Raw genomic sequence first — 230,686 nt, 5'->3', positions numbered from 1 at the left:
ACGGGTTGCCGGCGTAATCGCCAGAGAACGCGCCCACGGCCTTCATGAGCCAGATCTGGATGTTGGGTTGGGAGTGGGCGCACTGCGCGTAGCGTGCACTGACGGACGCGGTGGTGGCCGCGTAGGACGCATCGCGGAACGTGATGTCGGCCGCAACGAGCTTGCCTTGACCGCTCCAGGTGGCCGACTGCAGGTTCACGTTGTTGGCGTTGCCGGCAGTCTGGCCGGCGCTGCGCGCCCGATCGATGGCCGTGCTCTCCCCGTTGAGTTCACCCGCAGCGGCCAGCGCACAGCTGTCCACCGCCGTCTGCAGTTCGGTCCGGGCGACAAACAGGTGGCCGAAGTCGAGTGCGATGCCCATGAAGCCGAGCAGGAACAGCATGAACAGTGCGACCGTGATGATCATCGCGCCGCTCTGGCGGCGAGGGGAGCGTCGGGCTTTCATGATCGGTCCTCGGTCTGGACGTAAAAAGAAGACACCGGATGCGTCAGGCGCAACCGTTCCCGTTCAGGCAAGCGACCACTCGCAGGCGCAAGTCGTCAAGGCTCGCCGCGATCGAGGCTGGTTGCAGCGCGACCACCAGCACGATGGAAATGATGGCGATGATCAAGGCGTACTCGACCACCTGAGCGCCGTCCTCATCTGTCAGCAATGTCTTGAACATGGTGATGACCCCGTTTCGTTGTAGAGGGAAATTGCGCAAAGGCACCGGGAATTGCGGAAGAAAGCGGGCCTCGAGGTAAAGCCCACCCCTTCCGCCACGAACACCTCAGACGCAGGCGTCCGTCGTCAGGCACACATTGACGCGATCGATGAAGTCCGAGAAGCCGCCGCCGTCGGCCGTGAGGGCCTTCAGGGCAACAACCAGTGCGATCGAGACGACCGCGATGATCAGGGCGTACTCGACGACCTGAGCGCCTTCTTCGTCGCGCAGCAGACCGCTCGCGGACTTCCCGATGGTTTTGAAAAACTTGTTCATGGCTCTTTCCTTTCAAGGTATGGACTACAGAAAATCAGGTTGAAAAAAAGCAAAGGAATCGAATGTCATGCGTGTCGTGGCGTTCTCCTTTCCATGAGGAAGCTGGTTTGAAACAGGTCCGCACAATCGCGGTCTTTCATTTCCCCGAGCCGCCGCCCTGGCCACCGATCTGCCCGCCGATGTTGATGACATTGACCGCCGGCGGTGGCTTCTTGTAAGACTCGTGGTACTGCACCATCGACTCGCGCGACGCGCGGCCGTCCATGCCCGTGACGGGGTCGCCGTTCTTGCCGGCGTTCGGGTTCAGCGTCATCTTCTTTTTGGCGTCGCGCACGGCTTCGCCGAAGCGCGCGTCGTAGTGGGGCGTGACGCTCGAGCAGCCTGCAGCCAGGAGGCATGCGAGCACGAGGGGGGTCGATCGGATGAACATGGCGGGGCTCCTCACGGGGTTTCGCTGGCCGGGGCGGCAGGTGCCGGGGTGCTGCTTTCGAGGGCGCCGTTGAGGTAGACCTCGGCGCGGCTGGGAAGCACGTGGTTGTCGGTCGGCACGCGCGGCGACTCGGCCAGCGGGCGCACCAGGCGCGGCGTGATGACGAACATCAGCTCGGTCTGCTCGTTCTGGAACTCGGTGCTGCGAAACAGCGCGCCCATCACCGGCACTTCGCCCAGGCCCGGGTAGCGCTTGATCGCCTCCGTCGCGTTGCTCTTGATGAGCCCGGCGATGACGAAGCTCTGCCCGTCGTTGAGCTGCACCGTGGTGTCGGCGCGCCGCACCGTGAGCGACGGCAGCACGGACGTCACGCCCGTGACCGTGGTGAAGGGCGAGCCGGTCTGCGAGAGGTCGGACACCTCGGACACCATCTTGAGATTGATGCGGTCGCCGTTGAGCACCGTCGGCATGAACTTCACGCCGATGCCGAACTCCTTCTCTTCCAGCGTGATGGTGGTCCCGCTTCCACCATTGCCGCTTTGCGAGACCGGGATGAAGATCTTGCCGCCCGACAGGAAGCTGGCGTTCTGGCCGCTGATGGCCATGATGTTGGGCTCGGCCAGGATGCGCACCAGGCCGTCGTCCTTCTGGCCGTCGATGGTCACCACACCGCGGCCGATGCGCAGCGCCTCGACCAGGCCCGCGCCTCCGCTCAGGAAGTTGGAGATCAGCGAGTAGTTGTGCAGGCCACCGCCGCTTGTGCGCGAGTAGCCCACGCGCGCTCCCAGCCGGTCGAGCAGGGTCTTGCTGACCTCGGCGATCTTCACCTCGAGCATCACCTGCTGGGGCGTCCCCACGCGCAGCAGGTTCACCACCTTCTTGCCGTCCGCGCCGTAGGCCGCGGCCAGGCTCATCACGTCGTCCAGCTTCAGCGCGTCGCTGATCTCGCCGGTGAGCACGATGGAGCGCTCGGCGCTGCGCACGCGGATGCGGCGCTCTTCCGGCATCAGCTCGGCCAGCTTGGCCTGCAGCGCCCCAGGATCGATGGTGACGATCACGTCCTTGATGTAGCAGGTGCCGTCGGCGCTTTGCAGCACCACGTTCATCGAGCCGGCCTGGCGGCCGCGGAAGAACAGGTCGGTCGGGCTCAGCAGCGTGACCTCGATGTCACCGACGCCCTCGCTCTTGGTCACGGCCATTGCTGCCGCCGCGCCTTGCGGCGCTGCCGCCGGCGCAGGCGCCTGGCCCTGAGGCTGGCCGCTGACCACGATGCGCACCACGCGCGCCTTCAACGGAATGACCACCGACTTGCCGAGCACGGCATAGGTCGGGTCGGAGTCCGGAATGATGGCGGTGCAGCGCCGGCTGGCCGGGGCCGCGGGTGCTGCCGCAACCGTTGCAGCAGCTGCAGCAGGCGCAGGCATGGCGGCGGCCGTGGTGGGGGCGGCTGCCACGACCTCCGCGGCCATGGCGGGGGTCGCCACTGTCGCGAGGGTCGCCAGCAGACGGGCGATGGTTGTTGTGAGTGGGCGCACTTGGTGTTCCTCCTGACGACGATCAGAAACAGGTGAGCGAGCGGCCTGCGTGCTGGATCACTTCCACGCACTCGGAGGCTCGCGGCGTGACGGGGCCTGCCTGCCGCACCCGCGGGCGGGCCGGGGCCGCCGCGGTGGAGACCGGCACGATGTCCTTCTTCTCGCCAAACAGCTGCCCCTTGGTGATGCCCAGGGTGGCGACCGTGGTCTTGTCCATCTGGTTGCGCAGCACGAGCGACAGGGTGCCCACGCTGCGCGCCAGGTCGAGCTTCTCGGAGTCTTCGAGCGAGAGTTCGAGCGTCACAGCGCTCACGACCTTCGGCTTGGTGTCGTCGCGGTTGGCCTCCTGGGCCACCGCCAGCACCAGCACCTTCTCGAGCACGGTCTTGCTGATCTGCAGCGCGTCTTCGCCGCGCCCTTTGTCCTGCTGGGCGTTGACCATCACGTCGACGTAGTTGCCCGGCAGCGCGAAGCCCGCCACGCCGACGACGTCGTTGACGCGCACCGTCATGGCCCGCTTGCCGCTGGCGATCACTGCCGACAGCCCGCCCTGCGTGCCCACCGGCGCCAGCTTGCCCTCCATGAGCGCTTCGCCGCGCAGCACGCCGACCTTCACCACGCGGTCGTTCAGCGCCTTGATGTCGCTGAAGGAGCCGTGCGGCACCGAGCCGCTGGGCCAGTCGACCGTGGACAGCATCTGCGCGTTGACGCGGCTGCCCAGGTCGATGTCGACGGCGGCCACCACGACCTTGTTGGACGCGATGCCGCTTTGCCGCGAGATCCAGCCGGTCGCGTAGACCGCGGCCGCCAGCCCGAACAGCAGGGCCAGAAAGATCAGCCCGATCGCCTTGATGTTCTTCATACGAACCTCCGCCAGGGGTGAAACATGTAGGAGCTAGACAAAGTCCAGCTGGTGCGCCAGCACTTGGACCACCGTGCCCGCCGCAATGCACAGGCCGTAGGGCAACTTGCCCACGGACTGACCCGCTTGCAGGCGTCCGTCGGGCCGCACGCCCGCGATGCTGGAAATGAACATGCCCTGCGCTGCGGCCTTGACGTTGCCGAGCATGTGAGCGAGGCGGCGGCGATGGATCGCGAAGGCCAGCGCCGCGACGCCGCCCGCGATGAAAGTGAAGAGCAAGGCCATCAGCGTCTGCTGGGGCCCCAGGAAGGCCCCTGTCATGGCCATCAGCTTGACGTCGCCCGCGCCCATGATCCCCAGCGCATAGAACGGCAGCATCGCGGCGAAGCCCACGCCCAGGCCGCCGAAGGCGGCCAGCGCACCGGACGTCGGCGTGCGTGCCGCCACCGTTCCGTAGAGGAGGGCGAAGCACGCGCCGCCGAAGGTCAGCCAGTTGGGAATGCGATAGAAGCGCCAGTCGCTCACAGCCGCCACGCCGAGCAGCGCGAAGAGCGCCAGCATGCGGATGTCGGTCGCCAGCATCGCGAGCAGTTCGAGAACAGCGTTGAATTCCTGCATGGCGGGCTCCCCGTGTTCAGGCACTGCGCCGCAGGGCGAGCACCAGCAGAAGGACGACGACCATCACCAGCGCACCGATCAGCGCGAACTCCATGAACGACATGCCGGCGTCTTCGCGCAGCAGACTCAGGGCGGTTCTCGGCAGAACTTCGAGCGGTTCCATGCGGTTTCCCCGGTGATCGTGGCCGGCCGAAACCGCTGGCCTTCCCGGCGTGGGAAGAAGCGTTCGGCATGGGGATGACTGTAGGAATCGCACCGCCTTCGCACATGAGCGGAGCGCCCTTTTCTGGGGGAGTCAGGTGTCCCGCGACGGCACGGGGACAGGCATGACAAAACGCCTACCCGGCAGGGCAGGCGAAAGCACAGGCGCGCTTCAGATCACCTGCGCGTCGCGCAGTGCCGCGAGCTGTGCCTCGTCCAGGCCCAGCTCGCCATACACCTCGCCGTTGTGCTGCCCCGTGCGCGGCCCCGTGGCGGCCGGCCGCACGCCTTCGCGCCCCACAAAGCGCGGCACCGCCGCCGGTGCGGGCACGGTGCCGAACTGTTCGTCGGGCACATCGATGAAGGCGCCGCGTGCCTGCATGTGCGGGTCGGCCCGCAGGTCGGCGATCGAATACACCTTGCTGTAGGGCACGTCTTCGCGGTCCAGCCGCACGGCCAGCTCCGCGAACGGCAAGCTGGCGCACCAGTCGGCCAGGATGCGGTCCAGCGCCTCGAGGTGGCGCAGGCGCGCGGCGTTGTCGGCAAAGCGTGCGTCGGTGAGCAGGTCTTCTCGGTCGATCGCGCGGCAGATGCGCGCAAAGATCGGCCCGCCCGTGCCCACCAGCGTGAACCACACGCCGTCGAGTGCGCGGAACACGTTGGACGGCGCGGTGTAGGTGGCGCGCGAGCCGGTGCGCTCGCGCACCACGCCGCCGATGCGGTGCTCGGCCGCCAGCGGATCGAGCAGGCGCGACATCGCCTCGGTGGCCGACAGGTCGATCTCGGCGCCGCGCTGCCGATCGCGCGGCAATGCGTTGCGCTCGGCCAGCGCGGTGCTGATGGCGAAGGCGCCGAACAGGCCCGCCACCACGTCGCCCAACGGATAGTTCATGTGCTGCGGCGGACCGCCGGGCTCGCCGGTCAGGTGCGTGAACCCGCTCATCGCTTCGAAGATGCGTGCAAAGCCCGGCCGGCGCGCATACGGGCCGGTCTGGCCGAAGCCCGTGAGGCGCAGCACGATGAGGCGCGGGTTGGCCGCGTGCAGCGTGGCGATGTCCAGGCCCCACGCATCCAGCGTGCCGGTGCGGAAGTTCTCCACCAGCACGTCGAAGCCGGCGATGAGCCGCAGGAACAGCGCGCGGCCCTCGGGCTTGCGCACGTCCAGCGAGATGCCCTTCTTGCCACGGTTGGCCGTCTTCCAGAACAGCGGATGGCCCTCGTGCACCGGCGTGAGCCCGCGCAGCGGATCACCGCCGCCCGGCAGCTCGAGCTTGACGACGTCGGCGCCCATGTCGCCGCACAGCGTGGCCGAGAACGGCGCGGCGAGCACGGTCGCCATGTCGAGAATGCGCACGCCGTGCAGGGGCGCGTGGTCGGTGGGCTGGCCCATCAGTTGCCCTTCAGGTCGACGCGCTTGAGCACCGGGTCCCACAGCTTTCGGTCGGCGGCAATGCGCTGGCCGTAGGCGGGCAGCGACGGGTCGAGCGCGGCCGCGCCCAGCTTGGCCAGCTTGTCCTTCACCGCGGGCAAGGCCTTGGCCAATGCCGCCCGCAGCGGACGCATGACGGCATCGGGCGTGCCCTTGGGCGCGACGATGCCGACCCACAGGCCGCTGTCGAAGCCCTGCAGGCCCAGCTCGGCGAAGGTGGGCACGTCGGGCGCCGAGGGCGAGCGCGTGCGGCCGGTCTGCGCCAGGATGCGGATCTGCCCGCTGCTCATGTAGGGCAGCGTGCCGCCGAGGTTGTTGCACATCACCGGGATGTGGCCGGCGATCAGGTCGTTCACCGCCGGCGCGTTCCCCTTGTAGGGCACGTGCTGCATCTTGATGCCGGCCTGGTGGTTGATCATTTCGCACACCAGGTGCGACGGCGTGCTCGGGCCCGCCGAGCCGAAGGCGAGCTGGCCCGGCTTGGCCTTGTCGGCGGCGATGAGCTCGGGCAGCTTCTGGTACGGCGTCTTCGCGTTGACCGCGATCACGTTCGGCAGATCGGCCACCAGGCCCACGGGCACGAAGTCGTCCACCGGGTTCCAGGTGAGGCCCTTGTGCACGTAGGGCAGGAAGATGTTGGTCAGGCCCGCCATGAGCAGCGTGTAGCCGTCGGGCGCGGACTTGGCCACGAGCTCGGAACCGATGAGGCTGCCGGCGCCGGGCTTGTTCTCCACGATGACCGGCTGGCCCAGCGCGTGGCCCAGTTCCAGCGCCACCTCGCGCGCCACCAGGTCGGTGCTGCCGCCGGCGGGGAAAGGCACGACCAGCTTCACGGGGCGATCGGGGAAGGCAGCCATCGCCAGCGAGCCGGCCAGGCCGAATGCAAGGCCGGCAGCCAGGTGCGAAATTTTCTTGATCAAGGACGTCATCGTCAGTCTCCAGTTTCTCTGTGTGTTCAGCGTGTCAGTGCGTGAGGAAGCGGCGCCCGAGCGTGGCGCGGTGCAACTCGGAGGCGCCGTCGTAGATGCGAAACGGCCGCAGCTCGCGCACGATGAGGGCGATGGGCGCGTCTTCCGACATGCCCAGTGCGCCGCACATCTGCGCCGCGCGGTCGGCCACGCGGTTCAGGGCCTCGGACACGAAGACCTTCGTCATTGCCGACTCGGTCTTCACCGACAAGCCTTCGTCCATGCGGCGCGCGCAGTCCAGGCTCATGAGCCGGCTGGCGTGCAGGTCGATGTGGCAGTCGGCCACCATCGCCTGGACCTGCTGCAGGTCGGCCAGCCGATCACCGAAGGACGTGCGCTCGCTCACATAGGCCTGCGCGATCTCGAGCCCGCGCCGCGCGCGGCCCATGAGCCGCAGGCAGTGCGACAGCCGCGCGGGCTCCAGCCGCTGCTGCGCCGCCACGAAGCCCGAGCCCACCTCGCCCAGCACCGCGTCGGCGCCCACGCGGCAGGCGGTGAAGCACAGCTCGCCGTGGCCGCCGACGGCGAAGGGGTCGATGGCCTTGATGGCGCGCACCAGCGAAAGGCCCGGGTGTTCCATGTCCACGATGAACTGCGTGGGTCCTTCGTCCGTCTGCGCCAGCACGATGCAGAAGGCCGCGCCCACCGCGCCGGTGATGAACCACTTGTGGCCGTCGATGACCCAGCCGTCACCTTCGCGCCGCGCGGTGGTGCGCAGCATCGACGGGTCGGAACCCGCGCCGGGCGCCGGCTCGGTCATCGCGAAGCACGAGCGGATGCGGCCCTCTGCCAGTGGCCGCAGGTAGCGCTGCTGTTGCGCGGGCGTGCCCCGGCGCAGCAGGCTGATCATGTTGGGCTGATCGGGCGCCGCGCAGTTCAGCGCGGCCGGGCCCAGGTAGCTGCGGCCGGCCTCCTCGAACACCGCCGCGCGCTCGACCCACGACAGGCCCAGCCCGCCCTCCTCCACCGGCATCTGCGGCAGGTACAGGCCCAGCTCGCGCGCGACCGGGCGCAGCTGCGACAGCGCCGCGTCCATCGCCCGCGGGTCGTGCACGTGGGCATTCGATTCGAGCGGGATGCAATGCCGCTCGACGAAGTCGCGCACCCGTGCGACGAGGTCGGTGCGCACGTTCATCGCGCACCCGCCTCGCGCAGCGCCAGCTTCGCGATGTTGAGCTGGTGGATCTGGCTCGTGCCCTCGTACAGGCGGAACAGGCGCACGTCGCGGTAGTAGCGCTCGATGGGGCTGAAGTCGGCCACGTAGCCCGAGCCGCCGAACATCTGCACCGCGCGGTCGGCCACGCGACCGCACATCTCCGACGCGAAGTACTTGCACATCGAGGCCGACATGGCCACGTCTTCGCCGCGATCGCGTGCGCGCGCCGCCTCGAGGATCATCGAACGCGCCGCGTAGATCTCGGTGCGGCTGTCGGCGATCATGGCCTGCACCAGCTGGAAGTCGGCCACCGCCTGGCCGAACTGGTTGCGGCCGCTGGTATGAGCCATGGCCAGGTCCAGCATGCGGATCGCCGGGCCCGTGCACAGCGCCGCCAGGTGCAGGCGCTGCTTGTTGAGCACCTTCATCACCGTCTGGAAGCCCATGCCCTCGCGCCCGCCGATGAGCTGGTCGGCGTGCACGCGGCATTCGTCGAAATGCACGTCCGACACGAACGAGCCGGCCTGGCCCATCATGCGATAGGGCGCGCCCGTCGTCAGGCCCGGCCCGCGCTCGACCAGGAGCGCCGACACCCCCTTGCTGCCCTTCGAGCCGTCTTCGGTGCGGGCGATGACAGTGAACACATCGGCCACCGGCGCGTTGGTGATGAAGCGCTTGCTGCCGTTGAGGACGTAGTGCTCGCCCTCGCGGCGCGCGGTGGTCTGCACGTTGCTCGCTTCCGAGCCCGCCTCGGGCTCCGTGAGCGCCAGGCAGCCCGTGAGCTCGCCCGTCGCCATGCGCGGCAGCCAGCGCTGCTTCTGCGCCTCGGTGCCATCGGCCACCAGCGCTTCGGAGCCGATGCCCGTGTTGGTGCCCACGCGGGCGCGCAGCGCCACCGACGACTGCGACAGCTCCATGGCGCACAGCACCAGCTCCTCGGTCGTGAGGCCCAGGCCGCCGTACGCCTCGGGAATGCTCCAGCCGAAGTAGCCCTTGCGCCGCAGTTCGTCGACCACGTCGGGCGGGATGTCGTTGTCGCGGCTGACCTGGTCTTCCAGCGGATGCCAGCGTTCGCGAACGAAGGCGCGGATGTCGGCCCGCAGGGCCTCGAAGTGGGGGATGTCTCGGATCATGGTGGCCGCGACTGTAGGAAGCAGGTCCACAATTGCTGGCACTGAATTTCAATCATTGAAACTGCAATTCACTCCCATGCCCCGCCCTGTCCAGAATCGCCGCCAGCCCATGAAGCATTCCGACGACCTGCGCCGGGTGCGGGACGAAGACCCGTACATCGCCGGCACCCTGGCCAAGGGCCTGCTCATCCTGCAGACCTTCGTGGGCGACCCGCGCGCGCACGCCAACAGCGAGTTCGCGGCCAAGCTCGGCCTGTCGCGCCCCACCGTCTCGCGCCTGTGCCGCACCCTGCTCACCATGGGTTTCCTGGACCACGACGAACGCCTGGACCGCTACTTCATCGGCCCCGCCGCCGTGGCGCTGTGCTACCCCTACGTCATCAACACGCCCATGCTGGCCCTGCTGCGCCCGGCCATGCAGCAACTGGCCGACCGCGTCGAGGGCGCGGTGTCGGTCGGCGTGACCAGCGACCTCGACGTGGTCTACCTGGAAACCTGTGCCCACGAGGGCGGCACCCTCAAGCGCCCCGGCGTGGGCGCCGTGCGCGGCATCGTCGAAACCGCCATGGGCCGCGCGTGGCTCGCGCAGCTGCCTACGGGTGAGCGCCAGGAGTTCCTGGCCCGCGTGAAGCACGAGCGGCCCGACGAGCACGCGCGTTGCCTCGAAGGCGTGCGCGAGAGCGTGGCGCACTACGGCAAGCGCGGCTTCGCCATCAACCTGGGCGATTCAGGCTTCGGCGTGCTCGCCGCAGGCGCCGCCGCACGCATCCGCTACGGGCCGCGCCGGCTGCTGTTCAACTGCGCGGTGCCGGGGTTCCGCTGGAAGAAGGCGCAGCTGCTGGACACCATCGGGCCGGGGTTGATGCAGCTGGTGGAGGCGGCGGATCGGCAGTCGGGGTTGCGGTGAGGGGGTGCGGATTGCGGGATTCGTGATCAGTCCCGGGACGGCGTCTGGCTGCGTCGCGCAGCATGCCGAACGCTGCGCGCAGCACACCAGGCCGCGATGCTCTTAAAATGAGAGTAATTCTCAATTGCATCGCCTTCCCTCTTCATGCCTTCCGCCGACACCCACACCGTGCACGCGCTCTACACCGAGCATCACGGCTGGCTCAGCACGTGGCTGCGCCGGCGCCTGGGCTGTGCGCACAGCGCCGCCGACCTGGCGCAGGACACCTTCGTTCGCGTCCTGCTGCGACCGCAGGTGCTGCCCACGTTGCGGGAGCCGCGCGCCTACCTGACGACGCTGGCCAAGGGCGTGGTCAGCGAACACTGGCGCCGGCAGGCACTGGAGCGCGCGTACATCGATGCGCTCGCGCAGGTGCCCGAGGCGCTGGCGCTGTCGCCCGAAGACCGCCTGCAGCTGCTGCAGACGCTGGACGCCATCGACGCGATGCTGGACGGCCTGCCGGCCAAGGCGCGCGAGGCTTTCGTGCTGTCGCAGCTCGAAGGCCTGACCTACGCACAGATCGCCCAGCGCCTGGCGGTCAGCGAACGCACCGTCAAGCGCCACATGGCCCTGGGCTTCGCGCATTGCCTGGCGCTGGTGGAATGAGCGCACGGCCACCCGCATCCGCACCCGACAGCGCCGTGCTGGGCGAGGCCGCGCAATGGCTGGTGCGGCTGCACTCCGGCCGGGCAGGCGAAGCGGACCACGCGGCCTGCGCGGCCTGGCGCCATGCGGACCCGGCGCACGAGCGTGCATGGCAGCGTGCCGAGCGCCTGTCGCAACAGTTCGGCGCCGTGCCGGCGAACATCGGCGTGCCGGTGCTGGCGCGCCAGGCACGCGGCAACCGAAGGGCCGCACTGCGCACGCTGGCCGTCCTGGCGACTGCCGCGCCGGCCGCCTGGCTCGCCTGGCGCCTGGCGCCGTGGGACAGCTGGACCGCCGACCACGCCACCGCCACCGGTGAACGGCGCGACGTGCGGCTGGCCGACGGCAGCCGCGTGCTGCTCGACACCGGCAGCGCGATCGACGTGCGCATCGACGGCACGCAGCGCACGGTACGGCTGCGCGCGGGCGCCATCCGGGTCACGACCGCGGCCGACGCGCGCCCCTTCATCGTGGAAACGGTGCAGGGCCGGCTGCGCGCGCTCGGCACGCGCTTCACCGTGCGCCTGGGCGACGACGCGCACGAGACCGCATCGCCCGATGTGCGTCTGGCGGTCACCGAGGGCGCGGTCGAGGTCACCTTGCGCGGCGCGTCGTCGCCTGCGGGGATCGTTGCGGCCGGCCGGCAGACCGTGTTGAACGCCCAGGGCGCCTCGGCCCTCACCGCCGTCTCGCCCGAGAGCCAGGCGTGGACACAGGGCGTGCTCTACGCCGAGAACATGCGCCTGGCCGACTTCTGCGCCGAGCTGTCGCGCTACCGGCCCGGCCTGCTGCACTGCAGCCCGGAGGTGGCGAACCTGCGCATCTCCGGTGCGTTCCAGCTGCGCGATACCGACTACGTGCTCTCGATGGTGGCCACCACGCTGCCCGTGCAGGTGCTCACGCGCACGCGGTGGTGGGTGACGGTGGTGCCGGCCTGAGATCGAAAATTTTTTCGCTGATCCCTGTCCCTTTTTGAAGCCTGGTCGGGCAAGCCATGGAGCCGTGCTGCGAGTACGGCAAGAACAGGACCACCGAACCATGGCATTGCCCTCCTCCCGCACCGCGCCCATGCGGCCACTTTCCCTTTGCATGCCCGCGCGCCCGAGCGCCGTGACCCACGGCGTGAGAACCCTCTGCCTGGCCTTCGCGCTCGCCGCTTCGGGCGCCGCGACCGCACAGGCGAACCCGCCGGCAGCCGCCACCGCGGCCTACGACATTCCCGCAGGCGCACTGGGCCCGGCGCTGTCTCGCTTCGCCGCACAGGCCGGCGTCACGCTGTCCTTCGAGCCCTCGCTGACAGAAGGCCGCCGCACCGGTGGATTGCGCGGCACCCATGCGGTCGGCGACGGCTTTTCGCGACTGCTCGCGGGCACCGGCCTCGAAGCGGTCGCACGCGCAGGCGGTGGCTACACGCTGCGTCATCCGGCACCGGGCGCGACCCCACCGGCCGCACCCGCGGACGCGCAGAGCAACCTGCTCAGTGAAGTGCGCGTCACGGCGCAGGCCGAGCGCAGCGCGATCACCGAGGGCTCGGGCTCGTATGCCAGCCGCATCGTCACCGTCGGCAAGGGCGAGCAGACGCTCAAGGAGATCCCCCAGTCGGTCACGGTGGTCACGCGCCAGAAGATGGACGACCAGAACCTGCACACCATCGACGACGTGCTGGCCCAGACCACGGGCATCACGATGTACGACAGCCCGATGGGAGGGCGCTATGTCTACTCCCGGGGCTTCCGCGTGGACAGCTACCAGTACGACGGGGTGAACCGCGCCTTCTACTATCCCCAGGCCAACAGCTTCACGAGCAGTGCCGCCACGCTGGATCGCGTGGAGGTGGTGCGCGGCGCCACGGGCCTGCTGCAAGGGGCCGGCTCGCCCAGCGCCACGATCAACATGGTGCGCAAGCGTCCGACGGCCGACAAGCAGTTGCACTTCTCGGCCAGCGCGGGTTCATGGAACAACTACCGCGCGGAGGTCGACGCCAGCGGCCCCCTGAACGAAGCCGGCACGCTGCGCGGCCGCGTCGTCGCGAGCGGCAACGACCGCGACTACTTCTACGACACCGCGAAGAGCCGCACTGGCGTGCTGTACGGCGTGCTCGCCGCCGACATCGGGCCGCAGACCGTGCTCACCCTCGGCGTCAGCCACGAAAAACTGCGCGCCACCCCGTTCTTCCAGGGCTTGCCGAGCTACAGCAACGGTGCCGACCTGCACCTGCGCCGGTCGACCTACCTGGCGGCCGACTGGAACCGCTGGAAAAGCGCACAGACCTCGGCGTTCGCCGAACTCGCGCACCGCTTCGATGCCGACTGGTCGCTCAAGGTCACCGCCGGCTACGTGCGCGAGCAGCAGGACATCAAGTACGCCTTCCCGCTGGGTGCCGTGAATCCGGTGACCCTGGCGGGCAACGTGATGTACGGCGGCCTGTTCGATTTCAAGACCGACAACAAGACGCTCGACCTCGCCGTCGACGGCAAATTCGACGCCTTCGGCAGAAGGCACTCGGTGAGCTTCGGCGCCAACACCGGACGCATGTTCAACCACAGCGACTTCTCGCTGATGCAACTGGCGGGCGTTGCCAACAACGTCTTCGCACCGGTCTCGGCGATCGCCGAGCCGAGCGACGCGACCTTCGTTGCCAGGCGCTACCGCGGCGGCGACAGCGAGACACGCATCACCCAATCGGGCGCCTACGGTGTCGCACGCCTGAGCCTCAGCGACCCGTTGACGCTGGTTGCCGGCGCCCGTGTCACACGCTACCGGGCCAGCGATCGCGACCGCATCACCGGCAACCCGGCGACCGCGCCCTATCGCGAAAACGGCGTTCTGACGCCCTATGGCGGACTCATCTACGCCCTGACTGCGCAATGGTCGGCGTACGTGAGCTATGCCGACATCTTCCAGCCACAGAACGCGATGACCGCCGCCGGCGACATGCTGCCTCCCGTCAAGGGCCGCAACTACGAGGCGGGCCTGAAGGGCGAGCTGCTCGACGGCAAGGTCAACGCTTCGCTGGCGCTGTTCCGACTCGACCAGAACAACCGGGCGCAGGAAGACCTGGTCAATGTCTGCACGAGGAGCACCTACTGCTCCGTGTCCACCGGCAAGGTGCGCAGCGAGGGACTCGACGCGGAGATCAGCGGCGAAGTGGCGCGCGGGTGGCAGGTGTTCGCGGGCTACACGTTCAACCACTTCAAGTACCTGAACGACACGGCCAATGCCGGCATCGATTTCGCCAGCACGTATTCGCCCAAGCACATGGTGCGCGTGTGGACCGAGTACCGCCTGCCCGGCGCGCTCAACGCCTGGACGCTGGGCGGCGGCGTGAACTTCCAGACCGCTAGCTCACGCACCACGGGGTCCATCAAGCTGGAGCAGGCCTCGTACGCGGTCTGGAGCGCGCGTGTCTCCTACCAGATCAACCGCAACTGGTCGGCCGCACTGAACGTGAACAACCTGTTCGACAAGACCTACTACCAGACCGTCGGCGCGCCGGCCTGGGGCAATGTCTACGGCGAACCGCGCAGCGCCATGGTGACCTTGCGCGGCAACTTCTAGACAGGATGGCCGCCTGCCCAGGCAGGCGGCCCCCATGCCAGATGTCTAGGGGAAAAGAACGGCGCCTCCGCGATTGAGGTCCGCCAGCAATGCGCCCTGAACATAGACCGCATAGTCGGCGAAGAACATCGCGGCGCCCCCGCTCGCTCCGGTAGGAACACTCAGGCCGGCGTAGAAAAATCCCTGGCTCGCCTGGTCATTGAGTCGCGCGAGTCCTTCGGTCGTATTGATATCGACCGGGCCCCCAGGCATTTCATCCGAGAAGCGATAGGCCACCGCCGCGGGCTTGCTGCTGTCGAGTTCGTAGGTATTGAAAACGCCTCGGACGGGCTGTCCGCTGCGGTTCGCAAAGTACTCGAAATAGCCCCTGTAGCGGAATCCGCTTTGACCGCGGCTGGTGAGTTGCGGCTTGGGATCGGAGACGATGGGTTCGAACGCGTAACTGTAGGTCGCCCCTGCGGCTGCAGAGCTTTTGACGACGATCGCATTCACGCTCGGGCTGAGACCCAGCTCCGTATTCAGGAAGCGATAGCCTTCCTGTCCCCACGCATTCAACTGGGCGATGAAGTCTGCCGGCATCATCAGATCGAAGCTGAACTTCCGATAGGTGTAGGTGACGGGCTGACTTTCGTTCTTGACCAGGATGAAGCTGGCCTTGCGGATGGCGTTGAGGGAATCGTCCAGGGTGTGCGTCTCCCCCACCAGGTGGTGCAGCACATAGCCCTTGGCGCCCTCGTCTTCCAACCGCTGCAGCAGCGCGTTGCTGGCCCCGTCCCAGCCATCGCGACCGGAGAAGGTGAGCGTGAATTCCTTGTAGCTGTATTTGTCGTTGGTGGCTTGCGGATTGACATACAGAGAATTGCTTCCCACGGGGCGCATGCGGACACTGCCCTTGGCGCCCTGGTCGTTCAGTTGCTGCACGACGGCCGGCACTGATGCAATGTAGGAATCCTTGTCCCCGTCCCAGGCGGACGGGAGCGTCTCATACTGCGCGGGTGCGGGTGTTCCGGGTTCCTGGGTTCCAGGTTCCTGCGTTCCTGGGCCTGGCGTTCCAGGCCCCTGCGTCCCGGGCCCTTGCGTTCCAGGACCTTGTGTTCCGGGGTCGTCCGTTCCAGGCCCGATAAGCCCCACGGGGAAGCCACCTCCACCTCCGCCCCCGCTGCCACCACCACATGCCGCAAGCATCAAGGCGACTGCCGTTGCAGCAGCCACTGCAGATTCTCTTAATTTCATTCCCTTGCCTTTCAATTTTGTCGAAGCCAATGCTGCCGAGATGGCAACGTTGTCCATGGCGATCGGGCCTCCCAGCGTGGCCCGTCAGATCGCCGTCGACGTTTGTATGGCTGGCGGGAGAAATTTCCCCATGCCGAAAGTCACACAACCGGAAAGCTATGGGAAATTGATATTTGGCTGTGAGGCAGTTATGACTAATTGGAACCATGAGATCGGAAGAGAGACGGCGTCTTCTCCTTCCAATATCGAGAGGATGCACGTGACGATTCGGGATTTTCCTTCCCGATCTATTTTTCTCACCTGACTTTGAAAAGAAACGTCTTGGCAAGGCGTCTCTGAAACTGGAATCGGCCCGCCAGGCGAACAGCGCCGTGGCAATGACGCGGCAGACAATCAGGTCACCGGCGACGGGTCTCTGAAGTAGCGGGTCGCCGGAGAAAAAAACCGCGTCTGCCCCGTGACGGATGTCAGTTCCGCCATCGCCTGCAGGAGCGCAGCGGCGCTCACCGGCTTGAACAGCATCGGCACCCCCGATGACTGTGCACGCCGCAGTTGCTGCGGGGCTGTCTCGCCAGTTATCAGCAGAAGGGGAATGTCGAGCTGAAAGCGCTCGAGCAAGCGCAGGCCGACCTCGAGTCCATCTCCCCCGTCGGCCAGCCGGTAGTCGCACAAGAGCATCGAGAACGGACGGCTTTTCGCATCCGCGTGCGTCAATGCTTCGACCGCATGCGATTCGTCCGTCACAGCCACCACATCGACGGCGTGCGCGCGCAGCAGTGCCGCCATGGCCAGGCGAATCTCCGCTTCATCGTCGATCAGCAGCACCGGCCCGGGCAGGTTCGGTGCAGAAAGGCTGCGATGCGCGGGTATCTCCAGTTCATCGAGCAGCAGTTCGGCCGGCGCGGTGATCACTGCCTCGGCTTGCGGCAGGACCACGCGGAAATGCGTGCCACGTCCCGGTCGCGAGTGCACCTCGATCGGGTGAGACATCAGGTGCGACAGGCGCTTGACGATCGACAGCCCGATTCCGAGTCCGCGCGCCCGGTCACGGCCCGGGTTGTCGACCTGATAGAACTCCTCGAAGATGCGGCTCAACTGCTCAGGCGCAATGCCGACGCCGGTGTCGCGAACCTCCAGCCACACCTTGTCGCCTCGCCGCCGCGCGACCACGCTCACACCGCCCTCGTGGGTGTACTTCAAGGCGTTGTCGACCAGATTCGAAAGCAGGCGGAACAGCAGCTGGATGTCGCTGCGCACCCACATGCCACTGGCACGGATGCGCAATTGCAGACCCTTCTGCTCAGCGTAGGGGGTGAAGGTCTGGTTGAGGACAAGAAGCAGCGCATCGAGTTCCAGGACCTGCGGTTCAGACACGACGACGCCTGCATCGAGATGCGACACGTCGAGCATGGTGTCCAGCGACGCGCCGAGCGCGTCGACGGCGCGCATCAGGCGTTTGGCATTCGTTCTTTCAGGATGGTCGTGCAGTGCGGTTTCCATGGCCGCGCCGAACAGTGCAATGGCATGCATCGGCTGGCGCAGGTCGTGACTGGCCGCGGCAAGAAAGCGGGTCTTTTCCGCGCTGGCGCGCTCCACGGCGGCGATGCGTTCGCGCAACTGTGCGGCGAGCATCTCGTTCTCGAACTGCAACATCAAGGAGGCTGTCAGCCGCTTGTTCTGCTTCACCCCTTCGTGCAGTGTCAGTACCAGATTGGCGAAACTGAAGAGCGCCAGAAACCAGTGCAGCGTGCCACCGTGCCAGATCAAGGCAAGAATCAGCCCGCCCATCACGGGGATGCCGCAGCCGAACATGGCCCCCTTGATCGGCCAACGGGCCTGAATGGCCCGGGTCCAACTGACCATGATCACGACGATCACAACGGTCGTCATTGCCGGGCTCTGGATGAGCACGAGGAACAAGGCGCATGGCAGCGCCGTGGTCACGCTGACCAGCGTGACGATCCACGTGTAGCGGTGCGCCCAATGGTGGCTTTCGGACAAGGGGACATCCGGCGTCCACCGCGGCGCAAGCAAGGCATACAGATTCATCGACACGACGGCGACGACCATGCCGATCACCAGCAGGTGGTGGGTCGAATCGATGTTGAAGTAGCCGAAGATGCCAATGGCAATGGCGAAGCCGATGTGCGCACAGGTGGCCGTCGTGTGCGCGGCATACACCGAGGCCACGTGTTCGCGGAGCACCCGATGGTCCAGATCGGCGGCCGCCGGGGCCTGATGCATCGATCGGGCAGCGTCATTCATGGATTGGGCCCTTCGTTCTTGTTTCTTCGACGATCGCGTTGCACCTCCTGCGGTGAATCAACGCAGGCTGCTGATCAGTTCCGCGCGCGATTGCACACCGAACAGCAAGAGGATCGTCGAGACATAGTTCTTCACCGTGCCTTCACGCAACTCGGCCAACAGCGCGATCTCCTTGTTGGACTTGCCTTCGAGAATCATCTGCAGCACACGCGCCTGGCTTCCTGTCAGCGAACTCAGGGCGCCAACGGCGGAACGGCGGGGTGCCCGCGCAACCCACCTGGACGTACCTGGAAGGCCATCGACAACGTCCCGCCCGAGCAGGCCGCAGGCACGGATGAAGCTCACCACCTCCTTGAGGTTGGCCGACTTCGGCAAGAACGCGCTGGCGCCCTGAGCCAACGCACTTTGCGCAATGGCGTTCTGGGCCAGCGCGGTGGCGCCGGCGCCCGACAACGCGACCACGCGGGCCTGCGGATAACGCTGGAGAAAAACGGACACGCCGCTCAGGCCTCGTGTGTCAGGAAGTGCCAGATCGAGCAACACCAACCCGATGCTCGCCTGAGAGCGCTCATACACAGCCAGTGCCTGCGCCATGCTGCTGGCTTCGAAGACCTCGACCGCAGGCCCGTCGGGCGAGGCCTGCGCCTGGAGCAAGGCACGCACGCCCAGGCGCACCAGGTCGTGGTCGTCCACGATCAGGATGGCTGATGCCCGGGTCGACACAGGAATGCTCATGGCGCGCATGTTAGGGTCATGCGCCGCCGGCCGAAAGTGACGAAAGTCAACTCGTCAGCAGACCTTCACTCCTTTTTCAGCCCGATCTGCAGCGCAATCTGCCCAAACCGCGCAAGGTCTGACCGGGCCCGCGCCGCTGCCTCAGAGGGCGAACTGCCAACCGGCATCCACCCCGCATCGATCAAGCGCTGGTGCGCCTCGGGCCGCGCCATGCCCTGGACGATCACCGCGTTGAGCCTGTCGATGACGGCCTGCGGCGTGCCCTTGGGCGCGGCCAGCCCGAACCATCCCGAGGTCACGAAGCCCGGCAACCCCGCCTCCTGCGCCGTGGGCACGCCGGGTAGCGATTCGCTGCGCTCGCGCGTGGTGACGAACAGCGCGCGCACCTTGCCGGCCTGCACGTTCGCAACCTGCGCGGCGGCGTTGTCGATCATGGCGTCGATGTGCCCGCCGAGCAGGTCGGCGATGGCGCCCGTGCCGCCCTTGTAGGGAACGACGTTGGCCGAGATGCCGGCCTCCTTCATGAACATCATCTGCGTCAGGTGGGCCTGCGTGCCTACGCCTGCATTCGCGAACGAGATCTTTCCCGGATTCACCTTGGCATGGGCGATGAATTCCTTGAGGGTGCGTGCGGGAAAGTCCGGCCTTGTCACGACCACGAAGGGAATGTCGACCAGGATCGTGATGGGCGCCAGGTCTTCCACCGGCTTGTACTTCAGGTCGTACAGGTAAGGGTTGACGGCCATCGTTCCGCTGGCCATGAGCACCAGCGTGTGCCCGTCCGGGTTGGCGCGCACAGCCTGCTGCAGCGCCATCGATCCACCGGCGCCCGGCTTCGCGTCGACGATGACCGGCTGGCCGAGCGCCTTGGCCATGAGGTCCGCGATCTGCCGCGTCATGGCGTCGGTGGCACCGCCTGCCGCATAAGGAAACACGATGGTGATCGGCTTGCTGGGGTAGCCTGGGCCGGCTGCACGCGCCGCGGTGGCGAGAGATGCCGCACACAGGGACACGGCAGCATTCAGCACGAAGGTTCGGCGATGGATCGTCATGCAGGCATCTCAACGTATCTGAGCGGAAGAAGCAAGGATGCGGCCTGTTCGGCGACGCGCATCAACGCGGGCACCATGTCGGACTGATACCAGTGTTCCTGATGCAGGAGGTTCAGGGAACCGATCGTGCGGCCGTCGTGCCGGATCGGCACGTTGATGGCAGACCGGCAGCCCAGCGCATCGATCAGCGCATGGTCCGGGAACGCGCGGCGGCAGGCTTCCTGATCAACGCAGATGCGCGCCCGGCCGCCCTGCACCACCTCGCGAAAGAAGTCGTTGTCGTGGTGCAGTGGCTTGGTGCCGCCGCACGGATACGCCACCGGGTCGCTCGTGTACAGGCGCCGGGACGCCGCAAGGCCGGGGTCGATCGCCAGCACGGTGAAGAGCCGATGCCCCGGAAACCGCCGCAGCGCGTGGTCCAGGGCCTCGAAGGAAGCCGGCTCGATGGCTCTCACTGCGCAATGCCCAGCCGATCGATGATGGGCCCCCAGGCGGCCGACTCGCGCTGCGTGAACTTCAAGACATCGGCCGGCGTCGACTTGACGCCGATCAGCATCTGGCCGGCCAGGCGCTCCTTCATCTCGGGCGTGTCCAGGGCCTTGTTGATCTCGGCGTTGAGCCGCGCGACGGCGTCGCCGGGTGCGCCCGCGCGCGCCACCAGGGAGTACCAACCGGGCACCTCCATGTCGATGCCCAGCTCCTTGAACGTGGGTACGTCGGGCAGCTGCGCCAGCCGCCGCTCGCCGGTCACGGCCAATGGCACGAGCTTGCCGCTCTTGACCAGCGGCACGACGCCGACGGGGACGGTGGTCATCACCGGCGTGTCGCCCGCCATCACGCTGGTCAGCGCGTTGGGGCCACCCGCGCCGCTGATGGGCACGTGCTGCATCTGGATGCCGGTGCGCGACTTCAGCAGCTCGCTCGCGAGATGGGTGGAGTTGCCGATGCCGGCGGATGCAAAGCTGAGCCGCTGCGGCTCGGCCTTGGCCATCTTGATGAGGTCGGGCAGCGTCTTCACGCCCAGGCTCGGCGACACGACCGTCACGAACGGGGTGTTGGCGATGACGGCGACGCCGGTGAAGTCGCGCGCCGGCTGGTGCCCCAGCGACTTGTACAGGTGCGGGTTCCACGACATGTTCGAGACGCCGGCCAGGAACAGCGTGTAGCCGTCCGCGGGCTGCGAGAGCACATAGGCCGCAGCCAGCGTGCCGTTGGCGCCGGGCCGGTTCTCCACCACGACGCTCTGCCCGATGCTCTTGGCGAGCACATCGGCCAGCGTGCGCGCCAAGGTGTCCGGCCCCGAGCCGGCCGGCTGCGGGACCACGACCTTGATCGGTTTGGAAGGAAAGCCCTGCGCGAAGGCGGGAGCGGCGAGCAGCGAAGCTGCAACGGCCAACGCGGAAAGCATGGTGCGGCGGGTGGTCATGATGAAGTCAAGGTCGGTGGTTGCGAAAGGTGTGAGCGGTATCAACCGACGGTGGCGTAGTCGAGCGACTTGGGCGTGGCGGTGAGCACGCGCGGCGTCGCGCCCACCACGACCGTGTCGTCGATGCGAAAGCCCCCCACGCCGTAGACGTACAGGCCGGGCTCGGCCGAATAGACCTCGTTGTCCCGCAGCGGGCGCTGGCTGAAAGCCATGTCCTCCGGGTACTCGTGGTGCACGATGCCGATGGCGTGGCCCGTGCGGTGGCGGATGCAGTCGGCAAAGCCGGCGCGCTCGATCACGGCCTGCGCCGCGGCGTCGATCGCGCACACGGGCCGGCCTGTCACGGCCGCGCCGATGGCCGCATCGGTCGCATCGCGCGCGGCCGTCCACAGCGCCTTCTTCTGGTCGTCGGGGCGCCCGCAGAACCAGGTGCGCTCGTTCTCGATCGTCAGGCCGTTGAGCCGGGGAATGACGATGTTGACCAGCACGTCGCCTTCGCGGATGCGCGCGCCGCAGGAGGCACCGTCGCCATGCGGCGAGGCCGATGCCGGGCCGCTGAGCGTCCAGCAGCGCACGACCTCGAACTGCTCGCCGGGGAAGCGCTCGGCGGCCTCCTGCACGAACAGGCTGGCCATGGCGCAGTCCATCTCCTGCACCAGGCGGCCGGGCTTGATCGCTTCGCGGTAGCGGTCCTGCAGCCAGTCCGTCAGCCCGGCCATGGCCTGCATGACAGCCAGTTCCTCGGCGTGCTTCTGCCAGCGCAGGCTGCGCACTTCCGCGGTGGCGACGCGCACGTTCAGGTCGGGCAGCAGGCGCTGCACGGCCGCCATCACGCCGCTGCCGGCATCCAGCGCGATGCGCGAGCGGCGCAGGCCGGCGCGGCTCAGGCGCTCGGCGAGGATCTCGGGGAGCTGCGACACGAGCGGCAGGCGGTTGCTCACCATCGGATGCTCGGCATAAAACGTCACGTCCGTGATCCACACCTTGTGCGCTTCCATCGAGAAGCGCATGTGGTTCGTCGACAGCTCGTTCATGACCAGGAAGCCCTCGCCCTGGCGCGGCACGACCGCGAAGATCGGCCGCTCCCAGGGCTGCACGTCGGTGTGGAAGTTGGTCGCGAACTGAAAGAAATCCGCGGTGGTGAACACCAGCGCATCGACGGCGAGTTCGTCCATCAACCGGACCATCTGGTCGTGGCGGTACCGCCAGACGGCTTGCGTCAGCTTGGGCATGTGTCGTTTCCTTGAAGAGGGCCGGAGGCATCCGGCGGGTTGTCTGAACAGCTCGGGGTGCGGGCTACAGCGCGTCGAACTCGACCACGCCGGCTTTCATCACCAGGGGAATGCGCTCGCCCTGCCCCAGCAGGCAATCGAGATTGCGCATCGGGTCGCCATCGACCAGCAACAGGTCGGCCAGCGCGCCCGGGATCAGCCGGCCGAGCCGGTCGCTCATGCCCAGCACCTCGGCGCCGATCAGCGTGGCGCTGGCGATGATCTCGGCCGGCGACAGCACCTGGGCGCGCAGGCGGAACTCGTCGCTCTGCAGCCGATGCGATTCGCCCAGCAGGTCGGTGCCGAAGCCCATCTTCACGCCGGCCGACTTGTAGATCTCGAGCGAGCGCAGCCCGGCGCCGCGCACGTCTTCCACCTTGGCCACGCTGGCCGGTGGCAGCCCCAGGGCCGCGCCTTCGTTGGCGAGCGCGTCGTAGGTCACCAGCGTGGGCACCACATAGGCGCCGTGCGCGGCCATGAGCGCGGCGGTGGGTGCATCGACCAGGTTGCCGTGCTCGATCGTGCGCACGCCGCAGCGCACCACGCGCTGGATCGCGGCCGGGGTGTAGGCGTGGGCCAGCACGTAGGTGTTGCGGGCTGCCGCTTCGCCGACGATGGCGCGGATCTCGTCTTCGCTGTAGCCCAGCGCATCGACCGGGTCGGTAGGCGACGCCACGCCGCCGCCGGCCATGATCTTGATCTGATCTGCACCCATCTGCAGTTCTTCGCGCACGGCCTTGCGCACGGCGTCCACGCCGTCGGCCACGCGAGCGAGCATGCCCACACGGGCGCAGTTGGGGCACACGGCGTTGGCCACCAGATAGTCGGAGCGCGCGCGGCCGTCGCCATGGCCGCCGGTCTGGCTCAGTGCGCGGCCCGAGACGAACAGGCGCGGCCCCTGCGCCAGCCCCGACTGCACCGCCTGCTTGAACGCATCGCCCGCGCCGGCGGCGTCGCGCACGGTGGTGAAGCCGCGGCGCAGCATGCCGCGCAGGATCGGCAGACTGCGCAGCGTCGCCAGCACGTTGGGCATCAGCGCCTGGCGCTGCAGGTTCAGGTCGACGGCCACCACGTGCACATGCAGGTCGATCAGGCCGGGCATCACGGTCTTGCCTGCGGCGTCGATGACCCGCGCATCGCGCGCCACGATCGGCCGGTCGGACACCTCGCGGATGGTGTCGCCCTCGATCAGGATGTCATGGCCGTCCTGCAGCTCGGGCTTCAGCGGATCGAGCAGACGGGCGTTCTTGACGAGGATCTGAGTCATGGGTCTGTTTGCCGGGTTCCGAGGGCATGGGCGGTGAGGAATGGCGGGATCGTAGGATCGCGTCACAATTCCGAAAAATTTATATGATGAATCCACTCCATTGACCATGTGAATGGTTCCAGCAGCCTCATCACCTTCTTCTGCCCATGAACTACCGCAACGCCGATCTGAACCTGCTGAAGGTCTTCGAAGCCCTCATGAACGAAGGCAACGTGACGCGCGCCGCATCGAAGCTGTCGCTCACACAGCCCACGGTCAGCAACGCGTTGCGTCGGCTGCGCGAAACCTACGGCGACCCGCTGTTCGTGCGCAACGGTGCGGGCATCCGCCCGACGCGGCGCGCCACGGAGTTGTGGGCGCCGCTGGCCCGGTCGCTGCGCACCATCCGGGGCACGCTCGAGGGCGAGAGCTTCGATGCCTCGCAAAGCGACGCACGCCTGACGGTCTCGATGACCGACTACGTGGCGTGCATCGTCGCGCCGCGGCTGCTCGAGCGGCTCGGCGAACTTGCGCCGGGCATGCGCTTGCACACCCACCCCGGCACGGTCGTGGACTTCGGGCAGTCGCTGGACGACAACCGGGCCGACTTCGCCATCGGCGCCTACAACGACGACGTGCAGCGCCCCGGTTTCATGCGCTCACGCCGGCTGTGGTCGGTGGACTTTGCCTGCTTCATGCGCAACGACCATCCGCTGGCGAAGCTGGACAAGATTCCGCTGAAGAAATTCCTGGCCGCGCGCCACCTCGACGTGAGCCTGGCGGGCCGTGTCGGCGGCGTCTACGACCGCGTGCTGCAAAGCCGCGGCCTACAGCGCAACCTGGTCAGCACCGTGAGCCACTATTCAGCGGCCTACGAGGCCGTGCGCCGCTCGGACCTGATCGCCGTGCTGCCCTGGTCCGAGGGCCTGGAGACGATGCGCATGACGGGCCTGAAGCGCGTGGCGCCACCGGTGGCGGCGCCGGCGCGCACCGTCGAACTGGTCTGGCATGAACGGCACGAGACCTCGGCGCTGCACCAGTGGTTCATTGCCCTGGTGGTCGAGAGGCTGGCGCGGGAACCGGCTGCGCGGGCTAAGCCCGGAACCAGATCCTGAGCGTCACGTACATCGCATAGCCCAAGCCCAGGACGCACCACGCGATGAAAAACATGTTGGCCCAGTACTCACCAGCATGCGCCGCCAGGGTGTAGACCTGCCCCGCGCACCCCTTGCCGACGCAAGGCACTTCGCCGCGAACCAAGGCGCGCAGCATGGCGAAGAAGAGGTAGCAGGTCACGCCAGCGGTCAACAGGAATCCGACGGGCCCGACGAGCCCCTGGGTGAGTTCGCCCTTCTCATCGCGATAGCCCTTGCGCAGCAGCTTCTGTCCGTATCTGTACCAGGCATATCCGAGCAGGAGCATCAGGGCGTAGTAGAGGAAGGCGCGCATGTCCTGTGATCGTCGAGGTGTGGCGGGAGTGAGTGCTTCGCAAGGATCGTATCCGAGCGAAGCACCCGCCAACGGCCCCGCTACTGCGCGCTTGCCACGATGGCGATGCCCCGAATCTGCCCGGCACCGGGCGCGTCCACCGGCTTGGCGTAGCGCGACGGTGCAAAGCGGTGCAGCAGCTCGGCCTCGCGCAGGCGCGCCGAATCCAGGTTCGCCAGCTTCACATGGCCGAAGCCGCGCACCGACAGCGGCAGCGCCGCGATGCGTGCGGCGGTCGGCTGGTTGTCGGGGGTCAGCGCGGTGGCCATCTCCTGCAGCAGGCGGTCGAAGTGATCGATCAACGCGCGCTCGGTGCGGCGTTCCGCCGTGTGGCCGAACAGGTCGAAGGGCGTGCCGCGCAGGCGCTTGCCGTGGGCCAGCCACTTCATCGCCGGCAGCATCCATCCACCGAGGCGCACCTTGGCGGGTGCCTGTCCGTGCGCGGGGCGCGAGAGCAGCGGCGGGGCCATGTGGAATTCGAGCTTCAGATCGCCTTCGAACTGGTCCTTCAGCTTCTGCAGGAACGCACCGTCGGTGTACAGGCGCGCGACCTCGTACTCGTCCTTGTAGCTCATGAGCTTCAAGAGGCTGCGCGCCGCGTTGCGCGTGAAAGGCAGGCTCGCGTCGCCGCCCGGCAGTGCGGACTCGACCGCCTGCAGTGCGCGGATGCGCTGCTCGAAGCGCGCAGCCCACGCGGCGCTCTGGTAGCCGGTGAGATGGCGGCGCGCATCGGCGAGCAGCGTTTCCAGTGGGCGGTCGTCGACCTGGTGCGCCGCCGCCTCGACCGGTGCCGCGCGCAGCTGGTCGAGCGCCGCGGGGTCGCCGGCCGCGAGCCGCCCGAGCGAGAACGCCGACTGGTTGGCCGCCACGGCCACGCCGTTGAGTTCGATCGCGTGCATGAGCGCCTCGAGGCTCAGCGGCACCAGGCCGCGCTGCCACGCATAGCCGGTCGCGACGATGTTCGCGGCCAGCGTGTCGCCCAGGAACTCTTCGGCCAGGCTCTGCGCATCGAAGGTCTCGACCTGCTCTTCGCCCGCGACGAAGCGCATCTTCTCCAGCAACAGGTCGACATGCAGGTCGGCATCGGGGTTGCGCAGCGACTCGGCCACCGGAATCTCGTGGATGTTCGCGAGCACGCGCGTGCGCCCGTGCCGCACGGTCTGCAGCGCGTCGGCCGAGGCGCCCACCACCACGTCGCACGCGAGGATGGCGTCGGCCTGCTGCGTGTCGATGCGCACCTGGTTCAGCCGCTCGGGCGTGTCGGCCAGCCGCACGAAGCTCAGCACCGAGCCCCCCTTCTGCGCGAAGCCCATGAAGTCGAGCACGCTGGCCGACTTGGCCTCGAGGTGCGCGGCCATCGCGATGACCGCGCCCACCGTCACCACGCCGGTGCCGCCCACGCCGGTCACCAGCAGGTCGTACGGGCCGGTCCATGCATGCGGCGCGGGATGCGTGAGCGCGCCCACGCGGTGCAGGAAGGCATCGCGCCCGGCCGCCAGCGCCCCGCTCTTGCGGCGCAGCTTGCCGCCGGTCACGCCCACGAAGCTGGGGCAGAAGCCCTTGGCGCAGGAGTAGTCCTTGTTGCAGCTGGTCTGGTCGATCTTGCGCTTGCGGCCCATCTGCGTCTCGTGCGGGAGCACGGCCACGCAGTTGCTCTGCACGGTGCAGTCGCCGCAGCCTTCGCACACGGCCTCGTTGATGAACAGGCGCTTGGGCGGATCGGCCAGCTCGCCCTTCTTGCGGCGGCGGCGCTTCTCGGCGGCACAGGTCTGCTCGTAGATGAGCACGGTCACGCCGGGCATTTCGCGCAGGCGGCGCTGCACCTCGTCGAGCGCAGCGCGGTCATGAAACTCGGTGCCCGCCGGAAACTTGTTCTTGATGGCGTCGTAGTGGTGGATGGCATCGCTCACCACCACCACCTTGGTGACGCCTTCCGACTCCACCTGCCGCGCAATGGCGTCCACGCTGATGACGCCGTCGACCGGCTGGCCGCCCGTCATCGCAACCGCGTCGTTGAACAGGATCTTGTAGGTGAGCGTGGCCTTGGCCGCCACGGCCTGGCGGATCGCGAGGTAGCCCGAGTGGTAGTAGGTGCCGTCGCCCAGGTTCTGGAACACGTGCGGCGTCTTCGTGAACATGGCGTGCGAGATCCAGTCGACGCCCTCGCCGCCCATCTGGATCAGGCCCGCCGTGCTGCGGTCCATCCAGTTGGCCATGAAATGGCAGCCGATGCCCGCGCGCGCCGTCGAGCCCTCGGGCACCTTGGTGCTGGTGTTGTGCGGGCAGCCGGCGCAGAAGTACGGCAGGCGCTTGACCGCATCGCTCGCGTTGGCCAGCAGCTCGGGCGGCGTGAAGTCGCGCACGTGCTGCAGGTGATCGCCCAGGTCGTGGTTCTCCGGAAAGTGCGCAGCCAGCCAGTGCGCGACCAGCTCGATGAGGCGCGAGGGCCGCAGCTCGCCGAGCGCCGACACCAGCGGCTGGCCCGCGTGGTCGTGCTTGCCCACGAGCACGGGGCGCGCCTCGGGCGGCGCGTTGTAGAAGATGTCGCGCAACTGCGTCTCGACCACCGCGCCCTTCTCTTCCACGATGAGGATCTCGCCGAGCCCGCGCGCGAATTCCTTGAGGCGCGTCTGCTCGACCGGAAAGCTCAGGCCCACCTTGTACAGCCGCACACCGGCGCGCGCGAGCTGATCGGGCGAGAGTTCGAGCCGGCGCAGCACCTCCATCAGGTCGTGGTGCGCCTTGCCGCAGGTGACGATGCCCACCTTGGCATGCGGGCTCACGATGACGTGGCGGTCGATGCTGTTGCGTTGGGTGAAGGCGGCCACGGCCGCGAGCTTGTCTTCCAGCCGCGACTCGATGCGCAGCGACGGCAGGTCGGGCCAGCGGTAGTGCAGGCCGTCGGGCGGCGCGGCGTGGCCGGTGGCGGCGCGCACGGCATCGGCGTCTTCCCAGGCGGCGACGCGCGCATTCACCGCATCGAGGTCCACCGTGCCCGCGCTCTCGACGATCTCGGACAGCGCCGCCATGCCGACCCACGCGCCCGAATAGCGCGACAGCTCGTAGCCGTACAGGCCGAACTCCAGATACTCGGCCACGCTGGCGGGCTGCATCACCGGCATGCGCCAGGCCATGAAGGCGTGGTCGCTCTGGTGCGGCATCGACGACGACACGCAGCCGTGGTCGTCGCCCGCCACCACCAGCACACCGCCATGCGGCGACGAGCCGTAGGCATTGCCGTGCTTGAGCGCATCGCCCGCGCGGTCCACGCCCGGGCCCTTGCCGTACCACATGGCGTACACGCCATCGACGGTGCGCTCGGGGTCGGATTCGACACGCTGCGTGCCCAGCACCTGCGTGGCGGCCAGCTCCTCGTTCACGGCGGGCACGAAGCGGATGCCGGTCTTCTTGAAGCGCTCGCCGGCCTTCCAGATGGCCTGGTCGACCATGCCCAGCGGCGAGCCGCGGTAGCCGCTGACGAAGCCCTGCGTGTGCAGGCCGCGTGCCGCGTCGCGCTGGCCCTGCATCGCCAGGATGCGGATCAACGCCTGCGTGCCGGTGAGGAAGACCGAGCCGGCATCGGCCCAGAGGTTGTCGGAAAGTTGGTAGTCGGGCCGTCGGAGTGCGGTCGCTTCAAGTGGGGCGTTCATGCCCGGAATTGTTCTGCGCCCCCCCAAGTAAGTGTTTCTTCAATACACTGGCGCAGACCCTTGTTTGAAGAAGAATTCACTCAAAAATCACGATGAACGTCGGTTTTGTTTCTCTTGACGAGCATTGCCTCAAGATTCTTTCTGCACTGCAGCATGACGGCCGGCAGACCGTGCAGCAGATTTCCGAGGCCGTGGGCCTGTCGCCCACGCCCTGCTGGAAGCGCATCAAGGACATGGAGGCGGCCGGCGTCATCCGCGGCTACACCGCGCTCGTCGACCCCGAGCACGTGGGCCTGCACGTGTCGGCCGTGGCCGAGGTGAACCTCGACCGCCACAGCGAGGCGATGGTGCAACGCTTCGAAGAAGCCGTGGCCGCGAGCCCGCAGATCATCCGCTGCGTGTCGGCCACCGGGCCCGCGGACTACATCCTCAACGTGACCGTGCCCGACATGAAGCACTACGAGCGCTTCCTGCACGAGGTGCTGTTCAGCCTGCCCGGCGTGACGCACGTGCGCTCGAGCATCGTGCTGCGCGAGATCAAGTCGGAAACGGCGCTGCCGCTCGGGCACCTGCTGGATGCGAAGGCCGGGCTGGCGGGGTCACGGCGGTCGCCGTGAGGCGTGGCGCAGTGGCCTCTAGCGCTTGCGCCGGATCACGTACGCGTTCTGCGCCAGCTCGAAGCCGAGCGTCGGGTAGTAGGACATCGCGTCGGGCGCAGACAGCAGGATCAACGACACCTCGTCGCCGATGATCGCCTGCGTGCGCTGGACGAGCTCCCGGCCGATGCCATGGCCCTGGTACTTCTTGTCCACCGCCAGGTCCGACAGGTAGCAGCAGTACGCGTGGTCGGTCAGCGAACGCGACAGCCCCACCAGCTCGTTGTCGACCCAGGCCGACAGCAGGAGGCTGGGCGCGGCGAACATCCGCGCGATCCGGGCGAGATCGTTCGTGGGGCGCTTGATGCCGGAGCGGTCGAAGACGCGGGCGACGTCGGCCGGGTCCAGGGGCACGTCCTGGCGGTATTCGATGTTGATGTTGTTCATGAATTTCTTTGCGTAGCTCCCAGGCTCATTCCGTCTCGGAAGACCCGAGCTTCTTGAGTTCGGCGAACTTGGCCGCCATCGTCGGGTTGCCGCGCGTCAGCTTCTTGATCGTCACGTCCTGCGCCTTGTCGTTCGCAAGGCGCAGGTTGCGGTCGGTGCCGAGCAGCGCTTCCTTCGTCTTCTGCAGGTGGTCGATCGACTTGTCGATCTCCGCGATCGCCTTCTGGAAGTGGCCGTGGGCCAGGTCGTAGTTCCTGCCGAAGGCGGCCTTGAAGGTCTCCAGCTCGGTCTCGAACTTCGTGATGTCGATGTTCTGCGCCTTGACCAGCGCCAGCTCCGACTTGTACTTGAGCGAATTCATCGCCGCATTGCGCAGCAGCGTGATGATGGGCAGGAAGAACTGCGGGCGCACGACATACATCTTCGGGTAGCGATGGAACACATCGACGATCCCGGTGTTGTAGAGCTCGTTTTCGGGCTCGAGCAGCGACACCAGCACCGCGTACTCGCAGCCCTTCTCGGTGCGGTCCTTGTCGAGTTCCTTCAGGAAGTCTTCGTTCCTGTTCTTCGTGGCCGTGCGGTCGTTCTCGTTCTTCATCTCGAACATGATCGAGACGATCTCGGTGCCGGCCTCGTCCGCGTCGCGGAAGATGTAGTCGCCCTTGCTGCCCGTGCGCGCGTCGTTGTCCTTCTCGAAGTAGGCGCGGGGAAACGCCATCGACCGGATGCGGTTGAACTCGGTCTCGCAGTGCTGCTCCAGCGTCTCGCCCACCATCTTGGTCGACAGGCGCGCCTTCATGTCGCGCAGCCGCTCGATCGCGTCGTCGCGATCCTTGATCTGCGTCTCGTACTTGTCCTTGAGCGACTTCTCGGCGAGCTGCTTCTCGAGCTCCGCCCGCTCGAGGCCGCTCTTCCACTGATCCCGCTCCTTCTCGACCACGCTGACAGCCTCGCTGATCGCGAGCTTCTTCGCCACCTCGATGGCATCGAGCCGGGCCTTCAGCTCCTGGATTTCCACGTCCTTCGCGGCGGCGCTCTTCTGCAGCTCGCCCACATGCCGCGCCTCGGCGAGCGCGGTGGCGGCCAGCTTGTCCTGCTTGGCCTTTTCAAGCTCGTTCGCGAGCGCGTCGCGCTCCCGTTCCACGGCGCCCAGGGCCTCGCTCACGGCGAGCTTGCGCGCGACATCGCCGGCCTCGAGCTTCGCCTTGAGTTCCTGGATCTCGCCGTCCTTGGCGGCGGCGGCCTTCTGCAGTTCGCCGGCGGCCCGGGTCTGGGCGAGTTCGACGGCGGCGCGCTTGTCGCGCTCGGCCAGTTCCAGCCGCTCGTGCAACTGCTTCTCGAAATCGCCGTCGCGCACCTGCTTCAGGATGTCCGCGTAACCGGCTTCGTCGATCTTGAATGCCTTGCTGCAATGGGGGCAGATGATTTCGTGCATGGTTATGTGCGCTCCATCGTCAGGGTGGGCGTCGACAAGAGAAGGGGTGTAGCGAAGCGCCGCGCCGTTCGGGCGGGATCGCGGGGAGTGATGCTGTTCATAAGGTCAGGGACATGGAGCCATCCGACTGTAGCCGGACAGGAAGCGCCGGCGAGCGGCAGGCGCTTGAAGACCGAGGCCGACGTCTGCGAGCGGATGATCTGTTCTCGATCACGTTGCTAGAATCGCCGCTGCAAAAATCGACTCTGACCTGTTCAGAGTTCCATCCAGCCGTAAGCGTTTACGTCAACCAACGCATCACCAGTGGCACCCGCATGCCGACTGGCGGTGTACGTTGGTCGCTTCGGTGCTCATCGTCCCGCCCATTCGACCGGCTGGTGCTGCCTTTGAAAATTCAAGGAGCGGCGCTCGATGACGAACGTCCAAACAAACTCTTCTTCCCTGCGCACGTTGGTCTGGATGACCCTCGCGCTATTTCTCGCCTACCTGTCTGTCGCGATGTCGATGCCGGCCGTGACGCTCCACGTGTCGCAGACATTGGGCATGGGCAATGTCGCGTCCGGCCTGGGCGTCGGCATTGCCTTTTTGTCCACCATCCTGAGTCGCGGCTGGGCGGGTCGGCTGGCTGACGAACGCGGCGGCAAGCTCGCCATGTTCCGGGGCCTTGTCCTCTATGCGGCGGCATCGCTCCTGTGCTGGGCGTCCTCGCTGCCCGTGCTGGGCCATGGCGTCGGCGCGTACCTGGTTCTTCTGGTGGGGCGTCTCGTGCTCGGCCTCGGCGAAAGCTTCGCGCTCGTCGGCATGCTGGGCTGGGCGATGGCGGCCATGGGCCCCGCGCGTTCCGGGCAGGTCATGGCACTCGTCGGCACCGGCATGTATGGCGCTTTCGCGGTAGGCGGCCCGCTGGGCCTCTGGCTGCTGGAGCGGCTCGGCTTCGCCGGCCTGATGGCGGGCAGCATCGCCCTGCCGCTGGTCAGCGGCGCGATGCTGTGGTCCATCGCGCCCGCCATGTCGGCTCAGGGGCGCCGCGCGCCGTTCTCCGATGTGCTGGGACTCATCTGGCAGCAAGGCGCGGTCGTGGGCCTGCAAGGCGTCGGCTTTGCGGCCTTGGGTGCGTTCTTTCCCTTGTACTTCCTGGCCCACGGCTGGCAGGGTGCCGGCTATGGACTGACCTGCTTCGGCTTGGGCTTCGTCCTGGTGCGCCTGCTGGCGGGTCGCTTGCCCGACCGCATCGGCGGCACCAAGGTCGCGCTGGTCTCCCTCGCGATCGAAGCTGTGGGTCAAGCGCTGCTGTGGCTGGCGCCCCATCCCGCCGTGGCGATGGTGGGCGCACTGCTGACCGGCATGGGGTGCTCGATGGTCTTCCCCGCCATGGGACTGGAGGCCGTCAAGCGCGTGCCCGCCCACCTGCGCGGAACGGCCATCGGCGGCTTCGCGGCGTTCCAGGATCTGGCGTACGGCGTCACAGGCCCGATGGCGGGACTGATTGCCGACCACTACGGTCACTCGAGTGTGTTCCTGGTGGGGTTGATCGCGACGGTTGTGGGGATCGGGATGACGTGGCGGCTTGCTAAGGGGTCGCAGGCCGGGCGCGCTTCGACGCTGGCCTGAGACGGCAAGAGAGAGAGCCCCGTGGCTCTCTCTTCGGCAGCGGCATCCGTCACCTGCGCACGAATCGTTCAATCTGCGACGCGACGTCGTCCGGCGCAGCGTCGCTGCGGAAACGGGCACACGGCATCGCCATGAACTTTGGGAATCGCTCCCGTATCCGCCGCTCTTCGCTCGCGCTGTCACCGCGCAAATACGGCCGCGAAAGCTGGCGTCGCACGATCGCCTCCACGCATGCCTCGAGTTCGAAGGCTGGCAGCAGCAGCGAGGCCAGCGCGTCGGTCTCGATGGCGCAACGCAACGTGGGATACCCCTCCTCCACGTCTTCCGGATACGTGAGGAATCCGGACGAAAGCGCGAGAACGGTGGGAAGGGTCAACGCAGATCGAACCTCCCGATAGACGGCCACGTTCCGCCTTGCATAGCTCAAGTAGCCAGACGCCTCGATGATGGCGTCGATGTTCCCTTCGCGGGACATGAAGTGCTGGTCGAGATCGACGAACGCCCAGCCCAGTCGGCGAGCCAGATGCGGACCCACAGTGGTTTTCCCCGCCCCGCCGGGTCCGACGAGATGAAGGATCGTTGTCATGCGATCCCGAGGTCGCTCTTCAAGCAAAGGACCGTCGATATTTCACGAGCCCGCGCTTGATCGAGGCATCGAAGCCGCAGCGCTCGAAGAACCGATGAGCATCCGTGCGATCCACCGAACTCAGCAACATGATCTTCGAGCAATCGCTCGCCGCGCAGAACGCCTCGACCTCCCGCATCAGCGCGGCCCCCACCCCTCGATTGCGAGCGGCCACGTCGACAACGACGTTCTCAACGACCGCGAACGGCTGCCGCTTGTACATCACGTCTTCGCACAGCGAGACCAGCACCGTGGCGCACACCTGACCGTCGATCTCCGCAACAAGAAGCGCCGTCCTCGGGTCTTCGGACAACGCCTGCAGGCGTTCGGGCAGCACGCAGCGCGCCGCGTCTGCGACCAGTTGGCCGTAGAGCGCATCGATGCGTGCGGCGTCGTCGAATGTCGCGCGTCGAACCTGGAGGGACGGGGCGGGCATGCCAGTTGTCTTCATGAATGAAGTCTGCTTCAGGAGAAGTCCGCTTCTGACCGAAATTGACTACGCGTCGAACCAATGGGCATGCATCTGCCGCAAGAACTCATCGGACAAGGGAACCCCCGACGCAGCGCCGATGACCGAGTCGATGGTGCATCTCGGGCACAGCGCGGTCGAACCTTGATCGGTCCATTCAACGATCTCCGCTGGCGAGAACTTTGCGAAGCAATAGAAGCAGCCGCAGACCTCGCTCGTCTCGATCTGCTCTCTGTGGTTGCTGCTGAAAGCGTGCGCAGAAATGATGTCCACGGTCGGCTCCTGGCCCTATCGTTCGCCATGGGGCAACTTCGCCACACCGCGAACCTTCGTCCAATACTCGTCCTGAACGTCTGCGTCCACGATGGGCCGAACATGCATCGCGTAGAGGGCATCTCTCCCATCGCGTCGAGGCCCTGAAATCCAATAGTGCTCGCCGGTTTCAACGTCGAAATAGTTCGACTTGAAACCGTCCCCCTTCAGGCTGCGGAAGGACTTCCCTGCGTAGTACAGCGTGGCCCCGGACTTGGAGCACGTGACTCGCCCAATGCGGGCCGGCCCCGTCAGGCCGCTTGTCTTCGCTTCGATGTACATGATGCGACTTGCCATCAGCTCCTGCTCCCGTTGTGATGAAGGGGAAGTTGTTCGAGACCACGCTAGCCCGGTTGGGTATTTGCTCCTCGTCGGATTCTGCCGGATGCCCTGCGCCTGCGAAGCGCGCGACGCCCACATAGACTGTGGAGATGTCCCAGCCCACCGCCGCCTTCAGCACGTCGTCCACCACCAACAACTACGCCGAGAAAACCGCCCGCCTGGTGCCAGGCCTGCACGACCTGCAGACGATGGCGGCCCTGCTCGTCGCCGAACGCGCGCCGGATGCGGCCCACGTGCTGGTCATCGGCGCCGGCGGTGGCATGGAGTTGAAGGTGCTCGCGCAGGCGCATCCCCGATGGCATTTCGTCGGCGTCGATCCATCGCAGCCCATGCTCGACCTCGCCGCGGAAACGCTCGGTGCGCTCGCCGAACGGGTCACGCTGCACCACGGCTACACCGACACCGCCCCCGAAGGCCCGTTCGATGCTGCGACCTGCCTGTTGACGATGCACTTCCTGACGTTCGACGAACGCAGGTCGACGCTGATGGAAATTCGTCGCCGCCTGAAGCCCGGTGCGCCGTTCGTCATGGCGCATCTCAGTTTTCCCCAGTCCGATGAAGAACGAGAGCTGTGGCTCTCGCGCTATGTCGCCTTCGCGGCAGCTTCCGGCGTCGATCCGGACAACGCACGCAAGGCGGCCTCCGCGATCGGCTCGACGTTGACGCTGCTCAGCCCGGCGCAGGAAGAGGCACTGCTGGAGGAGACAGGTTTCACCAACGTCGGCTTGTTCTACGCGGGCATGGCATTCAGAGGTTGGGTCGCCAGCGCCTGAGCGACACCTGCCTCATCGCGCGTTGCAAAACGCCTTGATGTCGTTCTGCGCCACCTCGCGATCGTAGGTGTCGGTGGGCTTGTTGCGGCGTGCTCGGGCACCGCTGAGGATGTCCCGCGCCAGCGCACAACGCGAGGCATTCGTGCCATGGTCGATGCCGTCCGAAACCGCCTTGGGTCCCTTGCGTTCGGGTGGGCCAGGGGGCCAAGGCGACTGCGTCGACGTGGGGAGGCCGGACCGGTCACGTGGGCGCCAGTCACTTGTGGGCGGCGTGAAGGTATTCGACGTGTCGGGTGGCGGGGAGACTTTCAGTTCCTCGGTCCTGGCGTCCCCTGCATCGGCCTTGCGCTCGGTGTAATGCGTCTGGCCTTTGGCGTCGACCCACTTGTAGATCTCGGCATGCCCCGGCGATGAGAGCAGCACGCACGTGAGCGTCGCAAGCACAGCGCGAACCAGATTTGAAATCTTCATGCGTTGCCCACTGTCAGGGGATGGGTCGAAAGGAGAAACGGATGCCAGGGCCAGTCGATGCAAGAGTGGCAATCGGTGCGACATGCGAAGAATCCTAACCCGCGCCTCACTCCGGCGTCTGCAACTCCGCCCACGCCGTCAGCATCTTCACCTGCGTGCGCAGCCAGCTCGTCGGCATCGACTGCGTGCCCCACACCGCGATGCGGCCCGCGTGTTCGCCCATGAGCCAGAACTGCCGCACGGCCATGAAGGCAGCGATGGCGTCGACGTCCGCCGAAGGCAACGGACGCGCGCTGCGGTAGCCGACCAGGTAGCTGCGCCAACGCGCCAGCGACGTCGCATCGAGCGTTCCGCCCGCAGTGCGCGGGTGCATCGCCCACAGGTACACGCACAGGTCGTAGGCCAGCCAGCCGGGGCCTGCATCGTCGAAGTCGAAGAACGAGGCGACGCGCACGCCGTCAAGTCCAGTCGTCACGAAGTTGTTCATGCCGTGGCAATCGCCGTGCCCGTGAACGCGCGTCAGGGCGGGCATCGCGGCGATGCGGGCTTCGAGCGCGCGTGCGATGGTGCTGAACTCCGGGCGCAGCGCGTCGGTCATGGTGGGCGCGGCGTGCAGGCGCTCGAGCGATGCGTGCAGCAGGTCGGGCAGTTCCAGGGTGTAGCGGCTGGCGGGGCCGTGGTAGTCCTGCGCGGCTTCGTGCAACAGCGCCAGGCCGCGGCCGGTGGCTTCGATGTCGGGCAGCACGTCGCCGTCGAGGTGCTCGAACAGGATCAGCGGACGCTCGCCCTCGGGCAGGTCCATTGCGACAGCATGTGCGCCATCGCGTGCCGCCAGCGCGCCGGCCACCGGCACGCCCCTGGCCTTCAGGTGCACGAGCAGCGCCGTTTCGTAGCCGATGTTGGGGGCGCCGCGCGGGCGGTCGGCGCTCAGGCGCGCGACGGCGTGGCGGCCGTCGGCAAACTGCAGGCCGTAGACATGGTTGAAGCTGCGCCGCAGCAGCTCGCACGACCGGACCTCGCCGAAGTCGTAGGCCTGCGCCACCTTCTCTGCGATGGCGGCGCCCGTGGGCGTGGTCTGAGCGATCTGGGCAGAGCGGGCGGGCGTCGTCACGGGTGCGGCCTTTCGGGAGCGTGGGGCGCGCGATTCTGCCCTACCCTGCGCCGCCTCGCCGCCTTGCGTCAACGCTCCAGATCGCGATCGAGCAAGGCGCCCCCGTCCCCCACCTGCCGCCACGCAGGCGCCAGCGCCTTGCGCGCCGCATTGAGCTCGGCCATCGAGATGTGCAACTCCGCCATGGTCTGCACCAGCAGCTCGAGCAGCGCGGCGCGCTGGCGCAGCCGCACGGTCTCGGCGCGGCGCGCGCGTTGGGCCTGGCGCGCCGCGGCCTGGATGGCGCGGCCCGTGGGCGAGTCGTGCGAGGGATGGTGGTGGTCGTCCACGGACAGGCCGGATGCGGCGCGCATGGGCAGTGGCATCACGCGGCGGCGGGCACACCCTGGACGGCGGCGGTGGCAGCAGCGGCGTCGGCATTCGCCGCGTCGCCGCGCGTCTCGGCGGCGGGGCCGTAGTTGCGCAGGTGCAGGAAGAACTCGCCCATCATCTGCATCCACAGGCGCACGGCAAACGCCAGGTAGGCGGGGCTGACGCCGCCGGCCACGACGACGTCCATCTCGAGCACGACGAAGTCGCCGTGCTGCGCCACGCGCGCAAAGCGCTTGCTGCGGTGCCAGGCGGCGAGCACGGCCTCGGGCAGCGTGCCGCCCTGCACGCGCAGCGGGCAGCTCAGGGTGAAGTCGGTGTACTGGGTGGTGGTGACGGCGTTGCCCCACAGCACCTGGAAGCCGATGCCGTGGCTGGCGCTGTGCAGGCGCACCACGCCATCCTGTTCGATGGCAGTGACGGCGCCGCCGGCGGCCTTGATGGCGTCCGACACCTGGTCGGGCGTGACGGCGTCGAGCATGTCGAAAGGCACCGGCGTGGCGGCCTGGTCGTCGGCTTGCGGGGTCGTGGCGGTGGTGTTCATGGTGTGGTTCTTCTTTCAGGAAAAAAGGGGAAACGGGTTCAGTTGGTTTTCTTGAGCGCGGCGTCGAGCGCGGCGCTGTCGATGCTCAGTTGCGCCGGCGGCGCCAACTGGGCCATGTAGGCCTGCACGAGTTGCTGCTGCCGCTGCTGGCGCAGCGCGGCCTGCAGTTGCGGCTTCATTTCCTCGAGGGTGGCGGTGCGCGCGGGCTGGGTGTCGAGCAGCTTGACGATGTGAAAGCCCGCCTCGGCCTGCACCGGTTCGCTGACCTGGCCCTGCTTGAGCTTGGCCACGGTGTCGCGCAGCTCGGGCAGGATGCGCGCGAGCGGCAGCGTGTCGACCTCGCCGCCGCGTTCGGCACTGCGGCGGTCCTGCGAGCTGGCGCGCGCCACGGCGGCGAAGTCGCCGCTGCGGGCCTGCTTGGCGAGGCGGTTCGCTTCGTCGCGCACCTTGGCGATGGCGGCCGGGTCGCGCTCGGGCGTGGCCAGGTAGATCTGCGCCACGCGGTAGGCGGCCGGCAGGTTGAAGCCGGTCTTGCCCTGGTCGTAGGCGGCCTTCACCTCGGCGTCCGACGGGAAGCCCGCGGGCACCTGGCTCACGGATTCGAGATAGCTGGTGGCGACGATACGCGCGGTGATCTCGCGCGTGGCGGCGTCGATCTTCGCTTTCACGTCGGGCCGGTCGGCCCAGCCCTTGGCGCGGGCATCGCGCAGCAGCGCTTCGCTCACGAGACGCTGGCGCAGCCAGCCGTCGAGGCTCGCGCGGTCGGCCTTGACGGCGGCGCGTTCGGTCTCGGGCAGGGTCTGCAGCAGCTTCTCGATCTCGTCCTGGCCGATGGTCACTTCGCCGATGCGTGCGACCACGGCGGGGCCGGGCGCGGCGGGTTGCTGCGCGGCGGCCACGCCGACCGACGAGACGAGCAGCACGCCGGCTGCCGCGCGCAGGCGGCGGCCGAGGCCGGCTGCGGGAGTGGCTTGTGCGGGGTTCATTGGGGCTTTCCTTCCGTGGCGGATGCAGCAGCCGCAGGCGCCGGCGCGCTCACGGCGCGCACGTCGAAGCGGCTCTCGTAGAGCTTGTCGCCGTACTGCTGCGCGATCTGTTCGTACTTGACGCGGCTTTGCGCCGCGAAGGGTTGGCGCGAGGCGAGCACGCTGCCCACGTCCATGGTTTCGTAGGCGCGCAGCACTTCCTGGCCGACGGCATACAGCTGCGTGTTCTTGGCCTCGCACTGCGTGAGCGCGGTGCGCTGCAACGCGGCCTCGCCGGCCAGGCGCTGGCGCTCCGCCTCGGAGGCGCGCGCCATCTTCAGCAGCTCGTCGTAGGCGCCGCGGAACTGCGCGATCTGCGCACCCGCCTTCTCGCTCGCGGCCTGGGCCTGCTCGCGCAGCTGCGCATTACCGGCGCTGGCCTGGCCGCGCGCGTGGCGCTCGGACGCGAGCTGGGCCTGGCTGGCGGCCAGTTCCTTCTTCAGCGTCTCGAGCTCGGACGCGGCCGGCGCCGCACCGGGTGCCGCGGGCGCCTTGCCCGCGGGCTGGCCGGCCTTGAGCGCGGCCAGCTCGTTCTGCGCCTGCTGCAACTGGGTGGTGGTGGTGCGCAGCTGCGCACGCAGCCGCTCCTCCATGCTCTGGCCCTGCGGCTGCTGGGCCTGCGCGACGCCGGCCGTGGCGGCCAGCGCGGCCAGGGCCAGCGCCGGGAAGATCGTTCGGGACACGGCGGACTCCTTCTTAGAAACGCGCATTGAATTCGAGCTGCAGGGTGTCGATCGACAGCGGCGGGCCGTAGACCTCCTTGGTCGAGATCCAGCGGCCGGTGAACCACATGTTCTTGTCGATCGCGTACGAGCCGCCCAGGAAGTAGCCGCGCGCGTTGGTGCCGCCGCCGTGGAAGCTCGAATCGTTGTAGCCGTCGGGCATGGCGTCGGGCTCGATGCGCTTGTAGCCCGCGAGCACGTTCCAGTCGCCGCGCGCGGCCGGTGCCGGCTTGCCGTAGGTGGCCTGCAGCATGTAGGCGTTGCCGCCGCTCTTGAAGTCGGACTGGGTGGTGCCGCCGGTCGGGCCGAAGTTGTTCACGATGGCGCCGCGGATGCCGCCGCGCTTCCAGATGTCGTTGGCGTCGTAGGCGGTGTTGCGCACGAAGTTGGCGTCCAGGCGCAGGTTGTTGCCGGCCACCTGGGTGTCCCAGCGCAGGTTCAGGTCGATCAGGCGGAACTTCGAGGCCAGGCCCACGTACTGCGGCTGCGGCGTGCCGGCCGGGTTGAGCGGGTCGAGCGAGATGTCGCGCAGCAGCATGAGCGTGTTGCCCTTCTGCATGAAGGCCGGGCGCGACCAGTCGGTGCTGCAGCCATCGGCGCCCGCGTACAGCGCGCAGGGCTCGGAGACCTGGCCGCTGACGTTGCGGAAGTTGTAGTACGCCAGCGCGCCGCGCACGCGGTTGTCTTCGTTGATCTTCCAGTCGGCGCCCACCTGCGCGCCGAGCAGCCACTTGTTCTCGCTCTTCATCTTGCGCTGGCTGCGCGTGGGCGAACCGTCCGCCGAGTACTCGAGCGGAATGAGACCCAGCGTGCCGAACAGCGACAGGTCGCGGTTCGCAGCCAGCTTCTTGTCGAACTGCGCGGCAATGCCGTCGAAGTTCAGGTCGCTCGAATACAGCAGGTCGGTCGACATGAAGGGGTTGGCAAACCGACCGCCCGTCACGGTGAGCCAGTCGGTCGGCTTGTGCGAGATCCACATCTGGTCGAGCCACACGCTCTTCTTGCCCAGGCCGCCGCCCAGCGTGGTGGTGGTGGAGACGGGGCTTTCGTCGCTGCCCGAGGCCAGGCGCACGCCGGCCTTGGTGTTCTCCGACAGATCGGCCAGCAGGCCCACGCGTGCGCGGGCGCGGAACAGGTTGCGGCGGTCCTGGCGCGTGTTCAGGATCGACGGCAGCGACAGGTTGGTGTTCGGGTTGACGTCGTAGCCGCTGCCCTGGTTGAGCGAGGGCCAGTTGATCTCGATGTCGCTGTTGTTGCCGGCGTAGCTGCGCGATTCATTGCGCACGCGCACGTCGCCTTCGAAGCGGATGCGCTTGCTCCACTCGGGCGTCTCGTTGGGCGCGGCCCAGCCTTCGTCCTTGGCCTGGGCCATGACCTGCGCCTTGACCTCGTCGCGGATCTGGTCGCGCACGGTCTGCGAGATGTAGGGCACGCGCACGTCGCCGGCTTCGAGGCGCATGCCGCCCGCCACGGTGGCCGATGCGGCGGTGGCCGACACGGCCGCCTGGCGCTGTGCCTGCTGCGCGGCGATGGCTTCGGTCTGGGCCTGCGCCAGCAGCGCTTCGCCCACGTCCTTGGCGAGCGTGCCGCTCTGGATGAGGCCGCGGATCAGCTTGACCATGGCGGATTCGCCCGCGGGCGCGGCGGCGGTCTGGGCCATGGCGGTGCCGGCCGACAGCACGAAGGCGGAGGCCACGGCCGCCGCGAGCGCGCACTGGCGCAGGGCCGGCATCGCGCCCCGGCGCGGGAGGGTGTTGTGCAGGGTGTTCATCGCTTCGTTCACTGGAGGAAAGGAGTCGGGCCGGGCGTCGGCCGTACAGGTGTGGAAAGTCATGGCCGGCGGCCTTTCATCGACACGCGCATCGGAAAGCGCATCGAGGCCGGCGGACGTTCGTCGACGCGATCGAGCCCGCGCACCAGCGCCAGCACGGCCTCGTCGATGTCCTCGGTGCCGGTGCCGCGCACCAGCTGGGCGCGCGTGGTCTTGCCGTCGGCGCCGAGCCACAGGTCGATCTGGATGTCGTCGAACACCAGCTGGCGCGTGCGCGGGTCGCGCGACAGCGCCTGCTGCAACATGCTCGACACGTAGCGCGCATACGAGCCGCTGCCCAGGCCGCCGCCGGCGCCGGTGCCGCTCATGCCGCCGCCGCTGCCGGCCTGGATGCCGAAGGCGTCGTTGCCGGCCTGGCCGGCGCTGTCCATGGTCACCGGGTCGCCCAGGTCTTTCGAGGGGCTGGGCGGCGCGTCGTCCTTCGGCGCTTCCAGCGGCTCGACCGGCTTGGGCTCGGGCTCGACCACTTCGGGCTTGATCTTTTCCGGCTCGGGCTCGGGCAGCTTCTCGGGTTCGGGCGGCGGTGGCGGGGGCGGCGGCAGCATCAGCGTGGGCGCGTCGGCCACCACGCGCTTCTGGCTCGCGGTGTCGGACAGGAGCCGCCACACGAGCAGCGCCAGCGCCACGACGATCGCCAGGCCGATGACCACCCCGCCCCAGCGGCGCCACAGCGCGGCCGTTCCACCCGTGCCGCTGGAGCGCGGCGCGGGCGAGGCAGAAGAAATCGGGTCGCGAGGGTTCACGCTCCGGTCCTCACTTCTGCTTGCCGGTCACGAGGCCGATCTGGTTCAGCTCGATGCGGCGCAGCAGGTCGAGCACGTCGACCACCTTCGCGTACTGCACGCTGGCGTCGCCGCGCACGATCACGGGAAAGTCGGGCGACAGCGCCTTCTCGGTGCGCAGGCGCTCCTCGAGCTCGGGCAGCGTGACCGGGTAGGCGTCCAGGAACACGTTGCCCGCGTTGTCGATCGTGATGGCCTTGGTCTTGGGCTTTTCCAGCGCCACCGAGGCGCTGGCCTTGGGCAGGTCGACCTTGATGCCCGGGATGCTGGCGTTGCTGGTGAGGATGAAGATCACCAGCACCACCAGCAGCACGTCGACGAAGGGCGTGATGTTGATGCCGCCCGTGCGCTTGCGCACGGCGAACTTCGCGGCTGTGTTTGCCATGGTGCGCGGTCCTCAGGCGCGGCGCGCCTGCACGGCCACCGGCAGCGAGCGGCCCTCGCCCTGCTCTTCGGCCAGGCGCGTGACGAACTCGTCGACGAACACGGCCATGTCGGCACCGATGGCGTCCGAGCGCGAGGCCAGCCAGTTGTAGCCGAACAGCGCGGGAATCGCGACGCCCAGGCCGGCGGCGGTACACAGCAGCGCGGCGGCCATGCCGGGCGCCACCGAGTTGATGTCCACGGCGCCGGCCATGGCCGCCACCACGAACACCAGCATGATGCCGATCACGGTGCCGAACAGGCCCACGTACGGCGCGCCTTCGATGGTGGTCGACAGCCAGTTCATGCGCTTGGACATGCGCTCGGTCTCGCGCACCATCACGCCGTCCATCGCGGCGCGGATGGCGCCGATGGTGGAGGCCGAAACGGCGTTCAGGTCGTAGCCGCGGTCATGGCGGCGGCGCATCTCCTCGATGGCCACTTCGTACAGGCGCCAGAGCGAGGAATCGGCACGCACTTCCTGCGGCACCGTGTTGTTGGTGGCCAGGCGGTCCAGCGGCGCGCCGGCGGCTTCGCGGAAGTGCTCGATGAAGGTGGCGTTGGCGCGCGAGGTGGCGCCGAAGTTGCGGCCCTTGCCGATCATGATGGCCCACGACAGCCCCATCATCAGGCCCAGCAGGCCGACCACGATCCACGCGTCCAGCGGCATCGCGGCCAGGATGAAGCCGAAGTGGCTCTTGCCGGCCTGCTGCTCGTCGGGACCGAAAGCGGCCAGGCGCGACTCGGCGCCTTGCGACACGGCATCGGCCAGCAGCAGCGCGTCCGGGCGTGCGACCTTCGACAGGCGCACTTCGTCGATCGCGCCGGTGAACGGGGCGAAGCCGGCGGCGGGTGCAGCGCCCGGTGCAGCGGGTGCGGCAGCCGGTGCATCGGCACCGAGCGCAGCAGCGGTGTTCAGCGCGGGCAGCTTCGCGGCCAGCGACACGGCCGGACGGCCGCCCACATACAGCGCGACGCTGTCGCCCTCGGCCTTCACCGCCAGGTGCGACCACTGGCCGGCCTGCACCGGCTGGCCGGGCGTGCTGCGCTGGCCGTTCACCTGCACGAAGGGCACGCCCTGGTCGATGCCGACCACGAGCTCGCCGGCGCCGTCGCGGCGCGCATAGATCGCCTGGCGCGCGCCGAGCGAATCGGGCTTGATCCAGGCCGAGAAGGTCAGCGTGCCGCCGGCCGTCACGGCCAGCGAGGGCGTGGCGGGCAGCATCAGCGCACCGTTGCCGAGCTGGGCGCCCTTGCCGATGACCGTGCCTTCGACGGGGACCGCCGCGGTCTGGCCGTTGTTGCCGTAGGCGGTGGTGTCGCGCGGCGGCACCGCGCCTTCGGCGAAGTGGTAGACCAGCGTGTAGTCGGGGTCGAAGCTGCGCTGGCCGTTGCCCGAGGCCGGGGCCTTGGGGTTGCCGTAGTACATCCACAGCTTTTGCGGCGTGCCGGCCGAGACGTTGGGCACGTCGACCCAGATCAGCGCGATGCCCAGCAGCGGATCGAACTGCTCGATCTGGTGGTTGAGCACGGTCTTGTCGTCGCCCGCGACAAAGCGCAGGTCGGCGCCGGTCTCGCTCACGCCCTCGAACTTGAAGTTGCCCGTGTGCAGGCGCACCAGCACCGGCACGCGGCCGGCATCGCTGCCGATGGCGCCGGCCTGCGGGCCGCCGTCGATGGTGACGGGTTTGCGGTAGGCCCATTCGGCCTGCCACCAGGCATGGGCCAGGCCCGGCAGGAGCGTGCTCAACAACGTGAGCGCGATGAAAAGAAGTCGTCGCATGACAGGGTTCTCCGGAAAGCTCGTGGAATGAGAAAAAAATCGAAAAGAAGGAATGGCTGTTGCCGTCGGTCGTTCGTTCGGTCAGTAGCTCGCGGTGATGCTGAAATTCACCTGCGTGTCGTGCTTCCTGGTGCGCGGCCCGTCGACCAGCGGATAGCCGATGTCGACGCGGCCCGAGAAATACGTGCCCACCTTGAAGGTCGTGCCCACGCCCACCGAATACAGCGAGAAGCGCTCGGCCTGCTCGGGCAGCGGGCTCTTCAGGCGCAGCCGCGCGGCGTCGGCGAAGGCGTACACACGCCAGTTCTCGACGGTGCTGCCCAGGAAGGCGAGCGGCTTGCTGCGCAGCTCGACCGAGCCGACCACGCCGTAGTCGCCGGTGGCCTCGGCCGAGAGGTAGCCGCGCACCGAGTTCATGCCGCCCGCGGCGATCTGCTCGCTCGAGACGAGCGGCGAATCGGTCATCTGCGCGTTGACGCGGAAGGCCACCTGCGTGCCGCCCTCGAAGCTGTGGGCGCCGTTGAGGTCGGTCTTCAGCACCATGAAGCTGGGCGAGGCCTTGTAGCGCTTGTAGTCGAAGGCCGCCCAGTCGCTGCCGTACTTGAACGAGCTGCTGGTGCCCGCCACCAGCGACACGCCCACGCCGTACTGGCTCTTGTCGGTCTGGCGGAAGCCCGAGTACGACAGCGTGATCGGCGCGTACTTGAGCGGCACGGTGTCGCCGCTGCCCTTGAGCGTCAGCGCTTCCTTGTTGTTCTTGAAGTCGACACCCACGCTGAAGGCATGCCACCAGTTGCCGGTGTTGGGCACGGTGTAGGTGGCCTTCAGGCCGATCGAGTGGCCCTTGCCCAGCACGGTGGTGCCGCCCACGGTGGCCACGTTGCTGTCGGACACGAAGGCGTTGGCTTCGAGGCTCCAGTTCGTGCCCTTGAGCGGCGCGTTGTACGAGGCCGAGAACACCTGCGTCTGGTTCAGGTCCTGCGGCGCGCCGAAGAAACTGATGGAGGCGCTGTGGCCCATCTGCCAGAGGTTGTCGTGGCCCAGCGAGGCGCTGGCGCGCAGCTTGCGCGTGTCGGCGCTGTAGTCGTTGTTCAGGCCCACGCTGGCGCGCCACGGGCTCTGGTCCTCGACCTTCAGGTCGACGTCCATCGTGCCCGGCATCGCACCCGGTCGCACCAGCGGCATCACCTGGCGCTTGGGGCTGCGGTTGAGCGCGGTGAGCTCGGCCTGGGCCTTGTTGAAGTCGGGCACGCCGCCCTCCTTCAGTGCCGGCACCTGGTCGCGCACGTCGAGCGGCGAGTTGTACTCGGCGCCCACCACGCGCACGCGGCCCACGCGGGTCTCGTTGACCTGCAGGAACACCACGCCCTGCGTGACCTGCTGTTCGGGCAGGTCGACGTACACCGACTGGTAGCCCGCCGCCTGGTAGGCCGCGAGCAGCGCGTCGCGCGCGCCCTCCACGTCCTTGAGCGTGCGCTCTGGGCCGAGGAAGGGCGTGACCGCCTTCTCGATGGCGCGGGCGTCGAGCACGGTGTTGCCGCGCACGATGTATTCGGCGATGTCGACCTTGCGGGCCGGTTCGGTGGCTGCGGGCGCACCCGCGGCCGGTGGGGTGGCCGAGGTCGCGGCCGGCGTGGAGACAGCGGCAGGTGCTTGTGCGAACGCTGCCGCCGGGGCACCGATCGCCATCACCGCCAGCCACACCGCTCTCCAGCAGGTCGGTGGGGCGTTCTTCTTCATGTCATGCATTTACAGCTCGGTTCTCAAGGATGAAGCTCGCGTGGCAGCGGCTCATGGTGGAGAGCCTTCATGTCGCTGCTGCGTACCGATACCTAGACGCACGGCGTGCGCGGCGACTGTCGTTTGTCACGAAAACTTCATCAAGAAATCGGCACGAGGTCCGGCGCGACGGGTTTCGCGCACATAAGAAGAAGGGCCTCCGCATGGGAGGCCCTTCTGTTTTTTCCGCCTGCGCGGGTAGCGCAAAGGTTCAGCGCCTCAGCGTTTCAGCCCCCGCTGCTCGCCCGGCGTGAGCGACTGCATCTGCGCGGTCGTGAGCGCGCCCGCGCCGAGCACCTGCACCACGCCCTTGGGGTCGTAGGCCGCGCCGCTGCGCTCGCGGCCGGCACCGCCGCCACCGCCCTCGCCGCCCGCGGGTTCGTTGCCGAAGCCGAGCACGCGCACGGTGAACACCGAGGGCAGCGCCTGGCGCTGCGCCGCGCGGTCGCGCTGCACGGCGTCCTGCGCCGCGGTGGCGGCCTGCGAGGCGGCGGCGCTGGCGTTGGTGAGCGCGCCCACGTTCACCGCCGCCACCACCGGAACGCCGGTGGACTTGCCCTGCACCTGGATGTTCTCGGCATTGGCCACGCGCAGCGCCGCCAGGTTCACGTTGCCCGACACGCGGATGCCCGCCTCGCCGGCGTCGATGGTGCCCAACGGCGCGATCAGGTCGATGTCGCCCGGCGGCACCTCGGGGATCGGGTTCAGCGTGGCAATGCCGGCGCCGGTGTTGGGCGTGGTCGGCGACAGGCTGACGTTGCCGGCGTCGTCGTACAGGCGCCGCTGCGGCGTGTAGACCACGGTCGACTTGGAGCCGCGCCCGGCGTTGATGTCGCCCTGCGCCGACCAGGCCAGGATGCCGCCGCCGAAGGTGGTGAAGATGCGGCTCTGGCCCAGCAGGATGCTGTCCAGCGAATAGATCTGCACCTCGCCCGCGCCCTGCGTCAGCACGCCCGAGCCCTCGCCCGGCACGAAGCCGCCGTCCACCCCCACCAGCGTGCGCCCGCCCGGCACGAGGATGTTCACGTTGCCGCCGAAGTTGGTGTGGATGCCGGCATCGAGCGCGTCGTACACGCCGATGTCGCTGGGCCGGCCAGCAGCCGTCCAGGCGTCGCGCCGCAGGTAGCTCTTGCCGGCCTGCGGGCGCTTGGTGAACGGGTCCGAGCTGCTCGCGTAGTAGTTGGCGCTGCTGAACATGGTCAGGTCGCCCTGGTAGCGGCGCGCGCTGCCGTCGGCGCCCTGCGCGGGGAACAGTGTGGCGATGGCCTCGCGCCCGCGCAGGTAGCTGCCCCGGCGCGGGCCGCCCTCCTCGTTGTACTCGCGCCCGCCGGCGCGCAGCTCGGCGAAGTACACGTTGCGCAGGTACACCTGCTGCTGCTCGGGCGGCAGCGCGGCGAAGAAGGCCTGTGCGTCCATGGTGGCGGCATCGAAGTGGCGGCCCTGGCTGTTGCGTCCGCCGAAGCGGTCGCGCAGCCAGTTCACCAGGTGCAGGCCTTCGGCCAGGCCGAACTCGCGCACCAGGTCGCGGCGCGTGCTGCCGCCGCCTTCGCTGCGCTGGCCGTCGATCTCGGCCTGCTTGCGCTTCAGGTAGGCGTCGGCACCGGCCTCGTCGCCGCCGTAGCCGAACTGCTGCGACAGCCAGCCGGCCAGCGTGAGCTCGCCGCCATAGCTGTACAGCGCGGTGCCGGGCTGGTCGGCGAAGGGCTGGCCGCTCGCGGCGCGGCGCTTGGGGTCGAGGTAGCGCGCGGCGAAGCCGGCCCAGTCCGGCCCGTCGCGGCCCACGCCCACCGCCACCGAGATGCCGGCGCCGCTGCTGCGGTCGCCCGGCTTCACGTTGACGATGGCGCCCAGGCTCTTGAGCTCGCCCTTGTCGGCCATGTACAGCTCGCGCCCGGCGCTCAGCGCCAGCTCGCCGGGGCCGGCGATGTGGAAGCTGCTGTTGCGGATGTCGCGCCCGGCCTCCACCACCGACACGTCGTCGGCGTGGCGGTGCACGATCAGGTTGCCGCGCGCCGAGGCGGCGTTCAGCGTCTGCGGCTGCGACGGCAGTTCCGGCCGGCCGGGGAAGTCGCGCCCGCGCCAGCCCGCGCCCTCCGACGGCACGAGATCGACCTCGCCCAGCGCGGTGCCGGCGCCGACGATGTCGCGCCCGGCGCGGATCGCCACCGGGCCCGCCCCTTCGTACCAGAGCCCGTTCGGCGTCGCCACGCCGGTGTTGGAGCCGCGGTAGACGATCGAGCCGGTGCGCAGGCCCACGATGTCGCCCTCCAGCGCATAGAAGCGCGACGGCGGCTGGCCCGCCGGCGCCACGTCGGCCACGCTGGGCGAGGTGAGCGTGAACAGCGGAAAGCGCAGCCACGAATTCTGGCCGTCCAGTGCAATGGAGGGCAGCAGCGCGTCGGCGGCCGTGTTGTGGATCAGCTCGCGGCCGTACCAGAGTTCGCCGCCCAGCGCGGCGAAGCCCGGCTGGAACGGGTCCACCAGCCGCGACGGATCGGCGCCCGAGGGCGTGATGGTGTAGCCCGCCGCATGGATCGAATCGCGCGCCAGCAGCTCCAGCTGCGCGGTACGCTTCACCGCGTACTGCGGGCCGACCGGCGACGGCGCCAGCGTGAGGCTCCAGGGCGACAGCACCGGCCCGTTGCTCGATTCGTCGCGCACGCCCGAGCTCGCGCTGCCGTAGTACAGGCTGCCGCTGGCCGCCAGCGCGCGCAGCACCGCCGGGTAGACGAAGCGGCCGTCGGTCGCCTGGTGGTTGGTGCGATCGCCCAGGTCGGTCCAGCCCAGCGTCGGCGTGAGGTTGCCGCCGGCGCTGAACAGGTCGATCGCGGTCGACGGCGTCCACAGCGAGAACCAGGTCCAGCCTTCGCCCGGGTGCTGCGTGCCGTTGGCGCTGAAGGGCGTGCCGTGCGTGAGCGTGGGCACGCGCCCCGGATCGGCCACGCCGCCCAGCACCAGGTCGCCGCGCGCGTCGAGCCGCACGCCGGCGTCGCCGGGGATCAGCACCGGGCCGCCCGAGGCGATCGACGAGCCCGCGACGTAGGGGCTGAGCGCGCGCGAGTCCTTCGGGCCGGGGGTGCCGAAGTCCAGCTCGATGCCGCCCACCGCGCCGCTTTCCAGCCGCAGCGCGCCGCGCAGGTTGGCGAAAACCCCGTTCAGGTCCAGCCGCATGCGGTCGTAGCGCTGGAGGCTGCCGGCCTGCCAGGTGGTGCTGGCGGGCACTGCGCGCACCTCGGGCGCCGGGTTCAGCGTGCCGCCGATGCGCACGTCCAGGTCGCCGCCGCCGGTCAGCAGCAGCTCGCCCGCGCGCGTCACGCGGCCGGTGCTGCCCACGGCGAGATGCAGGCCCTGGCTGCGCGCCACGTAGGTGGCGCTGTGGTCGCCCATCTGCTCCATCATCCCGGCGTTGCCGCCGGTCTCGAACACCAGGTTGCCGCCGCCCAGCGTGCCGATGCCGGTGAAGCCCACCAGGTAGGGCCAGAGGCCGCCGAGGTCGTAGGTCGTGCCTTCGTGGCCCGCGACGTAGCTGCCGAAGTTGATCCACCACGCGGTGGGCACGCCTTCGGCGCCCGGCACCACGCTGCCGGTGCCCTGGCGCCACAACCAGTTGCCGAGCATGGCGCTGGGCATCTGCTTGCGGAACACGCCCAGTTCGTCGGTCGTGCGGCGCATGTTGCCGCGCACGCCGATGGTGTCGCCGCGCGCATCGCCCTGCACGCGCATGCGCAGGTTGCCGCCGTGGTCGGGGTACCAGGCGCGGTACAGGCTCTGGCTGTCGACGAACTGCTCGAAGATGTCGTAGCCGCCGTTGAGCACCGTGCCTTGCGGGCCCTTGGCGCGCGGCAGGTGGAAGTCGGCGTCGTCGGCGCGCGCCACGGCGCGCGTGCCGGCGGTGTAGATGCCGTAGGGCGAGCGCTGCGTGAAGTCGTTGCCGGCCAGCAGGTCCAGGTCGCCGGTGCCGGTGCGCACCACGCTGAACAGCGGCTGGCGCACGGGGTAGGACTTGAAGTCCCAGACCTCGGGGGTCTCGGAGACCAGATCGCAATAGCCGATGTCGCACATGCCCCAGGACACTTCCTCCGGCGTGAGGATCACGCCCTTCCCGCCCAGGCCTTCGTCCTCCGCCTGCTGGTTCCAGGACCACACCTTGCCGCCGGAGACCAGCTGCTTCGTGAAGGCGTTGCCGTAGTGCGTGTCGGCCAGCAGCAGGTCGCGCTGCGGCCCGCGCGGCTGCAGCGCGCGGCTGTCGGCGGCCTGCGTGTCGGCACCGGCCACCAGGCGCATCGACCACGACTGCGAGCCCTCGGCCAGCATCGGCGCGATGGCGAAGTTGCGGCCCTGGTTGCCGTCGCCATCGGCCAGGCGCAGCCGCACCGACGCCGCGCCGCCGGGCAGCACGACCACCGTCTCAGCCGGGATGACGGCGCCGCGCTGCAGCGGCACCTCGCGCGCCAGCACCGGGCCGTTGTAGCGGTAGAACGGCGGCTGGTTGACGTCCAGCACGGCGCCGTCGGGGAACGGCAGCGGCACGCCGACCGGCCACAGCATCGGGCCCACCTTGGCCGCGCCCGCCAGCCGCACGCCGGGGTCCAGCTGCATGTTCGCGCCCAGCACGAGCGGCTGCGCCAGCACGGTGCCGGCCGCATGAAGGACCTGGCCGGACGCATCGCGCACCGCGCCGCCAAGCACGGTGCCCGCGGGCAGCGTGTAGCCCTCGGTGAGCACCGCGCGCACCGGCAGCACGGTGCCGGCGGCCAGGCTCATGGCCTTGAGCGGCGCCTGGAAGTTGAGCGCGCGCCCGGGCTGCAGGAAGGTGTTCTCGGCCAGCGTGACCACGCCGCCGCGCGGCACCACGACGTCGCCGCCGAAGGGCACGCGCCCTTTCAGCAGCACCCAGCCGTCGTCGTCGCGCGTGGCCGGCAGCGCCGAGGTGTCGAAGCCGTCGTTGATGCTGCCGTGGATCTTCAGGTTGCCGCCCGCGCGCATCACCAGCGCGCCGGCCTCGCCCGAGCCGTAGACGCCGGTGCGCTGCGTGCGCGCGTTGAGGCTGTCGTAGCGGAAGGCCGAGAGGTCGAGGTCGCCGTCGATCTGCAGGTCGCCATCGGGCGTGCGGCTCACGATCTGCACGCCGGGGCGCAGGTGGAAGGCATCGCCGTAGGCGCGCAGGCCGGCCAGCCTGCCGTCGACCAGCGCGCCGTTGGCCAGCACGTTGCGCATGAAGGCCGTGCTGTCCTCGTGCTTGGCCTGCAGGTAGGCCTGGTCGATGCGCTGGTAGGGCCGCCCGCTGATGTCCGGGTCGGTGCCCGTGGGCGCGTCGTCGTAGCGGAAGAAGCCGTTGACGGTGATCGTGCGCGCGCCCTCGATGCGCTGCGTGCCGCCGGCGTCGATGTCGATGTCATTGCCGCGCGCGCCGCCCAGCCGCGGCGCGTTGAGCTCCACCGTGCCGAAGGCGCGCGGCGTGCCGTCGGTGCCGGCGCGCAGGTCCATGCGCGCGCCGCTCTCCAGCACGAGGCGGCCCTGGCCGCTGTCGATCTCGATGGTGGCGCGGTTGGGCGCCTCGATGGCCTGGCCGTAGCTGTCCACGCGCAGCCGCGTGCCGTGCGCGTCGAGCAGCGCGTTGCCGGCGAGGGTGACGCCGTCGCGCGCCGCCAGCCGGATGCTGCCGACCTGCACGCCGCCGGCGTCCACGGTGCCGACCACGGTGAGGTGGCCGCCGTCGACCGAGAGGTTGATCTCGCGCGCCTTCAGCTCGTCGCCCACCACCAGGTCGCCCTGCTTGAGCTGGAAGCTGCGCTCGCCGACCACGCCGCCGTCGGTCAGGCGGCGGTTCAGGCCGGCGAAGTCGGCCAGGCGCTGCGCGCGCACGTCGATGCGCCCCGCCGCGTAAGGCACCGCCGTGCCGCCCGCGTCGTACTCGCCGTTGCTGCCGCCGGCGATGCGGCCCAGCAGCTCGACCTGGCCGGCACCCGCGCCGAGCGCGGTGACGGCCAGCCGGCCGGCGCGGTTGTTCTGCGCCGAGAGATCGATCTGCGCGCCCGCGGCCTGGCGCACGTTGCCCGTGCGGCTTTCGATCTCCACGTCGCCGCCCCAGCTGTACTTGTCGACGTCGAAGAAGCGCAGGCGCCGGCCGGCCAGGTCCAGCCGCGCGCCGTCGTTCAGCTGCACGTCGCCGTCGGCGCGCAGCACCAGCTTGCCGCTGGGCAGCACCACGGCGGTGTCGAGCGTCACGCTGCGCCCGTCGATGGCGATCTCGGCGCCCAGCGCACGCGACGCCTCGGCGTCGGTCATCGTGGCCGGTTGCATGCCTTGCGGCGCGGCCACGCGCACGTCGCCGCCGGCGGTGTAGCGCATCACCGAGCCGGCCTCGCCGGTCAAGAGCGGCGTGTCGATGCGCAGCGCGCCGCCTGTGCGCACGTAGCCCTTGGCCGCCTCGTCCCACGCGCCCTGCGACTGGTAGACCGAGAGCGAGCCCTTCTGGCGCGCCGTGACCTGCTCGCTCGCGTTGAGTTGCACCTCGCCGAAGCCCAGCACCAGCCGGTCCATGTCGTGCACGGTGTCCACGCGCATGTCGCGCGCGGCGCCCGCCTCGATGCGCCGGGCGTCGATCTGCAGCCGGCCGCTGCCGGTGCCCGCGCCGCCGGTGGCCACCAGGCCGGGCGGCGTGCGCGTGCCGTTCCACACCAGCACGTCGGTGTGGATGCGCGCCACGCTGTCGGCATCGCCCCAGCCGTAGATGGCGGGCGTGGTCAGCATCAGGCGCGCGATCGTCGACTGGCCGGTGGCGGGGTCGATGGTCGACAGCTGCGTCGAGCCGAAGAAGTTGACCGCGTCGCGCACGGTGAACACCAGGTTCTCCAGCGCGGGTGCGCCGGTGCTGGTGTCGCCGCGCAGCAGGCGGTCGAGCACGGACTGGTTCAGCGTCAGGCCCGGTGGCAGCGCGCCGCGCGCGGCGGCATCGCCCAGCGCGCGTTCGCCGCCGACGTTGATGCCGCCCAGTGCCAGCACCAGGTTGCGCGTGCCGTAGCGCGTGCTTTCGCCCAGCGTGAAGGCCTGGTCGGTGGCGGCGGTGATGGTGCCTTCGGAATACAGCCGCGCGCCGGCGCTGCAGCTGCCGCTGGGGGCGCACACGCCGATGTCGATGCGGCCGGGGCCCGTTTGGCCGCCGCTCGATGCAGACGGCGGCTGGATGTCGATCCAGCCGTTGGACACCGCCAGCACGCTGCGCAAGCCCGGCTCGTAGATGTAGCCGCGGCGCGAGTCCCAGGCCGCCGGCCCGCGACCCAGCGTGTCGATGCCGGCACCGGACTCGACGGTGATGCCCGAGTCGCGGCGGTCGGTGACCAGGAACACCTCGCCCGCGCGCAGCACCGCGCCCTCGCGCAGCACGATGCCCTCGGCGGCGCCGCTGAAGCCCAGGCGGTTGGCGTCCCTCAGCCGATCGGCCGCGGTGGCGTCCTGCACGAAGGTGCCCGCCGGCGCGCCGCCGATGGCCAGCTGCGCGGCGCCGATGGCGTTGAGATCGCGCGCATGCAGCGAGGTGCCCTTGAAGTCCGGCGTGGGCGCGGCGCCGTCGCCCAGCACCTCGAAGGAGCGCGCCGTTCCGCCGATCACCAGCGCCGTGCCGCCCATGCCGTCGCCCACCGTGGCGTAGCGCGCGGTGCCAGCGAAGCGCAGCGCGGGTTCGCCGGGCATCTCGCCCGCCGTGCCCTTCAGGCCGAACTGGAAGCGCAGCGCCTTGGCGTCGCGCTCCAGCAGCGGGCGCGGCACGCCGTCGCGCAGCGCCTGCGCCACGGCGAAGTCGGCATAGCCGGTCTCGTTGTACTGCGCGTAGGTGCGCAGCACGTCGCCCGGCGTGAACACCGCCTGCAGCGGCAGCGCGTCGTGGATGCCGGTGCCGGCCACGCCCAGCTGCGCGGGCGCGGTGTAGGAGCCGTTGCGCATCGCCGTCGCGCTGCCCGGCGCGCCGACCTGCGCGGCCAGCCCGTTGAGCTCGACGCGGAAGGCGCCGGGCAGCAACGCGTAGGTAGAGGGCATCAGCGTGTAGCGGCCCGGCGGCAGGCCGGGCACGCCGGCGCCGATGGTGATCTGCCGGCCCACTGCCGGATCGCTCGCGCCCTTCTCGGCGCCGAGCGGCGCCTGCAGCGGCTGCACGCCCGGCACGATGGCATAGACCGGGTTGGTGGCCAGGCCGGGCAGCACGAAGCCCTTGCGCTGCGCGCCCACCTGCACCAGCGGGTGCATGCGCGCGTCGGTGGAACCGCCGCGACCGGCCAGGAAGGCGGTGCCGGTGAGCGTGCCGCCGCCCGACATGTCGAGCACCGCGCCCTCGCGCACGTCCACCGCGTGGCCGGACAGCGTGATGGCCGGGCCGACGCCGGGCACGCGGTAGGCCACGTCCTTGCCGTTGAAGAGATAGGTCAGCCCGTCCTGCGTGCCGCCGTAGGGCATCAGCAGCCCGTCGGCGCTGACCGAGGTCAGGCTGCCCGCATGCAGCTGCACGGTGCTGGTGGAGGTGTCGCCGAAGACGCTGCCCAGCGCGATGCCGCCCAGCGGCGCGCGCAGCACGCCGCGCTGCTCGATGTGGGCGGCGTGGAAGGTGAGCGAACCGAAGGCCGACTGCGGCATGGCCGGCGTGTCGCCCACGCGCTCGATCACCAGCCGGCGGTTCATGTCCATCTCGGCCTGGCGGGTGCCCCACTTGTCGATGACGTTGCGCTGGCCGACCTGCACCAGCCCGCTGTCGCCGGTGGCCGGATAGATCTGCGCCGCCGCCAGCGTGAGGTCGCCCGGCACGTAGAACCTGGCGTTGTTCGAGAAGCGCAGGTCGCCGCTGCTGCGCAGCAGCGTGCGGTCGAAGGCGTTGCGCTCCACGACCAGGTCCTCGGGCACGTTGCGCACGATGGTGCCGCGCACGCCCTGCTGCACCATGCCCGCCAGGTCGATGAGCTGCGCGTCCAGCCGCAGCGAACTGCCGGCCGACACCAGCGGCACGCCCAGCGTGCCGGCCCCTCCGCCCGCGTTGCGCGAGCCGAGCACCGGGTTGGGCAGGATGTAGTCGTCGATCTGGGTGCGCCCGCTGGCGGCCAGGCGGATGTAAGGCGCCGCCAGTGCCACGCGCGCATCGGGCGCGGACGCCTCGGCCAGGGCCAGCGCGGTGGTGGTCAGGCGCAGGCTCTGGCCCAGCGAGAGGTCGACGCTGCCGTCGAAGGACAGCATGCCGTGGCTGAGCAGCGACAGGTTGTCGAAGCCGCCGTCGTGGATGCGGTCGACGCCGATGCGCGCCGTGCCGTAGGCCAGCGCGCCGTGCGCCTGGCCCGGACGCAGGCCGGCGGCGTCGGCCACCGCGCTGCGGCCCTGCACCTGCGCCAGCAGCATCTCGCGCGGCACGCGCACCGCGTCGTCGACGTTCTCGCCCTTCAGGTTGTAGCGCGCCACCGTGCCGTAGAGGGGCGTGTCCAGGTTCAGCGCCAGCATGCCGCCGGCCGCGCCCGCGCCGCCCGCGGCGGCGCGCATGTCGCCGTCCAGGAACAGGCCGCGGAAAGAGCTCAGCGCGATGGTGCCGCCGTGGCTGGCGACCTCGGTCGCGCCACGGCCCGGCAGGTCGAGCGTCGCCGACGTGCCCGAGGCCTCCAGCCGCGCGCCGGGGCGCAGCACCACGAAGGCATCGGCCGCGTCCACCTGCGTGGCATCGAGCACGTGACGCGCGCCGATCTCGATGGTGCCGCCGTTGGCCACCTGGCCGTAGCGGTGGCCGCGCGCGTCGGTGGCCACCACCGGGCGCGCGGCGACGTCGATCAGCGCGTGCTCGCCGATCCAGTACGAGCGCGCATTGGGCATACCGTCGGCCAGGTTGCGCGCGTTGCTCATGCCGTGCTCGCCCGGCAGCAGCGCGACGCGACCGCCCCAGGCCGAGAGCGTGCCATCGACCGTGATCTGGTCGTTGCCGCGCAGCGTGAGCGTGCGGCCCGGATCGAGCGCGATGTGGGCGCCCTCGCCCACCACCAGCGGCGCGCGCTGGTAGAGCGTGCCGGCCTCCAGCGTCAGGTCGGCGCCGGCGCGCTGGGTGAGCTTCTGCTTCACCGGATCGTCCTGGTACACCGGCGGCATCCACAGCGGCAGCGCGGTGGACGGGTCGGCGCCGGTGGGCGCGAGCGCGCCGGCGATGGGGTCGAAGCGCTGCACCGGCATGCGCACGTCCACGCGCGCGCCGTCGGCCACGGCCACGCCGTCCTGGCCGCGCACCGCGTACTGCGCGAAGCCGCTGCGGAACAAGTCGGTGTCCAGGCGCAGCAGCGGTTGCACCGCGACCGCGCGCGGCAGCGCGGTGCCGGCGACGATCGGCGTGCCCGCGGGCATCACGGTGTCGGCGGCGGCCACCGTGCCGGCCTTGTACGACGTGGTCTTGGGCGGGATCGGCAGGCCCGAGGGGAACACGTCCTTGGGCAGCACGTAGCCCTGGGCCAGCAGGGTGATGGCCGCCAGCACGCTGCCGGCCGGCACCGTCTGGCCCGGCTCGTAGCCCTTGCCGTCGAGCAGGAACGCCTGCGTGCCCGGCGGCACCACCCAGTCGGCGCCGGTGACGACGGTGCGCGCGTTGCTGACGCCGGGTTGCACGCTCTCCTTGAGCGCCTCGCCCGGCAGCGCACGCGACACCGTGACGGCGAAGTCCATCGGAATCTCGCTGCCGGCCGCGATCACGTAGTCGCCGGCCAGCCGCAGGAGCACGGTGCTGCGGCGCCCCGCCGCGAGCTGCCCGTCGCCGCCCGCGGGCAGTTCGCCGATGCCGATGGCCGCGCCGTTGGCCAGCGTCAGCTTGCCGCCGCCCTTCACGCCGTGGCCGCGCACCTCGCCGTCCATGCGCAGCGTGCCCGGGCCCGCGCCATCGTTGCCGGGCTGGGCCGCCATCAGCGTCACGTCGCCGCCACGGCCGCCGCGCAGTTCGTTGCCGGCCAGCAGGGCCGCGCCGCCCGACACGTCGACCACACTGCGCGCGCCGAGCACCACATCGCCGGTGCTGCGCAGCGTGACCTGCCCGCCGTCCACGTAAGGCAGGCCCTCGATGCGATCGGGCGACTGCGCGATGTGGCTCCACAGGCCGCGCGCATCCAGCCGCACGCCCTCGCCCACCGCCACGCGCGGCGCGTAGCCGACCGGCAGCACGTCGGCGATGGAGATGTCGACCCAGCTGCCGCCGTTGGCGCTGGCGAAGCGGCTGACCAGGTCGCCCAGCGCGATGCTGCCGCCGCGCGCGACCAGGTCGGCCTCCACCGCCACCGTGGGCGCGTGCAGCGCGATGCTGCCGCCGGGCGCGACGGCAAGCGCGGACGTCACCGCCACCGTGTCGTTCGCATAGGCGACGACGCCGCCCAGGCGCTGGCGCTGCAGCCACTGGCTGTCGATGCGCACATGGCCCGCGAGCTCCTTCGGCAGCGCCTCGCCGGCGGCCAGTGCATCGGCCAGCGAGGCGGGCGAGATCGGCGCCTCGGCGAAGGTGACGCGGTCGACCCGCGCGGACGGGTTGTCGCGCAGCAGGCCGGTGGCGGCGTCGTAGACCGGCGCCACGCCGCCGATGACCAGGCGCCCGGCCAGCGGGGCCGCGGTCTGCAGCTGGCGGTAGCCGTCCAGCCCCGCATCGCGCTTGCGTTGCTGGCGCTCGCCCTGGAACACGGTGGCGTCGATGTCGCCTTCGAGCACCGCGGCGCGCGTGCCGACCTGCACCTGGCCGGCGTCGCGGCCCACGGTGTAGCCGTTTTCCAGCCGTTCGCGCGGCGCGATCAGCGGGTTGTAGAAGTAGCCGGTGGTGGTCTTGCCCCAGCGCGCGTGCTCGTCCTCGAAGCCGCGGTACAGGCCGGTGTAGACGATGTCGGCCGGCGCGGTCGACAGGTTGTACAGGCGCCCGTCGGGGCCCTTGAGCCAGCTCTGCTGCAGCCGGCCGGTCTGCACGTCGAGCGTGCCGCCGGCCACGTTGATGCGCGAGCCGCGCTGCGTGACCAGCTCGCCGCCGGCAAAGGCCACCGTGCCGCCCGACGCGGCCCATTCGCCGACCGTGTGGCCGTCGGTGTTGAGGTAGCCGCCGACCTCCAGCAGCCCACCGCCGGTGTACCAGCGCTCGCCGGCGTAGCCGTTGACGCCGGCCGCCACGCGCACGAGGTCGCGGCGGTCGATCCACATGTCCAGGTTGTTCAGGCGCTTGCCGTCGCGGTTGAGCGGCGCATCGCGCTGCTCGTTGCCTTGCACGTTGATCTTCACGTTGTTCGACGCCATGGCCACGCCGACGCCGACCGCGCCGGCCACGTCGATGGCGGCGCCGCTGGCCACGCGCGTGCGGCGCTCGGCGCGCGCCTGCACCTGGCCGCCGGTGGCCAGGGTGAGCGAGCCGCCGTCGAAGTCGATGTCGCCGGCCGAGTCGATCTTCACCAGCGACTGGTCGCGGCGGTTGTAGCCGCCGTCGCTCAGGCGCATCGAGTCTTTCAGCAGGGTGTCGCGCTGCACGTCGAGCGCGGTCGCGCCGTCGTTCTCCAGCACGATCGCGCTGGTGCTCTGCGGCGCCAGCGTCACGCGCGCTTCGCCGGCCTCGCCCACCGCCCGCAGGTGCAGCGTGCCGCGCGTGTTGACCGAGCTGCTGGACAGCAGCACGCCCTGCTGCTCCACGGTCTTGCCGACCAGGGTCACGTCGCCGGTCGGCGCGGCGATCAGGCCGGTGTTGCGCACGCGGCCGGCGGCGCTGCCGGCCAGGCGCAGCGGATCGACCTCGTTGCCGCGCGTGCTCGAGTCGCTGTTGCCGTCGGTGCCCATGCCCTTGCGGATCACGAAGGCGTCGCCGGCGGCCAGCACGGTCTGGCCGTTGGCGGTCGTGATGCTGCCGTGGTTGTGCGCCTCGCGCCCGGCCAGCAGCACGTAGCCGCCGCCCTCCGTCACGCTGGTGGGCCGGCGCGTGGCGATGCGCGCGCCGGGCGCCACCACCACGTCGGCGGTGGCCGCGCCGTGCGTGGCGCCGGTGGCGTGGAGCACCAGGTCGTTGGCCAGCACCGGCACCTGGGTGCTGCCGCGCGTTTCGCTGTACAGGCCACGCTTGAACTGCGCGTCGCTCATGCCCACGGCCGCGGCCACGAGGTTGCGCGTGTCGACCTGGCTGCTGCCGCTGAACACGATGCCGTTGCGGTTCACGACCATCACCGTGCCGTCGGCCTGGATCTGCCCCTGGATCTGCGAAGGCCGCGCCTTCGGGTCGTTCACGCGGTTGAGCACCGACCAGCTGGCCTGCTGGTCGAACTTCACCGTGGTGTTGCGCCCGACGTTGAAGGTCTCCCAGTTGAGGATCGCCTTGTCGGCCGTCTGCTCGACCGTCACCACCGTGCGGCCTGCGGCCTGGCGTTGCGAATCGGGCGTGAGCGGGCGTGCGTTGTGCCAGCCGGCGGTGAGCGAGTTCGTGTCGACCTTCAGGCCGCCTTCGGCCAGGCCATCGGGCACCGACGGATCGTGCTGCGCGGCGGCGCGCGCCGCGGCCTGCGCCGACTGCTGCGCCGCGATGACGCGCGCCGCCAGGTTCAGGTTGCCGAGGGACTGCTGCAGCTGTTCGTTGGCACGCTGCTGCTGCGCCTGCGGCCCCGCGAGCATCGCGGCGGGCAGGCCGTTGGGCAGGCGGCCGGTGGCGAGCGCGGTGCTCTGCGCCATGTTTTTCTGCGCCATCCAGGCGCCGCTGAACGCCTGCTGCGCCTGCGCGCCGTCGAACGCGGCGCCGCCGGCCAGCAGCAGCGCGATGGCGCGCACCAGCGGCGTGAGCCGGACCTGCGCGAATGCGGCGGATGAATAAGAAGAAGAGGACGCGTTCGGCGGATTGCGCCGGGACACCGTGCGGCGGCTGCTGCGTTGCATGCGGACTTCCATGGGTTCGTGTTTCGTTGCTCGATCGGGGCCACGAAGCGCAAGGGCCCGTGGACTACCGAGCTATGACAGCGAAGGTCCGGCGCGACTGCACCATGTCACGAAATCTTCACGAACGCACTTCAGGCGCTCGCGGCGCCCAGCAGCACGATGCCGCCGGGCAGCTGCGTGAGTTCGGCGCCGTACACGTCGCGCACGAGGAAGGCCACGTCGTCCAGCCGGTCGATGGAGAAGCTGGCCTGCACGCGGCTGCGGCCCAGCGCCTCGTTCGTGAGGATGAGCCGGCCGTGGCGGTAGCGGTTGACCTCGGCCACCACTTCGGACAGCGGCACCTGGTCGAACACGAGCTGGCGCCGGCGCCAGGCGACGACGGGGCCGGTGTCCACGCCGGTGACGACGCCGAGCCCCGCGGGGCCGTAGCGCAGCTGTCGGCCTGCGTCGATCCGCGCCTGCTGCGTGCCCTGCGCCACGTCGACCTGGCCCGCCAGGCAGGTCACGCAGACCTCGCCGTCGAGGTGGCGGATGTTGAAGCGCGCGCGCGTGGCCGACACCGTGCCGCCGCCCGCCGCGACCGTGACGCGCGCCGAGGCCGGGCCGCCGGCGAGCACCTCGGCCTCGCCGGACACCAGTTCGATGGCTTCGCCCGCAGATTCCGGCGCCGCGCCGCGCCGCAGGTTGATGCGCGTCTGCGTGTTCATCTGCAGCACCACGCCGTCGCCCATGGCGACCTCGCGCTGCTCGCCGGTGGCGGTGCGGTAGTCGTCGCCCCACTCGGCGACCGAGGGCCACAGCGCCAGCGGCGGCGACACCGCGAGGTAGGCGATCGACGCCGCGACCGCACCGCCCAGGAAGGCACGGCGTCCGGGCACCGGCAGACGGCGGCGGGCCGCCTCGCGCGCTTCCTGCTGGCGCACGCGCTGCGCGGCCGGCGCCATGGCCTGCCACACCTGGCGCGCCTGCACGAAAGCCTGCGCGTGCGCGCGGCTGCGCGCGCACCAGCGCCGGAAGGCCTGGGCGTCGTCTTCGGTGGCCTGTTGCGAGCCGAGCCGCACCACCCAGGCTTGCGCTTCGCGTTGCAGGGTCTGCTTCATGGCCTCGGTCGCCTGGGATTCTTCAGCGGTCATCATGGGGAGACTGTTTTCCGGCGCCAGGACCGAAGCGCTGGATGAAATCCCGGCCGAGCCGCTCGCAGCAATGTTCCAGGCCGGCGCGCAGTTCCTTCTCGACGGTGCGCGCCGACACGCCGTAGCGCGCCGCGATGTCCTTGTGCGGCATCTCGTCGACGCGCGCGGCCAGCACGATGGCGCGGCGGCGGCGCGGCAGCTCGGCCAGCGCGCGCTCGAGCGCCTCGAGTTCGTTGCGCGCCTCGGCGCCGCGCGCGGGGTCGGCGGCCTCGTCGGCCATGTCGTACAGCGCCTCGACCTCGCCCACGCTCAGCAGCCGCGAATTGCTCTTGCGCTGGTCTTCCGCCACGTTGAGCGCGATGCGGAACAGATAGGCCGAGGGGTAGCGCACGGCGCTGCGCACGGTCGAGTTCTCCACGCGCAGGTAGGCCTCCTGCAGCGCGTCGTTGGCGAGGTCTTCCGAGCCGAGGCGGTGGTGCAGGTGCTTGCGGAACTGCGCGTAGCGCGCCAGGAACAGCGCGCGCAGCGAGGCCTTGATCGATTCGGTCATGCGACTCAGCCTGCGCGCGCGCGCAGGTACGGCCGGCAGTCGCGCGCCGGGTCGGGGCGCGGCGTCAGCAGCAGCGTGACGGGCTGCGGCAGCATGGCCGGCGGCGGCGTGTCCAGGCCGAGCGTGCGCAGGCTGGCAAGCACCGTGGCGTCGCGCGCCGGCACGCCGCTGCCCTCGAGCAGGCGGGCCTCGGTGACGGCGCCCGCAGGGTCGATCCACAACTGGACCGCGAGCCGGTAACGGCCGAAGGCGTCGGGCTGCGCGATGCACAGCACGCGCGTGACCGCCCCCTGCAGCACGGCCGCGTAAGCCTGCAAGGCCGGGGCATTGCCGGCCGGGGCGGCGCCCGCCGGCGCGCGTTCGTCGGGGATGGCGGTCGCCGGCTGTGTCGGCACGAGCGTGAAGGCGCTGGCGCCGGTGTAGCGCGCCACCAGCCCGGTGCCCACGAGCATCCGCTGCAGCGCGTCGCGCGGTGCGAAGTCGCCCTGCACCGGCGACGCCTCGCGGCCGTCGGTGAGGCGGCTGGTGACGAGCACCGAATGCCCGGTGAGGTGGCCGAAGACGGCGAGGGAGCGTGCCAGCGGCTGCGCCGGCAGATCGAAATGCAGCGCCGGCGCGTCGCTCGCCGGGTCGTCGGCTGCCGCGGCGTGGGCGGCGCACATCACCAGCGCCATGACCAGGCACCAGGACAGTGTCAGGCCACCGCCCGATGCGGAAGTACGTGTCATGTGACGGAGGATCAACAGCAGCAACGAAGGGTCTGGAAAGCGGCCGTCCGCCGTGCGGCCCGGGTGAGCGTGCGGGCGAGACTAGCGACCGCGCATGACCGACATGTGACGTTTCGTTCACACTTCCGACCTCGCGAGATTCCGTCTTCTTCCTGACTTGCGCGCGGTCCAGACTGCCCGGTTGGCCGTGATCGCGGCACGGCGTTCCTTCTTCTTTTTTCCTGGAGTGCAACGATGCGCGTCGGTGTGTGGCTGTTCGGCGTGATGCTCTCGGTGATCGGCACTGGCGCGGCGGCGCAGACACCGCCCTCCGGTGGCGGCGAGGCCGACGGCAGCTGCGTCGAAGTGGTGGTGAACGGCGAGCGCACGCCCGCCTACGACTGCCTGACCCGCAAGCTCGCGCCCACGATGCCGGCGCGCGGGCCGGACGACGCGGCGCCCGGGCTGGCCTCGGAAGCGATCACGCAGCGGCCGGGCAATCAGCTGGGCTTGTTCAACCGCGCGGCGACCGGGCACCGCATGGGCAACACCTTCGGCACCTCGGTGTATCCGCAGCGTCCGCCGCCGGCGGTGTACACCTCGCCGCTGCTGCCGACGCGGCCCTGAGCGGCGGCATGCGGGAAAAGAGGCCGGGCGTTCAGAGTTGCTGGGTCACCAGCACCACGAACCCGGCCAGCGAAATGGCGACGCCCATGGCTTTCCTGAAGGTCTTCAACATGTCGTGTGCTCCATCGGTGAGATCCGTGAGCCTCGATGGTGCGCCGCTTGCGGGCGCAGCGGGTTTGGCAATCCCGATGGCCGGGATAGAAAAACTTCAACCGCGGGGTGCGGCGGGTGCGGATGAACCCGGTCAGCTCGCCCGTGCGCCGGTCCGGGCTTCGGCGAGCGACAGGCGCTCGCGGGCGAACTGGCTGGCCCGCAGGCGCACGCGCGCGACCGCGGCGTCCAGCGAGGGCTGCTGCATGAAGACGAGCACGCCGCGCTTGAGCCCACGCAGGCGGAGTTCGGCAACGCCGGCATAGCGGCCGCCGGTGGTCTGGCGGATGTCGATCTCGCTGGACCAACCGTCGGAAAGTTCGACGAAAAGATGTTGCTGTGTGGCGCTCATGTCAGTGAGGAGCTTAGGGCTACTGCCGGCGCCGCCCTAGGACATAGTTCCTAGGTATTAGCATTTAATTTCGTTTAATAACAATTTCACGCGCTTCGCGCAAAGGGACACCATGTGTGAACATCCGCATGACTTTCGGCACTCGCGCCGAAACAGCGTGCCATCTAGGATGGAGCGGCCGTGATCCGTCTCCCTCTTTCTGCGCATCCTCCCGACCGGCCTGCCCCGCAGGTCGACACCGTCCGCCCCGATTTCCGCGCCGCCGCATGAAGGACGAGATCCACTCCGCCGAGCACCTCTACACCATCGAAGTCGAGGGCCGCAACGTCACGGTGCGCGACGTGATGGTGGCGGCATTCACCTACCGCATCAAACTCGAGGAGCTGCTCGGCTCGCCCCGGCAGGTCGCGCACTGCTACCGGCTCTGGCGCCGGCTCGAGCGGCTCGACGAGCCCCCCATGACCCGCCTGGACATCAAGTACGCCACCGCCTGGCGCGACGCGCATGCGCAGGCCTGGCAGGTGGCGCAGGTGTTTCTCACCGACCCGCACACCAAGACCTTCGTGCTGCGGCTCGCCGCGCCCTAGATCGCCTCAGCGCATGTGCGCCATGTCCCGGATGTCGGAGCGCAGCGCGCTGCGGTCGGCGCCCACGAGCGGCAGGTTGACCAGCAGTTCGAGCCGGCGGCGCAGCGAGTACAGCACCTGGAGCGCGCCATGCGCCGCGTCGTCCGGGCCGGTGTTGGCGCCGGCCACGTCGGGATAAGGCCACAGCGCCGCATCGGGCTGGCCGGGCCAGCGCGGCTGCAGCGGTTCGAGCGACGGGTCGAGCGTGATGACGACATCGGCGTTGTGCGATCCCGCGCGCGCCAGCAGGTCCCAGCTGCGCGGCGGCGAAGTCGGCAAGGCCATGCCGGCGCTGCCCAGTGCCTCGACGGCCGCGGGGTGCACGTCCGCCGCCAGCCGCCCCGGTTGCCCGCACGAGCGCACCGAAAAGCGCTTCGCATCGAGGTGGGCAAGACAGGCCTCGGCCAGCACGCTGCGCAGCGAATTGCGCCGCGAGACAAAGACAACCTCGATCCGTTTCTGCATGGTCGAACGACTATAGCCACGCCGTGTGGCAGGTGGGTGCCGAAGCACAGGGACCCTTTTGCAGACGCCTGTTTACCCCGGACCTGCAGACATGACAAATAAGTGTAAACACTCGTAAACCTTGCGGGATGGGTCGGCGTTAGAACCGCATGACAACCGACCCTTCCCTCGTTGTGCTTGCTTTCCTGGTCGGTCTTGCCGCGGGCGTGACGCTCATGAGCATGCTGGCAGTCCTGCGTTCCGACCAGGACCGCCTGCCGCACTCCGAGCACACCCGGCTGTAAGGCAGACCGCGGGCATCGCCTGCCGGCACGTGGCCGGCCGGCGCAAGCGGGCGCGCTTGTTCAGAACCCCGACTGCTCGATCAGCACCGAGGTCGCCGCATGGATCCAGCGGCGGGCCAGGCTCTCGCGGGTGCCTTCGAAATGCGCGCGCACCTCGCGCACGCCGTCGACCGGCGCGTCGTCCTCTCCCTCCACCGTCACGCGGAACCAGGCCTCGGCCGGACGCAGGTCTTTTTTCTGCGCGGTCGGGTTGAGCGCGATCGGGCCGCCGTGGTCCTGCGCCAGCAGCAGGTGCGGCAGCCGGCGCACCGGGCTGTTGTCGATGGCGCGCACCTGCCCTTCGAGCTTGCGCGTGCGGCCCTTCACGAGGATCACCGCGCGGCTGCCGGCCGCCAGGCGCTGGCGGTCGTGCTCGGGCACCAGCGCTTCCACGCGCCAGCGCCGGCCGTCGACCACCATCGCCATCAGTTGCGACGGCGCCACCCACGTGCCGGACTGCAGCAGCGGATCGACGTCGCGCAGCGTGCCGCCGTGCGCCGCCACCAGCCGCAGACGCAGCAGCTCGGCGTCGCGCGCGCGGCGTTCGGTGTCCCAGCGGCTGGCCTGCTGCTCGGCCAGCACCTGCTGCGCCGCCGGGCGTTCCTCCAGGCCCATGGCGCCGCGCGCCGCGCGCGCGTAGGCGCTGGACATCACGCGCGCCTTCTCGCGTTCCTCGGTCTGGCCGGGCGCTTCGAGCGTGACCAGCGACTGCCCCGCGGCCACGGTCGCGCCGTCGTTCGCCTCCATCGCCGCCAGCCGCGCCGCGTAGGGCGAGAACACGGGTTGCTCGACGCCCGCCCGGATCACGCCCGGCGCCGAGATGCCGCCGTGCCACGGCACCAGCAGCACGACCGCCACGAGCGCGAGCAGCAGCGCCGCGCCGAGGCGCCGCCGTGGCTTGATCTCGCCGCGCCGCGCGTGCCACACGCGCAGTTCCGCCATCACCGGCCGCACCACGAACACACCCATCTCGACGATGAACAGGAACACGCCCAGCGCCTTGAAAAACGCGTGGTAAACGACGACCGCGATGCCGATGAACAGCACGAGCCGGTAGACCCAGGTGGCGAACGCGAAGGCGATGAGAAAGCGCCGGAAGCCCGGCGTCAGCGTCTCGGGCGACGGATCGTCGAAGCCCAGCAGCCAGCGCCGCAGCGCGCGCCTCGCCTGCTGTCCCGCGCGCTCGTGCAGGCCCGGAAAATCCAGCGCGTCGGTCAGCATGTAGTAGCCGTCGAAGCGCATGAAGGGACTGGCGTTCACGGCCAGCGTCAGCACCCAGGCCGTCGTCGCCAGGAAGAACAGCGCGTTGCGCAGGTCGCCGTCGGGCATGAAGGCCCACAACAGCGTCGACCACGCGGCCAGCACCAGCTCGGCGCAAATGCCGGCCGACGCGATGGCCAGGCGGTGCCGCGAGCGCGCCAGCTTCCAGCTTTCGCCGGTGTCGGTGTAGGCCATCGGCCACATCACCAGCAGCGCGACGCCCATGTGCCCCACGCGCACGCCGTGGCGCGTGGATATGAGCGCGTGCCCCATCTCGTGCAGCAGCTTCGACACCACGAGCGCGCCGGCAAAGCCCAGCACGCCCTCCCAGCTGAGCGCACCGCGCAGGTTGGCTGCCACCGTGTCCCATTGCCGCGCGGCCAGCAGCACGCCGACGCCGGCGGCGAGCACGCTGAGCGCCACGAACCAGCGGCTGTAGAGCCACTCGACCCAGGGCAGCATCTTCTCGAGCAGCCGCGCCGGCCGCACCAGCGGAATGCGCACGAACAGGTAGTTGTTGAGCAGCCATCGCCACGCCGGCATCGGCGGCTTGCGGCGCACGGTGCGCAGCAGTTGGTGCTGTTCGAGAAAGCCCTGGAAGCGCGCCACGTCGTCGGCGTCGGGCGCCAGCGGGGTGTCGCGTTCGATCGCCTGCGCGATGCGCGCAGCATCGGCCATCGGCCAGCGCTGCAGGATCTCGAACTCCAGCCAGCCGATGCGAAAGAACAGGTTGCGCACCGGGTCGCACACGTGCCAGGCCGGCGAGCCGTCGCCGTTGGCGCCGGCCGGATGGATCTGCAGTTCCTCGCGCAATGCCGGCCACGGCGGCGGCGACGCAGCGCCCGCAGGAGCGCCACGGCCTGCGAGCGCCGTGCCGCTCAGCACCCGCACCACTCCCGCGCCGCCGCGAACGGCCGGCGCAGCAGCAGGTAGCCGAGCACGGTCCATTCGCCCGACACGCGCGCCGTGCCGCGCAGGCCGATGCGCGCCACGCCCGAGGGTTCGCTCAGGTGGCCGCGCAGCTGGTAGCTGGCCACGCCGTTGGGCGCCTCGACCGCCTGGTAGCCGGCGTGGTCGAGCCGGGCCGACACCGGGTCCAGCGGCGCCACGCGCAGGAACAGCGTCATGGGCGCGCCCGGCGCCAGGTTGACCGCCTCGCTCACCGGCGCCCAGGCCTGCACGCCGAGCACGGCCGGGTCGGCCAGCAGCCCGACGCGTTCGCCGGTCTGCACCGGACGGCCAGCCCAGTCGTCGGGGTCGGAGTACACGAACACGCCCGCCGCCGGCGCCTTGATCTGCAGCTGCGCCACTTCGCGCTGCAGCGCACCCACCTCCACCTCGCGTTCGCGCAGCTTGCCTTCGGCCAGGCTCAGCTCGGCCTTGGCCGATTGTGATTCGATGGCCCGCTGCGAGGCCTGGTGCAGTTCCAGCCGCGCGGTCGACAGCGCCGCGCGCGCCACGGCCAGGCGGTTGTCCAGCGTGGTGTCGTCGAGCTCGGCGATGGTCTGGTCGGCCACCACCGGCGTGTTGGGCGGCACGGTCATGCGGCGGATCACACCGTCGCGCGGCGAGGCGATCACCTGGCTGCGTGTGGAGATCACCTCGGCCTGCAGCAGCGCGTACTCGCGCACCGGCACCAGGAGCGCGAGCGGCAGCAGCGCCAGCGCCCAGCGCAGCGGCTTGCGCGCCCAGGCTTCCTGCAGCAGCGTGCCGATGGAGCGGCGGCGCCCGGTCAGTGCCCACCACGCATGGCCGTACATCGCGGCGGCCTGCAGCAGCAGGAACTCGGGCGCCTTGGCGTCGAACTCGGTGGGCCACGGCGCCTCGCGCGCCAGGAACAGCGCGGCGCGTGCGCGGCCGTCGGGGTCGGCCATGGGCAGCACCCACACCTGGTCGGGCAGCCAGTCGGCCCATGAGGCGGCGAGCGCGGGCGGCAGCATGCCGGGCGACAACGCCAGCACGCGCGCGGCGGCCGGCAACTCGTCCAGCCGCGGCTTCAGGTGGTCGGCCACCGAGGCCAGCCACAGCGCATAGGGCGAGTCGGACTCCACATCGGCCAGCCCCGAATGCGCCACCAGCCGCGTGCGGCGCGCGCCGAAGAAGCCGACCAGCGCGGCCTGCCGGTACGGCGCGATCGCGTGGGTCTCGTTGCAGATCAGGAAGGCCAGGTCGGCCGGGCGCTGCGCCGCGCGCACCTTCGCGGCCAGCGCATGGAACGCGAGATCGGTCACGACGCTCCGCCCTTGCCGCGCGCGGCGCTCATCCCCTGCCGACCGGCGCGCGCACCTGCCCGCTCATGCCCGGCAGCACCTGGCCGGCCGCGTCGCCCGCGAGCTCGGCCTCGATCTCGATGGTCTGGCTCACCGCGTCCACGCGGCCCGACACGCGCGTGACCTTCAGCACCACGGCGGCGCCGGTCTCGTCGACCGTGGCGTCCAGGCGCTGGCCGGTCTTCAGCCACGCGAGCCATTGCGAGGGCACGTTCATGCGCGCCTTCAGCGGGCCGTTGCCGACCAGCTCGACCACCGGCGCGCCGGGGTTCACGCCCTGCCCCACCTTCACATGCACGCGCGCCACCTTGCCGGCGAACGGCGCCACGAAATTGCACTGCGCGATCTGCGCGTCGAAGATGCGGACCTGGCTCTGCGCCTTGTTCACGTTGGCCGCGGCCAGCTCGACCTCGATCTCGGCCGCCGACTGAAGGCCCTGCAGCTTCAGCTTGCCCACGTACTGCACCTTGGCGGCCTCGTGCTCGGCACGCGCGGCGGCGCGGCGCGCCTGGATCTCGTCGCATTCGTAGGCGGCCAGCACCTGGCCCGCGCGCACCGTGTCGCCCAGGCTCACCGGCACCTTCGCGAAGCGGCCCGGGGCCGAGGCCGAGAGCACGCTTTCCTGCGCGGCCACCACAAGAAAACGCACCGGCGCCAGGTTGCCCGGCGCACCCGCCGGGGCGGTGCGCGGCGCGGGTGCCGGCTGGGCGCCGGCCTGCAGGGCACCGCCCAGGGCGCAGGCCAGGAGCACGGCGATGCGAAGCGCGGAGAAGGACGACGGTTTCAAGGGCGGGCTCGCTTTCACTTCTGCGTCACCGTGGCGCCCGTGCGCGCGAGGCGCCGCACGTCCGTGATCACCGACAGCGTCGCCGCCTCGGCGAAGGCGCTCACGGCGCTTTCGGTCGTCACGGCCGGCACGTAGCTGGCGTAGTTCTGCGACAGCAGCTCGCGCCCGCCCGGCTCGGCCAGCGTGAGCCGCCACTGGGCGCGCGTGGTGCCGCGCTGCTGCGGCACATTGCGCTGGAAGGCCAGCGTGAGCACGAGCGCATCGGCCGACCCCGAGGACACCAGCTCGTTGCGCGTGACGATGCGCTCGACCGCGCCGCGCACCGCCGCTTCGCTCACGCCCGACGGCAGGTCGCGCACGCGCACGCTCACCGGCCGGTTGCGCACCGGGATCAGCGCCGCTTCGAGGAACACCGCCTTCTCGCCTTCGGCCATGCTCTGCTCGATGGCCTTGGCGACGGTCTTGATGTCGGTGCTGGCCACGGTGGCCGGCATCAGGTCGATGCCGACCGAGTTGAGCACCCGGCCGTACGAGGTCTGCGTGGCCGCATAGGCCGTGGCCAGCTGGAAGCGCGACACCAGCGCGCGCGCATCGACGCGCAGTGCCTCGAGTTCGCTCTCGAGCTGGTTGCTGGCACCGGCGCGCGCCACGCTGGCCATGCGCTGGTCGACGCGGCTGGATTCGGCCGCCAGCTCCTGGTCGACCACCGCCAGCTTGTAGCGCTCGGCCGACACGCGCACCTGCGTGACCACCGCCATGGTCAGCGCCAGGCGGCGCGCTTCGTCGGTCTTCTTGCGCGCGTCGTTGGTGCGGTTGATGGCCGGGATGGCCGCCAGCCGGAACAGGTCCATCGACAGGCTCACGCCCGCGTCGCTCCAGTTGCTGTTGTAGAGGAAGGAGTTGGAGTCGTAGCGCGCCCCGGCGTACAGGTTCAGGCCGGGGAACAGCGAGGCGATCTGCTTCTTGGTCTCGGCGATGCCGATGCGCGCCTTGTAGTCTTCCTCGCGCAGCTCGGCGCGGTTTTCCAGCGCGGCGACCTCGAGCTTGTCGATGTCCAGCGTGACGGGCGCGCGCCCGTCCTGCGGCCCTTCGACCAGCGTGAAGTCGACGCCCGGCGGCAGGCTCATGAGCGCGGCCAGCTCGCGCTTGGCGAACTGCATTTCCTGGCGCTTGGCGTTGACCAGCGACATCGCATCGAGCAGCGCGCGCTGGTAGGCCAGGCCCTGCGCGGGCGGCAGCACGCCGGCGCGCTCGGCCTCGCGTGACTTCTTCAGCGCATCCTCGATGCGCACGGCCAGCCGGTCGGCATCGCCGATGAGCTGCTGCGCACCGATGGCACGCCAGTAGGCGCTGCGCACGTCCTGCGCGATGTTCTGCAGGATCTTGCGGCGGCGCTCCTCCGCGATGTTGACCTCGTCGGCCGCCTGCTTGGCGCGGAAGTAGCTGATGCCGAAGTCGAGCGCGTTCCACGACAGCGTGGCGCGCCCGAAGTAATGCGAGCGCTGCTCCGAGGTCGAGGGCCGCAGGCTCACCACGCGGTCTTCGATGCCGATGCTGGTGCCGCCCGAATCGTTGCTGCGGTCGTTGTAGCCCGCGTCGGCCACCAGCTTGGGCAGCATGTCGGCGGCCGACACGTCGAGCAGGCCGCGCGCCAGGGCCGACTCCATGAGCTTCAGGCGGTAGTCGGCGTTGTACTTGAGCGCGCGCGCCAGCACCTCGGAATACGTCATGGGCGTGGCGACCGTGGCCTGGTCCTTGTACAGCTGCTTCTGGTCGTGGCGCACGCGCACCACGATCTCGTCGCGCGTGAGCTGCACCGGCGTCATGCTGCAGCCGGCCAGCATCAGCGCGGCCGCGGCGGCGGGCCACGACAGGGGGAAACGGAAGGTCGACGCGGGTTGCTTGTGAATGTCGGTCATGGTGCTCGATGGATAGGACATGGTTCGATGGCTCCGGCGTTTTTCTCTGCGTCGATCAGCTCGTGGGCACGCGCACGGTGGGCGTGGCGCGCTGCGGATGCCGCAGCAGCTCGCGCACCGCGTCGCGCTCCGCGGCGGCCGCGGCCACGCGGCTGGAGAACGAGCGCGCCGTGTCGGCGGCCACCGGCGCGGCGGCACCGGCTGCCGGCGCCGTATCGGCCTGCGCCGCCTCGGTGGACGGATGCGCCGCATCGGCACGCGGCACCACGATGCGCCCGCCCTCGCGCGCGGGTACTTCCGCAGGCGGCGGCTGTTGCGGCACCGAGAAGCTGTCGAAATCGCCGAACAGCGGGCTCGCGCCGTCGACCAGCTTGCCGGCCGTGACGCCGCGCAGCGCGAGCGTCTGCTCCACGTCGCGCACCATGCGCAGCGAGAAGGCCACGCCGTCGCGGCTCACGTGCTCGGCGTAGTCCACGCCCTGCGGCTCGCCCCACAGGTCGGTGGGACGGTCTTCGCCGAAGAGGCGGTCGCCGCCCAGCGCGCGCGCGGCGATGGCGCCCGACAGCATCTGGCTCAGGCGCTGCGATTCCTGCACCGCGATCTGCACGAACAGCGCCGGCGTCATCGACTGGTCGATGCGGCGGCTGGGGTCGCCGAAGTCGGCCGGGAACACCTGGTCGCCCGTGAGCGGCCGGTGCTGCGAGGTGCCGTTGATGGTGACGACCAGCTTCGCCGTGCTGGTGCTGCCGTCGGCGTCGGTGATGACGTAGTCGAACACCTCGGTCAGCGTCTGGCCGTCGCCCAGCGAGGCCACGCGCATGTTGCTGGCGTTCACCGAGTAGCTGTAGCTGCCGTCGGCGTTCAGCCGCAGGTTGCCGTAGCGGCCCGCCGTCGATCCGCCGATGGTGCCGGCCACGCCTTCGAACCAAACACCCGTGACCGGCGTCGACGTGCCGTCCGCGCCGAGGCGGTCGGCCACGTCGTTCGCGCCCATGCCGCTGCCGCCGAACACGTTGCCGGTGGCCGTGGTGCCGGGGCGCGTGGTGCCGATCGAGGTGGCGTCGTTGCGTGCCGTGGGCACGTCGTCGATCACCAGCACGCGCAGCGTGCCCTGCGTGGTGTCGCCGTCGCGGTCGGTCACCTGCAACGCGATGTCGTCGGTGACCTGCCCGCCCGCATGGCTCTGCGCGGCGCCCAGCACGTAGGTGTAGCGCACGGTGCCCGTGGCCGCATCGAAGCCGGTGAGCGTGATGCGCCCGCGGTCGGTGGCGATGGTGACCGGGCTGGTGCCGAGCGCGGCCAGCTGCGCCGGCGTGAGCGTGGTGCCGTGCACCGCGATGCTGCCCAGGCCGTCGGGCGCCGTGACGAAGAAGCTGCCCGAGACCGTCTCGCTCGCGTCGCCCGGCTCGACCAGGCCGCGCTCGTGCACGGTGGCCTGCCCGGCCGTGTCGGGGCCGTTGTTGTCGCCGATGACCAGCGTCACGCCGTCGTTGGCGCCGTGGATGGTGAGGGTCAGCGTGGCGGTGCTGGTGTCGCCGTCGTTGTCGGTGAGCGTGTAGCTCACCACCTCGGTCAGCGTGTCGCCCACGACCAGCGCCTGCACGCGCGGGTCGGCGTTGTTCAGCGTGTAGGTGTAGCTGCCGTCGGCGTTCAGCACGATGCGCCCGTAGGTGGTGGTGATCGGCACGCCCACCGTGCCGGCCACGCCGCCGAAGCTCACGCCCGTCACCGGCACGCCGTTGGCGTCGTCGGCGCCGAGGGTGTCGTTGGCCTTCACGTCGCCGCCCACCGTGTTCGGCACGCCGTCCTCGGTGATGGCATGGGTGTCGTTCACGGCCTCGGGCACGTCGTCCACGATGCGCACGGTGAGCGTGCCCGTGGCCGTGTCGCCGCCGGCGTCGGTCACCACCAGCGCAATGTCTTCCGTGCTCTCGGTGGCGTTCGGCTGCGCCACCTGCCCGTCCAGCGTGTAGGTGTAGGCCAGCTCGCCCGTCGTCGGCACGCCGCCCACCGAACTGGTGGGCGTGAAGCCGGTGAGCACCAGCGTGCCGCGCGGCGTGTCGATGGTGACCGGCGTCGTGCCCAGGTTCGCCAGCTCGGCCAGCGTCAGCGTGCGCCCGCCCACGGTGACGCTGCGCATGCCGTCGCTCGCCGAGACCACGATGGTGCCGGTGGTGCGCTCGCGGGTGTCGGGGCCGCCGATGCCGTCGACCAGCCCGCGCTCGTGCACCTCGGCCTGCCCCGTGGCCGCGCCGTTGCCGTCCACGGCGCCGATGGCCGGGTCGCCGTCCAGGCGGCCGTGGATGGTGATCGTCAGCGTGGCGGTGCTGGTGTCGCCGTCGGCATCGGTGATCGTGTAGCGCACCGTCTCGGTCAGCTGCTCGTTGGTCTTGAGCGCGTTGACGGTGGCGTTGTCGTTGTCCAGCGTGTAGGTGTAGCTGCCGTCGGCGTTCAGCACGATGGCGCCGTACGTGGTCGTGAGCGACACGCCCACCGTGCCGGCCGCGCCGCCGAAGCTCACGCCCGTCACCGGCACGCCGTTGCCGTTGTCCGCGCCGTCGCGGTCGTTGGCCTTCACGTTGCCGCTCACCGTGTCGGGCACCGCGTCCTCGGTGATGGCGGCGGTGTCGTCGGTGGCCTGCGGCGTGTCGTTGATGATGAGCACGGTGAGAGTGCCGTTGGCCACGTCGCCATCGCGGTCGGTCACCGACAGCGCGATCTGCTCGGTCACCTCGGTCAGCACGCCGCCGGAGCGATGGCTCTGCGGCGCGCCCAGCACGTAGGTGTAGCTGACCGCGCCGCCGGTCACGATGCCGTTGGGCAGCGTGGTGCCGCTGAAGCCCGTCAGCTGAATCTGGCCGTCGGGCGTGGTGATCGTGATCGGCGCGCCCGGCGTGAGCGCCTGCAATTGCGCCAGCGTCACCACCGTGCCGCCGACGTTGATGCTCGCCACGCCGTCCGCCGCCGTGATGTTGAAGCTGCTGGCGGCGCGCTCGCCGGTGTCGGTGATGCTCACCAGGCCCGACTCGAACACCGTGACCTGCCCGGTCGCCGCGCCGTTGGCGTCGGTGACGGCGATGCCCGGCAGGTCGTTGGCGCCGCGGATGGTGATCGTGAGCGTGGCGGTGCTGGTGTCGCCGTCGGCATCGGTGATCGTGTAGCGCACCTGCTCGGTCAGCGTCTCGCCGACCGACAGCGCCTGCACGCGCGCGTCGGCGTTGTTCAGCGTGTAGGTGTAGCTGCCGTCGGCGTTCAGCACGATCGAACCGTAGGTCGTGGTGATCGACGCGCCCACCGTGCCGGCCGCGCCGCCGAAGCTCACGCCCGTGACCGGCGCCACGTTGCGGTCGTCCGCGCCGATGGTGTCGTTGGTCGCCACGTTGCCCGACACCGTGTTCGGCGCGGCGTCCTCGGTGATGGCGGCCGTGTCGTCGGTGGCCTGCGGCACGTCGTCCACGATGCGCACGGTGAGCGTGCCCGTGGCCGTGGCGCCGCCGGCGTCGGTCACCTGCAGGGCGATGGCTTCGGTGCTCTCGGTCGCGCCCGGCTGCGGCACCTGCGCGCGCAGCGTGTAGGTGTAGGCCAGGTTGCCCGCCGTGGGCACGCCGCCCACCGAGGCGGTGGCCGTGAAGCCCGTCAGCGTGAGCGTGCCCAGCGGCGTCGTGATGACGACCGGCGTGGTGCCCAGGTTGGCCAGCTCGGCCAGCGTCAGCGTGCGCCCGCCCACGGTGACGGTCTGCAGGCCGTCGGCCGCCGACACCGTGACGACGCCGCTGCCGTTCTCGCGTGCATCGGGACCGGCCGGGCCGTCGACCAGGCCGCGCTCGTGAACCTCGGTCTGGCCCGTGGCCGCGCCGTTGCCGTCCACGGGCACGATCTCGGGGCTGGCGTCGGTGCGGCCGTGGATGGTGATCGTCAGCGTGGTGGTTGAGGTGTCGCCGTCCGCGTCGGTGAGGGTGTAGCTCACCGTGTCCGTGAGCGTCTCGCCGTCCTTCAGCGCGTTGACGCGCGGGTCGGTGTTGTTCAGCGTGTAGCTGTAGGTTCCGTTCGCGTTCAGCACGATGCTGCCGTATTCCATGCCCAGCGCGCTGCCCACCGTGCCTGCGTTGCCGCCGAAGCTCACGCCCGTCACCGGCACGGCCGTGTCCGCGCCCTCGCGGTCGTTGGTCTTCACGTTGCCGGTCACGGGGTTCGGCGCGGCGTCTTCGGTGACGCTGTTCGTGTCGGGGTTCGCGGTGGGCACGTCGTTCACGATCAGCACCGTGAGCGTGCCGCTGGCCACGTCGCCGTCGCGGTCGGTCACGCTCAGCGCCACCGCCTCGGTCACTTCGCCCGCGCTGTGGTTCTGCGCCGAGGTCAGCGTGTAGGTGTAGCTGACCGTGCCGCCGGTCACGACGCCGTTGGGCAGCGTGGTGCCGCTGAAGCCCGTGAGGCGGATCTGGCCGTCGGGCGTGGTGATCGTGATCGGCGCGCCCGGCGTGAGTGCCTGCAGCTGCGCCAGCGTCACCACCGTGCCGCCGACGTTGATGCTCGCCACGCCGTCGGCCGCCGTGATGTTGAAGCCGGCGCCCGCTGTCTCGCTCGTGTCGCCCACGCTCGTCAGGCCCGACTCGTGCACCGTCACCTGGCCGGTCGCGTTGCCGTTGGCGTCGGTCACCGTGATGCCCGGCACGTCGTTGCTGGCGCCGCGGATCGTGATGGTGATCTGCGCGGTGTCGGTGCCGCCGGCGCCGTCGGAGATGGTGTACGTGAACAGGTCGGTGAGCGTCTCGCCGGCGATCAGCGCCTGCACGCGCGGGTCGCTGTTGTCCAGCGTGTAGGTGTAGCTGCCGTCGGCGTTCAGCACGATGCTGCCGTGGGTGCCGGTCAGCGGACTGCCCAGCGTGCCGGCCGTGCCGGCGCCGGCCTCGGGGCCGGTGCGGATGCTGGTGACCGTGAGCGTGGTGCTGTCGGGGTCGTGGTCGGCCTCGCCGGGAATGCGGCCGCTGATGACGTTGCTGCCCACCGAGGGCGTGTCTTCGTCGATGCTGTGCGTGTCGTCGACCGCGGTCGGCGGGTCGTTCACGGCCGTGATCGCGAGCGTGCCGGTGAGCACGTTGCTGTTCAGCGGCTGCGGGCCGCCCGCGTTGCCGCCGGGCTGCACGTTGTTGCCGTCGTTGAGCACGATGGTGTAGACGCGCTCGTTGTCGGTGCCGAACGCCGTCGGGTTGTCGCTGCTGCTGCGGTAGGACAGCTGGTCGAGCACCGCACGCACCTCGGCCACGGTGGTGTCTGCGTCGAACTGCACCACCAGCGGCGCGCCGTTGCCGCCCGAGACGCTGACGCCCGGGGGCAGCGCGCCGTTGACGAACAGCTGGTCGCCCGGCTGGTAGCCGTCCAGGCTCACGGTGAGCGAGCCCGCGCCGAACACGCCGGCGGCCAGGCCGGGCGTGGTCGCCAGGTCGAGGTCGCCAACGGTGCCGCCGCTGACCAGCGCCACGGGCGGAATGCTGACGCCGGTGCCGGTCTGGTTGTTCTCCATCGCGGTCGCGCCGGTGGTGCCGCCGATCACCGGCGCGTCGTTGCGCGGCGCGATGGTGGTCGACACGTTGCGCAGCACCGACCACTGGCTGGTGGCGTCGTTGACGGTGGCGCTGATGTCGCCGCTGCCCGCCGCCACCGGCGCATCGGACACGCGCACGACCAGCCCGCCGGGCGTGCCGTTGAAGTCGGCCGCCGGCACGAAGCGCAGCTGCGCGCTGGTGGGCAGCAGCAAGGCGCTGGTGTCGGAGGCGCCCGTCGGCACGGCGAGCCAGTCGGTGCCGTTCAGGCTGTACTCCCACGCGCCCTGCGCGGCGTTGGCGTTGTTGCCCACGATGGCGATGCCGCCGAACGAGGTCGATGCATCGCCGCCGCCGCTGATGGACGTCTGGTTGTCGGTCGCGTCGCCGTAGCCGCCGCCCAGCAGCGTGTCGACGCGCACACCGGCACCCGTCACGTCCTCGACGCCGGCGGGCACGGTCGCATCGGTCGCCGTCGGCCGGTCGTTCACGTTGATCACCGTGGTGCTGAGCACGATGGTGCCGGCGCTGTAGACGGTGGTGCCGCCGTTGTTGGCACCCGCCACGTTGACCGTCGAGCCCGAGGTGGGATCGGCCGTGGCGCTGTCGTTGTTGGTGTCGGTCTCGACCAGCCGCACGGTCAGCGTGGTGGGCGTGCCGTGGAAGTTGGCGGCCGGCACGAAGCGCAGCTGCGCGTCGGCGGCCAGCACCAGGGCCGTGCCGTCGGTGCGTGCGCCGACGGGAATCCAGGTGGCGCCGTTGTCCAGCGAGTACTGCCAGGCCCCCTGCGCGGGGTCCGGGACGTGGCCCGTGATCGCGACGCCGAAGAAGGTGTCGGACGAACTGCCGCCGGTGCCACCGTTGCCGCTGTTGTCGATCAGGTCGGCGGCATCGTCGAAGTGCGAGCCGAACAGGGTGCCCACGGGGGTGCCGGCCGCGTTGTTGCCCACGTCTTCGGTGACGTTCGGCAGCGTCTGGGTGGTGCCGCCCACCACCACCGGCGCATCGTTGACCGGCGCCACCGTGAAGACGAAGGTGCGCGTGGTGACCAGGCGGTTGCCGACCCCGTCCGCGTAGGCGAAGGTGCCGGTCGTGCTGTTGTCGCCGGGCGCCAGGCTGCCCGGACGCCCGCCGGTGTGGCCCTCGTCGTTGACCACCACGGTCACGGTGAAGGCGCCGTTCCAGTCGGCCGGCAGCGCGGCGCCAGGGGCGTCGGGCAGCGCGATCGAGATGGCGTTGATGCGGCTGTTGATCTGCGCCAGCGTGCCGGTGATGGTGATGCTGGCGCCGCCCAACGGGCCGACCGTGCCGCCGCTGCCGCCCACGCCGTTGATGACGAAGCCGGGGGGCACCGACACCGTGGCCGTCAGCACGTCGGTGGCGGCCGCGTCCTGGTCGGTGACCGTGAGGCCGGTCAGCGTGACGCTGCCGTTGCCCTCGTCCACCGTCGGGTTGCCGGCCGCGATGTGGGCCGGGTCGTTGATCGACGACGGGAACAGCGTGCGGTAGGCCGAGGCCACGTTGGCCGTCAGCCCCGCGGGGATCAGCGCGTAGGGGTTGACGTTGGTGGTGGGCACCGCCACCGTGCCGCCGTTCGCGTTGTTGTTCTCGCCGCCGTTGGCGCCGCCCGCCAGCGCGCCGCTGCTGTTCTCGCGCAGGCGGTCGTCCACGATGACCTGCACGCGGTAGGTCTGGTCGGTGTTGGCCAGGCTGCCGCCCAGCGCCACCTGCAGGCCGTCGAGGTAGGCCTGCACCTGCGCGCGCGTGCCGCGGATGACGAGCGCGCTGCCGGTGCCGTCGTAGGTGCTGTCGATGGTCACGCCCGAGCCGGCTGCATTGCTCGAAGTGATGGTGATGGCGTCGCTGCCGCCGTCCGTGTACTGCGCCGCGCCCAGCGGCGCGCCCGTGCCGTTGGTGATGCGCACGGTGACCTGCAGGAAATCGGCTTCGCCGGGCGCGATGCCGCCGCCGTCGCCGTCGATGTCCAGGTCGCGCACGACGAAGCCCGGCACGGCCGACGGCGTGCTGCCGCCCGTCAGGTACAGCGGCGTGTTCGGGTTGGTGCCCGGTGTGAGCCCGGCCGTCGGCGCGTCGTTGACCGCCACGATGGTCAGCGCCATCGTCATGTCGGGCGGGTTGTTCGACACGCTGCCGCCGCCGGTGTCGCCACCGATCTGCGAGCCAGTGTCGTCGAAGGAGACGGTGAGCGTCACGTCGCCGGCGTCGGCGCCGTTGAGGTCGTGGTTGACGTGGGTGGCGCTGCGGTAGGTCAGGCCCGTGACGGCGCCGCTGGTGATCAGCTCCTGGATGTCGCTGGCGCGCCCGGTGAGCGTGAGCGCGCCGGTGTTGTCGCCGGCGATGGTCACGACGCGCCCGCTGGGCAGCGTGAAGCTCGTCTGCCCGCCGGTACCGCCGATGCCCAGCGTGCCGTTGGGCACGGTCAGCCGCAGCGTGATGGGCGTGCCGAAGGCGGCCGACTCGGGGTCGGACACCACGAAGCCCGCGCCGATGTAGGTCGGCTGGTCTTCATAGACCGTGTGCACGGGCGGCACGACCAGCACGCCCGGGTCGTTCTCGCTCGACGCGCGCACCAGCACCGAGGCCGCCGCGAGGTTGCCCGTGATGTCGCCGGTGGTGGGCACCGTGTCGGCGTACCAGTCGTACTCGGTGGCCGGAATCGCGATGTTCGGCCCGCCCGGCACGCTCGGCTCGTTCTGCGGGCCGCCGTTGGCGCCGGGCTGCAGCACGCCGGTGGCGGTGTCGCGCAGGCGGTCGTCGACGATCACCTGCAGCCGGTAGGCCTGGTCGCGGTCGGTGTCGAAGGTGAGCGTGAGGCCCGCCAGCGCGGCGTTCACCTGCGCGCGCGTGCCGCGCAGCGTGAGGAAGTCGCCGTTGCCGTTCTTGTCGGCGTCGACGGTCACGCCGCCCATCGAGGTCGAGCCGATGGTGGCGCCCGCGTAGGCCGCGGCATTCAACGGGTTGCCGTTGGCGTCCAGCAGCCGCACCGTCACCTGGACGAAGTCGGTCTCGCCCTGGATCACCGCGTCCAGGTCGGTGTCGCCCACGTGGAAGCCGGGCACGGGGTTGTGCGCCGGGTTGCTGCTGTCGATGTCGATCGGGCCGGCCGGCGCGGTCACCGTGGGCGCGTCGTTCAGCGGCGTGACGTAGATCCAGAACTGGCCGCCGGTCTGTTCCTTGTCGCCGTCGCTCAGCGTGAAGGTGAAGCGGTCGCTCGGCGGATCGCCGTTGGCTTCGGTGTGGCCGTCGGATTCGTCGCCCGAATTGAAATAGTAGATGCGTCCGGCGTTCACGTCGGCCTGCGTGAACGAGGAGCCCACGCCCAGCGCCACGAAGTTGACGCCGTCGGTCGAGTACATGATGCGCCCGTGCGTGGTGACGGAGGTGATCGTGTACTGCAGCTGCGTGAGCGTGCTGTCGGGGTCGAAGGCCCTGAGCATGCCCGGCGTGATCTGGCCGCGCCCGCCCTCGGCCACGGTCAGCGGCTGGTTGGCGGTGCCGGGCGGGTCGGGCTGCGTCGGGTCGGGAGCGATCACCGGCGCGTCGTTGACGTTGGTGATCTGGATGCCGACGGTGACGGGGTTCGACGCGGCGCCCCAGCGGTCCACGGCATGCACGTTGAACTGGGTGGTGCGCACCTCGGAGCCGTCGCTCACGAAGCGCAGGCCCGTGGTGCCGGCGCTGCCGGTGATGAGCGAGGCGTCGATGCGCTGCCCCACGGCCACGGCCACCCAGGCGGCGCCGTTCCAGTACTGCAGCTGGCCGCCCGTGGGCAGGCTGTCGAACTCGAACTGCATCGCGCCCGGCCCGCTGCCGGCGTTGTTGAAGGCGTAGTTCGGGTCGCCGTTCAGCAGCGTGGCCGAGCCTTCGAGGTAGCCTTCGCTGGCGGCATCGTCCGCATCGACCACGCGGATCTGCCCGGTCGTGAGGTAGGCGGTCTCGCCTTCGCGGATGACCGTGTTCGACGAGCCGGTGGCCACGGGCACGTCGTTGACCGGCGTGATGAAGAACGAGAAGCTGGTGTTCCAGACGTTGCGCACGCCGCCGACGGCGACGCCGGCCGTCACCGAGAGCGACACGGCCGATTCGAAATCTTCCACGTCGCCGTCGTGCTGGAAGCGGATGCGCCCGGCGTTCAGGTCTTCCTGCGTGAAGGTCTCGTAGGTGTCGATGTCGACCCAGGCCGCGCCGTCGAAGCGCTGCAGCACGCCGTTGCGCACGGGCCCGGTGGTGCCGGTGTAGTCGGTGACGGTGTAGATCACCTGCGACGGCGGCACGCCTTCGACCACGTAGCTCAGGCCCGGCACGGTGTTGAAGTCGGAACCGGTGCCGCCCAGCACCACCGAGCCGCCTTCGCTGAGCGTGCCGCGCGTGGCGCCGTTCTGGTCGGTGCCCGCATGGTTGGAGCCCGAGGTGGTGACGGTGCCGTCGATGGTCTGCAGCGGATCGCCGTTGCCCGCCGGGGTTTCCACGAGGTTGATCGTGAACTCGTAGGTCTTCAGCGTGCCGTCGGGGTTGCGGTCGGCGCCCTCGCGGATCACGGTGTTGCCGTTCGCGTCCCAGGTCGGCCCGAGCGTGTTGTCGACCACCTGGAAGCTGAAGGTGTCGGTGTCGCCCGCCGCCGCGCCCTGCGTCTGCACGTACTGCACGCGGCCCGAGCGCACGTCTTCCATGGTGAAGGTGCCGCCCGGCGGCAGGATCTTGCCGTCCAGCAGCAGGTAGCCCTGGTTCAGGCCGTTCATCGAGGTGACGGCAAAGGTCAGGTTGTCGTCGCTCGAGTCGACGTCGGTCGCGCCGAGCATGCCGGGCGTGAGCGTCACGGTGTAGCCGCCGCCCGCCGGGTCCACGGTCGCCTCGAGCGTGCTGTCGGGGTCGAGCACCGGGTCGTCGTTGGCCGGGCGCACGTTGATGGCGATGGTGCCCGAGGTGGACGACGGTGTGCCCGTGCCGCCGCCGGCGTCGCTCACCGTGACGCCGAAACCGTCGGTGAACGGGTAGCTCTGTCCGTTGTTGTCGCGCTGGCCGTTGTTGCCGTAGGTGAGGCCGCCGCGGTCGTCGTAGCCGAACACGAAGCCGGCGTCGATGTCGGCCTGCGTGATGGCGCGGTTGGTGACGTTCTGGGGCACGCCGCCGATCAGCACCGTGCCCGTGAAGTACAGCGTGCCGTCGGTGGGCAGGCTGGTCAGCCGCACCGTGAGGTCGCCGCTGGCGTCGTCGCCGCCGCCGTCGGCGACGATGAAGTTGCCCACGACCGAGCTCGGGTTGCCGCTGCCGTCCACTGCGTTGGGCGGCTGCCCTTCGAACACGCTGCCCCCGCCCGAGACCACCGGCGGCTGGTTCAGCGGCGTGACGTTCAGCGTGATGGTGGCGTGGTCGGAGCCGGCCAGCGGCGTGGCGCCGTCGTTGACGACGATGACGAAGCTGTCGTCCAGGTTCTGGTCCGCGCCGGTGGCCGTGTGCACGTAGGCGACGCGGCCCGCGAGCACGTCGGCCTGCGTGAAGACCGAGCCCACGCCGATGCGTTCGCCGTTGAGCGTGAGGTAGCCGTGCGCGGTGTTGGTCGCGATGCCGTAGACGATCTGGCCGGTGTTCTGCGAGCCGATCGTCACCTCGGGGTCGATGGCGTTGAGCGTGGTGCCGGTCAGCAGCGTTGTGCCGCCCTCGGAGACCGTCTGCGCCGCGTCGGCCACCGTGGTCGGGTCGTTCGACGGCGTGATCGTCACGTCGAGCGCGCGGTTGGCGGTGAGCGCCGGCGTTTCCGAATCGGTGATCGACACCAGGATGCGCGTGGTGGCCGTGGCGTTGCCCAGTTCGGTGTCGGCGGCGGTGAACACCAGCTGGTTGATCCAGGCGTTGGCATCGGCCACGCTGCCGACGAAGCGGTAGCCGCCGGGCACGGTGGTGACGCCCGCCATGCTGGCGCTGGACAGCGCGCCCAGCGCGGGGTTCTCGACGGTCACGTCGACCGTGACATTGCCCGCGCCATCGTCGGTGAGCGTCCAGCCGCTGAGCGTGGCGCGGTCGGCGCCCGGCGCGTTGAGCGAGCTGGGTTCGCTGACCGTGATGCGCGGCGTGGTCGTCGACACGGTGGGCGCGGCCAGCAGGCCGTCGTAGTCGGTGGCGGCGAAGGCGCGCGACTCGATGAGGCCCGTTGCGACTTCGAGCGACCAGTCGCCCTGGCGCGAGGCCGCGCCGGTGGCGTCGAGCGACGCTGCCACGTCGGCGCCCGTGGCACGGCCCAGGGCCTGCACGAAGCGTTGCCCGTCGGCGCCCACGTCGCACCCGTAGAGCAGGATGTCGCCGTCCGCGCCCAGGCTCGCGCCGATCGCCTGCCAGGCGCCGGCCGAGCGCGCCAGGCCGGCGACGTCGAGGGTTTCGTTGCCCAGCGTGATCTCGCCCGCGCTGCCGTGGCTGAGGATGTGCAGCGCCGTGAGGCCGCTGCGCCCTTCGAGCGCCTGGCGCAACTGTTCGACGCCGGACGAGCCGGTGTCCAGCAGGATCAGGTCGGCGCCCTGCGGCACCGAGGCGGCGAGCTGCTGCCAATTGGCAACATTCTTGTCGACGACGTAGACCTCGCTGGCCGGGGTCGGGGCCGGGCCAGGCGCGGATCGCGCGTCCGCTTCGGGCGTGCTTTCGCGCCCATGCGGCACGGCAACGGGCGCCGCCGCGTCGGCGGCATGCGGCGCATCCCCGTGCGGGCCCTGCGGCGCGTCCGCCGGTGCCGCCGCGGCGGCCTCCACAAAAGCGGCGCCATCAAATAGCTGCCGGCTTTCCAGCGCAAATCGATGAGCGCGTGGGCGAAGGAATTGGGGCGATTGAGACCTTGGCATGGCTCAAAGTGTGACGACAAATATGCAAATGTGTCCACTATTAACGTTCTATCTTTTCGAGCCAATACCGTCAAAAAATCGCAAAAACAACGGCTTCCTTTGCTTTTCACCTCAATTTGAAATTAATTGTTACCCACTCATCACGATCCATTCGCCGGCTCATATGTGAGGCATATCCATTGCCGTATTCCTCTCCGCACAAGGCGATCTTCCCTCGACACTCAGGCGATCGAAGCCTTTGCGAATTTCGTTCGTTTGAATTACCCGATCTATTTCATATTTTCAACTACGGGATTCCGTAGAAAATCGGGGCGGGAATTCCCTATTCCTTGATGGCAAAGAACTCGCTGGTCATGAATGGCGCGCCAACGCCTCAATTCATCGCAGCCGATTCACAACTGAAAGAGCATGTGCATGCCATCCTGCAATGAGAACCTTTGCCATAAGAATTAATTGATGCAATGCACAAGCCGAGGGTTCGGCGGCAATTCGATCGACCGGGAACCGGGCCACATCCGGCCATGTCCAGCCGGCTGCCGCGCACCGCGAGGAGCGGGTCTGCGGCACGGGGTTGTAACCATGTGCGCGACCGCTGAAGAGGCACGGCAGGCCGCTTGGCCGACTCCGGAAATGGACCGCAGCGCGCCTTCAGGAAACTTCACGCGGCCTCGTCGCTTCGATGTAATTCGAAAGAATCAACAACATCCGCTTGCAGATGCGAGGCCGGTCGAGCACCCGGTTCGGCGGGCCATCACGCCCCCTGTGTACGCCTGCGCAGCTTCGACTGCTTAACCCGGCAATATTTAACGATTCAAGATGATTGTTACGTTTTTGGAGCATCTGCGGGCCCACGATTCCGGCCTTCGCGAGGGTCTGTTGCACAGGGCGCGGTGATACTGTTCCGGCCCCGAATCTTGCGTTCCTGGTGCGCGCACTGCGCGCCGGAGGACACGAGGCGTGGCACATCATCCAACTCGCTCATGTAAGAAAAAATGAACAAACTGCTCGCACTCATCTTCGTGGCTGCCGCCATCACCGCTTGCTCGAAGCAAGAGTCCACGCCCGCAGCGCCGGCCGCACCCGCAGCACCTGCTGCCGCCCCGGCCACGCCGGCAGCCGCACCGGCCGCCAGCGCACCGGCTGCTGCCGCACCCGCTGCCACCACGACGGCATCGGCCGACGTGCCCAAGGAATGCCAGGAATACCTGGACAAGGTGAGCGCCTGCGTGGGCAAGCAAAGTGGCGCCGCCGCCGACGCCCTGAAGTCCAGCCTCGAGCAGACCAAGGCCACCTGGGCCAGCTACGGCGCCAACGCCGCCCAACTCGGCGCTGCCTGCAAGGCCGCTTCCGACGCCTTCGCCGCACAAGCCACGGCCATGAAGTGCTGATGCACTGAGTCGCTGACGCCGGCGAGGTTGCCCTCGCCGTGCGACGCGACACACCTCCTCGTCACCGACGAGGAGGCGCCGCCCCCCCCACATCAACGGTCGGCGCAAAACGGTCCCTGTCAGGCCGAAAGAATCCTTTCCATGACAGACCTCCTCACCAACCTCACCTGGCACGCCCTTTCGGGCCCGCATGCGTCTTTTGCCGCCGGCACTTCGACCGCACGCCGCTACGCCACAGGCTTCTCCCCCATCGTCGGTTTTGCCGACGCACTGCACCCCGACCTCGACGCGCTGCTGCCCTACTGCACGCCGGACGAGCACTTCTATGCCATCGGCTGGTCGCGCCCCGTGCCGTCCACCTGGCAGGTCGACATGGAATCGGTCATCGTGAAGATGATCTGGGACGCACCTGCGCCCGTGGCCGACACGCTTCCTGATGTCGTTCGGCTGGGTGCGACAGATGTCGAACAGGTGCTCGCCCTCGCCGCCCTCACCCGCCCCGGCCCCTTCTCCACGCGCACCATCGAACTCGGCGAGTACGTCGGCTGCTTCGACCCCGACGGCCGCCTCGTGGCGATGGCCGGCGAACGCATGGCCGCCGGCACGCTGCGCGAGATCAGCGGTGTCTGCACGCATCCCGATGCGCAGGGCAAGGGCTACGCGAAGCGCCTCGTCACGCGCCTGGTGGCGCAGCAGATGCAGCGCGGCGAAGTGCCCGTGCTGCATGTGATGCAGGGCAACGCGGGCGCGCGGCGGATCTATGAGCGCATGGGTTTTCGCGTGCACAGCGAACCGGTGGTTCGCGTGATCTCGCGGCGCTGAACAGCGCCGCGCCTGTTGCCTGGATCAGGCCGCGGCCACCCCGCGCTCGCTCGTGATCTCGGCACCTTCGCGCATCGTCTTCGTGACAGGCGTGTTGGCCACCACCTCGAGCAGCCGGCTCCATTGCGCATCGGTGAGCGGGCCGCTGGCGTGCAGCACGCGATGGATGTGCGCCTTGCCATCGGCGTCCTTCGTGAAGCTCAGCTCGGCCTTGAACTCGCCCAGCTCCCAGCCCTTGCGCTGGGCATACATCCGCAGCGTGATCGCGGTGCAGGCGGACAGCGCGGCCAGGTAGTAGTCATAGGGCGCCGGCCCGGCGCCCTGCCCGCCCAGCGATGCCGGCTCGTCCGCCACGAGCTGGAACTTGCCGACCTGGATGCGGTGGTTGAAATTGACGTCGGTGGAGACGATCGTTGCGGTGTGGCCCATGGGTGTGCTCCTGTTGACAAGCAAGCATTCTGGCGCGGCCGAACGCCCGAAAACATCAGCGCCAACGGGGTTGATCCAGACGCTCATAATGCTCGCCGGGCGGCCATGCCAGGGGTCGCCAGCCACCCGGCACAAGCGGGTGCGCCGCCTTCCTGCCTGGCATCGACGGAACGACACCATGAGCGCTTTGCACATGTTTCTACCGGTCTCCGAGCCCGCGCGCAGCGAGGCGCTGGCACTTTTCATCAAGACACACCACGTGCCCCGCCACCTCGTGAGAGGCACCTCGCGCAAGATGCCGGACGACTGCGGTCCCCCCGCGCCGGTTCGCACCTCGCAGGAACAACCGCAGGCCGCATCCGCCCAGCCATCGGCCGCATCGGCCTAGGGCGGGCAGACCGCAAGAAAGACAGCCCTCGCCGCGCCGGTCGCGCGCGGCGCGTGGTCGTGCGCCCTTCTTGACCCGCCTCCGGCGGCCGCCGGGCATCGCGTGCCACATCGCCGCGAGGCAGCCCGTCTTTCCATTCGCCTACACCGAAAGTCCGGGATAAAACCCACCTTCATCGGTCACACTGGCGACATCGAAGAAAGAATGCGAGAGATGTCGCGACATACTGCACGAATGCAAAAAAATCACATGGAAACGAGCCGCCCCACGCTGCGCTCGTTCCGCAGCCAGCCATGACGGAGTTGAGGGTCAGCTGGGAGCACACGTTCCCCGACGACGGGACGAAGCTGGTCATCCATTCGAACTGGGTTTCCAACACCCCCGCCACGCAGGCCTACCTCGAGGCCCTGATCGCGCGGGTCGGGCAGATGGACCCGGCGCCTCACTGCGTTTTCGAGAAGCGCCAGGCCGTCCCGTCGCGCTCGTTGCCGCCGGACCTCGGCACCTTCACCTCGGCCGAGTTCTGGCAGGTGGCCGAACTGCTGCACCTGCAGGCCACCCCGTCCCTCGCCGCCGCGCGGCTGGTGCTGGTCGAGGGCATGCGCCCGGCCAAGGCGGCGAGGCAGCTCAACACGAGCCCGCAGGCGTTGACGAACACGCTGCGCAAGATCCGCACGGAGCGCGCGACCTCGTCGCGGCTGGGCAGGTTGCCCGCCGACCGGCCGCCATCCGAAGGCGCCGCGCCGCAGGAGCCCTGAGCGGCCGACCGGCGCGCCCTCCCCGGCTTGCGTCGGCACGGTCAATCCCGTACGCTGGCCCGGCGTCGATGCGCAGCACCCGAGCCCTTGCGGGCCGCCGGGCCGGCCTTGCGGACGCGCAAAGGAGTCCCGCCATGCCAAGCCGATCGAACGGCCTCGCGGCCGAAATGGAAGCAGTGCGAACGCTGGCGCTGGTGGGCGCGGCGGCCGCTGGCAAGACCTCCCTGGCCGAGGCCCTGTTGTTCAAGGCGGGCGCCGTCGGGGCGTGCGGCAGCGTCGAGCGCGGCAGCACCGTCAGCGACCACGACCCGCTCGAGCGCCGCATGCTGCATTCGCTCAACGCCTCGGTGATGCACCTCACGCACGCCGCCACGCGCATCCACCTCATCGACACGCCCGGCGGCCCCGACTTTCTCGGCCAGAGCCTGCCGGCGCTGGAGGCGGTCGAGACGGTGGCGGTGGTCATCAATGCCGCCACCGGCATCGAGCCGATGGCGGTGCGCATGATGAATTACGCGGCCTCGCGCCATCTGGCCCGCATGATCATCGTCAACAAGATCGACTCGCAGGGCGTCTCGCTGTCGGGCCTGCTGGCCGACATCCAGGCCACCTTCGGCCGCGAATGCCTGCCGCTGAACGTGCCCGACGGGGTGAACCGGCAGGTGATCGACTGCTTCTTCAACCGCTTCGGGCGCTCCGACTTCGGGCCCGTCGAAGCGGCGCACCGCGCGCTGGTGGAACAGGTGGTCGAGGTCGACGCGGCCTTCGTCGACCGCTACCTCGAGGAAGGCGACGTGGACCCGTCCGAGCTGCACGCGCCGCTCGAGCAGGCGCTGCGCGAAGGCCACCTGATTCCGGTGTGCTTCACCTCGTCGCGCAGCGGCGCCGGCGTGGCCGAGCTGCTGGACGTGATCGTCAAGCTCCTGCCCGACCCGACCGAGGCCAACCCGCCGGAGTTCCTCGTCGGCGAAGGCGCGCAGGCCCAGCCCATGCAGGCCGGGCCTGACCCGTCGCTGCACGTGCTGGCGCATGTGTTCAAGGTCACGATCGACCCCTATGTCGGCAAGATGGGCATCTTTCGCGTGCACCAGGGCACGGTCACGCGCGACAGCCAGCTCTACATCGGCGACGGCCGCAAGCCGTTCAAGGTGGGGCACCTGTTCATGCTCCAGGGCAAGGACCACGTCGAGGTGTCGCACGCGGTGCCGGGCGACATCGTGGCGGTGGCCAAGGTCGACGAGATCCATTTCGATGCCGTGCTGCACGATGCGGCCGAAGACAGCCATGTGCACCTCGCGCCGCTGCCGTTCCCGGTGCCGGTGTACGGCCTGGCCGTGGAGCCCAAGCGCCACGGCGACGAGCAGCGCGCCTGGGAAATCCTCGGCAAGCTCGCGGCCGAAGACCCGTGCCTGCGCATCGAGCATGTGGCCGCGACCAACGAGACGGTGCTCTACGGCCTCGGCGAGCTGCACCTGCGCCTCGTGCTCGAGCGCCTGCGCGAGGTGTACCGCTTCGAGGTCCAGACGCGGCCGCCGCGCATCGCCTACCGCGAGACCGTGACCGCGCCGGCCGAGGGCCACCACCGCCACAAGAAGCAGACCGGCGGCGCCGGCCAGTTCGCCGAAGTCTTCCTTCGCATCGAGCCGCTGGCGCGCGGCGCGGGTTTCGAGTTCGCCGACGAAGTCCGGGGCGGCGCCATTCCGAACCAGTTCATCCCCGCGGTCGAGAAAGGCGTGCGCGAGGTGCTGGCCTACGGCGCGATCGCCGGCTACCCCGTGGTCGACGTGCGCGTGGTGGTGTACGACGGCAAGCACCACAGCGTGGACAGCAAGGACATCGCCTTCGCGACCGCCGGCCGCAAGGCCTTCATGGCCGCGATCCGCGAGGCGCAACCGGCCGTGCTCGAGCCGATCGTGCAGATCGAGATCGCCGTGCCCGAGCATGCCGTGGGCGACGTCACGAGCGACCTGTCGTCGCGGCGCGGCCTGGTCACCGGCACGTCGGGCCTGGGGGCCGGCACGGTGGCCATCGGCGGACAGGTGCCCGAGGTCGAGCTGGCCAACTACCAGTCGCGCCTCAATGCGATGACCAGCGGCCAGGGGCGCTACACCATCGCGCTGTCGCACTACGAGGCCGTGCCGCCGACCGTGCAGCGCACGCTGATGGGGCAGTACCGGGTGCGCGACGACGACTAGGCGCCCACCGGGAGCATGACGCTGCCATGGCCTAATGGCCGGCATCCGCCATTCATCCCGCACGGGCTCCCCGATGAAGAAACTGCTGCCGCTGGTCCTGTCCACCCTGTTCGCCCTGCCCGCTTCGCAGGCCCACGCCGCACCGCGCCAGCCGTACACCCCGGACCAGGCGCGGGCGCTGCTCACGCAACTCGGTGCGCACGTGATGGTCATCAATTCCGACCAGACGCTGATCAAGAAGAAGCCGGCGAGCGCGTTCGACGTGCTGACCTACTACCCGCTGCCCAAGGCCAAGGTCGACGAATACAAGCGCAACGGCCACATCGTCAACACGAACGACGACATCGCCGACGCTGCCACCTACCGGATCAAGGACTACGCGCTGACCAACGAGAAGAACGAAAAGCTGCGCCTGAAGGACGACGGCGGTGCGCCGTCGCTGCAGGACTTTTCGCTCTGGACCTACGACCACGCCCTGAGCAGCCAGCGGGGCTTCTACGTGAAGCTGGACAAGCCCTTCGAGCGCGTCAAGGGGCACCTCACGGTGGTGTTCGAGATGCCCGGGAACCTCCGGCACGAGACGCGGGTGCCGGTCGACCTGTCCATCACGGACAAGGACCCGCGGCCCGGCACCTGATCCTGCGGTCGCTTCACGGCGATCCTGGCTCGAAGAGCTCGCGCTGCGACGTCGTCAAGGCCGCGAAGCTTTCCCCCATGGGCTGAAGAATGGCGTCGGCGATCGGCTGCAATTGCCGGGTGAGGTAGTGCTCGTAGTCGATGCGCGAATGGCGGGTTTCCAGCGGCTCCGGCCCGTTCTGCGTCATGACGTATTGAATCCAGCCGCCCTTCTGATACTGCTGGGTCCGGCCGACCCGGGCGTTGTGTTCGTCGGCGATGCGCGCGGCCCGCACCTGCGGCGGCACGTTGACCAGGTAGTCGTCGAGCCGGTGGCGCAGGCGCTTGCGGTAGATGAGCAGGTCGTCCTTGGCGCCCGCCAGCGTCGCCTTCGCATAGTCGGTCACGAAGGCTTTGTAGGGCTCGCCCTGGAAGATGCGTGACAGCAGGCCCTCCTGGAACTGGCGCGCCAGCGGGGTCCAGTCGCTGCGCGCCATCTCCAGGCCGCGGTACACCATCTCCTCCCTGCCCGCCGCATCCACGCTGAGACCCGCGTAGCGCTTCTTGCTGCCCACCTCCGAGCCGCGGATGGTGGGCATGAAGAACTTCTTGTAGTGCGTGTCGACCTCGATCTCGAGAAAGCTCTGCAGGCCCTGTTCCTCGCGCAGCGTGCGCGCCCACCAGTCGTTGATGTCGGCCGCCAGGCGGGCCGCGACGGCATGCGCCTCCTCGTTGGTGTGGGTGCGCCGGAGCCAGATGAAGATCGAGTCGGTGTCGCCATAGATCGCCTCGTAGCCCCGCTGCTCCACGAACTCGCGCGTGAGCTTCATCATCTCGTGCCCGCGCAGGGTCACGGCGGACACCAGCTTGGGGTTGAAGAACCGGCACTCGGACGCGCCCAGCACGCCGGCGAAGGAATTCATGAGCAGCTTCAGCGCCTGCGACAGCGGCTCGTTCTTCGCCCGCTTGGCCTCGTCCCGCGCGTGCCACAGCGTGGTCACGATCTGCGGCAGGCAGTGCCTGTCGCGCGAGAAGACGGTCTCCTGCGGTCCGTGGATGAGCCCGGTCGGGTCGGCGGCGTTCGAACCTTCCACGAGGCCCACCGGATCGACCAGGAAGGTGCGGATGATCGAGGGGTAGAGGCTCTTGTAGTCCAGCACCACGACGGAGTCGTAGAAGCCCGGCTTCGAGTCCATCACGTAGCCGCCCGGATAGGCCTTGCTCGCGATCTCGCCCACGTTCGGCGCGACGTAGCCCAGGCGGTGCATCCGCGGCAGGTAGTGGTGGCTGAACGCGGCGATGGAGCCGCCGAAGTGGTCGGCCTGCAGGCCGGTGACCTGGGCGCGCTCCATCATGAACTGCAGCAGCTTCGCCTTCTCGAAGATGCGCAGGACCAACTCGCAGTCGCGGATGTTGTACAGCGCGAGCGCGGGCTTGTCGTGCTGGTAGCGCCGCTCGATCTCCGCCATCTTGTCGTACTCGTCGCCGATGGCCTTGCCTTCGCCCAGCAGCGTCTGCGAGACGTTCTCGAGGCTGAAGGACGGAAAGCTCCACACCGCGGCCCGGAGCGCCTCGATGCCATCGAGGACGATCCGCCCCGGCGTGGGCGCGAACAGGTAGCCCTGCTTGCCCGGATGCGTGCGCCACTCGATGGGCCGGCGCTCCCGCCCCAGCAGCAGCGGCACGCCGCAGTCGTTGGCGGTCTTCTGCAGCACGCGCAGGTCGAACTGGACCACGTTCCAGCCGATGAGGACGTCGGGATCGTTGCGCTCGAACCAGTCGTTGAGCTGCTCGATCATCGCCTTGCGGGTCGGGCAGTAGACGAGCGAGAAGTCCATGGGCTCGCCCGGCCCGGGCGACGGCTCACCGAGCATGAAGACGATGCGCTCGGGCGTGCCGTCCAGCGCAATGGAGTAGAGCCCTTCATGCTGGCTCGTCTCGATGTCCAGCGACACGACCTTGAGTACCGGCCGGAATTCAGGCGCGGGGCTGAGCTTGCAGTCGACGAGCGCGGCGCGCTCGGCGCGCCCGCCTTCCACTCGCACGCCGGCGGTGATGAAGCGCTCCATCAGGTAGCGGTCGTGCGGGCGCACATCGGCTTCGAGCAAGGGGATGCCCTGCGCCTGCAGGGCGCGCGCCAACCGGCCGATCTGGCGGAAGTGCGTCGCATAGATGCCGAGGACGGCTTCCTGCTGAAAGCTCTGGAGCTCCAGCTCGCGCAACTGCACGCCCGGCATGGCCGCGAGGAGGGCTTCCACAGCCGCCCTGTGCCGGGCGGCGACGAAAGCGACGCTGCTGCGGGAAGTCAGCACCACTTTCCTCGGCCCCGCCTCGGTGGCCAGCCAGTACTCGATCTCCGTGCCGGTCGGTGCATCACGCCAGTGGCGCGTGAGGATGAAGCCCTGGAGGTCGGTGGAGGTCACGGGCGTTCGAAGATCGGGTCGAGGGAGAAGGCGGACTTGGGATCAGGAGATTCTCGCCCGGCCGCGTGCGAGCTGCAGCCGGCGTGGTGGCTTGCCATCCGCAAGGGGGCGCATCCGCCCCGCCCCCTCAGAGCACCCCAGCCTCATCCCCCTGCGCACCGTCGTCCAGCACCGGCACCTCGCTGGCCACCAGCGGCTTGCCGATGGGCGCGCCGGCCTTCCCCACCTGGACCGCCGCCATGTCGGCATCGTTGGGGTACTGCCCCGCAATCCAGTAGTCGAACACGCGCCGCACGATCGGCGCCGCGTGCGCCGCGCCGAAGCCCGCGTTCTCGACGATCGCGGCCACCGCGATGGTCGGGTCTTCGGCCGGGGCGAATGCCATGTACAGCGCGTGGTCGCGCTGGCGCGCCTCCAGGGCCTTGCCGCTCGCGCGCGCCTTCGGGCTCAGGCCCACGGCCTGCGAGGTGCCGGTCTTGCCGGCCGAGGTGTACGCGGCGCCCGCGAACACGCGCGTGCCGGTGCCGCCCTTGGTGACCGCCACCATCGCGTCGCGCACCACCTCGACGTGCTTGCGCGCATAGCCCAGATCCTGGGCCGGGGGTTGGACCTGCCGCACCACCTCGCCGGTCGCCGTGTCGCGGATGGCCCGCACCAGGTGCGGCTGGTAGCGCACGCCGCCGTTGGCCAACGTGGCGTTGGCCGAGGCCAGCTGCAGCATCGTGAAGCTGTTGTAGCCCTGGCCGATGCCCAGTGAAATCGTCTCGCCCGGGTGCCAGGTCTTCATGTCGGCGCGCCGGTAGGCCGCGCGCTTCCACGCCCTGCTGGGCAGCACGCCGCGCGACTCGCCCTGCAGGTCGATGCCGGTGAACTGCCCGAAGCCCAGGGGCGCCATGAAGTCGTGGATCAGGTCCACGCCCATCTCGGCGGCGAGCGAATAGAAGTACGTGTTGCTTGAAAACTGGATGGCGCGGTGCATGTCGACGCCGCCCAGCCCGCCCCGGTGGCTGCGGAAGGTGCGCCCGCCGAAGTTGTAGAAGCCCGGGTCGTTCTCCACCTTGTCGGCGCTGCGCTTGCCGGTCTGCAGCGCCGCCATCGCCATGAAGGGCTTGTAGGTGGAGCCCGGCGGGTAGGTGCCGCGCAGCGCGCGGTTCAGCAGCGGGTTGTCGGGCGACTCGGTCAGCGCCTTCCAGTTCTCGGTGTCGATGCCCTCGACGAACAGGTTGGGGTCGAACGTGGGCTTGCTCACGAAGGCCAGCACCTCGCCGGTCTTCGGGTCGATGGCCACGAGCGCGCCCCGGCGTTCGCCGAACATGTCTTCCACGAGCTTCTGCAGCTTGATGTCGAGCGACAGCATCACCGTCTGTCCCGGCCTGGCGGGGTGGCGCGACAGGCGGCGCACCGCGTGCCCGCCGGCCGAGGTTTCCATCTGCTCGACGCCGGTCTGGCCGTGCAGCGCCTTTTCGTAGCTCTGCTCGATGCCGACCTTGCCGATGTAGTCGGTGCCCCGGTAGTTGGCGCGCTCATCTTCCTCCCAGTCGTCCATCGCGGTCTTCTCGCGCTGGTTGATGCGGCCGATGTAGCCGATCACGTGTGCACCCACCTCGCCGTGCGGGTAGGTACGAAACAGCCGCGCCCTGATTTCCACGCCGGGAAAGCGGTAGCGCTGCGCCGCGAAGCGCGCCACCTCTTCATCGCTCAGGCGGGTGCGGATGGGCAGGGAGTCGAAGCTGCGCGAATCCTCGCGCAGGCGCTGGAAGCGGCGGCGGTCCTTGGGCGTCACTTCGAGCAGCTCGCCCAGCTCGTCGATGACGGTGGCGATGTCGCCCACCTTCGACGGCGTGATCTCCAGCGTGTAGGCGGCGTAGTTGGACGCCAGCACCACGCCGTTGCGGTCCAGGATCTGCCCGCGGTTGGGCACCACGGGGACGATCGCGGTGCGATTGCTCTCGGCCCGGTCCGCCAGCGTTTCATGGCGCACCACCTGCAGGTAGACCAGCCGCGCGCCGATCAGTCCGAATCCGAACAGCACCGCGCAACCGACCACCACCACGCGGCGGCGAAAAAGAGCGAGCTCGGCGGCGGCATTGCGGATTTCATTCATCGGGCGAAACGGGGTGGGGAAAGAAGCGGAGAAGCCAGATAGGAGGCCCTGCCCGCCCGAAGGTTCCGCGTCGGCGGTCGACGAAACGCGATCGTCCAGTCAGGCCCACGCCTCTTCGGCACCGATGCGAGCCTGGCGGGTCGGCACCACCTGCTTGAGGCCGTACCCCGTGCGCTCGTCCCCTTCGGAGATCAGCCGCATCATGGCCTCGCGCAGCGCGGGGCACACGCCGGTGCCTGCGTGCAGGTCACGAAAGAAGCGCATCGTGGCGCCCGCCACCACCTCGGCCATCTGCACGCCCGCCGCTTCGTGCGACTGCCTGAAATCGAGGGCGGCCACTTCTTCGAAGCGGTGGTCGGACGGGGGCGTGCACAGCAGTTCCATCGCACGGTCCGCGCCTTCGGCAGCGGCCTTCCCCTGCCCCAGGATGCGCTGCACCTCGAAATTCTGGTCGTGCACCAGCCGGACATCGGCCAAGCAGTGCCGGTAGTAGAGGTGGATCCGCGCGTAGATGCGCATGAACGACGTCAGGTTCGGCAGCGTCCAGGCCTGCGTCGACGACGTGTTGAGCTCGGAAGGCGGAAGAAACTCCAGCCAGGGCTGATGCTGGACCCCACTCAGCGCGTGGTACTCGGTGTTCGCCGCTTCGACGATGCGACCGAACCCCTTGGCGATCTGCGCCGCGGCCTCTTCCTCCTCCTCGGCGGTTTGCGTGGCCAGATCGCGCAGGCTGGCAAACGATGCGTGAAGTGTTCCAGCCTCCGGCGTCAGGCAGGACGCGACGAAGCTGTCCAGCACCTGCGCATCGGCATGGGCGTGCAGGAAATCCGCGACGGCGTTCCTGAGGAATTCGAGCCGCATCGACTCGGGGTAGCCGAGGCAGGACGGCAACAGCTGGAACGACGTGATGCAGCTGCAGATGAAGTAGCGCTTGTCGACCAGCTCCACAAAAAGCGGGGCCCGCCGGTCGAGCAAGGCGTGGATCACGGCCGCGGAGAACTCCGGCCTGGATGCCAGCGATCGGGCATCGCGTTTGCCCGAGGGAATGCGATGGCGATCGCGCAAGGCCTGGATGCGTTCGTCCCACTCCTCTTCATCCTGAAGCCCGACGCCCGCCAATGCGAAGTAGGGTTGCCGCTTGAAGTCGTAGCCCGTGCCGCTGTCGACCATGTCGCCGCTGTGGCCGCTTTCGTCGATGAAGATGGTGGTCATGGTGCGGGGCGAACGCCTCGCGCCGGGTCTCCCTTCGCCCTCGCGAGGCGGTGCGGGACGTCGGCGGGACGAAGCGTCGTCAGTTCTTCATCGATGCCGAGCAGGTCGTTCAGGACGAAGCGCAGTTCGCGCAATGGAGCTTTGTAGGACGCAGGAGGTGACATGCAAGAATGACGAGTGCGCGCGTTGGCCTTGGGTTGAAGTGAGGTTCGGGGCTCGCGGCCACCGGCTGCCTTTGGTTGGAAGAAGTCTAGGAAATCGACCGGGCAGGCATGTTCAGTTTTCGGGACGCGCCCCGAGGCCTTGATTTCCCTCTGCAACGAGGCCCTCCTCCTTGCGTGCGCCGTCCCGGTGTTCGCTTTTCAGCCATGACGACCGCCCTCAAACCCCGACGCAAGCCCTCCCAGTCACGCGCATGGATGACGTCCATCGCCATCCAGGACGCCTTCGTGCTCCTGCTGCTGGAAAAGGGCTACGAGAAGACGTCGATGCGCGACATCGCCAACGTGGCCGGCGTGAGCGTCGGCAGCGTCTACCAGTACTTCCCCGGCAAGGAAGCGGTCGCGGCCATGACCGTGCGCACCTGGGTGCGCAAGCTCTCGACGGCGCTGTCGAGCGCGGTGGACGAGGTCGTCCAGGCGGAAGGCCAACGCACGCTGCGCGAGATCACGCGTCTGCTGGCGCAGACCCAGGTGCACACGATGCTCGAGGGCGGCGGACGCTGGCGGGTGCTGAGCTCCATCGAGCGCCGCGTCTCGCCGCAGCTCGTCTACAACCGCCTGTACCAGCACAACGTCAACCTCTTCGGCAAGGCACTGACGTGCGCGGTGGACTGGCCCGAAGGGCTGCACGATGCGCGTGTGGCCTTCGGCGCCTACACCGTCGTCGATGCTTTGGTGAAGCAGACGCTGCTGGTGAGCGCCGTGTTGCCGAGCGCGGACGTCATGGTTCAGGAGGTCCTGCTTGCATTGGACGGGTATCTGCAAGCCGTGCGCCAAAGCCACGCGCGCCAGGAATGAGCGCTGGCCCGAATATGCGAGTGGGGGTGCCCAAGCCGGTCAGTGCGGCCATGCTCATGCAGGCCGTCTCCGAATTGATGAGTACAGACGTCACCTCGCAGTTCAATGCGACGACCACGCCAAGGGTCGCGATGTCACCGCCACCATCCGCCATCGTCCCACAGGCCTGAATCCTCGATCGCCTGCCGCGCGAGCTTGTGCTCGCGGGCGCTTTTCAATCCCACCATCAGGCGCCTCAGAGGGCCGGGCTGACGCAGGAGACTCTGGATGTCACCGTGCACCAGCGTTGGCATCTGAAACATGGCCAGGCTTTCGAGCACCGGTGCGGAGGCCACCCAGCTCAGGTCCTTCAGCCCCACGTTGTTGAGGGCGATCAGCGCCAGATCCTCGAGCGCAGCCAACGAGGGCAAGCTGGCAAGGTGTGGCTGATCTTGCGCGGTCAACCTTTGCAGTGCCTCCAGTTGGCTGACGACCGACAGGTCCGACAAATCCTTGATCCGCAGCAGTGCCAGGTGTCTCAGGGCGTCCAGGCCCGCAAGCGTGTCCAGGTTTTGCGCGCTTCCGAATCCCAGTTGAAGCGTATGCAGGTGGGGCAGATGCCGTAGAAAGACCAGGTTCGACAGAGGCATCCCCATGAGGGACACCTCATTCAAGGTCGACAGCTTTCCAATCACCTCGAGGCCTCGCGTGTGGCCTGCAACAACGAGTTGCCTCAGATGGGAAAAGCGCTCCAGCCCGAAAAGATCGGTCTTCTTCGTTTTCGTCTTGCCGATTCTGAGTCTTTGCAGGTCTGTGGGCACTGCGTTCAACACATCCAGCGAATCTGCCTCGTACACATCAAAGACGAACTCCTTCAGCTTCGGCAAGGCCTCTACGGCATGCGCATTGCTGACCCGAGTGAGGCAGTCGAGGCTCAACCTTTCGACATGGGGCATGAGCCTCAGGCAAGAAAGATCGCACACACGCGCGTAGCTTCCATACATCCGCCATGTGATGTCCGGCCGATGCCTGAAGAGATCCTCGTTCAGGATTTCCAGCAGCGAAGGCGGTACCTCCTGTGCGGCGGCAAATTGCAGGATGGACACCTCGCCGTTTGCGGCCAGTTGCCGGACCTGTTCTCTTGTCCAATCAAGCTTCAGTTCGATTCGTTCCGACATGGGGTTGACGTTTTCAATGGATCAAAAGCCGGCGAGTGACCGGCATGCTGCTGACGACGATTCAGCGCCGCACTGACCGCCCGCGCCCGATGCCGTAGTACGCGATGCCGGCGGCTTCGACCTCGGCGGCGTTGTAGAGGTTGCGGCCGTCGAAGATCGCGGGCGCCTTCAATGTGCTGGCGATGCGCGCCAGATCGGGGCGACGAAACGCGGGCCATTCGGTCACGAGCGCCAGCACGTCGGCGCCCCGCAATGCGTCTTCGGGCGTGTCGCACCAGCGCACATCGGCGCGCTCGCCGACGATGGCGCGCGCATTCGGCATCGCCGCCGGGTCGTGCACCCGCACGTGCGCGCCCGCCGCCCACAAGCGCTCCAGCAGCACGAGGCTCGGCGCATCGCGCATGTCGTCGGTGTCGGGCTTGAAGGCCAGGCCCCAGAGGGCGATGGTCTTGTTCGCGATGCGGCCTTCGAAGTGATGCGTCATCAGGTCGAAGAGGCGTCCCTTCTGCTCATGGTTCGCCGCCTCGACGGCCGCGAGGAGGAGCAGCGGCTGCCCCTCGCGATCGGCCGCATGCCGCAGCGCCCGCACGTCCTTCGCCAGGCACGAGCCGCCATAGCCCGCGCCGGCTTGCAGGAAGTCGGGGCCGATGCGCCGGTCCGAGCCGATGCCGCGGCGCACCATCTCGATGTCGGCGCCCGCATGCTCGGCCACGCGCGCCATCTCGTTCATGAAGCTGATGCGGGTCGCGAGCATCGCGTTGGCGGCGTACTTGGTGAGCTCGGCGGAGCGCCGGTCCATCACCAGCAGCTGCTTCGCGGGATCGCGCACGAAGGGTTCGTAGAGCCGTGTCAGCAAGTCGATGGCCGCGGGGTCGGCGGCGCCGATCACCACACGGTCGGGCTGGCGGCAGTCGCGCACGGCCGAGCCCTCGCGCAGGAACTCGGGGTTCACGGCCACCGCGACACGATGTGCCGCACCGCGCTGCGAAAGCGCCGCGCGCAGCACGGCCTCGACCTGCTCCGCGGTACCGACCGGCGCGGTGGACTTGCAGACGACCACGGCGTCGCGGTCCCGGTGCTGGCCGATGCTGCGGGCCACGGCCATCACATGCCGCAGGTCGACATCGCCTTGCGCATCGGCTGGCGTGTTGACCACGATGAAGAGCACGTCGCCATGCAGGCTCGCGGCGCGCTCGTCGGCCGTGAAGCGCAGCTTCCCCGCCGAGAGGCCTGCGGCCACCAGCGCCTCCAGCCCCGGCTCGTGCAGCGGCATCCGGCCCTGCTGCAGCCCTTCGATGCGGGCGGCATCGGCGTCCGCGCACAGCACCTCGTGCCCCGCTTCGGCCATGCAGGCGGCGAAGCTGAGGCCCACATAACCGGCGCCGAAGATGGCGAGCTTCATGCGCAAGCCCTTCCCTTCAGGCACTGGCAGCGGCGGCGGTTGTGAGATAAAAGCAGGATGCAAGCCTTCAAAACAATGTCCCGACAGGAAAATTCGATGATGCCCGATCACGTTGCCGCGCGTTGCGCGCTGGTCCTGGAGACCAACAACCTGCGCGGCGGAGCGGATGCCGAAGCCGCCGCAAGCACCAGCCTGCAGCGCCTGGTCGCCCTGTTGGCCAAGCAGAAGCTGCCGATCACGGCCCTGGCCCAGGTGGTCATCACGCACGACGGACTGAGCGCCGCATCGTGCGAGGCCGTCACGGCGCTGGCGGGCCGCCCCGTCGATTTCGTGCGCATCGACGCCGCCACCGGCTACTACGACGCCAAGAACGTCGGCTTCGCGGCCGCCGATGCGGCGCGCTGCGACCACGTGGTGTTCGCCGATGCCGATTGCCTGCCCGACGACGACTGGCTGCTGCAGATGCTCACGCCCTTCACGCGCGGCGCCGACGCGCCCGCGGTGGTGGCCGGCCGCACGAGCTACGCGGCCAGCATCGTGGGCACCGCGCTCACGACCATCGACTTCATGTACTTTCCCAACGCCGACCACGCGGGCGCGACGAGCAACTTCTACGCGAACAACGTGGCCTTTCGCCGCGACGTGTTCGAGCAGCACAGCTACCAGGCGCTCGACGGTGTCTACCGCGCGCACTGCCAGGTGCTCGGCATGCGGCTGAAGGCGGCGAACGTTCCCATCCACTACGCGGCCGCGGCCCACACCGAGCACCGCCTGCCCGACACGCGCGCCGAGGCGCTCAAGCTGCGCTGGATGCGCGGGCAGGACACGTATTCGCTCACGCCGCACCTGCTGCGCAGCTACGTGTCGGCGCGCTGGCAGTGGCTCGCGAAGAGCGGGCCGATCGGGCCGCTGTGCGTGCTGTTCACGCGGCTGGGTTTCAGCGTGCGCGCGCTCAACCACCAGGACCTGCCTCCCCTGCGCGGCCTGCGCTGGCTCGCGGGCGTGGCGCTGATCGTGGGCTTCTCGGCCATCGACATGCTGGGCGCCCTCGCGCGCGGCATCGGCCTGCACACGACGGGCCGCACGAACGCGGATGCGCAGGCGCTGTCCTACCATCGCCCGACATGAACAAGAAAAACATCTTCAGCCTTCTCGTGCTGGCCGGCGCATGCGCCACGGCAGGCGCCGCCGACTTCACCGGGCGCGGCGTCTTCAACTTCAAGTCCGACAGCGGCTGCCCCTTCTCCGCGCTCGCAGGCCCTGCGAACGAGTGCAACCGCCTCGCCCTCGACGACGCCGACACGCGCGCCGCACTCGACAGCACGGCGCACACCCTGCGCTTTGCGAACCCGCGCAGCTACGGCCGCAAGACCATCGTGGGCGACGTGCTGCTGCAAGGCTCCGGCCAGTCGCGCCACAGTGGCCAGCGCGTGCCGCTGACCTTCCATGCGTTGCTGAGCCGCTCAGGCAACGAGTGGTCGGTGAGCAGCCATGCGCACTCGCCCGTCGGTGGCGAGTTCAGCGACATCCGCATCGACCCGTACCAGGTCGTGGTGATCGAAGGCGGCGCCGAGCGCGTGGTGCTCACGCCGGCGCAGATCGCCGAGACACTCTCCAGGCCTTCGATCGCCGCGCGGCTCGCCAACGAGTTCGTGCAGGTGCGGGACAACCGCAAAGGCGGCGCCACCGATGCGGACATCACCGTCGGACTGGGCTTGAGCCGTGCCTCCAAGTCGGTGGCGCGCGCGCATTTCCACGCGCCTGCGGCCAAGGGCGGCGAGCTGTCCGAGGCGATGCGGCAAGGCGACTGGTCGCTCGAGCTGCAGGCGCTGAGCGGGCAGATTCCGCGCCAGGTGGTGCAGCGCGACCTGTTCCTCTACGGCCTCGAATCGCAGTCGCTGCTGCTGCCGCTGATGCAGCGTGGCTTCCACAAGAACGAGAAGCTGGTGCTCGGTGCCGCGGGCGGCAAGGGCTACGTGCGCTACGACGGCCAGCAGCGCGAGTTCGCCGGTGCCGATGCATCGGCGCGCGCCTTCCTCCAAGGCAGTTTCATCGGCCTCGTGCTCGGTTGGCAGCAACTGCAGCCGCAGACCCCGGTGGCCAAAAAAGCCGATGGACGCTGACACCGCCCCGGCGAACGCGGCGTTCGACTGCCTCGCACCGCCGCAATTGCGTGGCTGGCCGGCGCTGCAGGCCCGGCTGGTGCACCACATCAAGCGCGCCGCGTTGCGCCAGATGCATGCGAGCCGCGCCGGTGAAGTGATGTTGTTGCGCCTTTATCTGATCGGCGAGGAATCGTCCGAGCAGGCGCTGCAGCGCGAGCTGCGCACCAACGCGCCCGAGTGGCTCACGCGCCAGCTCGACCAGCACCTGGCCGACGAGCAACTGCATGCGCGGCTCTTCGCCGACGCCATCGTCGCGCGCGGCGGCACCGCGCAGGCGGCCGCATCACCGGAAGAGGCACCGCAGCCCGACTGGCTGAGCCAACGCAAGCTCGCGCGCTGGCAGCGCCTCATCCAGCGCCATGCACCGCACTTCGCGCACGGTGGCCTCGTGCCGGCGTATGCGATCGGCCTCGCCGCCGAGCAGATGGCCTCGCGCATCCTGCAGCGCCACTGCGCGCTGATCGGACCGCGGCACGCGCTGCACCCGTTGCTCACACGCGTGCTGGCCGACGAAGACCGCCACATCCGCCTGTGCAGCCACACGCTGCAGCGCTGCGTGGCGCCGCATGAGGAAGCACGGCTCGCGCAGCTGATGCGCGAGGTGCGCGACACCGAGCGCGGCTTCGGCATCACCGGCGCGCTGGGCATGTACCTCGCGGGCGTGGCCTTGCGCCTGCGCCCCGGCCGTGCGCGGCCGGTGGCGGCCTGAGTCCGTCGATGCCGCCGCGCATCGTCTACCTTGCGACGGCGGACGCGCGCGGCCACCTGATGCGCGCGCAGCTGCTCACGCATTCGCTGCGCGCCGCGGGCGCCAGCGTGCAGGTGCTCACCACCTCCGATGAAGGCGCGCGCTTTCTTGCCGGCTTCGGCATCGAGGCGCCGGTGCTCTCGCGCCACTACGCGGTGCAGTTCGACCGCGAGCAGAACATGCTGCGCCGCGAAACCGACCGCAACGTGGCGCACTACGTGTTCCGCCCGGAGCGCATGCTGCGCGACATCCTTCGGCTGCGCGCGTGGTTCCGCGATGCGGACCTGGTGGTGAACGACTCCTTCCACCCCGCGCTGCTGTTCATGGGCTGGATGCCGGGCTGGCGGCGCAAGGTGGTGCATGTGTATGGCGCGAGCCTGCGGCATGCGCTGCAGACCAACTTCAGCGGGCGCATGCCGGCGTGGATGGCGAACATCTTCGGCCGCATCGTCGCGTGGCAGATCGACCGCAGCCGCGCGCGCGTCGCGCACGATTTCGCCTACGGCGAGCCGCAGCCCGACGGACGCGGCGGCCACCGGCTCGCCACGCCGGTGGCCGTAGTGGGCGTCGACACGGAAGCGCACGACGACCTCGCACCGCAGGCCGCCGTGTACCTCAACCCGCATTTCAAGGAAGCCGCACTGGCCGATGGCCTGGAACGCGGGCTGGCCGATGCCCGCGCGCCGGCGCACCTCGTCGGCGAAGGCTATGCGCAGCGCGCGGGCTGGCACGCGCAGGACGAGCACTGGATCGAGCGGGCCGCACGCAGCGCCTTCATCGTCTCCGCGCCCGGCATGGCGGCGCTGTCGGTCGCGGCGGTGTACCGCAAGCCGATCCTGCTGCTCCTGACCGACCAGCCCGAGCAGGCGATCAATGCGCAGCGCGCCGCGCAAATGGGCCTGCACCATCGCATCGTGGTGTGGCGAGGCCACACCGAGGACTTCGCGCGGGCCGTGACGACGGCTGCCCACGAACTGATCGCGCTGGCCGACGACGGTAGCGGTCCACAAGCGGCGCAGAGAGGCCGCGAGGCCGCCATGGCCCGACTCCAGCACTGGACGGTGCTGCTCCACGGCCTCGCGGATGCGCCGCCTGTTCGATGAATGAAGCACGGAGGCAGCTGCGCCCTTCGATGCAGAAACGCCTCGACGGAAATTGCCGGGTTCAGGGACTCAATGTCCTCTGGATTCAACGGGGGACGAGGATCGACGTTGCTGTATCAGCATCGCCGTCATGCCCCCTGTGACGATGACAAGCCCCGCAATGGCTGTGGCGCTGGGCCGCTCGTCAAGGACCAGCAGGGCGAGCAGCGTCGCTGCGCCGGGAACGAGTGCAGCGAACGTGGCACCGACGGCTGCGCCCAGAATTTGGACGGACTTGCTGAAAAAGAACAAGGCCACCGTGGAGACCATGACCCCCTGATAGAACGCCTGCACACCGATGTCGCCCAGCGGCGCTTGCAACAGGTGCAGCCCGCGCGTCGCGAGGTAGGCGGGCAGGTAGATGATCATCGAGAACACCGAAACGATGGCGGTGGCGTGCAGCGCCGATGCAGAGAACTGCTTGGACGAGACCGTGTAGATGGCCCACAGCAGCCCGCCCAGCAGGAAGATCAGGTAGGCCCACGGCGAGGAGCGGACGGCGCTGAAGTTGTGGAAGCCGACCAACGCGACCCCGAGGATGATCAGCGCAATGCCCGCCGTCTCCCTGCGCGAGAGCCTGGCGCCGAGTCCCCAGGCGCTGATGAGCGCCGAGAACAGGATCATGCTGCCAGGCGTGACCACGGCGAACTGCTCCACCGGCGCCATGCCGAGGCCGAAGGCGACCACCAGCATGTAGGGCGCGCCAATGCCGGCGGTCATGAGCGCGATGGCGGTCCAGCTCAGCCCCATGAGACCTCGTCGTACGAGAAACGGCAGCAGCATCACGCCCGAGACCGTGTACCGGATGCAGGTGATGTCGTAGACGTCCAATGCCGTGTGAGTCAGCCCGAAGCGAGTCACGACCGGAAAGGCGCCCCAGATCAGGGCCGAAGCGAGTCCGAACAGCACACCCACCCATCGACGATCGATGCCGAGCTGGGAAACTGGCGGTGAGGCAGAAAGCCGAGTCATCGGAATGGGTTCCTTCAAAGCGATGCGAGTGTCTTGCCTGGCGCCGCGGGCATCGCCTGCGTGACGGACGGACTATCATTGACAGTATTGTCAAGTTTGACTTCGTTGTCAAAAATAGAAAGCGCGAGGATTTCTCATGGCAGGAGTCAGGCAGTTCGATGAGGCCAAGGTGCTGGACGCCGTGCTGGACGTGTTCTGGCAAAAAGGCTGGCGGGCCACGTCCATGGCCGATCTGGCAGAGGCCGCCGATGTGCAGCGCGGTTCGCTCTATCACGCCTATGGCGGCAAGGAGGAGCTGTTCTTGCTGGCCTTCGAGGCGTACGCCACCAGGTTTCTGGACAACGCGCGCACAGCCCTCGACAAACCCCGTGCAGAGACGGCGTTGCGCGCCTTCTTCAAGGTCGCGATCGCCAACATGACGCAAGGCGTTCCGCCTCGGGGCTGTCTCACCACGAAGACGGCAACGGAGGTCGATGGTGCAGGGCCGCGCATCCAGGAGCGGCTGCGTCAGTTGCTCGACGAGCTCCAGGGCGTCGTCTCAGCCGCCATGTCGAAGGGAGACATGTCGGCACAGCTTTCGCTGTCCCCCAAGGAAACCGCGCAGGTTGTCATCACATTCACCCGAGGCCTGGCAGTGATGGAGCGGGTTTATCAGAACGCGCCGTCTCTTCATCGGATGGCCGACGCGGTGATCAAGGCCTTGGTTCCGAATGTGAAGCGCCGAACGACCTGACGCCGTTGCACGGAGCCGCCGGGTGCAGGCGTCGACCGGAAAGGCTCAGCGGTTCGAGCATCGCCTGACTCCGCGCGAACAAACGGTCATGCGCTGGATGGCTGCCGGAAAGCGGCAGGCGGAAGCCGGCATCCAGCATGGGCCTTTCCGAACGCAACATCGAGAATCACCTGCGGCGTGTCCGCCGACGTTTGAGGGCCACGACGACAGCCGGAGCTGTTCGCATGGCCATCCGATCCGGAGAGATCACTCCGTGAACTCCAGCCCCTCCGTCAGGCTTCGAGTGACCGTCACCGGCAGTTGCTCGACAGCCGAAGCCTGAAGAGGGAGGAAGGCGCGCCGCCGGCCAGGCACTTGGCCCGCGAGGCGCTCACTGTCATCATCCGCTTCGCGGGCCCGACGCCTTGGCGGCGGCGGCCATTCGGACACCCGAATGAGAGGAGTCAGCGATGGCAACCTACAGGAGCGCATTGCCGCAGCTCGGCGATGATTTCTTCATGACCGACGGCGGCATAGAGACCACCCTGATCTTTCTGGAGGGGCAGGAACTTCCCGACTTTGCCGCCTTTCACCTGCTCCGAACGCCGGAAGGCGAAAGAGTGCTGCGGAAGTATTTCCGGACCTACGCGGCGCTGGCCAGAAGCTTCGACGTCGGGCTGATTCTGGAAACCGCAACCTGGCGGTCCAATCCAGACTGGGGGAACAGGCTGGGCTACGGCCCCGAGGAGCTCGCGGCGGTCGACCGGCAGCTGGTGGGTCTGCTGGAGGACATCCGCGATGCCTACCAGACCCGCCGGACGCCGATCGTCATCAGCGGATGCCTTGGACCTCGCGGCGACGGCTATGTCCCGGACCGTGCCATGTCGGTGCGCGAAGCGCAGGACTACCATCGTGCGCAGGTCGAGACCTTCGCCGGCACCGCGGCCGACCTGGTGACCGCCATCACCATGAACTATGTCGAGGAGGCGTCGGGGATCGCGCTGGCCGCAAAGCAGGCGAGCATGCCCGTCGTCATTTCCTTCACGGTGGAGACCGATGGCAGGCTGCCGACGGGGCAGTCCCTGGCGGACGCCATCCAGCAGGTGGACGGCGCCACCGCGGGTTATCCGGCCTACTTCATGATCAACTGCGCCCACCCCAGCCACTTCCAGCAGGTGGTGCATGGCGACGCGCCGTGGGCCGAGCGGATTCGCGGTCTGCGCGCGAACGCCTCCAGGATGAGCCATGTCGAGTTGAACGAGGCGCCCGAACTGGATGCGGGCGACCCGGTGGCGTTGGGGCAGGCCTATGCCGCGCTCAAGATGCACCGGTTGAAGCGCCTCAATGTCATGGGCGGTTGCTGCGGCACCGACGACCGCCACGTCAAACAGCTTGCAATGGCCTGCCTGCCCTTGTTCCGGGGCGTGGTCTAGCCGTTCACCCAGGGTTTGCACCTGCCCGCCCATCCGGCGATTCAGACGGCCCCTGCGTCTGCGATCCGGATCGTCGGCCGGTCGCGCCACGCGCCGATACATCAAGCCTCGTGAAATCAACGTAGGCGCGGGCTCAGCCCTCTCTTGACGCCGGGAGCCGTGTGCACAGCTACGTCCGCTTCGCAGCTCTTGCGGTGCATGTCCAGTTTGTCCAGAGATAGTGGGCCTGGCCTGTAGCGCCGCCAAGTGTCCGACCGCCGTACTTCGCACCGTCGCCTCAGTCCCCATGCGCTGAAGCCGACGAACAGTGATCCATTGCGGCCGGCCTGGCGTAGGAAGAAGAGACTCTCCTCCTGCACCCACTGCCATGCCCCAAGCCTCGAGCACCTCCACTGCCATCCATTGGGTTGAACAAGGCTTGGTGCCCGACGGCGCCGTTCGGCTGGGCGTGCGGCGGCTGCTGCGCCTGCGCTTGGTCGAGCTGGACAGCGGCGACCCGGAAGCCGTCGCCCTGCGTTCGGAGGCATTTTTCGACGGACTGCAGGAGGCACCGTTGGCCCTGCTGCCCGAAAAAGCCAACGAGCAGCACTACGAACTGCCCGCCGAGTTCTTCACAGGCGTGCTGGGCCCCCATCGGAAGTACAGCTGCTGCTGGTGGCCTGAAGGAGTGCAGACGCTCGAGCAGGCTGAGGCGGCGGCCCTGGCCGAGACCTGCGCCCGCGCCGGCCTGGAAGACGGGCTGCGCATTCTGGAGCTGGGCTGCGGCTGGGGCTCGCTGAGCCTGTGGATGGCCGAACACTTCCCACGCTCCCGCATCACGGCGGTCTCCAATTCGCACTCGCAGCGGCTGTTCATCACGGCCGAGGCCGCCGCACGCGGCCTGGGCAACCTCGAGGTGATCACCTGCGATTTCAATGATTTCGAGACCGGCGAGCGCTTCGACCGGGTGGTGTCGGTGGAGATGTTCGAGCACCTGCGCAACTGGCCGCGCGCCTTTTCGCATGTGGCCCGCTGGTTGAAACCGCAGGGGCGGTTCTTCATGCACGTCTTCGTTCACCGCGAAGCGCCCTACCCGTTCGAGGAGCGCGATGCCAGCGACTGGATGAGCCGCCACTTCTTCTCCGGCGGCATGATGCCGAGCGACGATCTCGCCCTGCGCTGCCAGGACGACTTGCGCCTGCTGCACCGCTGGCGCTGGGATGGCCGCCACTACGCGCGGACCTCGGCCGCCTGGCTGGCGCGCATGGACGCCCGGCGGGTCACCCTCATGCCCCTGCTGGCCGCCGTCTACGGAGAGCGCGACGCGCCGGTGTGGTGGACCCGCTGGCGGCTCTTCTTCATTTCGGTGGAAGAGCTGTTCGGCTACGCCGAGGGCGGCCAGTGGTGGGTCGGTCACTACCTGTTCGAGAAACGGTGATGCTGTCGCTCGCATGCCTGGGTCTGGCGATCGCCCTCGGCCTGGCGTTGCCGGTCTGGGTGTTCAGCGTCGTGGTGCGCGACGCCAGCCTGGCGGACCGGATCTGGCCCCTGATGATCGCGGCGCCGGCCCTGGCCTACGCCGGCGCCCATGCCCGCGCGCTCGACGCTCGCAGCATCTGGATGCTCGGGCTGCTGCTGATATGGGCTTGCCGGCTGGCGCTGCACATCGGGCGTCGCAACTGGGGCCACGGCGAAGACCGCCGCTACCAGGCCATGCGTGCGCGCAACGAACCACACTTCGGCCTGAAAAGCCTTTACCTCGTGTTCGGGCTCCAGGCGGTGTTGGCATGGATCGTCGGCTGGCCGCTGCTGGCCGCGTTCGCGCACCCGTCGCCCCTGTCCTGGCTGGACGTGCTGGCCCTGCTGCTGGCCGGCGGCGGTGTGGTCTTCGAGGCCGTGGCCGACGCCCAGCTCGCCCGCTTCCTGCGCAACCCGCGCCGCGAGGATGCGGTGATGGACCGCGGCCTCTGGGCCTGGTCGCGCCACCCCAACTACTTCGGCGAGGCCTGCGTCTGGTGGGGCCTCGGGTTGGCAGCGCTGTCAGCGGGCGGATGGGCGATGGCGTGGTGCCTTGTGTCTCCGCTGCTGATCACCGTCCTGCTGCTCAAGGTGTCGGGCGTGACGCTGCTGGAGCACGACATCGCCGAGCGCCGGCCCGCCTACCGCACCTACGCGGCACGCACCAGTGCCTTCATCCCCTGGCCGCCGCGGCGTGGCGCCCGTCCATGAAGCACCGGGCCTTGGGGCTGATGCTGGCACTGGCGACCTGCCTGGCCTTGGCACAGGAAGGTGACGAGGAAGCGGGCGAATGGCACTTCACCGCCATGCTCGATGGCAAGCCGATCGGGACCCATCGCTTTGTCGTCGGCGGCACGGCGGCGACGCGCAGCGTCGACAGTCGTGCCCTGTTCACCGTGCGCATGCTCGGCATCCCGGTCTACCGCTACCGGCACCAGGCCGAGGAGCGCTGGGCCGGCGACTGCCTGCGTGAGCTGCGCGCCGAGACCGACGACGACGGCACCCGCCAGCAGATCGCGCAGCGCTTCGACGGCGACTGCCCGATGAGCTTTGCCTACTGGAATCCCCGGCTGGTGAAACAACAGCGCCTGATCGATCCCCAGACGGGCAAGGTCGAGCCGGTCCGCTTCGAGCCGCTGCCCGATGCGACCCTCGAGGTCCGCGGTCAGCCCGTGCGGGCGCGCGGCTGGCGACTGCAGGCGGCGCAGCAGCGCATCCGCATCTGGTATGCCGCCGACAGCGGACGCTGGATCGGGCTCGACGCTGACACCAAGGGCGATCGCCAATTGAGCTACCGACTGACCTCTCCTGCACGGACCACCCCATGAAGCCCTCCCCGCGTACCTTGCTCGCTGCCTACCTGTGGGCGCTCGTGTGTTTTCTGGTGCTGGACGCCGTCTGGCTGTCGGTCATGGGACCGCGCCTGTACCAGCCCGCGCTCGGTGCGCTGATGGCGCCGCAGGTGGACTGGACGGCGGCGGCGCTGTTCTATGCGCTCTACCTGGTCGGCCTGGTCGTCTTGGCGATCGCGCCGGCACTGGAGGCCGGCGAGCCCGCCGTCGCGTTGCGTCGCGGCGCGCTGCTCGGGCTCGTGGCCTACGCGACCTATGACCTGACGAACCAGGCCACGCTGCGCGACTGGCCCTGGGCCGTCACGGCCGCCGACCTGGCATGGGGCACGGCCGTGAGCGGCGTGTCGGCGTGGGTCGCGGTGCGCCTCACATCCCGACCAGCGCGCCGAAGAAGCGCGCAATAGCCCCGTCGAAGCGCAGCCGGCCGTCCAGCGAGGCGAGGCAGATGCACTCGCTGCCGTCCTGGACCACCGGCTGGTGGTTGATCTCGGCATCGGCCGCATCGAAATCGCCGGCGCCGAACAAGGCCCGGCCATCGTGGAAGCGGCCGTGCAGCACCTGGGTGAACTCCTGCCCCTGGTGCGTGTGCTGCGGCAGGTACTTGCCGGCCGCGATGCGCAGAAGAAAGACGTTGGCCTCCGGGGCCTCGGGCACGGTCACACGGCTCCAGCGCATGCCGGGGCCGATCCAGCGCCAGGGCGTGGCACTGCAATGAGCGAGCGCGCGCGGCCAGCGCGCACCGGGCGGCAGCGGCGGGGGCGCGCTGACCCGCACGCGAGCGGGTTCAGCGCCTTCGTGCGCATCGATCCGGGCCCAGGTGCGCGCCAGCGCGTCGTCGGCCATCGGGGCCGCCTCCAGGCCGTCGAGCAGGATACCGCCCACGGCATCGAGTGCGCGCGCGCGCTCACGGCACAGCGGGCACAGTTCCAGGTGGCTGGCCAGGACCAGTCGCATGCCAGCCGGCAAGTGGCCGGAGGACCCGGCCAGCAGCAGGTCGTCGTCGGGGTGGTGTCGGATGTCCATCGTCAATGTTCCAGCAGACGGCGCAGTTGGGCGACCGCCAGGCGCACGCGCGACTTCACCGTGCCCAGCGGAATGCGCAGCTGGGCTGCGATGCGGGCATGCGGCGCGTCTTCAAAATAGGAAAGGTGCAGCACCTGCTGCTGCTCGGGCGGAAGCTGGCGCAGCGCGCCGCGCAGCCGTTCGCTCAGGCGCGCGTCGTGCAGTTGGTCTTCGACGGCCGGGTCGTCCGACTGGAGCAGGTCGAAGTCGAACACGTCTTCAGACGACTGCACGCCCTGGCGCCGCCGCAGCGCGTCCACACGCAGGTTCCGCGCGATGGCGAAGATCCAGGTCGTGGCGGCCGCCCGGGCCGGATCGAACAGCGCGGCCTTGCGCCAGACGGTGACCAGGGCTTCCTGGGCCAGTTCCTCGGCCTGGATGGCCGGGCTGCCGCTGTGCATCAGGTAGTGCTTGATGCGCGGCGCGAAATGCGAGAACAGCTGCGCGAACGCGTCCCGGTCCTGCCGCTGCGCCACAGCCACCATCGCCTGGGCCCAGAGATCGTCGGCGCGGGGAGACGGCTGGGAATCGGGGGAGACCACGGTCAAGATGGACGCTCGGCGACTGCGGGGCACCGGAGTGCCCGCACTGGGGTTGGACGGATCGGGAGCAACGGCCATGTCCTGTCATACGCAAAGGAGCGGCATTCGGATCATCGCAGCGACACGCGGGCAATCCAAATGGCCGTTTTCTGCGTACAGGGCAGCAAGACTCGCCAAAGGCTCCCCATGCTGCCTCTTCTCGCCCCGCCTGCCGCCTTGCCGATGCCTGCTTCGGTGCCCGGCGGCCAGCGCATCGCCGTCGTCGGCACCGGCATCTCGGGCCTGTCCTGCGCCTGGCTGCTGTCCCAGCGCCACGAGGTCACGGTGTTCGAGAGCGAGCCCCGGCTGGGCGGCCACAGCCATACCGTGGACGCCCCGGGCCGTGAAGGCCGGGTGCCGGTGGACACCGGCTTCATCGTCTACAACGAGCCCGCGTACCCGAACCTCACCGCGTTGTTCCAGCACCTGGCCGTGCCGACCGCGGCCTCGGACATGTCGTTCGCAGTGAGCCTGGACGCTGGCGGGCTCGAATACGCCGGCACCGACCTGCGCGGCCTGTTCGCGCAAAAGCGCAACCTGGCGCGCCCCCGCTTCTGGGCCATGCTGCGCGACCTGCTGCGGTTCTACCGCGAGGCTCCGCGCGATGCGCAGCTCGCAGGCGACCAGGCGCTCGACGACTACCTGGATGCCCACGGCTATGGCCGCGCGTTTCGCGACGACCATCTCTACCCCATGGCTGCGGCCATCTGGTCCACGCCAGCGGCGCAGGTGGGTCGCCATCCGGTAGCCGCCTTTGTGCGGTTCTGCGAGAACCATGGGCTTCTGCAGATCAGCGGCCGCCCCATCTGGCGCACCGTGGTGGGCGGCAGCCGCGAATACGTGCGGCGCCTCAGCCAGCCTTTCGCCGACCGCATCCAGCTGGACCGGGCCGTGCTCGAACTGCATCGCGAGCCGGCGGGTGTGCGGCTTCGCACGAGCGCTGGCTGGTGGCCCGAGCGCTTCGACCAGGTGGTCCTGGCCACCCATGCGGACCGCTCGCTGGCGCTGCTTGACGCGCCCACCGGTGCCGAACGGGCCCTGCTCGGTGCCCTGCCCTACAGCCGCAACCTGGCCGTGCTGCACCGCGACCCCGCCCTGATGCCGGCGCGGCGCGCCGTGTGGTCGAGCTGGAACTACCTCGGCACGCGCGGCAGCGGGGCGGCCCCGACGGTGACCTACTGGATGAACCGCCTGCAGCCCCACCTGCCGCAGGGCGCGGCGGCCGAGCCGCTGTTCCTGACCCTGAACCCGGCGATCGACCCGCGGCCCGAGCACCTGATCCGCACCGAGGTCTACGACCACCCGCTGTTCGATGCCGCGGCCATGGCCGCGCAGCGCCAGCTGTGGCTGCTGCAGGGCCAGCGCCGCACCTGGTTCTGCGGCGCCTACTTCGGCGCCGGCTTCCACGAGGACGGATTGCAGGCCGGCCTGGCCGTCGCCGAAGCGCTCGGCGGCGTGCGCCGGCCCTGGTGCGTGGCGCAGGAGTCCGGGCGCATCCATCTGCCGCAAGGCGCGCAGACCGTCGCCTCATGAACGCGCACGAAGGCTCGGCGCTCTACATCGGACGCGTCATGCACCAGCGGTTGCGGCCGAAGCGGCACCGGCTGAGCTACCGGGTCTACAACCTGCTGATCGACATCGACGAACTGCCGCAGTTGCACGCCCGGTTGCGCTGCTTCTCGGTGGACCGGTTCAACCTGTTCAGCTTCCATGCCGCCGACCATGGCGACGGCTCGGGCCGCGACCTGCGGGTCCAGGTGGAAGCGCGGCTGCGCGAGGCCGGCCTTCCGACCGGCGGCGCGATCCGGCTGCTGGCCATGCCGCGGCTGCTCGGCCATGTGTTCAATCCGCTCAGCGTCTGGTTCTGCCATGCACCCGGCGGCGCGCTGCAGGCGTTGCTGTACGAGGTCAACAACACCTTCGGGCAACGGCACAGCTACCTGATCCTGGTCGCTGCCGACGGCGCGCCCATCGTCGAGCAGCACTGCGACAAGCAGATGTACGTCTCCCCCTTCAACGGCATGGACCTGCACTACCGGTTCCGCGTCGCACCGCCGGGCGAGGCGGTCTCGGTCGGCATCAGCGTGCACGACGCGGCCGGCGCCGTGCTCAACGCGCGGCTCGACGGCCAACGTGTCCCCCTGAGCGACCTGGCGCTGCTGCGCGTGTTCGTCACCCATCCGTTGCTGACCCTCAAGGTGGTGGCCGCCATCCACTGGCAGGCCCTGCGTCTGTGGATCAAGCGCGTGCCGCTGCATCCGCGACCGGCGGCCCCCGACCACGACCTCACCATCGTTCCTTCGAACAAGACCCCATGAGCCTGACCACACCTTCCGCACCCGCGCTCGATGCCGCTCCGGTCTTCTCGCCGCTGCGCCGGCTGCTGGCCCGCACGCGTTTCGGCCGGCTGACCTTGAGCCTTCCGGGCGGCCGGTGCATCGAGGTGGTCGGCCGCGAACCCGGGCCGCACGCGAGCCTGCGCCTGCTGAGCTGGCGCCCTCTGCTGCGCCTGGCGCTGCAAGGCGATCTGGGCCTGGCCCTGTCGTTCCGCAATGGCGAGTGGGAAAGTCCGGACCTGCTGGCCTTGTTCGAATTCGGCCTGGCCAACGAGTCGGCCTGGGGATCGCTGCTCAAGGGGCGCGGGCTGGCGCGCTGGGCGGCGCGGCTGCGGCACCTGACCCACAGCAACAGCCGGCGCGGAAGCCGGCACAACATCGCGTTCCACTACGACCTGGGCAACGCGTTCTACCGGCACTGGCTGGACGACAGCATGCTGTATTCGAGCGCGATGTTCAGCGACGCCGACGACGACACGCTGGAAGCCGCCCAGGCGCGCCGCCTCGCTGCCATCGCCGACATGCTCGACACCCCGCAAGGGGGCGACGTGCTCGAGATCGGCTGCGGCTGGGGAACGCTGGCTGCGAGCCTGGCCCGCCAGCACGAAGCGCGCGTCACCGGCGTCACGCTGTCGAGCGAGCAACTGGCCTTCGCCCGCGAACGCGCGCAGGACTGGGGCGTGGCCGACCGGGTCGACCTGCGGCTGCAGGACTACCGCGACGTGCAGGGCCGGTTCGACCGCATCGTGTCCATCGAGATGATCGAGGCCGTCGGCGAGGCCTACTGGCCCACCTACTTCGCCACCTTGCGCGAGCGCCTCAAGCCCGGTGGCGTGGTGGTGCTGCAGGCGATCACGATCGCCGATGCGCAGTTCGACAGCTACCGCCAGGGGACCGATTTCATCCAGCACTGCATCTTTCCCGGCGGCATGCTGCCCAGTCCGCGCGTGCTGCGGGAACAGGCGCAACGCGCAGGGTTGGTGATCGAGGCTTCTCGCTGCTTCGGCAAGGACTACGCGCGAACCCTGGCAGAGTGGCGTCGCCGGTTCCTCGCCGCCTGGCCGCAGATCGAGCCACTCGGCTTCGACGCCGCGTTCAAGCGCTTGTGGACCTACTACCTCTCCTACTGCGAGGCCGGCTTCCACGCGGGGCTCGTCGACGTCGGCCTCTACCGGTTGCGCGTGGCTGAAGCCGGACCCGGCTGATCAGCCCGCGCCGCGCTCTTCCTTCTTCTTGGCAGGGTGACCCGCCGCGGTACTACCTGATTCAGCGGGAAAGAATTGAGGCTGGTGGAATTCTGCACGCCCTACCACTGCCGCAGTTCGGGTGACCGCCGGGGACGCCAAATTCATGCTTGTGACACGAGCGGGAGAAGTTGAACACCCAGTTATCGGCTGTTGAGAGCGCGCCGAAAGCGGTGAAGCGTGCTGGGCGCAATCCGGCAGCTCATCCTTGCGAGGGGCTGCCATGCAACGATTTCCGCCGCCGGACTCGGGGCCGCCGATGTCTGCTTTAAGGACGATCCCGGCGGGCAAGTCCGTAGAACGGCCTGTCGTAGACCGCATTGCGGCGACGCGCCGATGATCCCGGCCATCGTCGCCGGCTTGAGCCGAAAGCTGGAGAAAAGTCGTTTCATCCCCCACAGGTCGCGAGGATTCTTGCGGGATCCATGGCCGCATATCCGACCCGGGCAGCCGGAATTCGGATGCATCAACCATTGCGCATGAGAAGCTCGGTGAGCTTCATCACTTTGAGAGTGCAATGGTCAAAAAGACAACTGAACAGAAAGCTGCAGAGGCGCTTCGTTACACCGCTGCCAGTGGTGCGGCCAATGCGGTTGAGCTCGAGCCCTTCTTGACTGATCCCAATCAGGCCATACGCGCCGTGGCGGCCATGAACCCGGATGCAGACGAAGAGATCCTGGATCGTTTTGCGAATGACAAGTTCTGGGGCGTCCGCATGGAAGTGGTGCGCAATGCCAATGTCAGCCCGGCCACGTTGCGCAGGCTGCTGGAGTCCGACACGCGCAAACGCGGCGTGGTGCACCACGCCGCGCGCGAGAAGCTGGAAGAGCGCGGTGTCGCATTTGGTGCTGATGGCATGCCGGAAGACGCGGCGTAGAGAACGAAGTCGCATTTCCTGAGCGTCATTTGATCGGGTCGCTTTCGATCTCGATCACTGCGGCCGGTGTTCGTGAGGGGTCCTGTTATTGGCGCTCCGGCCTCTTGTTTCGGACGAGCAGTGCCATGGCCGCCAGCGCGACCGGAACATTCGAATCACGTATCTCAGTGCTGCCCCCCACCAGACGCTTGTCTGTCAGGTGACCCGTCAACCCGCGGACCTGGGCGCCGGCTTTGCCTTGAGGCCGGCCTCGATGAAGCTCACCAGGAAGTCGACGCCGGCCTCCATGCTGGTCTGCTGCAACTTCTCGGGCCACAGTGCCTGCACCCGCGTGTGCGTGCTGTGCGCATAGAAGAATGCGCCGTAGACGAAGATGACGCGCCAGTAGAACTCTTCGCTGCTCAAGTGAGGAAGCTCGTGGCTCACGACATCCACGAAGCGTCGCGCGAAGTCGTCCACGATGGATGCTGTCAGCGCATGCACTTCATCGGCAGGGTCCATCAACATGCGGCCGTAGAACGCACGGAACGACTCGCGCTCCTCGACACTGGCTCCCGCGACAAGCAGTGAGGGCGCCATGGACGCCCGCAGGATGTCTCGCAAGGGGACCTTCCGACCCTCGAATGCATCCAGGCGCTCCTTGCGCTCCTTCATCACCGGCCCAAGGCGGCGCTCCAGCACGGCCTTGCACAACGCCTGCTTCGATCCCCAGTAGTAGTGGAAGGCTCCCAGGTTGGCGTTGGCCCGCTCCGCGATCGCTCGCATGCTGGTGCCCCCGTAGCCATGTGCAGCAAACAGGGCCTCGGCGGCGTCGAGGATCTGGTTTGCGGTGGTGTCGGAAAGCGCCTGCCGCTTCGAAGAGACGGCGGTTTTCGCTGCGGTGGGCTTGGGCATGAGGGAAGTGGCGAGTAGTGAAGTTCGTTGACAGCCAATCCTTGAAATCATACAGTTGTATATTTATACGCACGTATGACTTAAAGGAGACTTCATGAGATTGATCGATCTGTCCTCGACGCTGGACCCGCACGACCGCGATCTGCTTCCTCCCGCCATGGCCGCCGCTGCGGGCGTGGTGGCGCCCCGGGTGGACTACTCCCACCCGGCGACGCCGGACGGTCGAGATCGCTTCTGCCACTTCTTCGGCTGCAGCCACGATGACCTGCCCGACGGCGAGGGTTGGGGTTCGGAGGTGCTCAACGACATGTCGTCGCATTGCGGCACGCACGTGGACGCACCGCTGCATAGCGGATCGACCTGCGAGGGGCGAACCTCACGCACCATCGACCAGGTCGAACTGAACGAGCTCTTCTGCCCCGGCAAGGTGCTCGATGTGCGCCCTTGGGCGCAGCCTGGGCAGGCCATCCCGGTCGATGCGCTTCGCCAGGCGTTGTCCGCAGTGGGCGAGCCCATCCGTCCCGGGGACGCCGTGCTGATCCGAACCGGACAGGAGCGATATCGCCTGGGCGAGCCGGCCTTCTTTCAGTACCCGGGGATGAGCCGCGAAGGCACGCTCTTTCTGTCGGAGCAAGGCGCCACCGTGCTCGGCACGGATGCGGTCGGCTGGGACCGTCCCTTCGCCGTGATGGCCCAGGCCTTCAGGGAAACGGGCGACAAGCAGCAGCTGTGGGACGGCCACAAGGCGATCCGCGAGAAGGAGGCCTTCATCGTCCAGCAACTGTGCAACCTCGGTGCCTTGCCACTTCGCGGCTTCCACGTCGGCTTCTTCCCGTTGAAGCTGGCACGCGCCAGCGCCGCCCCCGCCCGTGCCGTGGCCTTCCTGTCCAACTGAGGAGCGACTTCAATGCGTATCGTGACTTTTGTGCGTGAGGGCTTTGACGCACCTCGCCTCGGTGCCCTCATCGGCGTCGACGGCGTGCTGGACCTCACGGCTCGCCACCCTGGCGAAGAGGCCTTCGGCTCTGCGTTGGCTTTCCTGCGCGCAGGCCCTGCATCCTGGGACCTTGCGCGTGCGCAGATCGCCAAGCACGGCGGCGCTGCAGACTCCCTGGCCGGCGCCGCGTTGCTTCCCCCGCTGCCCAATCCGCCGCTGATCCGGGACTGGGGAACCATGATCGAGCACCCCAGGTTCTTCCTGCGGCGACGCGCCGAGCAACTGGCCGCCCGGTCGGCCGACCCGGAGGCCGCCATGGCCGCCGCACAAGCCGATGGCTCGCTCGAGCTGCCCCCGAACTGGTTCACCGTGCCTCGCTTCTACACCGGCAATCCGCTCAACATGACCGGGCCGGATGCCGAGATCGCCTGGCCGGGTTTCGCCGAATCGCTGGACTACGAACTCGAACTGGCCGTCGTCATCGGCGTGGGTGGCAAGGACATCCCCGTGTCGCGAGCACGCGACCACATCTTCGGGGTCACGCTGTTCAACGACTTCACCGCGCGGGATACGCAAGTGGCTGAAGGCAGCCCGGCCGGCAAGAGCAAGGACTTCGATGGCGCCTACGCCATCGGCCCTTGCATCGCCACGCTGGACGAGATCCCCGACCTCTACCAGCTGCAGGTGCAGTCGAGGCTCAATGGCCTCGTCCAGACCACCCGCAGCACCGCCGACATGCAGCTGACCTTCGAGGACATCGTGAGCTATGCCAGTCGCTCGTGCACGCTGCACCCTGGCGAACTCTTCGCCTCGGGCACCTTCGAAGGTGGCTGCGGCGTGGAGACCGGCCGGCTGCTGCGCGATGGCGATGTCATCGAATTCGAGGCGCAGGGCATCGGCGCGCTGCGCAACCGGATCCGCCGCACGGCAGTGCCCGCCGCGGCAGCGAAGGCCTGAGATGACGGCTCCGCTGTACATCGTGGGCGTGGGCAGCACGCCCACGGGCCGCTTCGCGGACGTTGCGCTGCGCACGATGGCCCGCCAGGCCATCGATCTCGCCCTGGCCGACGCCGGCGCGACGACCGATCAGGTGGGTGCCGCGTTCTTCGCCAACGTCGGCCAGTCGCTGCTGCAGGGACAGCACATGATCGGTGGTCAGGTGGCGCTGCGCGAGGCAGGATTGGATGGCATTCCGATCATCAACGTCGAGAACGCATGTGCCAGTGCGTCGACCGCCTTCTACCTCGCCTGCGCCCATCTGCGCGCCGGACTGTGTGACGTCGCATTGGCGGTGGGAGCGGAGAAGCTGTCGCACCCGGACAAGGCCCGCACCTTTTCCATCTTCGATGGCGCCCATGACGCCGAAAGGCCTGAGGCACTGCTGCGCTTTCTCGCACAACAAGCTGGTGAGGACCCCACACAAGCCGCCGTCGCACAGCAACGCAGCGTCTTCATGGACATCTATGCGGCCCTGGCCCGCGCGCACATGGCGCGCCACGGCACCACGCAGCGGCAGCTGGCCCATGTGGCCGCCAAGAACCACAGCCACTCCGTGCACAACCCGTTGGCCCAGCATCGCGTCGCGATGTCGGTCGACGAGGTGCTCGCGGCGCGCGCCATCACCTGGCCTCTGACTCTGCCGATGTGCGCGCCGATCGGCGATGGCGCGGCTGCGGCGTTGATCGTGCGCGAGGACGCCCTGGAGCGCTTCGATGCGAAGCGTGCGGTGCGCGTGCGGGCCAGTGTTCTCGTCAGCGGATCGGACCGCGTCGATGGACGCGAGACGCCGATCAGCCGCCGCGCCGCACTGCGCGCCTACGCAGAGGCCGGCGTCGGGCCCGAAGACATCGACGTGAGCGAAGTCCATGACGCCACGGCCTTCGGAGAAATCGTCCAGTGCGAACACCTGGGCTTGTGCGAACCCGGCCAGGGCGGATGGCTCGCGGAGCATGGCCACACCGCACTGGGCGGCCGCCGGCCGGTCAACCCCTCGGGGGGGCTGGAGTCGAAGGGGCATCCCATCGGCGCCACCGGCCTGATGCAGATCCATGAGCTCGTCCTGCAATTGCGCGGCGAGGCCGGCGGGCGACAGGTGGCCAATGCGCGCCTGGCGCTCGCCGAGAACGGCGGCGGCTTCCTGGGCCATGAGGAAGCGGCCGCGACCATCACCATTCTTGAACGGGCTGCACAACACGGATGAAGCACACCACCATGTATTCCAGACGCACTCTCCTCGGGCAATCGATCGCCCTGGGCTTGTCCAGCCTCGTCGGCAACGCTGCCAGAGCCGCCACGGCGGCCTGGCCGTCCAAACCGATTCAGGTCATCGTGCCCGCGACCACCGGCAGCGCACCCGAGATCGTGGCTCGTCTGATCGCCGACGCGCTGTCGGCGCGCCTGTCGAACCCGGTCTATGTGGAAGGCATGCCAGGGGCCTCGGGGATCATCGGCACCGACAAGGCGCTCAAGGCACCCGCTGACGGGCACACGCTGCTGTATGCCATGAACCAGGTCGCGACGATGAACCCGCACCTCTACCCACGGCTGCCCTACAACCCGGCCAGGGACATGGCGCCGATCAGCCTGGTCGCGCGCGGCGGGTATGTGCTGCTCGCCCACAGCGGCCTGCCGGCATCCGACCTTCCGTCGCTGATCGCCCTGGCGAAGCGCGAGCCCGGCAAGCTGGCCTATGCCTCCACGGGCAACGGCAGTGCCTTCCACCTGGGCATGGAGCTGATCAAGGCGCAGTGCGGCATCGATCTGCTGCATGTGCCCTACCGCAGCGGCGCCAATGCCAACACCGAGCTGATGGCGGGGCGCGTGCAGGTCCGGCTCGAGCCCCAGGCCTCGGCGCTGGCGCTCGTTCGCGGCGGCCGCGTCAAGGCCTTGGCGGTGACCACACCCACGCGACTCCCCGTTCTGCCGCAGGTGCCGACGGTCCGGGAGACCCTGCCCGGATTCGAGCTGAGCGGCTGGAACGCCTTGTGGGCACCGGCGGGCACGCCCGCGCCGGTCATCGTGCGACTCAACGCCGAGGTGCAGGAGATCCTGAAGAGCGACGCATTCCGAAGCCATCTGCTGCAACTCGGCCTGACACCCGAGGGCTCGACGCCGGCTGAACTGGCTGCGCTGACGGCGCAAGAGACAGCGCAATGGAAGGCCCTGATCGACAAGACGGGCATCAAGGCAGACTGACATGACGGATTTCAAGACCCTGGCCGATCTCGTCGGCCATCACGCATGCACGCGTCCCCATGCGATCGCCCTCACGTTCGAGGCGGGCCCGGCCTTGCCCGAGCAGCACCGCAGCTTCCTGCAACTGCACGAGAACGGCCTGGCGCTGGCCCGGGCCCTGCAAGGCCTGGGCATCCGACGTGGCGACGCCATCGCGCTGGTGATGGCGAACCACCCCGAGTTCGTCGAAGCCATGGTGGCGGCCGCGCACCTCGGGGCGGTGCTGGTACCGATCGATGCGCGGGCGCAAGGCGACAGGCTCGCCGCACTGATCGATCGCACGCACTGCGTGGGTGTGATCGCCGCGGACTATGCCGCCACTGCGGTCGCGCAGATTCGATCGCGCGCCACCCACCTTCGCTGGGTCGTGCGCGTCATCTCGGGCGAACTTGCGGCAGATGCGCCGCGCGCGTGCGAAGCGCTGGACTACGCGCAACTGCTGGCCCGCCACACACAGGCAGGCCTCCCCTCGGCACACTTCACGCCCGTCGATCCCGATGACCCCATGCAGATTCTCTTCACCTCCGGCACGACCGGAGAGCCGAAGGGGATCGTGATCACCCACCGCCGCTTCGTCGACACGGCGGCACTGGCGGCCTCCGCCTTTGGCTACACCGACGACGATCGCCTCTACTCCGGCCTGTCGCTGACGCACGCCAATGCCCAGTTGGTCACGCTGGGTGCAGCCCTGAGGCTCGGGATCGCCTGCGTCATGTCGCGCCGCTTCACCAAGTCGCGGTTGTGGGAGATCGTGCGTCGGCACCGGTGCACCGCCTTCACCCTGCTGGGCGGCATGACCACCGCCGTCTATTGCGAGCCGCCGTCGCCCAGCGACCGGGATCATGTCGTGCGCTTCGTCGTCGCCGCGGGCATGCCGCAGGCCATCTGGCGTGACTTCGAGCAGCGCTTCGGCGTCCATGTTCTGGAGTTCTACGGCACCGCCGAAGGCGGGCTGACGGTCAACCCTTTCGGGAAAGGTCCGGTCGGCAGTATCGGCCGCCCGCACCCGGCGTTCTCCATCCGCATCGTCGCCGAAGACGGCAGCGATGCGCCTGCGGGCACGCCGGGCGAACTGGCGTTCCGGCCGGCCAGCGGCGCGCCCTTCGACATCGCGTACTTCGAAGACCCGCAGGCCTCGCAGAGCAAAGGCAAGGACGGTTGGCTCTGGACCGGCGACATCGTGCGCGCCGATGCGCACGGCTGGCTCTACTTCGAGCACCGCCGCGGCCATGGCATTCGCCGCAACGGCGAATTCATCGACCCGGCGCAGATCGAGAAGGCCATCGCGGACACCGGACTGGTCCGCGATGCGTTTGTGTTCGGCACGGCAGCGGCCTCGGGGGCGCCTGGCGAACGCGATGTCGTCGCAGCCGTCGTCCCCCATCACGCCGACCTGGACCTTTCGGTGCTCCATGCGCGTTTGCGCGAGACGCTGTCGAAGAACGCCCTTCCCGGGCGGCTGATGGCCATCGAAGCGATCCCCAAGACCGCATCGGAAAAGCCGTTGGCGCGGGTTCTGGAGGAATGGCTGCGCGACGGGACGGTCGCGACCGTGTTCGAGGCGCCCTCAGCCTAGACACAAGACCTGGGCGCAGGCGGCGGCAGGCCGTTTTTCCCCTGCGCAATCAACAACAACGAAGGAGACATTCATGCACAACCACGGGCGTAAGCTTTTTCTTCCCATCTCACTTGCATCGCTGTTCATCGGGCCTTCGAGCTGGGCGCAGTCTTCTGTGACGCTCTTCGGCGTCATTGACATCTCGGTGAGCCACTACCAGACCAAGAGCGTGCTGCCCGCAGGCCTGCCTTGGTGGTCCCTGGCAGCGCCGGCATCCATCTCGCAAGGCGCCACGAAGCTCGCGTCGGGCGCGCACACCCCTTCTCTCCTGGGCATTCGCGGACAGGAGGATCTGGGCGGCGGGCTTGCTGCAGGCTTCTGGCTGGAATCCACACTCACACCGGACGACGGGGCCCAGGGGCTTGGCGTTTTCGACCGCCGCTCGACGGTCAGCCTGTCGGGACCGTTCGGCGAAGTGCGCCTGGGCCGGGACTACGTGCCGACCTATTGGAATCTGACGGTCTTCGATCCCTTTGGCACGGTCGGGGTTGGCGCGAACCTATGGAATCCGATCGGCACGGGGCTCACCACCAGCCACGGAAAGTCGCCCGCGAACCTGATGCCCTTTGACAACTACGTTCGCGCCTCCAACAGCGTCGGCTATTTCCTGCCGGGCCATCTTGGCGGGTTCTACGGCCAGGTCATGTACTCGCTGCATGAGAACCCGAAGCAGAGTGGCGTGAGCAACAGTCCGAGCAAGGGCGGGCGAAACGTCGGGGGGCGGTTCGGCTATCAACGTGGCCCGCTCAACCTGGCCATCGCCTACCAGGAAGACACCAAGGACGATCTCAGCGGATTCGACAAGGACCGTTTGAAGATCCTCAACGCTGGGGTCTCCTACGATTTCGATGTCGTCAAATTGTTCGGCCAGTTGTCGCAGATCCGGGATGAGCGCAGCAAGATGAACGTAGCCAATATCGGCGGCATTCCATATCCCATCAGGAACGAGAGCAACGGGAAGTACACCGGCGGCTTGATCAGCATCACGGCCCCGGTCGGGCCTGGATTGATCCGTGCGTCCTATTCGCGCGTGAACTATGCATCTCCTCATGCGGTGAATGCCTTGAATCCCGTTGCATGGGTGCAAGACAACGATGCCAGGATCGAGAAGTTCGCCGTCGGCTATGTGTACAACCTGTCAAAGCGCACCGCGCTCTATGCCACTGTTGCGCGAACCAAGATGAAGTGGAACGGGTCCGTGAATGCGGCGATGGCCATCAGTCCCGGAGGCGGGGTGAGGTTTGCGAACGGCATTGCCGGAATCAGCGCACCTTATGTCCCCTCGAGCACCACCGGCTACGACATGGGCATTCGGCACGCCTTCTGAGGGCACTGACTCGCGCTGCGGACCTTCCAGGTGGTCGGCCCTGAACTCCCGCGTGCTGCAGCGCTGCGCGCTTGCCGGGCAAAGGGAAGGCCCGCACAGGGGCCGTCTCTTCCGCCCCGGAAGGGCAACGCTCTTTGACTCACAAGGCGCATGCGGTGCAACGGCAAGGATTCAGGAGGAGCGATGCACCACTGTCTAGCGTGCTCGATTGCGCATCGCATACAACAGCACGAGCGTCGCGATGATTTCCAGCCCCGCGACCGCATAGAGGCCCGCGGCCACGCTTCCCGTCGACGTCTTCAGCCACCCCATCGTGAAGGGCGCAGCGAACCCCGCCAGGTTGCCGACCGAGTTGATGAAAGCGATGCCACCCGCCGCAGCGGTGCCCGTGAGAAAGGAAGCGGGGATCGACCAGAACACGGGAAAGGCGGCGAGGATGCCGATGGTCGCGAAGCTCAACGCGACCATGGCGAACACAGGTTGCTCGATCAACACGCCGGTGGCCACGAGCCCGACGCCGGCGATCAGCGTCGCATAGGCGCAGTGCCGCCGCCGCTCACCGGTGGCATCCGAATGCATGCCGTTGAGCACCATCGCGACCGTTCCCAGAATGAACGGAACGGCCGACAGCAGGCCGATGTTCAGCGTGCCCTTCACGCCCAGCTCCTTGACGATCGAGGGCGTCCAGAAGGCAATGGTGGCGTTGCCGCTCACGATGCAGAAATAGGCGGCGGTGCACAGCCACAGCATGGGGTTGCGCAACGCCCGGCCGAAGCTCGATTGCTTGGGGGCGTCGACGTTCTCCTTCTGCAGTTCGGCGGCCAGCGCGTGCTTCTCGGCCTCGGTCAGCCAGCGTGCGGATTGGGGCCGGTCCGGCAGCCAGGCCAGCACCGCGAAGCCGGCAAGCACCGAAGGAATGCCTTCGAGCAAGAAGAGCCATTGCCAGTTTCGAAACGGCGCGACCCCTTCCATGCCGCTCATGATCAGCCCTGCGAGCGGCCCGCCGACGACGCCCGCGATGGCAAACGAGGTCATGAAGAGCCCGTTGATCTTGCCGCGGCGATGCGCCGGCACCCAGTACGTCAGGTACAGCATCACGCCCGGGAAAAAGCCGGCCTCGAATGCGCCGAGCAGGAAGCGCAGCACATAGAAGGACGTGGGCGTTTCCACGTAGATCATCGCCATCGACGTGAGGCCCCAGAGGATCGTGATGCGCGCGAGCGTCTTGCGCGCGCCGATCTTCTGCAGCAGCAGGTTGCTCGGCACCTCGAACAGGAAGTAGCCGATGAAGAAGATGCCGGCGCCCAGCCCGTAGACCGCCTCGCTGAATTGCAGGTCCTGCAGCATCTGCAGCTTGGCGAAGCCCACGTTGACGCGGTCGATCCACGCCAGCAGGAACAGGAACACCAGGAACGGCACCAGCCGCCATGCGATCTTGCGGTGCATGCGGTCGTGGTCCGAGAGGGAATGGGCGCCGGCCGAAGGCCGCGCGAGGGATGAGACAGAGGTAGCGTCCACAGCAGTTTCCTTTTTCTTCAATGACAGAACTCCAGGAATGCGCCAGCCTTTCATGGTGTACGCATAATGTTTATAAATATATTTATAGACATTCCGCCGCACATTGGTAGTTACCCTCCGTGGGATTTTTCTTCACCGGTTTCATCGTTCGCGAATCGAGAAAGGACCTTTGCCGCCGGCACGGTTTCCGCGCGACTTCGTTCCTCCTAAGGTCAGCACCTGGCACCGCGCAGTGCGTGCCAAGCCAACCAAGCAACCGAACGAAATGGAGCAGTTTTCAATGTCGCAATGGATACGCAAGATCGGCGCCGCAGCGTCTCTATGGGGTGCAATGAGCGTCACCCTCGCCTTCGCAGCCCCCGTCGTGGGCAAGAGCCCGTGGGGCCCGAACGACGAACTCGGCCGACTCAACCTCATGACCGCGAGCACCAAGGCCCAGGTGCTTTCCCGCGCGGACGGTGCGCGTGTGTACGACCTGTCGGTCGAGTACTTCGTCGGCATGCCGAGCTGGCACAGCATCGGCGACCCGCGCTACCAGATCTGGATGACGCACACGCCGCACGGCACCGTGGTCGATGACCCCATGGGCGTCGGCCACACGCAGAACAAGCACGTGAGCTACACCGGCGCGGCCATCTCGATGTACACCCACATGGGCACGCACATCGACGCGCTCAACCATTTCGGCCTCGACGGCAAGATCTGGAACGGCTTCGAGGCGCGCGAACACCTGGGCGACCGCGGCTGGAAGAAGACCGGCGCCGAGACCATCCCGCCGATCGTGGCCCGCGGGGTCCTGATCGACGTTGCCGCCGCCAAGGGCGTCGAGATGCTGGCGCCCGGCTACCGCGTCACCCGGGCCGATCTGCAGGAGACGCTCGACAAGCAGCGCGTGAAGCTGGAGACAGGCGACGTGGTCCTGATCCGCACCGGCCGCATGAAGCTCTACGACAAAGCCGACGCCTACATGGATTCGCCACCGGGCATGAGCGTGGATGCCGCGCGCTTTCTCGTGGAGTCGGGTGGCGCGATGGTCGTGGGCGCCGACAACCTGAGCTTCGAGACCTTCCCGCCCGACGCCGACGACAACTACGTGCCGGTGCACACCTACCTGCTCGCGCAGCAGGGCGCGCCGATCATCGAGCTGGTCAACCTGGAAGCGCTCGCCAAGGACCGCGTCTACGAGTTCGCGTTCATCGGTGCGTCGCTCAAGCTGCGTGGCGGCGACGCCGCACCGATGCGCCCCATCGCCATCCCGCTGCGGCGCTGAGACGCTCGTGCGTGCTGCGTTGGCCTCGTCGGCTGGTACGCTCGGCGCCATGGATCGCTACGCTGCCATGCAGTACTTTTGCCGCGTCGTCGAGCAGGGCAGCCTGGCCGCTGGCGCCCGCGCGCTGAACCTCTCGAACTCGGTCGTCACGAAGGCCATCCAGTCGCTGGAAGCCTGGACCGATTGCCGCCTGCTCGCGCGAACGACGCGCAGCATGCAGCTCACCGAAGCCGGCGAGCGCTTCTACAGCTTCTGCCAGCGAACGCTGGCAGACACCGAGCGCACGCTGACCGATGTCCGTTCGGTGAGCCGCGGGTTGACCGGGCGGCTGGTTGTGGCGGCGCCGGTGTCGCTCACGCTGTCGCATCTGCACGTGCATCTGCATGCGTTCCAGGCGCAACACCCGGGCATCGAGCTCGAGATGCGGCTGAACGACCGGCCGGTCGATCTGGTGCGCGAAGGTATCGACGTCGCGCTGCGCGGCCAGGCGCGGCTGGAAGATTCGAGCCTGGTCGCGATGCCGCTGATGGACCTGGCCCGCGTGGTGTGCGCCGCGCCCGCCTACTGGGAACGTCACGGCCGGCCCGCGACACCCGCCGACCTGTCGGGCCACAACTGCCTGCAGTACCTGTTGGGCGACGACCGCGACGAATGGGTGTTCGACGGACCGGACGGGCGCGCACGTGTGCGGGTGAGCGGCACGTTCCGCGCCGACAACAGCCTGCTGCTGATCGACGCGATGCGCCGGGGCGTCGGGCTGGGCCTGGTGCCGTCGGTGATGGTGAAGGATGCACTGGCCGATGGCTCGTTGCAGACCGCGCTCGACGCCTACGTGGCGCCGCCTCGGCGCCTCTTTGCGGTCTACCCGACGCGCGACCACCTGATGCTGAAGGTGCACGCGCTGGTCACCTTCCTGAAGCAGCAGTTGCCGCCGCTCACCCCATCAGTTCCTTCGGCAGCGCCGCCATGAACGACGCGAAGTTGGTCGAGCCCTGGCCGGGGCTCATGTGCTCGACCATCAGTTCGGCCGCCGCCCTGGCATCGCGCCGCTGAATTGCGTCGAGCAGCTTGGAATGCTGCTCCCATGACGACTTGAGGCGACCGAACGCGGCAAAGGCGTGGCGCCTGTAGGCGCCGGTCTGCGAACGCATCCGCAGGATTTCCTGGCGCAGGTAGGGATTGCGCGCCCCCTGGTAGAGCGCCTCGTGGAAGCGCCGGTTGTGCTCCTGCCAGGCCTTGACGTCTTCCTTCTTGACCGCGGCGGCGGCGCGCTCGTGCGACTTGGCGAGGTCGAGCCGCTCTTCGGGCGTCATGCGCTCGCAGGCCAACCTCACGCACAGGCCCTCGAGCTCGGCCAGCAGCTCCCACATGGCCAGCAGCTGGGTCATGTCCATCTTCGCGACGACCATGCCGCCACGCGGCAGGCTTTCCACCAGCCCCTGGGCCTGCAGCTGAAGCAGCGCCTCGCGCACCGGCGTGCGCGAAACCTCGTAGGCCGTCATCAGCGCCTGTTCGTCCACCGTGTCTCCGGGCAGGAGCGTGCCGTCGCGGATGGACTCCTCGACCGCAAGGCGGATGCGTTCAGCGGTTTTCATGGGGCGAGCTCCCGTAAAACAACGATTGAATAAAACATTTTTGTGAGTTATAAATATATTTATAGACCTCATCCATCTTTTAATTTTACCTGCTCCAGAGAGAGCGCACGGTGCCAGGAGACCGCTTTGACCGACCCCACCCTCGAGCCATGGAAGACATGGGTCACGCTGAGCCTGCAGTTGCATGGCATCGATGCCGCACCCGGACTTCAGGTCCGCGCGGCGCGCACGTTGGCACGGCTGGCGCCCATGGCGAGCCGTCTGGCCGCCGGCACCACTCCGCCGTTCGACATCCGCCCCGTGGAGCACGCGCATGAGTGATACGGGCACGCCCTCCATCGCCGCGCTGCGCCGTTCGATTGGCACGGGCGCCAGCGCGGCCGACGAAGCGCTGGCTTTGCAGCGCGACGCCTTCGAGCGCGGCGCTGCCGTCCATCGCTGCGTGGTCGAGCGCGCGACAGGCAGCCGGCCGGTCGCGCATGCGCCGCTCTCCGGCATCGCGATGGCGCACAAGGACGTGTTCGGCACAGGGCTGCGCGCCGCAGGGCAAGGACGACCGGAAGGCGCTGCGACCGATGCGGTGACCAGCCCTCCTTCCGCCCCGTTGCAACGCCTCTCCGAGCGTGGCGCGACCTACCTCGGCGCCCTTGTGATGGCGGAGTACGCTTGCGGTGCCACCGCAGAGAACCCGCACTTTCCCGCACCACTGAATCCGCTGGACCCGGCGGCGGCGGTCGGCGGGTCATCCAGCGGCTCGGCCGTGGCGGTGGCTGCCGGCTTGTGCCGGGCCTCGCTGGGGACGGACACCGCGGGGTCGGTGCGCATTCCCGCATCCACCTGTGGCGTGGTCGGATTCAAGCCCGGCGCCGGCGTGATCGACGCAGGTGGCGTGTCGCAGCTGGCGCCATCGCTGGACACCGTCGGCGTGGTGGCGCGCTCGGTGTCGGATGCGGCCCATGTGTTCGCGGCGCTGCTGCCCGACGAGGCGCCGATGGCGCAGCGTCTGCTCAGCCTGGAAGGCATCGAGGAAGACCTGTCGCGCCACCGCCGCTGGCGCGTGGCGTCGGCACTGGACCAGCCCGACCTGCGCGACGACGTTGCAAGCCGGCTCGGGGCATTCGAATCTCGCGCCACCTCGCACGCGGTGGCATGGCGTCGCGCGTCCTTGCGTGGACTCGACGAACTGTCGTGTCTTGCCCAGATCGTGCTGCACGTCGAGGCCGCGGCCACGCATGCGCACAGCGTGCGCCACGCACTGGACTCGCTGGCGCCCATCACGCAGTCGATCCTCCTGCCGGGTTGGGCCGTCCCGGCCGCCTGGTACCGGCACGCCTGCGAAGCCCGCGCGGGCTGGCGAGACGCCTTCGTCACCAGGCACCTTGCGCAAGCCGAGGTGCTGCTGTTGCCTTCGCTGCCGCGCGGCGTGCCCGACGCGCAAGTGGTGACCACCACCTCCGACCGCTTCGACCCGCGCGAACTGGTCGCGCTTCACCGCTACCACGCCTTCGTGAACTACCTCGGGCTCCCTTCGTTGTCGTTCCCGATCGGCACCGATGCGCGCGGCCGGCCCGTCTGCATCCAGGCCATCGGTGCGCCGGGCACCGAGGCCGAGCTGCTGGCCTTCGGGCACCAGTTCGCCGCGCCGACGGGCGCTCCTTCCGTTCCCGCGGCGCGCAACGTCCGTCGCGCCAGCGCCCTGCTTCATTGACTTCCCACGGAGAAACCATGCCCAAGATCAACGCCTCCCCTGCCCTCGCGCGCTTTCGCGTGCTCGACCTGTCGCGTGTTCGCGCCGGCCCCACGTGCGTGCGCATCCTTGCGGATTTCGGCGCCGACGTGATCCGCATCGAGCCCCCGGCGGGTGTCGACCCGAACGAGGCGATGTTCGCAGCCGACCGCTGGGGCGGCGACTTCCAGAACCTCAACCGCAACAAGCGATCGATGACGCTGAACCTCAAGAAGCCGGAAGGGCTCGAGGCCTTCATGCGGCTGGTGGAAACAGCCGACGTGGTGGTGGAAAACTGGCGCCCCGACGTCAAGGCGCGACTGGGCATCGACTACGAGGCGCTGCGCGCGGTCAATCCCCGGATCATCCTCGCGAGCATCTCGGGCTTCGGCCAGGACGGTCCCTATGCCTGGCGCCCTGGCTTCGACCAGATCATCCAGGGCATGGGCGGGTTGATGTCGGTCACGGGCTTCCCGGCACAGGGCCCCGTGCGCGCCGGCCTCGCGGTGGCCGATTCGGGCACCGGCGTCTATGCGGCGGCGGGCATCCTGATCGCGCTGCTGGAGCGCGAGCGTTCCGGGCAGGGGCAATGGGTGCACGGCTCGCTGCTGCACACGCAGGTGGCGCTGATGGACTTCCAGGCCGCGCGCTACCTCAACGACGGCGACGTGCCCGCCCAGGCAGGCAACGACCACCCGACGAGCAGCCCGATGGGCCTCTTCCAGGCCAGCGACGGCGTGTTCAATCTCGGCGCGTCGGGCGAAGGCAACTGGATGCGGTTGTGCGAATGCCTGCAGGCTCCGCAGCTGAGGGCGGTGCCCGAATTCGCCACCGAGAAGCTGCGTGTCGAACACCGGCTGGCACTCAACGAGGCCCTGGCCGAGGTCTTCAAGAACCAGACGGTTGCGCACTGGGTCGAACTGCTGAACCGCGCCGGCGTGCCCGCGGGCCCCGTCTATTCGATTCCGCAAGTCTTCGAGGACGCCCAGGTGAACCACCTGGGCATCGCGCAGGATGTGGAAGCGGGCAATGGCCGGCGCTACCGGCTGGTGTCGCAGCCGATCACGCTGGCGCGCACGCCGGCACGCATCGCGCACGCCGCCCCGGCCTGGGGCGAGCACACCACCGAGATGCTGACCGAGATCGGCTACACGCCCTCCGACATCGAACAGCTGCAAGCGAAGGCCGCGGTATGAGCGAAGGACACATCCGGACCGAGACCGCAGCGGGGGTCGGAACCCTGGTGATCAGCCATGCGCGCAAACACAACGCGATGACGCTGGCCATGTGGCAGCAGCTCGCCGAAGCCGTACAGGCGCTGGCCGACGACCGCGCGGTGCGCGTGATTGTCGTCACCGGTGAAGGCGATGCCGCTTTCGTCTCGGGCGCCGACATCAGCGAGTTTGCGCAACAGCGCAGCGGCACCGACGCCGTGGCCGCCTACGACCACGCGGTGGCGACCGCCCAGCGCGTGCTGGCCGAATGCGCCAAGCCGACAGTGGCGCGCATCCAGGGCATCTGCATGGGCGGCGGCATGGGCATCGCCCTCGCCTGCGACCTTCGCTTCGCCGCGTCGAACGCGCGCTTTCGCATGCCGGCCGCGCGCATCGGCCTGGGCTACGCGTTCGAGGGCATGCAGCGGCTGGTGAGATTGCTGGGCGCACCGGCCACCTTCGACCTGTTCTACACGGCGCGCAGCCTCCACGCTCCCGAGGCGATGCGCCTGGGCCTGGTCAACGACTGCATCGACGCCGAGATCTTCGACGCCGAGGTGGCGTCACGCGTGGCGCTGATCGCCCAGAACGCGCCGCTGGCGTTGCGGGCCGCAAAGGCCGCGATTCTCGCTACGCTGGAGCCCCCGACAGCGCAGGCCCGGGAAGCGATCGACGCGATGGTGCGCCAGTGCTTCGCCAGCCGGGACTACGCCGAGGGCCAGGCTGCATTTGCCGAGCGGCGCGCGCCGCATTTCGAAGGAAGCTGAACCGATGACCGCCACCCTGCAAGAGAACCCGTCATGAGCAATCCACGCGTCCCCTTTCAACTCTCGTCCGAGCGCCCGCCGTTGATGCCGCTGGACGGCGGCCACATCCTCGCGCACATCGTCGTGAACGTGGAGCACTGGCCTTTCGACCGCCCCATGCCGCGCACGCTGCTGACGCCGCCGCACGGCAAGGAGACGGTGCCCGACGTGCCGAACTTCAGCTGGGCCGAATACGGCCTGCGCTGCGGGCTGCCACGCATGATCGAGGCGCTGCGCAGCCGCGGATTGCGCGCGTCCGCCAGCCTCAACGCCTCCGTGATCGATTCGCACCCGAGCGCCGCGCAGGCCATCCTGGAGGCCGGCTGGGAATTCATCGGCCACGGGGTGCAGCAGCAGTCGCTGGCGCAACTCGACGGGCACGCCCAGGCGGAAGCCATCGTGAAGTCGCTCGACCGCATCGCCGCCTTCACCGGCGTCCGTCCGCGCGGCTGGCTCTCGCCCGGGCTGCGCGAAGCGGCGGACACACCCGACATCCTCGCCGCCGCCGGCATCGACCATGTGTTCGACTGGTGCCTGGACGACTTGCCGTGCTGGATGCAAACCGAGCACCGTTCTCTGATGGCCCTGCCCTACATGCTGGAGGTCAACGATTCGGTGATCTATGCGGTCGAGAAGCACTCCTCGCCCGAAATGAAGCTGCGGCTCGAACGCACCCTGGAGGTCTTTGCGCGCGAAGTCGCCCGCCTCGGCCAGCCCCGGGTGCTGGCCATCGGGCTGCATCCGCACCTGATGGGCGTGCCCCACCGCTTCGGCGATTTCGAAGCCATGCTCGACCTGCTGCTCGCGCATCCGATGGTGCGGGTGGTGACGGGCTCATCCCTCCATGACTGGTACGCCGCGCAGGTCCCCGCGCCGGCGCCGCTCGTTGCCCGGTCCGGCGACGTCCCCTTTGTCCCGATGCCTCAATGAACGCCATCGACACCCTCATCGCCCACGTGCGCTCGCGCGATTTCGACTCCCTGCCACCCGAAGCGGTGAATGCGGCGCGGATGTTCATCTACGACACCATCGGCGTCGGCATCTCCGGCTCGCGCCATCCGCGCATGCCGGCGCTCAAGCGGGCCGCGCAGTCCCTGGGCGACGGCGACGCCGTCACGGTCTGGGGCAGCGGCGAGAAGCTGCCATTCCCGTCGGCCGTGATGCTCAACGCCTACCAGGTGTTCAACCAGGAGTTCGATGCGGTGCACGACGTCGCCGTGGTCCACGCCTTCGCCTGCATCGTGCCGGCCGCGCTCGGCTATGCCCAACGCGAAGGCGGCGTCTCGGGCAAGGCGTTGATCACGGCCGTGACGCTGGGACTCGACGTGGCCATCTACATCGCGCTGGCGCAGCGTGCGCCGATGCGCTTCTTCCGCCCTGCCATGTGCGGCGGCCTCGGTGCCACGGCCGCACTGTGCAAGCTCGCCGGCATGGACGCCGACACGATGCACAACGCACTCGGACTCATGTACAGCCACCTCTCCGGCACCATGCAGGCCCATGTCGAGGGCTCGCCCGCGGTCGGCCTGCAGGTGGGACTGAATGCGCGCGCCGCCGTCACCGCCTTCGAACTGGCGCGTGCCGGCTTCCCGGGACCGCGAGACATCCTGGAAGGCCCGTTCGGCTACTTCGCGCTCTATGACTTCGGCCAGTCGCGCTGGGCCGACGTGGCGAACGACGTCGGCCAGGTCTTCCAGATCGCGCGCATGAGCCACAAGCCCTACCCCACCGGCCGCGCGACCCACGCGGGCGTCGATGCGGTCGTCGATCTCATGGCCACGCACGGCTTCGGTGCGGACGACGTGGAAACCGTGCGCGTGCATGCCTCGGCGCTGATCGCACGGCTCGTGGGGCGGCCGGCGCAGCCTGGCATGGACTCTGCCAGCGCCAAGCTCAGCATGGGCTACGTGGTGGCCACGGCGCTGCGCAAGGGCCGGGTGGGCATCGAGGCCTTCGACCCGCCCGCGTTGAACGACGCGCGCACCTTCGAGTTGGCACGCCGGGTCGAGGTGCTGGACGACGGCAACCCCAACCCGAACGCCCTGGGTCCGCAAGTGGTCGAGGTGGTGCTCAAACGGGGCGACACGCTGCGGCTGGCCGTGCCGCACTTTCTCGGCAGCCCTGGACGGCCGCTGCCCGCGCCGGATCAGCAGGCCAAGTTCATGGCCTGCTGCGCCTCGACCAAACCACGCCTGCCGCCGTCCCAGGCCGAAACACTGGATTCGGCACTGCGCCGGCTCGAAGAACTGCCTGACGTGCGCGAACTCATCCCACTGATGACGGCGCCCGCCTGACACCCCGGGGCCGCCCGGCCCCTTTCGCTTCTTTCCGTTCCCTGCATCGGTCGTTCATTGCGCCCTCGTGGCCGCAAGGGATGTGCGCGCTCGCGCGGCCGATGCCCCACTCACCCTGCCATCGAGATACACCATGAACCGTTCTTCCGACAACTACCAGGACATCCGTGACGCCGTGCGCGCGCTGTGCGCCGAGTTTCCCGACGAATACCACCGCAAGATCGACGAGCAACGCGCCTATCCCGAAGCCTTTGTCGATGCACTGACTGCCGCGGGCTGGCTGGCAGCGCTGATCCCGCAGTCCTACGGCGGCTCCGGCCTCGGGCTCGCGGAAGCCTCGGTGATCATGGAGGAGATCAACCGCTGCGGCGGCAACTCCGGCGCCTGCCACGGCCAGATGTACAACATGGGCACGCTGCTGCGCCACGGCAGCGAGGCGCAGAAAAGCCGCTACCTGCCAAGGATCGCCAGCGGCGAGCTGCGGCTTCAGTCGATGGGCGTGACCGAGCCCACCACCGGCACCGACACCACGAAGATCAAGACCACGGCCGTGCGCAAGGGCGACACCTATGTCGTCAACGGGCAGAAGGTGTGGATTTCGCGCGTGCAGCACTCCGACCTGATGATCCTCTTGGCGCGCACCACGCCGCTGGCCGAGGTGAAGAAGAAATCCGAAGGCATGTCGATCTTTCTGGTCGACCTGCACCAGGCCATCGGCAACGGCCTGACGGTGCAGCCAATCGCGAACATGGTGAACCACGAGACCAACGAACTGTTCATCGAGAACCTGGAGATTCCCGCGGAAAACCTGATCGGCGAGGAAGGCCAGGGCTTTCGCTACATCCTCGACGGACTTAACGCAGAGCGCACGCTGATTGCCGCGGAATGCATCGGCGACGGCAAGTGGTTCATCGACCGCGTGACCGGGTATGTGAAGGACCGTGTCGTGTTCGGCCGCCCGATCGGTCAGAACCAGGGTGTGCAGTTTCCGATTGCCGAGAGCCACATCGAAGTGGAAGCCGCCGATCTCATGCGCTGGCGTGCCTGCGAACTTTTCGACGCCCGACAGCCTTGCGGCGCGGAAGCGAACATGGCGAAGTACCTGGCCGCCAAGGCCAGCTGGGAGGCCGCCAATGCGTGCCTGCAGTTTCATGGCGGTTTCGGCTTTGCCAACGAGTACGACGTCGAACGCAAATTCCGGGAGACCCGGCTCTACCAGGTGGCGCCGATCTCGACCAACCTGATCCTCGCGTATGTCGCGGAACATCTGCTCGGTCTGCCGCGCTCGTTCTGAAGAAGCCAGGCTGGGGCTGCAACACAAGTGGAAGCGGACACTCAGGCGGGCGACGTTGAGTGTCAGCAACCCGTCTGGAGCCGCCGTACGCGAAGGACTGCCATGCAACGAATGCCAACGTCGGACTTGCAGCCACCGACGTCAAGCTCGAGAGCCTGATTGCTTACTGGGAGCATCGCGCCGTCAGTCCCACGTCCGATTCCCACCTCGCTGAAATTGCCGCCGGTACGCGGAAGGCGTCGCCCCCACGATCTGCCCGAAACGGCGCGCGAACTGCGTCGGCTCTCCGAAACCGGTGCTTTCGCCGATCTCCGCCGCAGAGGCGCCGGTAAAGACCAGCAGCGTCTTGGCGCGCTCGATCCGGCGTTCGGTCACCAGCTCCAGGAAGGTCTTGCCCGTTTCGCTCTTCAGCAGGTGGGCCAGATGCGTGGGCGACACATGGCTCGCATGCGCCGCGTCGCCCAACGTCAGCTCCTGCGCGAGGTTGCGGCTGATGTAGCGGATGCAGCGCAGCACCGCCGGTCGGTACGACTGCAGGGCCATCCCCTGCGCCTCGCAGTTGCGAAACTCCTCGCCGTAGCGCCGCCACACCGTGCCGATCAGGTGAAGCAGATGGCTGCGAATCAGCAGGTGGCTGGCGGTGTCTTCGCCCGGCGGCCGCTGCGCTTCCTGCGCCATGTGTTCGCACAGCACTTGGAGCTGGTGGGTCTCGGTTTCATCGAAGCGGAAATCCAGGCAATGCTGGAACCGGAAAGGCGCGAGCTCGGGCGCGCGTGACAACGGCACCTCCGACAGCTCGAACACGTCGAGGTCCAGCGACGGCAGCAGGTAATCCTTGCTGATATTGATCACATGGAACACGCCGTCGGCCGCGTTCGGAATGTAATGAACCAGGAAGGGCAGCACGAAGCTCACCGTGCCGGCGCCGATGGCGCGCTGGTTGCCGCCGATGTAGTGCGTGGTCTCGCCCCGCGTGTTGACGTAGATCTGGAAGTACTCGTGCCGGTGCGGCACCGGATTCGGCAGGCAGTTGCTCTGGTCATGAATGCCGAAATAGGCGCGCTGTGCCCGCGCCGCCATCGTGTAGTTGCTGATGGCGGCACGCGCGGCACCGGCGCGGGGCGGCGGCACGAATTCGTCGGGGGAAGGCGTGGGTGGCATGAAGAGCTGATCTCAAGATCGCAAGGATTGCATATCTTTGCGCAAGCCTGCGCGTTGAGGTGAGGAGGCCTCGTTCCTAGACTCTAGCCACTCCTTTCCAAACCTTCCAGAGAGACAAACCCATGTCCCCCCTCCCGACGGCCGAGCGCGCGACCGATACCCGTACCGACGCCCTTCAAGTCCTGCCCGTTTCCATCGACATCGTGGACAGCGACCAGCGCTTCCCGGTGCGCCGCGTCTACTGCGTGGGCCGCAACTACCTGGCCCACATCCGGGAGATGAAGGAAGGCGACGAGCGCGATCCGCCGTTCTTCTTCCAGAAGCCGTCCGACTCGGTGGTGACCGACGGGCGCGTGCCCTACCCCACGCTGACGGACGATTTCCAGTTCGAGTTCGAGCTCGTCGTGGCCATCGGAAGCGATGCGTCGAACGTGTCGCCCGAGCACGCGCTGGATCACGTCTTTGGCTACGCTGCGGGCCTGGACATGACCCGGCGTGACCGCCAGCGCGAATGCAACAAGCGCGGCCTGCCGTGGGAACAGGGCAAGTCTTTCGACCACTCGGCGCCCTGCGGCCCGATCCATCCGGTGGCGAAGGTCGGGCACATCCGCTCGGGAACACTCAACCTCTCGGTGAACGGCGCGGTGCGGCAAGACTCGGTGCTCGAGAAGATGATCTGGAACGTCCATGAAATCGTCAGCGAGCTCTCGAAGCAATACCGCCTGCTGCCCGGCGACCTGATCTTCACCGGGACGCCCGAAGGGGTCGGCCCGGTGCAGCGCGGCGACAAGCTCACCGGCCGCATCGACGGGCTCGCGCCCCTGCAGGTCGAGATCGTCTGAGCCCGCAACAGCACACGGAGACACCATGAAACCACTCGAACGCATCTCGTACTCGTCCATCGCGGATCGCCCCGCACTGAAGTTGCCCGGCGGCAAGCGACTGGCTGTCTGGGTGATCGTCAACGTCGAGGAATGGAACATCGACGAGACCATGCCCCGCACCGTGCTGACACCACCGGCCGGCGGTTCGCCGATGCCCGACATCCCGAACTGGGCCTGGCACGAGTACGGCAACCGCGTCGGCTTCTGGCGCATGCTCGAAGTGATCGACGCACTCGGCATCAACGCCACGCTCGCCATCAACGGTTCGGCCATCGGCGCCTACGAGCCCATCGCCAAGGCGGCGAAGGAACGCCAGTGGGAGTTCATCGGCCACGGCTTCGGGCAGCGCAACATGCAAAAGGTCCCCGACGAGGTCGAGGACATCGCCAAGACCACCGAGGCCATTCGCGCCTACACCGGCAAGCGCCCGCGCGGCTGGCTCGGCCCGGGGCTCACCGAGACCTGGCACACCCCGGACATCCTGGCCGAGCAAGGCTACGAGTACGTGTGCGACTGGGTGCTCGACGACCAACCCGTGCGGCTGAAGACGCGCGACGGCGGCTCGATCGTGAACGTGCCCTACACGCAGGAATGCAACGACGTGGCGATGATGCTGATCCAGCACCACAAGGCCAGCGAGTACCGTGACCGTGCCATCGACCAGTTCGAACAGCTCTACGCCGACGCGAAAGACTCGGCCCGCGTCATGGCGCTGGTGGTGCACCCCTACATCATGGGCGCGCCGCACCGCCTGCGCTACTTCCGAGAAGCGCTGGCGCACATCCAGCAGCATGAGGACGTGGCCTTCATGACCGGCGAGCAGATCCTCGACTGGTACGGCGCGGCAAGCCCCGCTGCGTGAACCCTCGCCGGCACAGCGCCGGCGATCCCGTGCAACGAACGAACAACAAACAGATTTCTCGCTCGACGAGAAGGAGACAACACGTGCATTCCTCAACCTCGGTCATTTCACCGGCCGGTGGCGCGCGCCGCGAGGCGCCCATCACCGCGCTGGAGATCGGCATGTTCCTGGTGCTGCTCGCCTCGTACGCGCTCAACGCGATGGACCGGCAGATCTTTCCGCTCATCGCCGCGGACGTGCGCAAGGAGTTCGGCTTCAGCCTGGCCGACACCGGCCTGCTGTCGACCATCTTCACGCTGGGCATGGCCGTGGCCGGAATTCCGACCGGCTATCTGCTGGCGCGGCTGTCGCGCAAGACGGTGTTGCAGATCGGCATTGCGATCTTCTCGCTGGGTACGCTGCTGGCGGCCTACTCGTACGGCTTCGCCGACATGATCGTCTACCGGGCCGTCACCGGCATCGGCGAAGCAATGCAACTGACGGTGGTGATCGCCATCGCCGCGAGCTACTTCGCGCGCTACCGGGCCACCGCCGTGGGCGCCATCAACTTCTCCTTCGGCATCGGCGCGATCCTGGGGCCGCTGCTCGGCGGCCACCTGATCGGCGTCGAGCGCGATTGGCGCCTGCCGCTCATCGTGTTCGGCGTCGCGGGCTTCGCGGCCATGGCGATCATCGCGCTCACCGTGAGCAAGCGCATGACCGAGAACGTGGCGGCCACCGGCGGGCGCACCGACCAGCGCGGCGCCACAACCCTGTGGAACCGCAACACAGCCCTGCTGACTGGCATGAGCGTCATCGGTGGGCTCTGCATCTACGGCTACCTGGGCATGTACCCGACCTTCCTGCGCGAGCACCTGCACTACACGCCATCGGACACTGGCCGCGTGATGAGCACCTTCGGTTTCGGTGTTTTCGCATCGATCTTCGGCGGCTGGCTCGGCGACCGCTTCCATCCCAAGCTCGTGCTCTCGGCGAGCTTCATGGGCACCGGCCTGCTGGGCTTCCTGATGTTCTCGGGCCCGACCAACATGGTGGTGCAGTCGGCGCTGTCCTTCGCGTGGGGCTTCGTGGTGAGCGGCGTGCTGTACGTGAACCTGGCGGGGTATCACATCAAGGCGGTGCATGCCTCGCTCACGAGCCGCGCCACGGGCGTGTTCGTCACCACGCTGTACGGCGCGGGTGCAGTCGCGGGCTTCGTCATCGGCGGCATCGCCTCGCGCTTCGGCTGGAGCACGGCCGGGCTGGTGCAGATCACGCTGCTGGCGGCTGTCGGCGTGGGGCTCACGCTGCTGCTGCACACCGACCGCATGTCGCTGCCGGCACGCAAGCCGTGATGCTGCTCGACGGGGCGCTGCTCGGCGGCGCCGCGGCCCTGGCCGGCGCACTCAATGCCGTGGCGGGCGGCGGCAGTTTTCTGACCCTGCCGGCACTGGCGATGGTCGGCGTGCCGCTGGTGTCGGCCAACGCCACCGGAACCGCCGCGCTGCTGCCGGGCTACCTGGCCGGCGCCTGGGCATTGCGCAAGGAACTGTCTGGGCCGATGTCGCCTTCGTTCCTGCGGTTGGGTGTGCTGTCGGTGCTCGGCGGCGCGGCCGGTGCGGCGCTGTTGCTGTCGACCTCGAACCATGCCTTTGCCCGCATCGTGCCGTGGCTGCTGCTGGCCGCGACGCTGCTCTTCGCGATCGGGCCCGGCCTGGTGCGCCGCAGGCTCGCCACGGCCGACAACCACAAGCCACGAGGCCGGTGGCTCGCCGACCTGGGCATCGTCGCGGTCGCCGTCTATGGCGGCTACTTCAACGGCGGCCTCGGCATCCTGCTGCTCGCCGTGCTTGGTGCACTGGGGCACACGGACATGGGCCGCATGAACGGCATCAAGAACTTCGTCTCCGCGATCCTGACGCTGATCGCCGTCGCCATCTACGCGGCCAGCGGCGCGATCGTCTGGACGCACGCGCTGTGGATGGCCCTCGGTGCCACGGTGGGTGGCTATGCCGGCGGCATGGCGGCACGGCGGCTGAAGCCCGAGGTGGTGCGCGGCTTCGTCGTGCTGACGGGGCTGGCGATGACGGCGGCCTTTCTTCTCAAGGCGTATTGAACGGGCTTTCGTTTCTTTCTTCTTTCCGTCACTTCAATCACTCGGTCGACCCATGAAAACAACCAAGAGAGACTTCACCCGTTTTGTCGGCGCCTTGATGGTCGCCGCCACAGGTGCGCCGGCGCTCGTCGGCTCGGCATCGGTATCGGCCCGCACAGCGCGTGCGCCCGCATCGCCCGCCATCCGGCGCGGCAGCTACCTCATCCGCAACGGCGCGGTCATCACGGTCGACCGCAGCAAGGGCGTGCTGCCGCGAGCCGACGTGTGGGTCCGCAACGGCGTGATCGAGAAGATCGGGCGCGGCCTGAGCGCACCGGCTGGCGCGGAGATCATCGATGCGACGGACATGATCGTCATGCCGGGCTTCGTCAATTCGCACTATCACATGTGGAGCGCCATCGGCCGCAGCTTCACCGCACGCGACGGCGGCTTCTCGTACTACCCCGCCAAGAACGCGACCTCGACCCTGTACACGCCTGACGACTTCTACAACAGCGTGATGCTGGGCTGCGCCGAGCTGGCGAACGGCGGCACGACCACCGTGCACAACTGGTCGCACAACACCCGCTCCCCCGCCCATGCCGATGCCGAACTGCGTGCACACCAGCAGTCGCTGCTGCGCGCCCGCTACGCCTACGGCCACGTCGACAAGATGCCCGTCGACGAACTCAACCGCTATGACGATCTGGCCCGCGTGCGACGCGAGTGGTTCGGCGAGCGTTCGCCTTTCGACGGGCTGGTGCACCTGGGGCTGAATCTGCGCGGCCCGCAGCAGAGCACCGACGCCGTGTTCCACGAAGAGATGAAGGCCGCCAAGGCCAGCGGCTTGCCCGTCGCAATTCACGCACCGCAGGAGGCACCGAACAACGTCGATGCGGTCGACTACGAACGGCGCGGCTACCTGGGCCCGGACTTCATGCTCGCGCACTACGTGCCCGCCAGCACCGCTGACCTGGCGGCCATGGCGCGCACGAAAACGCCTCTGTCCTTTGCCACGCATTCCGAACTTCGGCTCAGCAGCACCGGCGATGCGCGTGCCGCGCTCTTCGCGATGCGCAACGCGGGCCTGACCATTTCGTTGTCGAGCGATGCGACCTCCATCGCGCCGCCCGACATGTTCGAGGCGATGCGCTTCACCTGGAACCTGGGCGTGCCATGGGCCGGCACGCCCAGCGCGCAGTCGAAGGCGGTCGGCGTGCCCGAGGCGATCGAGATGGCGACCCTCAACGGCGCCATCGCCATGGGACTGGGCGAGGTCACCGGCTCGGTCACCGAAGGCAAGCGCGCCGACATCATCCTGGTGCGCACCCAAGACCTGAACATGGGCCCGGTCGGCAACGTCGAGACCGCCATCGTGCAAAGCGGCAGTGCTGCCAACGTCGACACCGTGATGGTCGACGGGCGGATCGTGAAGCGCAACGGGCGGTTGCTGGCCTACGACACGCGCGGCATCATGCGGCGCGCGCGGCAATCGGCGGACCGGATTCGCGCTGCGGCGAGCGAAGCCCTGAAGGCCTGAAGCTCTTGCGGCCATTCGCACGCGGCGTACACGCCGGCGGTCGAGCGGTTGGCGCCCCGCTGGCCGCCGGAGCCGGCCGACACCGGAAAACCGGGTCACCGAGTCACAAAGGCCTGCAGCGGACGGCGACGCGCCCGCTGCAGCGGCCACCAGCATCCGGACTGCATCGGCGTCGCCGGCCAGTTGCCAATCTAGCCCCGGTTCGGGCACGGGCAGCAGCAGCGTGAGGCTGGCCAGCGCGGCGTGGCTCGAACGAAAGCAGCGAGCCGCATCGAGCGCGACATCGAGCCGCATGCGGGCACAACGTCGTTTCCAGCTCAAGCTGTCGCCAGCCCTGAAGAAGCAGAGCTGCTCCAGATCTATCGTTCGCTCAACGATGGGCACCAAGTCGCAATGCTCACGATGGCACGCGGCCTCAACGGTGCGAAGCGATAGCACCCCATGTCCATTGGCAGCCGCATCAAAGAATCAAGATGCGCGATTGGCTGGAGCCAGGTGCGACTGGCCGACGAGGCAGGCGTTACCCAAAGCTCGATCGGGAACATCGAATCGGGCTCCCTCAACGGCGCCGCACTGAGTGGGCTGATGCCCTCCTCCGTCTTGCAGATCTCGTCGGCCTGGTGCAGCGCGCGTAGTTGTCGCGCCCAGGCTCGCATCCGAGCGCACTGCCGCGTGACGATATAGACCACGCCCTCCACCTCTTCCAGCGCTTCGTCATCGTCCCAAACCACGGGAGTCACTGCGTCGGGGTAGATCGGATCGATCGACTTGGTCAGCCAGAGGAACAGAGGGTGGCGGCGGCCGAGGGGTTCAGGCATGCGCCTTTCTAGCGCTGATCCTCAGAAAGCTTGAACACGGGCTTTTCGGTCGTGATGAACCTACCCTCTAACGCTAGGATTCCCGCTTTCAGTTGGAGCCCACGAATGTCGACCCCCTCAGAGCCGCAATCCCCCGACCATCTCAATCGAGGGGCGTTCCTGGCCGCGCTGGAGAGCAACATCGAGGTACTCGCGAAGGTGCCCTCGGAGCACCTGGCCACACCCAGAGTCATTGCGATCGATGCTCAATGGGGCGACGGCAAGACTTGGATCGCAACCGAACTGGCTCGGCGGCTTCGTGGCCCCGAAGGGGCACGGCCGGTAGTTTCAATTGATGTCTTCCGATATGACCACCACGATGACCCATTCGCGGTGATTGCGGCAGCGATCTATGAAGCACTCAAGCCGACCTCAGCCGTGAAGAAGAAGTTCCTAGCTGCGGCGGGAGCGGTGCTCAAGAGCGCAGCTCCAGTCGCGGCCAAGGCAGGAATTACGCTTGGCGCCCGAGCCATCGGGCTCTCCGCGGACGACACTGACGAGCTGACCAAAGGCGCTGTAGGTGCGCTCAAAGACAGCGCAGGGTCGTTCTCGGAAAAAGCCGTCGAGAAGCTCTTCGATTCCTACTCCGCCACCGAGCGCGTTCAGAAAAATTTCATGCAGATGCTCAGCGAGCTAACCGGTAAGCTGGATCACCCGTTGGTCGTGCTGGTTGACGAGCTTGACAGATGCCGCCCATCTTTTGCGTTAGAAGTGCTTGAACGGATCAAGCACCTTTTCGGCGCAGAGAACGTCGTCTTCATGCTCTTCTGGAATTCTCACTCGATTCACGAATCAATTCGGCACACTTACGGCCGTCGTACCGATGCAACCAACTACCTCGCAAAGTTCGTCGCGTTCAATGTGCCGCTTCAGTTAGGAGAATCTAGGACTAACGGGGTCGGCGGCAGATACGAGAACTTCGTTCGAGCGGTTGCAGATATACACCTGCCGAGCGCGGCTGCCAGCCATGACTTTCGCGCTGCCATGGTTCAGGCAAGTGGCGTCTTGAATCCAAGTCTCCGAGCTCTGCAAAAAGCAATCCAGTTTGCTGCTCAGATAGCCATCTTGAGCACTGATCAGTGGCCGAGGGTTTCCGCATATCTCATCTTGCTGAAGACGATGGACGAAGTTCGGTTCAGCGAACTCTTGGTACTCGATCAGGGTGCGGCCGCACGAGAAGCAGCCCTGTTTGAGGCCGCCATTGAGTACTCATACCCTGGTGATATGAATCAGATCCATGCGATCCTGGCCTATCTCGCAGACCGGCCACGGTTCGATGGTCTTCTAAAGTCAATCAACACCGGCACCACTGGCGTTGACGATCTTCCAGCCGATGATCGCCGGGTACTTTCTGAAACTGATCGCGGAAGGCTGGTCCCGCAGTTCCAACGCTACGCGCAAGGCTTGTTTCGGGTGCTCACAGCCAAGTAACCCCCCGGATGCAAATCTAGGCGCAAAACCATCGCGCCTCTGGATTCCGGGGCTGGAATCGAACAGGCACACCTTTCTGCGCCTCTGTAGAACCGAAGCTACAGCGTTGTGTCGCGCGTAGAGGATTTGGATGGGCGCTTACGCATCTTCGCATCTAGCGCCTTCAGGGCCGCAGTCGATTGTCGAATATCGAACCGCGTGACTTGAAATTGACCGTTGGCCATCGGAAAGGCGAACCCAATACGAGCGCTGCCAGCGACAGCATCCTCCACAACGGCGTAGTCGTTAAAGAAGTAGCGGTTCTTCCCATCGATTGGCTTGCAAGACACGGTCACTTGCGCCGCGCCACCGTCCGTGTTCAAGAGAACCGGATACTCAGAGCCAGACTTGCAGCCCACGTCAGCCGTCATGATCCAAAGGCATGTCTGCGCGTTGGAGTAGCAGTATTTCCCAAACAATGCGCCGCTGTCGTTGACAGTGCCGGCGAAGCTTCCGGTGCCATCAGTCATGTCCGAGACGTACCAGGGCCCGATCTCGGTTTGGGCATACGCCAAGCTGGCGGAAAGCATTGCCGCCACGAGTACTGATTTCATCGCCACCCTCCTGATCCAGCCTCAAATGGCCTTGAGGGTAACAAAAAAAGTAACAGGCACGCGCGAGTTTGCGAAGACGGTGCGCAAGCGGCCTCACGCTGGGAGCACACGGCCGCAGAAGCTGTGCGCCGTGCGACCGTGTTGATGGCAATATCACGAGTGTGATTGACCGACCTTGCGGCTTTCACCAACGTGGAGCCTCGATGGATGCGAATGACAACCTCCGGGGCATGGAAAGCCGTCAAAACCCAGTCCTCCACCGTTCTGCCCTAGCGAGCCAACTAGTACCTCGGGCACATGCCGATCAACGCGGACCTCTTCGCGCTGCTGCAGGCCTTGGTGTGGAGGTGGGCGTGACTCTGCGCTGTCAATCGTCGGTCCCGTCGTCTTTGGGAGCTTGCTGCATCGCCCTCGCGCAGGGCACGGTGATCGAGTCTGTGCTGGTGGAGGCCTACGCGGTGCGCGGGCAGTGATTGAAGAATGGGTCAAGGTAACTCTTGAGAAGGGCATTCCCTTGAAGCCGGTTCATGCAAGGCGGCGTCCATGAGGTGCGCCGCCTGCACGAGCGAAGATGTTCGGGTCATGACGACCCGGCACACGGACGCAAAGGTGATGCGGCTGCGCTGCTGCAGCACCTGCGGCCACCGTTGGACGACCGTCGAAGTCGACGCGCAGAATCTGTCCCGCATGGAATCGACCGTCAAGGCGTTCCGAGCGTTCGCAACGCTCACTCGGAAAATGGACGATGCCGCGCCCTCGCACAGTTAACCGGAAGATTCCAGACCTGCCGCGAGGAATGCGCAAGGTGAGCACCGCGTGGTACTGGCGCGGCACTGACGGATTGACCAAGGAGATCGAAGCTCGGCTGCGCAAGGCCAAGGTGTCCATGCGCGCCGGCGCTACACCTGTCCAGGCTCGGCTCTGGTGGGAAAAGCACATCTCCCCCGCTCTAGTTGCGGCCGTGCCCGATGACGACGTGGTGGGGACTGTTGAAGAGGTGATCCGCAAGTACGAGGCCGACGAACTCTGCACAATCAAGCGTGCGCGCACCAGGGCCGAGTATGAGGGCCGAATCCGACGATTGCGAGCGGCTTTCCGCACCAAGCGCTACGCCAAGACGGAGGTGCAAGCCTTGTTGCCGGGCCACCTCAGCGCAGTGACCATCACTCAGCACCTGCACGCCAACCGTGCGCGTGGCTCATCCGCAAACAAGGACATCCAACTGCTGTTCCGCATGTTCCGACTGGCGCGGGTGCGGTGGGGCCTCACGACGTTCAACCCTTGCGAAGGTGTCGAGTACTTGCCTGAGACTCCTCGCGACCAATACGTGAGCGACGAGCGCTACGCCGAGATCTATGACGCCGCCGGCCCAGTGCTGCAGTGCATGCTGGAGATCAGCACACAGACCGGCGCGCGCGAGGGAATGATCTTCGACATCCGAATCGGCGACTTCACCGACAAGCGGCTCGAGCTGCGGGTCACGAAGAAGCGCAACGACAAAGGCTACATCACCAAGGCCTACGAGATGACGCCGGACCTCTGGCGGGCGCTGACGCGCGCGCTTGAACTGCGCAAGAAGAACCGCGGTGGCGCGGCCAGCCTGCCCAGCGATTACCTGTTCATCACCAAGCAGGGCAACCCGTACGGCAAAGAAGCATTCAAGACGCTATGGGGCGCGGTGCGAAAAAAGCTGGGCCTCGCGCCGCGGGAGATCACCTTCCACGACATGCGCGCCAAGGCAGCTTCGGACTCCGACTCCGATGAGTCTGCCCAGGAGCTGCTGCACCACGAAGACGTGAAGGTCACGAAGCGCGTCTACCGCCGCAAGGTGCCCACTGGAACACCCTTGCCGTCCGCGATTAGGGGGCGTGGCGGGGACTGAAAAGGCTTGGGTTTGTCAAAAACCGGCCCATTTGTCAAAACCAAAGAAAAACGGGTCAGAGCTTGTGGCTCTAACCCGTTGATCTAACTACTGTTTTTGTGTGAAACCGATCTAAAGATCTCCCGAAAGCCGCATGAATACTGACAAGCCTTCTTTTAATTGAGTGTTTGTACCCCCGTTTGTACCCCCATCCAGAAGCTCACCCTTTGGCGTTGCTCCCACACATCACTTCTGGAGCCGTCTTGACTGATTCGCGAGCCTCATGGGAGGTCAGTCACCACTCCCACCATAACTCTCGAGTTCCCTGCTGAAGCGAGGCCGACGCGATCGGCATGAGCAAGTTGCTGCTGGTCTGGCGCCGCCTGCAGGCGGGATTTTTTTCGAGAGTGGCGCGCTGGCGCGCATCGGGGCAGCGACTTTCTCCTGCCATCGTCGAGAAAGACCGCGTCGGAGCGAAGCGGCTTCCACCCTCCCTTTGTGACCGGACGCATGAGCGCAGTAGTCCAGGGCCTGGCGAAGTACCGTAACCGCTCACGCTGTTGGCTGGAATCGCTCAACTCGACGGGCGATGCAACTTACCAGCGAACTTTCACGCCGAGGCTGGCATTGGGCCCACCTTCAGCCCGGGTGGTGCCGCCCGAGCCCCACAGCTGACCCACTTCGCCGTACACGCCTACCATCGGGCTGATCTGCCAAGTGGCACCCACCGCTGCTTCGGTACTGCTGCCGCCCGTGGGCGTCACGATGTCCGCGAAGGCCGCCGGTCCGATGAAGCGCGTGCGATCCGCGCCGCTGTCCCTGTGCCACACATTCAGCCGCGCATAGGCCTGCAACGTGCCGGTGCTGACCGCGAACTCGCCCTTCACACGCAACCCCGCACGCACGGCCCAGCTGCCGGGCGTGTCCTGCTGCACCCGCGCGCCCACAATGGCGCCGTCGTCCAGGCTCAAGCGCTGGTGCACCAGTTGCAGTTGCGGCTCCACCGACCAGCCCGTGCCCAGCGCAAAGGCCTGGCCCACTTCGATCGATGCCAACAGGCTGTTGCCCTTGCTGCCGCCGCCCAGCGATGGCTCCAGGGTGTCCAGCGTGGTGCGGTGGCGGCCGGCCTGCAGCGCGCCGTCCACGTACAGGCCGTTGTCGGTCCGGTAGGTGAGATAGCCGCCCAGATATTCGCTCCTCAGGTCGTTGCGCCCGACCGCGTAGCCCGGGATGCCGCGCGCGAAGCCATGGACCCGCATGTCGCCTTCCAGCTGGCCCACGTACACGCCCGCGCGCCAGTTCGGATCGGCCCACAGGTCGGTGCCGGCCTGGAAGCCGGTGAGGCGCCCTTCACTGGAGGGACTGACCGTGCCGCCTTGCCTGATCTCGCGGTCCACCGTCAGGATGCGCCCCCAGGCTTGGCGCCGGCCCCGTTCGGCATCGGCGCCGCGCACGCTGCCCGCACCATCGTCGCCCATGCGCTTGTGCATGCTGCCCAGCATGGCCAGATTGGCCTGGCGCAACTGCTCGGGCAGGGCCGCGTACAGCGGCACTTCGGCGCGGTAGGTGGGCACGGTCGACACCGTCGACGAGGGAACCGGGTCGGGTGTGGGCAGACTGTTGCTCAGGTAAGCGCCGCTCGAGGCGGTGTTCAGCTGGTACTCGTAGGCGCCCGCGGCCACCGGAGCTGCCAGCGTGAAGGCCTGACCCTGGATGCGCGCCCCGCCTTCGGTGCCCACCACCTCGATGCCGTTGCCCGTGGTGCGTGCGCCCAGGCCACCGATGTTGGTGATCTGCACCTTCGTCGTGCCGCTGGCCACTGCGCTGGCGCCACTGAGAAGCACCTTGTCGCTCGGGCTGCCGTTGCCGCCCAGCACCGTGCCCAGAGCCAGCGTGCCGCCCTGTCCGACCCAAGGTCCGGTGACGGTCAGCACGGTGCCGGGCGTGCTGCCCTGCAGGTTCACGGTGCCGGCATTGGTCAGGCCCGCCACGCGCTGGCTGAAGCCCGCGAGGTCCAGCCTGGCGCCGGCCGCGACGGTGTGCGCCGAGGCCACGCTGAGCGTGTTGACCGCTCCCGCGCGCAACGTGCCTCGGGCCACTTCGGTGGCGCCCGTGTAGGTGTTGGCACCGCTGAGCGTCAGCGTGCCCGTGCCCTCCTTGGTCAGGAAGCCGCCACCGCTGATGGCGCCCGAGATCGTCTGGCTGAAGCTGCCCGTGTCGATGACGGGGTCGTTGTTGCCGGTCATGCGGATCGCGTTGGCGATGGTCAGGCCGTCGGCCGCGAAGCCCAGCGTGGTGCCGTCGTCCATGGCCAGCTCGCCGCTGCCTAGGGCCTTGTTGTGGCCCAGGTCGATGCGGCCTTGCTTCAAGGCCGTGCCGCCGCTGAAGCTGCTGGCACCCGTGAGCGTGAGGGTCTTGCTGCCTTGCTTGACCAGAGCGCCGGTGCCGGTGATGGCGCCGGCAAAGGCCGTGTCCACGCTGTCGTCACCCACGCTCAGACTGCGCGCGCCCAGCGCCACCGTGCTGCCCGCCACGCCCGAAAGCGCGCCGATGGTGCGGTTGCCATTGGCCGCGCTGATGTCAAAGACGGCCGTGCTGCCTGCCAGACGCACCGCGCTGGCCGCCGCCAGTTGCCCCGCCCCGCTCAGGGCCAGCGTGCCCGCGTTGACTGTGGCGCTGACCGGCGTCAGCGCGCGGTCCAGCGCCCAGCTGCCGCTGCCGTTCTTGACCAGCGCGCCCGCGAAGGTGGTGGCGCCGGTCACGGCCTGCGAGTAATCCTGCGCTCCCACGCCATCCAGCGTCAACGTGGAGGCGGCAGATGCCCCGATGCCCAGATGGCCCGCAAGGCGCGAGCCGCTGAACAGCGTGACCTGATGAACGCCGTTGGCGTTCAACTGGACGTCGCCCAACAGGTTGCCGGCATTGCTCAACGTGGCGTTACCGTTGATCACGTGCACGGCCAGAGCGCCCTCGATGGAGGCGCCGGCGCCGTTGGTGACGCTCCCGCCGTCGACCAGGCGCACGCCCACGGCGGCCCCTTGGATGGTGCTGCCGGCGCCGGTGTTGATGATGCTGCCGGAGCCGCCGCCGACGATCGTGCCAACGGCCAACGGGCCGGCGCCCGTGGCACGGATGACGCTGCCGGTGTTGGTGATCGAACCGCCATCGGACAGGGCAACGCCGAAGGCCTGACCTTCGATGAGGCTGCCGTTCTGATTGACGACCGTCCCGGTGCCGGCGACGATTTCCACGCCCCGGCTGTCGTTGCCGGTCGCGCTGATGGTGCTGGCGTTGTTGGTGACGCTGCCAGTCGTCCAGATCTGAACGCCGAAGGCATCTGCCGTGATGCGCCCGCCCGACGTGTTGTGGACCACCCCGGTGGTCGCAGCCCCACCGCCCGTTCCGTCAATGAACACGCCCTTGCCGCCGCTGCCGGTGGCGCTCAAGGTGCCGCCGGTGTTGTGCACGATGGCCCCGCCCACAGTGGACTGCGCGGCGATCTCGCTCGCGCCGTTACGCGTGATGCTGCCCGCGTTTCTCAGGGTGGCGCCATGGTCCAGCGTGAGCGCGTTGCCCATCGAAATGCCCGCATCGACCTGCAGCGTCGCCGCGCGCCCGGCGCTGTTGTCCACCGTGACCGCCCCCGTGCCCAGCGCGCCGTTGCTCGCGGCAATCAGCGTGCCTTCATGGATGGCCGTCCCGCCCGTATAGGTGTTGGCGCCCGAGAGGGTCAGCGTGCCGCTGCCCACCTTGATCAGGCCATTGCCCGCGCCGCTGCCGTTGGTCAGCGCCGCGGCGATGCGGGCACTGATGCCCGCGTCGGTGTTGATCGTGGCCTGCGTCCCCGCGGCCGGTGCGATGGCCAATGCGCCACCCGCGCCCGCCACCAGGCTGTAGCCGTCGGTGGCGAACTGCAGGGTGTCGAAGCTCTGCGGCCCCAGCACGGTGACGGTGCCGCCCGCGGCGCCTGCGAAGACGGCCACCGAGCCCAGCCAGTTACCCGCCGTGCTGCCGTTGGCAACGCTCCAGTTGGTGCCGAAGCCGTCCCAGGTGCCAGCGCCCCCCACCAGTTCGATGCCGCCCGGCGTGGTAACGCTGCCGTTCCAGAACTGCAGACTCTGTCCCGCGCCCAGCACCGAGAGGTTGACCTGGCCTGGGACGCCCGGACCTGGCACGGTGGTGGATATCTGGTGACTGGCGGCGGTAAAGCCCGAAGTGCCGGTGACGTTCGTACCGCCGAAACTGCCGCTGATCGTGGCGGCGGGGTTGCCGACACCGTAGTCGAACAGACGGTACCAGCCAGCCGACGAGGCCGTCGCCCGCAGGGTGCCACCCAGCGTGAGGTTGCCGCCCACGTTGACCAGGTCGTTGCTCACACCGCCCACTGCGCCGGACTGGCCCAGTTCGAAGACGGTGGTGGAGCCGCTGCCGAGCGTGAGGTCGCCGCCGATGGTCAGCGTGCCGGGGCTGTTGCCCGGTGACAGGGTGGCGCCGCTGGCCACGGCCACGTTGCCGGCCACCGTGCCCGTGCCGGCCAGCGTGCCGCCGCCGTTGACCTGCACATTGCCGGCCACGGAGCCGTTCACGGCCAGCGTGCCCGCGTTGACGGTGGTGCCGCCGGTATAGGTGTTCGCGCCGAGGAGGTTCAGGGTGCCCGTGCCCTCCTTGAGCAGCGTGCCACCGGTGCCGGTAATGATGCCGACATAGCTCGTGTTGGCGCTTTGGTTCACCGTGAGCCGACGGGCGTTCAGCGCCACGATGCCGCCAACGTCAAAGCCCATGAAACTGGAGGCGCTCAGATCCCAACTGCCCAGGTCCAGGGTGCCGCCTTGGACGGTGTAGGCACTGTTCTGCACGAAGGCACCGGCGCTACCGGCCCGCAGTGTGCCGGCCCTCACCATGGTGCCGCCGGTGTAGGTGTTGGTGCCGACAAGGGTCAGTGTGTCCGTGCCAGTGCCCTCCTTCACCAACATCCCAAGGCCCGAGATCGCACCGGCAAAGTCGCCCTCGGAAATGCTCAAGACGCTCGACCCGCTGCTGCCCGTCAGCACGCGACCGGCGCCATGCAGGTTGGAGACGGTCGCGGAGTAGCCGTTGAAATCAAGCGTCGCGCCCGCATCCACGGTGGTCCTGGAAATGTGTTGCGTGAAAAACGACAATGCGCTGGCGCCGCCGTTTCCCTGGTCGAGCAAGGTGCCGCCCGCCACCCGCAAGGTGCCACTGGGCAGACCGACGCCGGAGGAATTGCGCGAGACCGCCACGACGCCCGTCTCCGTCGCGCTGCCCACGACGAATTGAACGCCCGAGCCGAGGAAGAGGTTTGAAGGCCTCAATGTGAGTGTCGTGCCGGCCGCCGCTCCCACCATCGAGTTCCCAGAAAAACCCAAGTACAGGTTGGCCAGTGTCAGGTCCGCAGTACCGACCAACCGAGCGCCATTGACGATGACCGCGCCGGTGCCGAGCGCCTGGCCGTTGTTGATACGCACTGCGCCGGCGTTGATCTCGCTGCCGCCGCTATAGGTACTGGCCCCGGTGAGGGTCAGCGTGCCGGTGCCGTTCTTGACCAGCTTGCCGTTGGTTCCAGTGATGGCCCCGGCGAAGGTGGTGCTCGTGTTGGCGCTGCCCACGCTCAAGGTCCGCGAGCCCAGCGCCACGGTGCCACCACTGCCCGCCAGGCTGGAGGCAGCGAGGTTCCAACCGCCCAGGTCCAGGGTGCCGCCATTGACGGTGTAGGCACTGTTCTGCACGAACGCATCGGCACTGCCGGCCCGAAGCGTGCCCGCCGCGACCGTGGTGCCGCCGGTGTAGGTGTTGGCGCCGGTCAGCGTGAGCGTGTTGCCTGCCTCCTTGACCAGCGACACCACGCCCGCGCCGTCCGCGATGACCCCAGAAAAAGCGAAGTCGCCGGCGGGAGCGGGAGGGAGCCACGAAGCGCCTACGGTCAGCGTGGCAGCGCCCGCCTTCTGGCTTTCGATGCGACCGGCGCCGTCGAGGAAGGTCGTCTGCACGGACAGCCCGTTGAGGTCGGCCGTGGCGCCTGCAGCGACCGTCAGGCGGCCGTTGCCACTTGTCAGAAGCTCCGCGGGACCCTCGTCGCCGTAACGGAAAGTCCCATGGTCGACGGCCAGATTGAACAGGGACTCATAGATCCCCCCACGAGAACTCGAGAGGCTGACCGTGCCGGTGTTGCCGACGGAGCCGATGTGAAGTGTGCCGCGCGCTGCGGTGAGGCCCGACACCTCGAACGCCGTGCCTGCGGCCGCCGACACGCGTCCGTCGCCGGTCTCCAGTTGCGCGAAGCCCCCCGCGCCTGACACCGTGGACAGCAGTTCCGCGCCATTGTTGAGCTGGACGGCGCCCGCGCCCAGTGCCCCCATGTTGCCGATGGCCAGCGTGCCGGCATCCACCGTGGTCCCGCCGGTGTAGGTGCTGGCGCCGGTCAGCCTCAGCGTGCCACTGCCCTGCTTGACCAGGCCGCTGCTCTGCCCCTTCCCGGACGCGAAGCGGGTGCCGACGGTGATGTCGTGCCCGTTGGTGTCGAAGTACGCGCCGCCCGCGCCCAGCGTCAGCGCAGAGATGTTCTGCAGGAAGTCGCTGGAGCTCGCGGTGGCGCGCAGGATACCGCCGTCCAGATTCAGCGTGCCTGCGCCAGCGCCCACGGCGACGGAACCGGTTGCCAGCGTGCCACGGCCATTGGTTGCGTCGCCCCGCAAATAGAGGGTGCCGTTGCCTGTCGCTTCAGCCCCCAGGGCGGCGTTCGAGGCCTCGACCACCCCTCCCCGCTGGATATCGAGCACGCCGACACCGTGCTCGCCGATCCAAAGGTTGCCTAGGTGGTTCCATTTCGCGCCGCTGCCGTCGACCCTGACGGTGCCTTGAGAGCCGGCCATGCGGCCAATCAGCGCAGCCCCACCGGAAGCCACCTCCCCGCCGCCCAGAACGTTGAGCTCTCCAGTGCCGTAGTCGCCGACAGACATCTGCTGCGGCGATGTCCATTTGGAGCTCGGACCGCTGACCGTGACTTTGCCAACAGATCCGACATGGCCGCCAATGAATGCCGCGGCGCTAGCGACCTGCCCACCGGCTTGGACGTTCAGCGTGCCTGCGCCCTGGAAACCGACCAGAAGAAATTCCGAGCTGGCCCAGAGAGAGTTCTTGCCACTGACCGTGGCGGTGCCTTGAGAGCCGATGTTGGCTCCGACGTAGGCCCTCACATTTGTCACCTGCCCGCCGTCCAGGACGCTGAGCGTGCCGGCAAGGGAGTCCCCGACACGCAACTCGCCGCCGACGTTCCATACCGGAGAGACCGCAGGTCCCGGGGTCACATTTCCCGTGGTGCTCACCGACGCCTGGGCCATCGCCGACTGCATGCCACTGGCAGCGACCAACGCAGCGATCACGGCCACGAGGCGCGGGCTTGCGCAAAGGCCGCGCCCCGCCGGCACAGACGCTCCCGCAACGGGTGGCGCCTCGCGACTGCTTCTGGTTTTGCCCTTGCCACGCGCGCGTTCGCTGACGGCCTGCCAGACGCCCAGGTGGAGATTGAAGACGATTCGGTAGACGTGGTTCATGTTTCGCTCAATGGGAGTGCTCCCATCGAACGAACAATGAGGAGCAGCGACGTGAGGAAGACACGTTCGAGCCCTCGCACAGTTGGTCAACGCGTCATTTGTGATGCAAAGTTAACACAAAGTTACCGCTCAAGTCAGGAGGCGCTCAGGCGTCGGCTTGGAGCCTGTCGTCGTGAGCCGGGCGGCAAATCCACTGCGTAGGAAAATCTGATCTGCCGTGGACAGCACACGCGACACGCGAGTCGACATTTCCGGCACGCCGTCCCACCACCGGCTGAAGCCAGGGAAGGCTTGACCAGCGCCTCCCTGCGCAGGCAGGCGTGCGCGGCCGGCCCAGGTGAGACCGACGCTCGCTCTGTTGCGCAACAGATCAGCCATCACCGGAGCTTCGCGTCGCCGCCTCAGATCAGCCTGAAGTGAACCACCACAAAGTGTTGAGTGCCATCGAAAATTGACCCTCTAAACACAGTAATTTCCGTCTAAGACTGACCCACGTAAAACTCTACCCTGCTCATTTTTCAAGCAGGGGATCCTAGGAGTGATAGACGTGGCGACATTGAGTGTCATCAGACGCTGGGCCCTGCGCGAGCAGATGTCCATCCGCGAGATAGCCAGGCGTACAGGCCTGTCTCGCAACACCGTCAAGAAGTACCTGCGAGCCGGCGACGAAGAGCCGCGCTACGCCAAGCGGGCGAGCTCGATCCCTATGCCGAGAAGCTCGCGACCTGGCTCGCGATCGAGGCAACCAAATCGCGGAAACAGCGGCGCAATCTGCGGCAGATCCACACAGTTTCAGTAGCCGCAGCTTCTCAACAGCAGTTCGTAAGGGCGGTCCACCTTTGGGCGGTCCTTGAATCCAGCACGAGTTCTCTCACCCAGCTTGTCCAATTCACGCTGCCTGACGCGCTCACATTTCTCAGCCATTGCTTCGCGTGTTAACGCTTCATTCTGTTCGCGACGAGCTTGCTTGATCTGGGTCTGCTTGTCCATTTCAAGGCGGGCAAGACGATTGGACTCCTCCCTCTGGGCTTGTGCTCTTGCCAACTCTTCAACGTGCTGTTGGTGTTGGCGCGCTCGTAGTTGCTCGGCGGCTTCGCGGGACTCTTTCACCTTCGCAGTTCTATCTCGTTCTCTTTCGGCGCGGCTGACCTCCATATAGGCCTTCCAGTTCCGGTCGTACTCCGCCCTCTGCGCAGGCGTGGCGCCTGGACCAGGCATAAGGGGCTTCTCGACTGCTCCCACAGGATTTACAGCCAAGGCGAGGCTCAGAAGCACTCCAATGGCGACGATTTCCGCACGATGATTCTTCCCAGTCGTCACGACTTTCCTATTTCTTGTTGGTGCTCAGTGTAGTAAAGGTAGACGCGGAGCTCCTCGGCCACCGCGCAAAAGCAACGGATGCCAGGCTGCAGCCTTTGCGGGCGACCCTCGTTCCCGGCGCACTTTTACGCATCGGCGTTGTCGAGCGTTTCACTGGCCTCGACGAATCGTCGGACGATGACAAATGGACGATTTCCCGCAGCCGGTCAAGAACGGTGCGCATTGCACACATTGTCCCTACACAGCAATTCAATCAACCAGCGGCAAACAGAACCGACTTCAAGAGCACGCACCAAGGTAATGATTAAGCATTAATGACAAATAAGGCACCCTGTCATTGATTCGTCATATTCAAATCATCGTCGAGCGATAGACTCGTTTCAAAGAGTTATTTCAAGTTAATGCGTGCCGCTTTCATTGCGGAAATGTTTCGCATATTTGACGCATCGGGAGTGAAAGCATGCATGCAGATTTAGCCTTAAAGATGATGGCGGACCTCTTCTGGACGGGGTTCCTGGTCTGCCTTCCCTTATTGGGACTGACCATGCTTGTTGGCATCGCAATCAGCGTGCTGCAGGTCGTCACACAGGTTCAAGAAATGTCTTTGACCTTTGTTCCCAAGCTTTTCACAGCTGGGGCAGTTTTGGTCATCGCGGGGCCCTGGATGCTGCGAAAGCTGTCGCAATTCACCCTCCAGCTCTGGAGCGGCATTCCCGCGATGTTCTAAGCAGACGCGCGTCCACTCTCCCTCCCCGACAGGCCTCAGTTTTTCAATGCCCGCAGCACAGTCGCTGCCCGATATGTTGGCGTCCGGTTTCGGTGTCGCATGGGTGATTTCGACAGGGCTACTGAGCCTGCGCATCGCTGCGACCTTTTTGATGACCCCTGTTTTCTACGCGTTGCCACTGCCGACGACCGTGCGCACCCTGACGATCCTTGCCTTGTCAGTCGCCATCGCAGCCGGGCTTCCAACGCCGCGTGCGGAGTGGAGTGGCTGGAGCGCTCTGCTCGGTGCAGCCATTGCCGAAGTCTCGCTGGGCGCCACGCTGGGCCTGGGCGTTCTTCTTGCGTTCGGGGCGTTCTCGGTTGCCGGGCAAATCCTCGACGTCCAGCTCGGCTTCGGCATCGCACAGGTCTTCGACCCCACCACCCAGCGACCCATACCGATCCTGACGTCGGCCTTCGGTTATCTGGCCGTGCTCGTCTTCTTCCTGATCGATGGCCATCACGCGCTGCTGCGAGGGCTCGGCTTGAGCATCGAGCGGTTTCCCATCGGTGCGCCCTGGTCTGTCGCTCACGCCGCGTTGCCTCTACTCAAGCAGGCTGCGGGGCTGTTTGCGCTCGGCTTCGCCCTGGCGGCCCCCGTCGTCTTTTGCATTCTCCTGGTTGAATTCGTGTTGGGTGTCGTGGGGCGCAACCTCCCGCAAATGAACATGTTCGCCATGGGCATTCCGGTCAAGATCGTTGCCGGCCTGATCGCCCTGTCCATGTGGTTCACCGGCATCGGCGGCGTGATGACCAGGGTCTACGCTGGCATCGCGACCACCTGGGATCAAATATTCACCGCAGCGCCCGTGCGGCCAGGGCAGGTGCGCTGATGGCCGAACAGGATCTCGACCGCAACGAGGCGGCAACCCCCTACAAGCTGCAACGAGCCCGAGAGCGCGGGCAAGTCGCCAAGAGCGCGGACGTCGTGTCCGCGACGGTCTTTTTCGCGGCTGTGGTCTATCTCACGTGGCGCGGCTTCGGTATCGCTGCGGAGCAGTTCCGCTTCGATCAGGCCTTGCTGATTCATGCGAGCCGTCTGGACGCCTCCGGTGCCGGGCTCTGGCCGACGATCGAACGCGCCTTGCGTGCAGCGCTCATGCTCCTGGGTCCGTTCTTCGCCATTGCGATGGTGGCGGCCATCATCGGCAACATGATGCAGACCGGTCCGGTGTTCTCGTTCGAGCCGGTCAAGATGGACTTCAACCGCATCAATCCAGTCCAGGGTCTGAAGCGGATTTTTTCGATGCGCGTGCTGTTCGATGCTCTGCGCGCCGTCATCAAGCTGACGTTGCTCACGCTGGTCGCTGTCCTAGGGCTGCAAGCGCTCACCGACCAGTTCTATGCACTGGCCTCACTGGCACCCATCGGCTACCTGCGCACTCTCATCGATGACCTTTCGAGCGTCGGTCTCAAGATGGCGCTGGTGCTCGGCCTGATCGCGCTGCTCGACTGGATGTACACCCGACACGAGTTCGCCAAGAAGATGCGCATGAGCCAACGCGAACTCAAGGACGAGGTCAAGAACCGCGAGGGCGACCCGCGCATCCGCGCTCGCCTGCGCGAACTGCGCCGCGAAACGCTCAAGCGCAGCCAGTCGCTGCGACAGACGCGCAACGCCGACGTGCTGATCACCAACCCAACGCACGTGGCTGTGGCGCTCAAGTACGAACACGGCCGCATGGTCTCTCCCCAGTTGTTGGCCAAGGGCGTAGGCCCAATGGCCGCTGCGATGCGTGAGATTGCGGCCCGCCATCGCATTCCGGTGGTACAGAACCCCGTCCTTGCACGGCGCCTGTACCGCGAGCTACCGGTCGACCACGCGGTGCCTCCGGAGCTCTACGCCCAGGTCGCACGAATCATCGTCTGGGTGTTCGCGATGCGCGAACAGCGCCAGGGCAGTGCCGCTGCAGGAGGAGCACGATGAACGCATTCGCTCGCGCACTCGGCAGAAACAGCGATATTGCGCTCGTGGCACTGGTGCTCGGTGTGCTGGTGGTGCTGTTCGCCCCCATCCCCAGCGGATTGCTCGATTTCCTGATCCTCTGTAACTTCAGCTTTGCCTTCCTGGTACTGCTGCTGACTTTCTACATGGCACGGCCGGTGGAGTTCTCCACCTTCCCGTCACTGCTGCTGATCGCCACGCTGTTCCGGCTGTCTCTCAACGTGGCAGCCACCCGATTGATCCTGTCGGACGGCGACGCAGGCCGTGTCATCGGTGCTATCGGCGCCTTCGTGGTCGGTGGCAACTACGTGATCGGCCTGATCGTCTTCCTGATCCTGATCGTCGTGCAGTACGTGGTGGTGACCAGCGGTGCGCAGCGCGTCTCGGAAGTTGCCGCGCGCTTCACGCTCGACAGCATGCCGGGCCAGCAGATGAGCATCGATGCCGACCTCAACATGGGCTTCATCGATCAGGCCGAAGCGCAGCGTCGGCGCAAGAACCTCGAGAAGGAGGCCGGCTTCTACGGCTCCATGGACGGCGCCAGCAAGTTCGTCAAGGGCGATGCCATCGCGGGCATCATCATCCTCCTGATCAACATCATCGGCGGACTGATCATCGGCGTCATGCAGCACGGCATGCCATGGGCCCAGGCGCTGCAAACCTACACACTGCTGACCATCGGCGACGGCATCGTGACCCAGGTGCCCGCACTCGTGATCGCAGTTGGGACCGGCATCATCGTCACCCGCTCCTCTTCGGACGCCAACCTCAGCCGTGAGGCGATGCGCCAAGTGGGCTCCTTCCCCAAGACGCTTCTGCTGGTGGCGATGGCACTCGGTGGCTTGCTGTTGCTGCCCGGCATCCCGGCTTTGCCGACGCTCGCGCTCACCGCCTGCTTCTTGCTTGCGGGCACCCTGCTCTACCGCGCGAGCAAGAACGCTTCCCCCGATGCCGCAGCATCCCCCGCTGTCTCGGCCGATGGAGCACTTGCTGACGACAGCGATGCCGCCCCAGGCACATCGGCCTCGGGCTCCGACGACCCCTACGCACTGCTGCGGGTAGAGCCCATCGAAATTCACCTCGGTAGCAACTGGGTGCCCGTGGTGAACCAGCCCGGAGGCGTGTTCATGGAACGGATCTCCACGTTCCGCAAGCAGCATGCGCAGGAGTTCGGGCTGGTGCTACCGCGCGTGCGCTTCAGGGATTCAACGCGGCTGTCGCCCGATCGCTATGAGATTCATCTCGATGGCGTGGTCGTCGGCAAGGGCGAAGCCCGAGCCGACCGCCTGCTGGCGATCCACCCGACGGGCGACACCAAGTCGATTCCTGGAGAGATCACACGCGATCCGACCTACGGCCTGCCCGCACTCTGGATCGAGGAACACCAGCGCGAAGCCGCGAGCCAGGCGAAGTTCACCCTCGTAGACGCCCCTACCGTTTTCATGACCCATCTCACCGAGATGCTACGGCGCGAATCGGCCACCCTCCTCACGCGCGCCGAGGTCGACCGGCTGCTCGCGCGAGTACGGCAGAGCCAACCCGGATTGGTCGAAGAGCTGATTCCGACCGTGTTGTCCTCCAGCGACGTACAGCGGGTGCTGCAACACCTGTTGCGCGAAAAGGTCTCAATCCGCCACATCGAAGCGATCCTCGAGACCCTGGCCGATGCAGGTCGATCCACGCGCGATGCACACCTGCTCACCGAAGTCGTACGCCAGCGCCTTGGCCATGCGATCTGTCAAGGCCTGCTGGGCGAGGCCAACTCCCTGCAGGTGCTGACGCTGGATCCCGCCATCGAAAGCCAGTTCCTGCAGAGCATCCAGACCGCGACCGAGGCAGGCGGCAATCAGCCCTTCGTGCTTGACCCCCGGTTGTCGGAGCAACTCGTGAAGCGGCTGGTGCAGCATGCGGAACGCATGATGAAGAGCAACCTCTTGCCTGTCCTCTTGTGCTCGCCTGAACTGCGCCGCCACGTGCGCTCGCTTTCCGAGCGCGTCATGCCTCATTTGCGAGTGCTGGCGATGACAGAAGTACCTCACACGATCGAGCTGAAGTCTTTCGGCATCGTTCAACTCTGAAACCCACGAAAGCGAAGCCTCCATGAGCGACGTACTCGCGATCAGCCTCCACAGCATGCAGCAGGACATGGCGCGCCTGGAGCGCATCAGCATGAACATGGCCAACGCCACCACACCGGGCTACAAGCGCGAGGTGGCGGTGTCGCTGCCGATCGGGGGGGCCGGCACAGGCGCCTTCGTGGATGCCATGCGCGACGCTGGCGCGTCGCTGGCCGGGACCTCCGGCACCACCACGCTGGGCGGCAGCTTCCTGGTACGTCCCGACCTGCGGCCGGGAACCCTGAAGTCGACCGGTCAAAGCCTGGACATCGCACTGGCCTCCCCTGGTTATTTCGAGATCTCGACCGACGCCGGCCTGGCCTACACGCGCCAGGGTGGCTGGCAGCTCGACGGTCGGGGACGCCTCGTCACGCCGCAAGGGCACCCGGTGATGGGCGTGGGTGGAGAGATCGTTCTCTCGCGGCCCAACCCGGTGATCGATGCCAACGGCCAGGTCTTCGAATCGAAGCCGGGCGGCAGTGCCGAGGCAACACCGATCGCCCAGATCAAAGTGGTGCGCTTCGACGACGCATCGGAACTGCGCCGCATGGGTGACGGACTCATGACCACCGCGCAGGCTCCCTCACAAGTGCCTGAAGCTGATGTGCAACTGCGTCAGGGCTTTCTCGAAAACGCCAACGTCAGCTCGATGCAGGAGATGGCCCAACTGATCCAGTCGATGCGCCACTTCGAGTCGATGCAACGCGTCGCGCTGGGCTACGACGAAATGATCGGCGGTGCCGTGCGCAAGCTCGGCGAGCTCTCCTGACGACCGGCCACACAGCCCCGTCCCCTCTTTCCACTCCTTTTTTCCTCTCATCACCATGTTCGACGCCCTCTACATCAGCGCCACCGGCATGCAAGCTCAGCAGCTTAATGTGGACACCATCGCCAACAACCTGGCGAACGTCAACACGAGCGGCTTCAAGAAGGCCAAGGTCGGATTTTCCGACCTGATGGTGCGCGAGGCCGGTCGGCTGCAACCGCCAACGGAGGAGCTCGGCATCCTCGGCGGCGACCGTCAGCTCGGCGCAGGGGTTGGTATCGCAGCGATATCCAAGCTCTTCGACATGGGCGACCTAAAGAAGACAGAGTCGGCCTTCGACATCGCGATCCAGGGCGAGGGGTTCCTCGAGGTAACGATGCCCGACGGGACAAGTGCCTACACCCGGGGAGGCACTTTCAAGGTCAACCGCGACGGCCTGTTGGCCACACCCAGCGGATTTCCGCTGAAGCCGAACATCTCGATCCCCGACAACGCCCAGAACCTGCAGATCGACGGCGACGGACGCGTACGTGTTCAGGTGGCAGGACAGGGCACCCCCGTCGAAGCCGGTCAGCTCGACCTGGTGCGCTTCACCAACCCTTCGGGCCTGCAGTCGCAGGGCGACGGCTTGTACCGGATCACGCAGGGGTCAGGTGAATCCATCCTCGGCAAGGCCACCGAGGACGGCATGGGCAGCCTCGCGCAGGGGTTCCTCGAAGGCTCCAACGTCAAGCTGACCGACGAGATGGTGAACCTGATGGTGGCCCAGCGCGTGTACGAAGCGAACGTGAAGGTCATGCAGGCCTCCGACGAAATGCTGGGAATGATCAATGCCCTGCGCAAGTAGGAACGCCCGGCGCGCGGCCACGGCGGCGATCTCGGTCGCCCTCGTGGCCTGCGCCCATGCGGCGCAGGTGTCCATCGAGTTGCGCCCTGCGGTCCAGGTTCCGCAGGGCCAGGTCCGGCTCGGCGACGTGGCCTACCTCACGACCCGCGACCTCCCCACCTTGCGTCGGTTGATGGCGTTGCCGCTCGGTGCCGCGCCGCGCCCCGGTTCCCCAGTGTTGCTTGACCGCGACACGCTCGAGCGCCGGATCCAGGCCCGAAGCAGCCTGGCTTCTTCCGAGCTCGACGCCGCGGCAGTTCTGCATTGGACCGGCGCCCCCGAGACGGTGATCGAGAGCGAAGCCCAGCAACTGCCGGGCGATGTGATTGCCGACGCCGCACGCTCGGCGCTGGAAAACTGGCTCTCGCAACGCAGTACCCGGGCTGAGGTGCAGATCGCCTCAACCGTGCGCGACCTCACGCTGCCAGCCGGCACGCCGGCGCTGCGTGTGCGACCGCTGCCCGCCGGCGCGACGCCACAGCGCCGCATGCTGGTCTGGGTTGAGGCCTGGGTCGATGACCGCTTCGTGCGTACCACTGCCGTGAGCTTCGATGTGGGCGCATGGGCCCCGGTCACGGTGGCCTCGACACGGCTCGACAGCGGCACGACCGTCGATGCGGTGACGCTGCGCGGCGCCACCGCATCGCAAGAAGTTGATCTAACCGCATTGCGGCCCAGCGCACCAGTCAAGGCTTCTGGCCCTGCACAGAATTCACTTGAAAGCTCGGGCCAACGCCTGCGCCGGCCGCTCAAGCCCGGAGAGGTGCTGACCGATGCACATCTTGAGTCGATGCCTGCCGTCGCGCGTGGCAACTGGGCGCAGTTGCTCGCGCGCAGCGGCGATGTCACCGTCGAAAGCCGGGTCGAAGTGCTGCAGGATGGCCGCAAGGGTCAGTTCGTGCGCGTCAAGGTACCCGGCGGCAGCGGCGAGGTGCTCGCGCGCGTCACGGGCCCGGGCCAGGTAGAGGTGCAACCATGATTCACCTTCCACGCCGCGCGGCCCTTTCCATGCGTGCTTTCGCGATGTGCTTGGGCGCTTGCGTCCTGCTCTTTTCGACCTCGGCCACGCTCGCCGAGAGTCTTTACCAGGAAGGCTCTTTCCGCCCTCTGACCGCCGATAACAAGGCGTTTCAGGTCGGGGACTCACTCACCGTCCAGGTGTTCGAGAACTCGTCGGCCACCACCAGCGCCAACACCGGCACGCGCCGTGCAAACGACATCAATGGATCGGTCACCCAGACCGGCAACCGTACCGTCGGCCAGTTGGGCATAGGCGTCAGCGGCGAATTCGACGGGGGTGGACGCACCCAGCGCGCCAACAAGTTGCTGGCCACGCTGACAGTCACCGTGCTGGAAGTGCTGCCCAATAAGGAACTGCGCGTGGCCGGCGAGCAGTTGCTGACCGTCAACGAGGAACTGCAGAAAGTGAACCTCGAAGGTCGCGTGCGACCGCAAGACATCTCCGATGGCAACGTCGTCCTTTCGACGCGACTCGCGGACGCGCGCATCACCTATGTGGGCGAAGGCGACGTGTCCGACCGCGCTCGACGCAGCGGATGGCGTCGCGTCTTCGATTGGCTGGGGTTCTGATGACCGACATGCGAACAACCTTGCACACGACCGCGGTGCACCTGCTGCAGGCGGTGCTAATGGTCGGCGCACTGTGCGCGGGCACCGCGCCGGCAATGGCCGCGGACGCGATCCGCGTCAAAGACCTCGGCAAGCTCCAAGGCTGGCGCGACAACGCCTTGTTTGGCACAGGCATCGTCACCGGCTTGGCCGGCACGGGCGACTCGCCATCCAATCGAACCACGCGCCAGTCGCTGGCCAACGTGCTGTCGCAGTTCAACCTGACGATCGCGCCCGAACAAGTTCAAAGTCGCAACGTCGCCGTCGTCATGGTCAGCGCCACATTGCCGACCTTCGCGCGCGAGGGTGATGCGCTGGACGTGACGGTAAGCTCCGCAGGTGATGCGCGCAGCCTGGTCGGCGGCACGCTGTTGACCACGCCACTCAAGGCTGCGAACGGCCGCGTCTACGCGTTGGCCCAGGGCGGTCTTACCGTCGGCGGCTATCGCTACGACGCCAATGGCAACGTGGTGCAAAAAAACCATCCGACCGCCGGTGCAATACCCAACGGTGCGACGGTGGAGGTCGGTGTCCGCGCCGCGATGCTCGACGAGCGGCAGAACGTGACCTTCGTGCTTACCGAGCCTGACTTCACCACCGCCAGTCGTGTGGCCAGCGCGATCAACAGCCAACTCGGCGGACGTATCGCCAAAGCGCGCGACGCCTCCGGCATCGAGATCGCGGTGCCGCCATCGCAGCGCGACGAACTGGTCGGCCTGTTCACCCGCATCGAGAACGTGATGGTCGAACCCGACCGCCGCGCCAAGGTGGTGATCAACGAACGCACGGGCACAGTGGTGTCCGGCGGCGATGTGCGTATCTCCAAGGTCGCGATCTCGCACGGCGACATCAAGATCGCGATCTCGAACCAGAACACCGCTTCGCAGCCCTATGGCGTCTGGGGCGGTGGCCCGGACATCCGCACAGCGATCGTCACCAACACCCGCATCGACGTCGACGAGCCCAACGGCCCCGGCTTCGTGACCGGTGCCAACACCGTATCCGACCTGGTGCAGTCGCTCTCGCGGCTCAAGACCAGCACCCGCGATGTGATCTCGATCCTGCGTGCCGTCAAGGCCGCAGGCGCGCTGCACGGCGAATTGATCGTCCAGTGAGCACATCCATGCCTACTTCCCCCAATCGCAAGACTTTCAGGAATACCGTCCGGAGACCCGAATGACCGATGGAATCGAAGCCGTAACCCGTTCGGCGCTGGCGCTCGCGCTTGATGCGGCAAGCCTGCGCCAGCAGGCGATCGCGAACAACATCGCCAACGCCAATGTGCTCGACTACGTGCCCCAGCGCGTCAGCTTCGATGCGCAACTGGCCGATGCACGCCGCAGCATGGCCCAGACCGGCCGTCTTGACACCTTCGCGCTCGGCCAGGTGAGGCCGCATCTCGAGCCCGCACTCGACGCCTCGGGTCTGCCCGAGACAGTGAAGCTCGATGCACAGGCCGCCGACATGGCACGCAACGCGGTGCACTACCAAGCCCTGGTCAAGGGCTTGTCGCGCCACCTCTCCATTCTGGCAATGGCAGCCGGCGACGGCAGGAAATGACCATGGACTACAACCAATCCTTTGCGATCAGCGCGATCGGCATGAGCATCGAGCGCACACGCGTGGACGTGGCGGCGCTGAACCTCGCCAATGCCAACACGGTGCAGGGCGCAGGCGGCGCGAGCTATCGACCGCTGCGCGTGATCGCGCAAGCACAGCCGCTGTCCGCCGAAACGGGCAGAAATGCAGTGGCTGGCGCCTTCGGAACACTGGTCGAGCAGGCCCTCGATGGCACTGTCGGCCCCGCAGCAGGCGCCGCCCCCATGGTGCAGGTCGTGGCGTCGCAGACCGGGCCGCGCATGGTGTACGAGCCCGGTCATCCGATGGCGGATGCGCGCGGCTTCGTGGCCTACACCGGCGTCGATGCCGCCACCGAAATGGTAAGCCTGATGAGTGCCACCCGGGCCTACGAAGCCAACGTGTCGGCGATGAACACCAGCCGCACGCTCGCCCTGCGTGCACTCGACATCGGGAGCGGTTCATGAGCGAATTTCTTCCCGTCGAGGCACTGGCCGCGCTATCGCCGCAAGCACGCGCCATGGCTACGCAGGCGCAGTCGCTGGTCAACGCCGCACCATCTGCGGCAACCGCATCGCTCGCCTCCTCCGCCTCCGCCGACGGGTCGTTCGGCCAACTTGTCGCTGACGGCCTGACCAAGGTCAACGGCCAGTTGGTCTCGAGCCAGATCGACCTGCAGAAGCTCGCCCTTGGCGATGCGCAGAACCTGCACCAGGTCATGATCGGTCTCGAGGAGAGCCGTCTGTCCTTCCAGCTGATGATGCAGGTGCGTAGCCGACTGCTCGAGGCGTATCAGGACATCATGAAGATGCCGATATGAACCACTGGCAGCGACTCACGCAGCGCGCGCGCGCCGGCCTGGTGGCAGGCGTCGTGCTCATCGCGATCGCCACGGCAGGTGCGGCTTGGTGGATTTTTCATACCGAGTACCAGGTGCTCTTCGCGGACCTCAAGCCGCAGGACGCCCAGGCGATGACCACTGAGCTAGAACGCCAGAAGATTCCGTATCGCCTCGGCGATGCCGGGACCTCGATCCTGGTCGACAAGAACACGGTGCATGCCACGCGCATCAAGCTCATGGGCAAGGAGCTTCCGCTGCAGGGCGCGGTGGGCCTCGAGCTCTTCAACAACACCGACTTCGGCATGACCGAGTTCGCGCAGAAGATCAATTACCAGCGCGCACTCCAGGGCGAGCTGACCCGCACCATCCAATCGCTGGCCGAAGTGCGCGAGGTGCGGGTGCTGCTCGCATTGCCTGAGCAGGGGCTATTCAAGCAGGCAACATCGAAGGCCACGGCATCGATCACCCTCAACATGCGCCAGGGCCAGGCCCTGCGACCGGAACAGGTACTGGGCGTGCAGCGCCTGGTGGCCGCAGCCGTGCCAGGCATGGCGGTGCAGGACGTGACCATCGTCGACAGCCACGGCGTCGCGCTGACCCGGCACGATGCGGGCCATGCCGACGGCGAGGCGACGAGTGCGCGGCTCGACCTCAAGCGCGACACAGAGGCCTACCTGGCCCGCAAGGTGGGGGCCGTTCTCGACCGCAGCTTCGGGCCGGGGCAGGCGCTGGCGAGCGTGGACGTGACGCTCAACATGGATCAGATCCGCACGACAACCGAGGACGTGCTACCAGCCGCAAGCCGCGCTGGCCTGCAATCGACGGGCGTGGTGGTGCGCGAGCGCGAGACGCTGCGCGATGGCGGCTCCACGCTTGACACACGCGTCAGCGACAGCAGCGGTCCACGTGGCGGCAGCGCGCAACGCGACGTCGAGTATGCCGTGGGCCGGCGTGTCGAGCAGGTAGTCAGCCAGCCCGGCTCGATCCGTCGCGTGCAAGTGGTTGCCGTGGTCCGCAAGGCACTCGACGCGACCCAAGAGGACCAGTTGCGCAAGCTGATCGCTGCCGCTGTCGGCGCCTCGCTGGAGCGCGGTGACACGGTGGTCGTCCAGTCGATGACTGCTGGGGCGGTGCAAGCGGCCGAGCCGGCAGCAGCCGCAGCTTCGCTTGCATCCCATAGTGAAGACACGCCGACTACTGTCGCCGCCCCCGAAGACAAGGGTCCCGAACTGATGCGCTGGCTCGCGGCCTCCGTCGTGATCGGCTTGCTAGTTCTGCTAGTTCTGCGCTTCGGCAAGCGCGCGCCTCCTCTCCTCGACCGCCGCGATCCGACCCCATTGTCGGATGCAGAACGCGCCGCTGCATTGCAGCGCGTGCGCGGCTGGCTGCATCAGCCATCCACGTCTGATGCGGACCTCGCGGCCACTGGCGCCAGGAAGCGTCCAGGATGACTCCCGGCATCGCCTTGTCGGGCGCATCGCTCCCTGGCGTCGACGCCTCCGAGTCCGGAGGCGCACGCCATGCCGCGCTGCTGCTTCACGCGATGGCGCAAGCGGATCGCGAATGGGTGCTCAACGCCCTGCCTCCCGCGCAGCGCCAACCGCTCACCACGCTGCTCGCCGAACTGGAAGCCCTCGGGATCGAGCGCGACCCGGGCCTGGTCGCCGAAGCCACAGCCCATGCCGCTTCCGCGGCGACCGGTGCCGCGCACCGTATCGACGACGCCTGGCTTGAAACCCCGATGTCCGACGAGGCCATGTTGCAACAGCTGAGCGCCGCGCGCGTGGAGATGCTGGCCAAACAGCTGCAGGGCGAACCCGCCGGCCTCGTGGCTGCCTTGCTGCGCGCAGGCACCTGGTCTTGGCACGGCACGCTGCTGCAAGCCCTGGAGCCCGTGCAGCGGCGCCGTGTCGAGGCGGCGCTCGCCGGGCGCGCGCCTCATGTGACCACCCCACCTGCGTTGCGTGCTGCGCTGATCGCCTCCACGGCCAGCAGGCTGCGCGAACAGACGCTCGAATCCCCTCATCCCCGGGACATCGCGCGCCGGCCGTCATTGGGTCGATCGCTGCGTCAATGGCTGGATGCTCACCGCCGGCCAGGTGGAGCTCACCGATGAGCGAACGTCCGAACGACCCGGCTTCCGGCACCACTGTCTTGCGGGACATCGCGGTGCACGGGCAGGTTGCGCTTGCTCGGCCCCGGCCCCCTCTCGCTCGCCCAGCGGCAAACGAGCCTGTTCGCCCAGCGGCACCGACGGTCGCACCTGCCCCGGCAATATCGCCTCTATCTTCAATCGCAACTCCACCGGCGGCGCGAGGTGATCCCGAAGCGCAGCGCCAGGGCTTCGAAGACGGCCTTGCACAGGGCCGTGCCAAGGCCGCGGAGGAAGCGCGCGACGCCGCCTCACGCGCCGATCAAGCGCTGCAGAAGAAACTGCAGGACCTCGAGGTGCAAGCTCAGAAGCAGATGCAGGACCACCAACAGAAAGACCAGGCGGCTCTGCAATCTCGCCTGCAGCGCATCGACGCCCTACTCTCCGCATTGCCCGCACAAATTCACACCCGTATCGACGCGGCCGAGGACGATCTGCTGGCCCTATGCTTCGAATCGGTCTGCCGCGTGCTGGGCTCCCACGCGGCGACCGCCGAAGGCATTCGGGCACAAGTCGCCCACGCACACGAAGGCTTGCACAGCCGGGCGCTGGTGGCCGTGCACCTCCACCCCGATGATCTCGCGACGCTGCGCGGTGCGGCTGGAACTTCGCCGGACATCGGAAACGATGGCGTGCAATGGATCGCCGACCCCGCCGTCGCGCTCGGCGGCTGCATCCTCCAGTCACCTCAGGGCGGCCTTGATGCTCGACTCGAGACGCAACTGCGCACACTGGCCCAGTTGTTGGCCCAGTCGCGTGCGTCAGCACGTGCGGCCGCGACCAGCACTCCGCAAGAACGTTGACGCTATGAACGCCCTCGCCCTTGCACGTCAGACACTGCAGGCCACCGACCTGCGGCAACGCGTCGGCCGGGTCATGGAAATGCAGGGCCTCGCCATCGACGCGCAGGGGCCCGATGCTGCAGTGGGCGAACTCTGCCGAATCGCCCTGCGCGACGGCAGCGCAAGCCATGGCATGGACGGCACCGACGGCGTGCTCGCCGAGGTGGTCGGGCTCAAGCCAGGGCGCGTCACCCTCATGCCCTACGGCCCGCTCGACGGCATTGCCGCAGGCTGCGAAGTGCGGGCGCTCGGCCGCGAATCGCTCATCGGCGTCGGCCCGGCATTGCTGGGCCGGGTGATCGACGGTTTCGGCACCCCGCTCGACGGGCAGCCTGCGCCAGCGGTCACAGAGCGCCGCCCGCTCAAGGCCACTCCGATCAATCCGATGCAGCGTCCGCCGATCCGGCGCATTCTCGAGACCGGCATCCGCAGCATCGATGGACTGCTCACACTGGGGCAAGGCCAGCGCATCGGCATCTTCGCCGGCAGTGGTGTCGGCAAGAGCACGTTGCTCGGCCTTCTCGCGCGCCACACCAAGGCGCAAGGCCCCGACGAGGACCCGCGCGGCAGTGTCAACGTGATCGCGCTGATTGGGGAGCGCGGCCGCGAGGTGCGTGAATTCATCGAGAACCAGTTGGGACCACAGGGCCTGGCCCGTTCGGTTGTGGTGGTCGCGACATCTGACCAACCAGCGCTCGCACGCCTGCGTGCGGCCTACGCGGCGCTCGCCATCGCCGAGCACTTCCGCGACGACGGCCGCAACGTGGTCCTGACGATGGACTCGATCACACGCTTCGCGATGGCCCGACGTGAGGTCGGCCTGTCGGCGGGCGAGCCGCCCACCGCACGCGGCTACACACCGTCGGTGTTCGCTGAGCTGCCCGAACTCTGCGAGCGCTGCGGCACTGCGCCCGGTGGTGGATCGATCACTGCGCTGCTCACCGTGCTGGTGGAAGGTGACGATTTCAACGAGCCCGTGTCCGATGCGCTGCGTGCCATCCTCGACGGCCACGTCGTACTCACTCGCCAACTCGCGCATCGTGGCCACTACCCGGCCATCGATGTGCTCAAGAGCGTCAGTCGGCTGATGCCCGAGCTAGCGAACGAACAGCAGCGTCAGCTCGCCGCTTCAGCGGTGCAGCACCTCGCAGTGTTGGAACGCAACCGACAGATGATCGACATCGGAGCCTACGAAAAGGGTACGAACCCCGAACTGGATCGGGCGATCGCACTCGAACCTGGGCTGATGGCTTGGCTGCGGCAGGACAAGGGCGGGATCTCGCATGCTGAGGCGATCCGGAGGTTGCACGAGCTGCTGGCTCGGCCAATGGCGCCCGCGTCCCAGCCCGCCGTGCCTGCGCAGGGCCTGCCCAAGGGGAGACCATGAACGCGACCGCCTCGGCCAACGTTGCTGCCGTGAAGGATGTCGACATTCGCAGCTTCGCCTATGCGCTGGAGCCCCTTCGACAACGTCGACGTTGGCAACTGGATGCAGCGCTCGCGGCGCTGGCCCAGGCCCAGCGACTCCTCGACGAAACCGAGGCCCGACTGTCGGAGTTGCGCGAGGCCCACGACACCCAGGCCCGCGCACTCTCGGAAGCCGCGTTGCGCCGGCTCGATGCGGGCGCGCACCGCCGCGCCCTGGCCTACCTCACGCATTTGCGTGAGCGCGCGAAGCTCCTCGAAGCCGAGCGCGATGCACAACGTCTCGCTCGCGACCAACAGCGCCGCGACTGTATCGACCGGCAACTGCGGCAGGACGGGCTGGAAAAACACAAGCAAGACGCGCTGACCGACTTCGCCGACGACGTGCGGCGGCGCCTCGCGAATGAACAGGACCGAGACTGGCTGGCGCGCAGCGCTGCCGGTTTTGGTTCCAAGGAACCACGGCCATGACCATTCCAGAAGCAGGCTCTACGCTGCCCTCGGTCGAACAGCGTTCTGCACGTGAGGGCAGATCCGCAGCCTCCGCAGGCAGCGACGACGCGCATCGACAACTGGCATGGCAGCGCGAGATGGAGCGCGCGCAGTTGGCCATTTGGTTCAAGGGAAAGCCGCATGCACAAAGGCGCGACCGGGATAGCAACAGCACTCAAGATCAAAGCCTCGAGCGCCGACACAGCCTCGCCTCTGCGAAGACGATTCACGGAGCCGCAGCGACTCCAGCGGTAGCGTCCCCGTTGGTGCTGTCACAAGCCGCCCTCGCCTGGCCACCCCCTGGCGTTCAAGCTCCACTCGCGCCGTTCGTCGCGTCCGTGCAGCCCGACGGCATCGCCTCACGATTACCCAGTCATGGAGTCGCGCGCGACCCCGCATCGACAACCTCGATCGAATCGACCCTTCATCTGCGCCCGCCTCTACCTTCCGCCACAGGTGCCCGCGTGGCAAGCCTTGAACACCCAACGGCCAGCTACACGCCTCCAGAGCCTCAGCCCAACGAGCCCTCCGAGAGCCAAGCCTGGCACGCGGGCGTCGAAAGCCCGAGCAGCCAAGTCCCTGTGCGCATCCACGAGGAGTCGATGCCGCCGGGCCAAGCAATTTGGATCGCGATGCGGGCCGATGACCAGGCCCTGACGGCGCTGCTGCCTCAGCTCGTGCTCGACCTCCAGTGCGCCCAAGCACTGCAAGGCCGACAGCTTCACCAGGTCGTCTGCAACGGCGAGCTGGTCTGGCGTTCGGGCGACTTCTTCCCGCGCGGTGCTTCGCGCAACGATTTTCCCCATCTACCCGCTTCCAAGGAGATCCCATGGCCATCGACACAGTGAGCGTTTCCGCAGGAACCAACCTGCGATCCAGCAGCCTGGGCATGGAGGACTTCCTCAAGATCCTCCTGACCCAGTTGACCTATCAGGATCCACTCAAGCCCATGGACAACCAGCAGTTCATGGCCCAGATGGCGCAGTTCACCAACCTTGAGCAGACCCAGCAGCTCAACACCAAGATCGAGACCCTGATCACCAACCAGGCTGCGCTGCAGTCGGTGGGCCTCATCGGAAAGACCGTGGACATCACCACAGCGACCGGGACGGCAAGCGGCACGGTGAGCGCGTTGTCGCTCTCCGGCGCGGCCCCCCAGATCAGCGTGCGAACCACGGCCGGAGCTGTATTGACCAACATCTCGCTGAGCCAGATCACATCGGTTCGCTGAGCCGACACCTGAAAAAAGGGAGATCCTATGCTTGAATCCATCTATGTCGGAATGACAGGCCTCCTGGGCTATTCGCGCGGCCTTCGGGTCATCGCCAACAACACGGCCAACCTCAACACACCGGGCTTCAAGAGCTCGAGCCCGCAGTTCGCCGACCTTTTTTACACCGGCGGCAACCTCAGTGGCGGCGCGGCGGGCCGGGGCGAAAACCAGCTTGGCTTCGGCGTCAACACAGCAGGCACGACGCTCTCGTTCAAGCAGGGTGAATTGCGGCAAACCGGCAACGAGCTCGACATGGCGGTCGATGGTCAGGGCCTGTTCGTGCTGCAGAACGCGGAGGGCAAGATCAGCTACACGCGGGCGGGCCAGTTCAAGTTCGATACCGATGGCACGCTTGTCAATCGGACAGGTGGAGAGAAAGTCATGGCCATGGGTGAGAGTGGCGAATTCGTTCCGATCTCGCTGGCCGGACAGATGATGAACCTGGGCCGCCCCACCACGCAACTCAAGTTCTCCGGCGCCCTCAACTCTTCGCCCATCGACAACGCCTCGCAGTCCATCGAAGGCATCAACGTCATCGACGCGACAGGTGCATCCCACGCGCTGACTCTTCGCTTCTCTTCGATCACCCAGACGGGGACACGCATGACCGTCAAGGTCGAACTCATGGAAGGTTCAACCGTTCAGTCCACCGGGCAGTTGGCGTTCGTGGGCGGCAAGCCAACGCCGGAGACCTCGAAGCTGGCCATGACCTACGCGCCCGCGGGCCGTCCACCTTCGCAGTTGACCCTGGACTTCAGTACCGACGTCGCGTTTCTCTCGGGAACCACGACGCTTTCGATGAAGACCCAGGACGGTATCAGCCCCGGCACGTTGAGCAGCACAAGCTTCGACGACGACGGCATGCTTCAGATGAGCTACAGCAACGGTCAGAAGATCAAAGGTCCGCAATTGGCGCTCGCGCGCTTTGACTCTCCCGACGCGGTGACTTCGCTTGGCAACAACCAGTTCGACGTGCTCAACAAGGACGCCTGGCATTTCGGTCGGGCAGGAGAGGGTGCGTTCGGGAGTGTTGTCTCCGGGCGCGTGGAGATCTCCAACGTCGACCTGTCGCAGGAGTTCAGCGACCTCGTGATCATGCAACGCGGCTACCAGGCGAGCTCGCAGGTCATCTCGACCGCGAACGAGATGCTGCAGCAACTGTTCTCCATGAAGGGCAAATGAACGCCATTGCACCAAGCCCCACTGCGTCGCCGCTGCTGGACGCCAGCGTGTCGATGTTGCGAGCACACCCGCTGCGTAGCTGGCCAGCCTTGGCCCGGGAGAAACTGGAGGCGCGCATGGTCGCACTGCACCAGGACTGGGCCACCGATTGGCTGCCGGCGCACGACGGAGGCGGGAGCAAATCAAAGATGGTGATTGGCGATGCGGTGACAACACCGAGCGACGAGGATGAGGTGCGCTGGTCGTTTACACCCGAACCACGCCGAGCGTCTTCGCTGCCGACTGCCTCCGGCGCGCCACATGCTGAGCCCGTTGCCTTCATCGCAACCGCCCTGTTCGGAGGCGACAACGGATTGCCCCGCCCAGCCGGAGCCTCAATCCTGCGCCTCGCCGACGGCATTGCGGTTGCTGCCTGGAACGACTGGCTCCAGCGGCTGGGTAGTGCGCTCAGCGGCTTCGCACTCACCCAACAACACGCACCGATAAGCTCAGCAGCAGAGGCGGGCTCGCACGCCTGGTCGGGCGCCCTGCAAGTGCATTGGCCGTGGTGCGGCGGCATGTGGACGCTGGTGCTGCCCCACGATGCCGTCACCGCATTGGTGGGGCCCCTCGAGGCGACAGCGCCAAGTTCGCACGATGCTCCCGCGCCTAAAGAGCCCCTCGATCGCGTACTGACGGGCGAGCGGGTGACCCTGCGTGTGCTGCTCGACGGCGCAGAACTCAATCTCGGCCAACTGCAGGGCCTGCAGATCAACGACGTGGTGCCGCTGGCACACCGTCTCGATGCGCCAGCGCAAGTCGTTGGTCTCGATGGCAGCACCGTCTGCGACGGCTGGCTCGGCCGCAGCGAAGACCGCATGGCGATCGAACTGGCCTCGCCGGCCCTCCCCATCACCGGCCTGGGGCCGGGCACCTCTTCATCCAAGGAAAGAAAATCATGACGCAAGCCATGGAAGGCATTGCGGCCGCTGGCCACACCGGTAGCACATCGGCCTCGGCCGATCCGCGCCTGGACCATCGCGCCCCTACCGCGCAGATCATCGCCCTGCCCGACCTGCATGCCGGCGCCGACAGCCACGATGCGGCTGATCCGTCCAATGGGGAGCCCATCCTCAAGGACTGGAACCCCTTGCATCAAATCAAGGCCAAGCTGCAGGTGTGCGTTGGCGAAGCGACCCTGACCGTGGGTGAGTTGCTCAGCGCCAAGGAGCACCAGGTATTGAAGCTCGACCGCGGTATCGAGCAGCCGGTGGATCTCACCATCGAAGGCAAGGTCGTGGCCCGCGGCCAGCTGGTGGCCGTGGATGGTCACTTCGCGGTGCGGATCACCGAACTGCCCATGGCACTGGGCCTCGGAACGGGACGCTGAGGATGCTGGCTTTGCGGCAACAGGCGACCCTCTCCTGCCGAGCGAACGCATTTCGCAACGGATGGCTTGGCCTCGGCTTCGCGGCGGCCTTGCTGCTCGGCGCGGCATCGGGTGCCTGGGCTCAGACCGCGCCCACTTCCGGTGTGCTGGATGTGAACAACAGAACTACGTCCGTTGGCAGCCTGCCGCCGGGAATTCCCGTCAGGCGCGATACCGACAGCAGCAACGTCGATGACGAAATCAGCGTGCGTTGGTGGCTCGCAGCGGTGTGCATCGGCGGTTTGGCTGCCTGGGGCTTTGTGATGGTTCGACGGCGCGACAAGGGCGCGGCCGTAACGGGCGCATGGCTCGGAAGGTGGACGCAGTTGGCCGAGCCCGGTGCACCGCGCGAGATCCGGCGCATTGCGAGCACGCGCCTCACACCGCGCCACAGCCTGCATGTGATCGAGTGGAACGGCCGGCAATTGCTGTTGGGCTGCACCGATCAAGCAGTTCAATTGCTTTCCGAAGCCGTGGCAAGCGGCCAGTCGGTGGTGGCATCTGCGTCGCAGGAAACCCGCGCGCAATGAAGCCTCGCGTTCTCACCATTACTGACGGCCTTGGCATGGTCCGGCGCTGGCTTCCCATGCTCGCCCTCGCGATGCTGGCCTGGGTACCTCTCGGCCCCGGCACGCTCGCCCTGGCCCAGGCCCCCTCGGAAACGTCCGTGCAGCCCGAAGCAACGCCTGCGTCGAGTCCGGCACCGGCCGCCGAGCAGCCCTCCGTGTCGGTGGCACCGAGCGCGCCACCAGAACAATTGGCTCCGATACCTTCGCCCGCAGCTGCCAGCCCCGCTGTCGCTCCATCTACAGCGCCCGCCGCAACGCTTCCCGCAACCGCGGCCCCTCCCACCGCAGCCCGGTCGTCCGGCAGCTCCGGCGCCCTGCCACCACCCGCCGTGTCGGGCACCGCGAACGCGTCCTCGACCACGCCGGCCACGGAAACCGCCCAGGCACTGCGCGTGGTGCTGGGTCTTACGGTACTGGCCATCCTGCCCGCCTTGCTCGTGTGCCTGACGAGCTTCTTGCGCACCATCGTGGTCTTGTCGATGCTGCGACACGCGATCGGCATGAATGAGACGCCACCCAATACCGTGCTGATCGGCCTCGCGCTCTTCCTGACCCTTTTCACCATGTCGCCCGTGCTGCAGAAGGTGAACCAGGACGCGTTCGAGCCTTTCATGTCCGGCAAACTCTCCATGGAAGACGGCTACAAGAAGGGCATTGCGCCGCTGCGTGAATTCATGGTGCGGCAAACGCGCGAGGCCGACCTTGCGCTGATGGTCGAACTGTCGAAAGCACCCATGCCGCGCACGATGGACGACATCGGCAACGTGCAGCTGATTCCGGCCTTCATGCTGTCGGAGTTGCGCGCCGCCTTCCAGATCGGCTTCGTGATCTTCCTGCCCTTCTTGTTGATTGACCTCATCGTCTCGAGCGTGCTCATGGCGCTCGGCATGATGATGATGCCGCCGACCACGGTTGCGCTGCCGCTCAAGGTGCTGATGTTCATCCTGGTGGACGGCTGGAGCCTGGTGCTCAAGGCACTGGTGGGCAGCTTCCACTGACAGGCGCGCCCTCCCCGTACGTCTGCCCCATGCCTCGCTTCGGTTCCGCACGCGCACTTCCGTCGCTGACGCCGCCACCAGCGGCGTCCGGGCATGGCGGCCAGGATGCGGATGCTGAAAACTTCGCAACGGTCAACACCGCAACGCCCCTCACCGATGACTCGTTGCCCCTGTGGCGGCTCTGGCGTGACCGAGGTGACATCGAAGCACGCGAACAGCTCATCACCCACTACCTGCCCTACGCCCGGATGATGGCCGCCACACTCTACGGCCGGCGCACCCATGACGAAGTCGAGTTCGCCGACTACCTGCAGTTTGCGCGCGTCGGGTTGGTCGAGGCCGTGGACCGCTACGACCCGAGCCAAGGCGCCCAGTTCAAGACCTTTGCTGCCAAGCGCGTGCAGGGCGCGGTACTCAACGGCCTGGTGAACTTCACCGAAAAGAACCAGCAGATCAGCCTTCAGATGCGTCTGCGCCGGGAGCGCCTCGAAGCAGTGAAGGAGGCTGCGGCGGCAGCCGTCGCCGAGGATGAAGCCGGCGACGGGTCCGAATCGGCTTCTCCAGGCGCATCGCGCGGCAACGACAAGCTGTTTCGCTATCTGGCCGAAGTGGGCATCGGCCTTGCGCTGGGTGTCATGCTCGAAGATACGGGCATGGTCGATGCCCAGGCCTTCGATGGCAACGAGATGCAGTCGCCCTCACCCGAGGTGAGTTACTTTCGCAAATCCGAGATCGACCAGTTGCGCACCGTGCTGCGCAGCCTGGTCGGCCAGTTGAGCGAACAACAGCGCCTTGTGATCCGCCACCACTACCTGCAGGAGGTGCCTTTCAACGAGATCGCGGCGATGATGAACGTTACCCGTGGCCGTGTGTCCCAACTGCACCGGCAGGCGCTGCTCCGATTACGAGAGCTGCTCGCGACCGACACCCGCATCGATGTCTCTTGGTGAACAAACCCTCCTTGTTGCCGCCCCGACTGCTTCACTGTCTTCATCCATCTTTTGTCATGACCGAAACCACCTCAACGCCCTCGGCAACCCTCGCTTCACCGCCCGACCCTCCGCGCGTGGTTGCCGCACGCCAGCGCCTGGAACGGCTCGAAGGTTTTCTGCGCCAGGACCCGCGTAACAACGCCCTGCTGATCGACGCCTTCGAGACGGCGTTGGCTTGTGGTGAATGGGCGCGCGCCGAGTCTCATCTGAAGCATGCCCAAGCGCTGCAGCTCGATGCGCTGGCTTGGCAACTGCGTGAAGGCGATTTCTGGCTCGCCCAGCAAGACTATGAGCAAGCGCTCATTGTGCTGGATTCACTGAATGCCGTGCCCAACCCACCTCCCGGCTTCAGGGACGTTCTGCTTCACAACCTAGCCTACATTGACCTGAAGCGCGGCCGCCTCACCGACTGCATCGAGCGGCTCGCGCCTGCCCTCAAAGCACAGTCGTCAAAAATGAGCGCTCCTGCGAGCGTCGATGGCACACAGCCATCTGTCGCAGTCCGCGCATTGCAGCAACTGTGGCTGCGGGCATTGCATCGCGAGGGGCAGTTCGACCGTGCCATGGCGTGGGCTGTCGACGCCGAACAGAATGGGCGCATCGATCCGCAGGCCGCCGGCGTCGCCAGCCTCATCGCCATCGACGCGGAAGATTTCGCGGCGGCACGGCGATGGGCTACCCTGAGCCTCGCCGATGGAAGTCCGAACGACAGACCGACCGAAACCCTCGTGGCTCAGGCATCACTCGCGCTGGCCGCGCGCGATGCCGAACAGGCCAGCAATTTCGCCGATGCCGCCCTGCAACGGCATCCGAGTGACGGTCGAGCCTTGTCGACCAAGGGCTTTGCAGCGCTGCTGAGCAACGACCTCCGAGGCGCGATGGATGCCTTCCAGCATGCATTGGCCGTCATGAGAGAGCACATCGGTACCTGGCACGGCTTGGGCTGGGCACAGATCCTCTCGAGTCAGTTGGACGAGGCCCACGTCAGCTTCGAAACCGCGCTCGAACTCGACCGCAATTTCGCCGAAAGCCATGGCGGACTCGCGGTGGTGTTGGCGATGCAATCGAAACGCGAGCAAGCGCAGGAACATGCGGATCTGGCATTGCGTCTTGACAAAGACAATGTCTCGGGCCGCTACGCGCAGGCGCTGCTCTCGGGCGACGTCAAGGATGCGAACGACCTGCAGCGGCTCGCGCGTCGATTGCTCGGAGGACGGACCGCGCCACTGGGCGGTGACATGGGGCAGATATTTGCGGAGGAGCCTGCGCCGGTGCCACCCAAAGACGCGTAGCGCCGAGGCTGTGTCTCACAGATCGACCGCGAAAGCGATGCCAGCATCAGTCTGTTCGTTCTGAGGCCAATCAACCCATAGTCGCAGCGCTCGTTTCAGCGTGGCGTGGTCTTGTCCCCGATCTGCTGTGCCTCTGACAACAGCAAGCCGCCAGCCTCCCGCAAAGCTGCCTGGAGTTCAGGGTCACTCTCCATCCGCTGCAGAACGGTATCGACCATCTGGTCTAAGCCCCGTTCATCGAGCCGGTCTCGCCCGAACGCCTGGATCAGTACCGACTCGAGAAACAATCGAAATGCCTTGCGCTCACGCTGTGGATCGCCTGGCGACAACGCACGGACGCGCAGCACAGCCAATTGCTGAAGACGTGCATCCTGGGCAGTCGGTGCTGCTGCTTGAACATCTGCAGCACTCTGGCCGCCGCCTCCGTTAGAGGCGCTCCTGAAACCGCCAGTTGCGCTAGGCGTAGCAGCGACCTTCTCGCCTGCCTCTCCACCTCGCTCTTGCAGCCTGGCCTGTGTACGAAGCTGCGCCGCAAACTGCGCACGAATCATCGCCGCCAATTGGGTCGATGGATCAATCATGGTGGCGGGATGCAGTGACAGCCGGCCGCAGAGGCATAGCGGTTGCGCGAAAGGCTACTGGCTTTCGACTCAATCAATGCTTTGGCCCGTTCTGCTGGTAGTTGGTCAAAAACACGTGAATACTGGCATCGACAGCATCCTTTTCGCCTATCACTGGCTCAGAGATCGCAACCGTCTCACCATCGTTCTGAGCCATCACGAGCCGAATCCCCGCAATCACCTTCTCAATGTCAGCAGTAAGTGCTGGATTGCTCGTGTTGCGCTGAATCCCTTGTTCGTAGAAAGCCAGTGCTTCCACGAACTGATCCTGCGCGAGCGCACCAAAGCCATTGACAAGGTGAGGCAGAGGGTCAGACTCAGGCAACGCGAGTAATGGTTGCCATGTCAGCAGGCCTACGGCTGCACGACCTGAACTGAACTGCAAGAGCCCTAACTGATACCGGGCCAAGGGGAAATTCGGTGCGAGCCGGACAGCATTGGCGAACGCAGCTTCAGCCTGATCCATGTCACCTGAGGCGGCGTACTCAGCACCAAGGAGAAACTGAGGCATCTCCGCATCCGGTGCAGCAGCGCTGGCTTGCTGAAAAAACCGGATGGCTTGCTCGCTGTCATCGGCTCGGCTGGCAGCCAAGCCCAAAGAAATCAGGTGATCGAACGACATCCGTTGCACTCCAAATTTTGACAATTCTTCATTTCTAAAACCAGCGTAAGGAATCATGCGACCGATATCTCTTCTCTATTTACTTTCTCCCGGCAACCAATGAAATTAAATCAACAGCCTTAGTATTTAACGCAACACGCCGCCAATTTCATCCAAGACTTGCAGCAACTCTTCTTCCGTAACTTGATAGTTTTTCATAAAATAGGACAAGGTCCCTGTTGCGCCAGAAAGCTCCGTTCGTTGATCCTGCGCGGCGATCATTAAGTACAGCCAGATTTTTCCTGGCCACTCCCGTTTGAGCGCAGCAGCAGCCAACTCTCTTTCATGCGGTATCACGAACTGTGGCCATGGCGCGAACTTCTGACGGGCGAGATCCACTTCAAAGAAGCGGCACATATCCAAGGTTGCCTGCGTGAAGTCGCAGTCCACGATACTACCCAGACTGTTAAAGAGGCTATACAACGGGTCGTCTGGACGGCTGCGACCAAAATCTGCATTGCGTATCAGTCCCTTGAATCCACAGTTCCGAAAATCGGAGCCAAAAAATGACGTACGTTTTCTTTTCTTGTTGACTTCGATGACGCAGTTGTCCAGCTTGCTATTTAGTATCCCGCCGGAATCATCCGTCGCGTCCAGGATCACCGTACAGTCGATCAGGTGGCAGCGGCTGACCGCCACCAATTGATCGTCATCGATTCTGATTCTTTCGCCTTGAAGGCGTTGCTCTCTGATGATTGCTTGATTCACGATTTTTCTTAGCGCGACTGATAAAGAATGTACCGCAACGAGTCTGTTGAGTAGCGTTTTGCATGCGTCACGATCGCATTCAAGCTTGGCGTATAGCGAGTGATTTCCATGCTCAATCCTTGCCCACTCCTTGGAACGAGATCAGGACCAACCCCCTTGAGTTGATACTTTTCCCCTCCAGGAATAAGACCATCCTTCATCATTCTGCCAATCCTGGCATGGACTTCTGTCCCATACGCCGCCGACTCAAACCGATTCGCGATCCAGGGTTCGTTGGGGCGCGTGAGGCGGGCATCAGTGATTCTGTTTCGCCATTCGAGAGACAAATCCCTGAAACTCAACCGATCCCGGATGCTCTGGGCCGCCTGCTGAAACTCTGTGGCCACGGGGTTCAAGTCGTCGAGTTTGGCAAGTAGTTCGCGGTAGTCCTGCGTCTTGCCTTGCAACGACAATTGAGCGTAGGCCTTCTCGCCCGTGCGCACAATGGCCACGCCCGATTGAGTCACGTGTTCCAGCGCGACTCGTTCTCCCAACGCGGGCGTGATCAGCTTACGCGCACTACCCAAGAAACTTGCGTCGGCATCGCTGGTATAGCCCGCGCCCAAGCCCGCGACGAGCGTCTTGGCTCCAATCCACTTCACGGCCCCATAGCCGCCAGCGAACAATTGCGCCACATCAGCGACCCGTTCGACCTTGGCCCCATAGGGCGTGTCGTAGTCTGCCTTGGGCACACTTGCACTCAGATCAAAACCGCTTTCGCTCGGGTACGGCGAAGACAAGCGCGGGCCGATCCAGCCCGCGCCCAGAGTTTCCTGGTAATTGGCCGAAGTCCGGGCATAGGAGGAAAGCACCGAAGCCCCTAACTGAGTCGTACCGATCACCACGCTGTTCCACGTGGCCTTGACGCCGTCCCAGAACGTGTCCGTGCTCGAATAATTCGGCGTGCTCAAGGCCGGTTGCCACCGGATCGAAGTGCCTTCGGGTAGAAGGCTGTAATCCGCCTTGCTCATGTTCGTGGCATCGGCAGCGTCCTGCGCGAGCCGAAGCTTCAATGCTGTGGGACCAAAGAACGCATCCTCGGCCGCAAGCGTGGGCAGCATGCCTCTGCCCATGAGACGGTAGGCGTCTGAGCCCATGGGGCCTGCATCCGTTGCCACGCCTGTGCGCAGCCCTTTCGATGCATCAGCATACTGAACGCCCGGCATGTGTTCACTATCTGAACCTAACCAGGCATTCTCTGTCCCCAGCCATGCCACATCGTCGTCGGACAGGTAAGCTTTTGGCGAAACGATCGCCGTTGTGTTGTCGGGCCAATTCGTGATTCCGTTGCTGGAACCTCCATACCCGTAGGGGTTTCTGGGGTCGATGCGATTGGCTCCAGCGATGTCGCCCGCCACCTGGTTGCCCACAGTCATAGCCGCCCCCACCGCATCACCAATGATGCCCGGCAAGGCGCGACTAATGCTTCCCCCGCGAACTACAGCGCTCACCACCCCACCGGCCATGCTGCTGGCCAAGCGTTGACTTGCCATGGCCCAGCCCGCGTCCTGAGCCCACGCCCCAGCCGACACTGACACAAACCCGGACGCCGCGCTGGCAGCCACACCCCGCCAATCAAACCCCTTCTGCAACCCCGTGGCAATACTCAGCCCCTGCGTTGCAAGGTTGCTCACAGCCAATCGCCCTGCGGCAGCCCCGTTGCTCGAACCCGAGAGCATTCCGCCAAGGCCTCCACCTTGCAACCATCCTCCGACGCCTGCACTTACTCCAGCGCCGACGGCACCAAGGGCGACGCCCTTCCAACTGAAAGAATCTTGAATGCCCAGTGCCATTCCCGTGAGTTGGCCGGCCACGGAACCGGCTGCACCGGCAAGGGCTACGGTGCCAATCATTGCGCCGGTGCTCATGCCGCCTGCAACGAATGAGCCGATAACTCCCCCGCCCATACCCATCACACCGGCGCCAGCGCTCATGATCGTCCCTAAGCTCGATCCGATGCCAACGGCCGCAACCCCTGCTGTAAACACAGTAGCGACCACTGCGACGATGGCCACGATGATCTTGCCGACCCCGCCGCATCCCCCATCCTTTCCTTTGGGTGCTGGCAACGGATCTGGCAGCGTCGGACTGGTATCCCCCATCGCCTTGCCCGGGTCATAGGGCCTGAAGGTATCGCTGGTGTTGTGCACGTTGGTGACCCGATTGGGCACCGCAATCACGGTGTTGGCCACCAACGGTGCCGAGGGTTGCCCGTCCAGGCCATTGGCTTCGGCCAACAGATACCACAGCGCGGCGTCACCCCAGAGCGATCGTGCGATCCCCTCCAGCGTGTCGCCGATCCGAACCGTGTAGCTGCCGGGGGTCGCCCCAGGGAAGCCCGCGTTGATCGGCTGGTAGTTCTCGTCGAAATCCGCAGAATTCGTGGGCGTGAACTTGCGGTACTTGTTGTCAGGACTCTCGAGAGCGTTCGCGCTGCGAGCAAGTTGCTGGGCATAGTCCTCGCGCTCGGTGCCGTCGTTGCCGACATTGCCCACGCGCTTGCCGTCGAAATAGAAGTAGCGGCGGTCGCGGCTCTTGGCCGCACCGGTCAGGTTCACAGCCCCTGTCTGCGGATTGACGGTGCCGCCGATCAGCTCCTGGCGCTGCAGCACCTGGCCTTCGGCATTGGTCCAGTATGAAAAGCTGCGTGGCGTCGTGAGATTGCGATCGGTTGCCGTCTTGACATGCCCATTGACGTCGTAGGTGAACGCCGAGTACCCAGGCGCCCAGGGGGTGGTGACGTCCGTGCTGTTCGCGCCGATGGTGATCGACGTCTGCTTGGCGCTGTCCCACCAGTCGTAGGCATAGACCGTGTTCAGAACGGTGATGCTGATGCCGTTGTTGGGCAGGCCGGGCGTCGGGTCATATTTGTTGGTCACCGTGTTCGTGCTCGACAACGTGCCGTCGGCCATGAGTCCGTACGTGGTGGTCGCCAAGGACGCCTTGATTGCCCCCTGGGAGAATGTGCTTTCCACCTCCTTCGTGAGCTGGTTGTCCTTGTTCCAGCTGCGGTCCTTCTGCACGTTGATGCTCTGGTCCGCGAAAAGCTCTTCGTAGCGCGTCACGCGTCCTGCGAGGTCGTTGGTTCGGCGGCTGCGCAGCACCCCGTTGAGCTTCATCGTGGTCAGGTTGCCGGCGCCGTCGTAGTCATAGTCCTCGCGATGCCCGTCACTGGCATAGGTGGCCGCCTTGCGCTGACCCGCGTTGTTGTACTCGATGGTCACGCCATCGCCAGACGATCCACGCACGATCTGCCCGCTGACCAATTGCCCCATGGTCACGGTGAAGCGGTTCATGCCGTCATAGGTGTACCAGTAGTCCTGAATCTCCTTGCTGTTGTCGACGATGTTGGTGTAAGTGCTGTGCACCCGGCGACGATTGCCGTTGGCGTCGTACTCGTAGTTGATGAGGTAGCGCGCATCGTCGATCGTCTTGACGCGGTTGAAGGCGTCGTAGCTGACCCGTGATTGCTGGAACACCATTGCCACGCCGCTCGCGGTGGACTTGAAGCCCTCGAAGGTGCGATTGCCGTTGTTGTCATACTCGAAGGTGCTTTCGGTGGACACGCCCGCATCGATGACTTTGCGCAGATAGCCGTTGTCGTAGTAGGTGTAGCTGATGTTCTGGCCCGAGGTGCCGGTCTGGGTGGCGATGAGCCCAGACCAGTTGTAGCCATAGGTGAACTGGTGACCGCCGAAGTCCTGCTTCCACATCGCGCGGCCGAACACGTCGTTCTTGATCGTCTGCACCTTCCCATTGGCGTCCGTGGTCGTGTTCACCCAGCCGCCAGTGTTTACGCCCCCGGCCGATCCGATAGTCTTGTCGTAGGTGTAGCCGTAGTTGACGGCCGCGCCCTCTGCCGAGATGTACCGGGTGACCCGGCCCATGCTGTCGTAGTAGGTGCGTTCCTTGAAGCTCAGCGCATTGGTGTGTGCGATGCGCTGGCCGAGGATGTCGTACGCGTAGATATCGTAGGCGCGAGAGCCGTCGGCATTGATGGGTCGATCCACACGCTCGAGACGATTGTTCAAGTCGTATGTGTTCTTCGTGATGCGCGCCATCTCATCGGTGACGGTGATCAGGTTACCGAAGATGTCGTAGGTCTTGCGCACGGCAGTCGAGCTGCCAGCTGCAGCGCCGGGGTGCCATTCGGCCACGGTCTGGCCTGCAGCGTTGACTTCGAGCGTGCTGAGGTTGCCGTTGGCATCGCGCTTGCCCACGATCTGGCCGTTGAGGTTGTAGCCATAGTGCTCGGCCGGCTGCAGCATCTGCTTTTGGCCATTGGCGAGCGTGACTTCGACCATCGGACCGATCTTGTCGACCAGCAGGCCCAGGGTGTTGTAGCGAAGGTTGGTGACGTTCTCGTTGCCGTCCTTCTCCAGGATGACCTGGCCGAAGGCATCGTAGTCCTGACGCCGCTGGATCACCCAGGTGCCGTTGACGACCTGATCTCCCGGTAGGTTCGGGATGCCCCAGTACACGTTGACGTTGGAGCCATCGTTGCTGCTGTCGCTGTCTGGGCGGAAATACCCTTCGCCGTTGCCGATCACCGCATTCGCGGCGTTGTACACGTCGTAGATGAACTCGTATTCTTTGGCCGGATCCAGGTTGTTCGCAGTGGCATCCCACTTAAAGACTGCGTTGATAGTGCCGCGGGTGGCCGTGGCCTCGATAAAGTCTTGCGTGGTGGCGCCCTTGACGCGATAGCGCAGCTTGAGCGTTTTGCCTTCCGGAAGACCCGGATCGAAGGTCAGTATCTGGTGCTTGACGCTGCCTGTCAGCGAAGCCTTGGTACCGTTGCTGACCGCGCCAATGGTCACGTTGCCTGTGGCATCGGTCAGGATGAACCCGTCAGCGTCTCGGGCAACGAAATGCACGGCGTAGTTGTAGAGGTTGCGCGGGTCCGTGACGAGATTACGCGCGTCCCATACCCATTCCGCCTTGCCCGCCTGACGAGTGAGACTGACGGAACCCGCGGGTTTTCCGCCCGCGGTGAGCGGCTGGTACTCGACGGTCAGTGTCTGAGCTGCTAATGGCACATCACGGAACGTGACGCTCGACGGCAGACTCCCGAGAACGCGCATGTCGTAGAGGGAGGTGCTCGCATTCATGGAGCCCACCAGCGTGTCCATCACCGCGCCCTGCGCATCGAGCATGTCGATAGTGACGTCGTTGGCACCAGCGCCCAGTTGAACGTCGAAGCGTCCTCGGGCCCCACCGGCGACAGGCCAGTACGTCACATCCGAAGACCCACTCTGGCCGCTTTGGCGCACGCGAATCGCGGCGGGACTGGTACCGGAGAGCTGCAGGCCAGTGAAATGCGCCACGTTGTCTGCGGTGAAAACGGGCTTTGCCGACGCGACGGAAGCTGTCGCCTGGCGCGTCGACGGGTTCCATTGAATCGAATCCCGGCGCACCACCTTGCCATCGGCCTGGGTCACGACGACCAGAAGTTCAGTCGGTGCGCTCAAGCTATCCAACCGCGTCAGGTACCAGCCATCGACCGACGCACCATTGAGGCTCGATCCGCCTTGGCCGGCCTTGAACTTCGGCAGGGACTCCGTAAATACTCCGGTCGAGCCCGATGGCCGGTGGTATAGCTGAATCGTGTCGCTGTCGCGCGCCTCACCCGCGGTCAAGCGCATGAAGGTGCCGCTGAGTCCCTCAACCTGCGTGGGTTGCGGTGCCGTACGAACTGCCCCGGTAGAGACGACGATGTCCATACCGCTGCTCTGCGCGGTGGCAATGACCCGGATGGGAATCAGCTGGCTGTAGGCAACGTTCCGGTCGAGTGCCAGGGTGTGGGGCAACTGCCCCATGAAGACGCTGACATCGGCGTTGCGCGGATGCACGGTCACGGGCCAAGTCGTCACCCTGCCAAGATAGTTCGGAACACCGCCCACCTCGACACGCCATGTCACCGCACCATAGATGTTTTCGATATTCGAACCCGGTATTCCCGCCGAACCGAGCACGATGTCGGTCACCCCGACAACCTTGCTACTGACGTTGTTCCAGCCACCGGCGCCACCGAACTCTCCGTTGGTGATGGGCCGGATGTTTCCTCCACTCATCGGCATGCCCAGCACGGCAACCTGGCCTGTGGCCGAGGTGTCGCTCGGCCCCTGGATCGATGTCGTTCCTGCCAGCGGGGAAGCCACCGCAAGATCCAGCCCGCCGTACTTTCCCGACTCCACATTGATCACTGCGGCGAACATCTTCAGGTTCGGCCGCGATGCATCCATCTTGGGCTGCATCACGCTCACGGCGCGATTGTTCTTGTCGTAGGCCGTGATGGTGATCAGGATGTCCGGATCGGGGCGGCTGCCATCGCCGGCCATCTGGTCCCACGTCATCGCGCGCAAGTTCACGCGCTGCGATTGCAGCAGCAGCGTGGCATTCCCCGCCATGTCGTACATCCAGGCTTTGCTCACGCCTTCTTGCGAGTTGGTGCGCCACAGGCGCCCAGCCTTGTCATAGTCGTAGTACTCCTGCGCGGCGCCGCTCGCATTCCCGCTGCCGGTGCGCTTACTCGCCAGCTCGCCATAGGCGTTGTAGCCGAGCGTTACCGTCTTAGCGACATCGAAGACCGGTGCGTTCGCGGCATCGCGCGTCCCTGTGAAGCGCGTGATCTCGCGGTTGACCGCGTCGTACCCGATGCTCACGATCTCGCGAGAGACGTTGCCATCAGCGTCCAGCCGATCCACCATCTGCGCGGTCGTATTGCCATTGGCATCACGCCCGTACGTGAAGGTCTCGCCTTTGGCCGTCACCATCGAGGTGCGAACTCCCGTGGCGTCGTAGCCGTAGCGCACGATCTGGTCATCGGTTTCCACGGCGGTGTTGGTCCCGCGGCGGATCTCGCGACGCACGTTGTTCAGGCCGTCGTATTCGTACTCGGTGGTCTGGCGCAAGGAGGCGCTGGTGCCGGCACCGGTGTCGGTCGCGACCGTGGGCTTGCGCTCGCTCAAGAGCCGTCCTGCCCAGTCGTACGTGAGGTCGGTGCGTTGACTCTGTGCATCGGTCACCGAGCTTCGATTGCCCATAGCGTCGTAGCCATAGCGCTTGGTTGCTGCCAGCGTTCCCTCGGTGAGCACACCGCTGGCATTCACGCTGCCGTAAGCCACGGCCAGGCGCGACTCGCTGAGCATGCGGCCATTGCGGTCGTAGGCATACTCGGTGATCTGGTCGCCAGCGATCGGCTTGAGTTTGGCGAGCACATCGGCCATCGGCATGCTCTCGCTGGCGCTGCCCAGGTCGATGCGCTGCAGGTAACGGGTCTCGCGGAACACGGCGCCGTTGGCATCGCGCTCCCAGCGCACGCCATAGCCCATGGCATCGACCTCGAGCACCTTCTGTCCCAGCTTGTCGTACCAGGTTTGAGCTGCCGCATTCCTGCCGTTCTCCTGACGTACGACATTGCCGTTGGCATCGTAGGCACTGCGCTGGATCAAATCGCGTCGGCCCATGTTGTATTGGGCAGTTGCGGCGTTGTATTCGCCGAACTCCACCTGGCCGATGGTGCTGCTGAGCACCCGATTGTTGGCATCCACTTGGTAAGTGGTCGTGCGCACATTGGCCGCATTCAGTGGAACCGGCAGGGTGTCGCTTGCGGGCAAGGCCAGCACGTCACCATAGACGTTCTGCACCATCACATTGCCCACGGCGTCGTACACCCATTGGCTGAGCGTTCCAGTGGCACTCACCTCGGCCACTTTGCGGTTGTTGGCATCGAACCAGCTGCGCGTGCGTCCGCCATTGGCATTCACCGCTACGATCAGATTGCCGTTCGCATCGTAGGTGTTGGTGCGTGTGGGCGCGCCGGTGGTCCAGCCACCGGCTGCGGTGTACAGGCCCACCGACGCCTGACGCACCGTAAGCTGACGGTTCAGGCCATCGTAGGTGTACGTGGTTACGCGCTGCTCGGGAAGCCCCGCTGCCTCGGTGGTGGTCAGCTTGTTGCCGAAGGCGTCGTAGGTGGACTGATTGACCACCGCCACTGCCTGGCCTGCCGCGTTCTTGCTCGTGATCGGCAAGGTCTCGCTGACGACGCGCCCCTGACGGTCGTAGGCGTAGGTGATGACCCCACCGAGCTTGTTGGTCAGAGTCTCGCGTTGGCCCAGCGCGTTGTAGGTGTAGCGCTCTGCGTTCGACTCGGCATCGATCGTGCGCGCCAGGCGCCCGGCGGCGTCATACTCGAAGCGAGTGAGCGCGTCGCTGCCATTCGCGCCCGGCAACGCCGGCGCCTGGGCGACGCTGTAGGTGCCCGTGACCTTGTTGAAGTAGCGCTTGATGCTCAGCGTCTGGCCGAACATGTCGTAGGTGGTCGCCGTGGCATAGCCCTCAGGGTCCACATTCAGAGTGACCCGTCCAGCCGCGTCAAAGTAGTAGAACGCCGCATTGCCGCGCGGATCCGTGATCTTGACGACATGACCGTTGGCGTCGTATTCGGAGCGCGTGATGCCGCCGAGCGCATCGGTAACGCTGATCTTGCGCCCCGCCGCGTCGTAGTCGACGACCGTGGTGTAGCGCGCAGCCAGCGCGTCGCGCTGAACCTGTGTCAAGTCGACGGCCTTGAGCGCGCCACCCGCAGCATTGGTGTACTTCAGTTGCCGGCGCTCGTTCAACGCCCATTGGCTATCGCTCTGCGAGAGTTCGACGCCGCGCGCATCGACGGTGTGAGTGAGTCGGCCGATGCCGTCGTAGACATAGCGCGTGACTGCCGCCTCTGGCTGACCGAAGGCCGCGGTCTCGCTGATGCGCAGTCCCGCCGCGTCGTAGCCATAGGCCGTGATCTGCAGCGCGCGCCCGGATGTGGATGACAGCTTGACGGCCGCATCGAGCTGGGCCTGCAAGGTGAAGGCAGTGGCCGCAGGGATGGCTACCGGATAGCGCACGATGGTGCTCAGTCGGCCCTGCGCGTCGTACTGTCGCTGCACGGCGTAGCCCAACGAGTCGACGCTGAGCGATTCACGCCCGGCCGCGTCGTAGAAGCTGCGCGTGCGCTGATCGCGCGTGTCGTCGGCCGTCGGCGCGGGCACGGTGCCGGGCACCCAGCTCGCCATGTTCACAGGGTTGTAGAAGGCGCGCTTCTCACCCACGTCGCCGTTGCCGTCGCGCGTGTACTTGATGGTATTGCCCAGTGCATCGACACTGGCAACCAATCGTCCGGCCTTGTCGTAAACGCTGTGCTGCAGTTGGTCCTTGGCAGCGGTCGAGACAGTAGTGGTTGGCACGTAGGTGCCGGCCGCCGCGGCCTGTTCGAGTTGGTAGCCGGAGATGCGGAATGCGCGCGCATCGTTGACCGAATACTTGACCACCCCGAAGTTCAACCCGGGCGCCGCAGGCGCGACGGCCGTAGCCGAGATGCGGTAGCGACCGTTTCCGAGGCTCTGCACCACGTACTTGTTCGTGGCGACACCGCCGCCGAACATGATCACGCCGAACGAATTCGCAGCATGGTTGACCGTCGGGTTCCCGAAAGCTGGCGCCTGGCCATCTTCCATCTCCACGATCACCGACAGCGTATAGGTCATGCCGGGAGTTGTCGCCAATGTCTTGTAGACGAGCGAATAAGGGCCATTCGGATCGGGAGCGATCCGCAGTGCACCGGCTAGGCCTGTCATCGATGCCACTGAGACGACACCGGTTCTGACCGGTGCATCACCCAGACCGTTGGCAAACTCGCTCTGCGTGAACAGGTTGGTTCCAGCCTGCACCAGGGCGTCCAGTTGCGCAATCGTTGGGCTCACACTCAGACCGGCGAGATCGATGGCCTTGGCATAGCGAGTGACGAGCGTCACCCGTCCGGCCGCGTCGTAGGTGTTCTTCTCCACCTGGCCCAGCGGACTGAGCGTGTACACAAGCCGTCCGGCACTGTCGTAGGCAAAGCGCGTTACTTGCTTTGTGGCATCGGCCGCAGCAGTGATCGCAGTCGTGGTGGTCGGCGTGACATTGCCGGCCCCCACTTGCTCGAGCCGGTAGCCGGAGACGCGGAAAGCGCGGGTATCGTTCGCAACGTACTTGATGGCGCCGTGGTACGCCACGGAGTATGAGAAATCCCCCGGGGCCGGCGCCACGCCGGTGACCGATACTCGATAGCGGCCGCCGCCCAGATTCTGTACGACATAGGTGCTCGGATTGGTCGCACCTGAGAAGAGCGCGAGTCCGAATGAGTTCGCGGCACTTGCGGCATTCGTGCCCCCGAAAGATGGCGGCAGGCCATCCTCCATCTCCACGACCACCGACAGCGTGTAGGTCACACCGGGCGTCGCTGTGAACGCTTGGTAGGCACTGGCGTTGGTCGGACTGGATGCCAGCCTGAGCGCGCCTGCAAACCCGACCATCGACGTCGCCGTGACGGCACCTGTCTGGTACGGCGCATCGGCCAACCCATTGGCGAACTCGCCTTGCATGAGCAGGTTGGCGCTCGTCTGCTCAAGCTGGTAGCCGCTCACGCGGAAAGCACGGGTGTCGTTGCCGGCGTACTTGACCACCCCGAAGTTCGCTCCCGGCGAGGCGGGCGCCACGCCGGTGGCTGAGACACGGTAGCGTCCACCTCCGAGGTTCTGCACCGTGTAGGCAGTCGGATTGGCCGCGTTGGCGAACATCACCAGCGCGAAGGAGTTCGCGACGTTGGTGACCGACGCATTGCCGAAGGACGGCGGCAGGCCATCCTCCATCTCCACGATCACCGACAAGGTGTAGGTTGCACCGGCCGTGGTCGCCAGCGTCTTGTAGGCATACGAGCCTGCCGGATCGCTCGCGAGCCTGACCGCCCCTCTGAGGCCCGCCATCGACGCCGCAGTGACGACCCCACCCTTGACGGGTACGTCGCTCACGCCATTGGCCAGCTCGCTCTGTGTGAGCAGATTGGTTCCCGCCTGCTGTGCACTCCAGAACGAACGGTTGGTGACGTTGCCGTTCTTGTCGAAGCTCTGCGTGGTAACAGTTCCCACCCCATCGGTGTGCGAGGTCTGCCGGTTGGCCCGGTCGTAGGCATAAGCGTCGCGTTCGGTGCGCGCGGCGCTGGCACTGGCCGTGGCAGCCGCCACCGCGCTGTCGATCGCCGCGGGCGTGAGTGCCGTCGCCAGAGGTATCCGGGCACCGTACGCGAAGCGCTCGACAACGTTGCCGTTGGCATCAAAGACCTGCTTGACCACGGCACCCGTGCCGTCCATCGTGTAGGTCTTGCGCCCCAGGCCATCGTAGACGTTGCGCGTGCGCTGGTCGTGGCCGTCGTCGGCCAGCACCACCGGGTCGGCGGTCGCCGGGCTCCATGCCCCCAGGTTGATGGGCTTGGCGTAGCCCCGGGTCTCCACAAGGTTATTGCCCGCGTCGTACTTGTACTCGACCACGCCGCCGGCGGCATCGACAGTAAAGCGCAGCCGCCCGTCACGGTCGTAGCGCCGGCGCTGGCTCGCCGCCGCACCCAGGGTCGGCAGTAGCTCCTGCATGGCCTTCAGGCTCGGCGCCACGCCCTGCAGGTTCGCCAGCGACATGGCCGCGGCGTAGCTGGTCTCGGCACTGACCCGGCCCTCGTCGTCATAGCCCGTTTGTCGGACACTGCCCGTCGGATCGATGGTGAAGACCTTGCGATTCGCCTTGTCGTAGATGTAGAGCGTGGAGTTGCCGACGCCATCGACCGCCTTGATGACATTGCCCTGGCCGTCGTACCCGTAGCTGCGGGTGAGGTTCAGGCCTAGCGGATCGACTTGCTCCTTGATGCGCCGACCGGCGCCGTCATAGGTGTAGCGCGTGAGTCGACCGTCGGGCCCCTGCACGGTGAGGGTGGTGCCGTCGGTGTCGTAGGTATAGACGGTCTGCAGGTTCAGGCCCGTGGGGTCCACGGTCTCCTGCAGGATCTGACCATCAAGGTCGTACTTGTAGGTGGTGACGGTGCCACCGGGATCCGTGACACTGATTTTCTGGCCCGTGGCGTCGTACTGGTAGGTGGTGACGAGCTTCAGACCGTTGGAATCGACGGTGCGCGTCAGCAGGCGATCGGCGGCATCGTAGATGTAGCTCGTGACGGTGCCCCTGGCGTCGGTACTGGTGAGCTTCAGGCCGATCTTGTCGTAGGTGCTGCTGGTACCCACGCTCTCCGGAGCCTGGGTCTGCAGCAGGTTGCCACTCTTGTCGTAGCTGTAGCTGGTGGTGTTGCCGCGGCCGTCGACGATGCTCTGGGTCTGGCCATGGCGGTTGTGCACGGTGGTCAGCGCAACGCCCTCGGGCGTGGTCACGGTGATGCTTCGGTTGGCCACGCTGTAGGCGTAGCTGGTGGTGTTGTTCAGCGCGTCGCGCTGGGTCAGTACGCGGTCGAAGGCATCGTAGGTGGTGGTGTGCTTGGCGCCGTTGGCATCAGTGGTGGTGATGATCCGCCCGAGGCGGTCGTAGGCGATGCCGACGACATTGCCGTTGCCGTCGATGCGCGTGGTGGCTCGCCCGAAGGCGTCGTAGCCTGTGCCGCGCGTGGCCGCGACGCCGGTGGCATCCTCGGTGGTCGAGGTCTTCAGGCCCCGGCGGTCATAGCCGATGGTGTCGGTGACGACCTGGCCGCTCAGCCTTGTCTGGCTGCTCGCGGTGACTTCGCGGAAGGCGTTGTAGGAGTAGCTGGTGAGATTGTTCGTCGTGGCCGTGACGGCATCACTGCTACTGGCCAGAGTGCCGGTGGCGTTGTAGCGGTTGACGGTGCGCCGGTCCTTGGCGGTATCGGCCACCGCGGCGAGCTGAGTCTTCAGGGTGTCCGTGTTCAACCCGCCCGGGGTGGTCGCCCCGAGGGTGTCCACGTTCACGGGAGTGCCGTAGGCGATGAGTTCGCTCAGTTGACCCAGCGCGTCGTAGCGGTTCTCGTTGACCTGGCCCATCGCGTTGACGCTGTAGGTCAGCCGTCCGAGAGCGTCGTAGAAGAACAGGGTGCGGTGGCCATTGGCGTCGGTGGTACTGGTGCGCCGACCGGCCGCGTCGTAAGCATGAGTCGAGCCATTGGCGCTCCAAGCGCTCAACGGAGCGGTCAGGGCCACGGTGGCGCTACCGCGCCCGTCAAGCTCGCCGATCAGGCGACCTTGGATGTCATAGCGTTGGCGCTCGATACGCTCGTCCGTGGTGCCCGCGGCGGTGGAGGTCTGCACGAGCCGGCCCGCCAGGTCGTAGGTGAAGCTGGTGAGCGTGCCCTCGACATTGGTACGGCTGAGCAGTTGGTTCGCCGCGCTCCAGGTCTGGCTGACGACCTGATCGAGCGGATCGACATCGGGCCGCACTGTTGCGAGCGTGGCGCTCGTGGCGGCGGGGCTCTTGGCCAGCTTCGCGTAGCGCCTGGTCTGCGTGACATTGCCGCGCAGATCGTACGTTGTCTCAGTGAGGTAGCCCTCGCCGTCGACCTGGCCCACGATCTGGCCACGGGCGTTGTAGAAGGCGTAGGTGCGGATGTCGTCGGGGCTGGCCGCGGGCCTCACGCCCGTGAGATCGCCGCTGGCGCGCGCGATCGCCACGGCCATCATGCGTGCCGACACGCTGGTGAAGTTCGCCGAGCGACTGGCGTAGCGGATGGTCTGCACCTGCTCGCCGGCCCCGTTGTACTTGTATTCGGTGAGATAGCCCTCAGCATCCAGCACGCCCTGCAGTTGGCCATTGCGGTTGTACAACTGCGTGGTGGTGCGGTCCTGGGCCGCGTCCATACCGACCAGCACGGTGGTGCTCGGTGTGCCCGTGACGGTTGGGGTGAAGGTGATGGCGCCGTCAGCGTTGAGCGCATCACCCGAGTACACGGCGCTGAAGGTGTGCGTGCCCACGGGGATCGGCACGCCGCGAAGAGTGGCGGTGCCGTCTTCGCGCACCGCCACCGTGCCCAGCAGCGTCGTACCGCTGTAAAAGCTCACCAGACCTGTAGGGGTTTCGCCGGCAACTCGCACCAAAAGTGCGCCGTCCTTGGCGATCGTCGGGGTCGTCAGATTAGTCAGAGTAACCGCAGGTGGAGTGATTTGTACCGACAACCCGCTGGAAGTCTCGGATGCCAGATAACTCCCATCGCCTGCATAGCTAGCTGTGATGGTGCTCGTGCCCTGCGGCAAGTTACCGACAACCAACGACGCTTGCCCATTGACCACTGTTGCTGTGCCAATGACTACCCCATCGGCATAAAAATTGACCCCTCCTCCAATGGGCAATGGGTCCGAAGACGGGATTCCCTTTACGTCATAAGGAAGTGCCATTGAAATTTTGGCATTCAGCGTAATCGGAGTTCCCGCGGATGCCCTTACCGATGAGACACTAAGAGTCGCAGCGGTTGCGGCCTCGCGAATAGGGAGAACAGTATTGATGACCAGACCCGAGCTGCCTGTGTTGCCATTTTGATCTCGACCTTTTCTGTTGTTGAAAACAACAGCCAACCGGTGACCTTCACTCGGAAGTAGATTAACTGGCAACGAAAAGATGAAGCTTCGCTCCCAACCGACTCCGTTCTCCCCGACCCAATTAACTGCGCTTCCAACGAGAATGTCGTCAACGAAGATCGCATACGTTCCCGAAGTACCCATGCTCTTGGAGCTATCCCACACCTCGATTTGTGGGACTGTTCCAACTTGGACCTGACCATCAATCTGCCAAGGTCCTGCATTGATGTAAAGCTGATAGCCCCAATAATCACCCCACGTGAGATATCGACCGTTGTTCACGCCACTCCAATCGAATGCCTGCACATTCGATTGATTCACCGTGTCAATCTGAAGCGTAGGTCCTTTCTCAATTACTCCCGAAAATGACCCATCGATGTCGGAATAGGTGGCATTCAACGCGTAGGTTCCCATCTGCAGGAAGTCCAGGATCAGCGTCGCCACTCCGTCAACCACATCTGCGGTGCCAAGGGAAATCTTGCCAGCATAGAAGGCAACAACCCCACTCTTGCGACCCGATACCTCGGCTCGCAGAGTGATCGGAGCTCCGTTGGTCACACGGGTTGCCGACGCGCCCAGGGAGAGAGATGGGACTACCGGGACAAAGGAGCGCTGCGCGACGGCACTTGTGTGTGCTGCGTCTCCGGAATACTCTGCCCGGACATTCAGTTTGCCGGAAGGCCAGCTCTGCAGGATGAGGTTTGCCGCTCCGTTGGCGACATAGGCCTCACCAAGAATCACGTTACCGTTGTAGAACACCACCTTGCCCGACTGCGGAACAAGCCAGGCCGACTCCGCACTCAGCATGAGGGACAAGATCAGCGGCTCGGTAGTTCCGGGGGCTGGACTCTGATACCGCACCTCTGCAGCAACTATCGCAGGCGTTATCACTTTTTTGATCGCTTTGGATACACTCGCCGGCCGCAACCCGTCCCCTGAAAAGGCCACCCGAAGGTCATGCGTTCCGGCCGACAAACGGTCGGTAATGAGCGAAGCTTTTCCGTCGACCAACACCGCACTGCCAATGACTGTTTCACCATCGAAGAAGGTCACCATGCTTCCAGACGGTGCCCCATCGACCGTCGCAGTCAGGCCAGTCACGCGTCCTGCAGGCACCGGCTCCGTGTTGTCCAAGCTCAGCGCGATGCCTCCGAGCGTGGTCGGATCAACCCCCAGGTTGACATCGGCCCCCTGCAACAGCGGCGCTACATCGATCGGATTGGCCAACTGTGTGACGCTCAGTGCGCGCGAAGCCCCGTCATAGGTCGTCTGCGTCACATAGCCCAGCGCATCCACCTGCCACGCCAAGCGTCCTGCGTTGTCGTAGAAGCGCCAGACCTTCTGGTCTTGGGCCACGCCCGCCGGCCGCAGCGCCGCGAGGCTGGTCGTCGTGTTCGTCGCGCTCCAGGCCGTGGTCGGCAGCCCCGCCCCATCCACCAACTGCGCCAGCTTCGCGGTTGTGAGCTTCGTCGCATAGGCCACCGTCTGGCGCAACTGCCCGTTCGCGTTGTAGACGTACTCGACCAAGGCTCCCGTCGCATCGATGTCTGCGATCTTTCGATCTGCCGCGTCGTAGAGCATCCACTTGCGCACGCCCGTCGGGTCCTGCGTCATCAACAGGTTGCCGTCCTTGTCGTAGGCGTACTTGGTGAGGCCAAGCACGCCGGTGCCGGCGCTCTGTTGTGTGACGCTCACCAGTCGACCCGCCTTGTCGTAGGCCGAGATACTCACCAGCCCGCCAGCCACGGTGACGCTGGTCCTTCCTCCGACATCGTCGTAGCTCGTGACCGTGGTGTTGGCCGTGGTCCCGCCGTCCAGCGAAGGCGCACTGATCGACAGCACCCGGCCCAGGCCGTCGTAGACATAGGTCGTGGTGCCACCACCGGTCGGCTCGATTGTCTTGAGCAGCCAGCCATGCTGGTCGTAGACGTACTGGGTCTTGGCTGCTGAGACGGTGACGCCAGTGCCTGTCGCATCGACCTCGCTATAAGTCGTGGAGGAGCTCAGCGCGCCGCGCGCGTCGTAGACGCGGTCGGCGCGCTCGGTACGGCGCAAATCCTGGGTGCCGACCCAGGTGGTCATCTGCGCTTCCGTGGGCACGGCGGCCGCGCCGAGCGAGGCAACGTTGTAACCCCCACCCGCATAGCGGATGCTCGTGAGGGCCTGGCCGTAGCTGTCGTAGCGGTGTTCGGTGACATCGCCCTGCGCGCTGACGACAAAGCGCAGAAGTCGAGCATTACCCTGTGCGTAGACGTAGCGGGTGATCTCCGGCAACGACGCTTCCTTGCTGAAGGCGCCGCGGCTGACGGCCGCATCGGCAAAGACGGTATCGGTCAGCAATTGGTTCGCGGCGTTGTAGGTCCGGATGCGGGCATTGCCCGCAGAGTCCATTTCCTTGAGCAAGTTGCCATTGGCGTCGTACTCGGAAACGACCTCCCGCCCTTCGCCGTCGGTCACACCACTCACGTTGCCGGCCGCGTCGTAGCGATAGCTGATCTGCGACAGCCCCGTCGGGTTGCTGGCGGTGACCCCTTGTCGCACTTGCAGGAGCCGGCCCTGAGCGTCGTACAGGTAAGTGCTCTGTGCACCCAGCGGATCGGTGACGGTGGTGGTGCCCGCGACACTGTCATACGCAAACCGCGTGATCTGCGCGAGAGCGTCGGTGATGGTGGCAATCTTGTAGCTACCGCCGGCCTGCACATAGGTAAACGCGAGGCTGGAGCCATCGCTCTGGGTCACCGAGGCGATGCGCTTGCTCGTGCCGTCATAGGTGTACGTCGTGACATACGTCTTGCCGTCAACGACGCTGTTGTCCTCGGGGCTGAGGTCGACAATGACGCTAATCAGCCGGTTGGCACCGTCGTAGGCGTAGCGCACGCGAGTGAGAACCGCACCTCCGGCGGCAACCGTGCGGATCTGTGTGAGGTTGGTACCGCTGTAGTCGAAGAAAGTGGTCTCGCCATTGGCGTTGACCATGCTCTGCACGGTGTCGTTGGCGTTGTAGGTGTAGCTGATCGTGTTGCCACTGGAATCAACCACCGACAGCAGACGGCCTTTCAGCGTGGTCTCGTAGCGTTCAACAAGTCCGGTGGAGCCGTCAGTCCACACGTAGCGCGCATTGGCCGCGTCGTAGGCTATCGTGTCGAAAGCCCCTGCCCCCTCATTGCTGACATAGGCGTTCCTTGCCGCATTCCAGACGTAAGTGGCGTTGGCGCCATCGCGATCGATGCGAACAAAGGTGCTGCCGGCCGTGGCAAGGATGCCGGTCAATTGGAGTCGCTGGCCATACGCGCCGACACCCCAGTTATCCCCGTTGTCGTCGTTGAGCAGGCCCTGGCTGTTGTAGGTCCGCACGATGCCGATGTCCGCCCCGCGGGCGACCAGCTTGTCGTCGAAGTCCTGCAGGATCAGGTTGCCGTTGGCAATGTTGACGAACGCCTGCTCTCCGTTACGCCCCTGCCCTGCCGCTCCCAACACGCCGCGCTGACCCAACGTGCCCAGTGAGGTCAGGCTGAGGCCCAGGCTGTTACCGCTGACGATGGCTACCATGATTTTTATCCGATCGGGATTCAGAAAAGGTGGTGAACCACGTGGGGGAGCCCTACAGACTTGGATGCCCTCCCCAAAAAGAGGACATGCCGCCCACACCTTCGAAACGCGGTTCTCGCCAGTGCATCCGGGGCTTCTGGAACTTGTTTAGAAACCGACGAAATCCGTCGGGATTGGCTAAACAAGTCTCAGCACGTGCGGATGTATTCCGTAAGTCATGAGTCGTTCGGTCGCGGCTTGAAAGCGAGTTCCAGTGGCGTCGAGGGGAGTTCCATAGTCGGCGCCTCCGGCAACGTGCCCTCCCGCAGCAACTTCTCGTCGGCCATCATCAAGAGGATCATGGTGTGCCGCGTGTTCGGCAGCGGGATCGAGGTGTGAAACGTCGCCCGAGGTGAGTGCTGTTGAATTCCGCTGATCTCTGACTCGAGGGTCAGAGATCAGCGGAATTCAACACCTTTTTTATCGGACCGCATGCCAGACGTACCAGCTGCCGGAGCTGGAGCGGGTCTGTGATGCCGCTTGGGTTCAAGACGAAGGCAGGCGGCCAGCGAAAGTGTCTTGATGCCCGAAGCTACCGATCTGAGGTTGCCGGCGCGTTCATTTGCGGCTCTAGGTTTGGCCGCCCAACGCCCCATGGTTGATGAACCGAGAGGCGCTCTGTGTTCACACTGTTGATTGCCGCCGAAAATTGACCCAGCTAACGCAGTAATTTCCGTCTAAGACTGACCCACGTAAAACCCTACCCTGCTGATTTTTAAAGCAGGGGATCCTAGGAGTGATAGACGTGGCGACATTGAGTGTCATCAGACGCTGGGCCCTGCGCGAGCAGATGTCCATTCGCGAGATAGCCAGGCGTACAGGCCTGTCTCGCAACACCGTAAAGAAGTACCTGCGAGCCGGCGATGAAGAGCCGCGCTACGCCAAGCGGACGAGCTCAAGCAAGCTCGATCCCTATGCCGAGAAGCTCGCGACGTGGCTCGCGATCGAGGCAACCAAATCGCGGAAACAGCGGCGCAATCTGCGGCAGATCCACACACAAAACCAGTTCCGCAACGTCTCAACCTAAAAAGGAGAACATCAAGCACTTATCCACATCGTGAAGCCTTCGGGCTCACAAAGCGGGTGGGTCAGTATTCGATGGAAATCTAGGGTCAGAGATCGGCGGAATCCAACAGCGTGAGCCTGCTGCAGAAACTTCTAGATAGAGACCGCCCGAATCAGCGTATCTCGCCTGTTTTCGATCAGGAGGACAGGTGGCATTGCGACACGCGGCATCGGTCAATGGCATGGCTACGTCGAGGGGGCTGGGGGTACAAAACTGCCAACTTAGAGGTTCGTGGAGTTTGAACCCCCACCTGTACCCCCACTTAGCGCTGGCTGTCACTGGATTTCAGTGTACGACCGTGGACAACCGTTACCCAGCTCACCAATGAAAAAGGGCGTCCGGTGGATGAAACCGGACGCCCTTGGACGTTTTGTTGGTCGGTGTGAAAGGATTCGAACCTTCGACCCCTTGCACCCCATGCAAGTGCGCTACCAGGCTGCGCCACACACCGAAGCTCTCGATTATAGCGGGCTAAATTCAGTGCCCGACAGTCAGAAGCTCACGAATTTCAAAGAGTTCGCGGCGAAGGTGCAACAACTGCGACAGATCGACGCTCTGCGCGACCGCCGCGGACCCCGGTTCCTCGTGCACGGCGGCGTCGAATTCTTCCTGGCCGATCTCGAAGGCCTCGAGGCCTTCGAGCGGTACTTCGCCCGCCTTGCGACGGTCGCGCTCGCCCTGCGTGAGTTCCTGCAGCTTGTTGCGCGCACCGCTGATGGTGAAGCCCTGGTCGTAGAGCAGGTCGCGGATGCGGCGGATCATCAGCACTTCGTGGTGCTGGTAGTAGCGGCGGTTACCGCGCCGCTTCATCGGGCGCAGCTGGGTGAACTCCTGCTCCCAATAGCGCAGCACGTGCGGCTTCACGCCGCAGAGCTCGCCGACCTCACCGATGGTGAAGTAGCGTTTGACGGGAATCGGCGGGAGCGTTTTCTCCATTGAAATCAAGACTGTGCGCGGGAAACCTCATAGATTACTCTACGCGGCCGCACAGCACCAAGCACTATTCCGCGCCCAGGCTCCACTCGACTTCGGAAGTGCCGCCCTGCGGCTCGACGCTGCCCTGGATCTGCTCCTTGAGCTTGGCGCTCGCATGGAAGGTGGCCACGCGGCGCTCGCCGATCGGAATGGCTTCGCCGGTGCGCGGGTTGCGCCCGGGACGCGGCGCCTTCACGCGGATCTGGAAGTTGCCGAAGCCCGAGATCTTCACGTCCGTGCCTTCGATCAGGCTGCTGGCCACGAGCTCGAAGAACGCCTCCACCATGTCCTTCGACTCACGCTTGTTCAAGCCGATCTGCTCGAACAGCAGGTCGGCCAGGTGCGCCTTGGTGAGCGCCGGCGTTTCGAGGGCTTCGAGCGTGAATTCGGCGGCGTTCATCTTCATCCTCTCAAGCGGCCGCCCAGGGTGGCGCCCAGTTGTTCGACGATTGCACGGACAGCGGGTTCGACCTGCTCGTCCGTCAGCGTGGCGGCATCGCTCTGGAAGGTCAGGCGCACGGCCATGCTCTTCTCGCCCGGTGCCAGCGCACCCGGCGCCGCCACGGCGCCTTCGCGCAACGGCTGCGGACGGTAGATGTCGAACAGCGTCGCATCGCGCAGCAGGCCCGAGGCGGACGTACCCGCACGGATGGCCTGCATCAGCGCGTCGTGCGACACCGCTTCGGCCACGACCACCGCGATGTCGCGTTCGACGGCCTGGTGCTTGGGCACCGGCTGCGCCACGGGCACGGGCCGCGCCGTGACGGCGTCGAGGTCGAGTTCGAACAGCACGGGCGCCTGGGTGAAGTCCCACTTCTGGCGCCAGCGCGGATGCAGCTCGCCGATGAAGCCGATGGCCTGGCCGTCGAGCAGCACGCGGGCCGAACGGCCGGGGTGCAGCGCGGGGTGCTCGGCCGCTTCGAAGGTCGGCACGCGCGGTGCGAGCAGCGCTTCGACGTCGCCCTTGACGTCGTAGAAGTCGACGCGCTGCGGCTTGCCGTCCCAGCGCGACGCCTCGGCATCGCCCCAGGCCAGGCCTGCCACGCGCATGGGCTGGTTCACGCCACGCACGGTGCTGTCGGTGGTGACGACGCTGTCGTCGCGCAGGAACACGCGGCCCAGCTCGAACACGCGCACGCGCGGTGCCTTGCGGTCCAGGTTGAACTTGAGCACCTGCAGCAGCGAGCCGAGCAGCGACGAGCGCATCACGCTCATCTGGCTGGCGATGGGGTTCAGCAGCTTGACCGGGTTGGCGTTGCCCGCCAGGTCCTGCTCCCAGTGCGCTTCGACAAAACTGAAGTTGATGGTTTCCTGGTAACCCAGCGCTGCGACGCTGCGACGCACCGCGAAGCGGCTGCGCTGCGCCTCGGGGCGCACACGGGCCGTGATGGGCGCGAGCGGCGCGGTGGTCGGCAGGTTGTTGAAGCCGATCAGGCGCGCGACTTCTTCGATGAGGTCTTCCTCGATCAGCAGGTCGAAGCGGTGCGGCGGCGGCGTGACGGTCAGCGTGCCTTCGCCTTCGGTGATCGCGAAACCGAGGCGATGGAGGGCGTCGGCACATTGCGCCTGCGTCAGCGGCATGCCGATGACGCGCGCGGCACGGGCCACGCGCAGCGTGACGGGCGCGGCCTCGGGCAGGCGCAAAGTCTGGTCGTCCATCTTGCCGGCTTCGCCGCCGCAGATCTCGACGACCAGTTGCGTGATGCGCTCGATGATCTGCACGGTGCGGCTCGGGTCGACGCCGCGCTCGTAGCGGTGGCCGGCGTCGGTCGAGAAGTTGAAGCGACGCGAACGGCCCTGCACGGCCTCGGGCCACCAGAACGCGGCCTCGACGTAGATGTTGCGCGTGTCGTCGGTCACCGAGGTGGCGTCGCCGCCCATGATGCCGGCGAGCGATTCGACTTCGCGGTCGTCGGCGATCACGCCGACCTTCTCGTCGACGGTGATCGTCGTGCCGTTGAGCAGCTTGAGCTGTTCGCCCGCCTTGCCCCAGCGCACCGTGAGGCCGCCGTGGATCTTGTCGAGGTCGAAGATGTGGCTGGGCTGGCCGTACTCGAACATCACGTAGTTCGAGATGTCGACCAGCGGCGTCACGCTGCGCTGGCCGCAGCGCGCGAGGCGCTCGACCATCCACGCGGGCGTGGTGACCTTGGTGTTCACGCCGCGCACGATGCGGCCCGAGAAGCGGCCGCACAGGTCGGGCGCTTCGACCTTGACCGGCAGCACATCGGAGAACGACGTGGCCACGGCCGCGATGGCCGGCGTCTTCAGCGGTGCGCCGGTGAGTGCGGCGAGTTCGCGCGCCACGCCGTACACGCTGAGGCCGTGCGCCAGGTTCGGCGTGAGCTTGAGCGTGAGCAGCGCGTCGTCGAGCTTGAGCACGTCGCGCACGTCGGCGCCGATGGGGGCGTCGGCGTCGAGTTCGAGCAGGCCGCCGTGGTCTTCGCTCAGCTTCAGTTCGCGCGCCGAGCACAGCATGCCCTGGCTCTCGACGCCGCGCAGCTTGCCCAGCTTGATGAGGAAGGGCTTGCCGTCTTCACCCGGGGGCAGTTCGGCGCCGACGAGGGCGCACGGCACCTTGATGCCGACGCGCGCATTGGGCGCGCCGCACACGATGTTCAGCAAGGCGCCCTGCCCCACGTCGACCTGGCACACACGCAGGCGATCGGCATTCGGGTGCTGCTCGGCTTCCTTGATTTCGCCGACCACGATGCGCGTGAAAGGCGGCGCCACCGGACGGCGCTCTTCGACTTCGAAGCCGCCCATGGTGAGCGTTTCGGCCAGTGCGGCGCTGTCGAGGGGCGGGTTGCAGAACTCGCGCAGCCAGGATTCCGGGAATTGCATCTCTTCGATCTCGATCTGGTTTTCTATCTGTGGAAAGGACGTGCTTACTGGAACTGCGAGAGAAAACGCAGGTCGCCGTCGAAGAACAGGCGCAGGTCGTTCACGCCGTAGCGCAGCATGGTGAGCCGGTCGGGGCCCATGCCGAAAGCGAAGCCGATGTAGCGCTCGGGGTCCAGGCCCATGTTGCGCACGACGTTCGGGTGCACCTGGCCCGAGCCGGCGACTTCGAGCCAGCGGCCGGCCAGCGGGCCGCTCGCGAACTGGATGTCGATTTCGGCGCTGGGCTCGGTGAACGGGAAGAAGCTCGGGCGGAAGCGCAGCACGAGGTCGTCGCGCTCGAAGAAGGTGCGGCAGAAGTCGGTGAAGACGACCTTCAGGTCCTTGAAGCTGACGTTCTCGCCGAGCCACAGGCCTTCGCACTGGTGGAACATGGGCGAGTGGGTGGCGTCGCTGTCGACGCGGTAGGTGCGCCCGGGCGCGATCACGCGGATCTCGGGCGCTTTCACGGTGCCGGTGGTGTCGGCAGCAGCAGCGGCGAACTCGGCCGCGTACTTCTTGGTGTGCTGGTGGGCGTAGCGCACCTGCATCGGGCTGGTGTGCGGACGCAGGTTGTAGGGAATCCCATCGTCGCCCTTGAGGTCGACGTAGAAGGTGTCCTGCATCGAACGCGCCGGGTGGTTCGGCGGGTTGTTGAGCGAGGTGAAGCTGTGCCAGTCGCTCTCGATCTCGGGACCGTCGGCGACATCGAAGCCCATGCTCGAGAAGATTTCCTCGATGCGCTCCAGCGTGCGACTCACGGGGTGCAGTCCGCCGCCGGCGCGGTGGCGGCCGGGCAGGCTCACGTCGAGCGCTTCGGCGCGCAGCTGCAGCGAGAGTTCTTCGTCGGCGAGTTGCTGGCGGCGGTCGGTCAGTGCGGCCTCGATGGCCTGCTTGCCGACGTTGATCGCGGCGCCGCGGGACTTCTTCTCTTCGACACTCAGCGCGGCCATGCCCTTCATCAGCTCGGTGATGCGGCCCGACTTGCCAAGGAACTGGGCCTTGGCGTTTTCGAGCTCTGCGGGCGTTTTCGCTTCGGCGAAGGCGGCGCGTGCGGTGTCGACCAGGGAGTCCAACTCGTTCATAGCAACAAAAATCTTCGAGGGGAAATAAAAAAGAGCTGGAGCCTTTTCAAGCGCCAGCCCTTGAGCCGTGGGCGCAAGAAGCCGTCCGGAGACGGCAACCTGCTGTGCAAAATCAAGCAGCCAGCTTGGCCTTGACCTGCTCCACGATGCCGGCAAAAGCGGCCTTGTCGTGCACGGCGATGTCCGCAAGCATCTTGCGGTCGATCTCGATACCGGCCTTGCGGATGCCGTTGGCGAACTGGCTGTAGGTCAGGCCCAGTTCACGCGAGGCGGCGTTGATACGCGCGATCCACAGCTGACGGAACACGCGCTTCTTGGTACGGCGGTCACGGTAGGCGTATTGCCCAGCCTTCATCACCGCCTGTTTGGCGACGCGGAAGACATTACCGCGGCGACCGCGAAAACCCTTGGCGAGTGCGAGAACTTTTTTGTGGCGGGCGCGAGCCGTTACACCACGTTTGACGCGAGGCATGTGTGTACTCCTTGTTCGTCTGAGTTAAATGCCACGACCGGGCAGCATGGCGGCGACAGAAACCATGTTGGTCTCATGCACTGCGACTGCACCACGCAGGTGACGCTTGTTCTTGGTGGTCTTCTTCGTCAAGATGTGACGCTTGAAGGCTTGACCGCGCTTGACGGTGCCACCGGGACGAACGCGGAAACGTTTTTTCGCGCTGCTCTTGGTCTTCATTTTGGGCATGTGAATGCTCCTTTAGTTTGTGCTCGTGAGGCGCCGCGGATACTCCACGGACTTGTTGGCCCCGAGACACTTCTTTATCTCGCCCCCGCCTGCACTTCTTTCGAAGTGCGGGCCAAGGCGAAACCCCTTCAAAACCCGTCTACTGCAAATGCCTCAGGCGGTTGCCGTGGGCGCTGCTGCCGGCGCAGCATCTGCTGCCGGCTTCGGCGCCGCGCCGCCAACCTTCTTGCGGCCCGGAGCGATCATCATGATCATCTGACGGCCTTCCAGCTTCGGGAACTGCTCGACCATGATCGTGTCGCCCAGCTCGTCGCGAATGCGCTGCAAGAGTGCCAGACCGAGCTCCTGGTGCGTGATCTCGCGGCCGCGGAAGCGCAGCGTGATCTTGCATTTGTCGCCCTCTTCAAGAAAGCGCCTGATGTTGCGCATCTTGATGTTGTAGTCGCCATCGTCGGTACCGGGCCGGAACTTGATTTCCTTGACCTCGATGACCTTCTGCTTCGACTTCGCCTCGGCTGCCTTTTTCTGCTCGTGGTACTTGAACTTTCCGTACTCGATCAGGCGGCACACGGGCGGATTGGCCGCCGCAACGACCTCCACCAGATCCACGTCGGCCTCGCCCGCAAGGCGCAAAGCTTCGGAAAGGCTCATGACACCCAATGGCTCGTTTTCCGGGCCGACCAGGCGGACTTCCGGGGCCATGATTTCCCGGTTCAGGCGGTGTTGGCGTTCCTCGCGGTGGCGGCGGTCGCGAAATGCAGTAGCGATGGTCAGAATCCTTCAAAGTTTGCTACAAAATCTGTAGCGATCGCCGATCAGTCTTCGCGGACAGGCGGCACGAGATGGCAGAGAAACATATGGGGTGTTTCAGAGACAAATCAACGCTTGTCAGCAACGTCCTGGACGAGCCGTTGCGTGAACGATTCGAGGGACATTGCACCGAGGTCTTGATTGCCCCGGGCGCGCACTGCGACGGCACCTGCTTCCTTTTCCTTGTCACCCACGACGAGGATGTAAGGGAGCTTTTGCAACGAATGCTTCCGTATTTTATACGTAATCTTTTCGTTGTGCAGATCCAGCTGAACTCTAAGCCCTTGATTTTGCAGCGTTTTCGCAACTTGCGCCGCGTAGTCGGCCTGCCCTTCGCTGATATTGAGCACCGCCACCTGCACCGGAGCGAGCCATGCGGGCATGGCGCCTGAGTGGTGTTCGATCAGCATGCCGATGAAGCGCTCGAGGCTGCCGACGATGGCGCGGTGCAGCATCACCGGGTGGGCGCGGCCACTCGATTCCGTGACGTACTCCCCGCCCAGGCGCTCGGCCGTGTTGAAGTCGACCTGCATCGTGCCGCACTGCCAGTGGCGGCCAATGGCGTCGCGCAGCGTGTACTCGATCTTCGGGCCGTAGAAGGCGCCGTCGCCGGGCGAGATGACGAAGTCCACGCCCGAACGGCGCAGCGACTCCATCACCGCGTGCTCGGCCTTGTCCCACAGTTCGTCGGAGCCGACGCGGTTCTCGGGCCGCGTCGCGACCTTGTAGAGGATGTCCGTGAAGCCGAAGTCGGCATAGACCTTCTGCAGCTGCGCCGTGTAGGCGATGCATTCGTCGAGGATCTGGTCTTCCGTGCAGAAGATGTGGCCGTCGTCCTGCGTGAAGCCGCGCACGCGCATGATGCCGTGCAGCGCGCCGCTGGGTTCGTTGCGGTGGCACTGGCCGAACTCGCCGTAGCGCAGCGGCAGGTCGCGGTAGCTGCGCAGGTCGCTCTTGAAGATCAGCACGTGGCCCGGGCAGTTCATCGGCTTGAGCGCGTACTCGCGCTTCTCCGACTCCGTCGTGAACATGTTGTCACGGTAGTTCTGCCAGTGGCCCGTCTTCTCCCACAGGCTCTTGTCGAGAATCTGCGGGCCCTTCACTTCCCAGTAGCCCGTGTCGCGGTAGATGCCGCGCATGTACTGCTCGACCTGCTGCCAGATCGCCCAGCCCTTCGGATGCCAGAACACCACGCCTGGCGCCACTTCGTCGATGTGGAACAGGTCGAGTTCCTTGCCCAGCTTGCGGTGGTCGCGCTTCTCGGCTTCCTCGATGCGCTGGATGTACTGGTCCAGCTGCTTCTTGTCGGCCCAGGCCGTGCCGTAGATGCGCTGCAGTTGTTCGTTCTTGGCGTCGCCGCGCCAGTAGGCGCCGGCCAGCTTCGTGAGCTTGAAGACCTTCAGGAAGCGCGTGTTCGGCACGTGCGGGCCGCGGCACATGTCGACGTATTCCTGGTGGTAGTACAGGCCCATGGCCTGCTCGTCGGGCATGTCTTCGACGAGGCGCAGCTTGTAGTCCTCGCCACGCGACTTGAAGACCTCGATGACTTCCGCACGCGGCGTCATCTTCTTGATCACGTCGTAGTCCTGCGCGATCAGCTCGCGCATGCGCGCCTCGATGGCGGCCATGTCCTCGGGCGTGAACGGGCGCTCGAACGAGATGTCGTAGTAGAAGCCTTCGTCGATCACCGGCCCGATCACCATCTTGGCCGTCGGGTACAGCTGTTTCACCGCATGGCCGACCAGGTGGGCCGTCGAGTGGCGGATGATCTCCAGGCCCTCGTCGTCCTTGGGCGTGATGATCTGCAGCCTGGCATCGCGGTCGATGACGTCGCTGGCATCGACGAGCTTGCCGTCGATCTTGCCGGCCACCGTCATCTTGGCGAGGCCGGGACCGATGGACTGGGCCACTTCGGCCACCGAAACCGGGCCGGGGAACTCGCGGCGCGAGTTGTCGGGGAGCGTGATCTGGATCATGTGAAAACCTCGGGAGAAAAACAAAAAAGCGCGGTGGATGCCGCGCTTTGCTTGGTTGGTGCGCTGGAAAAACCAGCGAGCGCGGGGCTACCGGCCCTTTCCTTCGAAGAAGAAAAAGCCGCTGAATCCTTGCGGGGTAGTTCGCGGTGTCATAACCAAGGTGCCTTTCTCGCTCTTGTTGAGTGCAGAGTGGGCGATTCTAGCCGCTGCCCGCTTCAGCCGCGCGCCTCGAACAGGAGGCTGGAAACGCACTGCCCGACCGGCCCGCCGCGGTCGTGCAACTGCCCAACGGCATAGCCCGTGCCCATCGGGCCCGCAAACGTGAGGGCGTCGACCAGCATCCAGTCGCCGCGCGGCGCGCGCCGCAGGTTGATCGTCAGGTCGGCATTGACGAAACCCAGCCGCGCCGGATGCGCCCATTGCGAGATGCCCGCCACGAGATCGGCCGCCGAGGCCACCTGGGCCAGCGGCGATGCGGCCTCGGCGTCGACCAGCGGCCGGCCCAGACGCAGCCATGCGGCGGCCGGGCCGGGCTCGAGGATCTGCCCGCGCGCCATGCGCACGTCCACGCCGGCAAAGAACGGGCTCATGCGGGACGCCGCCGCGGGAATGGGCGCGCCCTCTTCCGGCGGCGCGAACGTCGCGGCGGCGAAGGCGTCGGCGGCCGGCAGTGCGGGCGTCTGCCCGCTGCGCAGCAGCAAGGCGGTGCACCGCAACACCGGCTTGCCGTCCTGGAGCATGTCGAACGCCACCGCGCGCGCCTTGGCGCCGTCGCGCAGCAGGGTGAATTCGAGCGTGATCGGCGCCCGGCTCGCCGGGCGCCAGAAATCGAAGCTCAACCGCGCCACCTCGCGCACGTGGCTCGCCTCGTGCGCCTCCAGCGCGCGCACGAGCAGCGCGGCAGTCGCGCTGCCCTGCAGAGCATCGGCGGACCACGGGCCGATGGCCGCCTCGGTGGGCACGAAGCGTTCACCGTCGCTGACGAACACCGGGTCGCCGACGAGTGTCGTCATGGGCTGCGCCTGCACGCTCACGACGCCGCGGCCGCCACGTTCTTGAGGCCGAGCACTTCGATCGGCTCGATCGAGGGCGGTCCGGCGAACAGCTCGGGCGCCTGCGCCATCAGGGCCTGGGCGATCGGGCCGGTCAGGTGAGCCTGGCGACCGGCTTCGTCCTCGAACGCATCGAACACGCCGAAGGTGCTGGGCGACAGCCGCAGCGCAAACCAGATCGGCGTGGTCTTTTCCTCGCGCGCCATGGCCAGGCCGGCCTCGAGGAATTGCTGGACGGCGGCTTCCTTGCCGGGCTTGGCTTCGAGGCGGGCGAACAGTGCGAACTTGATCATGGGACATCTCCTGGGGTGGACAACAACGGCGCACGGGATTGCGCGGCGCTGGCATGGACTCTAGGCAAGCCCCGCCCTCTGGGCCATTGGCTTTTTTGACATCTTTGGTATCGTTATTGCCATGAAACTCGATGTCCTCGCCCTCGACGGCGTGTTCGACTCCGGCCTGGCCACGGTGCTCGATGTCTTCACCACCGCGAACGAACTCGCCGCCATGCTGCAGCTCGACGTGGCACCTTTCGAGGTCACCATCGTGGGCACCCGCAAGCGCGTGCGCACCGCCCAGGGCTTCACCGTGCCGGTGACGCACACGCTGGCCGACACCGGCGCCGCCACCGACTGGCTCATCGTCCCGGCGCTCGGCTGCAAGATGCCCGAGACGCTGGAGCCCGCCCTGCAACGCGCCGACGTCCGCGATGCCTGCGCGGCACTGCGCGCGCGCGCCGAAGACGGCGGCTGCATCGCCGCCGCGTGCATCGGCACTTTCGTGCTGGCGGAAGCCGGCGTGCTCGCGGGCCACAAGGCGACCACCACCTGGTGGCTGGCCACCCTCTTCCGGCAGCGCTACCCGGCGGTGCTGCTCGACGATTCGCGCATGCTGGTCAGCTCGGGGCCGCTCGTCACGGCGGGCGCGGCGCTGAGCCACGTCGACATGGCGCTGTGGCTGGTGCGCCAGGCCAGCCCGGAACTCGCGGCGCTGGTCGCGCGCTACCTCATCGTGGACTCGCGCCCCTCGCAGTCGGCCTACGTGATCTCCGACCACCTCTCGCACGCCGACCCGCTGGTGGAGCGCTTCGAACGCTGGGCGCGCGGCCGGCTGGCCGAGGGTTTCTCGCTCGACGAAGCGGCGCAGGCCGCGGGCACCAGCAAGCGCACGCTGGCCCGGCGCATGCAGCAGGTGCTGGGCAAGAGCCCGCTGTCGTACGTGCAGGACCTGCGCGTCGAACGCGCCGTGCACCTGCTCAAGACCAGCAACAAGAGCCTCGAGCAGATCGCGGGCATGGTCGGCTACGCGGACGGCGTCACCTTGCGCACGCTGCTGCGCCAGCGGCTGGGGCGCGGCGTGCGCGAGGTGCGGCTCGAAGCCTGACCCCCGCGCCCGTCGGGCGCCCACGAAAAAGCCCGGCACGAGGCCGGGCTTGGGGGCGACAGCGCAACGCGCCGTCACTCAGCGATCAGCAAAGGCAGCTCAGTGGAACTGTTCTTCTTCGGTCGAACCGGTCAGCGCCTTCACGCTGGACGAGCCGCCCTGGATCACGGTGGTCACGTCGTCGAAGTAGCCGGCGCCGACTTCCTGCTGGTGCGACACGAAGGTGTAGCCCTTGTCGCGTGCGGCGAACTCGGGTTCCTGCACCATGTTCACGTAGTGCTTCATGCCTTCGCCGTTGGCATACGCGTGGGCGAACTGGAAGGTGTTGAACCAGTTGATGTGGATGCCGGCCAGCGTGATGAACTGGTACTTGTAGCCCAGCGCCGAGAGGTCTTCCTGGAACGAGGCGATCTGCTTGTCGTCCAGGTTCTTCTTCCAGTTGAACGACGGCGAGCAGTTGTACGACAGCAGCTTGCCGGGGCAGGCGGCGTGCACGGCTTGCGCGAATTCACGGGCGAAGCCGATGTCCGGCACGCCGGTTTCGCACCACACCAGGTCGGCGTACGGGGCGTAGGCGACGCCGCGGCTGATGGCTTGCTCCAGGCCGTTCTTGACGCGGTAGAAGCCTTCTTGCGTGCGCTCGCCGGTCAGGAACGGCTTGTCGTTGGCGTCGTGGTCGGACGTGATCAGGTTCGCGGCTTCCGCATCGGTGCGGGCCAGGACGATGGTCGACACGCCCATGACGTCGGCGGCGAAACGCGCCGAGATCAGCTTCTCGCAGGCTTCCTGCGTCGGCACGAGCACCTTGCCGCCCATGTGACCGCACTTCTTGACGGCGGCCAGCTGGTCTTCGAAGTGCACGCCGGCAGCGCCCGACGCGATCATGTTCTTCATCAGTTCGAAGGCGTTCAGCACGCCGCCGAAGCCGGCTTCAGCGTCCGCGACGATCGGCAGGAAGTAGTCGATGAATTCCTTGTCGCCCGGGTTGATGCCACGGCCCCACTGGATTTCATCGGCGCGCTTGAAGGTGTTGTTGATGCGACGGACCATCGTCGGCACCGAGTCGTAGGCGTACAGCGACTGGTCGGGGTACATCGTTTCGGACGTGTTGCCGTCGGCGGCGACTTGCCAGCCCGACAGGTACACGGCTTCGAGGCCGGCCTTGGCTTGCTGCATGGCCTGGCCAGCAGAGATCGCGCCGAAGGCGTTCACGTAGCCCTTCTTGGCACCGCCGTTGATCTTGGCCCAGAGCTTTTCAGCGCCGCGCTTGGCCAGCGTGTGCTCGATGGGGAGCGAACCGCGCAGGCGAACCACGTCGGCTGCGCTGTAGCCGCGCTTCACGCCCTTCCAGCGAGGGTTGGTGGCCCAGTCCTTTTCGAGGGCGGCAATTTGCTGTTCGCGGCTCAGTTGTTCGTTCAGGGTCTGGGGCATGGTCACTCCGTGAGGTTGATTGAAGGTTGGCGTTGCGGCCGTGGGGTTACTGTAATCCGATTGCGGACTCTTATGTCTTATAGAAGACATATTTTTGAACCAACAAAATCAACAACTTATGGAGATATTTCTCAATGAGAAATTATTTTTCTCATATCGAGAAAAAATATTGCGGCGCAGCAGTTCGAATTTTCGCGATGCGGAATCACTCTTTCGGTTGTGAAAACCACGCCTCTCCGGCGGCGCCCGCCGCATGCGCGATCCAGTCGCCGCTGTCGATCACATGGCGGCCCGCGATGCGCGTCGGATGGATCTCGTAGACCAGGCAGTCGATCGATTGCGCGCCCACCGCCACGCGCACGCGGCGCCGGATGTACTCGCCCGAATCGTCTTCGGCCACTTCTTCGAGCCGGTCGAGTTCGCGCTCGACCTCCAGCGTGATGCGGTAGACCTCGCCCTTCACACGCCCCGCGCCGCCGAGCACCACGCCCGGGTACGCGCCCAGGTCGTACAGCGTGCCCGCGATGACGGCCTCGCCGACGAACACCGGCGCCGGTCGGTAGCGCGCGATGTCGTTGCGCCCGCCGCGCCGCAGCGTGCCGTAGACAAGAACGTGGGGCATCATCGAATCCATCCGATCAACAACCAGCGCCCAGTCTATTGAACCCCGCCGCTTCCACTTCCGGCCGCCTCGTGGCCTACGGCTGCCTGGCCTTGAGCATGTCGCTCGTCGGCATCTACGTCGCCCTCTCCAAGCCGCTGGTGGCAGCCTTCCCGGTGCTGCTGCTGGCCTGGCTGCGCTTCGGCATCGCGGCGCTCGCCATGCCGCATTGGCTCCAGCCCACGCCGGACGAACCGCCCATGAGCGCACGCACGCGCGGGCTCGTGTTCCTCGAGTCCTTCCTCGGCAACTTCCTGTTCTCGATCTGCATGCTGTTCGGCGTGAGCCTCACGAGTGCCGTGTCTGCGGGCGTGATCATGGCGTCGATCCCCGCCGTGGTCGCTGTGGCCAGCTGGCTCTTCCTGCGCGAGCGCATCACGGTGCGCATCGGCCTGGCCATTGCCTGCGCGGCACTGGGCATCGGCCTGCTCGCGTTCACGCCGACGCATGCACCGCCCACCTCCGGCGCTGCGGCCGGTGCGCCGTCCATGCCCTGGCTGGGCAACCTGCTCGTGTTCTGCGCGGTGCTCTGCGAGGCCGCCTATGCGGTGATCGGCAAGTCGCTCACCGGCAAGCTGGGGCCCAAGCGCATCGCCTCGCTCATCAACCTGTGGGGCTTCGTGCTGTCGATGCCCTTCGGCATCTGGTTCGCGCTGCAGTTCGACTTCACCGCCGTGCGCTTCGGCACCTGGGCACTGCTGGTGGTCTACGCACTGGCCGCCAGCATCTGGACCGTGTGGCTGTGGATGACCGGACTTCGCCACGTACCAGCGGCACAAGCGGGTGTCTTCACTGTCTTGCTGCCCGTCAGCGCGGCGCTCGTGGGCGTGCTCGTGCTCGGGGAAAACCTCACTTCACCGCAGCTGCTTGCCTTCGCGATCGCCCTCGTGGGCGTGGTGCTGGCGACGTGGCCGGGGCGACGAACGTGAACAACGTCCCTTCTCCCCTCTGAAAAAACAACAGCTCCCAATGAAAAAAGCGCTTTTTCCCTTGGAAACGCGTTTTTTCTCATTTAGCATCCGCATTGCCACTGGAGACGCAAGTTTTTCATTGGTGAACGTTCAACCAAAAAAGGAAATCAACCATGGCAACTGCAAAGAAGGCTCCGGCCAAGAAAGCTCCGGCAAAGAAGGCCGCTCCCGCAAAGAAGGCTGCGGCTCCTGCAAAGAAGGCCGCACCGGCCAAGAAGGCAGCGGCGCCCGCCAAGAAGGCTGCTCCTGCAAAGAAGGCTGCACCGGCGAAGAAGGCTCCTGCAAAGAAGGCCGCTCCCGCCAAGAAGCGCACCCCCAACGCTGCGTTCATGAAGGCCCTGACCCCGAGCCCGGCCCTGGCCGCTGTGGTCGGTTCGACGCCTCTGCCGCGCACCGCTGTGGTGAGCAAGCTGTGGGACTACATCAAGAAGAACAACCTGCAAGACAAGGCCAACAAGCGCAACATCAACGCCGACGCCAAGCTGAAGGAAATCTTCGGCAAGGCCCAAGTCTCGATGTTCGAACTGGCTGCGCTGATTGGCAAGCACGTCAAGTAAGCGTTCGGGGGCCTCGTGCTCCTGAGTCAAAAAGCCCGCGTCATGCGGGCTTTTTTTTCACCTGCAGCAAGCCCTCGCCCGCCTCGAAGAAGCGCGCGGGCGTGCAGCCGAAGTGCTTGCGGAAGGCCTCGATGAAGGCACTCACCGAGCTGTAGCCCACCGTCAGCGCCACCGCCGTCACTGGCTCGCGCAGGCTCAGCAACTCCACGGCCTTCAGCAAACGCGCCTGCTGGCGCCATTGCGTGAAGCTCAGTCCGGTCTCTGCGGCGAAGCGGCGCGTGAGCGTGCGCCGGGCCATGCCGATGCGATCGGCCCACTCGTCGATGCCGTCGGGCAGCGCCGGTTCGTCTGCCAGCGCACGCGCCATCGCCACCAGCCGTGGGTCCTGCGGCATGGGCAGGTGCAGCGACTCGCGCCCGCCAGCCGCCAGCTCGTCGACCAGCACGCCCACCAGTCGCGTGCGACGGGGCTCCAGCAGCGCGTCCGATGCCTCCAACGACATCAGCCGCGCCACCAGCTCCCGCACCAATGGCGTGGCGGCAAAGACATGCGGCCCGTCCGGCAGCGCCGCCGCGGCCGACGCATCGATGTGCAGGCTCCATCCCGCCGTGGCCCCGAAGCTCTGCGCGGCATGCGCACAGCGCGGCGCGATCCAGCCGATCCATCCCGGCGGCTGCACCCAGCGCCCCGCAGGCGTCTCGATGACCTGCAGGCCTTCGCGCAGCGCAAACAGCTGGCCGGTCGCGTGCGCGTGGTAGCCCGTGACGCGCGGTGCTTCGTGCGCGTAGCGCCAGAGCGTGGCGGGCGATTCAGCCGCCATGGTTGGCCCGCGAGCGGTATCGATTGGCCCCGCACCGCAAGCCGGGCACCGCCCCGCTGCCTAGCATCGGATGCACCTCCACCAATCCCAAGGAACCGCCATGAAAGCGCAAGACATCATTCCCGACGGACAGGACTTCACCGTCATCGACGGCCGCACCGTGCGCAAGGGTTCGGTCGGCGCCTTCCTTGCCAATGCGCGCGTGCTCGAAGACCCGAACGCCACGGCCGACGAACGCCGCGTCGCCCGCGACGACCTCGCGGCGCTGATCCCCACGCTCGATGCGCTCGGCCTGTTCGACGTCTTCGAACTGCGCTCGCCCGCGCTGCGCGACGAGGTGGCCCGCCATCGCGTGACGCTCAGCCCTGCGCCTGCTGCTTCGCCGCGCGCGTGATCGACGCCAGCGTGCCGCGCGTGGTGATCACTTCGGGGTCGAGCGGGATCTCGATCAGCGTGCCCGTGTCGGCCGCCAGCGCACGCAGCAGCGCGGCCTCGAACTGCGCCGTCTCGGTGACGCGCTCGGCCGCGTAGCCATAGGCGCGCGCCAGGCCGCAGAAGTCGGGGTTGCGCAGCGCGGTGCCGCTGGTGCGCTCGGGGTACTCGCGCTCCTGGTGCATGCGGATCGTGCCGAACATGCCGTTGTTGAGCAGCACGACGATGCTCTTGCCGCCGTGCTGCGAGGCCGTGGCCAGCTCCTGCCCGTTCATCAGGAAGTCGCCGTCGCCCGCGATGGTGAAAGCCACGCGCCCGGTGGCGATGCTCGCGGCAATGCCCGCCGGCACGCCGTAGCCCATCGCGCCGCTGGTGGGCGCCAGCTGCGTCTTGGCGCCCTTGGCGAGCCCGTGGTAGCGGAAGTAGCGATGCACCCAACTCGCGAAGTTGCCGGCGCCGTTGGTGATGGCCGCATCCGCCGGCAGGTGCTTCTGCAGCAGCGCCACCACGGCGGCCATGTCGACCGCACCGCGCGGCGTCTCGGCCGGCATGCCGGCGAGCGCCTGCGGCTGCAGCCAGGCTTCGTAGTCCGCGTGCAGCTGCTGCGTCCAGGCTTCCCACGGCAGCGAGGGCGGCGCGCTCAGCACCTCGAGGCTGCGCGCCGCGGCGCTCATGCCGGCGTTGATCGCCAGGTCGGCCTGGTAGACGCGGTTCAGCTCCTCGGCGCTCGCATGGATGTGCACCAGCGTCTGCTTGGCCTTCGGCGCCTCGAGCAGCGTGTAGCCGCCGGTCGTCATCTCGCCCAGGCGCGGGCCGATGGCCAGGACCAGGTCGGCGTCCTTCACGTGCTGCGCGAGCTTCGGATTGATGGCGATGCCCACGTCGCCCGCGTACTGCGGGTGGTGGTTGTCGAAGGTGTCCTGGAAGCGGAAGGCATTCGCCACCGGCAGGCGCCAGTTCTCGGCGAAGCGCTGCAGCGCCTGCGCGGCCTGCGGTGTCCAGCCGCCACCGCCGGCGATCAGCAGCGGGCGCTGCGACTTCAGCAGCAGCTCGCGCAACGTGCGCAGCGCGCCCGGGTCGCTCCACGGCTGGACCGCCTCCACGCGCGCCAGCGGTCGCGCCGCCGTCTCGGTGCGCAGCATGTCCTCGGGCAGCACCAGCACGACCGGGCCCGGCCGGCCGTTCATCGCGGTGGCAAAGGCGCGCGCGATGTACTCCGGAATGCGGTCGGCGTCGTCGATGCGCTCCACGCGCTTCGCAAAGCCCTTGGTGCTCGGCCCGAAGAAGCTGGCGTAGTCCACCTCCTGGAAGGCCTCGCGATCGCGGAAGTCGCTGCCGACGTCGCCCACGAACAGCACCATCGGCGTCGAATCCTGGAACGCGTTGTGCACGCCGATCGAGGCATTGGTCGCCCCCGGCCCGCGCGTCACGAAGCACACGCCCGGGCGCCCCGTGAGCTTGCCATGCGCCTCGGCCATGAAGGCCGCGCCACCCTCCTGCCGGTTCACCACGAAACGCGCGCGGTCGCGGTAGGCATGGAAGCCGTCGAGCACCGCCAGGAAGCTCTCGCCCGGCACGCCGAAGGCGAGTTGCATGCCTTGTTCGACCAGGCACTCGACGATCAGGTGGCCCGCGGGTTGTGATGTACTCATGGAAAGTTCGAACCTCAGTTGCAAATGTCTCCGGCGATTATGTGTGCCTGCCTTCCACGCCTTGTCTTAATTCCCCAATTGGTTAAATTCGCGTCATGAAGGCCCCCAAGGACTCTTTGCCCGAAACGCTCGAGCCGCGCTCGCGCGACGCCGACCGCTCGCAACTGGCCATCCTCGCCTCGGCGCGCGACGAGTTCGCCGCACGCGGCCTGGCCGGTGCGCGCATGGACAGCATCGCCGAGCGCGCGGGCCTGAACAAGCGCCTCATCTACTACTACTTCGGCAGCAAGGACGACCTGTTCCTGGCCGTGCTGGAGCGCGTGTACGCCGACATCCGCGCCGCCGAGCAGCGCCTGCACCTGGACGAGATCGAGCCCGTCGAGGCGATCCGCCAGCTGGTGTCGTTCACCTGGCACTACTACCTGGAGCATCCCGAGTTCATCACGCTGCTCAACAGCGAGAACCTGCACGGAGCGGCGCACCTGAAGCGCTCCGAGCGCATCCAGGAGATGAACTCGCCGCTGGTGCAGCTGCTCGACACCGTGCTGGAGCGCGGCAAGAAGGACAACCTCTTTCGCGCCGGCGTCGACCCCGTGCAGCTGTACATCTCGATCGCCTCGCTGTGCTACTTCTACCTCTCGAACAACCACACGCTGTCGGCCATCTTCGGGCGTGACCTGCGTGCCCCCAAGGCGATGGCGCAACGCCTCTCGCACATGACCGACCTCGTGCTGGGCTACGTCCTGCACTGAGCCTTCGGGCGCTGCAGGCGCCCTTTTCCACGCCCCCGGGTTTTCACCAAGCAGCGTCGGTTGACGCTGCGGCGCAGCCGTTCCTACAATTCACTAATTCACTCAATGGTGAATTGATGACTCAAGAACTGCGGCCCGACCGCGCGGAGACAACCTTGAAGCAACTTGCACGCACCACCCTCCTGGCCTCGCTGACCTGCCTGGCCGCCCTGCTGCCGGGTCTGGCGGCCGCGCAGAACGGCTACCCCACCAAGCCGATCCGCGTGATCGTTCCGTTCGCCGCCGGCAGCACGACGGACATCATTGCCCGCGCCATCGCCGACAAGATGGGCACCAGCATGGGCCAGGCACTGATCATCGAGAACCGCGGCGGCGCCAGCGGCACCATCGGCCAGCAGGCGGTAGCCACGGCCGCGCCCGACGGCTACACGGTGATGATCCATTCGTCGTCGCACACGGTGAGCCCGTCGACCTTCGCCAAGCTGCCCTTCGACACGGTGCACGACTTCGCGGGCGTCACGCCGATCTCGTCGCTGCCCAACGCGCTGGTCATCTCGCCCAGCAAGAACATCAAGACCCTGCCGCAGTTGCTGGCCGCCGCGCGCGCCAAGCCCGGCAGCATGAACTTCGCCTCGGCCGGCCAGGGCAGCGCCACGCACCTGAACGCCGAGAAGTTCAAGATGGCCGCAAAGATCGACGCCACCAACATCCCGTTCAAGGGATCGGGCGAAGCCGTCACCGAAGTGCTGTCGGGCCGCGTCGACTACTACTTCTCGCCCATCGCGCCCGTCATCGGCCAGATCAAGGAAGGCCAGTTGCTCGCACTGGCCGTGGGCTCGCCCAAGCGCGCCGCCGCCCTGCCCGACGTGCCCACCACCACCGAGGCCGGCGTGCCCGGCTCCGAGTTCAACTTCTGGATCGGCATGATGGCGCCCGCCAAGACGCCGCGCGACGTCGTCAACCGCCTGCACGACGAGGTGGTCAAGGCCCTGGCCACGCCCGAGGTGAAGGAGCGCTTCCTCAAGCTGGGCGCCGACGCCTGGACGCTCAAGCCCGAGCAGTTCGACGCCTACATCAAGGACGAGATCACCAGTAACGCGCAACTCGTGAAGGCCGCTGGCCTCGCGGTCCAGCAGTAACAGCAGACACGCCGAGGTCTCGCGCCGCGTCGTGCACGCGGGGCAGCCCGGCCTGCCCCGGCGTTGCCACGCGCCACTCCGATCGAAGACCCTTTCTTTTTTCCCCTGCATCTCCCCAAGGAACCCACGATGGCCATCCAACGTCTCGGAATCATCATGCACGGCGTCACCGGACGCATGGGCATGAACCAGCACCTGATCCGCTCCATCTGCGCCATCCGCGCCCAGGGCGGCGTGACGCTGTCGAACGGCGACAAGGTCATGCCCGACCCGATCCTCATCGGCCGCAACGCCGAGAAGATGGAAGCGCTCGCCAAGGCCCACAACATCCCGCGCTGGGGCACCGACCTCGACCAGGCGCTGGCGAACAAGGACGACACCGTCTTCTTCGACGCCGGCACCACGCAGATGCGCCCCACGCTGCTGGCCAAGGCCATCCGCGCCGGCAAGCACGTGTACTGCGAGAAGCCGATCGCCACCAACCTCAACGAAGCCGTCGAGATCGCCCGCCTGGCCGACGAAGCCGGCAAGGCCACCGGCCTGAAGCACGGCGCGGTGCAGGACAAGCTCTTCCTGCCCGGCCTGCGCAAGCTCGACATGCTGCGCCGCGCGGGCTTCTTCGGCCGCATGCTCAGCGTGCGCCTGGAGTTCGGCTACTGGGTGTTCGAGGGCGACCTGCAGCCCATCCAGCGCCCGAGCTGGAACTACCGCAAGGAAGACGGCGGCGGCATGATCCTGGACATGATGTGCCACTGGCGCTACGTGCTGGACAACCTGTTCGGCGAGGTGAAGTCGGTGTCGTGCATCGGCGCCACGCACATCCCCACGCGCTGGGACGAAGCCGGCAAGCCCTACGAGGCCACCGCCGACGACGCGGCCTACGCCACCTGCGAACTCACGGGCCACAACGGCGAGCCGGTGATCGCGCAGCTCAACATGAGCTGGGCCACCCGCGTGCGCCGCGACGACCTCGTGACCTTCCACGTCGACGGCACCGACGGCTCGGCCGTGGCGGGCCTGTCGAGCTGCCGCGCCCAGTCGCGCGTGGCCACGCCGCGTCCGGTGTGGAACCCCGACGAGAAGCAGACGATGAACTTCTTCGACCAGTGGCAGGAAATTCCGGACTCGCAGGTCTACGACAACGGCTTCAAGATCCAGTGGGAACACTTCATCCGCCACGTGGTGGAAGACGCGCCCTACAAGTGGACGCTGCCCGAAGGCGCCAAGGGCGTGCAGCTGGTCGAGGCCGCGCTCGCGTCGTGGCAGGAGCGCCGCTGGATCGACGTGCCCACGCTGAAGGTCTGAGGAAGAAGAAGACAAAGCCATGGCCCTGTCGCTGACCCTCCCCACCGCGAGCGGCGCGCTCGCGTCCTACGCCCTGCGCGGCACCGCGCCGGTGAAGCCCGATGCGGGCGTGAAGTTCAACCGCATCGCCTATTCCGCCGCCCACGTCGTGGCCGACCCGCTCGCGGCCGTCGACCCGTGGCTGCAATGCGCGGTCGACTGGGACACCACCATCGCCTACCGCCGCCACCTGTTCTCGCTGGGCCTGGGCGTGGCCGAGGCGATGGACACCGCGCAGCGCGGCATGGGCCTCGACTGGCCCACGTCGCTCGAACTGATCCGCCGCTCGCTCGACGCCGCGAAGGACATGCCCGGCGCGCTCGTCGCCTCGGGCTGCGGCACCGACCACCTGAACATCGACGACGTGAAGAGCGTCGACGACGTGATCCGTGGCTACGAAGAACAGATGGCCGCCATCGAGGCGCTCGGCGGCAAGCTGATCGTGATGGCCAGCCGCGCACTGGCCCGCGTGGCCAAGAGCCCCGCCGACTACGAGCGCGTGTACGACCGCATCCTGAGCCAGGCGAAGCGGCCCGTGGTGCTGCACTGGCTGGGCGACATGTTCGACCCGGCGCTGGCGGGCTACTGGGGCACGAAGGATGTCGATGCGGCGATGGACACCGCCGTGGGCATCATCGCGGCGCATCCAGACAAGGTCGATGGCATCAAGATCTCGCTGCTCGACAAGGACAAGGAGATCGCCATGCGCCGCCGCCTGCCGAAGGGTGTGCGCATGTACACGGGCGACGACTTCAACTACGCCGAGCTGATCGCCGGCGACGGCTTCGGCAGCGAGCCGACGCACGGCAAGAGCGATGCGCTGCTGGGCATCTTCGACGCCATCGCGCCCGCCGCGAGTGCCGCGCTGGGCGCACTGGCCCAGGGCAACAGCGAGAAGTTCCACGCAATCCTCGGCCCCACGGTGCCGCTGTCGCGCCACATCTTCGCGGCGCCCACGCGCTTCTACAAGACGGGCGTGGTGTTCATGGCCTGGCTCAACGGCCACCAGAAGCACTTCACGATGGTGGGCGGGCAGCAGAGCACGCGCTCGCTGCAGCACTTCGCTGAACTCTTCCGTCTCGCGGATGCAGCCAACCTGCTGGAGCAACCGGAGCTCGCGGTGCGGCGCATGAAGACGCTGCTGGCGCTGCACGGCGTGGAAGGCTGATGGCGACCATGCGCGACTTTTCGCAGAACCACGACTGGCTGTCGATCAACACGGCGACCATCCGCAAGCAGTCGGGCGCCGAGGTGCCGCTGGACCGCCTCATCGACCAGTGCGCCGAACGCGGCATCCGCGCCATCAGCCCATGGCGCGACCAGGTCGCGGCCGTCGGCCTCGACAAGGTGGCCAAGCAGTTGAAGGCGCACGGCATCGGCCTCTCGGGCTACTGCCGGGGCGGCTTCTTCCCGGCGCCCGATGCGGCCGGTCTGAAGGCCGCGCTCGACGACAACCGCCGCGCCATCGACGAGGCAAAGACGCTCGACGCACCCTGCCTCGTGCTGGTCGTCGGCGCCCTGCCCGGCGCGCTCGACGGCAAGGCGGCGTACAAGGACATCCGCCGCGCGCGCAGCGAGGTGCGCGACGGCATCGCCGCCTCACTCGAATACGCCCGCGAGGTCGGCATGCCGCTGGCCATCGAGCCCCTGCACCCGATGCAGGCGGCCGACCGCGCGTGCATCAACACGCTCGAACACGCGCTCGACCTGTGCGACGAACTCGATGCGGGCAAGACCGGCATGCTCGGCGTGGCGCTCGACATCTATCACGTGTGGTGGGACCCGAAGCTGCAGCAGCAGATCGCGCGCGCCGGTCGCGAGCGGCTGCTGGCGTACCACGTCTGCGACTGGCTCACGCCGACGCGCGACCTGCTCTCCGATCGCGGGATGATGGGTGACGGCGTTGTCGAGTTGAAGAAGATTCGCGGGTGGGTCGAGGACGCGGGCTTTGCCGGCTTCAGCGAGGTCGAGATTTTTTCGAATCTGGACTGGTGGCAACGGACTGGGGCCGAGACGCTCGACGTTTGCATCGAGCGGCACAAGACTGCCGTCTGAACGCTGCTGTTCAGGGCGCGTGCCCAGGCCACCGGGCACTTCCCTCCGCGAATGTCCCCCGGGGCTTCGCCCCTCCTCCTTGATTTCGCTGCGGGAAGCACCCAGTGTCCTGAGCACGGTGGGCGCGGTCGTTGTGCGGCCCGATCAACACGCACGCTGAACCCGCTCACGTCGATGAGGTGCCTTGCGCAGCGAAATCAAGGAGGAGGCCGCAGGCCGGGGGACATTCGCGGAGCAAGGTACCTCGTCGGCGGGAGCGACGCCCTGAACAGCAACTCGCCACGAAGCGAAAAGTGGCGACCTGTGCTGCAATCCGCAGCATGGCTGCCCCCACCCTCGACGACCTGCGCCGCTACGCCGTCGCGCGCACCCTCTTCACGCCGACGACGCTGCCCGCCGCCATCCGCAAGCTCGGCTTCGTGCAGGCCGATCCGATCCGCGCGCCCGCGCGGGCGCAAGACCTCACGCTGCGCCACCGCGTGAAGGACTACCACGCGGGCGATCTCGAAAGCCGTTACGCGCGGCTTGCAATCGAGGAAGACTGCCTCGTCAACTACGGCTTCCTGCCGCGCGAACACCTGGCGCTGATGCATCCGCGCGAGGCCAGGAAAGCCTGGGACGCGGACACGCGCCGCAAGGCCGCCGACGTGCTGGCCTATGTGCGCGAGCACGGTCCGGTGCATCCACGCCAGGTCGAGCAGCACTTCGCGCATGGCCGCATCCAGAACTACTGGGGCGGTTCCAGCAATGCCACCACGCACCTGCTCGACGGCATGCACTACCGCGGCCTGCTGCGCGTGGTGCGGCGCGACAGCGGCACGCGGGTCTACGAAGCGGTGAGCCATCCGCCCGCCGACGACAGCCCCGCCGGGCGCGCGCAGCGTGCGGCGGCGCTCATCGAACTGGTGGTGCGCAAGTACGCACCGCTGCCGGCCACGAGCCTGACCTACCTCGTGCGCCTGCTCGGCTACGGCGCACCGCACCTGGCCGCGCAGACGCAGGCTGCGCTGCGGCTGGCGCGCGAGGAGCTGGCCAGTTGCCGCATCGACGGCACCACCTGGTACTGGCCCGCCGACGAGAACCCCGCCTCGCGCCGCCATGCGCCCGACGACGCGGTGCGCCTGCTCGCGCCCTTCGACCCGGTGGTGTGGGACCGCCGCCGCTTCGAGTTGCTGTGGGGCTGGACGTACAAGTTCGAGGCCTACACGCCCGCGCCGAAACGGCAGTTCGGCTACTACGCGCTGCCGATGCTGTGGCACGACCGCGTGATCGGCTGGGCCAACGTGAGCGTACCTGAAGGTCGGTTGCAGCCGGCCTTCGGTTATGCCGACGCGAAGAAGCCGCACGGCGCGGCCTTCCGCACGGGCCTCGACGAAGAACTGCACCGCATGACGCAGTTCCTCGCAGGCCGCTGACGCGGCCTTTTATAATCGCCCGCCTCAGCCAGCCGCCCGCGCCCGCCGCGAGCCCGCCAGCCGTCTTCGAAGGAACGAAGACGCAGCAGCCCGAGCGACGACACATCCCGTCGTCGCCCCCGGCCACTGCCCCCACGACGCCGTAGACACACAACACCAGCCGGATGCGCTTTCCTTTCGGAATGCGCCACGGCACGCGCTCGTTCGTTTCCGCTTTTTTCGATCGCACCCGAGAAGCCATGGCGCGCCCGACCGCGCCGCAGCCACTCCCCCGCCCTAGACACACCTGACGCAGGACACAGGAGAAGCTGCACATGACACTCAAGAATCGTCGCCCCGGAACGCCGCGCACGCGGCGGGGCTATGCCACGCTCGCGGTCACCGCCGTGGCGCTCGCCGCCAGCGCACATGCCCACGCGCAAGAAACCGCCGCTGCCGAAACGCGGCAGGCGCTGCCCACCGTGACCGTCTCGGGCGATGCGGGTGAAACCGCCACCGGCCCCGTGACGGGCTTCGTCGCCAGGCGCGGCAGCACGGCCACCAAGACCGACACGCCGCTGATCGAAACGCCGCAGGCCATCTCGGTCGTCACGCGCGACCAGATCGAAGCCCAGGGCGCGCTCACCCTGCGCGAGACCACCAACTACACGGCCGGCGTGGTGTCGAGCTACTTCGACAGCCGCGTGGATTCGTTCAAGGCCCGCGGCGGCGACGCCGTGCAGTACCTCGACGGCCTGCAACGCACCTACGGCACCTACAACGCCAGCCGGCCCGACCCGTACATGCTCGAACGCGTCGAGCTGCTGCGCGGCCCCTCGTCGGTGCTGTACGGCCAGGGCGGCATCGGCGGCGTGCTCAACCTCGTGTCGAAGCGCCCGCAGGCCGAGACGCAGCGCGAAGTGCAGCTGCAACTGGGCAACAACGCGCGCAAGCAGATCGCCGCCGATTTCACCGGCTCGCTCGACCCCGAGAGCAAGTGGATGTACCGCCTCGTGGCCGTGAACCGCGACAGCGGCACGCAGGTCGATCACGTGTCGGACGACCGCATCGCGATCGCGCCCTCGCTCACCTGGCGCCCGAACGCCGACACCTCGCTCACGCTGCAGGCGTCCTACCAGAAGGACAAGAGCGGTTCGCTGATCGGCTTCTTCCCGTGGCAGGGCACGCTGCTGCCCTCGCTGTACGGCCGCATCCCGACCTCGACCTTCACCGGCGAGCCGGGCTTCGACCGCTTCGACACGCGCAGCACCTCGCTGGGCTACCTGTTCAGCCACCGCCTCAACGACACCTGGACGGTGCGCCAGAACCTGCGCTCGACCGAGAGCAAGGTCTGGTACAACACCTCGTACACCAGCTTCACGGCCAACCGCCTCACGGGCCGTCCGGCACGCCCGGTGTTCAACGCCGACCAGCGCACCATCGAGCGCGACCTGAGCAGCGACATCAACGGCGGCAAGATGCTGCTGCTCGACAACCAGGCCGAAGCGCACTTCAAGACCGGCGAGGTCGAGCACACGCTGCTGCTGGGCGCCGACTTCCAGCGCAACACCACCTCCAAGCTCTCGGGCCGCGGCCGTGCGGGCGCGCTCGACGTGTACGCGCCGGTGTACGGCAACTACACGGCGCCGACTAGCTACACGCGCGCACCCGAGGTGGTGCAGAAGCAGGCGGGCCTGTACGTGCAGGACCAGGTCAAGTACGGCCGCTGGATCGGCCTGCTGGGCCTGCGCCATGACAAGGCCACCACCGACACCGAAGGCCGCCCCGCCGCGGCGGCCGACGACAAGGCCACCACCAAGCGCGCCGGCCTGGTCTACCTGGCCGATGGCGGCTGGGCGCCGTACCTGAGCTATGCCGAATCGTTCCTGCCGCTGGGCGGCGTCGACACGTCGAACAACCCCTTCAAGCCGCAGCGCGGCAAGCAGTGGGAAGCCGGCGTGAAGTGGGAGCCCGCGGGCCAGCGCACCTCGTTCATGGCGGCCGTGTACGACCTGCGCGACACCAACCGCAAGACCCCCGACCCGACCAACCCGCTCAACAGCGTGCAGCTCGGCGAAGTGCACGTGAAGGGCCTGGAGCTCGAGTACAAGGGCAGCATCGCGCGCGACTGGGACTGGATCGCCTCGTACGCCTACACCGACGCGCGCGTGTCCAGGAGCAACGGCTCCGACCTGGGCAAGCGCATCTCGGGCGTGCCCAAGCACACGGCCTCGGCCTGGGTGACCAAGCGCTTCTCGATCGGCGGCCTGCACGGCTTCTCGGCCGGCGGCGGCGTGCGCTACCTGGGCAAGTCGTACGACGGCATGGACAGCAACCCCGCGCCCGCGGTCACGCTGTTCGACGCGATGTTCGCGTGGGACAACGGTCCGCTGCGCCTGGCGCTCAACGTCGCCAACCTGACCGACAAGGTGCAGATCACCACCTGCCTGGCGCGCGGCGACTGCTTCTACGGCCAGCGCCGTACCCTGACCGCGAGCGCGACGTACCGCTTCTGAAGCAAATCCCCGCGCGCTCGAAGGTCTGGCGCGCGGGCGACAACCGGCCCGGCGGCGTGCTTCTAGAATCGCGCCGTCGTCCGGTTCGCCGGACGGCAAGCGTTCTCAGGGCGGGGTGCAATTCCCCACCGGCGGTGATGGCAACGAAAGTTGCACAAGCCCGCGAGCGCCTCGGACCTGCCACAGGTTCGAGGGTCAGCAGATTTCGGTGCGATTCCGAAGCCGACGGTCACAGTCCGGATGAAAGAGAGCGCGAAATGCGGGCATGCCCGCGCGCCTTGCTTTGCTCTTTTTGGGCAAACCGGCGCGCGAGCGGGCCTGTGGTTTCGTGCGCCCTGATTCAGGAAACCTGCTTTCAAGAGGCACACCATGAGTCAGATCAACGACCTTCCCCTTTCTGCCGTCACCGCGTCGGGTTCGCCGCGCGGCCAGCGCATCGCATTCGTCGAGGCGCAATGGCATTCCGACATCGTCCACCAGGCACGCGACGCCTTTCTCGAAGAGATGGCGCGGCTCGGCGTGGCGCGCGAGCTCATCGACATCTTCGATGTGCCCGGCGCCTTCGAGATTCCGTTGCACGCCAAGCGCCTGGCCAACTCGGGCAAGTACGCGGCCATCATCGGCTGCGCGCTGGTGGTAGACGGCGGCATCTACCGCCACGAGTTCGTCGCCAACACCGTCGTCAGCACGCTGATGTCGCTGCAGCTGGAGACCGACGTGCCGATCTTCTCGGCCGTGCTCACACCGCATCACTTCCACGAGCACGTGGAGCACCGCAAGTACTTCCACCGCCACTTCGCAATCAAGGGCACCGAAGTGGCCGAGGCCTGCTTCAAGACGCTCGAGGCGCTGGACAAGGTCGACGCACTGCTGGCCGCCTAGGCGGGTTGGCAAGAGGCGCACGCCTGCAGTAACCTGCGCGGATGGCCTCTCCATCCGCCCCGGCGGTCGCAGCAACAGCCGCCGACCGCTACACCCTCTATGGGGCGCCCGGCTCGGGCGCCACGCCCATCCACGCCGCGCTGACGCTGATCGGCGCGCAGGTCGACACGATCGACATCGCCCCCTGGGAGGGCGAGTCCGAACGCGAGCGGCTGACCGACGTCAACCCGATGCAGCAGGTGCCCGCGCTCGTGCTGCCGTCGGGCGAAGTCATGACCGAGAGCGCAGCCATCCTCATCTGGCTGGGCGACCGCTACCCCGAGGCCGGGCTCTGCCCCGCGCCCGGCGACCCGCGCCGCGCGCAGTACCTGCGCTGGATGGTCTACCTGCCGGCCTCGATCTATTCGATGTTCTGGGTGCGCGACGAGCCGTCGCGCCTCGCGGCCGATGCCGCCGCGCAGGCCGTGGTGCTCAAGCGCACGGCCGCGCGCATCGCGCACTGCTGGCACCTCATGGACACGCAGATCGACGAACCTTCGCCCTACCTGCTCGGCGACAAGCTCAGCATGCTCGACCTGTACGTGACCGTGGTGTCGCGCTGGACGCCGACCCGCCGGCGCTTCTACCGCGTGGCGCCGCGCATGGCGCGCGTGGTGCGGCGCGTGGACGCCGACCCGCGGCTGGCGGCGTTCTGGGCGGCGCGCTTTCCGTTCTCGATGGATGCGGACGAAGAGACAAGCTGAGGCCCATTCTTCTCTTCTCATAATCGACGCCATGACCGCACGCACACCGACCACCGCCTACCCGATGACGATCTACCACAAGCCCAACTGCAGCACGTCGCGCAACGTGCTGGGCTTGATCCGCGAAAGCGGCGTGGAGCCCGAGATCGTCCTGTACCTGGAAACGCCGCCCTCGAAGAAGAAGCTGCGCGAGTTGACGAAGGCCATGGGCCTGACGGCGCGCGACCTGCTGCGCACGAAGGAGGCGCCTTACGAAGAGCTGAAGCTGGCGGACGAGAAACTGACGGACGACCAGCTGTTCGACGCGATCGTGGAGAACCCGATCCTGCTGCAGCGGCCCATCGTCGTGTCGCCGCGTGGCACGCTCATGTGCCGACCCTGGGAACGCGTGCGCGAGATCCTGCCCGCTTAAACCGGCGGGTCCGCAGGCTGCTGCGCCAGCCCCCACGCGACATGCTCGCGCACCAGTTCGCTCGGATGTTCGGCGCGCGTGGCCAGCGCTTCCTTCGCGCCGCCCTCGCCTGAGCGCACCGCATTGCCCAGCGCCACCGCGATGTTGCGCAGCCAGCGCTCGTGGCCGATTCGGCGGATCGGGCTGCCTTCGGTGCGGCGCAGGAAGTCTTCTTCGCTCCACGCGAACAGCTCGGCCAGCGTGCGGCCCGTGAGCCCCTCGCGCGCGTCGAAGTCGGGTAGCGTGCTCTTCTTCGCGAACTTGTTCCAGGGGCAGATCAGCTGGCAGTCGTCGCAGCCGTAGATGCGGTTGGCCATGAGCGGGCGCAGCTCCGTCGGGATGGCGCCGGCGTGCTCGATCGTCAGGTACGAGATGCAGCGGCGCGCATCGAGCCGCTGCGGCGCGACGATGGCGCGCGTCGGGCACACGTCGATGCAGGCGCTGCAGCTGCCGCAGTGCGCGCTGACGGGCTCGCTCGGCGGCAGCGCCATGTCGACGTAGATTTCGCCCAGGAAGAACATCGAGCCCGCGTCGCGGTCGAGCACCAGCGTGTGCTTGCCGCGCCAGCCCTGGCCGCTGCGCGAGGCCAGCTCGGCCTCGAGCACCGGCGCCGAATCGGTGAAGGCGCGGTGGCCGAAAGGGCCGACCTCTTCGGCGATCTTCTCGGCCAGTTTGGCCAGGCGGTTGCGCAGCACCTTGTGATAGTCGCGGCCCCGCGCGTACAGCGACACGATGGCCTCGCCGGGCCGGCGCAGCCGGTCGAACTCGATGGCCTGCCACTCGGCGTCGGTGTCGCGCGGCAGGTAGTCCATGCGCGCGGTGATCACGCTCACCGTGCCCGGCACCAGCTCCGCGGGCCGCGCGCGGCGGGTGCCGTGCGTTGCCATGTATTGCATTTCTCCATGGAACCCATGGGCCAGCCATTGCATCAGACCGTCTTCGGCGCTCGACAGATCGACGCCCGCGATTCCGATTTGGGAGAATCCGAGTTCCCGGGCCAAGGCCTGAATACGAGCAACGAGTGGATGGCTGACGATCACTTGCCGATTGTAGAAACGCGCACCCTGCGCTGGCAGGGCGAAGACGACACCGACGCGCTGGCGCGCGCGCTCGCCGCATCGCCCGCGTTGCGCGACGCTTTCATCGCGCTGCAGGGCGACCTGGGCGCCGGCAAGACCACCTTCGTGCGCCACCTGCTGCGCGCGCTCGGTATCACCGGACGCATCAAGAGCCCCACCTACGCGGTGGTCGAGCCGCACGAGGCGCCCGACGGGCTGGCCATCTACCACTTCGACTTCTACCGTTTCGCCGACCCGCGCGAATGGGACGACGCGGGCTTCCGCGACATCTTCGCGGGCCCCGGCCTCAAGCTGGCCGAGTGGCCGGAAAACGCCGCGGGGCGCACCCCACCTGCCGACCTAGCTATTAAAATAGAAGCAATGACCGACGACACCCGCAGCGTGACCCTCCTGGCGAACACCCCTCGCGGCAGCGATCTGCTGGCGTGCCTGGCCGCATGAAGGCGACCGGCCTGAAACGGCGCGTGCTGCTGCAAGGCGGCAGCATCGCGCTGATGCTGGGCGTGCACCAGATCGCGCGCGGCGCCAGCATCCTCGCCGTGCGCGTGTGGCCCGCCGCCGACTACACCCGCGTGACCATCGAATCCGATGCCCGCCTCAACTCGCAGCAGCTCGTGGTCGGCAGCCCGCCCCGGCTGGCCGTGGACATCGAGGGCATCGACCTCAACACCGAGCTGCGCGACCTCGTCGGCAAGATCAAGCCCGGCGACCCGTACATCAACGGCCTGCGCATCGGGCAGAACGCACCGAAGGTGGTGCGCATCGTGTTCGACCTGAAGCAGACCGTGCGCCCGCAGGTGTTCTCGCTGGCACCCGTGGCCGCCTACAAGCACCGGCTGGTGCTCGACCTGTACCCCGAGCAGGCCATCGACCCGATGGAAGCGCTGATCGCCGAGCGGCTGCGCGATGCGCCCAAGAACGGCAGCAGCACCGCCACCCCTCCCAGCAACGGCCCCGTCGTCGCCACCGCCCCGCCCGCCCCCGCCGCACCGTCGACGGCCCCCGCGCCCGTGCGCCCCGCCATGCCGCCCGGCGACCCGCTGGGCGACCTGATGGCGCAGCAGGCCGCGCGCCCCGCGCCCTCCGGCCCCGCACCGGC

Annotated in this window: 186 protein-coding genes, 1 tRNA gene, 2 pseudogenes and 1 riboswitch (1 of these 190 cut by a window edge); of the genes and pseudogenes, 100 read left to right on the top strand and 89 right to left on the bottom strand. The window is 67.3% G+C overall.

The genetic code is table 11. The features are described 5' to 3' along the window. The 12 genes from AC1RLW_RS00945 to AC1RLW_RS00890 all read right to left on the bottom strand — a co-directional run. On the bottom strand, positions 1–445 hold the beginning of the coding sequence (locus AC1RLW_RS00945; RefSeq protein WP_493191960.1) for a pilus assembly protein TadG-related protein. It extends 845 nt beyond the left edge of the window; the window shows 445 of its 1,290 coding nt (coding positions 1–445); its start codon is at positions 443–445; its stop codon lies beyond the left edge, outside the window. Positions 446–488: 43 nt separating this feature from the next. Beyond that, positions 489–665, bottom strand: coding sequence for a Flp family type IVb pilin (locus tag AC1RLW_RS00940; protein WP_493191959.1), 177 nt, complete (start codon positions 663–665; stop codon positions 489–491). Positions 666–770: 105 nt separating this feature from the next. Beyond that, positions 771–980: a Flp family type IVb pilin gene (locus AC1RLW_RS00935; RefSeq protein WP_493191958.1), complete on the bottom strand. Its 210-nt coding sequence runs from the start codon at positions 978–980 to the stop codon at positions 771–773. A 136-nt stretch (positions 981–1,116) separates the two neighbouring features. Continuing rightward, entirely contained in the window at positions 1,117–1,410 is a 294-nt protein-coding gene (locus AC1RLW_RS00930) for a hypothetical protein (RefSeq protein ID WP_493191957.1), read from the bottom strand. Positions 1,411–1,421: 11 nt separating this feature from the next. Then, a complete protein-coding gene (locus AC1RLW_RS00925) occupies positions 1,422–2,879 on the bottom strand; it encodes a type II and III secretion system protein family protein (protein ID WP_493193044.1) in 1,458 nt (485 codons plus the stop codon). Between the two features lie 88 nt (positions 2,880–2,967). Continuing rightward, positions 2,968–3,807, bottom strand: a complete 840-nt coding sequence (cpaB, locus tag AC1RLW_RS00920; RefSeq protein ID WP_493191956.1) for a Flp pilus assembly protein CpaB — start codon at positions 3,805–3,807, stop codon at positions 2,968–2,970. Between the two features lie 33 nt (positions 3,808–3,840). Continuing rightward, complete coding sequence (locus AC1RLW_RS00915; protein WP_493191955.1) at positions 3,841–4,425, bottom strand: A24 family peptidase; 585 nt, start codon at positions 4,423–4,425, stop codon at positions 3,841–3,843. 16 nt (positions 4,426–4,441) lie between these two features. Next, positions 4,442–4,588, bottom strand: a complete 147-nt coding sequence (locus AC1RLW_RS00910) for a hypothetical protein (protein WP_174254357.1) — start codon at positions 4,586–4,588, stop codon at positions 4,442–4,444. 210 nt (positions 4,589–4,798) lie between these two features. Beyond that, complete coding sequence (locus tag AC1RLW_RS00905) at positions 4,799–6,016, bottom strand: CaiB/BaiF CoA transferase family protein (RefSeq protein ID WP_493191954.1); 1,218 nt, start codon at positions 6,014–6,016, stop codon at positions 4,799–4,801. Then, entirely contained in the window at positions 6,016–6,984 is a 969-nt protein-coding gene (locus AC1RLW_RS00900) for a Bug family tripartite tricarboxylate transporter substrate binding protein (RefSeq protein WP_493191953.1), read from the bottom strand. The genes AC1RLW_RS00905 and AC1RLW_RS00900 overlap by 1 nt, the downstream gene beginning before the upstream one ends. Positions 6,985–7,018: 34 nt before the next feature. Then, the gene (locus tag AC1RLW_RS00895) at positions 7,019–8,158 is read right to left on the bottom strand and encodes an acyl-CoA dehydrogenase family protein (protein ID WP_493191952.1); all 1,140 of its coding nucleotides are present in this window, start codon (positions 8,156–8,158) and stop codon (positions 7,019–7,021) included. Further along, positions 8,155–9,312 carry an acyl-CoA dehydrogenase family protein gene (locus AC1RLW_RS00890; protein WP_493191951.1) on the bottom strand — a complete coding sequence of 386 codons (1,158 nt, stop codon included), beginning with the start codon at positions 9,310–9,312 and terminating at the stop codon, positions 8,155–8,157. The genes AC1RLW_RS00895 and AC1RLW_RS00890 overlap by 4 nt, the downstream gene beginning before the upstream one ends. Before the next feature lie 109 nt (positions 9,313–9,421). On the opposite strand from AC1RLW_RS00890, the gene AC1RLW_RS00885 reads away from it, so the two are divergent. The 4 genes from AC1RLW_RS00885 (at position 9,422) to AC1RLW_RS00870 (ending at position 14,461) form a co-directional block, all read left to right on the top strand. Continuing rightward, a complete protein-coding gene (locus tag AC1RLW_RS00885; RefSeq protein WP_493191950.1) occupies positions 9,422–10,219 on the top strand; it encodes an IclR family transcriptional regulator in 798 nt (265 codons plus the stop codon). Positions 10,220–10,363: 144 nt separating this feature from the next. Beyond that, positions 10,364–10,864: a sigma-70 family RNA polymerase sigma factor gene (locus AC1RLW_RS00880; protein WP_070061175.1), complete on the top strand. Its 501-nt coding sequence runs from the start codon at positions 10,364–10,366 to the stop codon at positions 10,862–10,864. After that, positions 10,861–11,841, top strand: a complete 981-nt coding sequence (locus AC1RLW_RS00875; RefSeq protein ID WP_493191949.1) for a FecR domain-containing protein — start codon at positions 10,861–10,863, stop codon at positions 11,839–11,841. Before AC1RLW_RS00880 ends, AC1RLW_RS00875 begins: the two co-directional genes overlap by 4 nt. Positions 11,842–11,941: 100 nt before the next feature. Next, positions 11,942–14,461, top strand: a complete 2,520-nt coding sequence (locus tag AC1RLW_RS00870; RefSeq protein WP_493191948.1) for a TonB-dependent siderophore receptor — start codon at positions 11,942–11,944, stop codon at positions 14,459–14,461. A gap of 45 nt (positions 14,462–14,506) precedes the next feature. Here AC1RLW_RS00870 and AC1RLW_RS00865 read toward each other — a convergent pair whose 3' ends face one another. The 8 genes from AC1RLW_RS00865 to AC1RLW_RS00830 form a co-directional block, all read right to left on the bottom strand. Further along, positions 14,507–15,394 carry a hypothetical protein gene (locus AC1RLW_RS00865; RefSeq protein WP_307693272.1) on the bottom strand — a complete coding sequence of 296 codons (888 nt, stop codon included), beginning with the start codon at positions 15,392–15,394 and terminating at the stop codon, positions 14,507–14,509. Positions 15,395–16,087: 693 nt separating this feature from the next. After that, positions 16,088–17,959 (bottom strand): ATP-binding response regulator, encoded by a 1,872-nt coding sequence (locus AC1RLW_RS00860; protein ID WP_493191947.1) that lies wholly within the window; start codon positions 17,957–17,959, stop codon positions 16,088–16,090. Positions 17,960–18,016: 57 nt separating this feature from the next. Next, entirely contained in the window at positions 18,017–18,694 is a 678-nt protein-coding gene (locus AC1RLW_RS00855; protein ID WP_493191946.1) for a response regulator transcription factor, read from the bottom strand. A gap of 65 nt (positions 18,695–18,759) precedes the next feature. Further along, positions 18,760–19,746 (bottom strand): Bug family tripartite tricarboxylate transporter substrate binding protein, encoded by a 987-nt coding sequence (locus AC1RLW_RS00850; protein ID WP_493191945.1) that lies wholly within the window; start codon positions 19,744–19,746, stop codon positions 18,760–18,762. Then, complete coding sequence (locus AC1RLW_RS00845) at positions 19,743–20,201, bottom strand: GAF domain-containing protein (protein WP_493191944.1); 459 nt, start codon at positions 20,199–20,201, stop codon at positions 19,743–19,745. Before AC1RLW_RS00845 ends, AC1RLW_RS00850 begins: the two co-directional genes overlap by 4 nt. Then, the gene (locus tag AC1RLW_RS00840) at positions 20,198–21,172 is read right to left on the bottom strand and encodes a Bug family tripartite tricarboxylate transporter substrate binding protein (protein WP_493191943.1); all 975 of its coding nucleotides are present in this window, start codon (positions 21,170–21,172) and stop codon (positions 20,198–20,200) included. The genes AC1RLW_RS00845 and AC1RLW_RS00840 overlap by 4 nt, the downstream gene beginning before the upstream one ends. A 41-nt stretch (positions 21,173–21,213) precedes the next feature. Continuing rightward, on the bottom strand, positions 21,214–22,404 hold the full coding sequence (locus tag AC1RLW_RS00835; protein WP_095745859.1) for a M24 family metallopeptidase: 1,191 nt from the start codon (positions 22,402–22,404) through the stop codon (positions 21,214–21,216). 64 nt (positions 22,405–22,468) lie between these two features. Continuing rightward, positions 22,469–23,710 (bottom strand): metal-dependent hydrolase family protein, encoded by a 1,242-nt coding sequence (locus tag AC1RLW_RS00830; protein ID WP_493191942.1) that lies wholly within the window; start codon positions 23,708–23,710, stop codon positions 22,469–22,471. Between the two features lie 146 nt (positions 23,711–23,856). Here AC1RLW_RS00830 and AC1RLW_RS00825 point away from each other — a divergent pair, with 146 nt between their 5' ends. Continuing rightward, positions 23,857–24,804, top strand: coding sequence for a LysR family transcriptional regulator (locus AC1RLW_RS00825; protein ID WP_493191941.1), 948 nt, complete (start codon positions 23,857–23,859; stop codon positions 24,802–24,804). On the opposite strand, the gene AC1RLW_RS00820 is transcribed toward AC1RLW_RS00825, so the two are convergent. Then, a complete protein-coding gene (locus AC1RLW_RS00820; RefSeq protein WP_493191940.1) occupies positions 24,782–25,138 on the bottom strand; it encodes a hypothetical protein in 357 nt (118 codons plus the stop codon). The genes AC1RLW_RS00825 and AC1RLW_RS00820 overlap by 23 nt on opposite strands. A gap of 80 nt (positions 25,139–25,218) precedes the next feature. Next, positions 25,219–28,827: an indolepyruvate ferredoxin oxidoreductase family protein gene (locus AC1RLW_RS00815; protein ID WP_493191939.1), complete on the bottom strand. Its 3,609-nt coding sequence runs from the start codon at positions 28,825–28,827 to the stop codon at positions 25,219–25,221. Positions 28,828–28,919: 92 nt separating this feature from the next. Between AC1RLW_RS00815 and AC1RLW_RS00810 the strand changes: the two genes are divergently transcribed. Next, a complete protein-coding gene (locus AC1RLW_RS00810; RefSeq protein ID WP_493191938.1) occupies positions 28,920–29,444 on the top strand; it encodes an Lrp/AsnC family transcriptional regulator in 525 nt (174 codons plus the stop codon). Positions 29,445–29,462: 18 nt separating this feature from the next. Here AC1RLW_RS00810 and AC1RLW_RS00805 read toward each other — a convergent pair whose 3' ends face one another. Together AC1RLW_RS00805 and AC1RLW_RS00800 are read right to left on the bottom strand one after the other, a co-directional pair. Beyond that, a complete protein-coding gene (locus AC1RLW_RS00805) occupies positions 29,463–29,870 on the bottom strand; it encodes a GNAT family N-acetyltransferase (RefSeq protein WP_493191937.1) in 408 nt (135 codons plus the stop codon). 25 nt (positions 29,871–29,895) lie between these two features. Further along, positions 29,896–31,305, bottom strand: coding sequence for a DUF2130 domain-containing protein (locus tag AC1RLW_RS00800; RefSeq protein WP_493191936.1), 1,410 nt, complete (start codon positions 31,303–31,305; stop codon positions 29,896–29,898). A 411-nt stretch (positions 31,306–31,716) separates the two neighbouring features. Here AC1RLW_RS00800 and AC1RLW_RS00795 point away from each other — a divergent pair, with 411 nt between their 5' ends. After that, positions 31,717–32,916, top strand: a complete 1,200-nt coding sequence (locus AC1RLW_RS00795; protein ID WP_493191935.1) for an MFS transporter — start codon at positions 31,717–31,719, stop codon at positions 32,914–32,916. A 49-nt stretch (positions 32,917–32,965) separates the two neighbouring features. Here AC1RLW_RS00795 and AC1RLW_RS00790 read toward each other — a convergent pair whose 3' ends face one another. Genes AC1RLW_RS00790 through AC1RLW_RS00775 form a run of 4 tightly spaced genes read right to left on the bottom strand, consistent with a single transcriptional unit; the run spans position 32,966 to position 34,604 of the window. Beyond that, a complete protein-coding gene (locus AC1RLW_RS00790; protein WP_493191934.1) occupies positions 32,966–33,502 on the bottom strand; it encodes a shikimate kinase in 537 nt (178 codons plus the stop codon). 19 nt (positions 33,503–33,521) lie between these two features. Next, positions 33,522–33,992, bottom strand: coding sequence for a GNAT family N-acetyltransferase (locus tag AC1RLW_RS00785; RefSeq protein ID WP_493191933.1), 471 nt, complete (start codon positions 33,990–33,992; stop codon positions 33,522–33,524). A 45-nt stretch (positions 33,993–34,037) separates the two neighbouring features. Next, positions 34,038–34,283, bottom strand: a complete 246-nt coding sequence (locus tag AC1RLW_RS00780) for a cytoplasmic protein (protein ID WP_493191932.1) — start codon at positions 34,281–34,283, stop codon at positions 34,038–34,040. A gap of 15 nt (positions 34,284–34,298) precedes the next feature. Continuing rightward, positions 34,299–34,604: a 1-deoxy-D-xylulose-5-phosphate synthase gene (locus tag AC1RLW_RS00775; protein WP_493191931.1), complete on the bottom strand. Its 306-nt coding sequence runs from the start codon at positions 34,602–34,604 to the stop codon at positions 34,299–34,301. Positions 34,605–34,753: 149 nt separating this feature from the next. On the opposite strand from AC1RLW_RS00775, the gene AC1RLW_RS00770 reads away from it, so the two are divergent. Further along, positions 34,754–35,437, top strand: coding sequence for a class I SAM-dependent methyltransferase (locus AC1RLW_RS00770; protein ID WP_493191930.1), 684 nt, complete (start codon positions 34,754–34,756; stop codon positions 35,435–35,437). Positions 35,438–35,449: 12 nt separating this feature from the next. Here the strand turns inward: AC1RLW_RS00770 and AC1RLW_RS00765 are convergent, their stop codons facing one another. The 15 genes from AC1RLW_RS00765 to AC1RLW_RS00695 all read right to left on the bottom strand — a co-directional run bounded on the left by AC1RLW_RS00765 (position 35,450) and on the right by AC1RLW_RS00695 (position 62,563). Continuing rightward, positions 35,450–35,908: a DUF4124 domain-containing protein gene (locus AC1RLW_RS00765; protein ID WP_493191929.1), complete on the bottom strand. Its 459-nt coding sequence runs from the start codon at positions 35,906–35,908 to the stop codon at positions 35,450–35,452. A gap of 106 nt (positions 35,909–36,014) precedes the next feature. Continuing rightward, positions 36,015–37,019 (bottom strand): phosphotransferase enzyme family protein, encoded by a 1,005-nt coding sequence (locus tag AC1RLW_RS00760; RefSeq protein WP_493191928.1) that lies wholly within the window; start codon positions 37,017–37,019, stop codon positions 36,015–36,017. Between the two features lie 68 nt (positions 37,020–37,087). Further along, positions 37,088–37,372 (bottom strand): hypothetical protein, encoded by a 285-nt coding sequence (locus AC1RLW_RS00755; RefSeq protein WP_235944056.1) that lies wholly within the window; start codon positions 37,370–37,372, stop codon positions 37,088–37,090. 11 nt (positions 37,373–37,383) lie between these two features. Further along, entirely contained in the window at positions 37,384–37,932 is a 549-nt protein-coding gene (locus tag AC1RLW_RS00750) for a YbjN domain-containing protein (RefSeq protein WP_082818097.1), read from the bottom strand. Between the two features lie 38 nt (positions 37,933–37,970). Next, the gene (locus AC1RLW_RS00745) at positions 37,971–38,918 is read right to left on the bottom strand and encodes a peptidylprolyl isomerase (RefSeq protein ID WP_390343087.1); all 948 of its coding nucleotides are present in this window, start codon (positions 38,916–38,918) and stop codon (positions 37,971–37,973) included. Further along, the gene (locus AC1RLW_RS00740; RefSeq protein ID WP_307585309.1) at positions 38,915–39,640 is read right to left on the bottom strand and encodes a hypothetical protein; all 726 of its coding nucleotides are present in this window, start codon (positions 39,638–39,640) and stop codon (positions 38,915–38,917) included. The genes AC1RLW_RS00745 and AC1RLW_RS00740 overlap by 4 nt, the downstream gene beginning before the upstream one ends. A gap of 13 nt (positions 39,641–39,653) precedes the next feature. Further along, a complete protein-coding gene (locus AC1RLW_RS00735; protein WP_369646544.1) occupies positions 39,654–41,513 on the bottom strand; it encodes a putative porin in 1,860 nt (619 codons plus the stop codon). Beyond that, the gene (locus tag AC1RLW_RS00730) at positions 41,510–42,253 is read right to left on the bottom strand and encodes an energy transducer TonB (protein WP_260684867.1); all 744 of its coding nucleotides are present in this window, start codon (positions 42,251–42,253) and stop codon (positions 41,510–41,512) included. The genes AC1RLW_RS00735 and AC1RLW_RS00730 overlap by 4 nt, the downstream gene beginning before the upstream one ends. 10 nt (positions 42,254–42,263) lie before the next feature. Next, on the bottom strand, positions 42,264–42,677 hold the full coding sequence (locus AC1RLW_RS00725; RefSeq protein WP_062474100.1) for an ExbD/TolR family protein: 414 nt from the start codon (positions 42,675–42,677) through the stop codon (positions 42,264–42,266). Between the two features lie 12 nt (positions 42,678–42,689). After that, a complete protein-coding gene (locus tag AC1RLW_RS00720; protein WP_493191927.1) occupies positions 42,690–44,498 on the bottom strand; it encodes a DUF2341 domain-containing protein in 1,809 nt (602 codons plus the stop codon). Positions 44,499–44,579: 81 nt separating this feature from the next. Beyond that, positions 44,580–46,238: a ShlB/FhaC/HecB family hemolysin secretion/activation protein gene (locus AC1RLW_RS00715; RefSeq protein ID WP_493191926.1), complete on the bottom strand. Its 1,659-nt coding sequence runs from the start codon at positions 46,236–46,238 to the stop codon at positions 44,580–44,582. 258 nt (positions 46,239–46,496) lie between these two features. Then, on the bottom strand, positions 46,497–60,152 hold the full coding sequence (locus AC1RLW_RS00710) for a filamentous hemagglutinin family protein (protein ID WP_493191925.1): 13,656 nt from the start codon (positions 60,150–60,152) through the stop codon (positions 46,497–46,499). A gap of 131 nt (positions 60,153–60,283) precedes the next feature. Beyond that, positions 60,284–61,288: a FecR family protein gene (locus AC1RLW_RS00705; RefSeq protein ID WP_493191924.1), complete on the bottom strand. Its 1,005-nt coding sequence runs from the start codon at positions 61,286–61,288 to the stop codon at positions 60,284–60,286. Beyond that, positions 61,275–61,835, bottom strand: coding sequence for an RNA polymerase sigma factor (locus AC1RLW_RS00700; RefSeq protein WP_492676486.1), 561 nt, complete (start codon positions 61,833–61,835; stop codon positions 61,275–61,277). Before AC1RLW_RS00700 ends, AC1RLW_RS00705 begins: the two co-directional genes overlap by 14 nt. Before the next feature lie 5 nt (positions 61,836–61,840). Then, positions 61,841–62,563 carry a secretin and TonB N-terminal domain-containing protein gene (locus AC1RLW_RS00695; RefSeq protein WP_493191923.1) on the bottom strand — a complete coding sequence of 241 codons (723 nt, stop codon included), beginning with the start codon at positions 62,561–62,563 and terminating at the stop codon, positions 61,841–61,843. Between the two features lie 234 nt (positions 62,564–62,797). On the opposite strand from AC1RLW_RS00695, the gene AC1RLW_RS00690 reads away from it, so the two are divergent. Continuing rightward, entirely contained in the window at positions 62,798–63,169 is a 372-nt protein-coding gene (locus tag AC1RLW_RS00690; protein WP_493191922.1) for a hypothetical protein, read from the top strand. Positions 63,170–63,413: 244 nt separating this feature from the next. On the opposite strand, the gene AC1RLW_RS00685 is transcribed toward AC1RLW_RS00690, so the two are convergent. Further along, positions 63,414–63,671 carry a hypothetical protein gene (locus tag AC1RLW_RS00685; protein ID WP_062482654.1) on the bottom strand — a complete coding sequence of 86 codons (258 nt, stop codon included), beginning with the start codon at positions 63,669–63,671 and terminating at the stop codon, positions 63,414–63,416. Positions 63,672–63,937: 266 nt separating this feature from the next. Between AC1RLW_RS00685 and AC1RLW_RS00680 the strand changes: the two genes are divergently transcribed. Continuing rightward, positions 63,938–64,258: a hypothetical protein gene (locus AC1RLW_RS00680; protein WP_062482657.1), complete on the top strand. Its 321-nt coding sequence runs from the start codon at positions 63,938–63,940 to the stop codon at positions 64,256–64,258. 6 nt (positions 64,259–64,264) lie between these two features. Here AC1RLW_RS00680 and AC1RLW_RS00675 read toward each other — a convergent pair whose 3' ends face one another. Further along, the gene (locus AC1RLW_RS00675) at positions 64,265–64,762 is read right to left on the bottom strand and encodes an arsenate-mycothiol transferase ArsC (RefSeq protein WP_070061203.1); all 498 of its coding nucleotides are present in this window, start codon (positions 64,760–64,762) and stop codon (positions 64,265–64,267) included. Between the two features lie 149 nt (positions 64,763–64,911). On the opposite strand from AC1RLW_RS00675, the gene AC1RLW_RS00670 reads away from it, so the two are divergent. Further along, positions 64,912–65,046, top strand: coding sequence for a hypothetical protein (locus AC1RLW_RS00670; protein WP_493191921.1), 135 nt, complete (start codon positions 64,912–64,914; stop codon positions 65,044–65,046). 60 nt (positions 65,047–65,106) lie between these two features. On the opposite strand, the gene AC1RLW_RS00665 is transcribed toward AC1RLW_RS00670, so the two are convergent. The 5 genes from AC1RLW_RS00665 to AC1RLW_RS00645 are packed head-to-tail and all read right to left on the bottom strand — an operon-like array spanning position 65,107 to position 83,619. Then, positions 65,107–67,293, bottom strand: coding sequence for a site-2 protease family protein (locus tag AC1RLW_RS00665; protein WP_493191920.1), 2,187 nt, complete (start codon positions 67,291–67,293; stop codon positions 65,107–65,109). After that, positions 67,224–68,576 carry an efflux RND transporter periplasmic adaptor subunit gene (locus tag AC1RLW_RS00660; RefSeq protein WP_493191919.1) on the bottom strand — a complete coding sequence of 451 codons (1,353 nt, stop codon included), beginning with the start codon at positions 68,574–68,576 and terminating at the stop codon, positions 67,224–67,226. The genes AC1RLW_RS00665 and AC1RLW_RS00660 overlap by 70 nt, the downstream gene beginning before the upstream one ends. Positions 68,577–68,604: 28 nt before the next feature. Continuing rightward, the gene (locus tag AC1RLW_RS00655) at positions 68,605–69,402 is read right to left on the bottom strand and encodes an efflux RND transporter periplasmic adaptor subunit (RefSeq protein ID WP_493191918.1); all 798 of its coding nucleotides are present in this window, start codon (positions 69,400–69,402) and stop codon (positions 68,605–68,607) included. A gap of 14 nt (positions 69,403–69,416) precedes the next feature. After that, positions 69,417–71,321, bottom strand: a complete 1,905-nt coding sequence (locus tag AC1RLW_RS00650) for a TolC family protein (RefSeq protein ID WP_493191917.1) — start codon at positions 71,319–71,321, stop codon at positions 69,417–69,419. A gap of 55 nt (positions 71,322–71,376) precedes the next feature. Next, positions 71,377–83,619, bottom strand: a complete 12,243-nt coding sequence (locus AC1RLW_RS00645; protein ID WP_493191916.1) for a cadherin-like domain-containing protein — start codon at positions 83,617–83,619, stop codon at positions 71,377–71,379. Positions 83,620–84,701: 1,082 nt separating this feature from the next. Here AC1RLW_RS00645 and AC1RLW_RS00640 point away from each other — a divergent pair. Next, the gene (locus AC1RLW_RS00640; protein WP_493191915.1) at positions 84,702–85,097 is read left to right on the top strand and encodes a hypothetical protein; all 396 of its coding nucleotides are present in this window, start codon (positions 84,702–84,704) and stop codon (positions 85,095–85,097) included. A 141-nt stretch (positions 85,098–85,238) separates the two neighbouring features. Continuing rightward, positions 85,239–85,919 carry a GNAT family N-acetyltransferase gene (locus AC1RLW_RS00635; protein WP_493191914.1) on the top strand — a complete coding sequence of 227 codons (681 nt, stop codon included), beginning with the start codon at positions 85,239–85,241 and terminating at the stop codon, positions 85,917–85,919. Positions 85,920–85,943: 24 nt separating this feature from the next. Here AC1RLW_RS00635 and AC1RLW_RS00630 read toward each other — a convergent pair whose 3' ends face one another. Continuing rightward, positions 85,944–86,348: an OsmC family protein gene (locus tag AC1RLW_RS00630; protein ID WP_492684199.1), complete on the bottom strand. Its 405-nt coding sequence runs from the start codon at positions 86,346–86,348 to the stop codon at positions 85,944–85,946. A 178-nt stretch (positions 86,349–86,526) separates the two neighbouring features. Here AC1RLW_RS00630 and AC1RLW_RS00625 point away from each other — a divergent pair, with 178 nt between their 5' ends. The 4 genes from AC1RLW_RS00625 to AC1RLW_RS00610 all read left to right on the top strand — a co-directional run bounded on the left by AC1RLW_RS00625 (position 86,527) and on the right by AC1RLW_RS00610 (position 90,326). Then, positions 86,527–86,736: a hypothetical protein gene (locus tag AC1RLW_RS00625; protein WP_139702348.1), complete on the top strand. Its 210-nt coding sequence runs from the start codon at positions 86,527–86,529 to the stop codon at positions 86,734–86,736. A gap of 293 nt (positions 86,737–87,029) precedes the next feature. Then, on the top strand, positions 87,030–87,494 hold the full coding sequence (locus AC1RLW_RS00620) for a hypothetical protein (RefSeq protein WP_493191913.1): 465 nt from the start codon (positions 87,030–87,032) through the stop codon (positions 87,492–87,494). Positions 87,495–87,628: 134 nt separating this feature from the next. Next, entirely contained in the window at positions 87,629–89,689 is a 2,061-nt protein-coding gene (gene fusA, locus AC1RLW_RS00615; protein WP_493191912.1) for an elongation factor G, read from the top strand. A gap of 73 nt (positions 89,690–89,762) precedes the next feature. Further along, positions 89,763–90,326 carry a hypothetical protein gene (locus AC1RLW_RS00610; protein WP_493191911.1) on the top strand — a complete coding sequence of 188 codons (564 nt, stop codon included), beginning with the start codon at positions 89,763–89,765 and terminating at the stop codon, positions 90,324–90,326. 13 nt (positions 90,327–90,339) lie between these two features. On the opposite strand, the gene AC1RLW_RS00605 is transcribed toward AC1RLW_RS00610, so the two are convergent. The 3 genes from AC1RLW_RS00605 to AC1RLW_RS00595 all read right to left on the bottom strand — a co-directional run bounded on the left by AC1RLW_RS00605 (position 90,340) and on the right by AC1RLW_RS00595 (position 96,043). Beyond that, positions 90,340–92,727 (bottom strand): DNA polymerase II, encoded by a 2,388-nt coding sequence (locus AC1RLW_RS00605; protein WP_493191910.1) that lies wholly within the window; start codon positions 92,725–92,727, stop codon positions 90,340–90,342. Between the two features lie 127 nt (positions 92,728–92,854). Then, positions 92,855–94,831: a penicillin-binding protein 2 gene (mrdA, locus tag AC1RLW_RS00600; RefSeq protein WP_493191909.1), complete on the bottom strand. Its 1,977-nt coding sequence runs from the start codon at positions 94,829–94,831 to the stop codon at positions 92,855–92,857. Positions 94,832–94,930: 99 nt separating this feature from the next. Further along, positions 94,931–96,043, bottom strand: coding sequence for a DUF3800 domain-containing protein (locus AC1RLW_RS00595; RefSeq protein ID WP_493191908.1), 1,113 nt, complete (start codon positions 96,041–96,043; stop codon positions 94,931–94,933). 419 nt (positions 96,044–96,462) lie between these two features. On the opposite strand from AC1RLW_RS00595, the gene AC1RLW_RS00590 reads away from it, so the two are divergent. Continuing rightward, positions 96,463–97,062 carry a TetR/AcrR family transcriptional regulator gene (locus AC1RLW_RS00590; RefSeq protein WP_493191907.1) on the top strand — a complete coding sequence of 200 codons (600 nt, stop codon included), beginning with the start codon at positions 96,463–96,465 and terminating at the stop codon, positions 97,060–97,062. Positions 97,063–97,196: 134 nt separating this feature from the next. Here the strand turns inward: AC1RLW_RS00590 and AC1RLW_RS00585 are convergent, their stop codons facing one another. Together AC1RLW_RS00585 and AC1RLW_RS00580 are read right to left on the bottom strand one after the other, a co-directional pair. Further along, on the bottom strand, positions 97,197–98,219 hold the full coding sequence (locus tag AC1RLW_RS00585) for a leucine-rich repeat domain-containing protein (RefSeq protein ID WP_493191906.1): 1,023 nt from the start codon (positions 98,217–98,219) through the stop codon (positions 97,197–97,199). A gap of 61 nt (positions 98,220–98,280) precedes the next feature. Then, the gene (locus tag AC1RLW_RS00580) at positions 98,281–99,621 is read right to left on the bottom strand and encodes a UDP-glucose dehydrogenase family protein (RefSeq protein WP_493191905.1); all 1,341 of its coding nucleotides are present in this window, start codon (positions 99,619–99,621) and stop codon (positions 98,281–98,283) included. A 96-nt stretch (positions 99,622–99,717) separates the two neighbouring features. Here AC1RLW_RS00580 and AC1RLW_RS00575 point away from each other — a divergent pair, with 96 nt between their 5' ends. The 4 genes from AC1RLW_RS00575 to AC1RLW_RS00560 are packed head-to-tail and all read left to right on the top strand — an operon-like array spanning position 99,718 to position 103,637. Beyond that, complete coding sequence (locus AC1RLW_RS00575; RefSeq protein WP_493191904.1) at positions 99,718–100,749, top strand: glycosyltransferase family 2 protein; 1,032 nt, start codon at positions 99,718–99,720, stop codon at positions 100,747–100,749. Beyond that, the gene (locus AC1RLW_RS00570) at positions 100,746–101,744 is read left to right on the top strand and encodes a hypothetical protein (protein ID WP_493191903.1); all 999 of its coding nucleotides are present in this window, start codon (positions 100,746–100,748) and stop codon (positions 101,742–101,744) included. Before AC1RLW_RS00575 ends, AC1RLW_RS00570 begins: the two co-directional genes overlap by 4 nt. Continuing rightward, positions 101,734–102,495, top strand: coding sequence for a hypothetical protein (locus AC1RLW_RS00565; protein ID WP_493191902.1), 762 nt, complete (start codon positions 101,734–101,736; stop codon positions 102,493–102,495). The genes AC1RLW_RS00570 and AC1RLW_RS00565 overlap by 11 nt, the downstream gene beginning before the upstream one ends. 8 nt (positions 102,496–102,503) lie before the next feature. Then, positions 102,504–103,637, top strand: coding sequence for a glycosyltransferase family protein (locus tag AC1RLW_RS00560; RefSeq protein ID WP_493191901.1), 1,134 nt, complete (start codon positions 102,504–102,506; stop codon positions 103,635–103,637). A gap of 69 nt (positions 103,638–103,706) precedes the next feature. Here the strand turns inward: AC1RLW_RS00560 and AC1RLW_RS00555 are convergent, their stop codons facing one another. Beyond that, positions 103,707–104,648, bottom strand: a complete 942-nt coding sequence (locus AC1RLW_RS00555; protein WP_493191900.1) for a DMT family transporter — start codon at positions 104,646–104,648, stop codon at positions 103,707–103,709. A gap of 136 nt (positions 104,649–104,784) precedes the next feature. Here AC1RLW_RS00555 and AC1RLW_RS00550 point away from each other — a divergent pair, with 136 nt between their 5' ends. From AC1RLW_RS00550 to AC1RLW_RS00520, 7 genes are all read left to right on the top strand, one after another. Next, positions 104,785–105,381, top strand: coding sequence for a TetR/AcrR family transcriptional regulator (locus AC1RLW_RS00550; RefSeq protein ID WP_493191899.1), 597 nt, complete (start codon positions 104,785–104,787; stop codon positions 105,379–105,381). A 137-nt stretch (positions 105,382–105,518) separates the two neighbouring features. Then, positions 105,519–105,638, top strand: coding sequence for a hypothetical protein (locus AC1RLW_RS00545; protein WP_493191898.1), 120 nt, complete (start codon positions 105,519–105,521; stop codon positions 105,636–105,638). Positions 105,639–105,830: 192 nt separating this feature from the next. Continuing rightward, positions 105,831–106,793, top strand: coding sequence for a homocysteine S-methyltransferase family protein (locus tag AC1RLW_RS00540; RefSeq protein ID WP_493191897.1), 963 nt, complete (start codon positions 105,831–105,833; stop codon positions 106,791–106,793). Between the two features lie 367 nt (positions 106,794–107,160). Further along, positions 107,161–108,210, top strand: a complete 1,050-nt coding sequence (locus tag AC1RLW_RS00535) for an SAM-dependent methyltransferase (RefSeq protein ID WP_493191896.1) — start codon at positions 107,161–107,163, stop codon at positions 108,208–108,210. Further along, a complete protein-coding gene (locus AC1RLW_RS00530; RefSeq protein WP_493191895.1) occupies positions 108,210–109,001 on the top strand; it encodes a DUF1295 domain-containing protein in 792 nt (263 codons plus the stop codon). The genes AC1RLW_RS00535 and AC1RLW_RS00530 overlap by 1 nt, the downstream gene beginning before the upstream one ends. Further along, positions 108,998–109,618: a DUF6134 family protein gene (locus tag AC1RLW_RS00525; RefSeq protein WP_493191894.1), complete on the top strand. Its 621-nt coding sequence runs from the start codon at positions 108,998–109,000 to the stop codon at positions 109,616–109,618. The genes AC1RLW_RS00530 and AC1RLW_RS00525 overlap by 4 nt, the downstream gene beginning before the upstream one ends. Next, positions 109,615–110,046 (top strand): DUF2177 family protein, encoded by a 432-nt coding sequence (locus AC1RLW_RS00520; protein WP_493191893.1) that lies wholly within the window; start codon positions 109,615–109,617, stop codon positions 110,044–110,046. The genes AC1RLW_RS00525 and AC1RLW_RS00520 overlap by 4 nt, the downstream gene beginning before the upstream one ends. On the opposite strand, the gene AC1RLW_RS00515 is transcribed toward AC1RLW_RS00520, so the two are convergent. After that, positions 110,009–110,665, bottom strand: coding sequence for a ChrR family anti-sigma-E factor (locus tag AC1RLW_RS00515; RefSeq protein WP_493191892.1), 657 nt, complete (start codon positions 110,663–110,665; stop codon positions 110,009–110,011). The genes AC1RLW_RS00520 and AC1RLW_RS00515 overlap by 38 nt on opposite strands. Positions 110,666–110,667: 2 nt before the next feature. Beyond that, positions 110,668–111,246, bottom strand: coding sequence for a sigma-70 family RNA polymerase sigma factor (locus AC1RLW_RS00510; protein ID WP_493191891.1), 579 nt, complete (start codon positions 111,244–111,246; stop codon positions 110,668–110,670). Between the two features lie 186 nt (positions 111,247–111,432). Between AC1RLW_RS00510 and AC1RLW_RS00505 the strand changes: the two genes are divergently transcribed. The 4 genes from AC1RLW_RS00505 to AC1RLW_RS00490 all read left to right on the top strand — a co-directional run bounded on the left by AC1RLW_RS00505 (position 111,433) and on the right by AC1RLW_RS00490 (position 115,742). Further along, on the top strand, positions 111,433–112,818 hold the full coding sequence (locus AC1RLW_RS00505) for an NAD(P)/FAD-dependent oxidoreductase (RefSeq protein ID WP_493191890.1): 1,386 nt from the start codon (positions 111,433–111,435) through the stop codon (positions 112,816–112,818). Then, positions 112,815–113,603, top strand: a complete 789-nt coding sequence (locus AC1RLW_RS00500) for a DUF1365 domain-containing protein (RefSeq protein ID WP_493191889.1) — start codon at positions 112,815–112,817, stop codon at positions 113,601–113,603. The genes AC1RLW_RS00505 and AC1RLW_RS00500 overlap by 4 nt, the downstream gene beginning before the upstream one ends. Then, on the top strand, positions 113,600–114,826 hold the full coding sequence (locus AC1RLW_RS00495) for a class I SAM-dependent methyltransferase (RefSeq protein ID WP_493191888.1): 1,227 nt from the start codon (positions 113,600–113,602) through the stop codon (positions 114,824–114,826). The genes AC1RLW_RS00500 and AC1RLW_RS00495 overlap by 4 nt, the downstream gene beginning before the upstream one ends. A 556-nt stretch (positions 114,827–115,382) precedes the next feature. After that, positions 115,383–115,742: a hypothetical protein gene (locus AC1RLW_RS00490; protein ID WP_493191887.1), complete on the top strand. Its 360-nt coding sequence runs from the start codon at positions 115,383–115,385 to the stop codon at positions 115,740–115,742. A gap of 207 nt (positions 115,743–115,949) precedes the next feature. Here AC1RLW_RS00490 and AC1RLW_RS00485 read toward each other — a convergent pair whose 3' ends face one another. Further along, entirely contained in the window at positions 115,950–116,636 is a 687-nt protein-coding gene (locus AC1RLW_RS00485; RefSeq protein ID WP_157755140.1) for a TetR/AcrR family transcriptional regulator, read from the bottom strand. 94 nt (positions 116,637–116,730) lie between these two features. On the opposite strand from AC1RLW_RS00485, the gene AC1RLW_RS00480 reads away from it, so the two are divergent. The 6 genes from AC1RLW_RS00480 to AC1RLW_RS00455 all read left to right on the top strand — a co-directional run bounded on the left by AC1RLW_RS00480 (position 116,731) and on the right by AC1RLW_RS00455 (position 123,752). Then, the gene (locus tag AC1RLW_RS00480) at positions 116,731–117,531 is read left to right on the top strand and encodes a cyclase family protein (protein WP_493191886.1); all 801 of its coding nucleotides are present in this window, start codon (positions 116,731–116,733) and stop codon (positions 117,529–117,531) included. Between the two features lie 12 nt (positions 117,532–117,543). Next, positions 117,544–118,530, top strand: coding sequence for a fumarylacetoacetate hydrolase family protein (locus AC1RLW_RS00475; RefSeq protein ID WP_493191885.1), 987 nt, complete (start codon positions 117,544–117,546; stop codon positions 118,528–118,530). A 1-nt stretch (position 118,531) separates the two neighbouring features. Next, positions 118,532–119,773 carry a thiolase family protein gene (locus tag AC1RLW_RS00470; protein WP_493191884.1) on the top strand — a complete coding sequence of 414 codons (1,242 nt, stop codon included), beginning with the start codon at positions 118,532–118,534 and terminating at the stop codon, positions 119,771–119,773. Then, positions 119,770–120,768 carry a Bug family tripartite tricarboxylate transporter substrate binding protein gene (locus AC1RLW_RS00465; protein WP_493191883.1) on the top strand — a complete coding sequence of 333 codons (999 nt, stop codon included), beginning with the start codon at positions 119,770–119,772 and terminating at the stop codon, positions 120,766–120,768. The genes AC1RLW_RS00470 and AC1RLW_RS00465 overlap by 4 nt, the downstream gene beginning before the upstream one ends. Position 120,769: 1 nt before the next feature. Then, positions 120,770–122,383: an AMP-binding protein gene (locus tag AC1RLW_RS00460; protein WP_493191882.1), complete on the top strand. Its 1,614-nt coding sequence runs from the start codon at positions 120,770–120,772 to the stop codon at positions 122,381–122,383. Positions 122,384–122,456: 73 nt separating this feature from the next. After that, positions 122,457–123,752 (top strand): porin, encoded by a 1,296-nt coding sequence (locus AC1RLW_RS00455; protein ID WP_493191881.1) that lies wholly within the window; start codon positions 122,457–122,459, stop codon positions 123,750–123,752. 195 nt (positions 123,753–123,947) lie between these two features. Here the strand turns inward: AC1RLW_RS00455 and AC1RLW_RS00450 are convergent, their stop codons facing one another. Continuing rightward, on the bottom strand, positions 123,948–125,198 hold the full coding sequence (locus AC1RLW_RS00450) for an MFS transporter (protein WP_493193043.1): 1,251 nt from the start codon (positions 125,196–125,198) through the stop codon (positions 123,948–123,950). Positions 125,199–125,601: 403 nt separating this feature from the next. Between AC1RLW_RS00450 and AC1RLW_RS00445 the strand changes: the two genes are divergently transcribed. Both AC1RLW_RS00445 and AC1RLW_RS00440 read left to right on the top strand, forming a co-directional pair. Then, positions 125,602–126,540, top strand: a complete 939-nt coding sequence (locus tag AC1RLW_RS00445) for a cyclase family protein (RefSeq protein ID WP_493191880.1) — start codon at positions 125,602–125,604, stop codon at positions 126,538–126,540. Positions 126,541–126,589: 49 nt separating this feature from the next. Next, positions 126,590–127,510: a LysR family transcriptional regulator gene (locus AC1RLW_RS00440; RefSeq protein WP_492696679.1), complete on the top strand. Its 921-nt coding sequence runs from the start codon at positions 126,590–126,592 to the stop codon at positions 127,508–127,510. Here the strand turns inward: AC1RLW_RS00440 and AC1RLW_RS00435 are convergent. Beyond that, positions 127,476–128,135, bottom strand: a complete 660-nt coding sequence (locus AC1RLW_RS00435; protein WP_062469590.1) for a GntR family transcriptional regulator — start codon at positions 128,133–128,135, stop codon at positions 127,476–127,478. The genes AC1RLW_RS00440 and AC1RLW_RS00435 overlap by 35 nt on opposite strands. 126 nt (positions 128,136–128,261) lie before the next feature. On the opposite strand from AC1RLW_RS00435, the gene AC1RLW_RS00430 reads away from it, so the two are divergent. From AC1RLW_RS00430 to AC1RLW_RS00400, 7 genes are all read left to right on the top strand, one after another. After that, entirely contained in the window at positions 128,262–128,456 is a 195-nt protein-coding gene (locus AC1RLW_RS00430; RefSeq protein WP_070061249.1) for a hypothetical protein, read from the top strand. Then, the gene (locus AC1RLW_RS00425; RefSeq protein WP_493191879.1) at positions 128,449–129,843 is read left to right on the top strand and encodes an amidase; all 1,395 of its coding nucleotides are present in this window, start codon (positions 128,449–128,451) and stop codon (positions 129,841–129,843) included. Before AC1RLW_RS00430 ends, AC1RLW_RS00425 begins: the two co-directional genes overlap by 8 nt. A 17-nt stretch (positions 129,844–129,860) precedes the next feature. Beyond that, entirely contained in the window at positions 129,861–131,057 is a 1,197-nt protein-coding gene (locus tag AC1RLW_RS00420) for a CaiB/BaiF CoA transferase family protein (protein ID WP_493191878.1), read from the top strand. After that, the gene (locus tag AC1RLW_RS00415) at positions 131,054–131,842 is read left to right on the top strand and encodes an enoyl-CoA hydratase (RefSeq protein WP_493191877.1); all 789 of its coding nucleotides are present in this window, start codon (positions 131,054–131,056) and stop codon (positions 131,840–131,842) included. The genes AC1RLW_RS00420 and AC1RLW_RS00415 overlap by 4 nt, the downstream gene beginning before the upstream one ends. 33 nt (positions 131,843–131,875) lie before the next feature. Continuing rightward, a complete protein-coding gene (locus AC1RLW_RS00410; protein ID WP_070061253.1) occupies positions 131,876–132,811 on the top strand; it encodes a polysaccharide deacetylase family protein in 936 nt (311 codons plus the stop codon). Next, positions 132,808–134,175 (top strand): MmgE/PrpD family protein, encoded by a 1,368-nt coding sequence (locus tag AC1RLW_RS00405; RefSeq protein ID WP_493191876.1) that lies wholly within the window; start codon positions 132,808–132,810, stop codon positions 134,173–134,175. The genes AC1RLW_RS00410 and AC1RLW_RS00405 overlap by 4 nt, the downstream gene beginning before the upstream one ends. Before the next feature lie 133 nt (positions 134,176–134,308). Then, complete coding sequence (locus AC1RLW_RS00400; RefSeq protein ID WP_493191875.1) at positions 134,309–135,469, top strand: acyl-CoA dehydrogenase family protein; 1,161 nt, start codon at positions 134,309–134,311, stop codon at positions 135,467–135,469. A 183-nt stretch (positions 135,470–135,652) separates the two neighbouring features. Here the strand turns inward: AC1RLW_RS00400 and AC1RLW_RS00395 are convergent, their stop codons facing one another. After that, a complete protein-coding gene (locus AC1RLW_RS00395; RefSeq protein WP_493191874.1) occupies positions 135,653–136,600 on the bottom strand; it encodes a helix-turn-helix domain-containing protein in 948 nt (315 codons plus the stop codon). A gap of 152 nt (positions 136,601–136,752) precedes the next feature. Between AC1RLW_RS00395 and AC1RLW_RS00390 the strand changes: the two genes are divergently transcribed. The 5 genes from AC1RLW_RS00390 (at position 136,753) to AC1RLW_RS00370 (ending at position 141,990) form a co-directional block, all read left to right on the top strand. Further along, entirely contained in the window at positions 136,753–137,472 is a 720-nt protein-coding gene (locus AC1RLW_RS00390; protein ID WP_493191873.1) for a fumarylacetoacetate hydrolase family protein, read from the top strand. Between the two features lie 25 nt (positions 137,473–137,497). Continuing rightward, a complete protein-coding gene (locus AC1RLW_RS00385) occupies positions 137,498–138,376 on the top strand; it encodes a polysaccharide deacetylase family protein (RefSeq protein ID WP_493191872.1) in 879 nt (292 codons plus the stop codon). Positions 138,377–138,459: 83 nt separating this feature from the next. Then, the gene (locus AC1RLW_RS00380) at positions 138,460–139,710 is read left to right on the top strand and encodes an MFS transporter (RefSeq protein ID WP_493191871.1); all 1,251 of its coding nucleotides are present in this window, start codon (positions 138,460–138,462) and stop codon (positions 139,708–139,710) included. A gap of 2 nt (positions 139,711–139,712) precedes the next feature. Further along, entirely contained in the window at positions 139,713–140,471 is a 759-nt protein-coding gene (locus AC1RLW_RS00375) for a sulfite exporter TauE/SafE family protein (protein ID WP_493193042.1), read from the top strand. 52 nt (positions 140,472–140,523) lie between these two features. Next, positions 140,524–141,990, top strand: coding sequence for an amidohydrolase family protein (locus AC1RLW_RS00370; protein WP_493191870.1), 1,467 nt, complete (start codon positions 140,524–140,526; stop codon positions 141,988–141,990). A 359-nt stretch (positions 141,991–142,349) separates the two neighbouring features. Here AC1RLW_RS00370 and AC1RLW_RS00365 read toward each other — a convergent pair whose 3' ends face one another. After that, complete coding sequence (locus AC1RLW_RS00365; RefSeq protein ID WP_493191869.1) at positions 142,350–142,808, bottom strand: hypothetical protein; 459 nt, start codon at positions 142,806–142,808, stop codon at positions 142,350–142,352. Between the two features lie 105 nt (positions 142,809–142,913). Here AC1RLW_RS00365 and AC1RLW_RS00360 point away from each other — a divergent pair, with 105 nt between their 5' ends. Then, positions 142,914–144,278, top strand: coding sequence for a KAP family P-loop NTPase fold protein (locus AC1RLW_RS00360; protein ID WP_493191868.1), 1,365 nt, complete (start codon positions 142,914–142,916; stop codon positions 144,276–144,278). 98 nt (positions 144,279–144,376) lie between these two features. Here the strand turns inward: AC1RLW_RS00360 and AC1RLW_RS00355 are convergent, their stop codons facing one another. After that, a complete protein-coding gene (locus tag AC1RLW_RS00355; protein ID WP_493191867.1) occupies positions 144,377–144,871 on the bottom strand; it encodes a hypothetical protein in 495 nt (164 codons plus the stop codon). Positions 144,872–145,414: 543 nt separating this feature from the next. Here AC1RLW_RS00355 and AC1RLW_RS00350 point away from each other — a divergent pair. Next, a complete protein-coding gene (locus tag AC1RLW_RS00350) occupies positions 145,415–145,639 on the top strand; it encodes an NrdR family transcriptional regulator (RefSeq protein ID WP_493191866.1) in 225 nt (74 codons plus the stop codon). A gap of 37 nt (positions 145,640–145,676) precedes the next feature. Next, a complete protein-coding gene (locus AC1RLW_RS00345; RefSeq protein WP_493191865.1) occupies positions 145,677–146,753 on the top strand; it encodes a site-specific integrase in 1,077 nt (358 codons plus the stop codon). Positions 146,754–147,328: 575 nt separating this feature from the next. Here AC1RLW_RS00345 and AC1RLW_RS00340 read toward each other — a convergent pair. Continuing rightward, positions 147,329–154,303, bottom strand: coding sequence for an autotransporter outer membrane beta-barrel domain-containing protein (locus AC1RLW_RS00340; RefSeq protein ID WP_493191864.1), 6,975 nt, complete (start codon positions 154,301–154,303; stop codon positions 147,329–147,331). A gap of 538 nt (positions 154,304–154,841) precedes the next feature. Between AC1RLW_RS00340 and AC1RLW_RS00335 the strand changes: the two are divergent. Further along, positions 154,842–155,104 (top strand): annotated as a pseudogene (locus AC1RLW_RS00335) (helix-turn-helix domain-containing protein); the annotation flags it as partial. Here AC1RLW_RS00335 and AC1RLW_RS00330 read toward each other — a convergent pair. Beyond that, positions 155,096–155,458: a hypothetical protein gene (locus AC1RLW_RS00330; protein ID WP_493193078.1), complete on the bottom strand. Its 363-nt coding sequence runs from the start codon at positions 155,456–155,458 to the stop codon at positions 155,096–155,098. The pseudogene AC1RLW_RS00335 and the gene AC1RLW_RS00330 sit on opposite strands and share 9 nt — an antisense overlap. Positions 155,459–156,083: 625 nt before the next feature. Between AC1RLW_RS00330 and AC1RLW_RS00325 the strand changes: the two genes are divergently transcribed. The 26 genes from AC1RLW_RS00325 (at position 156,084) to AC1RLW_RS00200 (ending at position 178,775) form a co-directional block, all read left to right on the top strand. Further along, the gene (locus AC1RLW_RS00325; protein ID WP_390342981.1) at positions 156,084–156,350 is read left to right on the top strand and encodes a flagellar biosynthetic protein FliQ; all 267 of its coding nucleotides are present in this window, start codon (positions 156,084–156,086) and stop codon (positions 156,348–156,350) included. A 46-nt stretch (positions 156,351–156,396) separates the two neighbouring features. Further along, on the top strand, positions 156,397–157,221 hold the full coding sequence (locus AC1RLW_RS00320) for a flagellar biosynthetic protein FliR (protein ID WP_493191863.1): 825 nt from the start codon (positions 156,397–156,399) through the stop codon (positions 157,219–157,221). Next, complete coding sequence (locus AC1RLW_RS00315; protein WP_493191862.1) at positions 157,221–158,315, top strand: EscU/YscU/HrcU family type III secretion system export apparatus switch protein; 1,095 nt, start codon at positions 157,221–157,223, stop codon at positions 158,313–158,315. Before AC1RLW_RS00320 ends, AC1RLW_RS00315 begins: the two co-directional genes overlap by 1 nt. Further along, positions 158,312–160,411, top strand: coding sequence for a flagellar biosynthesis protein FlhA (gene flhA, locus AC1RLW_RS00310; protein ID WP_493191861.1), 2,100 nt, complete (start codon positions 158,312–158,314; stop codon positions 160,409–160,411). Before AC1RLW_RS00315 ends, flhA begins: the two co-directional genes overlap by 4 nt. Positions 160,412–160,433: 22 nt before the next feature. After that, the gene (locus AC1RLW_RS00305; protein ID WP_493191860.1) at positions 160,434–161,219 is read left to right on the top strand and encodes a flagellar hook-basal body protein; all 786 of its coding nucleotides are present in this window, start codon (positions 160,434–160,436) and stop codon (positions 161,217–161,219) included. Between the two features lie 55 nt (positions 161,220–161,274). Then, positions 161,275–162,063, top strand: a complete 789-nt coding sequence (flgG, locus tag AC1RLW_RS00300) for a flagellar basal-body rod protein FlgG (protein ID WP_493191859.1) — start codon at positions 161,275–161,277, stop codon at positions 162,061–162,063. Further along, entirely contained in the window at positions 162,047–163,081 is a 1,035-nt protein-coding gene (flgA, locus tag AC1RLW_RS00295) for a flagellar basal body P-ring formation chaperone FlgA (protein ID WP_493191858.1), read from the top strand. Before flgG ends, flgA begins: the two co-directional genes overlap by 17 nt. Continuing rightward, entirely contained in the window at positions 163,078–163,692 is a 615-nt protein-coding gene (locus tag AC1RLW_RS00290) for a flagellar basal body L-ring protein FlgH (protein WP_493191857.1), read from the top strand. The genes flgA and AC1RLW_RS00290 overlap by 4 nt, the downstream gene beginning before the upstream one ends. After that, complete coding sequence (locus AC1RLW_RS00285) at positions 163,692–164,846, top strand: flagellar basal body P-ring protein FlgI (protein WP_493191856.1); 1,155 nt, start codon at positions 163,692–163,694, stop codon at positions 164,844–164,846. The genes AC1RLW_RS00290 and AC1RLW_RS00285 overlap by 1 nt, the downstream gene beginning before the upstream one ends. 61 nt (positions 164,847–164,907) lie before the next feature. After that, entirely contained in the window at positions 164,908–165,291 is a 384-nt protein-coding gene (locus tag AC1RLW_RS00280) for a flagellar basal body protein (protein WP_390342965.1), read from the top strand. Positions 165,292–165,293: 2 nt separating this feature from the next. After that, a complete protein-coding gene (flgC, locus tag AC1RLW_RS00275; protein WP_493191855.1) occupies positions 165,294–165,776 on the top strand; it encodes a flagellar basal body rod protein FlgC in 483 nt (160 codons plus the stop codon). Continuing rightward, positions 165,773–166,129: a flagellar hook-basal body complex protein FliE gene (fliE, locus tag AC1RLW_RS00270; RefSeq protein ID WP_493191854.1), complete on the top strand. Its 357-nt coding sequence runs from the start codon at positions 165,773–165,775 to the stop codon at positions 166,127–166,129. The genes flgC and fliE overlap by 4 nt, the downstream gene beginning before the upstream one ends. Further along, positions 166,126–167,601 (top strand): flagellar basal-body MS-ring/collar protein FliF, encoded by a 1,476-nt coding sequence (gene fliF, locus AC1RLW_RS00265; RefSeq protein ID WP_493191853.1) that lies wholly within the window; start codon positions 166,126–166,128, stop codon positions 167,599–167,601. Before fliE ends, fliF begins: the two co-directional genes overlap by 4 nt. Further along, positions 167,598–168,266, top strand: coding sequence for a hypothetical protein (locus AC1RLW_RS00260; protein WP_493191852.1), 669 nt, complete (start codon positions 167,598–167,600; stop codon positions 168,264–168,266). The genes fliF and AC1RLW_RS00260 overlap by 4 nt, the downstream gene beginning before the upstream one ends. Then, complete coding sequence (locus tag AC1RLW_RS00255; protein WP_493191851.1) at positions 168,263–169,105, top strand: FliH/SctL family protein; 843 nt, start codon at positions 168,263–168,265, stop codon at positions 169,103–169,105. Before AC1RLW_RS00260 ends, AC1RLW_RS00255 begins: the two co-directional genes overlap by 4 nt. 4 nt (positions 169,106–169,109) lie before the next feature. Further along, a complete protein-coding gene (locus tag AC1RLW_RS00250) occupies positions 169,110–170,531 on the top strand; it encodes a FliI/YscN family ATPase (RefSeq protein WP_493191850.1) in 1,422 nt (473 codons plus the stop codon). After that, complete coding sequence (locus tag AC1RLW_RS00245) at positions 170,528–171,040, top strand: hypothetical protein (protein WP_493191849.1); 513 nt, start codon at positions 170,528–170,530, stop codon at positions 171,038–171,040. Before AC1RLW_RS00250 ends, AC1RLW_RS00245 begins: the two co-directional genes overlap by 4 nt. Then, positions 171,037–171,909 carry a hypothetical protein gene (locus tag AC1RLW_RS00240; protein WP_493191848.1) on the top strand — a complete coding sequence of 291 codons (873 nt, stop codon included), beginning with the start codon at positions 171,037–171,039 and terminating at the stop codon, positions 171,907–171,909. Before AC1RLW_RS00245 ends, AC1RLW_RS00240 begins: the two co-directional genes overlap by 4 nt. Continuing rightward, positions 171,891–172,292 carry a flagellar hook assembly protein FlgD gene (locus AC1RLW_RS00235; protein ID WP_493191847.1) on the top strand — a complete coding sequence of 134 codons (402 nt, stop codon included), beginning with the start codon at positions 171,891–171,893 and terminating at the stop codon, positions 172,290–172,292. The genes AC1RLW_RS00240 and AC1RLW_RS00235 overlap by 19 nt, the downstream gene beginning before the upstream one ends. Before the next feature lie 27 nt (positions 172,293–172,319). Continuing rightward, a complete protein-coding gene (locus AC1RLW_RS00230) occupies positions 172,320–173,516 on the top strand; it encodes a flagellar hook protein FlgE (protein WP_493191846.1) in 1,197 nt (398 codons plus the stop codon). Beyond that, entirely contained in the window at positions 173,513–174,457 is a 945-nt protein-coding gene (locus AC1RLW_RS00225; protein ID WP_493191845.1) for a FliM/FliN family flagellar motor C-terminal domain-containing protein, read from the top strand. The genes AC1RLW_RS00230 and AC1RLW_RS00225 overlap by 4 nt, the downstream gene beginning before the upstream one ends. Then, on the top strand, positions 174,454–174,885 hold the full coding sequence (locus AC1RLW_RS00220) for a FliM/FliN family flagellar motor switch protein (protein WP_493191844.1): 432 nt from the start codon (positions 174,454–174,456) through the stop codon (positions 174,883–174,885). Before AC1RLW_RS00225 ends, AC1RLW_RS00220 begins: the two co-directional genes overlap by 4 nt. 2 nt (positions 174,886–174,887) lie before the next feature. Beyond that, positions 174,888–175,454, top strand: coding sequence for a flagellar biosynthetic protein FliO (locus AC1RLW_RS00215; protein WP_493191843.1), 567 nt, complete (start codon positions 174,888–174,890; stop codon positions 175,452–175,454). Next, a complete protein-coding gene (fliP, locus tag AC1RLW_RS00210; protein ID WP_493191842.1) occupies positions 175,451–176,491 on the top strand; it encodes a flagellar type III secretion system pore protein FliP in 1,041 nt (346 codons plus the stop codon). The genes AC1RLW_RS00215 and fliP overlap by 4 nt, the downstream gene beginning before the upstream one ends. Positions 176,492–176,520: 29 nt before the next feature. After that, on the top strand, positions 176,521–177,441 hold the full coding sequence (locus AC1RLW_RS00205; protein WP_493191841.1) for a sigma-70 family RNA polymerase sigma factor: 921 nt from the start codon (positions 176,521–176,523) through the stop codon (positions 177,439–177,441). 56 nt (positions 177,442–177,497) lie between these two features. Then, a complete protein-coding gene (locus AC1RLW_RS00200; protein ID WP_493191840.1) occupies positions 177,498–178,775 on the top strand; it encodes a hypothetical protein in 1,278 nt (425 codons plus the stop codon). A gap of 95 nt (positions 178,776–178,870) precedes the next feature. Here the strand turns inward: AC1RLW_RS00200 and AC1RLW_RS00195 are convergent, their stop codons facing one another. The 5 genes from AC1RLW_RS00195 to AC1RLW_RS00175 all read right to left on the bottom strand — a co-directional run bounded on the left by AC1RLW_RS00195 (position 178,871) and on the right by AC1RLW_RS00175 (position 199,083). Further along, on the bottom strand, positions 178,871–179,356 hold the full coding sequence (locus tag AC1RLW_RS00195; protein ID WP_493191839.1) for a hypothetical protein: 486 nt from the start codon (positions 179,354–179,356) through the stop codon (positions 178,871–178,873). Positions 179,357–179,429: 73 nt separating this feature from the next. Beyond that, positions 179,430–180,074, bottom strand: coding sequence for a hypothetical protein (locus AC1RLW_RS00190; protein ID WP_493191838.1), 645 nt, complete (start codon positions 180,072–180,074; stop codon positions 179,430–179,432). Between the two features lie 69 nt (positions 180,075–180,143). Then, positions 180,144–180,764 carry a hypothetical protein gene (locus AC1RLW_RS00185; RefSeq protein ID WP_493191837.1) on the bottom strand — a complete coding sequence of 207 codons (621 nt, stop codon included), beginning with the start codon at positions 180,762–180,764 and terminating at the stop codon, positions 180,144–180,146. A gap of 8 nt (positions 180,765–180,772) precedes the next feature. Continuing rightward, complete coding sequence (locus AC1RLW_RS00180; protein ID WP_493191836.1) at positions 180,773–198,742, bottom strand: Ig-like domain repeat protein; 17,970 nt, start codon at positions 198,740–198,742, stop codon at positions 180,773–180,775. A 215-nt stretch (positions 198,743–198,957) separates the two neighbouring features. Then, entirely contained in the window at positions 198,958–199,083 is a 126-nt protein-coding gene (locus tag AC1RLW_RS00175) for a hypothetical protein (protein ID WP_493191835.1), read from the bottom strand. Between the two features lie 434 nt (positions 199,084–199,517). On the opposite strand from AC1RLW_RS00175, the pseudogene AC1RLW_RS00170 reads away from it, so the two are divergent. Continuing rightward, positions 199,518–199,775: pseudogene (locus tag AC1RLW_RS00170) on the top strand (helix-turn-helix domain-containing protein); the annotation flags it as partial. Positions 199,776–199,853: 78 nt separating this feature from the next. Here AC1RLW_RS00170 and AC1RLW_RS00165 read toward each other — a convergent pair. From AC1RLW_RS00165 to AC1RLW_RS00110, 12 genes are all read right to left on the bottom strand, one after another. Continuing rightward, positions 199,854–200,030, bottom strand: a complete 177-nt coding sequence (locus tag AC1RLW_RS00165; RefSeq protein WP_493191834.1) for an Arm DNA-binding domain-containing protein — start codon at positions 200,028–200,030, stop codon at positions 199,854–199,856. A 191-nt stretch (positions 200,031–200,221) separates the two neighbouring features. Next, positions 200,222–200,298 (bottom strand) — tRNA-Pro (locus tag AC1RLW_RS00160). A gap of 26 nt (positions 200,299–200,324) precedes the next feature. Next, entirely contained in the window at positions 200,325–200,783 is a 459-nt protein-coding gene (locus tag AC1RLW_RS00155) for a MerR family transcriptional regulator (protein ID WP_493191833.1), read from the bottom strand. A 64-nt stretch (positions 200,784–200,847) separates the two neighbouring features. Then, on the bottom strand, positions 200,848–201,222 hold the full coding sequence (locus tag AC1RLW_RS00150) for an integration host factor subunit alpha (RefSeq protein ID WP_095747662.1): 375 nt from the start codon (positions 201,220–201,222) through the stop codon (positions 200,848–200,850). Between the two features lie 2 nt (positions 201,223–201,224). Beyond that, positions 201,225–203,666, bottom strand: a complete 2,442-nt coding sequence (gene pheT / locus AC1RLW_RS00145; protein WP_493191832.1) for a phenylalanine--tRNA ligase subunit beta — start codon at positions 203,664–203,666, stop codon at positions 201,225–201,227. A gap of 44 nt (positions 203,667–203,710) precedes the next feature. Further along, positions 203,711–204,787, bottom strand: coding sequence for a phenylalanine--tRNA ligase subunit alpha (gene pheS, locus AC1RLW_RS00140; protein ID WP_056579739.1), 1,077 nt, complete (start codon positions 204,785–204,787; stop codon positions 203,711–203,713). A 112-nt stretch (positions 204,788–204,899) separates the two neighbouring features. Next, a complete protein-coding gene (gene rplT / locus AC1RLW_RS00135) occupies positions 204,900–205,259 on the bottom strand; it encodes a 50S ribosomal protein L20 (RefSeq protein ID WP_007832499.1) in 360 nt (119 codons plus the stop codon). 24 nt (positions 205,260–205,283) lie between these two features. Beyond that, complete coding sequence (rpmI, locus tag AC1RLW_RS00130) at positions 205,284–205,487, bottom strand: 50S ribosomal protein L35 (protein WP_007832497.1); 204 nt, start codon at positions 205,485–205,487, stop codon at positions 205,284–205,286. A gap of 153 nt (positions 205,488–205,640) precedes the next feature. Further along, on the bottom strand, positions 205,641–206,264 hold the full coding sequence (gene infC, locus AC1RLW_RS00125; RefSeq protein WP_082818065.1) for a translation initiation factor IF-3: 624 nt from the start codon (positions 206,262–206,264) through the stop codon (positions 205,641–205,643). Positions 206,265–206,365: 101 nt separating this feature from the next. Further along, positions 206,366–208,273, bottom strand: a complete 1,908-nt coding sequence (gene thrS, locus AC1RLW_RS00120; protein WP_493191831.1) for a threonine--tRNA ligase — start codon at positions 208,271–208,273, stop codon at positions 206,366–206,368. Positions 208,274–208,488: 215 nt separating this feature from the next. Continuing rightward, the gene (locus tag AC1RLW_RS00115) at positions 208,489–209,286 is read right to left on the bottom strand and encodes a thioesterase family protein (RefSeq protein WP_493191830.1); all 798 of its coding nucleotides are present in this window, start codon (positions 209,284–209,286) and stop codon (positions 208,489–208,491) included. 17 nt (positions 209,287–209,303) lie between these two features. Next, on the bottom strand, positions 209,304–209,618 hold the full coding sequence (locus tag AC1RLW_RS00110) for a putative quinol monooxygenase (protein ID WP_070061263.1): 315 nt from the start codon (positions 209,616–209,618) through the stop codon (positions 209,304–209,306). Positions 209,619–209,739: 121 nt separating this feature from the next. On the opposite strand from AC1RLW_RS00110, the gene AC1RLW_RS00105 reads away from it, so the two are divergent. Beyond that, the gene (locus AC1RLW_RS00105) at positions 209,740–210,708 is read left to right on the top strand and encodes a GlxA family transcriptional regulator (RefSeq protein WP_493191829.1); all 969 of its coding nucleotides are present in this window, start codon (positions 209,740–209,742) and stop codon (positions 210,706–210,708) included. A gap of 99 nt (positions 210,709–210,807) precedes the next feature. Here AC1RLW_RS00105 and aceA read toward each other — a convergent pair whose 3' ends face one another. Both aceA and AC1RLW_RS00095 read right to left on the bottom strand, forming a co-directional pair. Next, positions 210,808–212,139 carry an isocitrate lyase gene (aceA, locus tag AC1RLW_RS00100; RefSeq protein ID WP_056579731.1) on the bottom strand — a complete coding sequence of 444 codons (1,332 nt, stop codon included), beginning with the start codon at positions 212,137–212,139 and terminating at the stop codon, positions 210,808–210,810. Between the two features lie 205 nt (positions 212,140–212,344). After that, positions 212,345–212,764: a gamma-glutamylcyclotransferase family protein gene (locus tag AC1RLW_RS00095; RefSeq protein ID WP_493191828.1), complete on the bottom strand. Its 420-nt coding sequence runs from the start codon at positions 212,762–212,764 to the stop codon at positions 212,345–212,347. 35 nt (positions 212,765–212,799) lie between these two features. Between AC1RLW_RS00095 and AC1RLW_RS00090 the strand changes: the two genes are divergently transcribed. Beyond that, on the top strand, positions 212,800–213,729 hold the full coding sequence (locus AC1RLW_RS00090) for a DMT family transporter (RefSeq protein WP_493191827.1): 930 nt from the start codon (positions 212,800–212,802) through the stop codon (positions 213,727–213,729). Between the two features lie 155 nt (positions 213,730–213,884). Continuing rightward, positions 213,885–214,328 carry an SWIB/MDM2 domain-containing protein gene (locus AC1RLW_RS00085; RefSeq protein ID WP_062473465.1) on the top strand — a complete coding sequence of 148 codons (444 nt, stop codon included), beginning with the start codon at positions 213,885–213,887 and terminating at the stop codon, positions 214,326–214,328. A gap of 40 nt (positions 214,329–214,368) precedes the next feature. On the opposite strand, the gene AC1RLW_RS00080 is transcribed toward AC1RLW_RS00085, so the two are convergent. Then, positions 214,369–215,148 (bottom strand): helix-turn-helix domain-containing protein, encoded by a 780-nt coding sequence (locus AC1RLW_RS00080; protein WP_493191826.1) that lies wholly within the window; start codon positions 215,146–215,148, stop codon positions 214,369–214,371. A 100-nt stretch (positions 215,149–215,248) separates the two neighbouring features. On the opposite strand from AC1RLW_RS00080, the gene AC1RLW_RS00075 reads away from it, so the two are divergent. Then, positions 215,249–215,542 (top strand): hypothetical protein, encoded by a 294-nt coding sequence (locus tag AC1RLW_RS00075; protein WP_493191825.1) that lies wholly within the window; start codon positions 215,249–215,251, stop codon positions 215,540–215,542. Here the strand turns inward: AC1RLW_RS00075 and AC1RLW_RS00070 are convergent. Further along, positions 215,508–217,232, bottom strand: coding sequence for a thiamine pyrophosphate-binding protein (locus tag AC1RLW_RS00070; protein ID WP_492683735.1), 1,725 nt, complete (start codon positions 217,230–217,232; stop codon positions 215,508–215,510). The genes AC1RLW_RS00075 and AC1RLW_RS00070 overlap by 35 nt on opposite strands. Before the next feature lie 95 nt (positions 217,233–217,327). On the opposite strand from AC1RLW_RS00070, the gene AC1RLW_RS00065 reads away from it, so the two are divergent. The 10 genes from AC1RLW_RS00065 to arsC all read left to right on the top strand — a co-directional run bounded on the left by AC1RLW_RS00065 (position 217,328) and on the right by arsC (position 228,469). Continuing rightward, the gene (locus AC1RLW_RS00065; protein WP_070061270.1) at positions 217,328–217,984 is read left to right on the top strand and encodes a TetR/AcrR family transcriptional regulator; all 657 of its coding nucleotides are present in this window, start codon (positions 217,328–217,330) and stop codon (positions 217,982–217,984) included. A gap of 155 nt (positions 217,985–218,139) precedes the next feature. Continuing rightward, positions 218,140–219,123, top strand: a complete 984-nt coding sequence (locus tag AC1RLW_RS00060; RefSeq protein ID WP_139706941.1) for a tripartite tricarboxylate transporter substrate binding protein — start codon at positions 218,140–218,142, stop codon at positions 219,121–219,123. A 129-nt stretch (positions 219,124–219,252) separates the two neighbouring features. Then, positions 219,253–220,428: a Gfo/Idh/MocA family protein gene (locus AC1RLW_RS00055; protein ID WP_307589140.1), complete on the top strand. Its 1,176-nt coding sequence runs from the start codon at positions 219,253–219,255 to the stop codon at positions 220,426–220,428. Positions 220,429–220,447: 19 nt separating this feature from the next. After that, complete coding sequence (locus AC1RLW_RS00050; RefSeq protein ID WP_493191824.1) at positions 220,448–221,635, top strand: dihydrodipicolinate synthase family protein; 1,188 nt, start codon at positions 220,448–220,450, stop codon at positions 221,633–221,635. 8 nt (positions 221,636–221,643) lie between these two features. Beyond that, complete coding sequence (locus AC1RLW_RS00045; protein WP_493191823.1) at positions 221,644–222,522, top strand: sugar phosphate isomerase/epimerase family protein; 879 nt, start codon at positions 221,644–221,646, stop codon at positions 222,520–222,522. A gap of 320 nt (positions 222,523–222,842) precedes the next feature. Further along, the gene (locus tag AC1RLW_RS00040; RefSeq protein ID WP_493191822.1) at positions 222,843–223,937 is read left to right on the top strand and encodes a DNA glycosylase AlkZ-like family protein; all 1,095 of its coding nucleotides are present in this window, start codon (positions 222,843–222,845) and stop codon (positions 223,935–223,937) included. Between the two features lie 314 nt (positions 223,938–224,251). Beyond that, a complete protein-coding gene (locus AC1RLW_RS00035) occupies positions 224,252–226,432 on the top strand; it encodes a TonB-dependent siderophore receptor (protein WP_493191821.1) in 2,181 nt (726 codons plus the stop codon). A 97-nt stretch (positions 226,433–226,529) separates the two neighbouring features. After that, positions 226,530–226,688: riboswitch (FMN riboswitch) on the top strand. Between the two features lie 113 nt (positions 226,689–226,801). Continuing rightward, positions 226,802–227,314, top strand: a complete 513-nt coding sequence (locus AC1RLW_RS00030) for a 6,7-dimethyl-8-ribityllumazine synthase (RefSeq protein ID WP_070061276.1) — start codon at positions 226,802–226,804, stop codon at positions 227,312–227,314. 41 nt (positions 227,315–227,355) lie between these two features. Beyond that, positions 227,356–228,057, top strand: a complete 702-nt coding sequence (locus AC1RLW_RS00025; protein ID WP_493191820.1) for a glutathione S-transferase family protein — start codon at positions 227,356–227,358, stop codon at positions 228,055–228,057. Between the two features lie 31 nt (positions 228,058–228,088). Next, a complete protein-coding gene (gene arsC, locus AC1RLW_RS00020) occupies positions 228,089–228,469 on the top strand; it encodes an arsenate reductase (glutaredoxin) (protein ID WP_307589155.1) in 381 nt (126 codons plus the stop codon). On the opposite strand, the gene queG is transcribed toward arsC, so the two are convergent. After that, positions 228,466–229,548: a tRNA epoxyqueuosine(34) reductase QueG gene (queG, locus tag AC1RLW_RS00015; protein ID WP_493191819.1), complete on the bottom strand. Its 1,083-nt coding sequence runs from the start codon at positions 229,546–229,548 to the stop codon at positions 228,466–228,468. The genes arsC and queG overlap by 4 nt on opposite strands. Here queG and tsaE point away from each other — a divergent pair. Together tsaE and AC1RLW_RS00005 are read left to right on the top strand one after the other, a co-directional pair. Beyond that, positions 229,534–230,028 (top strand): tRNA (adenosine(37)-N6)-threonylcarbamoyltransferase complex ATPase subunit type 1 TsaE, encoded by a 495-nt coding sequence (tsaE, locus tag AC1RLW_RS00010; protein WP_056579690.1) that lies wholly within the window; start codon positions 229,534–229,536, stop codon positions 230,026–230,028. The genes queG and tsaE overlap by 15 nt on opposite strands. Next, positions 230,025–230,686: AMIN domain-containing protein (locus AC1RLW_RS00005; protein ID WP_493191818.1), on the top strand; the 662-nt coding region annotated here is incomplete at its 3' end. The genes tsaE and AC1RLW_RS00005, both read left to right, overlap by 4 nt.

This window comes from Variovorax sp. GW822-FHT04A09 (genome assembly GCF_058801005.1).
The sequence above is the reverse complement of the archived record's forward strand: the minus strand, read 5'-3'. Positions and strand labels throughout refer to the sequence as shown.

Excerpts from the sequence above, each read along its gene's own strand:
- AC1RLW_RS00940 (WP_493191959.1), bottom strand. The coding sequence starts at position 665 with ATGTTCAAGACATTGCTGACAGATGAGGACGGCGCTCAGGTGGTCGAG.
- AC1RLW_RS00935 (WP_493191958.1), bottom strand. The coding sequence starts at position 980 with ATGAACAAGTTTTTCAAAACCATCGGGAAGTCCGCGAGCGGTCTGCTG.
- AC1RLW_RS00930 (WP_493191957.1), bottom strand. The coding sequence starts at position 1,410 with ATGTTCATCCGATCGACCCCCCTCGTGCTCGCATGCCTCCTGGCTGCA.
- AC1RLW_RS00925 (WP_493193044.1), bottom strand. The coding sequence starts at position 2,879 with ATGGCCGCGGAGGTCGTGGCAGCCGCCCCCACCACGGCCGCCGCCATG.
- cpaB (WP_493191956.1), bottom strand. The coding sequence starts at position 3,807 with ATGAAGAACATCAAGGCGATCGGGCTGATCTTTCTGGCCCTGCTGTTC.
- AC1RLW_RS00915 (WP_493191955.1), bottom strand. The coding sequence starts at position 4,425 with ATGCAGGAATTCAACGCTGTTCTCGAACTGCTCGCGATGCTGGCGACC.
- AC1RLW_RS00910 (WP_174254357.1), bottom strand. The coding sequence starts at position 4,588 with ATGGAACCGCTCGAAGTTCTGCCGAGAACCGCCCTGAGTCTGCTGCGC.
- AC1RLW_RS00905 (WP_493191954.1), bottom strand. The coding sequence starts at position 6,016 with ATGGGCCAGCCCACCGACCACGCGCCCCTGCACGGCGTGCGCATTCTC.
- AC1RLW_RS00900 (WP_493191953.1), bottom strand. The coding sequence starts at position 6,984 with ATGACGTCCTTGATCAAGAAAATTTCGCACCTGGCTGCCGGCCTTGCA.
- AC1RLW_RS00895 (WP_493191952.1), bottom strand. The coding sequence starts at position 8,158 with ATGAACGTGCGCACCGACCTCGTCGCACGGGTGCGCGACTTCGTCGAG.
- AC1RLW_RS00890 (WP_493191951.1), bottom strand. The coding sequence starts at position 9,312 with ATGATCCGAGACATCCCCCACTTCGAGGCCCTGCGGGCCGACATCCGC.
- AC1RLW_RS00885 (WP_493191950.1), top strand. The coding sequence starts at position 9,422 with ATGAAGCATTCCGACGACCTGCGCCGGGTGCGGGACGAAGACCCGTAC.
- AC1RLW_RS00880 (WP_070061175.1), top strand. The coding sequence starts at position 10,364 with ATGCCTTCCGCCGACACCCACACCGTGCACGCGCTCTACACCGAGCAT.
- AC1RLW_RS00875 (WP_493191949.1), top strand. The coding sequence starts at position 10,861 with ATGAGCGCACGGCCACCCGCATCCGCACCCGACAGCGCCGTGCTGGGC.
- AC1RLW_RS00870 (WP_493191948.1), top strand. The coding sequence starts at position 11,942 with ATGGCATTGCCCTCCTCCCGCACCGCGCCCATGCGGCCACTTTCCCTT.
- AC1RLW_RS00860 (WP_493191947.1), bottom strand. The coding sequence starts at position 17,959 with ATGAATGACGCTGCCCGATCGATGCATCAGGCCCCGGCGGCCGCCGAT.
- AC1RLW_RS00855 (WP_493191946.1), bottom strand. The coding sequence starts at position 18,694 with ATGAGCATTCCTGTGTCGACCCGGGCATCAGCCATCCTGATCGTGGAC.
- AC1RLW_RS00850 (WP_493191945.1), bottom strand. The coding sequence starts at position 19,746 with ATGACGATCCATCGCCGAACCTTCGTGCTGAATGCTGCCGTGTCCCTG.
- AC1RLW_RS00840 (WP_493191943.1), bottom strand. The coding sequence starts at position 21,172 with ATGACCACCCGCCGCACCATGCTTTCCGCGTTGGCCGTTGCAGCTTCG.
- AC1RLW_RS00835 (WP_095745859.1), bottom strand. The coding sequence starts at position 22,404 with ATGCCCAAGCTGACGCAAGCCGTCTGGCGGTACCGCCACGACCAGATG.
- AC1RLW_RS00830 (WP_493191942.1), bottom strand. The coding sequence starts at position 23,710 with ATGACTCAGATCCTCGTCAAGAACGCCCGTCTGCTCGATCCGCTGAAG.
- AC1RLW_RS00825 (WP_493191941.1), top strand. The coding sequence starts at position 23,857 with ATGAACTACCGCAACGCCGATCTGAACCTGCTGAAGGTCTTCGAAGCC.
- AC1RLW_RS00820 (WP_493191940.1), bottom strand. The coding sequence starts at position 25,138 with ATGCGCGCCTTCCTCTACTACGCCCTGATGCTCCTGCTCGGATATGCC.
- AC1RLW_RS00815 (WP_493191939.1), bottom strand. The coding sequence starts at position 28,827 with ATGAACGCCCCACTTGAAGCGACCGCACTCCGACGGCCCGACTACCAA.
- AC1RLW_RS00810 (WP_493191938.1), top strand. The coding sequence starts at position 28,920 with ATGAACGTCGGTTTTGTTTCTCTTGACGAGCATTGCCTCAAGATTCTT.
- AC1RLW_RS00805 (WP_493191937.1), bottom strand. The coding sequence starts at position 29,870 with ATGAACAACATCAACATCGAATACCGCCAGGACGTGCCCCTGGACCCG.
- AC1RLW_RS00800 (WP_493191936.1), bottom strand. The coding sequence starts at position 31,305 with ATGCACGAAATCATCTGCCCCCATTGCAGCAAGGCATTCAAGATCGAC.
- AC1RLW_RS00795 (WP_493191935.1), top strand. The coding sequence starts at position 31,717 with ATGACGAACGTCCAAACAAACTCTTCTTCCCTGCGCACGTTGGTCTGG.
- AC1RLW_RS00790 (WP_493191934.1), bottom strand. The coding sequence starts at position 33,502 with ATGACAACGATCCTTCATCTCGTCGGACCCGGCGGGGCGGGGAAAACC.
- AC1RLW_RS00785 (WP_493191933.1), bottom strand. The coding sequence starts at position 33,992 with ATGAAGACAACTGGCATGCCCGCCCCGTCCCTCCAGGTTCGACGCGCG.
- AC1RLW_RS00775 (WP_493191931.1), bottom strand. The coding sequence starts at position 34,604 with ATGTACATCGAAGCGAAGACAAGCGGCCTGACGGGGCCGGCCCGCATT.
- AC1RLW_RS00770 (WP_493191930.1), top strand. The coding sequence starts at position 34,754 with ATGTCCCAGCCCACCGCCGCCTTCAGCACGTCGTCCACCACCAACAAC.
- AC1RLW_RS00765 (WP_493191929.1), bottom strand. The coding sequence starts at position 35,908 with ATGAAGATTTCAAATCTGGTTCGCGCTGTGCTTGCGACGCTCACGTGC.
- AC1RLW_RS00755 (WP_235944056.1), bottom strand. The coding sequence starts at position 37,372 with ATGCGCGCCGCATCCGGCCTGTCCGTGGACGACCACCACCATCCCTCG.
- AC1RLW_RS00750 (WP_082818097.1), bottom strand. The coding sequence starts at position 37,932 with ATGAACACCACCGCCACGACCCCGCAAGCCGACGACCAGGCCGCCACG.
- AC1RLW_RS00745 (WP_390343087.1), bottom strand. The coding sequence starts at position 38,918 with ATGAACCCCGCACAAGCCACTCCCGCAGCCGGCCTCGGCCGCCGCCTG.
- AC1RLW_RS00735 (WP_369646544.1), bottom strand. The coding sequence starts at position 41,513 with ATGACTTTCCACACCTGTACGGCCGACGCCCGGCCCGACTCCTTTCCT.
- AC1RLW_RS00725 (WP_062474100.1), bottom strand. The coding sequence starts at position 42,677 with ATGGCAAACACAGCCGCGAAGTTCGCCGTGCGCAAGCGCACGGGCGGC.
- AC1RLW_RS00720 (WP_493191927.1), bottom strand. The coding sequence starts at position 44,498 with ATGCGACGACTTCTTTTCATCGCGCTCACGTTGTTGAGCACGCTCCTG.
- AC1RLW_RS00715 (WP_493191926.1), bottom strand. The coding sequence starts at position 46,238 with ATGAAGAAGAACGCCCCACCGACCTGCTGGAGAGCGGTGTGGCTGGCG.
- AC1RLW_RS00710 (WP_493191925.1), bottom strand. The coding sequence starts at position 60,152 with ATGCAACGCAGCAGCCGCCGCACGGTGTCCCGGCGCAATCCGCCGAAC.
- AC1RLW_RS00705 (WP_493191924.1), bottom strand. The coding sequence starts at position 61,288 with ATGATGACCGCTGAAGAATCCCAGGCGACCGAGGCCATGAAGCAGACC.
- AC1RLW_RS00700 (WP_492676486.1), bottom strand. The coding sequence starts at position 61,835 with ATGACCGAATCGATCAAGGCCTCGCTGCGCGCGCTGTTCCTGGCGCGC.
- AC1RLW_RS00695 (WP_493191923.1), bottom strand. The coding sequence starts at position 62,563 with ATGACACGTACTTCCGCATCGGGCGGTGGCCTGACACTGTCCTGGTGC.
- AC1RLW_RS00690 (WP_493191922.1), top strand. The coding sequence starts at position 62,798 with ATGCGCGTCGGTGTGTGGCTGTTCGGCGTGATGCTCTCGGTGATCGGC.
- AC1RLW_RS00685 (WP_062482654.1), bottom strand. The coding sequence starts at position 63,671 with ATGAGCGCCACACAGCAACATCTTTTCGTCGAACTTTCCGACGGTTGG.
- AC1RLW_RS00680 (WP_062482657.1), top strand. The coding sequence starts at position 63,938 with ATGAAGGACGAGATCCACTCCGCCGAGCACCTCTACACCATCGAAGTC.
- AC1RLW_RS00675 (WP_070061203.1), bottom strand. The coding sequence starts at position 64,762 with ATGCAGAAACGGATCGAGGTTGTCTTTGTCTCGCGGCGCAATTCGCTG.
- AC1RLW_RS00670 (WP_493191921.1), top strand. The coding sequence starts at position 64,912 with ATGACAACCGACCCTTCCCTCGTTGTGCTTGCTTTCCTGGTCGGTCTT.
- AC1RLW_RS00665 (WP_493191920.1), bottom strand. The coding sequence starts at position 67,293 with ATGGACCGTGCTCGGCTACCTGCTGCTGCGCCGGCCGTTCGCGGCGGC.
- AC1RLW_RS00650 (WP_493191917.1), bottom strand. The coding sequence starts at position 71,321 with ATGACCGACATTCACAAGCAACCCGCGTCGACCTTCCGTTTCCCCCTG.
- AC1RLW_RS00640 (WP_493191915.1), top strand. The coding sequence starts at position 84,702 with ATGAACAAACTGCTCGCACTCATCTTCGTGGCTGCCGCCATCACCGCT.
- AC1RLW_RS00635 (WP_493191914.1), top strand. The coding sequence starts at position 85,239 with ATGACAGACCTCCTCACCAACCTCACCTGGCACGCCCTTTCGGGCCCG.
- AC1RLW_RS00630 (WP_492684199.1), bottom strand. The coding sequence starts at position 86,348 with ATGGGCCACACCGCAACGATCGTCTCCACCGACGTCAATTTCAACCAC.
- AC1RLW_RS00625 (WP_139702348.1), top strand. The coding sequence starts at position 86,527 with ATGAGCGCTTTGCACATGTTTCTACCGGTCTCCGAGCCCGCGCGCAGC.
- AC1RLW_RS00620 (WP_493191913.1), top strand. The coding sequence starts at position 87,030 with ATGACGGAGTTGAGGGTCAGCTGGGAGCACACGTTCCCCGACGACGGG.
- fusA (WP_493191912.1), top strand. The coding sequence starts at position 87,629 with ATGCCAAGCCGATCGAACGGCCTCGCGGCCGAAATGGAAGCAGTGCGA.
- AC1RLW_RS00610 (WP_493191911.1), top strand. The coding sequence starts at position 89,763 with ATGAAGAAACTGCTGCCGCTGGTCCTGTCCACCCTGTTCGCCCTGCCC.
- mrdA (WP_493191909.1), bottom strand. The coding sequence starts at position 94,831 with ATGAATGAAATCCGCAATGCCGCCGCCGAGCTCGCTCTTTTTCGCCGC.
- AC1RLW_RS00595 (WP_493191908.1), bottom strand. The coding sequence starts at position 96,043 with ATGACCACCATCTTCATCGACGAAAGCGGCCACAGCGGCGACATGGTC.
- AC1RLW_RS00590 (WP_493191907.1), top strand. The coding sequence starts at position 96,463 with ATGACGTCCATCGCCATCCAGGACGCCTTCGTGCTCCTGCTGCTGGAA.
- AC1RLW_RS00585 (WP_493191906.1), bottom strand. The coding sequence starts at position 98,219 with ATGTCGGAACGAATCGAACTGAAGCTTGATTGGACAAGAGAACAGGTC.
- AC1RLW_RS00580 (WP_493191905.1), bottom strand. The coding sequence starts at position 99,621 with ATGAAGCTCGCCATCTTCGGCGCCGGTTATGTGGGCCTCAGCTTCGCC.
- AC1RLW_RS00575 (WP_493191904.1), top strand. The coding sequence starts at position 99,718 with ATGATGCCCGATCACGTTGCCGCGCGTTGCGCGCTGGTCCTGGAGACC.
- AC1RLW_RS00570 (WP_493191903.1), top strand. The coding sequence starts at position 100,746 with ATGAACAAGAAAAACATCTTCAGCCTTCTCGTGCTGGCCGGCGCATGC.
- AC1RLW_RS00565 (WP_493191902.1), top strand. The coding sequence starts at position 101,734 with ATGGACGCTGACACCGCCCCGGCGAACGCGGCGTTCGACTGCCTCGCA.
- AC1RLW_RS00560 (WP_493191901.1), top strand. The coding sequence starts at position 102,504 with ATGCCGCCGCGCATCGTCTACCTTGCGACGGCGGACGCGCGCGGCCAC.
- AC1RLW_RS00555 (WP_493191900.1), bottom strand. The coding sequence starts at position 104,648 with ATGACTCGGCTTTCTGCCTCACCGCCAGTTTCCCAGCTCGGCATCGAT.
- AC1RLW_RS00550 (WP_493191899.1), top strand. The coding sequence starts at position 104,785 with ATGGCAGGAGTCAGGCAGTTCGATGAGGCCAAGGTGCTGGACGCCGTG.
- AC1RLW_RS00545 (WP_493191898.1), top strand. The coding sequence starts at position 105,519 with ATGGGCCTTTCCGAACGCAACATCGAGAATCACCTGCGGCGTGTCCGC.
- AC1RLW_RS00540 (WP_493191897.1), top strand. The coding sequence starts at position 105,831 with ATGGCAACCTACAGGAGCGCATTGCCGCAGCTCGGCGATGATTTCTTC.
- AC1RLW_RS00535 (WP_493191896.1), top strand. The coding sequence starts at position 107,161 with ATGCCCCAAGCCTCGAGCACCTCCACTGCCATCCATTGGGTTGAACAA.
- AC1RLW_RS00530 (WP_493191895.1), top strand. The coding sequence starts at position 108,210 with ATGCTGTCGCTCGCATGCCTGGGTCTGGCGATCGCCCTCGGCCTGGCG.
- AC1RLW_RS00525 (WP_493191894.1), top strand. The coding sequence starts at position 108,998 with ATGAAGCACCGGGCCTTGGGGCTGATGCTGGCACTGGCGACCTGCCTG.
- AC1RLW_RS00520 (WP_493191893.1), top strand. The coding sequence starts at position 109,615 with ATGAAGCCCTCCCCGCGTACCTTGCTCGCTGCCTACCTGTGGGCGCTC.
- AC1RLW_RS00515 (WP_493191892.1), bottom strand. The coding sequence starts at position 110,665 with ATGGACATCCGACACCACCCCGACGACGACCTGCTGCTGGCCGGGTCC.
- AC1RLW_RS00505 (WP_493191890.1), top strand. The coding sequence starts at position 111,433 with ATGCTGCCTCTTCTCGCCCCGCCTGCCGCCTTGCCGATGCCTGCTTCG.
- AC1RLW_RS00500 (WP_493191889.1), top strand. The coding sequence starts at position 112,815 with ATGAACGCGCACGAAGGCTCGGCGCTCTACATCGGACGCGTCATGCAC.
- AC1RLW_RS00495 (WP_493191888.1), top strand. The coding sequence starts at position 113,600 with ATGAGCCTGACCACACCTTCCGCACCCGCGCTCGATGCCGCTCCGGTC.
- AC1RLW_RS00490 (WP_493191887.1), top strand. The coding sequence starts at position 115,383 with ATGGTCAAAAAGACAACTGAACAGAAAGCTGCAGAGGCGCTTCGTTAC.
- AC1RLW_RS00485 (WP_157755140.1), bottom strand. The coding sequence starts at position 116,636 with ATGCCCAAGCCCACCGCAGCGAAAACCGCCGTCTCTTCGAAGCGGCAG.
- AC1RLW_RS00480 (WP_493191886.1), top strand. The coding sequence starts at position 116,731 with ATGAGATTGATCGATCTGTCCTCGACGCTGGACCCGCACGACCGCGAT.
- AC1RLW_RS00475 (WP_493191885.1), top strand. The coding sequence starts at position 117,544 with ATGCGTATCGTGACTTTTGTGCGTGAGGGCTTTGACGCACCTCGCCTC.
- AC1RLW_RS00470 (WP_493191884.1), top strand. The coding sequence starts at position 118,532 with ATGACGGCTCCGCTGTACATCGTGGGCGTGGGCAGCACGCCCACGGGC.
- AC1RLW_RS00465 (WP_493191883.1), top strand. The coding sequence starts at position 119,770 with ATGAAGCACACCACCATGTATTCCAGACGCACTCTCCTCGGGCAATCG.
- AC1RLW_RS00460 (WP_493191882.1), top strand. The coding sequence starts at position 120,770 with ATGACGGATTTCAAGACCCTGGCCGATCTCGTCGGCCATCACGCATGC.
- AC1RLW_RS00455 (WP_493191881.1), top strand. The coding sequence starts at position 122,457 with ATGCACAACCACGGGCGTAAGCTTTTTCTTCCCATCTCACTTGCATCG.
- AC1RLW_RS00450 (WP_493193043.1), bottom strand. The coding sequence starts at position 125,198 with ATGCACCGCAAGATCGCATGGCGGCTGGTGCCGTTCCTGGTGTTCCTG.
- AC1RLW_RS00445 (WP_493191880.1), top strand. The coding sequence starts at position 125,602 with ATGAGCGTCACCCTCGCCTTCGCAGCCCCCGTCGTGGGCAAGAGCCCG.
- AC1RLW_RS00440 (WP_492696679.1), top strand. The coding sequence starts at position 126,590 with ATGGATCGCTACGCTGCCATGCAGTACTTTTGCCGCGTCGTCGAGCAG.
- AC1RLW_RS00435 (WP_062469590.1), bottom strand. The coding sequence starts at position 128,135 with ATGAAAACCGCTGAACGCATCCGCCTTGCGGTCGAGGAGTCCATCCGC.
- AC1RLW_RS00425 (WP_493191879.1), top strand. The coding sequence starts at position 128,449 with ATGAGTGATACGGGCACGCCCTCCATCGCCGCGCTGCGCCGTTCGATT.
- AC1RLW_RS00420 (WP_493191878.1), top strand. The coding sequence starts at position 129,861 with ATGCCCAAGATCAACGCCTCCCCTGCCCTCGCGCGCTTTCGCGTGCTC.
- AC1RLW_RS00415 (WP_493191877.1), top strand. The coding sequence starts at position 131,054 with ATGAGCGAAGGACACATCCGGACCGAGACCGCAGCGGGGGTCGGAACC.
- AC1RLW_RS00410 (WP_070061253.1), top strand. The coding sequence starts at position 131,876 with ATGAGCAATCCACGCGTCCCCTTTCAACTCTCGTCCGAGCGCCCGCCG.
- AC1RLW_RS00405 (WP_493191876.1), top strand. The coding sequence starts at position 132,808 with ATGAACGCCATCGACACCCTCATCGCCCACGTGCGCTCGCGCGATTTC.
- AC1RLW_RS00400 (WP_493191875.1), top strand. The coding sequence starts at position 134,309 with ATGAACCGTTCTTCCGACAACTACCAGGACATCCGTGACGCCGTGCGC.
- AC1RLW_RS00390 (WP_493191873.1), top strand. The coding sequence starts at position 136,753 with ATGTCCCCCCTCCCGACGGCCGAGCGCGCGACCGATACCCGTACCGAC.
- AC1RLW_RS00385 (WP_493191872.1), top strand. The coding sequence starts at position 137,498 with ATGAAACCACTCGAACGCATCTCGTACTCGTCCATCGCGGATCGCCCC.
- AC1RLW_RS00370 (WP_493191870.1), top strand. The coding sequence starts at position 140,524 with ATGAAAACAACCAAGAGAGACTTCACCCGTTTTGTCGGCGCCTTGATG.
- AC1RLW_RS00365 (WP_493191869.1), bottom strand. The coding sequence starts at position 142,808 with ATGCCTGAACCCCTCGGCCGCCGCCACCCTCTGTTCCTCTGGCTGACC.
- AC1RLW_RS00360 (WP_493191868.1), top strand. The coding sequence starts at position 142,914 with ATGTCGACCCCCTCAGAGCCGCAATCCCCCGACCATCTCAATCGAGGG.
- AC1RLW_RS00355 (WP_493191867.1), bottom strand. The coding sequence starts at position 144,871 with ATGAAATCAGTACTCGTGGCGGCAATGCTTTCCGCCAGCTTGGCGTAT.
- AC1RLW_RS00350 (WP_493191866.1), top strand. The coding sequence starts at position 145,415 with ATGAGGTGCGCCGCCTGCACGAGCGAAGATGTTCGGGTCATGACGACC.
- AC1RLW_RS00340 (WP_493191864.1), bottom strand. The coding sequence starts at position 154,303 with ATGAACCACGTCTACCGAATCGTCTTCAATCTCCACCTGGGCGTCTGG.
- AC1RLW_RS00330 (WP_493193078.1), bottom strand. The coding sequence starts at position 155,458 with ATGGAGGTCAGCCGCGCCGAAAGAGAACGAGATAGAACTGCGAAGGTG.
- AC1RLW_RS00325 (WP_390342981.1), top strand. The coding sequence starts at position 156,084 with ATGCATGCAGATTTAGCCTTAAAGATGATGGCGGACCTCTTCTGGACG.
- AC1RLW_RS00320 (WP_493191863.1), top strand. The coding sequence starts at position 156,397 with ATGCCCGCAGCACAGTCGCTGCCCGATATGTTGGCGTCCGGTTTCGGT.
- AC1RLW_RS00315 (WP_493191862.1), top strand. The coding sequence starts at position 157,221 with ATGGCCGAACAGGATCTCGACCGCAACGAGGCGGCAACCCCCTACAAG.
- flhA (WP_493191861.1), top strand. The coding sequence starts at position 158,312 with ATGAACGCATTCGCTCGCGCACTCGGCAGAAACAGCGATATTGCGCTC.
- AC1RLW_RS00305 (WP_493191860.1), top strand. The coding sequence starts at position 160,434 with ATGAGCGACGTACTCGCGATCAGCCTCCACAGCATGCAGCAGGACATG.
- flgG (WP_493191859.1), top strand. The coding sequence starts at position 161,275 with ATGTTCGACGCCCTCTACATCAGCGCCACCGGCATGCAAGCTCAGCAG.
- flgA (WP_493191858.1), top strand. The coding sequence starts at position 162,047 with ATGCCCTGCGCAAGTAGGAACGCCCGGCGCGCGGCCACGGCGGCGATC.
- AC1RLW_RS00290 (WP_493191857.1), top strand. The coding sequence starts at position 163,078 with ATGATTCACCTTCCACGCCGCGCGGCCCTTTCCATGCGTGCTTTCGCG.
- AC1RLW_RS00285 (WP_493191856.1), top strand. The coding sequence starts at position 163,692 with ATGACCGACATGCGAACAACCTTGCACACGACCGCGGTGCACCTGCTG.
- AC1RLW_RS00280 (WP_390342965.1), top strand. The coding sequence starts at position 164,908 with ATGACCGATGGAATCGAAGCCGTAACCCGTTCGGCGCTGGCGCTCGCG.
- flgC (WP_493191855.1), top strand. The coding sequence starts at position 165,294 with ATGGACTACAACCAATCCTTTGCGATCAGCGCGATCGGCATGAGCATC.
- fliE (WP_493191854.1), top strand. The coding sequence starts at position 165,773 with ATGAGCGAATTTCTTCCCGTCGAGGCACTGGCCGCGCTATCGCCGCAA.
- fliF (WP_493191853.1), top strand. The coding sequence starts at position 166,126 with ATGAACCACTGGCAGCGACTCACGCAGCGCGCGCGCGCCGGCCTGGTG.
- AC1RLW_RS00260 (WP_493191852.1), top strand. The coding sequence starts at position 167,598 with ATGACTCCCGGCATCGCCTTGTCGGGCGCATCGCTCCCTGGCGTCGAC.
- AC1RLW_RS00255 (WP_493191851.1), top strand. The coding sequence starts at position 168,263 with ATGAGCGAACGTCCGAACGACCCGGCTTCCGGCACCACTGTCTTGCGG.
- AC1RLW_RS00250 (WP_493191850.1), top strand. The coding sequence starts at position 169,110 with ATGAACGCCCTCGCCCTTGCACGTCAGACACTGCAGGCCACCGACCTG.
- AC1RLW_RS00245 (WP_493191849.1), top strand. The coding sequence starts at position 170,528 with ATGAACGCGACCGCCTCGGCCAACGTTGCTGCCGTGAAGGATGTCGAC.
- AC1RLW_RS00240 (WP_493191848.1), top strand. The coding sequence starts at position 171,037 with ATGACCATTCCAGAAGCAGGCTCTACGCTGCCCTCGGTCGAACAGCGT.
- AC1RLW_RS00235 (WP_493191847.1), top strand. The coding sequence starts at position 171,891 with ATGGCCATCGACACAGTGAGCGTTTCCGCAGGAACCAACCTGCGATCC.
- AC1RLW_RS00230 (WP_493191846.1), top strand. The coding sequence starts at position 172,320 with ATGCTTGAATCCATCTATGTCGGAATGACAGGCCTCCTGGGCTATTCG.
- AC1RLW_RS00225 (WP_493191845.1), top strand. The coding sequence starts at position 173,513 with ATGAACGCCATTGCACCAAGCCCCACTGCGTCGCCGCTGCTGGACGCC.
- AC1RLW_RS00220 (WP_493191844.1), top strand. The coding sequence starts at position 174,454 with ATGACGCAAGCCATGGAAGGCATTGCGGCCGCTGGCCACACCGGTAGC.
- AC1RLW_RS00215 (WP_493191843.1), top strand. The coding sequence starts at position 174,888 with ATGCTGGCTTTGCGGCAACAGGCGACCCTCTCCTGCCGAGCGAACGCA.
- fliP (WP_493191842.1), top strand. The coding sequence starts at position 175,451 with ATGAAGCCTCGCGTTCTCACCATTACTGACGGCCTTGGCATGGTCCGG.
- AC1RLW_RS00205 (WP_493191841.1), top strand. The coding sequence starts at position 176,521 with ATGCCTCGCTTCGGTTCCGCACGCGCACTTCCGTCGCTGACGCCGCCA.
- AC1RLW_RS00200 (WP_493191840.1), top strand. The coding sequence starts at position 177,498 with ATGACCGAAACCACCTCAACGCCCTCGGCAACCCTCGCTTCACCGCCC.
- AC1RLW_RS00195 (WP_493191839.1), bottom strand. The coding sequence starts at position 179,356 with ATGATTGATCCATCGACCCAATTGGCGGCGATGATTCGTGCGCAGTTT.
- AC1RLW_RS00190 (WP_493191838.1), bottom strand. The coding sequence starts at position 180,074 with ATGATTCCTTACGCTGGTTTTAGAAATGAAGAATTGTCAAAATTTGGA.
- AC1RLW_RS00180 (WP_493191836.1), bottom strand. The coding sequence starts at position 198,742 with ATGGTAGCCATCGTCAGCGGTAACAGCCTGGGCCTCAGCCTGACCTCA.
- AC1RLW_RS00175 (WP_493191835.1), bottom strand. The coding sequence starts at position 199,083 with ATGATCCTCTTGATGATGGCCGACGAGAAGTTGCTGCGGGAGGGCACG.
- AC1RLW_RS00165 (WP_493191834.1), bottom strand. The coding sequence starts at position 200,030 with ATGCCATTGACCGATGCCGCGTGTCGCAATGCCACCTGTCCTCCTGAT.
- AC1RLW_RS00155 (WP_493191833.1), bottom strand. The coding sequence starts at position 200,783 with ATGGAGAAAACGCTCCCGCCGATTCCCGTCAAACGCTACTTCACCATC.
- AC1RLW_RS00150 (WP_095747662.1), bottom strand. The coding sequence starts at position 201,222 with ATGAACGCCGCCGAATTCACGCTCGAAGCCCTCGAAACGCCGGCGCTC.
- pheT (WP_493191832.1), bottom strand. The coding sequence starts at position 203,666 with ATGCAATTCCCGGAATCCTGGCTGCGCGAGTTCTGCAACCCGCCCCTC.
- pheS (WP_056579739.1), bottom strand. The coding sequence starts at position 204,787 with ATGAACGAGTTGGACTCCCTGGTCGACACCGCACGCGCCGCCTTCGCC.
- rplT (WP_007832499.1), bottom strand. The coding sequence starts at position 205,259 with ATGCCTCGCGTCAAACGTGGTGTAACGGCTCGCGCCCGCCACAAAAAA.
- rpmI (WP_007832497.1), bottom strand. The coding sequence starts at position 205,487 with ATGCCCAAAATGAAGACCAAGAGCAGCGCGAAAAAACGTTTCCGCGTT.
- thrS (WP_493191831.1), bottom strand. The coding sequence starts at position 208,273 with ATGATCCAGATCACGCTCCCCGACAACTCGCGCCGCGAGTTCCCCGGC.
- AC1RLW_RS00115 (WP_493191830.1), bottom strand. The coding sequence starts at position 209,286 with ATGACGACACTCGTCGGCGACCCGGTGTTCGTCAGCGACGGTGAACGC.
- AC1RLW_RS00110 (WP_070061263.1), bottom strand. The coding sequence starts at position 209,618 with ATGATCAAGTTCGCACTGTTCGCCCGCCTCGAAGCCAAGCCCGGCAAG.
- AC1RLW_RS00105 (WP_493191829.1), top strand. The coding sequence starts at position 209,740 with ATGAAACTCGATGTCCTCGCCCTCGACGGCGTGTTCGACTCCGGCCTG.
- aceA (WP_056579731.1), bottom strand. The coding sequence starts at position 212,139 with ATGCCCCAGACCCTGAACGAACAACTGAGCCGCGAACAGCAAATTGCC.
- AC1RLW_RS00095 (WP_493191828.1), bottom strand. The coding sequence starts at position 212,764 with ATGATGCCCCACGTTCTTGTCTACGGCACGCTGCGGCGCGGCGGGCGC.
- AC1RLW_RS00085 (WP_062473465.1), top strand. The coding sequence starts at position 213,885 with ATGGCAACTGCAAAGAAGGCTCCGGCCAAGAAAGCTCCGGCAAAGAAG.
- AC1RLW_RS00080 (WP_493191826.1), bottom strand. The coding sequence starts at position 215,148 with ATGGCGGCTGAATCGCCCGCCACGCTCTGGCGCTACGCGCACGAAGCA.
- AC1RLW_RS00075 (WP_493191825.1), top strand. The coding sequence starts at position 215,249 with ATGAAAGCGCAAGACATCATTCCCGACGGACAGGACTTCACCGTCATC.
- AC1RLW_RS00070 (WP_492683735.1), bottom strand. The coding sequence starts at position 217,232 with ATGAGTACATCACAACCCGCGGGCCACCTGATCGTCGAGTGCCTGGTC.
- AC1RLW_RS00065 (WP_070061270.1), top strand. The coding sequence starts at position 217,328 with ATGAAGGCCCCCAAGGACTCTTTGCCCGAAACGCTCGAGCCGCGCTCG.
- AC1RLW_RS00055 (WP_307589140.1), top strand. The coding sequence starts at position 219,253 with ATGGCCATCCAACGTCTCGGAATCATCATGCACGGCGTCACCGGACGC.
- AC1RLW_RS00050 (WP_493191824.1), top strand. The coding sequence starts at position 220,448 with ATGGCCCTGTCGCTGACCCTCCCCACCGCGAGCGGCGCGCTCGCGTCC.
- AC1RLW_RS00045 (WP_493191823.1), top strand. The coding sequence starts at position 221,644 with ATGCGCGACTTTTCGCAGAACCACGACTGGCTGTCGATCAACACGGCG.
- AC1RLW_RS00040 (WP_493191822.1), top strand. The coding sequence starts at position 222,843 with ATGGCTGCCCCCACCCTCGACGACCTGCGCCGCTACGCCGTCGCGCGC.
- AC1RLW_RS00035 (WP_493191821.1), top strand. The coding sequence starts at position 224,252 with ATGACACTCAAGAATCGTCGCCCCGGAACGCCGCGCACGCGGCGGGGC.
- AC1RLW_RS00030 (WP_070061276.1), top strand. The coding sequence starts at position 226,802 with ATGAGTCAGATCAACGACCTTCCCCTTTCTGCCGTCACCGCGTCGGGT.
- AC1RLW_RS00025 (WP_493191820.1), top strand. The coding sequence starts at position 227,356 with ATGGCCTCTCCATCCGCCCCGGCGGTCGCAGCAACAGCCGCCGACCGC.
- arsC (WP_307589155.1), top strand. The coding sequence starts at position 228,089 with ATGACCGCACGCACACCGACCACCGCCTACCCGATGACGATCTACCAC.
- tsaE (WP_056579690.1), top strand. The coding sequence starts at position 229,534 with ATGGCTGACGATCACTTGCCGATTGTAGAAACGCGCACCCTGCGCTGG.